At 74.0% G+C, this 224,103-nt stretch carries 230 protein-coding genes, 4 tRNA genes, 1 other RNA gene and 1 pseudogene (1 of these 236 only partly in view); 122 read left to right on the forward strand and 114 right to left on the reverse strand.

Annotated elements, in window-relative coordinates:
* Positions 1-49 precede the first annotated feature (49 nt).
* A complete protein-coding gene (locus ACI795_RS03205; protein WP_457073772.1) occupies positions 50-2,119 on the reverse strand; it encodes an ArnT family glycosyltransferase in 2,070 nt (689 codons plus the stop codon).
* Positions 2,116-3,390 (reverse strand): glycosyltransferase, encoded by a 1,275-nt coding sequence (locus tag ACI795_RS03210; RefSeq protein WP_457073773.1) that lies wholly within the window; start codon positions 3,388-3,390, stop codon positions 2,116-2,118. The genes ACI795_RS03205 and ACI795_RS03210 overlap by 4 nt, the downstream gene beginning before the upstream one ends.
* Positions 3,391-3,518: 128 nt before the next feature.
* On the opposite strand from ACI795_RS03210, the gene ACI795_RS03215 reads away from it, so the two are divergent.
* Complete coding sequence (locus ACI795_RS03215) at positions 3,519-4,457, forward strand: NADP-dependent oxidoreductase (protein ID WP_457073774.1); 939 nt, start codon at positions 3,519-3,521, stop codon at positions 4,455-4,457.
* Between the two features lie 105 nt (positions 4,458-4,562).
* Positions 4,563-5,498 (forward strand): DUF808 domain-containing protein, encoded by a 936-nt coding sequence (locus ACI795_RS03220; protein ID WP_457073775.1) that lies wholly within the window; start codon positions 4,563-4,565, stop codon positions 5,496-5,498.
* A gap of 3 nt (positions 5,499-5,501) precedes the next feature.
* Here ACI795_RS03220 and ACI795_RS03225 read toward each other — a convergent pair whose 3' ends face one another.
* Complete coding sequence (locus ACI795_RS03225) at positions 5,502-6,188, reverse strand: DNA alkylation repair protein (protein WP_457073776.1); 687 nt, start codon at positions 6,186-6,188, stop codon at positions 5,502-5,504.
* Positions 6,189-6,198: 10 nt separating this feature from the next.
* The gene (locus ACI795_RS03230) at positions 6,199-6,597 is read right to left on the reverse strand and encodes a hypothetical protein (protein ID WP_457073777.1); all 399 of its coding nucleotides are present in this window, start codon (positions 6,595-6,597) and stop codon (positions 6,199-6,201) included.
* A 150-nt stretch (positions 6,598-6,747) separates the two neighbouring features.
* Between ACI795_RS03230 and ACI795_RS03235 the strand changes: the two genes are divergently transcribed.
* Positions 6,748-7,140, forward strand: coding sequence for a hypothetical protein (locus ACI795_RS03235; protein WP_457073778.1), 393 nt, complete (start codon positions 6,748-6,750; stop codon positions 7,138-7,140).
* A 228-nt stretch (positions 7,141-7,368) separates the two neighbouring features.
* Here the strand turns inward: ACI795_RS03235 and ACI795_RS03240 are convergent, their stop codons facing one another.
* Positions 7,369-8,928, reverse strand: coding sequence for a hypothetical protein (locus ACI795_RS03240; protein ID WP_457073779.1), 1,560 nt, complete (start codon positions 8,926-8,928; stop codon positions 7,369-7,371).
* A 57-nt stretch (positions 8,929-8,985) separates the two neighbouring features.
* Here ACI795_RS03240 and ACI795_RS03245 point away from each other — a divergent pair, with 57 nt between their 5' ends.
* Complete coding sequence (locus ACI795_RS03245; RefSeq protein WP_457073780.1) at positions 8,986-9,243, forward strand: WhiB family transcriptional regulator; 258 nt, start codon at positions 8,986-8,988, stop codon at positions 9,241-9,243.
* A gap of 76 nt (positions 9,244-9,319) precedes the next feature.
* Here the strand turns inward: ACI795_RS03245 and ACI795_RS03250 are convergent, their stop codons facing one another.
* The 4 genes from ACI795_RS03250 to ACI795_RS03265 form a co-directional block, all read right to left on the reverse strand.
* Positions 9,320-9,934 carry an Ltp family lipoprotein gene (locus ACI795_RS03250; protein WP_457073781.1) on the reverse strand — a complete coding sequence of 205 codons (615 nt, stop codon included), beginning with the start codon at positions 9,932-9,934 and terminating at the stop codon, positions 9,320-9,322.
* Between the two features lie 409 nt (positions 9,935-10,343).
* Positions 10,344-10,721, reverse strand: coding sequence for a VOC family protein (locus tag ACI795_RS03255; RefSeq protein ID WP_457073782.1), 378 nt, complete (start codon positions 10,719-10,721; stop codon positions 10,344-10,346).
* 252 nt (positions 10,722-10,973) lie between these two features.
* Positions 10,974-11,351, reverse strand: coding sequence for a hypothetical protein (locus ACI795_RS03260; RefSeq protein WP_457073783.1), 378 nt, complete (start codon positions 11,349-11,351; stop codon positions 10,974-10,976).
* A 216-nt stretch (positions 11,352-11,567) separates the two neighbouring features.
* On the reverse strand, positions 11,568-11,738 hold the full coding sequence (locus ACI795_RS03265; RefSeq protein WP_457073784.1) for a hypothetical protein: 171 nt from the start codon (positions 11,736-11,738) through the stop codon (positions 11,568-11,570).
* 178 nt (positions 11,739-11,916) lie between these two features.
* Between ACI795_RS03265 and ACI795_RS03270 the strand changes: the two genes are divergently transcribed.
* Complete coding sequence (locus tag ACI795_RS03270) at positions 11,917-12,747, forward strand: hypothetical protein (RefSeq protein ID WP_457073785.1); 831 nt, start codon at positions 11,917-11,919, stop codon at positions 12,745-12,747.
* A gap of 119 nt (positions 12,748-12,866) precedes the next feature.
* Positions 12,867-13,061, forward strand: coding sequence for a hypothetical protein (locus ACI795_RS03275; protein WP_457073786.1), 195 nt, complete (start codon positions 12,867-12,869; stop codon positions 13,059-13,061).
* 57 nt (positions 13,062-13,118) lie between these two features.
* On the opposite strand, the gene ACI795_RS03280 is transcribed toward ACI795_RS03275, so the two are convergent.
* Positions 13,119-13,442 carry a hypothetical protein gene (locus ACI795_RS03280; protein ID WP_457073787.1) on the reverse strand — a complete coding sequence of 108 codons (324 nt, stop codon included), beginning with the start codon at positions 13,440-13,442 and terminating at the stop codon, positions 13,119-13,121.
* Positions 13,443-13,503: 61 nt separating this feature from the next.
* On the opposite strand from ACI795_RS03280, the gene ACI795_RS03285 reads away from it, so the two are divergent.
* The gene (locus ACI795_RS03285) at positions 13,504-14,019 is read left to right on the forward strand and encodes a hypothetical protein (RefSeq protein WP_457073788.1); all 516 of its coding nucleotides are present in this window, start codon (positions 13,504-13,506) and stop codon (positions 14,017-14,019) included.
* Between the two features lie 152 nt (positions 14,020-14,171).
* Here the strand turns inward: ACI795_RS03285 and ACI795_RS03290 are convergent, their stop codons facing one another.
* The 3 genes from ACI795_RS03290 to ACI795_RS03300 all read right to left on the reverse strand — a co-directional run bounded on the left by ACI795_RS03290 (position 14,172) and on the right by ACI795_RS03300 (position 16,989).
* A complete protein-coding gene (locus ACI795_RS03290; protein WP_457074012.1) occupies positions 14,172-14,393 on the reverse strand; it encodes a helix-turn-helix domain-containing protein in 222 nt (73 codons plus the stop codon).
* 641 nt (positions 14,394-15,034) lie between these two features.
* The gene (locus tag ACI795_RS03295) at positions 15,035-16,207 is read right to left on the reverse strand and encodes a protein kinase family protein (protein ID WP_457073789.1); all 1,173 of its coding nucleotides are present in this window, start codon (positions 16,205-16,207) and stop codon (positions 15,035-15,037) included.
* A gap of 146 nt (positions 16,208-16,353) precedes the next feature.
* Positions 16,354-16,989, reverse strand: a complete 636-nt coding sequence (locus tag ACI795_RS03300; RefSeq protein ID WP_457073790.1) for a hypothetical protein — start codon at positions 16,987-16,989, stop codon at positions 16,354-16,356.
* 126 nt (positions 16,990-17,115) lie between these two features.
* Between ACI795_RS03300 and ACI795_RS03305 the strand changes: the two genes are divergently transcribed.
* Positions 17,116-17,823 (forward strand): TIGR02391 family protein, encoded by a 708-nt coding sequence (locus tag ACI795_RS03305; RefSeq protein ID WP_457073791.1) that lies wholly within the window; start codon positions 17,116-17,118, stop codon positions 17,821-17,823.
* Positions 17,824-17,838: 15 nt separating this feature from the next.
* Here the strand turns inward: ACI795_RS03305 and ACI795_RS03310 are convergent, their stop codons facing one another.
* The 5 genes from ACI795_RS03310 to ACI795_RS03330 form a co-directional block, all read right to left on the reverse strand.
* Positions 17,839-18,828 (reverse strand): ImmA/IrrE family metallo-endopeptidase, encoded by a 990-nt coding sequence (locus ACI795_RS03310; RefSeq protein WP_457073792.1) that lies wholly within the window; start codon positions 18,826-18,828, stop codon positions 17,839-17,841.
* The gene (locus ACI795_RS03315; RefSeq protein WP_457073793.1) at positions 18,825-19,310 is read right to left on the reverse strand and encodes a hypothetical protein; all 486 of its coding nucleotides are present in this window, start codon (positions 19,308-19,310) and stop codon (positions 18,825-18,827) included. The genes ACI795_RS03310 and ACI795_RS03315 overlap by 4 nt, the downstream gene beginning before the upstream one ends.
* A gap of 50 nt (positions 19,311-19,360) precedes the next feature.
* Positions 19,361-20,266: a hypothetical protein gene (locus ACI795_RS03320; RefSeq protein WP_457073794.1), complete on the reverse strand. Its 906-nt coding sequence runs from the start codon at positions 20,264-20,266 to the stop codon at positions 19,361-19,363.
* 622 nt (positions 20,267-20,888) lie between these two features.
* A complete protein-coding gene (locus ACI795_RS03325) occupies positions 20,889-21,299 on the reverse strand; it encodes a hypothetical protein (protein ID WP_457073795.1) in 411 nt (136 codons plus the stop codon).
* Positions 21,278-21,523: a hypothetical protein gene (locus ACI795_RS03330; RefSeq protein WP_457073796.1), complete on the reverse strand. Its 246-nt coding sequence runs from the start codon at positions 21,521-21,523 to the stop codon at positions 21,278-21,280. Before ACI795_RS03330 ends, ACI795_RS03325 begins: the two co-directional genes overlap by 22 nt.
* Before the next feature lie 139 nt (positions 21,524-21,662).
* Here ACI795_RS03330 and ACI795_RS03335 point away from each other — a divergent pair, with 139 nt between their 5' ends.
* Both ACI795_RS03335 and ACI795_RS03340 read left to right on the forward strand, forming a co-directional pair.
* Positions 21,663-23,075: a M1 family metallopeptidase gene (locus ACI795_RS03335; RefSeq protein ID WP_457073797.1), complete on the forward strand. Its 1,413-nt coding sequence runs from the start codon at positions 21,663-21,665 to the stop codon at positions 23,073-23,075.
* Positions 23,076-23,193: 118 nt separating this feature from the next.
* On the forward strand, positions 23,194-23,475 hold the full coding sequence (locus ACI795_RS03340) for a hypothetical protein (RefSeq protein ID WP_457073798.1): 282 nt from the start codon (positions 23,194-23,196) through the stop codon (positions 23,473-23,475).
* Between the two features lie 4 nt (positions 23,476-23,479).
* On the opposite strand, the gene ACI795_RS03345 is transcribed toward ACI795_RS03340, so the two are convergent.
* The gene (locus ACI795_RS03345; RefSeq protein WP_457073799.1) at positions 23,480-24,133 is read right to left on the reverse strand and encodes a response regulator; all 654 of its coding nucleotides are present in this window, start codon (positions 24,131-24,133) and stop codon (positions 23,480-23,482) included.
* A complete protein-coding gene (locus tag ACI795_RS03350) occupies positions 24,121-25,362 on the reverse strand; it encodes a sensor histidine kinase (RefSeq protein WP_457073800.1) in 1,242 nt (413 codons plus the stop codon). Before ACI795_RS03350 ends, ACI795_RS03345 begins: the two co-directional genes overlap by 13 nt.
* Before the next feature lie 152 nt (positions 25,363-25,514).
* On the opposite strand from ACI795_RS03350, the gene ACI795_RS03355 reads away from it, so the two are divergent.
* The 3 genes from ACI795_RS03355 to ACI795_RS03365 are packed head-to-tail and all read left to right on the forward strand — an operon-like array spanning position 25,515 to position 29,017.
* On the forward strand, positions 25,515-25,739 hold the full coding sequence (locus ACI795_RS03355) for a hypothetical protein (RefSeq protein WP_457073801.1): 225 nt from the start codon (positions 25,515-25,517) through the stop codon (positions 25,737-25,739).
* Complete coding sequence (locus tag ACI795_RS03360; RefSeq protein ID WP_457073802.1) at positions 25,736-26,500, forward strand: ABC transporter ATP-binding protein; 765 nt, start codon at positions 25,736-25,738, stop codon at positions 26,498-26,500. The genes ACI795_RS03355 and ACI795_RS03360 overlap by 4 nt, the downstream gene beginning before the upstream one ends.
* Before the next feature lie 3 nt (positions 26,501-26,503).
* Complete coding sequence (locus ACI795_RS03365; protein WP_457073803.1) at positions 26,504-29,017, forward strand: FtsX-like permease family protein; 2,514 nt, start codon at positions 26,504-26,506, stop codon at positions 29,015-29,017.
* A gap of 27 nt (positions 29,018-29,044) precedes the next feature.
* Here ACI795_RS03365 and ACI795_RS03370 read toward each other — a convergent pair whose 3' ends face one another.
* Positions 29,045-29,275, reverse strand: coding sequence for a hypothetical protein (locus tag ACI795_RS03370; protein WP_457073804.1), 231 nt, complete (start codon positions 29,273-29,275; stop codon positions 29,045-29,047).
* 253 nt (positions 29,276-29,528) lie between these two features.
* Positions 29,529-29,765 (reverse strand): hypothetical protein, encoded by a 237-nt coding sequence (locus ACI795_RS03375; protein WP_457073805.1) that lies wholly within the window; start codon positions 29,763-29,765, stop codon positions 29,529-29,531.
* Between the two features lie 185 nt (positions 29,766-29,950).
* On the opposite strand from ACI795_RS03375, the gene ACI795_RS03380 reads away from it, so the two are divergent.
* Entirely contained in the window at positions 29,951-31,723 is a 1,773-nt protein-coding gene (locus tag ACI795_RS03380; RefSeq protein WP_457073806.1) for a putative bifunctional diguanylate cyclase/phosphodiesterase, read from the forward strand.
* A gap of 10 nt (positions 31,724-31,733) precedes the next feature.
* Here the strand turns inward: ACI795_RS03380 and ACI795_RS03385 are convergent, their stop codons facing one another.
* Complete coding sequence (locus ACI795_RS03385) at positions 31,734-32,024, reverse strand: DUF6343 family protein (RefSeq protein ID WP_457073807.1); 291 nt, start codon at positions 32,022-32,024, stop codon at positions 31,734-31,736.
* A 46-nt stretch (positions 32,025-32,070) separates the two neighbouring features.
* Between ACI795_RS03385 and prfB the strand changes: the two genes are divergently transcribed.
* From prfB to ACI795_RS03460, 15 genes are all read left to right on the forward strand, one after another.
* Entirely contained in the window at positions 32,071-33,180 is a 1,110-nt protein-coding gene (prfB, locus tag ACI795_RS03390) for a peptide chain release factor 2 (RefSeq protein ID WP_457073808.1), read from the forward strand.
* Between the two features lie 205 nt (positions 33,181-33,385).
* Positions 33,386-34,075 (forward strand): cell division ATP-binding protein FtsE, encoded by a 690-nt coding sequence (ftsE, locus tag ACI795_RS03395; RefSeq protein ID WP_457066163.1) that lies wholly within the window; start codon positions 33,386-33,388, stop codon positions 34,073-34,075.
* Positions 34,076-34,111: 36 nt separating this feature from the next.
* On the forward strand, positions 34,112-34,996 hold the full coding sequence (ftsX, locus tag ACI795_RS03400; RefSeq protein ID WP_457073809.1) for a permease-like cell division protein FtsX: 885 nt from the start codon (positions 34,112-34,114) through the stop codon (positions 34,994-34,996).
* Between the two features lie 84 nt (positions 34,997-35,080).
* Positions 35,081-35,557: an SsrA-binding protein SmpB gene (gene smpB, locus ACI795_RS03405; RefSeq protein WP_457066169.1), complete on the forward strand. Its 477-nt coding sequence runs from the start codon at positions 35,081-35,083 to the stop codon at positions 35,555-35,557.
* Positions 35,554-36,477 (forward strand): NADP-dependent oxidoreductase, encoded by a 924-nt coding sequence (locus ACI795_RS03410; RefSeq protein ID WP_457073810.1) that lies wholly within the window; start codon positions 35,554-35,556, stop codon positions 36,475-36,477. Before smpB ends, ACI795_RS03410 begins: the two co-directional genes overlap by 4 nt.
* A gap of 37 nt (positions 36,478-36,514) precedes the next feature.
* Positions 36,515-37,510: a GNAT family N-acetyltransferase gene (locus ACI795_RS03415; protein ID WP_457073811.1), complete on the forward strand. Its 996-nt coding sequence runs from the start codon at positions 36,515-36,517 to the stop codon at positions 37,508-37,510.
* A gap of 20 nt (positions 37,511-37,530) precedes the next feature.
* The gene (locus tag ACI795_RS03420; protein ID WP_457073812.1) at positions 37,531-38,406 is read left to right on the forward strand and encodes a hypothetical protein; all 876 of its coding nucleotides are present in this window, start codon (positions 37,531-37,533) and stop codon (positions 38,404-38,406) included.
* 261 nt (positions 38,407-38,667) lie between these two features.
* Positions 38,668-39,834 (forward strand): magnesium/cobalt transporter CorA, encoded by a 1,167-nt coding sequence (corA, locus tag ACI795_RS03425; protein WP_457073813.1) that lies wholly within the window; start codon positions 38,668-38,670, stop codon positions 39,832-39,834.
* 1 nt (position 39,835) lies between these two features.
* The gene (locus tag ACI795_RS03430; RefSeq protein ID WP_457073814.1) at positions 39,836-40,381 is read left to right on the forward strand and encodes a GNAT family N-acetyltransferase; all 546 of its coding nucleotides are present in this window, start codon (positions 39,836-39,838) and stop codon (positions 40,379-40,381) included.
* Positions 40,382-40,448: 67 nt separating this feature from the next.
* Positions 40,449-40,824, forward strand: a transfer-messenger RNA (tmRNA) gene (gene ssrA, locus ACI795_RS03435).
* A gap of 219 nt (positions 40,825-41,043) precedes the next feature.
* Positions 41,044-42,642 (forward strand): sodium-dependent transporter, encoded by a 1,599-nt coding sequence (locus ACI795_RS03440; RefSeq protein ID WP_457073815.1) that lies wholly within the window; start codon positions 41,044-41,046, stop codon positions 42,640-42,642.
* The gene (locus ACI795_RS03445) at positions 42,639-42,761 is read left to right on the forward strand and encodes a methionine/alanine import family NSS transporter small subunit (RefSeq protein WP_457073816.1); all 123 of its coding nucleotides are present in this window, start codon (positions 42,639-42,641) and stop codon (positions 42,759-42,761) included. The genes ACI795_RS03440 and ACI795_RS03445 overlap by 4 nt, the downstream gene beginning before the upstream one ends.
* Positions 42,762-42,831: 70 nt before the next feature.
* A complete protein-coding gene (locus ACI795_RS03450; protein ID WP_457073817.1) occupies positions 42,832-43,773 on the forward strand; it encodes a Rieske 2Fe-2S domain-containing protein in 942 nt (313 codons plus the stop codon).
* The gene (locus ACI795_RS03455; RefSeq protein ID WP_457073818.1) at positions 43,770-44,252 is read left to right on the forward strand and encodes a hemerythrin domain-containing protein; all 483 of its coding nucleotides are present in this window, start codon (positions 43,770-43,772) and stop codon (positions 44,250-44,252) included. The genes ACI795_RS03450 and ACI795_RS03455 overlap by 4 nt, the downstream gene beginning before the upstream one ends.
* A gap of 73 nt (positions 44,253-44,325) precedes the next feature.
* Positions 44,326-45,327 carry an aldo/keto reductase family protein gene (locus ACI795_RS03460; RefSeq protein WP_457073819.1) on the forward strand — a complete coding sequence of 334 codons (1,002 nt, stop codon included), beginning with the start codon at positions 44,326-44,328 and terminating at the stop codon, positions 45,325-45,327.
* A gap of 46 nt (positions 45,328-45,373) precedes the next feature.
* Here the strand turns inward: ACI795_RS03460 and ACI795_RS03465 are convergent, their stop codons facing one another.
* The 3 genes from ACI795_RS03465 to ACI795_RS03475 form a co-directional block, all read right to left on the reverse strand.
* Positions 45,374-45,916: a superoxide dismutase family protein gene (locus ACI795_RS03465; RefSeq protein ID WP_457073820.1), complete on the reverse strand. Its 543-nt coding sequence runs from the start codon at positions 45,914-45,916 to the stop codon at positions 45,374-45,376.
* A gap of 113 nt (positions 45,917-46,029) precedes the next feature.
* Positions 46,030-47,550 (reverse strand): glucosylglycerate hydrolase, encoded by a 1,521-nt coding sequence (ggh, locus tag ACI795_RS03470; protein ID WP_457073821.1) that lies wholly within the window; start codon positions 47,548-47,550, stop codon positions 46,030-46,032.
* 78 nt (positions 47,551-47,628) lie between these two features.
* Complete coding sequence (locus ACI795_RS03475; RefSeq protein ID WP_457073822.1) at positions 47,629-49,029, reverse strand: APC family permease; 1,401 nt, start codon at positions 49,027-49,029, stop codon at positions 47,629-47,631.
* 190 nt (positions 49,030-49,219) lie between these two features.
* Between ACI795_RS03475 and ACI795_RS03480 the strand changes: the two genes are divergently transcribed.
* The 3 genes from ACI795_RS03480 to ACI795_RS03490 all read left to right on the forward strand — a co-directional run bounded on the left by ACI795_RS03480 (position 49,220) and on the right by ACI795_RS03490 (position 50,937).
* Positions 49,220-50,467, forward strand: coding sequence for an EAL domain-containing protein (locus tag ACI795_RS03480; protein WP_457073823.1), 1,248 nt, complete (start codon positions 49,220-49,222; stop codon positions 50,465-50,467).
* 43 nt (positions 50,468-50,510) lie between these two features.
* Complete coding sequence (locus ACI795_RS03485; protein ID WP_457073824.1) at positions 50,511-50,693, forward strand: DUF1059 domain-containing protein; 183 nt, start codon at positions 50,511-50,513, stop codon at positions 50,691-50,693.
* A 64-nt stretch (positions 50,694-50,757) separates the two neighbouring features.
* The gene (locus tag ACI795_RS03490) at positions 50,758-50,937 is read left to right on the forward strand and encodes a DUF1059 domain-containing protein (RefSeq protein ID WP_457073825.1); all 180 of its coding nucleotides are present in this window, start codon (positions 50,758-50,760) and stop codon (positions 50,935-50,937) included.
* A gap of 18 nt (positions 50,938-50,955) precedes the next feature.
* Here ACI795_RS03490 and ACI795_RS03495 read toward each other — a convergent pair whose 3' ends face one another.
* Together ACI795_RS03495 and ACI795_RS03500 are read right to left on the reverse strand one after the other, a co-directional pair.
* Positions 50,956-51,978 carry a potassium channel family protein gene (locus ACI795_RS03495; RefSeq protein ID WP_457073826.1) on the reverse strand — a complete coding sequence of 341 codons (1,023 nt, stop codon included), beginning with the start codon at positions 51,976-51,978 and terminating at the stop codon, positions 50,956-50,958.
* A gap of 58 nt (positions 51,979-52,036) precedes the next feature.
* A complete protein-coding gene (locus tag ACI795_RS03500) occupies positions 52,037-52,516 on the reverse strand; it encodes a MarR family winged helix-turn-helix transcriptional regulator (RefSeq protein WP_457073827.1) in 480 nt (159 codons plus the stop codon).
* Positions 52,517-52,634: 118 nt separating this feature from the next.
* Here ACI795_RS03500 and ACI795_RS03505 point away from each other — a divergent pair, with 118 nt between their 5' ends.
* The 3 genes from ACI795_RS03505 to ACI795_RS03515 all read left to right on the forward strand — a co-directional run bounded on the left by ACI795_RS03505 (position 52,635) and on the right by ACI795_RS03515 (position 56,874).
* Positions 52,635-54,725 (forward strand): MMPL family transporter, encoded by a 2,091-nt coding sequence (locus ACI795_RS03505; protein ID WP_457073828.1) that lies wholly within the window; start codon positions 52,635-52,637, stop codon positions 54,723-54,725.
* Complete coding sequence (locus tag ACI795_RS03510; protein WP_457073829.1) at positions 54,722-55,573, forward strand: patatin-like phospholipase family protein; 852 nt, start codon at positions 54,722-54,724, stop codon at positions 55,571-55,573. The genes ACI795_RS03505 and ACI795_RS03510 overlap by 4 nt, the downstream gene beginning before the upstream one ends.
* Positions 55,574-55,713: 140 nt before the next feature.
* Positions 55,714-56,874: a glycerophosphodiester phosphodiesterase gene (locus tag ACI795_RS03515; RefSeq protein WP_457073830.1), complete on the forward strand. Its 1,161-nt coding sequence runs from the start codon at positions 55,714-55,716 to the stop codon at positions 56,872-56,874.
* A gap of 56 nt (positions 56,875-56,930) precedes the next feature.
* Here ACI795_RS03515 and ACI795_RS03520 read toward each other — a convergent pair whose 3' ends face one another.
* Both ACI795_RS03520 and ACI795_RS03525 read right to left on the reverse strand, forming a co-directional pair.
* The gene (locus tag ACI795_RS03520; RefSeq protein WP_457073831.1) at positions 56,931-57,803 is read right to left on the reverse strand and encodes a DUF559 domain-containing protein; all 873 of its coding nucleotides are present in this window, start codon (positions 57,801-57,803) and stop codon (positions 56,931-56,933) included.
* Positions 57,804-57,912: 109 nt separating this feature from the next.
* Positions 57,913-58,422, reverse strand: a complete 510-nt coding sequence (locus ACI795_RS03525) for a MarR family winged helix-turn-helix transcriptional regulator (RefSeq protein ID WP_457073832.1) — start codon at positions 58,420-58,422, stop codon at positions 57,913-57,915.
* A 90-nt stretch (positions 58,423-58,512) separates the two neighbouring features.
* Between ACI795_RS03525 and ACI795_RS03530 the strand changes: the two genes are divergently transcribed.
* The 7 genes from ACI795_RS03530 (at position 58,513) to ACI795_RS03560 (ending at position 64,348) form a co-directional block, all read left to right on the forward strand.
* Complete coding sequence (locus ACI795_RS03530) at positions 58,513-59,070, forward strand: YceI family protein (RefSeq protein WP_457073833.1); 558 nt, start codon at positions 58,513-58,515, stop codon at positions 59,068-59,070.
* A gap of 128 nt (positions 59,071-59,198) precedes the next feature.
* A complete protein-coding gene (locus ACI795_RS03535) occupies positions 59,199-59,690 on the forward strand; it encodes a MauE/DoxX family redox-associated membrane protein (RefSeq protein ID WP_457073834.1) in 492 nt (163 codons plus the stop codon).
* Entirely contained in the window at positions 59,680-60,450 is a 771-nt protein-coding gene (locus tag ACI795_RS03540) for a DsbA family protein (protein ID WP_457073835.1), read from the forward strand. The genes ACI795_RS03535 and ACI795_RS03540 overlap by 11 nt, the downstream gene beginning before the upstream one ends.
* Before the next feature lie 79 nt (positions 60,451-60,529).
* The gene (locus ACI795_RS03545) at positions 60,530-61,165 is read left to right on the forward strand and encodes a hypothetical protein (protein ID WP_457073836.1); all 636 of its coding nucleotides are present in this window, start codon (positions 60,530-60,532) and stop codon (positions 61,163-61,165) included.
* 26 nt (positions 61,166-61,191) lie between these two features.
* Positions 61,192-61,536, forward strand: a complete 345-nt coding sequence (locus ACI795_RS03550; RefSeq protein WP_457073837.1) for a hypothetical protein — start codon at positions 61,192-61,194, stop codon at positions 61,534-61,536.
* Positions 61,537-61,674: 138 nt separating this feature from the next.
* The gene (gene typA / locus ACI795_RS03555; RefSeq protein WP_457073838.1) at positions 61,675-63,564 is read left to right on the forward strand and encodes a translational GTPase TypA; all 1,890 of its coding nucleotides are present in this window, start codon (positions 61,675-61,677) and stop codon (positions 63,562-63,564) included.
* Between the two features lie 301 nt (positions 63,565-63,865).
* Positions 63,866-64,348 (forward strand): DUF5994 family protein, encoded by a 483-nt coding sequence (locus ACI795_RS03560; protein ID WP_457073839.1) that lies wholly within the window; start codon positions 63,866-63,868, stop codon positions 64,346-64,348.
* Positions 64,349-64,416: 68 nt separating this feature from the next.
* On the opposite strand, the gene ACI795_RS03565 is transcribed toward ACI795_RS03560, so the two are convergent.
* Positions 64,417-65,085, reverse strand: a complete 669-nt coding sequence (locus tag ACI795_RS03565; RefSeq protein WP_457073840.1) for a class I SAM-dependent methyltransferase — start codon at positions 65,083-65,085, stop codon at positions 64,417-64,419.
* 10 nt (positions 65,086-65,095) lie between these two features.
* Positions 65,096-66,112 carry an NAD(P)/FAD-dependent oxidoreductase gene (locus tag ACI795_RS03570; protein WP_457073841.1) on the reverse strand — a complete coding sequence of 339 codons (1,017 nt, stop codon included), beginning with the start codon at positions 66,110-66,112 and terminating at the stop codon, positions 65,096-65,098.
* A gap of 94 nt (positions 66,113-66,206) precedes the next feature.
* Here ACI795_RS03570 and ACI795_RS03575 point away from each other — a divergent pair, with 94 nt between their 5' ends.
* Complete coding sequence (locus ACI795_RS03575; RefSeq protein ID WP_457073842.1) at positions 66,207-66,806, forward strand: helix-turn-helix domain-containing protein; 600 nt, start codon at positions 66,207-66,209, stop codon at positions 66,804-66,806.
* A 75-nt stretch (positions 66,807-66,881) separates the two neighbouring features.
* Here ACI795_RS03575 and ACI795_RS03580 read toward each other — a convergent pair whose 3' ends face one another.
* The 5 genes from ACI795_RS03580 to ACI795_RS03600 form a co-directional block, all read right to left on the reverse strand.
* Positions 66,882-67,907, reverse strand: coding sequence for a sulfite exporter TauE/SafE family protein (locus tag ACI795_RS03580; RefSeq protein ID WP_457073843.1), 1,026 nt, complete (start codon positions 67,905-67,907; stop codon positions 66,882-66,884).
* Between the two features lie 84 nt (positions 67,908-67,991).
* The gene (locus tag ACI795_RS03585) at positions 67,992-68,096 is read right to left on the reverse strand and encodes a putative leader peptide (protein WP_457073844.1); all 105 of its coding nucleotides are present in this window, start codon (positions 68,094-68,096) and stop codon (positions 67,992-67,994) included.
* A 58-nt stretch (positions 68,097-68,154) separates the two neighbouring features.
* Positions 68,155-69,585 (reverse strand): MFS transporter, encoded by a 1,431-nt coding sequence (locus ACI795_RS03590; protein WP_457073845.1) that lies wholly within the window; start codon positions 69,583-69,585, stop codon positions 68,155-68,157.
* Positions 69,586-69,596: 11 nt separating this feature from the next.
* The gene (locus ACI795_RS03595) at positions 69,597-70,598 is read right to left on the reverse strand and encodes an anion permease (protein ID WP_457073846.1); all 1,002 of its coding nucleotides are present in this window, start codon (positions 70,596-70,598) and stop codon (positions 69,597-69,599) included.
* Between the two features lie 7 nt (positions 70,599-70,605).
* Positions 70,606-71,223, reverse strand: a complete 618-nt coding sequence (locus tag ACI795_RS03600; protein WP_457073847.1) for a DUF47 domain-containing protein — start codon at positions 71,221-71,223, stop codon at positions 70,606-70,608.
* 218 nt (positions 71,224-71,441) lie between these two features.
* On the opposite strand from ACI795_RS03600, the gene ACI795_RS03605 reads away from it, so the two are divergent.
* From ACI795_RS03605 to ACI795_RS03625, 5 genes are all read left to right on the forward strand, one after another.
* Positions 71,442-73,130 carry a copper resistance CopC/CopD family protein gene (locus ACI795_RS03605; protein ID WP_457073848.1) on the forward strand — a complete coding sequence of 563 codons (1,689 nt, stop codon included), beginning with the start codon at positions 71,442-71,444 and terminating at the stop codon, positions 73,128-73,130.
* Between the two features lie 24 nt (positions 73,131-73,154).
* Entirely contained in the window at positions 73,155-73,874 is a 720-nt protein-coding gene (locus ACI795_RS03610) for a YcnI family copper-binding membrane protein (RefSeq protein ID WP_457073849.1), read from the forward strand.
* Positions 73,871-74,560 (forward strand): SCO family protein, encoded by a 690-nt coding sequence (locus ACI795_RS03615; protein ID WP_457073850.1) that lies wholly within the window; start codon positions 73,871-73,873, stop codon positions 74,558-74,560. The genes ACI795_RS03610 and ACI795_RS03615 overlap by 4 nt, the downstream gene beginning before the upstream one ends.
* 11 nt (positions 74,561-74,571) lie before the next feature.
* A complete protein-coding gene (locus ACI795_RS03620) occupies positions 74,572-75,654 on the forward strand; it encodes a hypothetical protein (RefSeq protein ID WP_457073851.1) in 1,083 nt (360 codons plus the stop codon).
* Positions 75,655-75,844: 190 nt separating this feature from the next.
* Complete coding sequence (locus ACI795_RS03625) at positions 75,845-76,648, forward strand: M23 family metallopeptidase (RefSeq protein ID WP_457073852.1); 804 nt, start codon at positions 75,845-75,847, stop codon at positions 76,646-76,648.
* 97 nt (positions 76,649-76,745) lie between these two features.
* Here ACI795_RS03625 and ACI795_RS03630 read toward each other — a convergent pair whose 3' ends face one another.
* A complete protein-coding gene (locus tag ACI795_RS03630) occupies positions 76,746-77,228 on the reverse strand; it encodes a hypothetical protein (RefSeq protein ID WP_457073853.1) in 483 nt (160 codons plus the stop codon).
* Positions 77,225-77,497 (reverse strand): helix-turn-helix transcriptional regulator, encoded by a 273-nt coding sequence (locus ACI795_RS03635; protein WP_457073854.1) that lies wholly within the window; start codon positions 77,495-77,497, stop codon positions 77,225-77,227. The genes ACI795_RS03630 and ACI795_RS03635 overlap by 4 nt, the downstream gene beginning before the upstream one ends.
* Before the next feature lie 190 nt (positions 77,498-77,687).
* On the opposite strand from ACI795_RS03635, the gene ACI795_RS03640 reads away from it, so the two are divergent.
* The 3 genes from ACI795_RS03640 (at position 77,688) to kdpC (ending at position 81,235) form a co-directional block, all read left to right on the forward strand.
* Complete coding sequence (locus tag ACI795_RS03640) at positions 77,688-78,938, forward strand: 3-deoxy-7-phosphoheptulonate synthase (RefSeq protein ID WP_457073855.1); 1,251 nt, start codon at positions 77,688-77,690, stop codon at positions 78,936-78,938.
* A 243-nt stretch (positions 78,939-79,181) separates the two neighbouring features.
* Positions 79,182-80,636 carry a potassium-transporting ATPase subunit KdpB gene (kdpB, locus tag ACI795_RS03645; RefSeq protein WP_457074013.1) on the forward strand — a complete coding sequence of 485 codons (1,455 nt, stop codon included), beginning with the start codon at positions 79,182-79,184 and terminating at the stop codon, positions 80,634-80,636.
* The gene (gene kdpC, locus ACI795_RS03650; RefSeq protein ID WP_457073856.1) at positions 80,636-81,235 is read left to right on the forward strand and encodes a potassium-transporting ATPase subunit KdpC; all 600 of its coding nucleotides are present in this window, start codon (positions 80,636-80,638) and stop codon (positions 81,233-81,235) included. The genes kdpB and kdpC overlap by 1 nt, the downstream gene beginning before the upstream one ends.
* Before the next feature lie 48 nt (positions 81,236-81,283).
* Here the strand turns inward: kdpC and ACI795_RS03655 are convergent, their stop codons facing one another.
* On the reverse strand, positions 81,284-82,354 hold the full coding sequence (locus ACI795_RS03655; protein ID WP_457073857.1) for a glycerophosphodiester phosphodiesterase family protein: 1,071 nt from the start codon (positions 82,352-82,354) through the stop codon (positions 81,284-81,286).
* A 219-nt stretch (positions 82,355-82,573) separates the two neighbouring features.
* Between ACI795_RS03655 and ACI795_RS03660 the strand changes: the two genes are divergently transcribed.
* Positions 82,574-82,646, forward strand: a tRNA-Ala gene (locus ACI795_RS03660).
* Positions 82,647-82,798: 152 nt separating this feature from the next.
* Here the strand turns inward: ACI795_RS03660 and ACI795_RS03665 are convergent.
* A pseudogene (locus ACI795_RS03665) lies at positions 82,799-82,978 on the reverse strand (tyrosine-type recombinase/integrase); the annotation flags it as partial.
* Between the two features lie 118 nt (positions 82,979-83,096).
* Positions 83,097-84,110 (reverse strand): DUF4238 domain-containing protein, encoded by a 1,014-nt coding sequence (locus tag ACI795_RS03670; RefSeq protein WP_457073858.1) that lies wholly within the window; start codon positions 84,108-84,110, stop codon positions 83,097-83,099.
* Between the two features lie 369 nt (positions 84,111-84,479).
* Here ACI795_RS03670 and ACI795_RS03675 point away from each other — a divergent pair, with 369 nt between their 5' ends.
* Both ACI795_RS03675 and ACI795_RS03680 read left to right on the forward strand, forming a co-directional pair.
* Positions 84,480-85,061, forward strand: a complete 582-nt coding sequence (locus ACI795_RS03675; protein ID WP_457073859.1) for a hypothetical protein — start codon at positions 84,480-84,482, stop codon at positions 85,059-85,061.
* A 399-nt stretch (positions 85,062-85,460) separates the two neighbouring features.
* The gene (locus ACI795_RS03680; RefSeq protein ID WP_457073860.1) at positions 85,461-86,339 is read left to right on the forward strand and encodes a hypothetical protein; all 879 of its coding nucleotides are present in this window, start codon (positions 85,461-85,463) and stop codon (positions 86,337-86,339) included.
* A 145-nt stretch (positions 86,340-86,484) separates the two neighbouring features.
* On the opposite strand, the gene ACI795_RS03685 is transcribed toward ACI795_RS03680, so the two are convergent.
* Positions 86,485-87,264 carry a hypothetical protein gene (locus ACI795_RS03685; RefSeq protein WP_457073861.1) on the reverse strand — a complete coding sequence of 260 codons (780 nt, stop codon included), beginning with the start codon at positions 87,262-87,264 and terminating at the stop codon, positions 86,485-86,487.
* 113 nt (positions 87,265-87,377) lie between these two features.
* Here ACI795_RS03685 and ACI795_RS03690 point away from each other — a divergent pair, with 113 nt between their 5' ends.
* The 6 genes from ACI795_RS03690 to ACI795_RS03715 all read left to right on the forward strand — a co-directional run bounded on the left by ACI795_RS03690 (position 87,378) and on the right by ACI795_RS03715 (position 93,863).
* Positions 87,378-87,560, forward strand: coding sequence for a hypothetical protein (locus ACI795_RS03690; RefSeq protein WP_457073862.1), 183 nt, complete (start codon positions 87,378-87,380; stop codon positions 87,558-87,560).
* 164 nt (positions 87,561-87,724) lie between these two features.
* Positions 87,725-88,297, forward strand: a complete 573-nt coding sequence (locus ACI795_RS03695) for a hypothetical protein (protein WP_457073863.1) — start codon at positions 87,725-87,727, stop codon at positions 88,295-88,297.
* A gap of 158 nt (positions 88,298-88,455) precedes the next feature.
* A complete protein-coding gene (locus ACI795_RS03700) occupies positions 88,456-89,142 on the forward strand; it encodes a hypothetical protein (protein WP_457073864.1) in 687 nt (228 codons plus the stop codon).
* A gap of 715 nt (positions 89,143-89,857) precedes the next feature.
* The gene (locus ACI795_RS03705; protein ID WP_457073865.1) at positions 89,858-92,044 is read left to right on the forward strand and encodes an MMPL family transporter; all 2,187 of its coding nucleotides are present in this window, start codon (positions 89,858-89,860) and stop codon (positions 92,042-92,044) included.
* Complete coding sequence (locus tag ACI795_RS03710) at positions 92,044-93,204, forward strand: sensor histidine kinase (RefSeq protein WP_457073866.1); 1,161 nt, start codon at positions 92,044-92,046, stop codon at positions 93,202-93,204. The genes ACI795_RS03705 and ACI795_RS03710 overlap by 1 nt, the downstream gene beginning before the upstream one ends.
* On the forward strand, positions 93,201-93,863 hold the full coding sequence (locus ACI795_RS03715; protein WP_457073867.1) for a response regulator transcription factor: 663 nt from the start codon (positions 93,201-93,203) through the stop codon (positions 93,861-93,863). The genes ACI795_RS03710 and ACI795_RS03715 overlap by 4 nt, the downstream gene beginning before the upstream one ends.
* 50 nt (positions 93,864-93,913) lie before the next feature.
* Here ACI795_RS03715 and ACI795_RS03720 read toward each other — a convergent pair whose 3' ends face one another.
* Together ACI795_RS03720 and ACI795_RS03725 are read right to left on the reverse strand one after the other, a co-directional pair.
* The gene (locus tag ACI795_RS03720) at positions 93,914-95,065 is read right to left on the reverse strand and encodes an RNA polymerase sigma factor (RefSeq protein WP_457073868.1); all 1,152 of its coding nucleotides are present in this window, start codon (positions 95,063-95,065) and stop codon (positions 93,914-93,916) included.
* Positions 95,062-95,469 (reverse strand): YciI family protein, encoded by a 408-nt coding sequence (locus ACI795_RS03725; protein WP_457073869.1) that lies wholly within the window; start codon positions 95,467-95,469, stop codon positions 95,062-95,064. The genes ACI795_RS03720 and ACI795_RS03725 overlap by 4 nt, the downstream gene beginning before the upstream one ends.
* A 435-nt stretch (positions 95,470-95,904) precedes the next feature.
* Between ACI795_RS03725 and ACI795_RS03730 the strand changes: the two genes are divergently transcribed.
* Positions 95,905-96,777 carry a DUF222 domain-containing protein gene (locus ACI795_RS03730; RefSeq protein ID WP_457073870.1) on the forward strand — a complete coding sequence of 291 codons (873 nt, stop codon included), beginning with the start codon at positions 95,905-95,907 and terminating at the stop codon, positions 96,775-96,777.
* 265 nt (positions 96,778-97,042) lie between these two features.
* Positions 97,043-98,701 (forward strand): M48 family metalloprotease, encoded by a 1,659-nt coding sequence (locus tag ACI795_RS03735; RefSeq protein WP_457073871.1) that lies wholly within the window; start codon positions 97,043-97,045, stop codon positions 98,699-98,701.
* Here the strand turns inward: ACI795_RS03735 and ACI795_RS03740 are convergent.
* Positions 98,632-99,618, reverse strand: a complete 987-nt coding sequence (locus ACI795_RS03740; RefSeq protein ID WP_457073872.1) for a helix-turn-helix domain-containing protein — start codon at positions 99,616-99,618, stop codon at positions 98,632-98,634. The genes ACI795_RS03735 and ACI795_RS03740 overlap by 70 nt on opposite strands.
* Before the next feature lie 101 nt (positions 99,619-99,719).
* Between ACI795_RS03740 and ACI795_RS03745 the strand changes: the two genes are divergently transcribed.
* On the forward strand, positions 99,720-100,547 hold the full coding sequence (locus ACI795_RS03745) for an SDR family oxidoreductase (protein ID WP_457073873.1): 828 nt from the start codon (positions 99,720-99,722) through the stop codon (positions 100,545-100,547).
* Between the two features lie 86 nt (positions 100,548-100,633).
* On the opposite strand, the gene ACI795_RS03750 is transcribed toward ACI795_RS03745, so the two are convergent.
* The gene (locus tag ACI795_RS03750) at positions 100,634-101,329 is read right to left on the reverse strand and encodes an SDR family NAD(P)-dependent oxidoreductase (RefSeq protein WP_457073874.1); all 696 of its coding nucleotides are present in this window, start codon (positions 101,327-101,329) and stop codon (positions 100,634-100,636) included.
* Positions 101,330-101,430: 101 nt separating this feature from the next.
* Here ACI795_RS03750 and ACI795_RS03755 point away from each other — a divergent pair, with 101 nt between their 5' ends.
* Positions 101,431-102,264 carry a helix-turn-helix transcriptional regulator gene (locus ACI795_RS03755; RefSeq protein WP_457073875.1) on the forward strand — a complete coding sequence of 278 codons (834 nt, stop codon included), beginning with the start codon at positions 101,431-101,433 and terminating at the stop codon, positions 102,262-102,264.
* Positions 102,265-102,267: 3 nt separating this feature from the next.
* Here ACI795_RS03755 and ACI795_RS03760 read toward each other — a convergent pair whose 3' ends face one another.
* Positions 102,268-103,737, reverse strand: coding sequence for an MDR family MFS transporter (locus ACI795_RS03760; protein ID WP_457073876.1), 1,470 nt, complete (start codon positions 103,735-103,737; stop codon positions 102,268-102,270).
* A 95-nt stretch (positions 103,738-103,832) separates the two neighbouring features.
* Between ACI795_RS03760 and ACI795_RS03765 the strand changes: the two genes are divergently transcribed.
* The gene (locus tag ACI795_RS03765) at positions 103,833-104,918 is read left to right on the forward strand and encodes an NAD(P)/FAD-dependent oxidoreductase (RefSeq protein ID WP_457073877.1); all 1,086 of its coding nucleotides are present in this window, start codon (positions 103,833-103,835) and stop codon (positions 104,916-104,918) included.
* The gene (locus tag ACI795_RS03770) at positions 104,915-105,436 is read left to right on the forward strand and encodes a GNAT family N-acetyltransferase (RefSeq protein WP_457073878.1); all 522 of its coding nucleotides are present in this window, start codon (positions 104,915-104,917) and stop codon (positions 105,434-105,436) included. The genes ACI795_RS03765 and ACI795_RS03770 overlap by 4 nt, the downstream gene beginning before the upstream one ends.
* On the opposite strand, the gene ACI795_RS03775 is transcribed toward ACI795_RS03770, so the two are convergent.
* From ACI795_RS03775 to ACI795_RS03785, 3 genes are all read right to left on the reverse strand, one after another.
* Entirely contained in the window at positions 105,433-105,846 is a 414-nt protein-coding gene (locus tag ACI795_RS03775; RefSeq protein ID WP_457073879.1) for a hypothetical protein, read from the reverse strand. The two genes, ACI795_RS03770 and ACI795_RS03775, sit on opposite strands and share 4 nt — an antisense overlap.
* Positions 105,847-105,905: 59 nt before the next feature.
* Positions 105,906-107,282: an LCP family protein gene (locus tag ACI795_RS03780; RefSeq protein WP_457073880.1), complete on the reverse strand. Its 1,377-nt coding sequence runs from the start codon at positions 107,280-107,282 to the stop codon at positions 105,906-105,908.
* A 224-nt stretch (positions 107,283-107,506) separates the two neighbouring features.
* On the reverse strand, positions 107,507-108,841 hold the full coding sequence (locus ACI795_RS03785; protein WP_457073881.1) for a reverse transcriptase family protein: 1,335 nt from the start codon (positions 108,839-108,841) through the stop codon (positions 107,507-107,509).
* 286 nt (positions 108,842-109,127) lie between these two features.
* Here ACI795_RS03785 and ACI795_RS03790 point away from each other — a divergent pair, with 286 nt between their 5' ends.
* A complete protein-coding gene (locus ACI795_RS03790; protein WP_457073882.1) occupies positions 109,128-110,087 on the forward strand; it encodes a DMT family transporter in 960 nt (319 codons plus the stop codon).
* A 12-nt stretch (positions 110,088-110,099) separates the two neighbouring features.
* On the opposite strand, the gene ACI795_RS03795 is transcribed toward ACI795_RS03790, so the two are convergent.
* Together ACI795_RS03795 and ACI795_RS03800 are read right to left on the reverse strand one after the other, a co-directional pair.
* Entirely contained in the window at positions 110,100-112,361 is a 2,262-nt protein-coding gene (locus ACI795_RS03795) for a putative bifunctional diguanylate cyclase/phosphodiesterase (RefSeq protein WP_457073883.1), read from the reverse strand.
* A 115-nt stretch (positions 112,362-112,476) separates the two neighbouring features.
* Positions 112,477-114,576: a SpoIIE family protein phosphatase gene (locus ACI795_RS03800; RefSeq protein WP_457073884.1), complete on the reverse strand. Its 2,100-nt coding sequence runs from the start codon at positions 114,574-114,576 to the stop codon at positions 112,477-112,479.
* Positions 114,577-114,784: 208 nt separating this feature from the next.
* Between ACI795_RS03800 and ACI795_RS03805 the strand changes: the two genes are divergently transcribed.
* A complete protein-coding gene (locus ACI795_RS03805; protein ID WP_457073885.1) occupies positions 114,785-116,443 on the forward strand; it encodes an APC family permease in 1,659 nt (552 codons plus the stop codon).
* On the opposite strand, the gene ACI795_RS03810 is transcribed toward ACI795_RS03805, so the two are convergent.
* A complete protein-coding gene (locus ACI795_RS03810) occupies positions 116,440-117,981 on the reverse strand; it encodes a DHA2 family efflux MFS transporter permease subunit (protein WP_457073886.1) in 1,542 nt (513 codons plus the stop codon). The genes ACI795_RS03805 and ACI795_RS03810 overlap by 4 nt on opposite strands.
* Before the next feature lie 90 nt (positions 117,982-118,071).
* Between ACI795_RS03810 and ACI795_RS03815 the strand changes: the two genes are divergently transcribed.
* Together ACI795_RS03815 and ACI795_RS03820 are read left to right on the forward strand one after the other, a co-directional pair.
* Positions 118,072-118,668, forward strand: a complete 597-nt coding sequence (locus ACI795_RS03815; protein WP_457073887.1) for a TetR/AcrR family transcriptional regulator — start codon at positions 118,072-118,074, stop codon at positions 118,666-118,668.
* 89 nt (positions 118,669-118,757) lie between these two features.
* Positions 118,758-118,943, forward strand: coding sequence for a hypothetical protein (locus ACI795_RS03820; protein ID WP_457073888.1), 186 nt, complete (start codon positions 118,758-118,760; stop codon positions 118,941-118,943).
* An 11-nt stretch (positions 118,944-118,954) separates the two neighbouring features.
* Here the strand turns inward: ACI795_RS03820 and ACI795_RS03825 are convergent, their stop codons facing one another.
* Entirely contained in the window at positions 118,955-120,172 is a 1,218-nt protein-coding gene (locus tag ACI795_RS03825) for a DUF2786 domain-containing protein (RefSeq protein WP_457073889.1), read from the reverse strand.
* A 195-nt stretch (positions 120,173-120,367) separates the two neighbouring features.
* Positions 120,368-120,607: a hypothetical protein gene (locus ACI795_RS03830; protein ID WP_457073890.1), complete on the reverse strand. Its 240-nt coding sequence runs from the start codon at positions 120,605-120,607 to the stop codon at positions 120,368-120,370.
* Positions 120,608-120,790: 183 nt separating this feature from the next.
* Between ACI795_RS03830 and ACI795_RS03835 the strand changes: the two genes are divergently transcribed.
* The 3 genes from ACI795_RS03835 (at position 120,791) to ACI795_RS03845 (ending at position 124,307) form a co-directional block, all read left to right on the forward strand.
* Complete coding sequence (locus tag ACI795_RS03835) at positions 120,791-121,972, forward strand: acyl-CoA dehydrogenase family protein (RefSeq protein WP_457073891.1); 1,182 nt, start codon at positions 120,791-120,793, stop codon at positions 121,970-121,972.
* A 155-nt stretch (positions 121,973-122,127) separates the two neighbouring features.
* Positions 122,128-122,859 carry an Atu4866 domain-containing protein gene (locus tag ACI795_RS03840; protein WP_457073892.1) on the forward strand — a complete coding sequence of 244 codons (732 nt, stop codon included), beginning with the start codon at positions 122,128-122,130 and terminating at the stop codon, positions 122,857-122,859.
* Positions 122,860-122,903: 44 nt separating this feature from the next.
* Entirely contained in the window at positions 122,904-124,307 is a 1,404-nt protein-coding gene (locus ACI795_RS03845; protein ID WP_457073893.1) for an amidohydrolase family protein, read from the forward strand.
* Between the two features lie 57 nt (positions 124,308-124,364).
* Here the strand turns inward: ACI795_RS03845 and ACI795_RS03850 are convergent, their stop codons facing one another.
* Entirely contained in the window at positions 124,365-125,186 is an 822-nt protein-coding gene (locus tag ACI795_RS03850) for a helix-turn-helix transcriptional regulator (protein WP_457073894.1), read from the reverse strand.
* An 81-nt stretch (positions 125,187-125,267) separates the two neighbouring features.
* Here ACI795_RS03850 and ACI795_RS03855 point away from each other — a divergent pair, with 81 nt between their 5' ends.
* Both ACI795_RS03855 and ACI795_RS03860 read left to right on the forward strand, forming a co-directional pair.
* Complete coding sequence (locus tag ACI795_RS03855; RefSeq protein ID WP_457073895.1) at positions 125,268-126,068, forward strand: SDR family oxidoreductase; 801 nt, start codon at positions 125,268-125,270, stop codon at positions 126,066-126,068.
* A 119-nt stretch (positions 126,069-126,187) separates the two neighbouring features.
* Positions 126,188-126,892, forward strand: a complete 705-nt coding sequence (locus ACI795_RS03860) for a response regulator (protein WP_457073896.1) — start codon at positions 126,188-126,190, stop codon at positions 126,890-126,892.
* A 23-nt stretch (positions 126,893-126,915) separates the two neighbouring features.
* Here ACI795_RS03860 and ACI795_RS03865 read toward each other — a convergent pair whose 3' ends face one another.
* From ACI795_RS03865 to ACI795_RS03905, 9 genes are all read right to left on the reverse strand, one after another.
* Positions 126,916-127,734 (reverse strand): response regulator, encoded by an 819-nt coding sequence (locus ACI795_RS03865; RefSeq protein WP_457073897.1) that lies wholly within the window; start codon positions 127,732-127,734, stop codon positions 126,916-126,918.
* Positions 127,728-128,192, reverse strand: coding sequence for a hypothetical protein (locus tag ACI795_RS03870; protein ID WP_457073898.1), 465 nt, complete (start codon positions 128,190-128,192; stop codon positions 127,728-127,730). Before ACI795_RS03870 ends, ACI795_RS03865 begins: the two co-directional genes overlap by 7 nt.
* The gene (locus ACI795_RS03875; RefSeq protein ID WP_457073899.1) at positions 128,189-128,842 is read right to left on the reverse strand and encodes a signal peptidase I; all 654 of its coding nucleotides are present in this window, start codon (positions 128,840-128,842) and stop codon (positions 128,189-128,191) included. The genes ACI795_RS03870 and ACI795_RS03875 overlap by 4 nt, the downstream gene beginning before the upstream one ends.
* 43 nt (positions 128,843-128,885) lie before the next feature.
* Positions 128,886-129,503, reverse strand: a complete 618-nt coding sequence (locus ACI795_RS03880; protein WP_457073900.1) for a TasA family protein — start codon at positions 129,501-129,503, stop codon at positions 128,886-128,888.
* Between the two features lie 180 nt (positions 129,504-129,683).
* Positions 129,684-131,129 carry a sensor histidine kinase gene (locus tag ACI795_RS03885; RefSeq protein WP_457073901.1) on the reverse strand — a complete coding sequence of 482 codons (1,446 nt, stop codon included), beginning with the start codon at positions 131,127-131,129 and terminating at the stop codon, positions 129,684-129,686.
* A complete protein-coding gene (locus ACI795_RS03890; RefSeq protein ID WP_457073902.1) occupies positions 131,126-131,515 on the reverse strand; it encodes a response regulator in 390 nt (129 codons plus the stop codon). Before ACI795_RS03890 ends, ACI795_RS03885 begins: the two co-directional genes overlap by 4 nt.
* Before the next feature lie 186 nt (positions 131,516-131,701).
* A complete protein-coding gene (locus ACI795_RS03895; RefSeq protein ID WP_457073903.1) occupies positions 131,702-132,400 on the reverse strand; it encodes a DUF3618 domain-containing protein in 699 nt (232 codons plus the stop codon).
* A 34-nt stretch (positions 132,401-132,434) separates the two neighbouring features.
* Positions 132,435-133,058: a phage holin family protein gene (locus ACI795_RS03900; RefSeq protein WP_457073904.1), complete on the reverse strand. Its 624-nt coding sequence runs from the start codon at positions 133,056-133,058 to the stop codon at positions 132,435-132,437.
* The gene (locus ACI795_RS03905; RefSeq protein WP_457073905.1) at positions 133,055-133,870 is read right to left on the reverse strand and encodes a hypothetical protein; all 816 of its coding nucleotides are present in this window, start codon (positions 133,868-133,870) and stop codon (positions 133,055-133,057) included. The genes ACI795_RS03900 and ACI795_RS03905 overlap by 4 nt, the downstream gene beginning before the upstream one ends.
* Positions 133,871-134,214: 344 nt before the next feature.
* Here ACI795_RS03905 and ACI795_RS03910 point away from each other — a divergent pair, with 344 nt between their 5' ends.
* On the forward strand, positions 134,215-135,093 hold the full coding sequence (locus ACI795_RS03910; protein ID WP_457073906.1) for a siderophore-interacting protein: 879 nt from the start codon (positions 134,215-134,217) through the stop codon (positions 135,091-135,093).
* On the opposite strand, the gene ACI795_RS03915 is transcribed toward ACI795_RS03910, so the two are convergent.
* Positions 135,078-135,743, reverse strand: coding sequence for an NADPH-dependent F420 reductase (locus ACI795_RS03915; protein WP_457073907.1), 666 nt, complete (start codon positions 135,741-135,743; stop codon positions 135,078-135,080). The genes ACI795_RS03910 and ACI795_RS03915 overlap by 16 nt on opposite strands.
* A 266-nt stretch (positions 135,744-136,009) precedes the next feature.
* Here ACI795_RS03915 and ACI795_RS03920 point away from each other — a divergent pair, with 266 nt between their 5' ends.
* Both ACI795_RS03920 and ACI795_RS03925 read left to right on the forward strand, forming a co-directional pair.
* Positions 136,010-136,456: a nitroreductase family deazaflavin-dependent oxidoreductase gene (locus ACI795_RS03920; protein WP_457073908.1), complete on the forward strand. Its 447-nt coding sequence runs from the start codon at positions 136,010-136,012 to the stop codon at positions 136,454-136,456.
* Complete coding sequence (locus tag ACI795_RS03925) at positions 136,360-137,298, forward strand: SDR family NAD(P)-dependent oxidoreductase (RefSeq protein WP_457073909.1); 939 nt, start codon at positions 136,360-136,362, stop codon at positions 137,296-137,298. Before ACI795_RS03920 ends, ACI795_RS03925 begins: the two co-directional genes overlap by 97 nt.
* Before the next feature lie 2 nt (positions 137,299-137,300).
* On the opposite strand, the gene ACI795_RS03930 is transcribed toward ACI795_RS03925, so the two are convergent.
* The gene (locus tag ACI795_RS03930; protein WP_457073910.1) at positions 137,301-138,884 is read right to left on the reverse strand and encodes an FUSC family protein; all 1,584 of its coding nucleotides are present in this window, start codon (positions 138,882-138,884) and stop codon (positions 137,301-137,303) included.
* 124 nt (positions 138,885-139,008) lie between these two features.
* On the opposite strand from ACI795_RS03930, the gene ACI795_RS03935 reads away from it, so the two are divergent.
* Positions 139,009-139,980 (forward strand): ABC transporter substrate-binding protein, encoded by a 972-nt coding sequence (locus ACI795_RS03935; protein WP_457073911.1) that lies wholly within the window; start codon positions 139,009-139,011, stop codon positions 139,978-139,980.
* 37 nt (positions 139,981-140,017) lie between these two features.
* Here ACI795_RS03935 and ACI795_RS03940 read toward each other — a convergent pair whose 3' ends face one another.
* The 3 genes from ACI795_RS03940 to ACI795_RS03950 are packed head-to-tail and all read right to left on the reverse strand — an operon-like array spanning position 140,018 to position 142,656.
* Positions 140,018-140,989 (reverse strand): aldo/keto reductase, encoded by a 972-nt coding sequence (locus ACI795_RS03940; protein WP_457073912.1) that lies wholly within the window; start codon positions 140,987-140,989, stop codon positions 140,018-140,020.
* A 36-nt stretch (positions 140,990-141,025) separates the two neighbouring features.
* Entirely contained in the window at positions 141,026-142,078 is a 1,053-nt protein-coding gene (locus tag ACI795_RS03945; RefSeq protein ID WP_457073913.1) for a winged helix DNA-binding domain-containing protein, read from the reverse strand.
* A gap of 38 nt (positions 142,079-142,116) precedes the next feature.
* Complete coding sequence (locus ACI795_RS03950; protein ID WP_457073914.1) at positions 142,117-142,656, reverse strand: GNAT family N-acetyltransferase; 540 nt, start codon at positions 142,654-142,656, stop codon at positions 142,117-142,119.
* Positions 142,657-142,952: 296 nt separating this feature from the next.
* On the opposite strand from ACI795_RS03950, the gene ACI795_RS03955 reads away from it, so the two are divergent.
* Positions 142,953-143,078: a hypothetical protein gene (locus tag ACI795_RS03955; RefSeq protein ID WP_457073915.1), complete on the forward strand. Its 126-nt coding sequence runs from the start codon at positions 142,953-142,955 to the stop codon at positions 143,076-143,078.
* Here the strand turns inward: ACI795_RS03955 and ACI795_RS03960 are convergent.
* Positions 143,061-143,747, reverse strand: coding sequence for a phosphoribosyltransferase (locus ACI795_RS03960; RefSeq protein WP_457073916.1), 687 nt, complete (start codon positions 143,745-143,747; stop codon positions 143,061-143,063). The two genes, ACI795_RS03955 and ACI795_RS03960, sit on opposite strands and share 18 nt — an antisense overlap.
* A gap of 185 nt (positions 143,748-143,932) precedes the next feature.
* Between ACI795_RS03960 and ACI795_RS03965 the strand changes: the two genes are divergently transcribed.
* Together ACI795_RS03965 and ACI795_RS03970 are read left to right on the forward strand one after the other, a co-directional pair.
* On the forward strand, positions 143,933-144,142 hold the full coding sequence (locus ACI795_RS03965; RefSeq protein ID WP_457073917.1) for a three-helix bundle dimerization domain-containing protein: 210 nt from the start codon (positions 143,933-143,935) through the stop codon (positions 144,140-144,142).
* A gap of 34 nt (positions 144,143-144,176) precedes the next feature.
* Entirely contained in the window at positions 144,177-145,805 is a 1,629-nt protein-coding gene (locus tag ACI795_RS03970) for an ABC-F family ATP-binding cassette domain-containing protein (RefSeq protein ID WP_457073918.1), read from the forward strand.
* Positions 145,806-145,937: 132 nt separating this feature from the next.
* Here the strand turns inward: ACI795_RS03970 and ACI795_RS03975 are convergent, their stop codons facing one another.
* The 3 genes from ACI795_RS03975 to ACI795_RS03985 form a co-directional block, all read right to left on the reverse strand.
* The gene (locus ACI795_RS03975) at positions 145,938-146,831 is read right to left on the reverse strand and encodes an oxidoreductase (RefSeq protein ID WP_457073919.1); all 894 of its coding nucleotides are present in this window, start codon (positions 146,829-146,831) and stop codon (positions 145,938-145,940) included.
* Positions 146,832-146,866: 35 nt separating this feature from the next.
* Positions 146,867-148,063, reverse strand: coding sequence for an MFS transporter (locus ACI795_RS03980; RefSeq protein ID WP_457073920.1), 1,197 nt, complete (start codon positions 148,061-148,063; stop codon positions 146,867-146,869).
* Between the two features lie 180 nt (positions 148,064-148,243).
* On the reverse strand, positions 148,244-149,425 hold the full coding sequence (locus ACI795_RS03985) for a zinc-dependent alcohol dehydrogenase (RefSeq protein WP_457073921.1): 1,182 nt from the start codon (positions 149,423-149,425) through the stop codon (positions 148,244-148,246).
* A 352-nt stretch (positions 149,426-149,777) separates the two neighbouring features.
* On the opposite strand from ACI795_RS03985, the gene ACI795_RS03990 reads away from it, so the two are divergent.
* Together ACI795_RS03990 and ACI795_RS03995 are read left to right on the forward strand one after the other, a co-directional pair.
* On the forward strand, positions 149,778-150,899 hold the full coding sequence (locus ACI795_RS03990) for a M23 family metallopeptidase (RefSeq protein ID WP_457073922.1): 1,122 nt from the start codon (positions 149,778-149,780) through the stop codon (positions 150,897-150,899).
* Between the two features lie 150 nt (positions 150,900-151,049).
* Positions 151,050-151,934, forward strand: coding sequence for a cation diffusion facilitator family transporter (locus tag ACI795_RS03995; RefSeq protein ID WP_457073923.1), 885 nt, complete (start codon positions 151,050-151,052; stop codon positions 151,932-151,934).
* Positions 151,935-152,231: 297 nt separating this feature from the next.
* Here the strand turns inward: ACI795_RS03995 and ACI795_RS04000 are convergent, their stop codons facing one another.
* Complete coding sequence (locus ACI795_RS04000; protein WP_457073924.1) at positions 152,232-153,779, reverse strand: MFS transporter; 1,548 nt, start codon at positions 153,777-153,779, stop codon at positions 152,232-152,234.
* A gap of 78 nt (positions 153,780-153,857) precedes the next feature.
* On the opposite strand from ACI795_RS04000, the gene ACI795_RS04005 reads away from it, so the two are divergent.
* Both ACI795_RS04005 and ACI795_RS04010 read left to right on the forward strand, forming a co-directional pair.
* Positions 153,858-154,373 (forward strand): metallophosphoesterase family protein, encoded by a 516-nt coding sequence (locus ACI795_RS04005; RefSeq protein WP_457073925.1) that lies wholly within the window; start codon positions 153,858-153,860, stop codon positions 154,371-154,373.
* Complete coding sequence (locus ACI795_RS04010) at positions 154,370-155,257, forward strand: putative RNA methyltransferase (protein ID WP_457073926.1); 888 nt, start codon at positions 154,370-154,372, stop codon at positions 155,255-155,257. Before ACI795_RS04005 ends, ACI795_RS04010 begins: the two co-directional genes overlap by 4 nt.
* A gap of 94 nt (positions 155,258-155,351) precedes the next feature.
* Here ACI795_RS04010 and ACI795_RS04015 read toward each other — a convergent pair whose 3' ends face one another.
* Entirely contained in the window at positions 155,352-155,645 is a 294-nt protein-coding gene (locus ACI795_RS04015; protein WP_457073927.1) for a GlsB/YeaQ/YmgE family stress response membrane protein, read from the reverse strand.
* A gap of 287 nt (positions 155,646-155,932) precedes the next feature.
* Between ACI795_RS04015 and ctaD the strand changes: the two genes are divergently transcribed.
* Both ctaD and serB read left to right on the forward strand, forming a co-directional pair.
* Entirely contained in the window at positions 155,933-157,693 is a 1,761-nt protein-coding gene (gene ctaD, locus ACI795_RS04020) for an aa3-type cytochrome oxidase subunit I (RefSeq protein WP_457073928.1), read from the forward strand.
* 144 nt (positions 157,694-157,837) lie between these two features.
* Positions 157,838-159,079, forward strand: a complete 1,242-nt coding sequence (gene serB / locus ACI795_RS04025) for a phosphoserine phosphatase SerB (protein WP_457073929.1) — start codon at positions 157,838-157,840, stop codon at positions 159,077-159,079.
* Positions 159,080-159,103: 24 nt separating this feature from the next.
* Here serB and ACI795_RS04030 read toward each other — a convergent pair whose 3' ends face one another.
* Both ACI795_RS04030 and ACI795_RS04035 read right to left on the reverse strand, forming a co-directional pair.
* Positions 159,104-159,673 carry a nicotinamidase gene (locus ACI795_RS04030; RefSeq protein WP_457073930.1) on the reverse strand — a complete coding sequence of 190 codons (570 nt, stop codon included), beginning with the start codon at positions 159,671-159,673 and terminating at the stop codon, positions 159,104-159,106.
* 92 nt (positions 159,674-159,765) lie between these two features.
* Positions 159,766-161,061 (reverse strand): nicotinate phosphoribosyltransferase, encoded by a 1,296-nt coding sequence (locus ACI795_RS04035; RefSeq protein WP_457073931.1) that lies wholly within the window; start codon positions 161,059-161,061, stop codon positions 159,766-159,768.
* A gap of 62 nt (positions 161,062-161,123) precedes the next feature.
* Between ACI795_RS04035 and clpS the strand changes: the two genes are divergently transcribed.
* Positions 161,124-161,420 carry an ATP-dependent Clp protease adapter ClpS gene (gene clpS / locus ACI795_RS04040; RefSeq protein WP_457073932.1) on the forward strand — a complete coding sequence of 99 codons (297 nt, stop codon included), beginning with the start codon at positions 161,124-161,126 and terminating at the stop codon, positions 161,418-161,420.
* A gap of 12 nt (positions 161,421-161,432) precedes the next feature.
* A complete protein-coding gene (locus tag ACI795_RS04045; protein WP_457073933.1) occupies positions 161,433-161,930 on the forward strand; it encodes a DUF2017 family protein in 498 nt (165 codons plus the stop codon).
* Here ACI795_RS04045 and ACI795_RS04050 read toward each other — a convergent pair.
* Complete coding sequence (locus ACI795_RS04050; RefSeq protein WP_457073934.1) at positions 161,869-162,222, reverse strand: hypothetical protein; 354 nt, start codon at positions 162,220-162,222, stop codon at positions 161,869-161,871. The two genes, ACI795_RS04045 and ACI795_RS04050, sit on opposite strands and share 62 nt — an antisense overlap.
* Positions 162,223-162,333: 111 nt before the next feature.
* Between ACI795_RS04050 and ACI795_RS04055 the strand changes: the two genes are divergently transcribed.
* The 7 genes from ACI795_RS04055 to ACI795_RS04085 all read left to right on the forward strand — a co-directional run bounded on the left by ACI795_RS04055 (position 162,334) and on the right by ACI795_RS04085 (position 167,641).
* The gene (locus ACI795_RS04055) at positions 162,334-162,768 is read left to right on the forward strand and encodes a Mov34/MPN/PAD-1 family protein (RefSeq protein ID WP_457073935.1); all 435 of its coding nucleotides are present in this window, start codon (positions 162,334-162,336) and stop codon (positions 162,766-162,768) included.
* 210 nt (positions 162,769-162,978) lie between these two features.
* The gene (locus ACI795_RS04060; protein WP_153360789.1) at positions 162,979-163,257 is read left to right on the forward strand and encodes a ubiquitin-like small modifier protein 1; all 279 of its coding nucleotides are present in this window, start codon (positions 162,979-162,981) and stop codon (positions 163,255-163,257) included.
* Between the two features lie 71 nt (positions 163,258-163,328).
* On the forward strand, positions 163,329-164,279 hold the full coding sequence (locus ACI795_RS04065) for a PLP-dependent cysteine synthase family protein (RefSeq protein ID WP_457073936.1): 951 nt from the start codon (positions 163,329-163,331) through the stop codon (positions 164,277-164,279).
* Positions 164,270-164,980 (forward strand): HAD-IA family hydrolase, encoded by a 711-nt coding sequence (locus ACI795_RS04070; RefSeq protein ID WP_457073937.1) that lies wholly within the window; start codon positions 164,270-164,272, stop codon positions 164,978-164,980. The genes ACI795_RS04065 and ACI795_RS04070 overlap by 10 nt, the downstream gene beginning before the upstream one ends.
* Positions 164,981-165,018: 38 nt before the next feature.
* Positions 165,019-165,837 (forward strand): glutamate racemase, encoded by an 819-nt coding sequence (gene murI / locus ACI795_RS04075; RefSeq protein WP_457073938.1) that lies wholly within the window; start codon positions 165,019-165,021, stop codon positions 165,835-165,837.
* The gene (locus ACI795_RS04080; RefSeq protein WP_457073939.1) at positions 165,834-166,574 is read left to right on the forward strand and encodes an MBL fold metallo-hydrolase; all 741 of its coding nucleotides are present in this window, start codon (positions 165,834-165,836) and stop codon (positions 166,572-166,574) included. Before murI ends, ACI795_RS04080 begins: the two co-directional genes overlap by 4 nt.
* Positions 166,575-166,687: 113 nt before the next feature.
* The gene (locus tag ACI795_RS04085; RefSeq protein WP_457073940.1) at positions 166,688-167,641 is read left to right on the forward strand and encodes a DNA polymerase domain-containing protein; all 954 of its coding nucleotides are present in this window, start codon (positions 166,688-166,690) and stop codon (positions 167,639-167,641) included.
* Here the strand turns inward: ACI795_RS04085 and ACI795_RS04090 are convergent, their stop codons facing one another.
* The 4 genes from ACI795_RS04090 to ACI795_RS04105 form a co-directional block, all read right to left on the reverse strand.
* Positions 167,642-168,025 (reverse strand): VOC family protein, encoded by a 384-nt coding sequence (locus ACI795_RS04090; protein ID WP_457073941.1) that lies wholly within the window; start codon positions 168,023-168,025, stop codon positions 167,642-167,644.
* A gap of 67 nt (positions 168,026-168,092) precedes the next feature.
* Entirely contained in the window at positions 168,093-169,532 is a 1,440-nt protein-coding gene (gene gndA / locus ACI795_RS04095; RefSeq protein WP_457073942.1) for an NADP-dependent phosphogluconate dehydrogenase, read from the reverse strand.
* 76 nt (positions 169,533-169,608) lie between these two features.
* Entirely contained in the window at positions 169,609-170,109 is a 501-nt protein-coding gene (gene bcp / locus ACI795_RS04100) for a thioredoxin-dependent thiol peroxidase (RefSeq protein WP_457073943.1), read from the reverse strand.
* 80 nt (positions 170,110-170,189) lie between these two features.
* Entirely contained in the window at positions 170,190-170,594 is a 405-nt protein-coding gene (locus ACI795_RS04105; RefSeq protein WP_457073944.1) for a secondary thiamine-phosphate synthase enzyme YjbQ, read from the reverse strand.
* A gap of 166 nt (positions 170,595-170,760) precedes the next feature.
* Here ACI795_RS04105 and rph point away from each other — a divergent pair, with 166 nt between their 5' ends.
* Both rph and rdgB read left to right on the forward strand, forming a co-directional pair.
* Entirely contained in the window at positions 170,761-171,483 is a 723-nt protein-coding gene (rph, locus tag ACI795_RS04110) for a ribonuclease PH (protein WP_457073945.1), read from the forward strand.
* Positions 171,480-172,088: an RdgB/HAM1 family non-canonical purine NTP pyrophosphatase gene (gene rdgB, locus ACI795_RS04115; RefSeq protein WP_457073946.1), complete on the forward strand. Its 609-nt coding sequence runs from the start codon at positions 171,480-171,482 to the stop codon at positions 172,086-172,088. The genes rph and rdgB overlap by 4 nt, the downstream gene beginning before the upstream one ends.
* 7 nt (positions 172,089-172,095) lie before the next feature.
* Here rdgB and ACI795_RS04120 read toward each other — a convergent pair whose 3' ends face one another.
* Together ACI795_RS04120 and ACI795_RS04125 are read right to left on the reverse strand one after the other, a co-directional pair.
* Positions 172,096-172,719, reverse strand: coding sequence for a hypothetical protein (locus tag ACI795_RS04120; protein WP_457073947.1), 624 nt, complete (start codon positions 172,717-172,719; stop codon positions 172,096-172,098).
* A complete protein-coding gene (locus ACI795_RS04125) occupies positions 172,716-174,671 on the reverse strand; it encodes a glycosyltransferase (RefSeq protein WP_457073948.1) in 1,956 nt (651 codons plus the stop codon). The genes ACI795_RS04120 and ACI795_RS04125 overlap by 4 nt, the downstream gene beginning before the upstream one ends.
* Positions 174,672-174,865: 194 nt before the next feature.
* Here ACI795_RS04125 and ACI795_RS04130 point away from each other — a divergent pair, with 194 nt between their 5' ends.
* The gene (locus tag ACI795_RS04130) at positions 174,866-175,483 is read left to right on the forward strand and encodes a TasA family protein (protein ID WP_457073949.1); all 618 of its coding nucleotides are present in this window, start codon (positions 174,866-174,868) and stop codon (positions 175,481-175,483) included.
* A gap of 59 nt (positions 175,484-175,542) precedes the next feature.
* Here the strand turns inward: ACI795_RS04130 and ACI795_RS04135 are convergent, their stop codons facing one another.
* Together ACI795_RS04135 and ACI795_RS04140 are read right to left on the reverse strand one after the other, a co-directional pair.
* The gene (locus tag ACI795_RS04135; RefSeq protein ID WP_457073950.1) at positions 175,543-176,223 is read right to left on the reverse strand and encodes a hypothetical protein; all 681 of its coding nucleotides are present in this window, start codon (positions 176,221-176,223) and stop codon (positions 175,543-175,545) included.
* Positions 176,210-176,587 carry a PadR family transcriptional regulator gene (locus ACI795_RS04140; RefSeq protein WP_457073951.1) on the reverse strand — a complete coding sequence of 126 codons (378 nt, stop codon included), beginning with the start codon at positions 176,585-176,587 and terminating at the stop codon, positions 176,210-176,212. Before ACI795_RS04140 ends, ACI795_RS04135 begins: the two co-directional genes overlap by 14 nt.
* Positions 176,588-176,679: 92 nt before the next feature.
* Between ACI795_RS04140 and ACI795_RS04145 the strand changes: the two genes are divergently transcribed.
* Entirely contained in the window at positions 176,680-177,600 is a 921-nt protein-coding gene (locus tag ACI795_RS04145) for a DUF6910 family protein (protein WP_457073952.1), read from the forward strand.
* 49 nt (positions 177,601-177,649) lie between these two features.
* On the opposite strand, the gene ACI795_RS04150 is transcribed toward ACI795_RS04145, so the two are convergent.
* The 3 genes from ACI795_RS04150 to ACI795_RS04160 form a co-directional block, all read right to left on the reverse strand.
* Positions 177,650-179,263 carry an ABC transporter substrate-binding protein gene (locus tag ACI795_RS04150; protein WP_457073953.1) on the reverse strand — a complete coding sequence of 538 codons (1,614 nt, stop codon included), beginning with the start codon at positions 179,261-179,263 and terminating at the stop codon, positions 177,650-177,652.
* Positions 179,264-179,455: 192 nt separating this feature from the next.
* On the reverse strand, positions 179,456-180,118 hold the full coding sequence (locus ACI795_RS04155; RefSeq protein ID WP_457073954.1) for a hypothetical protein: 663 nt from the start codon (positions 180,116-180,118) through the stop codon (positions 179,456-179,458).
* Between the two features lie 64 nt (positions 180,119-180,182).
* Positions 180,183-180,263: transfer RNA gene (locus tag ACI795_RS04160), tRNA-Leu, on the reverse strand.
* 64 nt (positions 180,264-180,327) lie between these two features.
* On the opposite strand from ACI795_RS04160, the gene ACI795_RS04165 reads away from it, so the two are divergent.
* The 5 genes from ACI795_RS04165 to ACI795_RS04185 are packed head-to-tail and all read left to right on the forward strand — an operon-like array spanning position 180,328 to position 183,972.
* Entirely contained in the window at positions 180,328-180,606 is a 279-nt protein-coding gene (locus tag ACI795_RS04165) for a DUF3618 domain-containing protein (RefSeq protein WP_457073955.1), read from the forward strand.
* Positions 180,607-180,655: 49 nt separating this feature from the next.
* Positions 180,656-181,150, forward strand: coding sequence for a DUF427 domain-containing protein (locus ACI795_RS04170; protein ID WP_457073956.1), 495 nt, complete (start codon positions 180,656-180,658; stop codon positions 181,148-181,150).
* A gap of 37 nt (positions 181,151-181,187) precedes the next feature.
* Positions 181,188-181,481, forward strand: a complete 294-nt coding sequence (locus ACI795_RS04175) for a metal-sensitive transcriptional regulator (RefSeq protein ID WP_457073957.1) — start codon at positions 181,188-181,190, stop codon at positions 181,479-181,481.
* 32 nt (positions 181,482-181,513) lie between these two features.
* A complete protein-coding gene (locus tag ACI795_RS04180) occupies positions 181,514-181,723 on the forward strand; it encodes a heavy-metal-associated domain-containing protein (RefSeq protein ID WP_457073958.1) in 210 nt (69 codons plus the stop codon).
* Entirely contained in the window at positions 181,720-183,972 is a 2,253-nt protein-coding gene (locus ACI795_RS04185; RefSeq protein ID WP_457073959.1) for a heavy metal translocating P-type ATPase, read from the forward strand. Before ACI795_RS04180 ends, ACI795_RS04185 begins: the two co-directional genes overlap by 4 nt.
* A 54-nt stretch (positions 183,973-184,026) precedes the next feature.
* On the opposite strand, the gene ACI795_RS04190 is transcribed toward ACI795_RS04185, so the two are convergent.
* Complete coding sequence (locus tag ACI795_RS04190; protein ID WP_457073960.1) at positions 184,027-184,647, reverse strand: TetR/AcrR family transcriptional regulator; 621 nt, start codon at positions 184,645-184,647, stop codon at positions 184,027-184,029.
* Positions 184,648-184,800: 153 nt separating this feature from the next.
* Between ACI795_RS04190 and ACI795_RS04195 the strand changes: the two genes are divergently transcribed.
* Positions 184,801-185,925, forward strand: a complete 1,125-nt coding sequence (locus ACI795_RS04195) for an EAL domain-containing protein (RefSeq protein ID WP_457073961.1) — start codon at positions 184,801-184,803, stop codon at positions 185,923-185,925.
* Here the strand turns inward: ACI795_RS04195 and ACI795_RS04200 are convergent.
* Together ACI795_RS04200 and ACI795_RS04205 are read right to left on the reverse strand one after the other, a co-directional pair.
* Positions 185,922-186,521 carry a histidine phosphatase family protein gene (locus ACI795_RS04200; protein ID WP_457073962.1) on the reverse strand — a complete coding sequence of 200 codons (600 nt, stop codon included), beginning with the start codon at positions 186,519-186,521 and terminating at the stop codon, positions 185,922-185,924. The genes ACI795_RS04195 and ACI795_RS04200 overlap by 4 nt on opposite strands.
* Positions 186,514-187,767 carry an MFS transporter gene (locus ACI795_RS04205; RefSeq protein ID WP_457073963.1) on the reverse strand — a complete coding sequence of 418 codons (1,254 nt, stop codon included), beginning with the start codon at positions 187,765-187,767 and terminating at the stop codon, positions 186,514-186,516. The genes ACI795_RS04200 and ACI795_RS04205 overlap by 8 nt, the downstream gene beginning before the upstream one ends.
* A gap of 168 nt (positions 187,768-187,935) precedes the next feature.
* On the opposite strand from ACI795_RS04205, the gene ACI795_RS04210 reads away from it, so the two are divergent.
* Entirely contained in the window at positions 187,936-188,796 is an 861-nt protein-coding gene (locus ACI795_RS04210) for an aldo/keto reductase (protein WP_457073964.1), read from the forward strand.
* A gap of 93 nt (positions 188,797-188,889) precedes the next feature.
* Here ACI795_RS04210 and ACI795_RS04215 read toward each other — a convergent pair whose 3' ends face one another.
* The 6 genes from ACI795_RS04215 to ACI795_RS04240 all read right to left on the reverse strand — a co-directional run bounded on the left by ACI795_RS04215 (position 188,890) and on the right by ACI795_RS04240 (position 197,353).
* Positions 188,890-189,969, reverse strand: a complete 1,080-nt coding sequence (locus ACI795_RS04215) for an NAD-dependent epimerase/dehydratase family protein (protein ID WP_457073965.1) — start codon at positions 189,967-189,969, stop codon at positions 188,890-188,892.
* Positions 189,970-189,978: 9 nt separating this feature from the next.
* Positions 189,979-191,103: a winged helix DNA-binding domain-containing protein gene (locus ACI795_RS04220; protein WP_457073966.1), complete on the reverse strand. Its 1,125-nt coding sequence runs from the start codon at positions 191,101-191,103 to the stop codon at positions 189,979-189,981.
* Between the two features lie 29 nt (positions 191,104-191,132).
* Positions 191,133-192,497, reverse strand: coding sequence for an MFS transporter (locus ACI795_RS04225; RefSeq protein WP_457073967.1), 1,365 nt, complete (start codon positions 192,495-192,497; stop codon positions 191,133-191,135).
* Positions 192,498-192,528: 31 nt separating this feature from the next.
* Positions 192,529-193,830: a PP2C family protein-serine/threonine phosphatase gene (locus tag ACI795_RS04230; protein WP_457073968.1), complete on the reverse strand. Its 1,302-nt coding sequence runs from the start codon at positions 193,828-193,830 to the stop codon at positions 192,529-192,531.
* A gap of 97 nt (positions 193,831-193,927) precedes the next feature.
* Positions 193,928-194,761 carry an alpha/beta fold hydrolase gene (locus ACI795_RS04235; protein WP_457073969.1) on the reverse strand — a complete coding sequence of 278 codons (834 nt, stop codon included), beginning with the start codon at positions 194,759-194,761 and terminating at the stop codon, positions 193,928-193,930.
* 30 nt (positions 194,762-194,791) lie between these two features.
* The gene (locus ACI795_RS04240; protein ID WP_457073970.1) at positions 194,792-197,353 is read right to left on the reverse strand and encodes an EAL domain-containing protein; all 2,562 of its coding nucleotides are present in this window, start codon (positions 197,351-197,353) and stop codon (positions 194,792-194,794) included.
* A 154-nt stretch (positions 197,354-197,507) separates the two neighbouring features.
* Here ACI795_RS04240 and idi point away from each other — a divergent pair, with 154 nt between their 5' ends.
* Positions 197,508-198,107, forward strand: a complete 600-nt coding sequence (idi, locus tag ACI795_RS04245) for an isopentenyl-diphosphate Delta-isomerase (protein ID WP_457073971.1) — start codon at positions 197,508-197,510, stop codon at positions 198,105-198,107.
* On the opposite strand, the gene ACI795_RS04250 is transcribed toward idi, so the two are convergent.
* Positions 198,104-199,090, reverse strand: coding sequence for an ATP-binding protein (locus tag ACI795_RS04250; RefSeq protein ID WP_457073972.1), 987 nt, complete (start codon positions 199,088-199,090; stop codon positions 198,104-198,106). The two genes, idi and ACI795_RS04250, sit on opposite strands and share 4 nt — an antisense overlap.
* 136 nt (positions 199,091-199,226) lie before the next feature.
* Between ACI795_RS04250 and ACI795_RS04255 the strand changes: the two genes are divergently transcribed.
* From ACI795_RS04255 to ACI795_RS04270, 4 genes are all read left to right on the forward strand, one after another.
* Positions 199,227-200,276, forward strand: a complete 1,050-nt coding sequence (locus ACI795_RS04255) for an FAD-dependent oxidoreductase (RefSeq protein WP_457073973.1) — start codon at positions 199,227-199,229, stop codon at positions 200,274-200,276.
* Between the two features lie 161 nt (positions 200,277-200,437).
* The gene (locus ACI795_RS04260; protein ID WP_457073974.1) at positions 200,438-201,550 is read left to right on the forward strand and encodes an ice-binding family protein; all 1,113 of its coding nucleotides are present in this window, start codon (positions 200,438-200,440) and stop codon (positions 201,548-201,550) included.
* An 11-nt stretch (positions 201,551-201,561) separates the two neighbouring features.
* Positions 201,562-202,200 (forward strand): class F sortase, encoded by a 639-nt coding sequence (locus ACI795_RS04265; protein ID WP_457073975.1) that lies wholly within the window; start codon positions 201,562-201,564, stop codon positions 202,198-202,200.
* A 45-nt stretch (positions 202,201-202,245) separates the two neighbouring features.
* A complete protein-coding gene (locus ACI795_RS04270; protein WP_457073976.1) occupies positions 202,246-202,527 on the forward strand; it encodes a hypothetical protein in 282 nt (93 codons plus the stop codon).
* A 15-nt stretch (positions 202,528-202,542) separates the two neighbouring features.
* Here ACI795_RS04270 and ACI795_RS04275 read toward each other — a convergent pair whose 3' ends face one another.
* Genes ACI795_RS04275 through ACI795_RS04285 form a run of 3 tightly spaced genes read right to left on the reverse strand, consistent with a single transcriptional unit; the run spans position 202,543 to position 206,746 of the window.
* On the reverse strand, positions 202,543-204,927 hold the full coding sequence (locus tag ACI795_RS04275) for a SpoIIE family protein phosphatase (RefSeq protein WP_457073977.1): 2,385 nt from the start codon (positions 204,925-204,927) through the stop codon (positions 202,543-202,545).
* A complete protein-coding gene (locus tag ACI795_RS04280; protein ID WP_457073978.1) occupies positions 204,924-205,580 on the reverse strand; it encodes a biliverdin-producing heme oxygenase in 657 nt (218 codons plus the stop codon). The genes ACI795_RS04275 and ACI795_RS04280 overlap by 4 nt, the downstream gene beginning before the upstream one ends.
* Positions 205,581-205,585: 5 nt before the next feature.
* Positions 205,586-206,746 (reverse strand): PucR family transcriptional regulator, encoded by a 1,161-nt coding sequence (locus tag ACI795_RS04285; protein ID WP_457073979.1) that lies wholly within the window; start codon positions 206,744-206,746, stop codon positions 205,586-205,588.
* Positions 206,747-206,885: 139 nt separating this feature from the next.
* On the opposite strand from ACI795_RS04285, the gene ACI795_RS04290 reads away from it, so the two are divergent.
* Both ACI795_RS04290 and pruA read left to right on the forward strand, forming a co-directional pair.
* The gene (locus tag ACI795_RS04290; RefSeq protein WP_457073980.1) at positions 206,886-207,818 is read left to right on the forward strand and encodes a proline dehydrogenase family protein; all 933 of its coding nucleotides are present in this window, start codon (positions 206,886-206,888) and stop codon (positions 207,816-207,818) included.
* A 50-nt stretch (positions 207,819-207,868) separates the two neighbouring features.
* Positions 207,869-209,494, forward strand: coding sequence for an L-glutamate gamma-semialdehyde dehydrogenase (gene pruA, locus ACI795_RS04295; RefSeq protein WP_457073981.1), 1,626 nt, complete (start codon positions 207,869-207,871; stop codon positions 209,492-209,494).
* A 25-nt stretch (positions 209,495-209,519) separates the two neighbouring features.
* Here pruA and ACI795_RS04300 read toward each other — a convergent pair whose 3' ends face one another.
* A complete protein-coding gene (locus ACI795_RS04300; RefSeq protein ID WP_457073982.1) occupies positions 209,520-210,065 on the reverse strand; it encodes a gluconokinase in 546 nt (181 codons plus the stop codon).
* A 52-nt stretch (positions 210,066-210,117) separates the two neighbouring features.
* Here ACI795_RS04300 and ACI795_RS04305 point away from each other — a divergent pair, with 52 nt between their 5' ends.
* Complete coding sequence (locus tag ACI795_RS04305; protein ID WP_457073983.1) at positions 210,118-211,305, forward strand: MFS transporter; 1,188 nt, start codon at positions 210,118-210,120, stop codon at positions 211,303-211,305.
* Here the strand turns inward: ACI795_RS04305 and ACI795_RS04310 are convergent.
* The 3 genes from ACI795_RS04310 to ACI795_RS04320 form a co-directional block, all read right to left on the reverse strand.
* Positions 211,294-211,656, reverse strand: coding sequence for a hypothetical protein (locus ACI795_RS04310; protein WP_457073984.1), 363 nt, complete (start codon positions 211,654-211,656; stop codon positions 211,294-211,296). The genes ACI795_RS04305 and ACI795_RS04310 overlap by 12 nt on opposite strands.
* Before the next feature lie 23 nt (positions 211,657-211,679).
* Complete coding sequence (locus ACI795_RS04315) at positions 211,680-211,823, reverse strand: ANTAR domain-containing protein (RefSeq protein ID WP_457073985.1); 144 nt, start codon at positions 211,821-211,823, stop codon at positions 211,680-211,682.
* Between the two features lie 223 nt (positions 211,824-212,046).
* Positions 212,047-212,122: transfer RNA gene (locus tag ACI795_RS04320), tRNA-Lys, on the reverse strand.
* Positions 212,123-212,338: 216 nt separating this feature from the next.
* Between ACI795_RS04320 and ACI795_RS04325 the strand changes: the two genes are divergently transcribed.
* Positions 212,339-213,502, forward strand: a complete 1,164-nt coding sequence (locus ACI795_RS04325; protein WP_457073986.1) for a L,D-transpeptidase — start codon at positions 212,339-212,341, stop codon at positions 213,500-213,502.
* A gap of 52 nt (positions 213,503-213,554) precedes the next feature.
* Here the strand turns inward: ACI795_RS04325 and ACI795_RS04330 are convergent, their stop codons facing one another.
* From ACI795_RS04330 to orn, 4 genes are all read right to left on the reverse strand, one after another.
* Positions 213,555-214,097, reverse strand: coding sequence for a DUF1353 domain-containing protein (locus ACI795_RS04330; RefSeq protein WP_457073987.1), 543 nt, complete (start codon positions 214,095-214,097; stop codon positions 213,555-213,557).
* A 37-nt stretch (positions 214,098-214,134) separates the two neighbouring features.
* Positions 214,135-215,316 carry an AI-2E family transporter gene (locus tag ACI795_RS04335; RefSeq protein ID WP_457073988.1) on the reverse strand — a complete coding sequence of 394 codons (1,182 nt, stop codon included), beginning with the start codon at positions 215,314-215,316 and terminating at the stop codon, positions 214,135-214,137.
* Positions 215,317-215,593: 277 nt separating this feature from the next.
* Positions 215,594-215,669: transfer RNA gene (locus ACI795_RS04340), tRNA-His, on the reverse strand.
* 49 nt (positions 215,670-215,718) lie between these two features.
* Positions 215,719-216,399, reverse strand: a complete 681-nt coding sequence (gene orn / locus ACI795_RS04345) for an oligoribonuclease (RefSeq protein WP_457073989.1) — start codon at positions 216,397-216,399, stop codon at positions 215,719-215,721.
* Between the two features lie 145 nt (positions 216,400-216,544).
* Here orn and ACI795_RS04350 point away from each other — a divergent pair, with 145 nt between their 5' ends.
* Positions 216,545-217,768 (forward strand): hypothetical protein, encoded by a 1,224-nt coding sequence (locus ACI795_RS04350; protein ID WP_457073990.1) that lies wholly within the window; start codon positions 216,545-216,547, stop codon positions 217,766-217,768.
* A gap of 95 nt (positions 217,769-217,863) precedes the next feature.
* A complete protein-coding gene (locus tag ACI795_RS04355; protein WP_457073991.1) occupies positions 217,864-219,873 on the forward strand; it encodes a hypothetical protein in 2,010 nt (669 codons plus the stop codon).
* A gap of 3 nt (positions 219,874-219,876) precedes the next feature.
* Here ACI795_RS04355 and ACI795_RS04360 read toward each other — a convergent pair whose 3' ends face one another.
* Positions 219,877-220,479: an SACE_7040 family transcriptional regulator gene (locus ACI795_RS04360; protein ID WP_457073992.1), complete on the reverse strand. Its 603-nt coding sequence runs from the start codon at positions 220,477-220,479 to the stop codon at positions 219,877-219,879.
* A 56-nt stretch (positions 220,480-220,535) separates the two neighbouring features.
* Here ACI795_RS04360 and ACI795_RS04365 point away from each other — a divergent pair, with 56 nt between their 5' ends.
* Positions 220,536-222,140 (forward strand): carboxyl transferase domain-containing protein, encoded by a 1,605-nt coding sequence (locus ACI795_RS04365; RefSeq protein WP_457073993.1) that lies wholly within the window; start codon positions 220,536-220,538, stop codon positions 222,138-222,140.
* Between the two features lie 46 nt (positions 222,141-222,186).
* Here ACI795_RS04365 and ACI795_RS04370 read toward each other — a convergent pair whose 3' ends face one another.
* On the reverse strand, positions 222,187-222,717 hold the full coding sequence (locus ACI795_RS04370) for a ferritin (protein WP_457073994.1): 531 nt from the start codon (positions 222,715-222,717) through the stop codon (positions 222,187-222,189).
* 98 nt (positions 222,718-222,815) lie between these two features.
* Between ACI795_RS04370 and ACI795_RS04375 the strand changes: the two genes are divergently transcribed.
* Positions 222,816-223,001, forward strand: a complete 186-nt coding sequence (locus ACI795_RS04375; protein WP_457073995.1) for a hypothetical protein — start codon at positions 222,816-222,818, stop codon at positions 222,999-223,001.
* 34 nt (positions 223,002-223,035) lie between these two features.
* Positions 223,036-224,103, forward strand: partial view of an acetyl/propionyl/methylcrotonyl-CoA carboxylase subunit alpha gene (locus tag ACI795_RS04380; RefSeq protein ID WP_457073996.1) — the 5' portion only. Its footprint extends 924 nt past the window's final position; only the first 1,068 of its 1,992 coding nucleotides appear in the window; the start codon lies at positions 223,036-223,038; its stop codon lies off the right edge, out of view.

The following is a 224,103-nucleotide window of genomic DNA, read 5'->3' on the forward strand; positions in this document are numbered from 1 at the left end:
GTGCTCTGCCCACTCCCGGTGGGCAGAGCACGACTGCCGGCAGGACAGCTCAGCCGGTGGCGCCGCTGAGGTCGTAGAGGGTGACGCCGTCCACCGTCCGGGCGGTGAAGGTCGCCTCGACCCAGGCGGCGATCTCCGCCGACGCGCTGCTGCCGCCGTCGCTGGCCATCCCCATGCCCCCGCCGATGAACCAGTGCACCTGGCCCCGGGCGACGTACTGCTGGAACTCCGCCAGCGTGGGGGAGGGGTCGCTGCCGTTGAAACCGCCGATCGCCATCACCGGCTCACCGGTGGCCAGCTGGTAGCCGGCGGCGTTGTTCGAGCCGACGGCGGCGGCCACCCAGGTGTAGGAGTCGGCGTCCTCCTCGAGCACGGTCACGACCTCCTCGCTCGGGTCGGCGGCGCCGAGCAGCCCGCCCATCCCGCCGCCGGCCCCGCCGCCCCGTGCACCGGCGGTGCCGGTCTGACCGGGGGCCTGCCCGCCGGGCAGCTGGCCGGCGCCCGGACCCCGGCCGGTGCCGCCACCGGCCGGGGGAGTGGCGGTCGGCGCCTGCCCCGCGAAGCCGCCCCGGCCGCCGGGCCCGCCACCGCCGCCCGGGCCACCGCCACCACCGAAGCCCGCTCCGCCGGTCACCGTCGGGCCGGCCGAGGGGATCGACCCGGTGTGCGCCGTCCCGGCGGTCTGCACCGCGTAGGCGGCCGGGCCACCGAGCGCCGCCAGGACGCCCACGGCCAGCACCGCAGCCACGACCGCCCGGCCCATCCGGTGGGCGACCAGCAGCCCGAGCGCGGCGAGCACCCCGGCGACCAGCACCACCCAGCGCAGCCAGGGCAGGAAGTCCGCGGAGCGGCCGAGCAGGACGAACGACCACAGCGCCGTCCCCAGCAGCGTCAGGCTGAGCACGATCCGCGCCCACCAGCTGCCGCGCCGCTGCCACAGCAGCCCGCCGCCGATGCCGACCAGCGCCGCGATCGCCGGGGCCAGCGCCACGGTGTAGTAGGCGTGGAAGATGCCGGCCATCAGGCTGAAGGTGAGCCCGGTGACCACCAGCCAGCTGCCCCAGGTCAGCAACGCCGCGCGGCGCAGGTCGGTCCGCGCCGACCGGCCGACGGCGACCAGCCCGGCCGCCAGCAGCACCAGCGCCGCGGGCAGCAGCCAGGCGACCTGGCCGCCGATCTCGGCGTTCACCAGCCGGCCCAGCCCGGTCTCACCCCAGCCACCACCGCCGCCCACGCTGCCGGTCTCGTCGCCGGTCAGCCGGCCCAGGCCGTTGTAACCCCAGATCAGCTCCCACACCGAGTCGGTCTGCGAGCCGCCGATGTAGGGCCGCATGGACGCCGGCACCAGCTCGACGACGGCGACCCACCAGCCGCCGCTGACCACCAGGGCCAGCCCGGTGAGCAGCACGTCGACGATCCGGCGGCGCAGCGTCGTCGGGGCCGCGACCAGGTAGACCAGGGCGAAGCCGGGTACGACGAGCATCGCCTGCAGCGTCTTGGTCAGGAACGCGAAGCCGATCAGCACGCCGACGGCGACCAGCCAGCGCCGGCTCGCGGTCTGCAGCGCCCGGGTCAGCGCGTAGCCGGCCAGGGTGAGCAGCAGCACGAGCAGCGCGTCGGGGTTGTCGAAGCGGAACATCAGCACCGCGACCGGGGTGAGCGCCATGGCGGCGCCGGCCAGCAGCCCGGCGCCGGGGCCCACCACGCGGCGCACCGCCAGGTACACCACCCCGACGGTGGCCACGCCCATCAGCGCCTGCGGCACCAGCAGCGACCAGGAGTTCAGCCCGAACAGCCGCACCGACAGCGCCATCACCCACAGCGACGCCGGTGGCTTGTCCACGGTGATCGCGTTGGCGGCGTCGGAGGAGCCGTAGAAGAACGCCGTCCAGCTCTCCGAGCCCGCCTGCACCGCGGCGGCGTAGAAGGCATTGGCCCAGCCGGAGGCGGCCAGGTCCCACAGGTACAGCACGCCGGTGGCGGCGAGCAGGACGAGCAGCGCCGGGCGGACCCAGGCGGGGTCGGCGGCGCGGCCGCGCAGTGCCCTCCGTGCCCGGGACGGGCGGGCCGGCGCGGTCGCCGCGAGGTGGGCGGTCGGCGGCAGGGCGGTGGTGGTCATCGGGAGGTCTCCAGCGCCGGGGCGGCGGGTTCGGGGGCGGGGGTGTGACCGGTTCGGAAGACCCAGCCGCGGAGGAGGAGGAAGCGCAGCAGCGTGGCCAGCGCGTTCGCGCCGACCAGGAGCAGCAGCTCGGCGCCGCGAGACGGTGTCGGGGTGATCGCGTGCAGCGCGGCGAGGGTGCCGCTGGTCAGCGCCAGGCCCAGCCCGAAGACGGCGAGCCCTTGCAGGTGCGCGCGGGTGGCGCCGGTTGCGCCGCGGACGCCGAAGGTGAGCCGCCGGTTGGCCGCGGTGTTGGCGACGGCGGTCAGCAGCAGGGCGACCAGGTTGGCCGGCTGGGCGCCGACCACGGTGCGCAGCAGCACGAACAGCGCCAGGTAGGCCAGCGTCGACAGCACGCCGATGGTGGCGAAGCGCAGCAGCTGGCCGAACAGCCCCGCCGGCACGCCGGGCACCGGGTCGGTCAGCGGGCCGCGGCCGAGCTGGGCGCGCAACTCGGCCACCGGCAGCCGGCCGGTGGTCAGCGCGCGCAGCATCCGCGCGATCCCGGCCAGGTCGGCCTTCGCCGTTGCGACGATGTCGACCCGGCTGTCGGGGTCGTCGACCCAGTCGACCGGCACCTCGTGGATGCGCAGCCCGCTGCGCTCGGCGAGCACCAGCAGTTCGGTGTCGAAGAACCAGCCGGTGTCCTCGACCAGCGGCAGCAGCCGGGCGGCCACGTCGGCGCGGATCGCCTTGAACCCGCACTGCGCGTCGGAGAGGCGGGTGGCCAGCGTGCCGCGCAGCAGCAGGTTGTAGCCGCGGGAGATGACCTCCCGCTTCGCGCCCCGCACCACCCGGGACGACGGCGCCAGCCGGGTGCCGATCGCCAGGTCGGAGTGGCCGCTGATCAGGGGGGCGACCAGCGGCAGCAGCGCGGCGAGGTCGGTGGAGAGGTCGACGTCCATGTAGACCAGGACCGCGGCGTCCGAGCGCAGCCAGGCGGTGCGCAGCGCCCGGCCCCGGCCGGCTTCGGGCAGCTCCAGCACCTCGATGCCGGGCAGCTCGGCGGCGACCGCACGGGCGACCTCGACCGTGCGGTCGGTGCTGGCGTTCTCCGCGACGGTGATCCGGAACCGGTAGGGCAGCTGGGCGGACAGGTGGGCGTGCAGCCGGCGCAGGCACGGGCCGAGGTCGGCCTCCTCGTCGTGCACCGGGATCACGACGTCCACGACGGGGGGCGGGTCCTCGACGGTGCGGGCGGGTGCGTCGTCCGCCAGGGGGAGCGGTGGCATGGGGAGACCGTCGGGCGCGCCGCTGGTGCTGGCCCCAGGCCCGGCTACGTGCCGGCTGTGAGCGTCGTGGTTTCCGCCACGTGGCCGTCCGGTGTGCCCGGGAGGTGCCGTGGGGTAGGCCGGTGGGCATGAGAGCAGTGGGAGTGACGGAGTTCGGCGGGCCCGAGGCCCTGCAGCTGGTCGACGTGCCGCAGGAGCCGCTGGGGCCCGGGCAGGTCCGGGTGCGGGTGACCGCGGCGACGGTCAACCCGACCGACACCGCCCTGCGCAGCGGCTGGTACGCCGAGCGCGACCAGGTCAAGGAGTTCCCCTACATCCCGGGGATGGACGTCGCCGGGGTGCTCGCCGAGATCGGCGAGGGCGTCGAGACCGACCTGCAGGTGGGCGACCACGTGATGGGGGTCGTCGTGCCCAGCGGGCAGCACGGCGCCTACCGGGAGGACATCGTGCTGCCGGCGCGGTCGATCGCCCGGGTGCCGGCCGGCGTCAGCGACGCGGCCGCCTCGACCCTGCCGATGAACGGGCTCACCGCGCGCCAGGCGCTGGACGCGATGGACCTGCAGCCGGGCCAGGTGCTCGCGGTGACCGGCGCGGCCGGGGCGTTCGGCGGCTACGTCATCCAGCTGGCCAAGGCGGCCGGGCTGACCGTCGTCGCCGACGCCAAGGAGGCCGACGAGCAGCTGGTCCGCGAGCTGGGCGCCGACGTCGTCGTCCGGCGGGGTGACGACGTCGCCGACCGGATCCGCGAGCAGTACCCCGACGGCGTCGACGGGCTGGCCGACGGGGCAGTGCAGAACGAGGTCGTGCTCCCGGCGGTCAAGGACGGCGGTCAGGTGACCACGGTGCGCGGCTACGCCGGGAACGGGGAGCGCGACCTGCACGTGCACCCGGTGTTCGTCGGCCAGTACGCCGAGGAGCAGGAGAAGCTCGACGGGCTGCGCGAGGCGGTGGAGACGGGCGTGCTGAGCCTGCGCCTGGCGCAGTCCTTCCCCGCCGCCGAGGCCGCCGAGGCGCACCGCCGGCTCGAGGCCGGCGGCGTGCGCGGCCGGCTGGTCATCACCTTCTGAGTCCGGCGCCGGTCCCCGCGCGCGCGGCGGGCGAGCGGGGACCGGCTCCACCCAGCAAGATGTCCGGGTCAGCACACACCGGCTGACCGACCGGGAGGACGTCAGGTGGCGGGTGGACTCGTAGCTCTGTTCGACGACGTGGCGGTGCTGGCGCGCGCCGCGGCGGCCTCGGTCGACGACATCGGGATGGCGGCCGGCCGGGCCAGCGCCAAGGCCGCGGGCGTCGTGGTCGACGACGCCGCGGTCACCCCGCAGTACGTGCGTGGCCTGGCGGCCGAGCGCGAGCTGCCCATCGTCCGGCGCATCGCGCTGGGGTCGCTGCGCAACAAGCTGCTGATCCTGCTCCCCGCGGTGCTGCTGCTCAGCCAGTTCCTGCCCTGGCTGCTCACCCCGATCCTCATGCTCGGTGGCTGCTACCTCGCCTACGAGGGCGCGGAGAAGGTGTGGGCCAAGGTCGCCGGCCACCACGACGACCACACCACGGAGGAGGGCGCGCTCCCCGACGAGGACACCATCGTCTCCGGGGCCGTGCGCACCGACTTCATCCTGTCCGCGGAGATCATGGTGATCTCGCTGAACGAGGTGGTCGACCAGGCGTTCGTGGCGCGGGCGGTGATCCTGGCGGTCGTCGCCGTGCTGATCACCGTGGCCGTGTACGGCTTCGTCGGGCTCCTGGTGAAGATGGACGACGTCGGCCTGCGGCTCTCCCAGCTGCCCCGGGCGGGCGTGGCCCGGTTCGGGCGCGGGCTCGTGGCCGCCATGCCGCGGGTGCTCACGCTGCTCACCGTGGTGGGCACCGCGGCGATGCTCTGGGTGGGCGGGCACATCCTGCTCGTCGGCAGCGACGAGCTGGGGCTGCACGCCGTCTACGACGTGGTGCACCACCTGGAGGAGGCGGCCGCCGAGGCCACCGGCGCGCTGGGGTCGGTGGTGGGGTGGCTGGTCAACACCCTCGCCAGCGCGCTGATCGGGCTCGCCGTCGGCGCGCTGATCGTGCTGGTCATGAACCTCACGGTGCACCGCCGCAAGGCGGCGCACTGACCGTCAGGCCAGGTGCCTGGCCGCCTCCCGGCGGGACAGCGGGCTGAGCTCGTGCGTCGCCAGGAACCGGCGGACCCAGGCCGGGTCGGTCTTGGCGTGCTCACGCAGCGCCCAGCCGATGGCCTTGCGGACGAAGAACTCCGGGTCGGCGGCGTTGGCCTCGATCACCTCGGTGAGCAGCGCGGTGTCGGTGCGTTCCTTCGCGCCCAGCTGGGCGATGACGGCGCTGCGGCGCAGCCACCGGTCGGGGTGGCGGGCCCAGCCGCGCAGCACCGGCCGCAGCGTCTCGGGATGTGCGAGCAGCAGGTCGCGGACCCGGGGTTGGACGCCGTCGACCAGGTCCCACCAGGCGCCGGTGGTGATCATCTCCTCGTACCGCGGCAGCAGCTCGAGGGCGGCCCGGGCCGGCGGCACACCGGTGAGCGCGATCGCCGCGTGGCGTTCCTCCCGGTTGGCGGCGCCGCGCCAGAGCAGCTCCGCCGCCGCGCCGACGTCGGCGGCGGAGCCGGGCGGATGTGCCTCGGCGGCGGCGCGGACGATCCGGCGCACCTCCGGCAGCCGCACGCCCAGGCAGGGCTCGGAAGTCTTCAGGTAGGCCTGCAGGCTGCGGCCGCGCTCCGGGTCGCCGGCCGCGGGCAGCGCACCCCGGACCGCGGCGACGAGCGCCGCGACCTGGTCCTCGGGGTGCACGCCGCCGGCCTCAGCGGCGCCGGGCAGCCATCGGCAGCCAGACGGCCAGGCCCAGCAGCAGCATGGCCAGCGGTACGTGCAGCGGCAGGCTGCCGCCACCGGCGCGGCCGAGGAGGTACTCGACCACCAGCAGCACGAGCAGCAGCGCGGAGCCGATCAGCAGGTCGCGGCGGTGGCGCAGCCAGATCGCGGCGGCGACGACGGTGAGCGCAGCCAGGGTCATGGTGATCTCGGCGCCGCGCTGGTGCAGCGTGTACCAGGTGCTGCCGTCGGCGTCGGGGCGCAGGAACAGCCCGGCCCACAGGCCCTGCAGCAGCACGCCGAGCGAGGTCAGCCCGACCAGGGCGCTCCAGACCGGGTTCGGCCGTGCGCGGGTGGTCGGGGCGGTGGGGGAGTCGGCGACGGACATGCGCTGATCCTGCCGCAGCCCCCGGACGGGACCAGGGGCGATGGGCCTCCCCCGATCGGGGGGTGGATGGCACGCCATCCGGTTGTGCGCAGCGCGCTCGGGCATCCGTGGGTCCTGGCCGCTGGGGCCGGACCGACACCGGAAGGCATCATGCGCACTCCCTCGCTCCGCACCGCCCTCGTCCTCGTCGCCGCCACCGTCACGCTGGCCGGGTGCAGCTCCACCGGTGCGCCGGCGGGCGGGCAGCTCGACCGCAACCAGGGCGCGGCCGAGCTCGCCGTGGCCCAGCGGGCTGCGCTCACCCCGCTGGCGGTCCAGGTCGAACTGCTGAGCCGGGCCGAGCAGCGGGCGGTGCTCGCCGGAGACGCTGCGAGCGCCCGGGAGGTGCAGGCGCAGCTCGCCGCCTACCGGGAGCTGGCCGCAGCGGTCGACGGCGCGGACGACCCGGCCGAGGTGCACGGAGTGGTCGACCGGGCCGGCCTGCCGCTCACCGTGGACGGTGGCCCGACCGTCGACGGTGTGGTCCTGGCCGACCGACCCTGAGGTTGCAGTCGCTGTAACGACGCTGGCCGGCGAGCAGGCGACCGGCTCGTCCCGGCTGCCGCGGCGACTCCGGCGGCGCCTGCCGGTTGTCGGTGTCGGTGCAGTGACCGCACCCGGCGGGCGTGCGGACGCGGCTGAGGCGTCCTGGCGCTGGTGTTGCCCCGGTCGCGCCGGAGCCCCGGGGGACGCCGATGCGTCCACCCGGGGCTCCGGTTGCCGGCGGTCCGGTCACTCGTCGAACTGGACCTCCAGGTCGCCGGCGGAACCGGTGACCTCACCGGACAGGTCGAACCAGAACTCGTCCTCGTAGGCCTCGACCTCGAGCTCGCCCAGCCAGTCGGTCCGGGTCGTCGTGCCGGTCAGCCGGAGCTCGCCCCGCTCCTCGGTGACGATGTCGAGGACGCCGGTGTAGGGCTCGTACTCCAGGGAGAACTCCGGTTCTGAGGTCACCGTCATGCCGACGTCGGTCAGCTCCCCGCTCCAGGAGGACCAGTAGCTGAGGAACGGGCAGTTCGTCAGCGGCACCGAGGTCATGGTGGTGCACTCGGCGATCCGCTCCTCGATCAGCGCCTGAGCGTCCTCCAGCGCCTCCGGCTTGACCTCCGGGTCGAGGCCCGCGCCGCTGGACTGCCGCATGGTCACCACGAACCGGGTGGGTCCGGAGGTGAGCAACGGGTGGTCGGCCGCGTGGAGCACGTAGCTGCCCGGCAGCGCCAGGTGCGACGACTGGTCCAGCTCGACGCCGGCCGTCTCCGCGCCCAGGTCACTGTCGGAGTACGGCTCCAGCGTGGGCAGGGTCTCCGCGACCGTCCAGGTGCGGAAGACGCCGAAGCGCTCCTCACCCTGCACCAGGGAGATCGACTCCTCCATCGGCTGACCGTCCACGGTGTACCGGACGGTCACCTGCGCGGAGCTGCCGTACTCCTGCACGTCCCGCACCTCGACGTCCCCGATCGGGGAGTAGTCGTCGCTGTCGAGGACCTCGTCGGTCAGCAGCGGCTGCCCCTCGACGTCCGGAGCGTCCGACAGCTGCTCCAGGACCCCGGCGACGTCCCGGTCGGCCAGCGCCTCGAGGTAGCGCTCGGCGGCCGACTCCGGGGTGAAGAAGAAGGCGTTGACCGCGGCGATCACGGCCGCCGCGACCGCGGCGACCGCCAGCAGGACGCCGGTCAGCAGGGCACCCAGCCGCACCCGTGCCGAGCGCGTGCCGGCAGGTGCGGGAGCGGTGCCGGCCAGTGCGGCCGCCCACTCGGGAGCGATCTCCCGGCCGGCGATCAGCCGGGTGACGCGCGGGGGGAGGGACAGCGCCAGGGTCGGGCCCCAGCGCAGCACCCACACGGCGAGCGCGGCCCAGGCGGCGCCGAGCAGCGGCGCCCAGAGCAGGGAGACGCCGACGTCCGCGGAGGCGGAGCCGCTGGCCTCGCCGACGAGCGCGGCCTCACCCGAGACCGAGCCGGACATCGACACCCGCACCAGCAGGGCGGCGAGGAGCCCGGCGACCGCGCCGCAGACGGCAGCGACCTTGAGGTCGTTGCCGCTGACCGTGGTGCCCGGGCGGCGCAGCGTCCGGCGGACGGCGGTGCCGAGGGCGACGGCGAGGGGCACCAGCAGGACGAGCAGCCAGGCCTTCGAGTCGAACAGCGTCCACTGGAAGCCGCCGTCGATGCCCACCTCGTCGTCGAGGAAGTCCATCAGCTCGGCGCCACCGCGGCTCTCGGCTCCGGCCACGAGCGGGACGCCCAGGGTCGCCAGCAGCGCGACGAGCACCGCGTTGACGCCGAGGACCACCAGTCCGGCCAGTGCCGACCAGCGGTCGCCGTCCAGGTCGTCGGTCAGGTAGGCCCGGTGCAGGAATGGTCTGAGCTGTGCGGCCAGCTCGCCGCTGCGGATTGGATTTCGTGCCGGACCAGTGACCCGGAGGCGTGGTGGGCGGGCGGTGGGTACGCGGCCCGCATGGCGGTCGCCGGCTGTGGCGAGTGCCCGGTGCGGGTGGCCTGCCTCGACTACGCGCTTGCCGCGAACGAGTGTGGAGGTACGTGGGGCGGCATGACCGCGGGGGAGCGGCAGCGGCTGCGAAGCTCCCGGACGGCCGTGGCTGCCTGAGAGCTTCGCAGCCGCTGCCGGCAACGAAGGCGCCCCACCCGCCAGTAGGCAGGTGGGGCGCCTTCTGTCGTTCAGGTCAGAGTCCGACCTGGCTCACGCCGTACTCGGCCTGCTCCGGGGTGAACTTGTCCCCGTACTCACTCGTCAACTGGTCGATCAGGCCAGCGCGAGAGAACGACGTGAACTCCAAGTAGCTCTTCGCCTTCTCCGCAGCCTCCGCGTTCCAGTCCACCTCGACGTGATCGACAGCCCAGGTCGCGTCTTCCACGGAGAACTGGTCGCCGTACTCGCTGGACAGCTGGTCGATCAGCCCCTGACGGGAGAAACCCGCGAAGTCCAAGTACCTCTCTGCGCTGCGCACCGCCTGCTGCTGGCTCGCCGTGCCCTCGTCGGCCGCAGGCTCCGGAGCGGGAGCAGGCGCGGGAGTGGGAGCTGGTGCAGGTGCCTGAGTGCTGGGATCGACGACCTCCGTGGTCTCCGCGGCCGGCTCAGAACTGCTCGACGACGCCGAGGTCTCGGTGCTCGCCGTCCCGGCGGCAGTGTTCGTGTTCTCGTCCTCGCCACCGAGGTTGGCGAACAGGGCGACGAGAAGCACCGCAGCGACCCAGAACCACCACCGTTTCCACACCGGCTTCTTGCTCGTGCCCGCACTTGTGCTGGCTGGCTCATCTACTGGTGCGGTCGACGACATGGCGTGCTGCTCCCCGTGATTGCGTTGCGGACGGTCGCGGCACGCTACCCCGGCGAGCGGTCACAGCAGGGTCACGATGCGTCGCTTGATTCGTGCGCCCGCTGGTCTAGGCGCTGTGCCTGACACCTCGGGCATTGCCCAGGTGGCGACCAGTAAGCACCTAGCGAGACCTCAGGGTTCCGCATGTACTGTCGCCGCTGCCTCCGCCGGTTACCCCCGTGGCTGGCGGAGGCCTCCACCTGATCGGAGCCGAGTACTCAGGGGCCGCGCACCGACCGCGCCCACCGCGCCGTGGCGTCGCTGCGCCGGTGACTGCGCTCAGCGAGGACGTCAGCCCCGACGGACGCAACTGGTCGCGGTCCACGAGCGCATCGGCGGCCGCTTCGCCTAGGGAGCAACGGGACCTGGCTCAGACCTGCTTCTTCTTCACCCAGCAGAGGCAGAAGGGATGGCCGGCCGGGTCCGCGTAGATCTGGAAGCTGTCTGGCTCGTCGCTGGCCTCGGCCGCTTGGAGCAGCTCGGCGCCCAACGACATGACCTCTTCGTGGGCGGTCTCGATGTCATCGACCCACAGGTCGAGGTGGATCTGCTGCGGAGTCCCGTGCGGCCATTCCGGCCGGACGTGGTCCGGAGCGAGCTGGACTCCTACCCGCGCCCGACTATCGACCATCACCATGTGCCAGTCATCCTCGGCGTCGACCGTCCCGCCGAGGAGCCCGGCCCAGAAGCTGCTCTCCGCGGACAGGTCGGCGGCGTCGAAGACCACGACCTGACTGTTGATCTTCACCGCGTCCTCCTTGCTCAAGTCCCATCGGGCACCGCCAATGGATTGGCACATCTCGCCCACGTACTGCTGCGAGGCCGCCCAAGACCACCCGTAGGGGCGACCCCAGAAGCGCGGGCCGGGTGCGCCTGGCCTCAGCTATCACACCGAAATCAACCTCAGCTATCACACCGAAATCAAAGAGGGGGGCCGCAGCCCGAGTTCGCCTGATATTGCACAGCATCACCGCGACATGTGCCAATTCTTTTGGACTACTCATGATCGGCGAGAGCCTAATCGGCCCGGCTTGCCAAGTGGGCTGATCTCCCGCATGACGATCGCGGCGAAGTCGAGTTCCATGGTTTGAAGCCTGCGAACTGTCTCGGTGGGCACGTTCCCAAGCCCATAAGTCGCTCGTTCCCTCATGAACTTGTTCAGCTCGGCTACTAGCTCTCGAGCTGCGTCGACAATGGGCTCTGAGCGAGCGACAATCATGAGCTTGGACAAGGCTTCATCGATTGAGGCGTCATACTGCCTGCGCTCAGTGGTGGCCACAGTCCCGCCCGATTGCTCGGTTGGATCAACAACTACAAAATCGACGTCCGCGTACATGGCGAAACGACGAAACTTCCGTACAGCCGCAAGGAGTTGCACGCACGCGTCCTGCCTTGCCTGAAAGTCGGCACGTTGTGCCTGCAGTCGACGTTCTCGTGCTTGGCCCCAAAGTGAGATGCCTCCGCCTAGGACTACGCCAACCAGGGCGAAAATTCCCGATGCCCATTCCACGGTCATAACCTAGGGTGCAACGGGTCCGGCTGGCCATAGCGCGCTAGGCGCATGCGGGGAGGACGGGCATGACTTGTGTTGGGACTACGGGCCGATCGGCGCGACCACCGACCGCGTGAGCCCGGTGTCCTCGCTGGTGAACTGGCCGAAGGTCGCCAGCCCGACCACGCCACCGGCGACGGCCAGTGTTACCGCCGACGCTGCCAGCCGGCTCCTGACGCTTGGGTGGCGGGCGGGCTGGCGGGGGTTCGTCATGCACCGGATCGTGGCTGGTGACGGTCACCGTGGGTAGCCAACTCGGCCTGGTGCAGTCGGTCGAGCATCACCCGCGGTCCGCCGGCGACTCTCAAAGCTGGACTACTTGCATAGTGCGGTCCGGTTTCGTATCGACCATGATCGGTCCTCTGTAGTGCGAGGTGCACGGGGGTGCTGCGTGGTCGAACCGAGCGTTGATCGAAAGCCGCAGAGCATTGATGACTGGATCGAGGGTCGTTTGCGCGGTCTCTTGCGCTGGCGCTTCCTTGCTCTCTCGACGGTCGGGGCGGCGCTCTGCGGTGCCGCGATCGGTAAGACCCATGGCTGGGCGTTGATTGCACCGCTCAGCGGGGTCATCGTCTTTGGACTGCTCGCGGCAACCATCGTCTGGGCTAGGGACAGGCTGGTCCGCATCGAGAAGGCTCGTGCCGCGAAGGTGGCTGACGAGGCCAAGCATGTCGCCGAAAGACTGTGGGCGACGTTGCATGGCGCTGGGCTGCCCCTCATGAAGACGCTCGGGGACATCTGTGCGCGGTCGGAACGGGATGGCTACGACTCGCGTAGCGCCATGATCACCCAGGTGCTACACGTGTCTCGTCGGCGCCTCGGGCAGGACGCCGACGAGAATCGGGTGATCTTCTACGAACGTCAGGACGCTGACACCCTGAGGGCAGTGGACTGGCAAGGTCGAGGTCACCCGCCGAGACACTTGCAGTGGGAGCGAAACCAAGATCGCCTCGGACGGTCCGTCTTGGAGTTCCTGGACGATGATCAGCCGCTGTTCCAGGACTACCCGAACGTTTTCGAGGACCCCCCGGATGGCCTGGACCCGCGGACTGCCTCGTATCGCAGCTTCCTGACGATCCGTGTGGTGGCGGGATCCCGACGCCTCGGCATCCTCACCGTGGACTCGCCGCATGCTGGCAACTTTGAGCTGCGGGACCGCAACGCGCTGAGTCTCCTGTCCGGCCTTCTAGCTGCAGGAATCGCTGCAGCGGAACGCACTTGAACCCGGAAGAGTTACAACCAGTGTCCGACACGCCCGAGAGTCTTCTGATCATGAGCCCGGCGCATCTAAGCTCCGCGCCCAGGGTAGGACGTGGGCCCACGACGGGGGAGAAGGTCTAGATGACGATGACGCATCCAGCCGAGGCCGCATCGACAACGCCGACTGCGGTTGAGGACGTCACTGTCCGAGCGGTGCGACTTGCCGATGAGTGGGCCTCCGGTGACCTCGACGCCGACGAGTACTTCCGGTCGGTCGATCTGCTGGCCTCTGACGCCATCGCTCAGGAACTCGCAGAGGCGAGCGGTAGACGCTGAATTGGACGACTGAGCCCCCGCCGTCAACGACGGCGGGGGCTCAACTGTTGTCGTGCGTCAGAACCCCTGTGCGAGCTTGGTGGCGTCACCGGCGAGGCGTTCTCGCATCGGGACCCCGACCTCCTCGGCGATCTGCACGAGCGGCTCGAGGATGTCCTGCACCACGGTGCCAAGCGCCGCAGCGCTGACGTACCCGACTTCGCGGGGACTGACCTCGGCGATCAGCTCACCCATCAGAGCCTCGATGCGCTTCGGCTGGTCGTTGCCGGCAGCCAGTGCGAACGCCAGCCGGGCGCCGCGGGCGTTGATGGCTTCCACGTCGACGACGCCGGCGGGATTCCCGCTGTCGTCGGCCAGCAGGTAGCTGTTGCGGTCAGTCATCGGTTGATCCGCTCGGGCAGGCCGGCGGATCGCTCGCTGAAGTGGTGACAGAATCCCGCTGGTGGAGACCGTCATCGTCGCCGTCCTTGGCCTGATCACGACTGCCACTGCTCCCGCGCTCACCGGCTGGTTCTCATCGAAACGCGAGAGGGTTGCCTGGCGGCGGGGGCATCAGAGCCAGGCCTACGGCGACGCTATGGCATACGCCGAAGTGGTTCAGAAGCGCCTCGACTTGGTCACGGATCCCTATCCGAGTCGCCGAACATGGCCAGAGACAGAGCACATAGATCTCATCACTGCCAGACTGCGCCTGTTCGGTGATCCTCCTGTCGTTCGGGCGTGGTTGGCCCTGATCAGGCGCGAAGAGATCTTCGACTTTGAGATGGGTGAGAACTTCGGCCACTTGCTCGTCTCGGATGGGGCCACCGGGGAAGCCGTGCCCACAGACGAGCCGACGGTCGTGGCCCTGCAGGCCGCCCTTCGGGCTTTCCGAGATGCGGCGGCGGCCGGCATTGGACGGGCTGGCCGCGCCCCGAAGGGCCGCGCTCCGAAGGTGCGCCTACAGCTTGAGGACTAACGGGTAGGCGCCCTCACAAGGTGGCCGCGACTCGCGGTCAGGAGATCGACATGTCCTCCAATGTCCACTCCCCGAGCGCCTAGCTCTAGGAGATCTCACACGTCCAGTCCGTCGTCAGCGACGGTGGGGGCTCACTCGCTGACGGTGGCGAGTCATGACGAAGCCCGCCGACGCCCACTTCTTAGGTTGCTTGGAATCGGCGGTCGGTGAGCGTGTTCCAGGATCTGGCTGATGTCGGCCGGCGCCAACCGAATCCGGCCAGTTGGCATGATCCGGTAGGAGACTCGCTGCTGATTGATCAGCCGATACAGGGTTGAGCCGCTCATGCCTAGTACCTCGGCGGCTTCTGTCACAGTCAGCAACCGATCCGGCATGGCGACACCGTGCTCCTCTGTCACGTGCCATGCCTACCAAGACCGACGTCGCGAGGCGACTGAGCCTCCGCCGTGCTCATGCGCGGCGGAGGCCTAGCCGTGGGTGGCGGAGGCTAGCTCTACTAGGGGCAGCTGCGCTCAGCGAGCGCCTTGGCCAGGAAGCTGAGCAGGTCGGCCGCCTCGTCTGGGGTCAAAGACCGCCAGTCTCGAGGTGCCCAGTCAAGCGCAATGCGGGTCCTGCCGTCGTCGGAGTCGTTGTTCGTCAGCCAGCCACCCACGCCTGTCGAGCCGGCGATCTCAATGGGGCCACTGAGGCATCCCACGCGGACGCCTCCCGTCTCATCGGTGAACTGCTCGTGTGCCCGCTGGTCACACCACGGGGCATGCTGCTGCATAGTGATCATTTGGGTCCTCTCCCTCTCGGCAGGTTGGGGATCAAGGCCTCGTCCGGTGTTGGCGCACCGGGCGAGGCCGTCTTATCAGGCGAGGTACTCCTCGACCTGGTCGAGCGTGAGCCCGCTTATCGGAGACGTCGGCGCGTTGCTACGCACCTCGGTCAGCCAGTAGCGGCCGTAATCCAGTGCTCGCGGATCGCGGCGTCGGGATCGGGTGAGCTTGTAACGCGGCTGCTTGCATGCGAATTACGCGGAAGCGTCGCTAGGCGTAGCAACCAGCGCCTCGACGTCCGAGATGATCTCCCGTACGGACGCGTACCTCTGCGCAAGGTCGTGATCGACACACTTTCGCACGATGCGGCCTACCTCCTCAGAAGTCACCGAAAGCGACTCGCGCCCGGTGAAGACGAAGGAGAGAACCCAGCCGGTGGCGTAGATCTCGTTAGCGATACTGTAGTCCCTGAAGTTCTCAAGGAGTGGGTCGCGTATCGTTCCGCGCAACTCGGTATGGGTGCGGGTGTAGTTCGACTCTTGCTCTTTGACTAACCCGAAGTCCGAGAGCTTAACGATTACGGCGCTGCTGGCGTACACCTTTAGGAGTACGTTCTGTAGGCTGATATCGCGGTGAAGTAGACCTTCGCGGTGGATGTAGTTGAGTCCATACAGGAACTGAAGGACGATCCTCTTGCGGTATGCGAAGGTCAGGGATGCGTTGCGTTTTTTGATGTAGCTGCGAAGCGTCTCATCGCAGAACTCCATCCGATACTCGTTGCGTTCCTCGTCGTAGCGGTAGACCTCGACGACGTATGGAAAGCTGAGTCGCTTCATCACGTCAAACTCCCGTTTGAAGCGGTGCAGATCGCGGGGATCGATATTCTTCTTTGCCCGCTTGACGGCGAACTTGATGTCGTAGTCGGGGTCCACGTAGGAGAACACGTGAGCGTAGGACCCTTCGCCGACCATGTCGAGCTTGGGCGTAACTGACTGCTTTGCCAACTTGGTTGTGGTCGAGGGCCGACTGAAGACCGGCTCGTGCTTGACAACCTCAATCTGCGTGAAATCCGCCGGCACCGTACTCCCGCCGCTTCTCGACAACCACGGCTTGCAGCGTTCAAGGGCCTCTTCGTACCCCTCAGCGAGCCTGGCTTCGACGCCCGCTCGTTTCAGATCGTACAAGTCCTCGTCGAGCTGGCGGATGAGGTCGAGGAATTCTCGGCTGTTCTCTGCCCAGTAGTGATGTGTGGTGAGCGCTCTATCGTTGATGCTCAAGAAGTGCTCGTTCAGTCGCTGATGCAGAACGCTGAACATGTGCCCAAAGTCCGGGTCGTCATCGTACAGCCGGTCAAACGCTCGCGAACTGGCGAGTTTCGCGTACTTGTCCTTGAGGTCGGAAATTCTCAGTTCAGCTGCGTCGGCCACTGGTCATCCCTCTTGGCCGCCAGGCGGGCGCTTGCGGCCACTTACGTCTCGGGTGAGCTGTCATGTGAGTCTCTCAGGTCATTGGAAGGCTTGCGCGCCTGTCGTCAAGACCTGCCTGGCGGTCTGACCTTTCGCCTGACACGTGCCTACTCGATCGGGGTAACGCCGGGAATGCTCGTCGGCGGCAGTTCCCACCCGTGCTTCTCGCAGATCGCCTTGATCTGCGCCTCGGCGTTCGCCTGGAGCTCGGTAGCTGCGACCGGATCAAAGCCGACCGCACGGAAGCGGCGCAGGTTGATGCTGAGCACCTGAGCCCACCGCTGATACGGGTCGACGTTGGCGAGGCGCTGATCCACCGAGTCACCCGGCTTCGCCGCCTCCATGACCTCCCGACCCAGCACGGCCCCCAGTGCTCGCTCTGCCTCCAACCACTTGTCTAGACCCGCCCAGTCGTCAAACTCGTCGACCAACGCGATAGCCGCGATGCGGAAATTGGCCAGCCGATCGCCTACGGGCTCGACGGTCGGGTCGAATCCGACGAACCGCTGGACCGCCTGTTGGAGGCCGGACCACAAGGCGCTAGCGGCCGCCTTGCGCGACGCCTCAAGCGCCTGGGAGGACCGCTTGTTGGACAGGGTCGTGCCGACGATCGCGACGACGAGCGACAGGCCTGAGAGAATGATCGCAGCGAACTCCACGGCGGGATCGTTCCATGTAGCGAGGCCTGTGTTCCAGGAATCGGTGCAGCGCAACTCCACCCGGTTGCCGCGTCGATAGGCCACGTGCTGGGAACGTTCCTGCTCCCTACCGGGCTATACGCAGGCGGGGAAGACGACGCTCGACAACTGTCCGGCGAGGTGTGGGTTACACACCGTCTCGGGAGTGGGTGCTGCTCCTACGCTGGTTGGGTGATCACCGACCCCGAGTTCGCGAGGGAACGCCTCACCTCCTACCTGGCCCTTTGGGACGAGTACAAGGACTACGAGGCGGAGCGGGACCTCCAGACGATCGGTGAGGACATCATCAGTGCCCAGCCGACCGTGATGACCCTGCTGCACGCGCTAGGTGAGCAGGTCTCGCGGATTGGGTTGGAGGACTGGGCACAGCGAGAGCACCGCAGGGCAGTGCTTCGTGCGCTCGGCATCCTGGCTGATCAGGGGAAGCTTGAGAGAGCCCTCGCGCCCCGAGGGCCTGAGCTCCGAGCAGCTGGCCTCCACCCGTGGGTGTGGGAGGCCGCGGCGCCCTATTGGCCCGGGGGCCACTACAGGAGTGCAGTCGCCACCGCCGCCGGCAGCGTCAGCCTCAGGGTGCAGAGCAAGCTGGATCGCTGGGACGTCGCGGACGACGCACTGATGACCGAGTCGTTGAGCCCATCGCCGGCAGCGCCGGGCAGGCCGCGCCTCCGTCTCCCGATCACTCCTGGACGGCCGTTCGAGGAGGCGCTTCAAAGTGGAGCGCTGGCGTTCGCCCGCGGCGTCTACGCGCTGCTCCGCAACCCAGCGACCCACAACGTGACGGAGGAGTGGGGCGAGCAGCGGGCACTGGAGTCCCTCGCCGCCCTTAGCCTCCTGGCCCGGGTGCTCGACGACGCGAGCATCGAGCAAGTGGAGCAGTGAGGCCGGCCGAGGGGCTTAGGTCGGGTCCGGACGCCAGCCGCGGGTGCGCGCTAGTACGTACTCGTCGAAACGTGGGTGATTCACCAAGTCGCTGAGGTCCGGGCGGAGCCGGTAGGCGTGCCGGATTCGTGCCGCCAGGACATCCCTCGGCTCGCCCTTCGCCGCCCCGTTGGCGTTTGCTGCGACGGCGGTGATCCGTCGCCACAAGCCGCCGCTCGGGTCCTCGCCGGGTGCGATGTCGAGGAGGATGTCCTGGAGGGCGGTTCGCCAGTCCGAGGAGCCCGGAGGGACCTGGATGGAGTCAACGGAGCGCCCCCACCAGACGGTCCACCCGTGGTGGTGCGCTAGGCCGGCCTCGTCGAACTTGCGGTCCAACTCCCGCGCATCGACGCGGCCACCGTTGCTCAGCCCGGGGTTCCTCGTACTGGGTGAGGTGTACCAGCTGTGTACCCGGGTGCCGGCGTAGTTGAGCAGAGCGAACACGTACCCGGGCGGCAGAAGACTGCTGAGGGACCTGATGCCTGCGAAGCCGGAGACCTCTGCCTGCTCCAGGCTCTTGAGCATCTGGGGCACCGACTGAGAAGCCAGCTCGGCCACGAACCGGGCCGGGACCAGGATGCGGGACGCGAAGGCGTCAGCTTCCCTTTCGCCAGGGTGGGCGGGAGTGGCAGCAGGGTCGTCCTCGTCCGTCTCCTCCGCGAGACAGCTGATCGTCCCTGCATGCCACGCGAGCATGATGTGTCCGAGTTCGTGGCCCAGTGTGAACCGCGTCCGAGGGTCAGCCCTTCGCTCGTTAAGAACGAGCAGCGGTCTGGCCCGCTCGCCGCGAAGGCCATACATGACGGCGTCGCAGTCGAGCGAGGGGCCGAAGTCGCGTGCGCGGATATCGGCGTGAGCGGCTACGAGCGCTCGAACGTTGACCGGCGGACGTAGGTCGAGTTGCTCAACCAGGAGGTCCGCCAGGGTGTTCGCGGCCTCGATCTTCGGAGCAGAAGCCGAGGTCAACGCTCGCCGTCGGAAGCTGGCGGCTCTTCGTCGATGAGCCCCTCCGCCTTGAGCATCTGCCAAAGGCGGCGGACATCGTCCGCGTTACCCCGAGCGGCCAACGCGTAGTCCCTCTGACTGCCCTCGTGGAGGACCTCGCTGAACGGGCGTCCCTCAAGGCGCGCTGCGACGACGAGGCGAAGGTTCGCGGCGTTACTTCGGACAGCGTCGGCCTCATCCGGGTTCAGGTACCGATCGGGCTCCCCGATCACGGCACGTACCAACTCCGGGTAGCTCAGCCACCCCAGCGTCGCCGCGGACACTGGATCGACGGCGACGAGCGCCTCGCGTTCGGCCGGACCGGGCAACGTGCCATCGCCCCGCGCCGCGTCGTCGAGTAGCTCATGCGCTCGCTGTTCGAGATCGCGGTCACCCGTGAGGCCGGCATAAACCAGCAGCTCAGCCGCGTCATGAGTCGCGATCGCCGCTTGTTCTCTGTTCATGCCGTCACCTCCCTAGGCCGCATCATGGCCTATTACACCTTCCGATGGTGTCATGACGAGTCTCGGGTCACTCGATCAGGAGCGAAGGCTGACTCGAACGTGCCGTCTCCGCCGACGAGCTGCGCGGGGTCCTGCGTCGTGTCAACGATGCCCCAACCGGCTACCAGGCCGGTGGCGAGAGCAGCGGTCAGCGCCGCCTGCGGGACGCCCTCCTTCTTACGAATCAGATCTGGATCAACGAAGCGGCCCTCTGGCTGGATGGCTCGCTTCATAGCGCGGGCCACGCAGACGTCGACGGGGCACTCAGTCATGAGGATGTAAACGGTGCGGCCCTGATCGACCAGCTTCCGGACGACACCTGGTAGGTAGGTGTCGCTGCCGACTACGTCCACGATGACGGCGCCACTGCGCCCGCACACCTGGTCCTGTAGACCCCCGGCCGGGGGGTACCCGGGACTCCCGTACGTCAGCACCTCGGTCTCGCCCTGGACGACGCCTGAACCGAGGCCCCTCGCGTACTCGGGCAAAGACCCCCGCACCTCGTCGGCATCGCTCACCGGAAGAGCCGAGGAGTAGCCGGCGTGAGTCAGCGCGATAGGGCGGAGCCCGCTGGTCTTGCCGGAGCCGGGCAGCCCGATGGTCAGGTAGACCGCGTCACCTGCGGTACCGGCTCCTGGTGGCACGCGCCCCAGCAGGCTATCCAGCACCTCGCCGTGCAGGGAAGACCGCTCTGGCACCCACTTGGTGTCTTCTCGGTACAGCCCATAGGTCGTGATCTTGCCGAGCGTCCCGTTCGCGTACGCCAGCAGCAAGTCTCGGCGCAGTGCGGGCCTGGTGCGGAAGAACGAGCGCTGCGGCTCTACCTGCTGCGTCCACCATGTCTTGCCGTAGTTCTCGACCTCTTGCTCACGCTCGGCGAACCGGCGGCGCAGCTCCGCGTCGTCCGTCCCTGTCACCCCCAGCCCGCTCCCAACAACCGCTGCGACGGTACGTGAGTCGATCGCCTCGATCGGTTGGTCCCTCAGGCCGGGACACGACCGGCTGCCCGCGCACCCGGTGCAACGGTCTGCGCGGGCTCAGCCTGGGGTCTCACGCCGGCCCAGCGGTCGGTCACCGCTCCTGATGAGCTGACAGGGATCGCAGCAGCTCAGCGGGGTCCCGTTCAGTCGCCTTCCAGTGCATCCACAGCACCATCTCGTTCACCACTAGGACGTTGGCGAGCGCCGTGATCAGTCGTCCTGCGTCGGCGCGTCACCGAGCATGGCCCGAAGCAGCGTTTCGTCGACAGCGCCGCTTCCACCCGCTCTGGATCGAACGGCCGTGATCAGCCCGATTCCGGCCTGGATGCGCTGTCCCAAGTCGTCAGTCCCCGCCATGTGTGAAGCCTGTCACGAAGACGCACTCGATGCTCTGCGGCGGAGCCCCCGCGGCGAGAGGACGAAGCCCGCCGCGGGGGCTCTGTCAGGTGACCGGCGCCGGGAACGGACCGGCGGGGACGATCACCCGGGAGGGACGTGCACCGGTCGCTCCGGCCGGCCAAGGAGGCAGCCCGGCCGGGGAGTAGGCGCATGCCCCAGCTCAGCGGTGCCGGAACGCCTCGCGGATACCCCGGGACCCGCCGTCCCGGTAGTCGACGGTGCGGTCGGAGCGCAGCAGCGCCGCTGCCTCCCCGTCGTCCATCCCGCGGTACTGGTCGACCAGCCGGTAGGCGTCGGCGTTGATCACCGCAGCGGCCACGGCCCGACGCACGGACGGCGGCACGTCCCGGAGCACCCGCGGGTCGACACCCGAGGCGGTGAAGGTCGGCAACGACGGCTCACCGGCCGAGGTGGCAGCCGACCGGACGGGCACCGGGGCGGGCGCCCGCAGTGCTTCGTGCGCCCGCACGTCGGCGACCGTCACTCGACCGCCGCTCCCGGTGCCGATCACCGCGCCCAGGGCCACGCCGCCGGCGCGGCGGCGGCGGGTCAGCCGGCGATGCGGGTGCACTCCGGGCAGCGGTCGGTGCCGGCAGAGGCGAGCCAGTCCTGGTCGGCGACGGCGGAGACCAGCACGCCGCAGACCGACTGGTCCAGGCCGTCCACGACGGGGCGGGCGACGGCGTGGGTCTCCGTGCTGCTGCTGCGCGGGTCGTGCGCCACCGAGGCCACGTGGGTGCCGAACAGGCCGGTGGCGGTGAGGGGGGCGCCGGTCAGGGAGAGGCTCGCCGTCATGGCGATGAGCCTGCCGGACGAACATGACGATCTGACTGCGACCGGACGTTGATCCCGCGATGGTCCGTCACAGCGATCCCGGCTCCGACGCACCGGTGGACCGGTGACAGAGCGGTCGGCGCGCGCCTAGATTGCGCCCATGAGACGCCCCCTCGCCGCGGTCGCGCTCGCGCTCACCGTGCCGCTGGTCGCCGCCACCCCGGCCCTCGCCGCGCCCTACGCCGCCGGCAGCACCCAGGGCGGCGACCCGTACTTCCCGCAGGCGGGCAACGGCGGCTACGACGTCGGCCACTACACCCTGGGCCTGAAGTACGACCCGGCGTCCGGGCGGCTCGACGGCACCGCCGCGATCACCCTCACGGCCACCGCCGACCTGTCCAGCTTCAGCCTGGACCTGCGCGGCCTCACCGTCGCCACCGTCGTCGTCGACCGGAAGAAGGCCGCCTTCACCCAGGTGCCCCCGCCGGCCGACGGCCGCGGCGGGGAGCTGGTCATCACCCCGAAGCAGAAGCTCAAGGCCGGCACCACCCACCTGGTCACCGTCGTCTACGGCGGCGTGCCCGGGCAGCCGACCGACGTCGAGGGCGCCAACTACGGCTGGACGAGCTTCCCCGACGGCGCCCTGGTCGCCAACGAGCCCGAGGGCGCCTCGACCTGGTACCCGGTGAACGACGTCCCCACCGACAAGGCCACCTACGACTTCGCCATCGTCGTGCCGCAGGGCAAGACGGCGATCGCCAACGGGGAGCTGGTCGGCAGACCGTTCACCGTGCGCGGCTGGACGACGTACCTGTGGCGGGCGGAGGACCCGATGGCCAGCTACCTGACCACGGCCTCCATCGGCGACTACGACATGACCACCCAGACCGGCCCGCACGGCCTGCCGATCCTCAACTTCCTGGAGCAGGACCTCACCGACTCCCGCCGGGCCACCTCCGAGGCGAGCATCGCGCTGCAGCCGGAGATGATCAGCTTCTTCGAGGGCGTCTTCGGCCCGTACCCGTTCAGCTCCTTCGGCGCCATCGTCGACGACGACACCGTCGGCTACGCCCTGGAGACCCAGACCCGGCCGGTCTACTCCCGGGTGGCCACGGAGAGCACCGTCGCCCACGAGCTCGCCCACCAGTGGGTCGGCAACAGCGTCACCCCAGCGACCTGGCGGGACATCTGGCTCAACGAGGGCTTCGCCACCTACGCGCAGTGGCTGTGGAGCGACTCCCGCGGCCAGCGCACCCTCGACCAGCAGTTCGACGACGTCATGTCCATCCCGGCCGACGACGAGTTCTGGGCCACCCCGCCCGGCGACCCGGGCGCCGCCACGCTCTTCGCCGAGGCCACCTACGACCGCGGCGCCGCCGCCCTGCACGCCCTGCGGGGAGAGATCGGCGACCCGGCGTTCACCACGCTGCTCACGCGGTGGACGACGGAGAACGCCGGCCGCAACGTGGCCACCGCCGACCTCGTCGCGCTGGCCGAGGAGGTCAGCGGGCAGCAGCTGGACGCCTTCTTCGACACCTGGATCGCCACGCCGGAGAAGCCGACCGACTGGTGACCGACGGCGGGACGGGGCCGGCCGCGGCCTGACACGGGTCAGCGGACGCCGGCCGGGGTAGGAGCGGCGGCAGCCCGAGCCGCGCCGAGCCCGCCACCGCCTCCCGGGAGGTCCACTCATGACCCGCTCCACCCGCATCTCCACGCGCGACGGCCACCCGCTGGTCAACCAGAACGACACCGACCGGAGGACCAGCGTCGAGCGGCTGACCGACGCCCAGGACGAGGCCGCTGACGCGTCCGCCGAGGACAACGGCGAGGCGAACGCCCCCACCGCGCGAGGCCTCTTCCAGGAGCACAGCTGGCTGGTCCCGGTGACCGCCGTCCTCGCCATCTTCGCGGCGTTCGGGCTGATGATCGCCCTCACCGCGCTGGCCGGGGGGTCGGTCAGCTTCGGCTGAGCGGTCAGCGGCGGACGGCGTCCAGGTAGCGCAGCACCGCGCTGACCCGCCGGTCGGCGGCGTCGGTGGGCGGCAGGTCGAGCTTGGCGAAGATGCTGCGGATGTGCTTGTGCACCGCCCCGTCGGTGACGACCAGCCGTCCGGCGATCGCCGTGTTGCCCAGCCCCTCGGCCATCAGCGCCAGCACCTCCCGCTCGCGCGCGCTGAGCCGGTCCAGCCCGGCGTCCGGCCGGGACCGGGTGAGCAGCTGGGCCACCACCTCCGGGTCGATCGCCGTCCCGCCCCCGGCCACCCGGTGCAGCGCGCCGAGGAACTCCTCCACCCGGCCCACCCGCTCCTTGAGCAGGTAGCCCAGCCGCCGCGCACCGCCGGCCAGCAGCTCGGTGGCGAAGGCCTGCTCCACGTAGGCCGACAGCACGAGCACCGCCAGCGCCGGCTGCCGGCGCCGCGCCTCGACCGCGGCCCGCACCCCCTCGTCGGTGTGCGTCGGCGGCATCCGGACGTCGACGATCGCGACGTCGGGCCGGTGCTCGTCGACCGCGGCCAGGAACCCCTCCGGCTCGGCCGCGGTGGCCACCACGTCCAGGGACTCCGCCCGCAGCAGCAGCGCCAGCCCCTCCCGCAGCAGGGCGTCGTCCTCGGCGATCACGATCCGCACGGCAGCTCCACCTCCAGCGTCGTCGGCCCGCCCGGCGGGCTGTCCAGCGCGAACACCCCGTCGTGCGCCTCCACCCGCCGGCGCACCCCGGCCAGCCCCGAGCCCGCACCCTCGACGGCGCCGCCGTGCCCGTCGTCGGTGACCGCCAGCGCCAGCCGGTCCCCGTGCCGGCGCACGGTCACCCGCACCGCCGTGGCGCCGCTGTGCCGGGCCACGTTGGTCAGCGCCTCGGCCACCACGAACCACGCGGTCGACTCCACCGACGCCGGGCAGCGACCTGGGGCGTCGACGTCGACCGTGCACGGCACCGGGCTGGACGCCGCCAGCCCGCTCAGCGCCCCGGCGAGCCCGCGGTCGACCAGCACCGGCGGCAGGATGCCCCGCGCCACCGACCGCAGCTCGGCCAGCGCCTGCTCGGCCGCGTCCTGCGCGCGCTCCAGCAGCTCCTCGGCCGCGGTCGGGTCCCGGTCCAGCGACCGCCGCGCCGCGCCCAGCAGCACGGTGACCGCGACCAGCCGGTTCTGCGTGCCGTCGTGCAGCGACCGCTCGATCCGCCGCAGCTCCGCCAGGTGCGCGTCCAGCGCCGCGGCCCGGGTGGCGGTCAGCTCGGCCACCCGCAGCGACAGGTCGGTGCCCGGCGGCGGACCGAGCAGCCGGCCCGCCACGCGTGCCTGGAACCGTGCCATCAGCGGCGTCAGCCCGACCGTCAGCGCCGCGAACCCCAGCCCCAGCAGCGACACCGCCACCACGTCGGCCCAGCCGGACACCGGCCACCACCAGGGCGACCCGAACTCCTCCGGTGCCAGCGCCCGCCAGTACAGCGGGTAGGTCAGGTCGCGGACGGCGTACACCGGCAGCGTGATCCCGACCAGGTCGTAGAGCAGGCCGAGCGTGCCGTGCCCCGCCACCCAGACCAGCTCCCGGCGGACGGCGGGATCAGCGAGCGCCCGCCAGGACGACGGTGCCGGCCCGGGGCCGAGCACGTCCGGGCCCCACCGGCTCAGCCGGGCCCGCTCCCGCTCGGCCAGCCGGCGCACGGCCCGCAGCGCGGCCGGGGCGAGGAGCACGCCCACCCCGACCAGCGACAGCACGGCCACCACGCCCAGCCAGAGCAGCAGGCAGAACGCCAGCAGCGCCGTCCCCAGGCCGCCGCCCAGCTGCTCGAGCGCCGCGAGCACCGCCCGGCCCCCCGCCCAGCGGGTGCGGGCGGACGACGACGGGTGCGGCACGGCCCAGACGCTAGGGCCGCCGGTGCGCCCGCGTCACGCGACCGGACGGAGGAGTACAGCTGGCGCTACCTCGAAAGGCCAGCTCAGGGGATCGAAGGCGGGGTGCTCCCGGACGAACCTCGACGGGGACACCGCATCCCCTGGAGGACCCCGTGCCCGATCCCCACCGCATCGACGGCCACCCGCAGTCCCCGCCGGCCCGCCGCACCGACGCCCACCCCGTGCGCACGCTGCTGTGGGTGCTGCTCGCGCTGAGCGTCGCCGGGAACAGCCTGGCCTCGCTCGGCGTCCTGCCGCTGGCGCTCAACATCGCCTTCGGCCTGGTCACCGCGGCCTGCGTCGCCGCGCTCGTCGTCGACCACCTCCGCCGGCGATGAGCGCCGCGCTGACCGCGCCCGGTGACCGGCGCGCGGACGCAGCCGAGCCGGCCGTGGTCCTCCGCTCGGTGAGCAAGGTCCACCCGGGCGGCGTCCGCGCCCTGGACGACGTCTCCCTCAGCGTGCGGCGCGGCACCTTCCTCGCCGTCATGGGCCCCTCCGGCTCCGGCAAGAGCACGCTGCTGCACTGCGCCGCCGGGCTGGACACGCCCACCGGCGGCGAGGTGCTGCTGGCCGGGGAGGAGATCGGCCGGCTGTCCGAGACCCGCCGCACCGAGCTGCGCCGGGACCGGATCGGCTTCGTCTTCCAGTCCTACAACCTGCTGCCGGCGCTGACCGTCGCCGACAACGTCACCCTCCCGCTGCGGCTGGCCGGCGCGCCCCTGGACCACGACTGGGTGCAGCACCTGCTGGACCGGGTCGGGCTCGGCGGGCACCTGGACCGCCGGCCGGCCGAGCTCTCCGGCGGCCAGCAGCAGCGGGCCGCGATCGCCCGGGCCCTGGTCGCCCGGCCCGCCGTCGTCTTCGCCGACGAGCCCACCGGTGCGCTCGACCGGACCAGCGCCGCCGGCGTCCTCGGGCTGCTGCGCGAGCTGGTCGACGAGCTGCAGCAGGCCGTCGTGATGGTCACCCACGACCCGGCCGCCGCCGCCGAGGCCGACCGCACCGTGGTCATGGCCGACGGCCGGATCGTCGACACCCTGGACTGGCCGACCGCCTCGGCCCTGGCCGCGCGCCTGGTCGCGCTCGGGGAGGGCTGAACCGTGCTGGGCCTGGCCACCGCGATGGCCCGCCGCCGGCTGGCCGCCCTCGTCGCGGTCTTCTGCGCGGTCCTCGGCGGCGCCGCGATCGTCACCGGCACCGGCGTGCTGATGGAGTCCGGGCTGCGCTCGGAGCTGCCCGCCGGCCGGCTCGCCGGGGCCGACGTCCTCGTCGCCGCCGACCAGACCGTCTCGGTGCCCGAGGACCTGCCGATCGCGCTCCCCGAGCGCGCCCCGCTGCCCGACGGCCTGGCCGGCCGGCTCGGCGACCTGCCCGGGGTCACCTCCGTCACCACCGACGTCAGCTTCCCGGCCGCGCTGCTGGCCGGCGACGGCGCCGTCGTCGGGGCCCCCGACCCGGCGCAGGGCGGGCACGGCTGGTCCTCGGTCGGCCTGCTGCCCGGGGCCGAGGTCACCGGCGCCGCCCCCGACGGGCCCGGTGAGGTGGCGCTCGGCGCCGACCTCGCCGACGCCGCCGGGCTCGCCCCCGGCGACTCGGCCCGGGTCGTCGTCGACGGCGGCCGCCCGGTCGACGTCCGGGTCACCGCCGTGGTGCACCCCGGCGGCGCCGGGGTGCTGCTCCCCGACGACGCCGCCGCGATGCTGCGGGACGACGGTCCTCGGGCCGGCACCGTGGACCTGATCGGCCTGCGGGTCGAGCCCGGCACCGCCGACGACGTCGCCGCAGCCGCCCGCCGGCTGGTGGGACCGCAGGGCTTCGAGGTGGCCACCGGTGACGCCCGCGGCGAGCTGGTGCTGCCCGAGGCCGCCGCCGGCCGGTCACTGCTGGTCGTGCTCGCCGGCTCGCTGGCCGGGGTGCCGCTGCTGGTCGTCGGGTTCATCGTCGCGGGTGCGTTGAGCGTGGGCATCGCCGGCCAGCGCCGGGAGCTGGCGCTGCTGCGCGCGGTCGGCACCACTCCCCGGCAGGTGCGGCGGCTGGTGGCCACGCAGGCGTCGCTGGTCGGTGCGGCCGCCGCCGTCCCCGGGCTGGCGTTGGGCTTCGTGCTGGCCGGCCAGCTCCGCCGGCTGCTGGTGCACCTGGGCATGCTGCCCGCCGAGCTGCCGCTGACGGTCTCCCCGCTGCCCGCGCTGGCGGCGCTGCTGCTGGTGCTGGCCGTCGTCCAGGTCGCCGCCCGGTCGGCCGCCTGGCGGGTCTCCCGGGAGCCGGTGACCACCGCGCTGGGGGAGTCGCGCACCGGGCCGAGGACGCCCTCGCGCACCCGCACCGTCGCCGGGCTGGCGCTGCTGGCGGCCGCCGTCGTGCTGTCGGTGGCCCCGCTGCTGTCCCGCTCGGTGCTGGGTGCGGCAGGTGCCTCGCTGGCCGGCCTGGTCGCCGCGATCGGGCTGGCGCTGGCCGGGCCGGCGCTGCTGCGCGCGGTCACCGGGCGGCTGGCCCGGGCGCTGCCCGCCGGCACGTCCGCGCCGAGCTGGCTGGCGGTGGCGAACCTGCACGGCTACGCGCTGCGCTCGGCCGGGGCGATCACCACGCTGGCGATGGCGGTGGTCTTCACGCTGACCTACGCGTTCTCCCAGACCACGGTGAGCGGTGCCGCCGAGCAGGACGCCGAGGCCGGCACGCTCGCCGACACCGCCGTCGCCGCACCGGGCCTGGGCGGGGTGCCGGGCGACGTCGCCGCTGCCGTGGCGGCCACGCCGGGGGTCGAGGCCGCCGCGCCGGTCAGCGCCACCACCGTCCTGCTGGGCACCCGGCTGCTCGGTGAGGTGACCGTCGAGGCCGAGCAGGCGCTCGTGCTCACCCCGGACGCCGCCGGGGTGCTCGACCTGGGCGTGCGGGACGGCGACCTGGCCGACCTCACCGGCGCCACGGTCGCCGTCGCCCGCGGGGTCGCCGACGTGGGGGAGGAGCTGCCGTTGACGCTGGGTGACGGCACCGACGTCGAGCCCCGGGTGGTCGCCGTCTACGACCGCGACCTCGGGTTCGGCGGGCTCGCGGTGTCCGCGGACCTGGTCGCCGGGCACCGCACCACCGACCTGGCCGACCAGGTGCTGGTGCGCACCGACGGCAGCCCGGCGACCGCGGACCGGCTCGCGGCGCTGGCCGGCGAGCGCGCCGGTGTCGTCGTGGACGACGCGGCAGCCGGGACCGAGCAGGGCGTGCCGCCGGAGGTCTGGCTGAACATCGCCGTCATCGGGGTGCTGCTGGGGTACGTGCTGCTGGGCATCGCCAACGCGCTGGTCGCCGCCACCGCCCAGCGCCGCGACGAGCTGGCCGCGCTCCGGCTGACCGGCACCACCCCGGCGCAGGTGCGGTCGATGATGCGCCGGGAGGCCGGGCTGGTCGCGTTCGCTGCCGTCGCGGCGGGCGTGCTGGTGTCGGCCGTCCCGCTGGCGCTGCTCGGCATCGGCTTCCTCGGCCACCCCTGGCCGGCCGGGCCGTGGTGGCTGCTGCCGGTGACCGCCGCCGTCGTCGCCGCGGTCGCGTTCGCGGCCACCGAGGTGCCGACCCGGCTGGCGCTGCGGAGCGGCCCCGCCGAGACGCTGGCCCGGGCGACCTGACCCCGCCGCGCGGTTGCGCCAGGAAGGCTACTGGCCGAGGTCGCGGTTCTGGCTGTGCTCGCTGAGCTGCGGCGCCTCCGGGTCGGGGCGCGGGCGCGGTGGCCCGGCCGTGGCGTGCGCCCAGCACAGCCGGCACAGCTGCGTGGACTCGGGCTCCATGGAGGGCTGGCCCCCCAGCGCACGCACCTCCACCCACCCGACGGCGGCTTCCGCGGGGGACTGGGCCCCGCACTGGTCACAGCGGTACAGCACGGTCATCGTGGTGCCTCCAGGACGAGGAACGCCGGTGGTCCTCGGGAGCGGCGCGGGCGCGTCGGGGGTGGTTCAGGCGGTGGGCAGCAGCTCGGCCAGCTCGGCCTCGAACCACGCGTCGTCGAGGTCCTCGACCTCGTGCAGTTCGAGCTCGGCGAGCAGGGCGCGGGCAGCGGCGAGGTCCATGCCCCGACCCTGCGAGACCGACCGCACGGGCGCGTCCAGCGATCCGCAAGGAAGCCGCAATCCACCGCCGGGATCAGCCGCCGCGGTCGACCTCCGCGCGGACGACGCCCAGCAGCGCCGTCCGGAGGGCCGGGTCGGTGTGCTCGCCCCGGTCCAGTGCCTCCTGCGCGGGCCCGGGCAGGAGGCCGACCGCCACGTCGTCCAGCCAGACGGTGTCCCCGCCCACCGCACGGCCCAGCCGGAGCACGTCGCCGTCGCGGTGCACCTGGTACTCCTCGCCGCCGAGCTCGATCGTCGTCGATCCACTCATGCCCCAGCCCCTACCCGGCGCCGGGAACCGGCTACACGCGACAGGGCCGCCCGGGCGCGTCGTCCCTCACTCTTTGCGGGCGTGTCGCCACGACGTGCTTCATGCTCGGAACGGTGCCGCCGATGGAGTCGGTGACACCGGGACCGCGTCCGCGGCCCCCGACGACCCGCAGCCCGGAGGTGCACGTGCTCCCAGCGAACAGGGTCTCGCTCCTCCCCGCCGACGTGCGCGAGCGCCGGCACGACCACCACCTCGAGGCCGGTCTGCTCGCCGGCGTGCTCGACGCCCTGCCCTCGCCGACGGTGCTCATCGACACCGACGGCACCATCCTGCTGGCCAACTCCGGCTGGACCGAGGCCGCCGACGTGCTCGGTGTGGAGGAGCTGCGCGTCGGCGTCGGCGGCAACTACTTCGCCCTCATCCTCAGCCTCGGCGACGACGCGCCGAACCGGCAGCGGATCGCCGGGCTGATCGCGTTGTCGGAGGGCCGCCGGGCCACCGTCTCCTCCGACTACGCGCTGGTCACCCCCGACGGCGTGCGCTGGTACCACCTGCAGGCCGCCCGCGCCGACCAGGCCGGCCGGGTCGTGGTCACCCACACCGACGTCACCTCCCGGGTCCGCGCCGAGCGGGACTCCGCCTGGCAGGCCCGCCACGACCACCTCACCGAGCTGCCCAACCGTGCCCACCTGCACGAGCTGATCACCACCGAGCTGGCCCGGCCCGACCGCGGCCCGGTCACCGTGCTCTTCCTCGACGTCGACGGGTTCAAGGACGTCAACGACACCCTTGGCCACGAGGTCGGCGACCACCTGCTGCGGCAGCTGTCCGCCCGGCTCACCGGGCGCACCCGGGCGCAGGACACCGTCGGTCGCCTGGGGGGCGACGAGTTCGTCGTGCTCTGCCGGGACTGCGACGTCGACGGCGCGCTGGCCCTCGCCGAGCGCTTCCGGCGCAGCTTCGACGAGCCCTTCGAGCTGGCGGGGGAGCGGATCACCGGGCTGAGCGTCAGCATCGGCATCGCCACCGCGGGCGCGGAGGAGGTGCGCTCCACCGACCTGGTCCGCGACGCCGACCTGGCCATGTACGCGGCCAAGGCCGGTGGCCGGGACCGGATCCGGGTCTTCACCCCCGAGCTGCGCTCGGCGGTGCAGCAGCGGGTGCTGGTCGCCGGCGAGCTGCGGGAGGCGATCGGCGCCGGGCAGCTGGTGCTGCACTACCAGCCCGTGCTGCACCTGCCCAGCGGCGACGTCCTCGGCGTCGAGGCACTGGTCCGCTGGCAGCATCCCGAACGCGGGCTGCTCATGCCCGGGGACTTCATCCCCGCCGCCGAGCAGAACGGCGTCGTCGTGCCGCTGACCCAGTGGGTGCTGGCCGAGGCGACCCGCCAGGCGATGGCCTGGGACCGGCTCGGCCTGCCGCTGGTCACCGGGGTCAACATCAGCGCCGCGCACTTCGCCACCGGCACGCTCATCGCCGACGTCGCCGACGCCCTCACCGCCGCCGGCCTGCCGCCGGAGCGGCTCCTGCTGGAGCTCACCGAGACCAGCGTCGCCGAGGACCCGCTGCGCGCCGCCGCGCAGTTCGCCCAGCTGCGGATCTCCGGCGTCGAGGTCTCCATCGACGACTTCGGCAGCGGGTTCTCCTCGCTGAGCCAACTGGTCTCGATCCCCGCCGGGGTGCTGAAGCTCGACCGCAGCCTGGTCGCCGGCACCCGGGCGCGACGCAGCGAGTCGGCCGCGGCGATCGCCGCCGTCGTCGGTCTCGCCTCGGCCTGCGGCATGCGCAGCCTGGCCGAGGGCGTGGAGACCGCGGACCAGCTCGCGCTGGTCACCGAGCTCGGCTGCACCTACGCCCAGGGCTTCCACATCGGCCACCCGATGCCCGCCGACGAGCTCACCGCGTGGCTGCGCCGGCGGGTGGCCGGCCGCCGGGCCGAGCAGCCGCAGCGCGGCTGAGCGGCGCGGCTCAGCCCGGCTCGCCCCGCAGCTTCCGGCGCGCCACCACGACCAGGTCCACCAGGGCCACGGCCGCCAGCACGAACAGCACGATCGGGAAGGCCACCGGCACGTCGTCGATGTTCAGCATCAGGATGCCGAAGGCCGTGCAGACCACCAGCCCGAAGGCGGCCAGCACCAGCCGCAGCGTCAGTGCGCTCTGGGCCGGGGCGGCCCCGCCGACGCCGGCCGTCGGGTCGTGGTGGTCGGGCAGGCCCTGCTCGTAGTCGGTGCGGGTGCGGTCTCTGCGTGGCTCGCTCATGCCCGTCGGAGGTACCCAGGCGCCGGGCGCACTACCCTGGATCGACGTGGCCGCTGACTTCTCCGTCGTCCTGGACGAACTGAACACGACCCTCGAGTCGATCGAGGCCGTGCTGCGCGTCGACGACCTCCGCAAGCAGGTCGCCGAACTGGAGGAACAGGCCGCGGCACCGGACCTGTGGAACGACGTCGAGGCGGCGCAGGCGCTGACCTCCAAGCTCTCCTACCTGCAGGGCGACCTGCGCCGGGTCGAGGAGCTGCGCAGCCGCCTGGACGACGTCGGGGTGCTGCACGAGATGGCCGCGGAGGAGGACGACCCCGCCACCACCGCCGAGGCGGAGCGCGAGCTGACCAGCATCCGCACCGCCATCGAGGAGCTGGAGGTGCGCACCCTGCTGTCCGGCGAGTACGACGCCCGTGAGGCGCTGGTGACCATCCGGTCCGAGGCCGGGGGCGTGGACGCCGCCGACTTCGCCGAGATGCTGCTGCGCATGTACCTGCGCTGGGCGGAGCGGCACAAGTACCCGACCGAGGTCTACGACGTCTCCTACGCCGAGGAGGCCGGCATCAAGTCGGCGACCTTCGCGGTCAAGCAGCCCTACGCCTACGGCACCCTCTCGGTGGAGCAGGGCACCCACCGGCTGGTGCGCATCTCGCCCTTCGACAACCAGGGCCGCCGGCAGACCTCCTTCGCCGGGGTCGAGGTGCTGCCCGTCGTCGAGCAGACCGACCACGTCGACATCCCGGAGAACGAGATCCGGGTCGACGTCTTCCGCTCCTCCGGCCCCGGTGGGCAGAGCGTGAACACCACCGACTCCGCCGTCCGGATGACCCACATCCCCACCGGCATCGTCGTCTCCTGCCAGAACGAGAAGTCCCAGATCCAGAACCGGGCCGCCGCGCTGCGGGTGCTGCAGGCCCGGCTGCTCGTCGTCCGGCAGCAGGAGCAGCGGGCCGAGATGGACGCGCTGAAGGGGGAGGGGAGCAGCTGGGGCAACCAGATGCGCTCCTACGTGCTGCACCCGTACCAGATGGTCAAGGACCTGCGGACCGAGGTGGAGACCGGGAACCCGGCGTCCGTGCTGGACGGCGACATCGACGCGTTCATCGAGGCCGGCATCCGCTGGCGGCGGCGGCAGGACGCCGAGGTCTCCTGAGGCGGGCCCCGTCGCCGGCGCATCCCGCCGGTCGACGGGGGAGAGAACGGCCACACGACGGCGCGGGTACCCCGGGTGGACGCCGACGCTCCGTCACGGGGGCGCGGGGGTCGGCGGCCCGCTCGTGACGCTGCGCGCACACAGGTTCGGGGCGCGCCGTGCGGAGCGGTCGTGCCCGGGCTCAGGACAGGTACCGTGGCGCCTCGTGATCGAATTGCAACACGTCACCAAGATCTACCCGACCAGCCCCCGGCCGGCCCTGGATGACGTCTCGATGCAGATCGACAAGGGCGAGTTCGTCTTCCTGATCGGCTCCTCGGGTTCGGGCAAGTCCACCTTCCTGCGGCTGCTGCTGAAGGAGGACAGCCCGACCAAGGGCGTCATCAAGGTCAACGACAAGAACCTGAACACCATGAGCAAGTGGCAGGTGCCCAAGCTCCGCCGCACGATGGGCTGCGTCTTCCAGGACTTCCGGCTGCTGCGCAACAAGACGGTCGCCGAGAACGTGGCCTTCGCCCTCGAGGTGATCAACAAGCCGCAGCGCACCATCAAGCGGGTCGTGCCCGAGGTGCTGGAGATGGTCGGCCTGGACGGCAAGGAGAACCGGCTGCCCAACGAGCTCTCCGGTGGTGAGCAGCAGCGGGTGGCGATCGCCCGCGCGTTCGTGAACCGGCCGCTGGTGCTGCTGGCCGACGAGCCCACCGGGAACCTGGACCCGGAGACCAGCCAGGACATCATGCTGCTGCTGGAGCGGATCAACCGCACCGGCACCACGGTGGTCATGGCCACGCACGACTACCACATCGTCGACTCCATGCGGCGGCGCGTGATCGAGCTGAACGACGGGATCCTGTCCCGCGACCAGTCTCGCGGCGTCTACGGCGTGGGCCGCTGAGCCGGCCGTGCAGCTGAACGACACGACAGGGAACTGATGCGCGTCAACTTCGTCCTCTCCGAGGTGGCCGCCGGGCTGCGCCGGAACCTCACCATGACGGTCGCGATGATCCTGACCACGGGCATCTCGCTCGGGCTCATGGGCACCGGCCTGCTGATCGCCAACATGATCGGCGACATGCGCGAGATCTACTACGACAAGGTGCAGGTCTCGATCTACCTCACCGACGACGTCACCGAGGAGCAGCGCAACTCGATCGCGGCGACCCTCGAGAACTCGCCGGAGGTGCGCACCTACATCTACGAGTCGAAGGCCGAGGCCTACGAGCGGTTCACCCAGCAGTTCCAGGAGCAGCCGGCGCTGATCGCCAACACGCCCGAGGACGCGCTGCCGGAGAGCTTCCGGGTGGAGCTGGTCAACCCCGAGCGGTACCAGGTCATCGCCGAGCAGTTCCCGGTCGGGCAGAACGGCGTCGAGGACGTCCGCGACGAGGGCGACTTCCTCGACCGGTTGTTCAGCCTGCTCAACGGGGCACGGAACGCCACGATCGCGGTGGCGGTGGTCCAGGCGCTGGCGGCGCTGCTGCTGATCTCGAACACGATCCAGCTGGCCGCGTTCAACCGGCGCAACGAGACCAACATCATGCGGTTGGTCGGCGCCTCGCGCTGGTACACGCAGCTGCCGTTCATCCTGGAGGCGGCGCTCGCCGGCCTGATCGGCGCGGGGCTGGCGATCGGTGGGCTGGTGCTGACGAAGATCCTCTTCGTCGACAAGACGCTGGCCGGCCCGATCAAGGCCGGGATCATCCCGCCGGTCGACTGGTCGGCGATCGCCGCGATCTCGCCGATCATCGCCGCGGCCGGCGTCGGCCTGGCCGCGATCGCCGCCTACGTCACCCTGCGGTTGTACGTCCGGCTGTAGCACCCCGTCGACCGATCACGGCGCCGCGACCCCTCGGGGCCGCGGCGCCGTGATCGTTTGCGGGGCCTTCGTAGACTGGTGGGCATGCCGCGGGAACAGGGGCGCAAGCTCATCGCCCAGAACAAGAAGGCGCGGCACGACTACTCGATCCTCGACACCTACGAAGTGGGCCTGGTGCTCACCGGCACCGAGGTGAAGAGCCTGCGGGCCGGCCGTGCCTCGCTCGTCGACGGGTTCGCCTCCGTCGACGACGGCGAGGTGTGGCTGCAGCACGTGCACATCCCGGAGTACACCGAGGGCACGTGGACCAACCACACCCCGCGCCGCAAGCGGAAGATCCTCATGCACCGCGCCGAGATCGAGAAGCTGATCGGCAAGACCAAGGAGGGCGGGCTCACGCTCGTCCCGCTGGACCTGTACTTCAAGGACGGCAAGGTCAAGGCCACCCTCGCGCTGGCGAAGGGCAAGAAGTCCTACGACAAGCGGCAGGACCTCGCCGAGCGCGACTCGCGCCGGGAGATGGAACGGGCCTTCGGGCGCTACGTGAAGGGACGTCGGTGAGAGGCATCGCGTACGACCGCTTCGGGGACCTCGACGTGCTGCAGCTGCGCGACGACCTGCCCGAGCCGCCGGTGGGGCCGGACACCGTGCTGGTGCGGACCCATGCTGCCGGGGTCAACCCGGTCGACATCGGCATCCGCGCCGGCGGTCTGGCCGGCTTCTTCCCGCACCACTTCCCGATCGTCCCCGGCTGGGACCTGGCCGGGACGGTCGAGGCCGTCGGCCCGGCGATCGTGGACTTCGCGCCCGGTGACGAGGTGTTCGGTTACCTGCGCCGCGACGAGGTGCAGTGGGGGACGGCGGCCGAGCTGGTGCCCGCGCCGCAGCGGTGCCTGGCGCACAAGCCGGCCTCCCTCTCCTTCGCCGAGGCCGGCGCCCTGCCGCTGGCCGGGTTGACCGCCTACCAGGCGCTCACCGAGGCGCTGGCCGTGGGTGAGGGCGACCGGGTGCTGGTCCACCGGGCCGCCGGTGGCGTGGGCTTCTTCGCCGTGCAGATCGCCGTCGCCCTCGGCGCCCACGTGATCGGCACCGCCAGCCCGCGCAACCACGGCTTCCTCACCGACGCCGGCGCCGCCGAGGTGCTCGACTACTCCGCCGGCCCGATCAGCGAGCAGCTGTCCGAGCCGGTCGACGCCGTCCTGGACCTCAACGGCGGGGACGCCCTCGCCGACGCGCCGAAGCAGGTGCGGGACGTGTCCCGGATCGCCAGCGTCGTCGACCCCGCGGTCAACGAGATGGGCGGCCGGTACGTCTTCGTCCGCCCCGAGCGGCACGACCTGGAGGAGCTCGCGCGGATGGCCGACGCCGGTCAGCTGCGGGTGTCGATCGCCAAGGCGTTCCCGCTGGAGCAGACCGCGCAGGCCCAGGAACTGGTGGCCGGCGGTCACGTGCGCGGCAAGGTCGTCGTCACCCTCCGCTGACCACACCGACGCCGACCACCGGCTAGCGTCGTCGCCCGTGCCCGACCTCTCCCTCCCCGCCGGACTGACCGCCCGCCCGATCCACCCGGACGACGTCGGCGCCGTGGCGGCGCTGCTCAGCGCCGCCGAGGAGGTGGACGACACCGGCGTGCACGAGTCGCCGGAGGACCTCACCGGCGCCTGGGTCAACGAGCTGGTCGACCTCGAGCACGAGACCCGGCTGGTGACCACGGCGGACGGCGCCGTCGTCGGGTACGCGACCGCGATCGCCCCGCCCACGTTCCGGGACGCCTACGGCGTCCACCTGCAGGGGCGGGTGCACCCGGCGTGGCGGGGGCGCGGGATCGGCCGGGCGCTGCTCGCCTGGCAGCTGGCCCGGGGGGAGCAGCTGCACGCGCAGCGGCACCCGGAGGCGCCGGCCCGGCTGACCGCGACCGTGTACACGACCATGCCCTCGCTGGAGGCGTTGCTGCGCCGGGCCGGGCTGGTGCAGGTGCGCTGGTTCTTCCACATGGAGCGCCCGCTCACCGACCTGCCGCCGCGGCGCCGCCTGGACGGGGTGGACCTGGTCCCCTTCACCTGGGACCGCGACGAGCAGGTGCGGCTGGCGCACAACGCCGCCTTCACCGAGCACTACGGTTCCAGTGAGCGCGACGTCGCCTCCTGGCGGGTGATGTTCACCGGGCAGCGGTCCTTCCGCCCGGACCTGTCGGTGCTGGCGGTCGAGGACGGCGCGGTGCTCGGCTACGCGCTGGCCTACGTCTCGGAGGCGACGGCCGCGGCCACCGGCTCCCGGGAGAGCTACTTCGGCCAGATCGGCGTGGTCCCGTCGGCCCGGGGCCGCGGGGTGTCCAAGGCGGTGATCATCGAGGCGCTGCACGTTGCGGCGGCGCGGGACTGCCGGACCGCCGGGCTGGAGGTCGACAGCGAGAACGTGACCGGTGCGCTCGGGCTCTACGAGAGCCTGGGCTTCACCACCGCCCGCACCCAGGTCTCCTGGTCCCGGCTGCTCGAGCCGGTCGCCGGCGCCTGAACCGCGTACCGTCGAGGGGGATGCGGAGCAGCCTGCGCGCCCTCGCGGCCACCGGCCTGGCGGTGGGTGCTGCCCTGGCCGCCCCCACCGCGGCCGCTGCCGCCGAACGTCCGGCGCGGGACGACGCCGTGGGCTACGACGTGTCGTACCCGCAGTGCCGGGCGGAGCTGCCCGACGACGCCGCCTTCGCCGTGGTCGGGGTCAACGGCGGCCTGGCCACCACGCCGAACCGGTGCCTGCCCGAGCAGTGGGCGTGGGCGGCCGGGGCCAGCGGCGAGGTGCCCGGCCAGCCGCCGGTGCAGTTCTACGTCAACACGGCCAACCCCGGTCAGGTGCGCGACCAGGTGACCACCTGGCCGGAGCTGGGCAGCAACCGGTACGGCGTCTGCGACGGCGGGAACAGCGCGGCCTGCTCCTACGAGTACGGCGTCGCCCGGGCCGCGGGCGACGTGCGGATCGTGCTCGCCGCCGCGCGGGAGCTCGCTGCGGAGGACGACGCCCCGGCCGAGGTCGCCGCGGTGCAGGACGTGACCGACCTGGCGGGGTACCGCTGGTGGCTGGACGTCGAGACGATGAACACCTGGCAGACCGGTGGCGCCGACGTCCGGCGGAACAACCGGGCCACGCTCGAGGGCATGACCGACCACTTCACCGCGCTCGGCGGCGAGGTCGGCCTGTACTCGACCGGGTACCAGTGGCGGCAGATCGTCGGACAGGTGCCCGAGGAGAGCAGCCTGACCGGGCTGGACAGCTGGCTGGCCGGCGCCGACGACCGCAGCGATGCCGCCCGGACGTGCCGGTCGTCCCCCCTGGTCGACGGCGGCGAGGTGACGCTCGTCCAGTACGTCGTCGGCCGGCTCGACCACGACCGGGCCTGCACCCCCGCCAGGGACTGACTCGCGACACGGGGTGTTCATCACCCGGTCGGGCGCCCGGGGGTGCACCCCCGTTCCCCGGCGTGTCACGATGGACGACGGCCCGCTGATCCATGCCGGCCGCTGGGACCCACGGGAGGTGACTGGTCGTGCGCACCGAACCCCCCAGTCACAGTCCCGAGGTCCCCACCTGCTGAACCGCCCGGTCACCGACCGACCTGGCGGCCGTGCGGCGGGGACCTCCTCGGCGTCCGCACCCCAGCAGCCCCCCGGGAGTTCGTCGTGTCCGACCGTCGTCGTGCCACCACCCGCAGCGCGCCCCGTGCCGCGCTGTCCACCCTGACCCGCCGCGCCCGCCCGCTGCTCGTCGTCCCTCCCCAGGACGCGCCGCCGCCGGCCGCGAACGGGGCCACGCCGGCACGCTTGTCGCGCATCGTCGACAACGCCGTCTACGCGGGGGGACGCCGCATCGCCACGCCCGACACGGCGGAGGAGAGCCACGAGTGGCTCACCGAGGGCTTCGAGGACCGGATGGTCTGGCTCGGGCTGTACCGGCCGGAGCCCGCCGAGCTGGGGGAGCTGGCCGAGCAGTACGGCCTGCCCGACCTCGCCGTCGAGGACGCCATCCAGGCCCACCAGCGGCCGAAGTTCGAGCGCTACGGCGACACGCTGTTCGTCGTGCTCAAGGCCGCCCGCTACCTCGACGCGACGGAGGAGGTGGAGTTCGGCGAGCTGCACCTGTTCCTGGGCAAGGACTTCGTCGTCACCGTCCGGCACAGCGAGTCGCCGGACCTGGCCCGGGTGCGGCGGCGGCTGGAGAGCACCCCGGAGCTGCTGGCCCGGGGGAGCGAGGCCGTGCTGTACGCCATCCTCGACGCGGTCGTGGACGGGTACGCCCCGGTGGTCACCGGGCTGGAGATCGACATCGACGAGATCGAGGCCGAGGTGTTCCGCGGGGACCCGCAGGTGTCCCGGCGCATCTACGAGCTCTCCCAGGAGGTCGTGGACTTCCAGCGGGCCTGCCAGCCGCTGACCGGCATCCTCGCCGCGATCACCGCCGGGTTCGAGAAGTACGGCGTCGACGAGGAGCTGCGCAGCTACCTGCGCGACGTCGCCGACCACGTCACCCAGGTCAACGAGCGGATCGAGGGGTTCCGGCTGCAGCTGCGCGACATCCTGACCGTCAACGCGACGCTCGTCGCGCAGCGGCAGAACGACGAGATCCGCGAGCTCACCGTCACCAGCATCGCGCAGGGCGAGGAGGTCAAGAAGATCTCCGCCTGGGCGGCCATCCTCTTCGCGCCCAGCCTCGTGGGCGGCGTGTACGGCATGAACTTCGAGCGGATGCCCGAGACCGAGTGGGAGTACGGCTACCCCCTGGCGCTGGTCCTGATGGTGTTGGTCAGCGCCGTGCTGTACCTGGTCTTCAAGCGCCGCGACTGGATCTGAGGTGGCGGGCCGGCTGAACGCCGCGCCGCCGGAGCGGCTGGTGGCCGACGGCGTCGTGCTGCGGGCGATGACGGTCGGGGACTGGACGCTGGAGCAGGCGCTGTCCCGCGACCCCGAGGTCATCCGGTGGACGACGCACCCGCCGCAGCTGGACGAGCCGACCGCGCGGCAGCGGATGGCGGAGGTGGCCGACCGGGCCCGCCGGCGGCTCGGCCAGCGGTACGCGGTGTGCCCCGTCGAGGGCGGGGTCGAGGGCGGGGCGGTCGGGATGGCGGCGCTCACCGTGGAGCGCTCGCCCGAGCCCTCGGTCGGGTACGCGCTGCTGCCGGCCGGGCGGGGGCGCGGGCTGGCCGTCGCGTCGGTGCGGCTGATGACCGACTGGCTGCTGTCGGTGGGCCACCCGTGCGTCCAGCTGGGGATGCTGCCGGACAACGAGGCCAGCGCCGCCGTGGCCGCCCGGGCCGGCTACCGCGACCGGGGAGTCGAGTCCGCACCGCGACCGGACGGGTCGGCGGGCCAGGTGCGCTGGTGGGAGCGCCGGGCCTGAGCCGGGCCGGGGCGGCGGGGAACACGAGCGGCCCGGCAGCCGTTACCCTGTCAGCACAACTACACAGGGGGGCGATTGGTCTCGACTGCGGTCGTTTGACCAGGGGAAGCGAGCCGAGGAAGGCAACGATGATCTCGTTAACCATCCGTTGCAAAAAACACAAGCGCCGATTCCAATCAGCGCGACTTCGCTCTCGCTGCCTGACGGCAGCTAGGCGAGTCTGTCAGCCCGGGTTCGTCATCGGCCCGGATCCTGGCATCAGCTAGATGACTCACCGCACGCACCGGTCGCGGGTGCGTGTGGGACACCACACAGCGACTGGGCCCGTCATCCCGACTCGTTCGTGAGATCGGGAGGGCCGAGCAGAGGCAGAGCGAACTGCGCTCGGAGAAGCCCTGGTGATGCGTCGCAGGACGCGGGTTCGATTCCCGCCGCCTCCACCCCCCAGCTCCACCACGGAGGGCCCGGTCGTCAGACCGGGCCCTCCGTGCGTCCGGGCCCCCCTCCTGCCCGCGACGTCGCGCCCGCGGCCCGGCGCGTGGGCGCCGCGGACCTCCGGCAGCCGAGGGGGGGCGGGTCCTGGCATCCTCTCCCCATCGGCGGGACGCCGACCGGCGCGCTCCGTGCACGCCGGCTCGGCGGACGAGGACACGGGAGGTCGGATGAGCACGGCGGGGCGGGCCACGGAGCAGGCCGAGCAGGAGCGCCGGCGCGGCGGGTTCAGCTCACGGCGGGTGTTCATCCTGGCGGCGATCGGCTCGGCGGTCGGGCTGGGCAACATCTGGCGCTTCCCCTACGTCGCCTACGAGAACGGCGGCGGCGCCTTCCTGCTGCCCTACCTGGTCGCGCTGCTCACCGCCGGCATCCCCTTCCTGCTGCTCGACTACGCGATCGGCCACCGCCACCGCGGCTCCGCGCCGCTCTCCTTCGCCCGGCTGCGCCGCGGCACCGAGGGGCTCGGCTGGTGGCAGGTGGGCATCTGCTTCGTCATCGCCGTCTACTACGCCGCGGTGATCGCGTGGGCGCTGCGCTACACCTTCTTCTCGCTCGACCAGGCGTGGGGCACCGACCCCAATGCCTTCTTCTTCGGCGAGTTCCTCCAGGCCGGTGACGTCCGGGTCACCGCCGATGTCGTGCCCGGGGTGCTCGTGCCCCTTGCGCTGGTCTGGCTGGCCGTGCTGGTGGTCATGGCGCTCGGCGTCCAACGCGGGATCGGCGTCACCTCGTTGGTCTTCATCCCGGTGCTGGTGCTCGCCTTCGTCGCCCTCGTCGTCCAGGCGCTGCTGCTGCCGGGCGCCGGGGCCGGGCTGGACGCGCTGTTCTCCCCGGACTGGTCGGCGCTCACCTCGGCCTCGGTGTGGGCCGCCGCGTTCGGCCAGATCTTCTTCTCGCTGTCGGTCGGCTTCGGCATCATGATCACGTACGCCTCCTACGTCCGCCGCCGCGAGGACATGATCGGCTCCGGCCTGGTCGTGGGCTTCTCGAACTCCGGCTTCGAGCTGCTCGCCGGCATCGGCGTGTTCGCCGCCCTGGGCTTCATGGCGCAGGCCAACGGGGTGGCGGTCGACGAGGTCGCCGAGGGTGGGATCGGCCTGGCCTTCATCGCCTTCCCGGCGATCATCAGCGAGGCCCCGGCCGGCGCGCTCCTCGGCGTCCTCTTCTTCGGGGCGCTGGTCCTCGCCGGCATCACCTCGCTGATCAGCGTCATCGAGGTGGTGATCTCCGCGGTCCGCGACAAGCTCGACACCGGCCGGCTCAGCGCGACCCTCGCGGTTGGCGTCCCCGCCGCGGTGCTGAGCCTGGTGCTCTTCAGCACGACGAGCGGCATCTACGTGCTCGACGTCGTCGACCACTTCGTCAACCAGTACGGCATCCTGGTCGTGGCGCTGGTCAGCATGCTGGTCGTCGCCTGGGTCGTCCGGGCCCTGCCCGGCCTCGGCGCGCACCTCAACGTCCACGGTCGGCCGCGGGTCGGCACCGGCTGGCGGGTGCTGGTGGGCGTCATCGCCCCGGCCGGCCTGGCCGTCGTGCTCGTCCTGTCGCTGCGGGACGACCTCACCGCGCCCTACGGGGACTACCCGACCTGGCTCCTGCTGGTCCTCGGCTGGCTGCTGGCCGTCGCGCTGCCGCTGGTCGGCTTCCTGCTCGCCCGGCTGACGTGGCGCGCCGGGACCCATCTGGACGGGCCGCCACCCGGGTCCGATCCGGCGACGCCGCTGGGCGCGACCACCACCGGGCACGACGAGGGAGGACCCCGATGAGCACCGACGCGATCGTGATGATGGTGGTGGCGATGCTCGTGATCTGGGGCGGCCTCGCCCTGGCCGTCGTCAGCCTGCTGCGCCACGGAGCCGTCGAGGACCGCGCCGAGGACGCCTGACCCCGCGGACGTCGTTTCGACGCCGGCGCACCGGGCAATCGGGGAACGTGACTGGACGGGACGCGCCCCGGTGAGCGTGCGCAGCCTGCTGGAACGGACGCTGGGAGCGGTCGAGCGCTGGCAGGTGCTGGACGGTCCCAGCTACCAGGTCGAGCACGGCGTCGCCCTCACCTACCTGCTCACCGGCCGGCGCGCGCGGCCGCTCCAGGACCTCCTGCACGGGGTGTGGCTGGGTCATCCGCTGCACCCGGCGCTGGTCACCGTGCCGATCGGGGCGTGGACCGCGGCGCTGGTGCTCGACGGTCTGGACGCGACCGGCCGTGGTGGGCCGGGGGCGGCGCCGGCGGCGCGGACCGTGGTCGGCGTCGGCGTGGCCGGTGCGGTGGCGTCCGCGGCGACCGGGCTCACCGACTGGCAGCACGCGCACGACGGCGCCCGGCGGGTCGGGCTGGTGCACGCGGGCCTCAACTCCACCGCCCTCGCGCTGTACGCCTGGTCCTTCGCCGACCGGGGACGGCGGGGGCGGTCCGGGCGGGCCCGGCTCACGGCTGCGGCGGGCTTCGCGATCACGCTGGCCAGCAGCTGGCTGGGTGGGGCGCTGTCCTACCGGCACGGGCTGGGCACCGACCACGCCCACCGGAGTCCCGAGCCACGCCGGTTCACCCCGGTGCTCGACGAGGCCGACCTGGTCGACGGTGTACCGGTCGGCGCCGACGTCGACGGCGTGCCGGTGGTGCTGGTCGCGCAGGCGGGTGAGGTCCGCGCCGTCGGCGGGATCTGCCCGCACCAGGGCGCACCGCTCGGGGAGGGCTGGCTGCACCGCGGGGAGCTGGTGTGCCCGTGGCACGGTTCGCGCTTCGACCTGGCCACCGGGGAGCCGGCGCAGGGCCCGTCGACGGCGCCCCTGCCCTGCTTCGACACCCGGGTCCGCGACGGCCGCGTGGAGGTGCGCCGGCGGGTGCACTGGCGCAGCCCCACCGCGACGACGACGGTCGAGGAGGCGTCCCGATGAAGGCCGACGAGGTGTTGATCGCCCACCACGACGTCCTCCGGGGGCTGCTGCGGCAGCTGGCGGAGACGACCGGCAGCCAGACCGAGGAGCGCAGGCGGCTGCGGGACCGGTTGCTGCGCGAGCTGGAGGTGCACACCCAGATCGAGGACGAGCTGTTCTACCCCGCGGTCCGGGACGTGTCGCCGCTGCTCTCGCTGGCCCACGCCGAGCACCGGCAGATCGACGACCAGCTCGCCACCGTCATGCGCACGCCCCTGGACGACCCGGAGTTCACCACCGAGGTCCGGATGCTGGAGTCCACGCTGCGCCACCACACGTTCGAGGAGGAGCAGCGCATGTTCCCCCAGTCGCACGCGCTGGGAGAGGAGCGGCTCCAGCAGCTCGGCCGCCAGCTGCAGGAACGGCAGGACGAGCTGGCCCGGTCCGGGGCCATGCGGCTGATCATGCGGCTCAAGCGGCTGACGCTCCGCCTGGTCTGACGTCGCCGTCGCCCGCGAGCAGGTCGGCGCACCCGGTGCGTGGAAGCGCTCCCCGGGCGGGTAGGACGGCGCCATGGAGTTCCGACACCTGGGCCGCAGCGGCCTGAAGATCAGCGAGATCACCTACGGCAACTGGATCACCCACGGCGGGCAGGTGGAGGCCGACGCCGCCCAGGCGTGTGTGCGCGCCGCCCTCGACGCCGGCATCACCAGCTTCGACACCGCCGACGGCTACGCCGAGGGGCGGGCCGAGCAGGTGCTCGGGCAGGCGCTGGCGGGGGAGCCGCGCAGCAGCATCGAGATCTTCAGCAAGGTGTACTGGCCGACCGGCCGGGGCCCGAACGACCGCGGCCTGTCGCGCAAGCACATCCGGGACTCGATCGAGGGCTCCCTGCGTCGGCTGGGCACCGACTACCTCGACCTGTACCAGGCACACCGCTACGACTACGAGACCCCGCTCGAGGAGACGATGGAGGCCTTCGCCGCCGTCGTGCACAGCGGCAAGGCCCTCTACATCGGCGTCTCCGAGTGGCGGGCCGAGGAGATCCGCGCGGCCAAGGCGCTCGCCGAGGAGCTCAAGGTGCCGCTGGTGTCCAACCAGCCGCAGTACTCGGCGCTGTACCGGGTGCCGGAGGCCGAGGTCATCCCGACCTGCCGCGAGCTGGGCATGAGCCAGGTGGTCTTCTCGCCCATCGCGCAGGGGGTCCTGACCGGCAAGTACCTGCCGGGCCGGCCGGCGCCGGCGGGTTCGCGGGCCACCGACGAGAAGGGCGGCGGTGCGAACTTCATCTCGCGGTGGATGACCGACGACGTGCTGGAGCGGGTGCAGCAGCTCACGCCGATCGCCGCGGACCTGGGGCTGTCGACGGCGGCCCTCGCCGTCGCCTGGGTGCTGCAGGAGGAGAACGTCGCCGCCGCGATCATCGGCGCCAGCCGGCCGGAGCAGGTGCAGGACAACGTCAAGGCCGCCGGCGTCCGGCTGGACGCCGACGTCAAGGCCCGCATCGACGAGGTGCTGGCGCCGGTGGCGCTCACCGACCCGGCGCTGACCCGGAGCCCGGACCCGCGGCCCTGACCGGCCGTTCCCGCCCCGGGGCCGAGCCCGGGGCGGGAACGCCCGCTCAGCCGCCGACGGCAGCACAGGCGAGGCCCTCGGTGTCCGCCCCGTCGGCACCGACGGCGTGCACCAGCAGCGCCGTCCCGTCGTCGTCGAGCAGGGTGTCCAGGTCGACCTCGGGCACCACTGAGCTGAGCCGGCCGGCGCCGTCCTCGCCGACGACGAGCTGCGGCAGCTCGATGCCCGGGATCGCGGCGCCGACCCCCGTCCAGTTGCCGATGGCGGTGGGGGCGTCGGAGGTGGCCGGGGCCTCGCAGACGGCGGTCTCGTGCAGCGACAGCGGGTGCTCGCCGGCGGGCAGGCCCGCGACGTCCACCGTCACCTCCATGCCGGTCTCCGCGTCGGTGAAGGTGACCGCGCCGATGCCGCTGCCCTCCGGGTCGACCAGGTCGGCGCTCTCCTCGACCGGGACCGTCGGGGTGCCCTGGACCTCGCCGGCGTCCTCGGGGGAGAAGTCGCCACCCACCCCGCTCTGGCTGCTGTCGTCGCCGCAGGCGGCGAGGAGCAGGAGGGCGGTGGCAGCGGGGACGAGGTACCTGCGCGGCACGGGGAGCTCCTCGGCGGTGCGACGGTGGGGGACGTCCTCGTGGTGCCCGGCCCGGTTGCCCGTGCACCGCGTCGGTCCGCCTTCGTCACCGGATCGTCATCCGGCCCCGGAGGTCAGCTCGGTCGCTGCTGCGGCTGGGGTGCGGTCGCCGGGCCGGAGCCGTGCGGCCGGTGGCCGGCCACCCGCTGGTGCTGGGCGGCCTGGTGCGCGGCGCGCTGCGCGGGGGTGATCCGCGGCAGCTCGCTGGTCAGCCAGCGCACCGGGCGCCGCTGGGCCGGCCGGCGGGCGGCCAGGAAGTCCAGCGCGATCGCCGCCGTCCACGACTGGTCCCGGCTGCCCAGCGTCTCGCCGGTGACCGGCTCGTAGTACTCCGCGAAGTCGCAGTCGATGAGCTGGGACAGCCCGGCCAGGCGCAGCTGGTTGGCCGCCTCCTGCTCGCCGGAGCGGTTCAGCGCCCAGGCCATCAGCCAGTTCAGCACCGGCCACTGCGGCCCGCGCCAGTAGGTGCGCTCGCGGAACTCGGTCGACGCCGGGGACACCGAGGGCATCACCGGCCAGCGCAGCCGGGGGTGCCCGCACCACCGCGGGCCGAGCAGCAGGTCGCGCTGCCGGCGGGTGACCCCCTCGTCGCCGCCGCACAGCAGCGGGGCGAACCCGGCGGCGCTCTCCACGTCCAGCCAGTGGCCGGTGCGCAGGTCCAGGTCGCGGGCCAGCCCGGTGTCGGGGTTCACCGACCGCAGCACCCCGGTGCGGAACCGCCGCGCGATCGACCGCGACTGCTCCACCCCGCCGGCCGAGCCGCCGCCGATGCCCAGCTCCTCGCCCATGTCGGCGAGCAGGTCGCTGGCGGCGGCCAGCAGCGCCGACACCAGCACGTCGCCCACGACGAAGTCGCCGGTCGCCCGGTAGGCGGTGTCGTCGTAGCGGGTGCGGACCTTCTGCTCCAGCAGCCACAGGTACCGGGCGTACTCGGCGTCGGTCGGCCGCTGCGAGGGGTCGGCGACGTGCGCGAGGTCGGCGCGCACGAACGGCGGCATGTCCGGCTGCGGGTGCACGTTGGCGTAGGGCACGTCCCAGCGCGGGGAGTCGTCCATCCCGGACTCCCAGCCGTGGTGGATCTCCACCAGGCCGTAGCTGTACGGGTCGCGGGCGGTGGCCAGGTACTGGTGCCAGGCCAGCCACTGGTCGAAGGTCTCCCGGACGAAGTCCTCGGCCAGCTGCTGGTCGGTACCCCCGCGGCGCCGGGCGTCGTGCAGGATGCGCGACAGCGCGATGACGTGGATCGGCGGCTGGCAGATGCCGGAGGTGAGCACGTTGGCCGGCCGGGCGGCGGCCACCTGGGTGCGCCAGCGCTCGGGTCCGGGGAAGTAGTCGCTGGGCTGGTGGAACAGGATGTGCGGGATCATCCCGGTGGCCCACTGGCCCGACAGCAGGCTGCGCAGCTCGTCCAGCGCCCGGGGCACCGAGACGGTGGCGATGCCCAGCGCCACGAACCCGGCGTCCCAGCTCCACATGTGCGGGTAGAGGGTGGGGGAGGCGACGGTGAACCGGCCACGGTCGTTGGCCCGCAGCACGTAGCCGGCGCGCCCCGCCATCAGGCCGACCTCCACCGCGCTGGGCTGTGACACGGTCATCTGCGGTCCCGCTCCTCTCGCCGGTCGGTGCGATCCTCCCCTGGCGGGGAGGGTCTCGCGCCGCTGTTCACGCAGAAGTCACGAACGAGTCGTTGACCGCTCCGTGCGGGGCTGGTCGCCCTGGTTCCCCCACCAGGGTGCCTGGCCGAGCGCGTACACGAGCACCCCGGCCACCAGGAGCACGCCGGCGAGCAGCCAGGTGCGCGCCTCCTGCTGCCACAGCAGCAGCACGCACGAGGCGATCGCCAGCACCGGCAGCACCGCCGGCGCACGGAAGTGCGGCTGGTCGACCCGGTCGCGGCGCAGCACCAGCACCGCGGCGTTGGTGCTCAGGAAGACCAGCAGGAGCAGCAGGACGACGGTGTTGGCCAGCGCCCCCAGGTCGCCGACGAGGGTCAGCCCCATCGCCACCACGGTGGTGACCGCGATCGCCACCCACGGGGTGCGGCGGCCGGGCAGCACGCGGCCCAGCGCCGTCGGCAGCAGCCGCTGCTCGGACAGCCCGTAGACCATCCGGCTGGCCATGATCATCGTCAGCAGCGCGCCGTTGGCGACGGCGATCAGCGCGATCGCGCTGAACAGCTGGTCGGGGACGCCGAAGCCGGTGGCGCGCACGACGTCCAGCAGCGGCCCCGAGGACCCGGCCAGCTCGTCGGGCGGCAGCACCACGGAGGCGACCAGGCCGACCAGCACGTACACGACCCCGGCGGTCAGCAGCGCGCCGAACAGCGCCCGCGGGTAGACCCGGCGGACGTCGCGGACCTCCTCGGCGACGTTGGCCGAGGTCTCGAAGCCGACGAAGGAGTAGTAGGCGAGGATCGCCGCGGCCAGCACCGCGGTGCCGGCGGAGACGCCGTCGGGGAACTGGGTCACGCGGCTCGCGTCCCCGTCGCCACGGCCGAGCAGGATCGCGCCGAGGACGACGACCAGCAGCAGGCCGGACACCTCCACCACGGTCATCACCACGTTGGCGCGGACCGACTCCTTGATGCCGCGGGCGTTGACCAGCGCGACCAGCAGCAGGAAGGCGATCGCGGCCGGGGTGGCCGGCACGTCGAGGAAGACCGCCAGGTAGTCGCCGGCGAAGGCCAGTGACAGCCCGGCGGCGCTGGTCACGCCGGCCGCGAGCATGCACCAGCCGACGAGGAAGGAGACCACCGGCGAGCGGTAGGCGCGCTCGGCGAAGACCGCCGAGCCGCCGGCCCGCGGGTACTTGGTGACCAGTTCGGCGTAGGAGGCGGCGGTCAGCAGGGCCAGCAGCAGCGCCACCAGCAGGGGCACCCAGATCGCGCCGCCGACCTCGCCGGCGATCTCCCCGATCAGCGCGTAGATGCCCGCACCCAGGACGTCACCGAGGATGAACAGGTACAGCAGCTTCCCGCTGACCGCCCGGCGCAGCGCCGTCTTCTCGTCCGCGGCACCGGTGCCGGCTGTGCTCTCACCGGCAGTGTCGTCAGCGGCGGTGGTCTCCTGGCTCATCCCAGGGACTCTGAGCGGCGGCCGGGTCGGCGGCAACCGGAAGGTCCCGAGAGGCCCGCCCGGGTGTGCCCCGACCGGGTGACCCGGCCCCGCGACTGCTCGCGGTCGTCACGCCGGCCACGGCAGGCTGACGGCGCATCCCGCAAAGCGGCCCAGGGACGGGCCGTGCGGCGACCAGGGAGAGGTGTCGGTGACCGCAGTGACCAGCGGGTCGCCCGACGTGCGTGCGGCGGGGGAGCCGGACGGCGGCTGGGCCGCGGCTCTGGCCGCCGTGCTCGCCGACCCGGCGCAGCCGCGGCTGGTGTTCCAGCCGATCGTCGACCTGCGGCGCGGGGTGATCGCCGGCTACGAGGCGCTGTCCCGCTTCGACGGGGCTCCCGGCGTCGGCCCGGACCGCTGGTTCGCCATGGCCGACGAACTGGGACTCGGTGCCCTGCTGGAGGGCAAGGTCGTGGCGGCGGCCCTGCGTGCCCGCGAGGACCTGCCGGCGGGCTGCTTCCTGTCGGTGAACGTCAGCCCGCACCTGCTCACCGAGCCCGCCGTCGCCGACGTGCTGCTGGCGGCGCCGGACCTGGGCCGGGTGGTGCTGGAGTTGACCGAGCACGTGCCGGTCGACGACCACGAGCGGCTGACCGGTCTGCTGGACCGGCTGCGTGCCGCCGGGGCCGCGGTCGCGCTGGACGACGCCGGGTCCGGCTACTCCGGGTTGCAGCAGCTCGCCCTGCTGCGGCCCCAGTTCGTCAAGCTGGACCGGGCGCTGGTCGACCACGCCGACCGGGACGAGGCGAAGCTGGCGCTGGCCGAGTTGCTGGGCACCTACGCCGGCCGGCTGGACGCCTGGCTGCTGGTGGAGGGGATCGAACGGCCCGAGGAGCTGGCCGCGTTCGTCCGGCTCGGGGTGCCGCTGGCGCAGGGCTACCTGCTGGCCCGGCCCGCCCCCGGCTGGTCGCAGCTCGACCCGGCGGTGGTCGAGCTGCTGCAGACGATGGCCGCGCGCGCCCGCCAGGCCGACACGGTCGGTCCGCTGGTCGAGACGGTGCCCGCGGTGACCGTGGGCGACCTGGCCGGCGACCCGGCGGGCGTGCCGGCGATGGACCTGACCGGGGCCCGGGCGCGCTTCGCCGCCGACGCCGGGCTGGACGTGCTGGTCGCCGTCGACTCGCTGGGCTGCCCCACGCACCTGGTCCGGCCGGCCCTGCGCGACGGCGACGGTGCCGGCGAGCTGCAGCTCGTGCCGATCAGCCTGCGGGTGCGGCCCGAGGCGGCGCTGGTGGAGGTGGCGACGCGGGCGATGACCCGGGTCGCGGCCCGGCGCTTCGACCCGGTCGTGTGCGTCGGGGACGGCGGGCGGCTGCTGGGCCTGGTCCGCCCCGAACGGATGACGCTGCGCCTGGCCGCGCTCCAGGGCGGCGACCCGGCTGCCGATCCAGCGCGGTGAGACGTTCGAGCGCGGCCACGCGCCAGGAGTCAGGGGGAACCCGGTGAAGCAGTTCGACTGTGCGGACATGGTGCCCGGCTGCGGCGGCAGCTTCCGCGCCGCGACCGCCGACGAGATCGTCGCCCTCGGGCGGGTCCACGCGGCGGTGCACCACGGCATCGTGGGAGAGGCCTACACCCCCGAGATCGAGGCCGCGGTCCGCGGCCTGATCCGCGACGCCGCCTGAGCGGACCCGTGCAGGACCCGTCAGCGCCGCACGGCTGCGGCCACGGAGATCACGGAGGAACCCGGTGAAGGAGTTCGACTGCGCCGACGTCGTCCCCGGCTGCGGAGCCAGCTTCCGCGCCCCGACGGACGAGGAGCTGCTCGCGCACGGTCGCGTGCACGCCGAGCACGGCCACGGCAAGAGGGTCGCGGACATGCCCGAGGTCGACGTCGCCGTGCGGCGCGCGATCCGCGACGTCGTCTGACGCCGGCCCGAGGGCGGCTCAGCCGCCCTCGGGGTTCCGGTGCGCCTTGACGACCACCAGGACGTCCTCGCTCTGCAGGGTGCCGATCAGCGGGTCGTCGAAGCGCAGCGTCCGCCCGCCCCGGGTCACCGAGAGCACCATGTCGCGCAGCTGACGGGGGCTCAGGCCGACCTCGGAGTGGGTCACCGTGCGCTGCTGGAGGTCCAGCCCGCGGCCGCTGGTCAGCAGGTCCTCGACCGCGGCGACCACCCGGGGCTGGTCGGTGGACAGGCCGAGCAGCCGGCCGGACGTCGCCGCGGTGGTGATCACGGTGTCCGCGCCGGACTGGCGCAGCAGGCTCGCGTTCTCCTCCTCGCGGACGCTCGCGGTGATCGGCACGGTGGCGTTGAGCTGCCGCACGGTCAGCGTGATGAGCACCGAGGCGTCGTCCCGGTGCGCGGCGACGACGACGGCGCGGGCCTTCTCCACCGACGCCCGGCGGAGCACGTCGGTGCGCCCGGCGTCGCCGACGATGCCGGCCAGGCCGGCCGCCGTGGCCTCCTCGATCATCCGCGGGTCGGTGTCGACGACGATGATGTGGTCGGTGTCGGTCCCGGTGCTCAGCAGGGCGCGGATGGCGCTGCGGCCCTTGGTGCCGTAACCGCAGACGACGACGTGCTGGCGCACGCGGGACCTCCAGCGTCGGAGTCGGAACTCCTCCCGGGAGCGCGTGGTGAGCGCCTCGAGGGTGGTCCCGATGAGGATGATCAGGAAGAGCACGCGCAGCGGCGTGATGACGATGACGTTGACCAGCCGGGCCCGGTCGGTGAGCGGCGCGATGTCGCCGTAGCCGGTCGTGGAGAGCGACACCGTCGTGTAGTAGAAGGCGTCCAGCAGCGAGACCTGGCCGTCCTTGTCGTCGTAGCCCTCGCGGCCCAGGTAGACGACGGCGACCGTGGTCAGCAGCACGAGGGTGGCGGCCACCAGCCGGCGGGCGACCTGGCGGAAGGGCGACTCCTCGGCGTGGGGGAGCTGGACGCCGGTGGAGAGGTCGCTCAGCATGCCGTCGGCTCGCAGCTCACCGGCGCGACGATAGCGACCCGGGACGGCGGGACCGGCCTCAGGCCGGTCCCGCGTCGTCGTGTGGTCGCCCGGCGGGGCCGACGCCGGGGCCTGCGGCGACGTGGTCGAGCACCCGCAGCAGCAGCCCGTGCAGGGTGGCCGCCTCCGCCGTGGTCAGGCCCAGCGCCTCCGGTCGCCCCAGCTCGGCGAGCAGCGGCCCGGCGGCGGCGAGGGCGGCGTGCCCGGCGGCGGTGAGGCGCACGTCGATCCGCTGGCCCCGGCGGACCTCCTCCTGCCGCTCGATCCAGCCGGCGTCGGCCAGGTTGCGCAGCAGCGCGCTCATGCTCTGCGGGGTCAGCCGCAGCCGGCGGGCCAGCTCTGCGGAGGTCAGCACCTCGTCGCGGGACAGGTGCACCAGCACGAAGAAGGTGTGCATCCGCAGCCCGACCCGGGCCAGCTGCGCCGCGAACAGGCCGCTGACGGCGGTGCCGGCCCGGGCCAGCGCGTAGGCGGGGATGCCGGCGGGGTCCTGGGTCACCCAGCCGGGGACCCGTGGACGCGGACCGCCTCCGTCCGGTGGGTGCTCCATGGAGGGAGACCGTAGGTTGTGCGCCAGACCATCAGCTGACTGATGGTCGTGGTGGAGGGGGAGGCGCGTGTCCCGACTGACCGACTGGGTGCTGCGGCACCGGCGCCTGGTGGTGCTGGGCTGGCTGGCGGTGGCCGTCGTCGGCGGAGTGCTCGCCCCGCGCACCATCGACCGGCTCGGCTTCGACTTCTCCACCCCGGGGCAGCCGGCCTACGAGGCGAACGTCGACATCGTCGAGCGGTTCGGCAACGGTGGTGGCGCCGACCCGCTGATGGTCGTCGTGACCGCGCCCGAGGGTGCGCGGGTGACCGGCGCGCGCGGCGAGCTCGCCGCGCTGTACGGCCGCCTGCAGCAGCCCGGCTGGCGGGTGGCCACCCCGCTGGACGGCGGCCCCGGCGCCGGCACGCTGATCAGCGCGGACGGCCGGACGGCGGTGGCCCTGGTCTGGCCGCCGGTGGTCGACGGACCGGCGCCCTACGCCGCTGCACTCCCGCAACTGGAGGGCATCCTGCAGGGGGTGACGGTGGCCGGTGCCGAGCCGGTGGTCACCGGCCGCGACCTGGTGGCCGAGGGCGGCGGGGACCAGCGGCCGGTCGTCGTGGAGATCGCACTCGGCGCGGGCGGCGCGATGGTGGTGCTCGCCCTGGTCTTTGGCTCGCTGCTGGCCCTGGTGCCGCTGCTGATGGCCGCGGTCGCCATCACCACCACGTTCCTGCTGGTGCTCGGCCTGACCGCGCTCACCGACGTCAGCTTCATCGTGCAGTACCTCGTCGGCCTGATCGGCCTCGGCGTGGCCATCGACTACTCGCTGCTGGTCGTCTTCCGCTGGCGGGAGGAGCGGGCGGCCGGGGCGGACGACGCCGACGCCGTCCGCACCGCGATGCGCACCGCCGGCCGGGCCGTGGTGTTCAGCGGCGTCACCGTCGCGATCTCCCTGCTGTCGCTGGTGGTGCTGCCACTGCCGTTCCTGCGCGCGGTGGGCTTCGGCGGGCTGTTCATCCCGCTGGTCAGCGTGCTGGTGGCGCTGACCCTGCTGCCGGCCGTGCTGGCCTCGGTCGGCCGCCGGCTGGAGTGGCCACGGCGGGAGCCGCCCACGGCGGAGAGCCGGCTCTGGCACCGCATCGGCAGCACCGTGGTGCGCCACCGCTGGGTCTCGGCGGTGCTCGCGATCGCCGTGCTGGTGGTGCTGGCCCTCCCCGTGCTGGGGATCCGGCTGGGCTCTCCCGAGGTGGGCGCGACCGCGGGCGGCTCGACCCCGGCCGCCACCGCGTTCCGCCAGGTGACCGACGCCGGCCTGTCCGCCGGTCTGGCCCGCCCGGTGGAGGTGCTCACCGACGACCCCGCGGCCACCGCCGGCGCGCTGGCCGACGTCCCGGGCGTGGCCGGGGTGCTGGCTCCCTCCGGCGATGCGTGGGTGGCGGGCGGGGGCGGGGTGGTCGACGTCGTCCTGGGCGCCGACCCGTCGTCCGCGGCCGGCCGGGAGGCGCTGACCGCGGTGCGGGCCGCCGTCGACGACCTGCCGGGCGCCCGGGTCGGTGGCACCGCGGCCGGCGACGCCGACTCGGTCGACGCCGTCTACGGCAACGCCTGGTGGGTGCTGCTGCTCGTCGTCGGGATCACCTTCGCGCTGCTCGCCCCCGCGCTGCGCTCGGTCTGGCTGCCGGTCAAGGCGCTGCTGCTCAACGCCGTCTCGATCGCCGCGGCCTACGGCATGACCGTCTGGATCTGGCAGGAGGGGCACCTCACCGACCTGCTGTTCGGCGCCAGCGCCACCGGCACGCTCACCTTCTGGGTGCCGGTCGCCGCGTTCTCGTTCCTGTTCGGGCTGTCGATGGACTACGAGGTGTTCATCCTGTCCCGCATCCGGGAGGGCCACGAGGCGGGCATGGGCACCGACGAGGCGACCGTGCACGGGGTGGCGTACACCGGGCGGCTGGTGACGTCGGCGGCGCTGATCCTCTTCCTCGCCTTCATCGCGCTGTCGACCGTGCCGGTGGTCGACGTGCAGATCTTCGCCACCACCCTGGCGCTCGGCATCCTGCTCGACGCCACCGTGGTGCGCGGCGTCCTCACCCCGGCGCTGGTCGCCGCGTTCGGCGAGGTGAACTGGTGGTGGCCGCTGCGGGGGAGGCGGCGCCGGGCGAGGATGGCCCGGTGAGCGAGCAGCGCAGGGCCCTGGTCCTCGGTGGCGGCGGGGTCACCGGCATCGCCTGGGCGACGGGGGTGCTCACCGGGCTCGCCGACGCCGGCATCGACCTCACCGGCGCCGACCTGGTGGTCGGCACCTCCGCCGGGTCGGTGGTCGGGACGCAGCTGCGCAGCGGCGTCCCGGTCGCCGAGCTGTTCGAGCAGGAGGTCGCGCCGCCCCGGCCCGGCCCGACGGCCCGGCTGGGACGGCGCACGCTCGCCCGCTACGGGCTGGCGATGCTGCTGGCCCGCCGGGACGACACCGCCTTCCGCCGCCGGGTGGGCGCGCTGGCCGTGGCCGCGGCCGACGCCGGGGCCACCCCCTCGGAGGCGGAGTGGCGGGAGATGATCGCCGCCCGGCTGCCGGCGACGGAGTGGCCGGAGCGGCCGCTGCTGCTCACCGCGGTCGACGCGGAGAGCGGGGAGTTCCGCACCTTCACCCGGCGGTCCGGGATCGAGCTGCTCGCGGCGGTGGCGGCCAGCTGCGCCGTCCCCGGGGTCTACCCGCCGGTGACGATCGACGGTCGCCGCTACGTCGACGGCGGGATGCGCTCGGCGGCCAACGCCGACCTCGCCGCCCGCTGCGACCGGGTGGTGGTGATCGCCCCGATCGTGAAGGGGGTCGGGCCGATGACCGGCGTCGACGCCCAGGTGACCGGGATGGTGAGCCGGGTCGCCGTGGTCGCGCCGGACCAGGGCAGCCGGACCGCGATCGGCAAGAACGTGCTGGACCCGGCGGCTCGCCCGGCGTCGGCGCGGGCCGGTCGCGCCCAGGCCGCCGCCGTCGCCGCGGAGGTCGCCGAGGCCTGGCAGGGCTGACCCGCCGGGGGGACACGCCGTCGCCGGTGCCGGCTTCACCTGTTGTTCGCCCGGGACCGCCTGTTCCCCGCCTGGGGCGGCGCTGTGCTGAGGAGGCGGGCCGCCGGCGAGGGTCGCCGTCCGAGCTCGCTGGGGTCCCGATGAGCCGTACGTCCCGGCTGTCCGCCGCTGCGCTGACCACCCTGCTCGCCGTCCTGCTGACCCTGGTCGCCGCCCCGGCGTCCTCCGCGACACCGGGGGGCGGTGCCCACCACGGCGCCGACCCGGCCGAGGACCTGCTGGTCATCGGCCACCGCGGCGCCTCCGGCTACCGGCCGGAGCACACGCTCGCCGCCTACGAGCTGGCCGCCCGGATGGGCGCGGACTACCTCGAGTGCGACGTGGTCAGCACCGCCGACCACGTGCTGGTCTGCCGGCACGAGAACGAGATCTCCGGCACGACCGACGTGGCCGACCACCCGGAGTTCGCCGACCGGCGGGCGACGAAGACGGTGGACGGCGTCGAGCTGACCGGCTGGTTCACCGAGGACTTCACCCTCGCCGAGCTGCAGACCCTGCGCGCGGTCGAGCGGCTGCCCGAGCTCCGGGAGGAGAACACCCTCTACGACGGGCTCTTCGCGGTGCCGACCCTGGACGAGTTCCTCCAGCTGCGCGCGGACCTCAGCCGTGAGCTGCGCCGGCAGATCGGGGCGTACATCGAGACCAAGCACCCGACCTACTTCGACGGCATCGGGCTGTCGCTGGAGGAGCCGCTGGTCGCCGACCTGCGCGAGGCCCGGCTGGACCGGCGCCACGCACCGGTGTTCCTGCAGTCGTTCGAGACGGCCAACCTCCGCGAGCTGGACGGGGCCGGGGTCCGCGTGCCGCTGGTGCAGCTGCTGTCGGCCAGCGGTGCCCCGGCCGACCTGGTGGCCGCCGGTGACCCGCGCACCTACGCCGACCTGTCCACCGCCGCCGGCCTGGCCGGCATCGCCCGCTACGCCGACGGGGTGGGGCCGGAGAAGGCGCAGGTCATCCCGCTGGCGGAGGACGGCACGCTGGGCGAGCCGACGTCCTTCGTGGCGGACGCCCACGCGGTCGACCTGCTGGTGCACCCGTACACGTTCCGCAACGAGAACGCCTTCCTGCCCGCCGACCTCGACGAGGGCACCGACCCGGCGGCCTACGGCCGGGCGATCGAGGAGCAGCTGCGCTTCTGGGAGGCCGGCGTGGACGGCATCTTCACCGACAACCCGGACACCGGCGTGCTCACCCGCGACCTGTTCGTGGGCGCGGACGCTGCGGCGGCGCCCGCCGCCTGACGCACGGTGACTGACAGCTCAGCGGGCTTCCCCGGCGCGGGAAGCCCGCTGGGCTGTCACTCGGTGAGCGCGGCGGCGATCCGCGCCAGCAGCTCGGCGGGGGAGCGGAGGTCGGCGGCGGTCACGAAGAGCACCCGCCAGCCGGCGGCCTGGAGGGACTCGATGCGACGCCGGTCCGCGGCGATGCGGGTGGTGTGCCACGCGCCCTCGTACTCCAGCGCGATGCGGCGCTCCGGCCAGGCGAAGTCGACCCGCGCCAGGAACGCCCCGTCGCGCCGGACCACGTACTGGGCCACCGGAGGCGGCAGCGGGGACCGGTGGAGCAGCAGGCGCAGCCGGGTCTCCTGGGGGGAGGCGGCCAGCCCGTCGGCGAGGGCGCACGCCGTCCGGGCCCGGCGGCAGCCGCGGCCGGTCAGCTCGGCGGCCGTGAGCTGCAGCGTGGTCAGCGTGGTGGTCCGCGCCGCCACGAACCGGTCCAGCAGGACGACGCCGTCGTCCAGGGGGAGTCGTCCGGCGAGCTCCAGCGCCGTCGTCTCGGGGGCGGTCACGCGGACTCCCTCGACGGGGCGCACCTGCTCCCGGCAGAGCACGCGCCGGTGCACCGTCACCCCCGGGGCGGCGCCGCGGGGTGCTCCCGGTGCGACGGTCACCTCCACGTCGTCCTCGGCGCCGGCGAGGTCGGTCAGCCCCCAGAGCACCGCGGCGCTCACCCCGGAGACCACGCCGTGGGGGAGCAGCAGGCGGCCCACCGCCCGCGCGCGCACCAGGTGGGTGATCTCGAGGGCGGCGTCGGCGTAGACGTCCGGGAAGAGCCGCACCCAGGCGCCGCTGCGCAGGTCGTCCCGGCTCAGCAGGCCGTCGCGGACGGCGGCCTTGCCGCGGAAGACGCGGCCACGGAGCCGTTCGGGACGGCGGGTCGGGCGGGGCACCGCTGCACCCTGCCGCGCCGGGACCGGTCGCGCGGGCGTCGTCCACAGCCGTCGAGTGACGGCTCAGCGGGCTTCCCGCGCCGGGGAAGCCCGCTGAGCTGTCAGTCGATCACTGGTCGTGCAGGTGGCGCAGCAGCGTCTCGCCGATGTCCTGCATCGCCGCGATCTGCGCCGGGCTGAGCTGGTCGAACAGGTGGCTGCGCACGCCCTCGACGTGCACCGGCGCCGCGGCCTCCAGGGCGGCGAACCCCTCGTCGGTGAGGACGGCGAGCTGGCCGCGACCGTCCTCGGCACAGACCTGCCGGCGCACCCAGCCACGCTCCTCCAGCCGGGACACCGCGTGCGAGAGCCGGCTGCGGGAGGACAGGCAGCGCTGGGCGAGCTCGCTCATCCGCAGCTGCCGGCCCTCGGTCTCCGACAGCTGCACCAGGATCTCGTAGTAGGCGTGGGAGATGCCGGTCTCCCGGGTGAGCTCCCGGTCGAGGAGGTCGTCGAGCAGCATCCAGCTGTACATGTAGGCCCGCCAGGCCCGCTGCTCGTCGGCGTCGAGCCAGCGGGGCGCGGCCTGCGGTCGGTCGGGGACGCCGGCCGGACGCTCGGGGGACACGTCGATGCTCACCCCCTCAGGGTACTGGCGGAATACTCAAGCTCTCAACTACGCTGACGCCCGACGAGAACGGTCAAGCGCTCAACCAGTTGGAGGGTCACCATGGCCAGCACCACCCAGATCCCCGGATACGTCGTCGGTACGTGGGACATCGACGCGTCCCACTCGACGGTCGGCTTCTCCGTCCGCCACATGATGGTCAGCAAGGTCCGCGGCTACTTCCGCGAGTTCTCCGGTGTCATCGTCACCGCCGAGGACCCGGCGCAGTCGACCGTCACCGCGACCATCGACATGGACTCGATCGACACCCGTCAGGAGCAGCGCGACGCCCACATCAAGTCCGCCGACTTCTTCGACGTCGGCAACCACACCGTGATGGAGTTCCGCTCCACCGGCGTGCGCAACAAGGGCGAGGACTGGGTCGTCGAGGGCGACCTGACGATCAAGGGCATCACCAAGCCGGTGACCCTGGCCCTCGAGCTCAACGGCTTCGGCCCCGACGCCTACGGCGGCACCCGCGCCGGCTTCTCCGGCAAGACCTCGATCTCCCGCAAGGAGTTCGGCGTGGACATCGACATGCCGATGGACGGCGGCGGCGTCGTCGTCGGCGACAAGATCGACGTCGAGCTCGAGATCGAGGGCGTGCTCCGCACCGCCTGAACGAGCGCCCCGCGCGGGCTGCACTGATCACGGAGGTCCCGGGCGCTGCCCGGGACCTCCGTCGTCTCCCGGGGAACTCGCAGCTCGTCGCCAGGAACTCCACACCCCCGCGGGACGACAGTGGGGGAGTGCGTGCACGGAGAGGCGCGGTGGCGCCCTGGCTGGCGACGGCGGCGCGGCTGCTGCTGGGCGTCGTCCTGGTGGTCGCCGGCGGGCTGAAGCTGCCCGACCCGGCCGCGGCCGAACGCGCGGTGCGCGCCTACCGGCTGCTGCCCGAGACGCTGGTCGCCCCGGTCGCCTTCGGCCTGCCGGTGCTGGAGATCGCCGTCGGCCTCGCGCTGCTGGCCGGTGTCTTCCTGCGGACCGCGGCGGTCGCGGCGGCCGTGCTCATGCTCGTCTTCCTCGCTGCGGTCGGCTCGGCCTGGGCCCGCGGCCTGCAGATCGACTGCGGCTGCTTCGGCGGCGGTGGGGCCGTCGCCGCCGGTCAGACCCGCTATCCCGGCGAGGTGGCCCGCGACGCCGGGCTGCTGCTCGTCGCCCTCGCGCTGGCGCGGTGGCCGCGGTCGCGGTTCGCCCTCGGCGCCCCCCTCGACGCGAAGGAGCCCGCCGGTGTCCGGTGAGAGCAAGCGCCAGGCCGCCCGGCAGCGGATCGCCGAGAAGCGGGCCGCCGAGGCCGCGGCCCGGGCAGCCGCCGAGCGCCGCCGGCGCACCGTGGTCGGCGGCGTGGCCGCCGCCGTCGTGCTCGTGGTCGCCCTCGTCGTCGTCTTCGTCGTCCAGTCCTCCCGGACGTCCACCGACCCGGACGCCGGCGCTCCGGCCGACACCGTCGACGACGGCACGGCCTTCCCCGTCGGGCAGGCGGACGCCCCGGTGACGGTGAGCGTCTACACGGACTTCCAGTGCCCGGTGTGCCAGCGGTTCGAGCAGACCAACGGCGCCACCCTGGACCAGCTGGTCGCCGACGGCGACATCCTGCTGGAGGAGCACCCGATCGCGATCCTGGACCGCGTCTCGACCACCGACTACTCCACCCGCTCGCTGAACGCCGCCGCCGTGGTGGCCGACGAGGCCGGCATCGACGCCTTCGAGCAGTTCGCCGACCTGCTCTTCGCCAACCAGCCGGCCGAGGGCAGCGCCGGTCTCCCCGACGGGCAGCTGATCGAGTACGCCGCGCAGGCCGGCGCCACCGGCGAGGCGGTCGAGCAGGGCATCACCGACCTGCGGTTCGAGGACTGGGCCGCCCGGGTCACCGAGGCCGCCAGCCGGGCCGGCGTGACCGGCACCCCGACGGTGCTCGTCGACGGAGAGCCACTGGACAACGCCACCCAGCTGACTCCGGAGGGCATCACCGCCGCGGTGGCGGCCGCCGCTGCGGGCTGACCTCCCACCACGACCGGAGCCGGTCGGGCAGGCTCGCCGACCGTGACCGACGAGCCGCCCCCGGGCCCGCCACCTGGGCGTGGCACTGCTGGCCGTCGGTCTCCTGCTGGCCACGTTCGCGGGCCTGTCCGCCGGGCAGTACACGCCGAGCTGGTTCGACCCGGACGACCCGCTGGGCTGCGCGACCGGCCCGGACGGGTGCGGTGTCGACGGTCCCGAGGCGGCGCTGCAGGGCCTGTGGTGGTGGGTCGGCGCTGGTGCGCTCGTCGCCCTGGTGGGCGTGGCGCTGGTCCTCCGGACGCTGGACGGCGCACCGCGTGGCGGGCCGGTCCGCCGGCTGCCCGCGGTGGTGCACGCGTCCGGCGCCGCAGGGGCGGTCCCGCTGCTGCTGGTCGCGCTCGTCGTGCCGGCGTTCTTCCTGCTGCAGGGCGGGCGGCCGCTCGCCCTGCAGGTGGGGCCGGGGCAGACCCCGGAGGGCGGCCCAGCCGAGGTGCAGCGCGTCGGCGTCGCCCCCGGTGGCGCGGCGTTCGCGCTGCTCACCTGGCGCAGCTACGGCGGCTGGGCCGATCAGGAGACGCCCCAGGCGGTCACGGTCGCGCTGGACGCGTCGTCGACGCTGGTCGCCGCCCGGGTGGTCGACCGTGGCGGCTCGGTCCCCTTCGACATCGCCGACGGCGGTGCGTGGGGGATCGCACCGTGGGCGCCCGGGCACTGACCCGGCGACGGGGCAGACTGGGCGGCATGTCGACCACCACCCTGGCCCGCGTGCAGACCCGCTTCCCGTCCGCCGTGGCGGCAGCGGTCGGACTGGCCGCCGGCTTCGGCGTCGCGCAGGGCACCGGCGTGCGGGCGCTGGGCGGGATCGTCTTCGCCGCGGGTGGGCTGGCCGCCGCCTGGCTCTGGTACCGCCGGCGCGGGCTCGCCGTCGCCGCCGGCCTGGCGGTCGCCTACGTGGCCGCCTTCGTACTCGCGCACGTGCTGGCGCTGGGCGTCGGCTGGCCGGCGTGGCTGGCGGTCGGGCTGGTCACCGTGGTGGTCGCCGCGCTGTCCTGGGTCGTCGCGGACCGGCCCGGGGCCACCGTCTGAGTGGGGGACCGGTCACAGCCGGTCGGACGGGGGCCCGGAGTCGCCTACCATGGGAAGGTCTCTGCCGCACACGCGGTTGTGACCGGATGTGCGCGGCTGCGCGCAGACTCCCCGCGACCCCCTGAGGTGCCTCTCCGCATGCCCACCCGCAACGACCTGCGCAACGTGGCGATCGTCGCCCACGTCGACCACGGCAAGACGACCCTGGTCGACGCCCTGCTCCGGCAGGCCGGTGCCCTGGGCCGCGCCAAGGGCGAGGGAACGGACAACGACTCGACCCAGGACCGGGTCATGGACTCGATGGACCTGGAGCGCGAGCGCGGGATCACCATCCTCGCCAAGAACACCGCCATCCGGCTGGCCGACTCCGACGGCAACCCCGTCGTCGTCAACATCGTCGACACCCCCGGTCACGCCGACTTCGGCGGTGAGGTCGAGCGCGGCCTGTCCATGGTCGACGGCGTCGTCCTGCTCGTCGACGCCTCCGAGGGTCCGCTCCCGCAGACCCGCTTCGTGCTGCGCAAGGCGCTGGGCAAGGGGATGCCGGTCATCCTCGCGGTGAACAAGACCGACCGCTCCGACGCCCGCATCGAGGAGGTCGTCGACGAGTGCTACGAGCTGTTCCTGGAGCTGCTCGAGGACGCCGGGATGGACGCCGACGCGCTCGAGTTCCCGATCGTCTACTGCAACGGCCGCACCGGCCAGGCCTCGCTGACCCGGCCGGAGAACGGCACCGTCCCGGACAGCCCGGACCTGGCGCCCCTGGTCACGACGCTGCTGGACACCATCCCGGCCCCGGAGTACGACGCCGAGGAGCCGCTGCGCGCCCAGGTCACCAACCTCGACGCCTCCCCGTTCCTGGGCCGGCTGGCGCTGCTGCGCATCCACTCCGGTGAGATGAAGCGCGGCCAGCAGGTGGCCTGGTGCAAGGTCGACGGCACGATCCAGCGCGTCAAGATCACCGAGCTGCTGGTCACCGAGGGCCTCACCCGCACCCCGGCCGACAGCGCCGGCCCCGGCGACCTGGTCGCCATCGCGGGCATCGAGGACATCATGATCGGCGACACCCTCGCCGACCCGAACGACCCGCGCCCGCTGCCGCCGCTGACGGTCGACGAGCCGTCGATCTCGATCACCATCGGCATCAACACCTCGCCGCTGTCGGGCAAGAGCGGCAAGAAGCTCACCGCCCGGCTGATCAAGAACCGGCTCGACCAGGAGCTGGTCGGCAACGTCTCGGTGCGCATGCTGCCCACCGAGCGACCCGACACCTGGGAGATGCAGGGCCGCGGCGAGCTGGCCCTCGCGATCCTCGTCGAGCAGCTGCGCCGTGAGGAGTTCGAGCTCACCGTCGGCCGCCCGCAGGTGGTCACCAAGGAGATGGACGGCAAGCTGCACGAGCCGGTCGAGCGGGTCACCATCGACACCCCCGGCGAGTACGTCGGCACGCTCACCCAGGCGCTCGCCGTCCGGCGTGGGCGGCTGGAGAACCTGGTGCACCACGACACCGGCTGGGCGCGGATGGAGTACATCGTCCCGTCGCGTGGCCTGATCGGGTTCCGCACCGAGTTCCTCACCGAGACCCGGGGCACCGGTGTGCTGAACCACAACCTCGAGGGCTACGAGCCGTGGCTGGGCGACATGCGCGCCCGCCCGACCGGCTCGCTGGTCGCCGACCGCAGCGGTGTGGCGACGACCTACTCGATGTTCTCGCTGCAGGAGCGCGGCCAGATGATGGTCGAGCCCGGCACCGAGGTGTACGAGGGCATGATCGTCGGTGAGAACTCCCGTCCGGACGACATGGACGTGAACATCACCAAGGAGAAGAAGCTCACCAACATGCGCAAGTCCACCTCCGAGGAGCTGGAGCGGCTGATCCCGCCGAAGCTGCTGAACCTGGAGCAGGCGCTGGAGTTCTGTGCCGAGGACGAGTGCGTGGAGGTCACCCCGGGCGCTGTGCGGGTGCGCAAGGTCGAGCTCGACCAGACGATCCGCGGCCGGTCGAAGAACCGGAAGCCCAAGCCCTGATCGGCTGAGACGCCCACGACGGACGCCGTCGTCCCCACCCGGGGACGGCGGCGTCCGTCGTTCCGGGGGAGGACACGCGGGCGGGGAGTGCTGAAACGGGTGGGGCGCGAGAGGCAACAGTTGTCGTGTCGACACGGAGTGTGATGACCGGCCGAGGGGCCCGGACACGTGGCGCGACGACACCCGTACCGCACCGGGGTGTCGCGCTCGTCGGCCTACTTTCCGCTCGGGAGACGTGCGTCCGGCAGGGGAAGGCCGGGCGGCGTCTGGGGGAACTGTGCGGAAGGTGGTCGGAGAACCGATGACAGTGCAGCGGGCAGTGGGCTTCCGGAACGGCATCGACGTGCGGGTGCGCCTGCGCCGGGAGGGGACTCGCGCGGACGTCGCGGTCGACGGCGCCTGGTGGCCGCGCAGCCGCGACCTCGCGGCCGAGCTCCCCGAGCTGGTGGCGGCCCTGGCCGGGCTCGGGGTGCGGGTCGAGCGGTTCACCTACCCGTCGACGGTCTGGCAGCCGGTCGAGCGCCGGGTCGCGGTGGCCGGGCGCATCGTGCGCACCGGCGCCTTCACGAGCATGGACCCGCAGCTGGTCTCGCTGACCGTCGAGGACGACCGCCGGCTGGACCTGCTGGTGGTGCCGCCGGAGGCCGACGCGCTGACCGGCGTCCGGGCGCTGCGGCTGGCCGGGCTGAAGGAGAGCACCGGCAACGCGCAGCGGGTGCTGGCCGCCGCCGGCACCCGGCCCGGCCCGGAGGTCGTGCCGCTCACCAGCGTCCGCGCCGGCTGAGAAAGGACCCCGCTGCAGGGTCCCGCCACGCGAAGCTCGCGGCGGGACCCTGCAGCGGGGCCGGAGGCTCAGGTCCGCCGGCGGGCGCGCACCACCTCGTCGGCGGGGTGGTGGCCGTGCTCCCCGGCCGGCCGCGGCCGCGCCTCGCCGACGAGCACCTCCCAGACCCGCGGGTCCAGGGCGTCGGCCACCTGGGGCGCGGAGCTGAACCGGTCGGCCCCCCAGCGCTCGGCCGCCTCCTCGGAGGACGCGTGGCCGACCCACAGCAGGGTGCCCCCCGGGGCGACGGCGGCCGCCAGTCGCGGCAGCAGCACCCCCCGCTGCTCCGCCGTCGGGTGCAGGAAGTGCGCAGTGACCAGGTCGAATGCGGCGACCGGCGGCTGCCAGTCCTCGAACGACCCCGGCACCCACTCCACCCGGTCGCCCACCCCGGCGGCCGCCGCGTGCTCCGCGGCGCGGGCCAGGGCCACCTCCGACCAGTCCAGTCCGGTCACCTGCCAGCCCCGGCCGGCCAGCCAGAGCGCATCGCCGCCCTCGCCGCAGCCGACGTCCAGCGCCCGCCCGGGCGGCAGGTCGGCGGCCTCGGCCACCAGGGTCGGGTTGACCCGGCCGCTCCACAGCGCCGGGGCGCCGCGGTACCGCTCCTCCCAGGAGGCGTGGTCGTGGCCGCTCCCGCCGGGGGCCTGCTCCCGGTCGTGCTGGTGTGCGTGCTCGTGCTGCTGGGTGTGCTCGTGCACCGTTCTCTCCTCAGATCCCGTGCCGGCGGTCGCCGAGCACCTGGTCGCACAGTTCCCGCTCTCCGGCGGGAGAGAAGGGCGCCGTCCGGCGGGCCGCGACGGCCAGCCGGGTGTCCTCGGCGATCAGCTCTCCGTTGATCCCGGCGCCGGCCTTCAGCCCGGCTGCGGCCGCGCCCATCACCTGGGCCATCAGGTCGGTGACGTTGCCGGCCACCCAGAGCCCGGGGACGTCGGTCGAGCCGGTCGGGGTCGCGGGGACGGCGGCGCCCATGACGTGGCCCATGGCCTCCATCGGCTGCACCGGCAGGCCCAGGGACTCCAGGACGGCGGAGCGCGCGGTGAACACCGGGGCGACGACCAGGGCGTCGCACGGGAGCAGCTGGCCGGAGGAGAGCCGGACGCCGGTCAGCCGGTCGCCGGTGGACTCGACGGCGGCGATCTGGCCGGTCACCACCGAGACGTCCCGGGCGGCCAACTGCTCCCACTCCTCGTCGGTGGGCTCCGGCGCGGTGTGCAGGAAGAGCGTCACGTCGTCGCTCCACTGCCGCCACATCAACGCCTGGTGCACCGACATCGGGCTGGTCGCCAGCACGCCGATCGCCTGGTCGCGCACCTCCCAGCCGTGGCAGTACGGGCAGTGCAGGACGCCGTGCCCCCACTGCTCGCGCAGGCCGGGCACCTCGGGCAGCTCGTCGACCAGGCCGGTGGTGACCAGCAGCCGCCGTGCGGCCACGGTGCGCCCGCCGGCGAGCGCGACGGTGAAACCGTCGCCGTCCCGGGTGGCCGAGACGACCTCGCCGGAGACCACCTCCCCGCCGTACCCGGCCACCTCGGCCCGGCCGGCGGCCAGCAGGTCACCGGGCGGGGTGCCGTCCCGGCCCAGGTAGTTGTGCATCGCGGCGGCCGGTGCGTTGCGCGGCTGCCCGCCGTCCACCACCAGCACCGACCGGCGGGCCCGGCTCAGCGCCAGCGCCCCGCTGAGCCCGGCAGCCCCGCCCCCGACCACCACCACGTCATACCGCTGCATCGCCCGTCCCTCTCGCTGTTCCGTCGATGGCACGACGGTGCACCCGGGGAGCGGGCCTTGACAAACTTCGTTGCCAGTTCGGCAAAATGGCGGCATGACGGACGACGGTGCCCCGGTGACCGAGGTGCTCGACGCGGTGGGGCCGCGACTGCGGGTGCTGCGCCAGCAGCGCGGGGCCACCCTGGCCGATCTCTCGGCGACCACCGGCATCTCGGTGAGCACCCTGTCCCGGCTGGAGTCCGGGCAGCGGAAGCCCACGCTGGAGCTGCTGCTCCCGCTCGCCCGGGCCCACCAGGTGCCGCTCGACGAGCTGGTCGAGGCGCCGACCGAGGACCCGCGGGTGCGGCTGCGCCCGATCGAGGGCGACGGCATGACCATGTGGCCGCTGACCCGCCGGCCGGGCGGGCTGCAGGCCTACCGGGCGCTGATCACCCGGCGCGCGGGGGAGGGGCGACCGGAGCAGCGCAGTCACGAGGGCTACGAGTGGCTGTACGTGCTCTCCGGCCGGCTCCGGCTGCTGCTGGGCGAGCACGACCTGGTGCTGGCGCCCGGCGAGGTGGCCGAGTTCGACACCCACCTGCCGCACTGGTTCGGCACCGCCGGCGACGCCCCGGTCGAGGTGCTCACCCTCTTCGGCCCGCAGGGGGAACGGATGCACGTGCGCGCCCGCCCGAAGAGCGCCGCACCTCGTTGATCATGGGAGTCCTGCCCGGTGGCACGCCGTTGCCCCGGGCGGGACGCCCGTGATCGACCGCGGGGAAGGCCCCGTTCAGTCCTGCGGTGCCCGGGGGTGGCCGGCGCGGACGCTCTCCAGCTGGGCGGTGGTGTTCGGCTCCCGCTCGCTGCGGGCCAGCTCCTCGGCGGCGAGTGCCTCCGCCTCGGCGGCGAGTGCCTCCGCCTCGGCGGCCAGGGCGTCGGCCTGCTCCTGGGCGCGCTCCCGGCGGTACTCCCGGAACGACCAGACCACCGCGGCGGCCCAGGTCAGGTAGACCACCGTGTAGACGGCGTAGCGGACCGGGTCGGCGGCGTCGATCCAGTCGCTGGTGAGCAGGCTCCGGACGTTGGTCGCCACGATCATCCCGCCCACGCCGGCACCGAGCAGCCGCGGCGGGACGTAGCGCACCAGCCAGGCGGCCAGCGGTGCGGCGACCAGGCCGCCGGCGAGCAGGCCGAGCACCCAGAACAGGTTGATGCCCTGGTCGCCGAGGGCGAACAGGAAGCCCAGGCTCGCGGCGAGCGAGACCAGGAACTCCGACGTGTCGATGGAGCCGATGGTCTTGCGCGGCTCCATCCGCCCGCTGGCCAGGATCGCCGGGGTGCTGACCGGGCCCCAGCCGCCTCCGCCGGTGGCGTCGATGAAGCCGGCGGTGAGACCGAGCGGGGCGAGGAACCGCTTGCGCATCGGCTTGCCGAGCTGGCGCTTGTCGATGCCGCGGAGGGTGAAGCGGACCAGCAGGTAGACGCCCAGACCGAGCAGGATCACCGACATCGCCGGGGCGGCGAGCTCGGTGGAGATGCTGGACAGCACCGTCGCGCCGGCGAAGGCGCCGACCGCCCCGGGTACGCCGATCCGACCGACGACCTTCCAGTCGACGTTGCCGAACCGCCAGTGGGACAGGCCCGAGGCGAGGTTCGTGCCGATCTCGGCGAGGTGCACGGTGGCCGAGGCGGCGGCCGGGTTGGTGCCGATCGCCAGGAGCAGGGTGGTCGAGGTGACGCCGTAGCCCATGCCGAGGCTGCCGTCGACGAGCTGGGCGCCGAGGCCGGCCAGCGCGAGCAGGATCAGGGTCTTCACGAGGAGGTGCTCCGGGGTCGAGGCGCCGGCGTGCGGTGCGCGCGCAGGCGGGGCTGGACGAGGGCGCCGGGACGGCGCGGGGCGTCAGCGGGCCGGACAGGCGGCGGTGCTGACCCGGAGCAGGTCGACGTGCAGACGGCTCACCAGCAGCTCGCCCGGGAGGGCGGCAGGGCGGAGGGCCGTGGTCACGGGGACATTCCTACCACTTTGGTGCAGATTGCGTGCAACCCACTCCCACGCAGTGGGATCAGGAGCGCAGGACGTCGTTGCGGATGGTCGCCCAGGCGGTGACCGCGCCCGCGGTCATCAACGCGGCGCACACCCACAGCGCGCGCTGGTAGCCGGTGCTGAAGGCCGCCGGGTCGACCTGCCCGCCGGCGGCCAGCCCCACCGCCGCCGGCAGCGCCGCGACCACGAGGAGACCGGCGGCCCGGGCCACCGCGTTGTTCACCCCGCTGGCCACCCCGGCCAGGTGGTCGGGTGCGGCGGCCAGCACGGTGGCGGTCAGCGGGGCCACCAGCAGGGACATGCCGAGCCCGAAGAGCACCGACCCGGGCAGCACGCCCGTCCACCAGCCGCTGCCGGCGTCCACCGCGGAGAGCCACAGCAGCCCCGCCGCCGCGATCAGCGGGCCCAGCGTCATCGGCAGCCGCGGGCCGATCCGCTGGGCCAGCGCGCCGGCCCGGGCCGACAGCAGGGTGAGCAGGAGGCTCGGTGGCAGGACCGCCGCGCCGGCGAGGGTGGCCGTGTAGCCGAGCACGGTCTGCAGCTGCAGCACCAGGAAGAAGGAGAAGCCGCCGAGCGCGCCGTAGACGGCGAGGGTGGTCAGGTTGGCGCCGCTGAACTGGCGGTCGGCGAACACGCCCAGCGGCAGCATCGGTGCCGCGGCCCGCCGCTCCCGGACGACGAACGCCCCGGCGGCGACCACCCCGATCGCGGCGGACAGCCACACGGTGGTGCTGCGCGGGTCGTCGCCGGCCGCGATCAGCGCGTAGGTCACCCCGCCCAGGGTGAGGGCGCCGGCCGCCGCGCCCAGCACGTCGAACCGGCCGGAGGCGCCGGGGTCGCGGCTCTCGGGCACGTGCCGGACGGCGACGACGGCCACCGCCACGGCCAGCGGCACGTTCACCCCGAACACCCACCGCCAGCCCGCGGCGTCCACCAGGAACCCGCCGACGAACGGCCCGACGAGGCCGGCGATGCCGCCCAGCGCCGACCACAGGCCGATCGCGCGGGCCCGGTCCTGCGGGCGGAAGGAGGCCTGCAGGATGGCCAGGCTGCCGGGGGTGAGCAGCGCGCCGCCGACGCCCTGCAGCGCCCGGGCCGCCACCAGCTGGCCGATGTCCTGCGCCAGCCCGCACAGCAGCGAGGCGAGCGCGAACCAGACCACCCCGACGACGAACACGCGCCGGCGGCCGTAGCGGTCACCGAGCGCGCCGCCGAGCAGGATCAGCGCGGCGAGGGCGAGCGTGTAGCCGTTGACCGTCCACTGCAGGCCGGCCAGCGTGGCGTCCAGGTCCGCGCCGATCGCCGGCAGGGCGACGTTGACCGCGGTGGCGTCGAGGAACGCGACGCCGGAGGCCAGCACGGTGGCCAGGACCACCCAGCGGCCGCGGGCAGTGCCCAGGGCCACGGAACCCGGCGCGGGGCCGGTGGCGGGTGCTGCCGGCTGGGCCACGTCCGACGAAGCTAGCCGACGACGGCGTGGGTGACCACGTACGCCAACGCTGCCACGCCCGCGGCGGCGGGCAGGGTGACCACCCAGGCCACGACGATGCCGCCGGCGACGCCCCAGCGGACCGCGGAGAACCGCCGGGTCGCGCCGACCCCCATGATCGAGGTGGTGGTGATGTGCGTCGTCGACACCGGGACGGCGAAGACCGTCGCCGTGGTCACCATGACGCCCGAGGCGACGGACTGCGCGGCGAAGCCGCCGGCCGGGGTGAGCTGGATGATCCGCCGGCCCAGGGTGCGCATGATCCGGAAGCCGCCGGCGTAGGTGCCGGCGCTGATCGCGATGGCCGCGGCGAAGACCACCCACAGCGGCACCTCGAAGGTGTCGATCTCCCCGGCGGTGACCAGCGCCAGGGTGATGATGCCCATCGTCTTCTGCGCGTCCTGCATGCCGTGGCCCAGCGCCATGGCGGCGCTGCTGACCACCTGGGCGTGTCGGAAGCCGCGGTGCGCGCGGTGCGCGTTGGCGCCGCGGAAGGCCCACAGGATCGCCAGCATGACCAGGTAGCCCAGCCCGAAGCCGACCAGCGGCGAGAGCACCATCGGGACGACGACGTCCTCCAGCACGCCCGTCCACTGCACCGAGTGCGCGGCGGCCAGCGCGGCACCGATCAGGCCGCCGATCAGCGCGTGCGAGGAGGAGGAGGGCAGCCCGAGGTACCAGGTGATCACGTTCCACACGATCGCCCCGACCAGCGCGGCGAAGACCAGTTGCAGGCCCGCGCCGCCGGTGGGGGCCTCGATGATCCCGGCGCCCACGGTCTCGGCGACCTTCGTGGAGATCAGCGCGCCGACCAGGTTCATCACCGCGGCGAGGGCGAGCGCTGCCCGCGGGGTGAGCGCCTTGGTGGAGACCGCGACGGCGATCGCGTTGGCCGCGTCGTGGAAGCCGTTGGTGTAGTCGAAGGCGAGCGCGACGACGACGACGACCGCCAGCGCCAGGAAGAGCGGGTCCATGCCGGGGTCAGGACTCCTTGACCGCGATCGTCTCGACCACGTGGGCCACGTGCTCGAAGGCGTCGGCGGCCTCCTCCAGCTGGTCGGCGACCTCCTTGAGCTTGAGGATCTCCAGCGCGTCGAACTCCCCGGAGTACAGCCGGGACAGCAGCCGGCGGTACAGCTTGTCGGCCTCGTTCTCCAGCCGGTTGACCTCGATCCAGTAGTCGGCGAGGTCCCGCATCGAGCGCAGCCGGGGCATCGACTCGGCGGTCACCTGGGCGCAGCGCTGCAGCAGCGCCACCTGCTGGCCCATCTCCGCCGGCAGGGTGCCGAGGTGGGTGAGCACGACGAGGTCGGCCGCGGCCTCGATCGCGTCCATGACGTCGTCGAGGTCGCTGGCCAGGGCGATGATGTCCTCCCGGTCGAACGGGGTGACGAAGCTGGAGTTGACCTGACGGAAGATCGCGTGGGTGGCCTGGTCGCCGACGTGCTCCAGGTCCCGCAACCGCTGCGCCAGCTCCTCGCGGCGGGCGTGCTCGTGCACGAACTCGTCGAGCACGTCGGTGGCGGTGACCAGGTTCTCGGCCGCCGCGGTGAACATGCCGTAGAAGCTCGAGTCGCGGGGGAAGAGGCGGAAGGCCACGCGGTGCTCCGGACGTGAGGCGGGATCGGTGGCCGCGCGGCCCGCTCGGGCGGGCGGCCCCGGGGAGCATAGGTCCGCGTCGTTCACCGAGCGTTCACCCTCCGTCCATTCGGGTGGACCTGCGTGCTCTGCGCCACACCGGGAACCGGCCGGCCTCCGCGGGCGACTGACCTCCCGTGCAGCACGCCGGCGGGGGGAGGACCCGCACCCATCGCGCCGTGCCCGCCCTCCTGCTGCTGGTGGGGCTCCTCGCCGCCGGGCTCGGGTTCGACGTGCTCACCGCCCGCCCGGCCGCGGCGCACGCCACGGTCGTCACCACCACCCCGGCCGACGGTGCCCGGCTGGACGCCGTCCCGGCGGAGGTGACCGTCGAGTTCGACGAGCCGGTGTCGCTGGGTGCCGGCTACGCCCGGGTGCTCGGTGCCGACGGCGAGCGGGCCGACACCGGCACGCCCGAGGTGCGCGGCCGGACGCTCACCGTGCCGCTGCGCGACGACCTGCCCGAGAGCGGCTACCTGGTCACCTACCGGGTCGTCTCGGCCGACTCGCACCCGGTGTCGGGTGCCTGGTCCTTCGTGGTCGGCGACGGCGAGCTGCTCGCCGTGGACGCCGCGGCCGACGACGGGGACGTGCACCCGCTGGTCGCCGCCGCGCTGCCGGCCGCACGCTGGCTGGGTTACCTGGGTCTGGCGCTGGGCCTGGGCGTCCCGCTGGCGCTCGCGGTCTGCTGGCCGGGTGGCTGGGCGGTGCCGGTGCTCCGCCGCGCCACCCTGGCCGGCCTGGGCGCCGTCGCCGTCGGCGCGCTGCTCGGGGTGCTCCTGCAGGGGCCGTACGCGGCCGGCAGCGGCCCCGGCTCCCTCTTCGAAGCCGACCTGCTGGGCGCCACCCTCGGCTCCGCGTACGGCCTGACCCTGCTGGCCCGGCTGCTCCTCGCCGGTGCGCTGGCCGCGCTGGCCGCCGCCGGCTGGCGTGCCGGCCGGCCGCCGGCCCGGGGGCTGCTGGCCGGCGCCGGGGTGCTGGCCGTCGCCCTGGTGGTGGCCACGGCCGCGGTCGGTCACCCGGTGGCCGGCCCGCTGCCGTGGCTGGCCGTGCCGGTGGCCGCGGTGCACGCCGCCGCGATGGCCGGCTGGCTGGGTGGGCTCGCCGCGCTCTTCACCGGCGGCCTGCGCCGGCGGGCGGACGACGAGGACCGGGTGGGCGAGCTCGCGCTCGCGCTGCCGCGGTGGTCGCGGCTGGCCGCCGGGCTGATCGCGGCGCTGGTCGTCACCGGCGTCCTGCAGTCGGTGCGCGAGGTCGGGTCGCTGTCCGGGCTGGTCGGGACCACCTACGGCTGGCTGCTGATCGCCAAGCTGGTGCTGGTGCTCGGCGTGCTGGGCGCCGCGCTGGTCAGCCGCGACTGGGTGCAGCAGCGGCTGGGCGACCGACGCCGGGCCCGGGTGCCCGCGGGGGGTCCGGCCGAGCACCTCGGGGTGCTGCGGCGCTCGGTGGTGGTCGAGCTCGCCGGCGCGGTCGTCGTCCTCGCGCTGTCCGCGGTGCTGGTGGGCACCCCACCCGCGCGGGCCGCCGTCGCCGACCCGGTCGAGGTGACCCTGCCGCTGCAGTCGGCCAGCGGCGCCGACGGCACCGTGCAGGTCACCCTGGCCCCGGCGTCGCCCGGGCCGGCGTCGCTGCACGTCTACCTCTTCGACGACGCCGGACGGCTGGTCCAGCCGCAGCAGATCTCGGTGACGCTCACCGAGCCGCAGCAGGAGATCGGCCCGATCGACGTCGACCTCGCCGGCGCCGGGCCCGGCCACTACGTCGCCGATCCGGCGCTGCCGACCACCGGCACCTGGACCCTCACCGTCACCGTCCGGCTGGACGAGTTCACCGCCCGCACCGCCAGCACCACCTTCCCGGTGCGCTGACCCCCCGATCGAGGAGAAGCCCGCATGTCCCCGTCCCGCTCCGCGCGCCGGCTCGGTGTCGTCGTCCCCGCGGCCCTGGCCGCGCTGCTCACCGTCGGGGTGGGGGCGGCGTCGGCGCACGTCACCGTCTCCAGCGCCGACGCCGCCCCCGGCGGCTACGGCAAGGTGACCTTCCGGGTGCCCAACGAGAGCGACACCGCGAGCACGGTCGCGCTGCGCATCCAGGTGCCCACGGACACCCCGCTGGCCTCGCTGCGCGCCCAGCCGGTGCCGGGCTGGACCACCACGTTCACCCGCAGCGAGATCGACCCGCCGGTGGAGGTGCACGGCAGCGAGGTCGACGAGGCGGTCTCGGTGGTCGAGTTCCGCGCCGAGCCGGGTGCCGGCATCGACCCCGGGGAGTTCCAGGAGTTCGCGCTCTCCGGTGGCCCCTTCCCCGAGGTCGACCAGCTGGCCTTCAACGCGGTGCAGACCTACAGCGACGGCACCGAGGCGGCCTGGATCGAGCCCACGGTCGAGGGGCAGGCCGAGCCCGAGCGCCCGGCGCCGGTGCTGTCGCTGGCCGCCTCCTCGGACGCCGGGCACGGCGGGACCTCCGACGGCGGGACGGCGACCGCGGCCGAGGACGACGGCGGCAACGGGCTGGCGGTCACCGCGCTCGTGCTCGGCGCCCTCGGCCTGCTCGCCGGGCTCGGCGGTCTCGGGCTCGGTCTGGCCGCGCGCCGACGTACCGTGTCCTCGTGAGCTCCCGGATCCTCGCTGCCCGCTTCCGTCCTGCCCTGGCGGGTGTGCTGCTGGCCGCCGGGGTGGTGCTCGCCGGGTGCGGCGGGGACGCCTCCGCGGACGACCCGGCGCAGGCGGGGCACGAGCACGGCGCCGGGGTGGAACCGCCGGCGACCGTCGAGGGCCCGGACCAGGGCCCCTACGCGGGCCTGCACCTGCGCGATCCGTACCAGAAGCCGTCGTTCACGCTGACCGACACCGCCGGGCAGCCCTACGACTTCGCCGCGGCCACCGCCGAGGGCCCGACGCTGCTGTTCTTCGGCTTCACCAACTGCCCGGACATCTGCCCCACCACCATGGCCGACGTCCGGCTGGCGCTGGGCGACGTCGACCCGGCGGTGGCGGAGCGGACGAACGTGGTCTTCGTGACCACCGACCCGGCCCGGGACACCCCGGAGGTGCTGGGGGAGTACCTGGCCCAGTTCGACGCCGAACTGCCCACCCGGTTCGTCGGGCTGACCGGCGACCAGCAGCAGATCGAGCAGGCGCAGCTGGCCGCCGGGGTGCCGCTGGCCCAGGACAACGGTGAGTCGCACTCGGCGCTGCTGCTGCTCTACGGCACCGACGGCGAGGCCGACGTCGCCTTCGACGCGGGCAACACCAGCCGCGACATCGCCCACGACCTGGCGCTCGTCGCGGCCGAGTGAGCGACGGGGCGGTGCCGCGCGCCTGGGGCGCCCGGCTGGGGGTCGTCCTGCTGGGCCTGCTGGCGACGCTCGCCCTGGCCGGGCCGGCGCTGGCGCACGTCGGCGGGGGAGCGGCCGGCAGCGACTTCGACGGCCGGGTCACCTCGGTCAGCCCGTCGCTGCCCGGGCTGAGCGTGCGGGTGCTGGAGTTCGGCGACGCCCTCGAGGTGGTCAACGAGACCGGCACCGAGCTGGCGGTGCCCGGCTACAACGACGAGCCCTACCTGCGGATCGGGCCGGACGGCGTCTGGCGCAACGCGCTGAGCCCCGCCACGTACCTGAACCTGGACCGCTACGGGCTGACCCCGGTGCCCGACGACGTCGACGTGACCGCGCCGCCGCGCTGGGAGCAGGTCTCCACCGAGCCGCAGTACGTCTGGCACGACCACCGCACGCACTGGATGACCGAGGCGCTGCTGCCCCCGACGGTGGCGGCCGACCCGACCCGCGAGCACCTGGTCGCCGAGTGGACCGTGCCGATGACCTCCGGCGGCACGCCCGTGGTGGTCACCGGTGAGCTCACCTGGAGCCCGCCGCCCCCGGCCTGGCTGGTCTGGCCGGTCTACGCGCTGCTGCTGGCCGCCACCGTGCTGGCCGGGTGGCGGGCACGCAGCCCGCGGCCGCTGGCGGTCGCGCTGGGCGCCGGCGCGCTGGCGGCGCTGGCGCACGCGCTGGCCACGCCGGAGCCGCCGGTGACGGTCGCCTCCTGGCCGGGGGCGCTCGTCTCCGCGCTGCTGCCGGCGCTGCTGGCGGTGCTGGTCGCGGGGATCGGGGTGCGGGCGGCGCTGCACGACCGCGGGGTGCTCACCGGGCTGATGGCGGTCGTGGGCGGGTGGCTGCTGCTGGTGCAGGGCCTGCCCGACGTCGACGTGCTGTGGACCGCGCACACGGTCACCCGCGGGCCGGAGCTGCTCGGCCGGACCGCGGTCGCCGTCCTGGTCGCCGTCGGTCTGGGTCTCGTGATCGGCGGGGCGCTGGCCGCCCGCCGGTTCCGGGACGACGTCCGGGGTCGCCCGGCGGCCGAGGACCCGGCGCCGGCACCGGTCGGGGTCTGACCTTCGGCGCCAGATCGACATGTCGTCGAGTCGACATGTCGACTCGTTGCCGACCGTTCTGACGCGGTTACACGGCGTGTCTTGGTGAACACGCCGCCGGACAAATTACAAAGCTGCAACTCGATGTTTGGATGACTGCCGTACCGATTCGGCGCTCGCCGCGTCGCCGTCGAACCGAGGGGCAGTGCGCATGACTTCGAGGCACGTCGGCAGCGTCGTCGAGGGAACCCGACGGACCGTCGCCGAGGTCGTCGCCGAGGTCGCCCCGGACACCGCCGAGCGCCGTGCCGTCCGTCCCGGGGCGGTGCAGAGCCGTCGTCCGGCCGCCCTGGTGGCGGCGCTCGCCATCGGTGGTCTGGTGGCCTTCCTGGGCAGCCACGCCCTGCCGACGGCGGAGGCCGAGCCGGTCGAGGTCGCCGCGATGCTCGCCTCCGACGCCTCGCTGATCGACGAGGAGGCGGCGTTGATGCCGCAGTCCTCGATCAGCGAGGTCGAGGCCCGCGCCCGGCTGGAGGAGGTGGCTGCCGCCCGCGCCGAGCGCCAGGCCCGTGAGGAGGAGGCCGCCGCGGCCGCTGCGGCCGCCGCCGAGGCCGCCCGCCCGAAGGTCGTCGCCCCGATCGCCAAGTACCGGCTGACCAGCTGCTTCTGTCAGCGCTGGGGCACCATGCACTGGGGCGTGGACCTCGCCGCCCCGATGCTCACCCCCGAGTACTCGGTGGAGGACGGCGTCGTGCTGCGGGCCGGTGCGGCGAGTGGCTACGGGCTGGCGGTCTACATCCTCGGCGAGAGCGGTGACGTGACCGTCTACGGCCACATGGAGAAGATCCAGGTGCGCGCCGGTGACGTCGTCGAGGCCGGTGACCAGATCGCGCTGCTGGGCAACCGCGGCCAGTCGACCGGTCCGCACCTGCACTTCGAGGTGCACTCGGGCGGGCTGGACGGGAAGCGGGTGGACCCGGTCAAGTGGCTGGCCGCCCGCGGCGTCGACCTCTAGCCGCACTCGTCCCCGCTCCCCACGCCGAGAGCGAGCCCCGGCCCCGTTCAGGGCCCCGCGCTGAGCGTGCGAAGCGTGGGGGGAACGGGGTCCTTCCTCACAGGTCGCGGATCGCGGCGGTGACCAGGGTCGGCAGCACGAGAGCGACGTGGAAGGGCAGCAGGAGCGCGCCCATGACGATGTTCGCGCCAGGTGCCGGCCAGTCCGCGGCCAGCCAGACGGCGGCGATGGCGAGCTCGGCGGTCAGCAGGCCGAAGCCGATCCAGTAGGCGCGGGCGTAGGCCTCGCCGCGGAGCTGCCACTGACGCTCGTCCAGCGCCTCCGCCGGCAGCTCCTCCACGCCCCGGGTGCTGCCCTTCAGGGCGCCGAGGAGCAGGACGAAGGCGATCGCCACGATCCCCATCCCGACGGCGAAGGCCACCGGCCAGCGCGGGGCGATGAGGACGAGCCCGGCCTCCACGACCAGCAGGCCGCTGAGGGCGGCGACCAGCCTGCGGCGGATGCGCGGGGTGCGGAGGGACTCGAACTGCGGGTCGTCGAGGCGGGCGGCGCGACGCTGGATGCGGGTGGGCGTGCTCATCGGGACTCCTGGGTGCCGTAGACCTGCTCGGACAGGGTGCGGAACGGGGTGAGGGAGAAGACCGCCTCCATGGGGAGGCCGAAGACGGCGGCCAGCCGCAGCGCGAGGGTGGCGCTGGGGCTGTACTCGCCGCGCTCGAGGTAGCCGATGGTCTGGTAGTGCACGCCGACCGCGTCGGCCAGCTCCTGGCGGGACATGCCGCGCTCGGTGCGCAGCACGGTCAGCCGGTTGTACAGCTGAGGCTCGTCGGAGCGCTTACGCGGCGGCATGTAGCAAACTTACTATAAAAGGAGAGGCACGCGCTATCTCTGATCCGTTTACCGCTCTGGCCGGTGGATGCTGCGAGTCCGGGTGGAGCGGGGAGATGGTTCCCTGGCGGAGCGGTGGGCGGACTGCACCTCCGCCGGGTGGGCGTGCCGGCCCTCCGCTGAGCCGACCGTCCAGGAGGAGTACGCCCCGATGGCCCAGCACGAGGACACCCCGGCCGACCGGTTGCTCGAGGTCGCGGCACGGATCGCCGACCACCTGCTGGACGTGCAGCGACAGGTCAACCGGCGGATCGACGCGATGCACGCCGAACTGCTCCCCGGTGTCCGTCAACAGCTCGGGCTGCCGGACTCCGACGCCGTCGACCTGTCCGGCCTGGTGAACACCCGGATCGCCGGCCTGAGCATCGTCGTCACCCCGGAGGCCGTCGCCTCGGTGGTGCCGCTCCCGGAGTCGGCCACCACCACCACGCGGGCCGGGCGCGCGGCCATGACCGAGATCGTGAGCGGCCGGAGCGGGCGCCTGGCGGTCATCGCGGGACCGTGCTCGATCCACGACCCCGTCGCCACGCTGGAGTACGCCGACTTCCTCCGCCGGATGCGGGCCCGCTTCGGGGCCGACCTGGAGATCGTGATGCGCACGTACACGGAGAAGCCGAGGACGGAGGTGGACTGGAAGGGCTTCGCCTACGACCCGTACCTCGACGGCTCCAACCGGATCAGCGTCGGGCTCGTGGCCACCCGGATGCTCATGGCCCGCATCACCGCGACGGGGGTTCCGGTGGCGGCCGAGCCGCTGAACGCCCTCACCCCCCAGTACGTCGACGGCCTGGTGACCTACAACGGCGTGGGCGCGCGCAACGTCACCGACCAGACCGCCCGCGAGCGGGTGTCCGGGTTCTCCGCCGTCGTCGGGTTCAAGAACTCCCCGGAAGGGAGCATCGACGCCGCCATCTCGGCTGTCATCGCCGCCCGGGCGCCGCACGAGTTCCTGGGCGTCGACCGCCACGGCATCTCCGCCCAGCTGTCGACCACGGGCAACGAGACCGGGCACGTGATCCTGCGCGGTGACAAGGACGGCCCGAACTACTCCGCCGCCCACATTGCCCGCACCCGCGAGCGGCTCCGTGCGCGCGGGCTGCCGGAGGTGCTCGTGGTCGACGCCTCGCACGGCAACAGCCAGAAGGACCACCTGCGCCAGATCGAGGTCGTGCGCGACCTGGCCGGCCAGATCGCGGGCGGGGAGACGGCGATCCGCGGGGTGATGGTGGAGAGCAACCTCGTCGCGGGGCGGCAGGACCTCGACCAGCGGCGTCCCGACGCGCTCCAGCACGGCAAGAGCGTCACGGATGCCTGCGTGGACCTGGCCACCACGGAGACCCTGCTCGAGGAACTGGCCGGCGCGGCCCGGGAACGGCGCGAGCGCGGCGGCACGGCCGGCTGATGCCTTGCCTGGCGGCGCGACGGCGGGCTGCCCAGGTGGCCGCGGCAGCTGTCGTCGAACAGCCAGGCGGTGCCATGATCGCGTGCGTGAGCCGGGCGAGCGAGGACTCCAACCGGCGGATGCTGCGCGCCCGGGACGCGAGTCCGGCGGTGACCGCTCGGCGGTGACCGGCGGGACGACGGTGCTGTCCGACCGGATCGTCGTGGAGATCACAGCAAGCCGGGGGAGACGTTCGTGGACCGGATGATCGCCCTGGTCGAGGGCGCCTCCCGGCAGCGGACGCCGAACGAGATCGCGCTGAACATCCTGCTCCGCTCGCTGACCATCGTGTTCCTGATCGTGGTCATCACGCTGCAGCCGCTGGCGGTCTACTCCGGTGCCGAGCAGTCGCTGACCACGCTGATCGCGCTGGTGGTGTGCCTGACCCCGACCACGATCGGGGCGCTGCTGTCGGCGATCGGCATCGCCGGCATGGACCGGCTGGTGCAGCGCAACGTGCTGGCGATGAGCGGCCGCGCGGTCGAGGCGGCCGGCGACGTGAACACCCTGCTGCTGGACAAGACCGGCACCATCACCCTCGGCAACCGGCAGGCGTCGGAGTTCGTCGCCGTCGGGGGGTGCTCGGACGACGAGGTCGCCGACGCCGCGCAGCTGGCCTCGCTGGCCGACGAGACGCCGGAGGGCCGCAGCATCGTCGTCCTGGCGAAGGAGCGCTACGGCCTGCGCGGGCGGGAGCTGGACGCCGCCGTCTTCGTGCCCTTCACCGCGCAGACCCGGATGAGCGGGGTCGACCTGCCCGACGGCCGGCAGCTGCGCAAGGGCGCCGCCGGGGCGGTGCTGGCGTGGGTGCGGGCGCAGGACGGCCCGGTGCCGCCGGAGGTCGGGGACGTCGTCGACAGCATCTCCGCCGCCGGCGGGACGCCGCTGCTGCTGGCCTCGGCGTCGTCGGACGGCGCCCGGGTGCTCGGTGTCATCCACCTGAAGGACGTCGTCAAGGAGGGGATGGCGGAGCGCTTCGCCGAGCTGCGCCGGATGGGCATCCGGACGGTGATGATCACCGGCGACAACGAGCGGACCGCGCGGGCGATCGCCGCGGAGGCCGGGATCGACGACGTGCTGGCCGAGGCGACGCCGGAGGACAAGCTGGCGCTCATCCAGCGTGAGCAGGCCGGCGGCCGGCTGGTGGCGATGACCGGTGACGGGACGAACGACGCCCCGGCGCTGGCGCAGGCCGACGTCGGGGTGGCGATGAACACCGGGACGACCGCGGCCAAGGAGGCCGGCAACATGGTCGACCTGGACTCCGACCCGACGAAGCTGATCGAGATCGTGGAGATCGGCAAGCAGCTGCTGATCACCCGGGGGTCGCTGACCACGTTCTCCATCGCCAACGACCTGGCGAAGTACTTCGCGATCCTGCCGGCCATGTTCGCCGGAGTCCTCCCGGGGCTGGACGCGCTGAACGTGATGCGGCTGTCCTCGCCGGAGTCGGCGATCCTCTCCGCGGTCGTGTTCAACGCGCTGATCATCGTGGCGCTGGTGCCGCTGGCGCTGCGCGGTGTGAAGTACCGGCCGGCGTCCGCGTCGGCGATGTTGCGCCGCAACCTGCTGCTCTACGGCGTCGGCGGCGTGGTGCTGCCGTTCGTCGGGATCAAGCTCATCGACCTGCTGGTCTCTCTCATCCCCGGGATCGCGTGATGTCCGCTCTGCGTTCGGGCCGCCAGCTGGTGGCCGCCGTCCGTGCCCTCCTCGTCGCCACCGTGGTGCTCGGGCTGGCCTACCCGCTGCTGATGACGGGCGTCGCCCAGCTGATCGCGCCGGCTCGCGCCGACGGGTCGCTGGTGTCGGTCGATGGTTCCGTCGTGGGGTCGTCGCTGATCGGCCAGTCGTTCACCGACTCCGACGGCGACCCGCTGCCGGAGTACTTCCAGACCCGGCCGTCGGCGTCGGACTACGACGGCGTGGCATCGGGTGGGTCGAACCTGGGGCCGAACTCGGAGGAGCTGGTGGCCGCGGTGGGGGAGCGGCGAGCTGACGTGGCTGCCTTCAACGGGGTGCCCGAGTCGGAGGTACCGGCCGACGCGGTGACGGCGTCAGGGTCCGGGCTGGATCCGGACATCTCCCCGGAGTACGCCGCCATCCAGGTGGAGCGGGTAGCCGAGGCGCGTGCGGTGCCGGTGGACGACGTCCGGGCGCTGGTGGACGAGCACACCGACGGGCGGGACCTCGGCTTCATCGGGGCGCCGCACGTGCGGGTGCTGGAGCTCAACCTGGCGCTTGACGAGCAGCTCGGCTGAGCCAGGAGCAGCCGTCCCCGGGGGTGACCCGGGGACGGCCGCCGTGCGTCAGCGGGCCGGGTAGGCGCGCGGCAGCTTGTAGCCGTTGTGCGCCGCGACCTCGCGCAGCAGGTCGGGCCGGTCGGTGATGATCCCGTCGACGCCGAGGTCGATGAGGTACTGCATGGTGGCCGGGTCGTCGATGGTCCACGGGATGACGTCCATGCCCACGGCATGCGCGTCGTCCACCATCTGCTGCGTGACGTAGGGGCGGAAGCCCGGGTCGTTGATGCTGCCGCTCTGCGGGTCGCCCTGCACGGGGGAGATGGCGTCGGCGCCGAAGGAGTGCGCTGCCGCGACCAGGTCGCCGCCGAAGTCGTCGATGTCGATCCCGCCGAGCCACGGCGAGGCGCCGGGCAGGCCCGCCTGCAGGAACTGCTGGCCGTTGGTGAGCGCGACGATCGGCAGCCGCGGCTCGACCTGCCGCATGCGCATCAGGGAGCCCCAGTCGAAGGACTGGATGCTGACCTGGCGGAGCAGCCGGGCCTCCCGCACCTCGCGAGCGACGACCTGCACGAACTGCTCACGCGGCGCCGTCTGCTCCGGTGCGCCCGCCTCCACCTTGGTCTCGATGTTCAGCCACACCCGGTGCGCGCGGCGCTCGTTGACCAGGTCGAGCACCTCGGACAGCAGTGGCATCTGCGCCCCCGGCACCGCCTGCTGCTCGGGGAACTGCGGCAGCGTCTGGCTGCCGCAGTCGAGCGTGCGGACCTGGGCCAGCGTGAGGTCCTTGATGTACCGGACGCCGGGGGCGTAGGGGAACTCCGGGTCGCCGGGGAAGGCCGGGGCGGTGTCGCGGCACTTGGCGGGGTTGATGTCCCGGTCGTGGGTGACGACGGCGTGCCCGTCCTCGGTGATCTGGACGTCGAGCTCGAGGGTGCTGACGCCGAGGTCGAGGGCGCGACCGAAGGCGGCCAGCGTGCTCTCGACGGTGAGCCCGACGCCGCCCCGGTGGGCTTGGATGTCGAAGAACCGGGTGCTGCCGCCGCCGGGGCGGTCGGCTGCGGTGGCCACCCCGGCGCCGGCCGGCAGCAGCGCGGCGGCGACGGTCGCGATCAGGACGGTGCGGAGTCGGCGCATGAGGGACGCTCCTCAGGTCGGCGGACGCCGGTGGACCCGGCATCCCCACGGTTCGCAGCCCGCATGGCGGCCGGGTGCCCGGTGCACGAACGCGGACCGGCGGCTCCCCGACAGCCGGGTGTCCGCGAGGCGACACGCCACCCCCCACCCCCCGACAGACGACCGCACGCGGGCATGTATCGTTCTCCCCGGCTCGGACACACCAGACCGGGTCGGCAAGGGGCTGTGGCGCAGCTGGTAGCGCACCACACTGGCAGTGTGGGGGTCAGGGGTTCGAGTCCCCTCAGCTCCACCCCGATGACCAGGCCGTTCCCCTTTTGGGGAGCGGCCTGAGTCGTCTCTGGTTGCAGTTGTGGTTGCAGTTTTTCCACCCTTACCTGGCAGCAGCAGGGCGCTCATCCGGTCGGCGGCCTCGCGGGCCAGGGCCAGCATGACGTGGCTGTAGATGTCCATGGTCGTGCGCATCTGGCTGTGGCCGAGCAATTCCATCACCACTCGCGGGTGCACGTTCTCGCTCGCCAGCAGTGTGGCTGCGGTGTGCCGACCGTCGTGCAGCCTCCCGTGCCGGACGCTGGCTGTGCGCAGAAGACGGGCCCAGTCCGTCGTGGTCGGCTTCTTCTCGATAGGGCGGCCGTTGGGCTAGGCGAAGACGAGGTCCTCGTCGTGCCACTCGGAGCCGGCCCGCATCCGCTCGCCGCGCTGGGCGGTCTGGTGCTGCTCCAGCCCTGCTTCGAGTGAGCGGTCAAGGGTTTCTTATCCCCCGGCGTCGGGCCTCTGCAACATAAGCGAAGTATTCCGTTCCCTTGCGGATGACGCCCCCAGTCTGGTGTGTCATAAAGTTGTCATATCCGTAAAATATCAATTTTCCGGACAGGTGTAGCGTCCTGGAGTTGACATGAGCAACCACGTCATCGGTCGTCTGACAACGCGCCTCTCGAGCGCCGGGGTATCCAACCAATGCGACTCGCTTGCTTACGGGAAAGGTTACTTCGACATCGTCGTCCGCCAGGGATGTAGGAAGACTTATCCTTAACTTGTTGTGGCGGAATCTCGCGTCGTCTATGTCACCCCAGGCCAGCGGGTTGTCTGAGCAGATGAATCCCCCATTGGGATCTGCGTCGGTAACGTGTGTTTCCCATTGCTTCCGCATGAGTGTCTCGTAGATACCCGCAGCGAGCTCAAAGACTAGTCCGACAGTCAGCACCCTCGGGGCGAGAGGAAACCACTTCGTGTCGTTCAACAGTCGGACGGCGTCGTCGTACTCGGGCATGTCCGCAGGCTTCACGCCGTTGCGCAACTCGGATGCCCTTAATTGTTCCCACTGATCACGGGACACTTCGCCGTTCCGGAGACGCTTGGCGATTCCAGCGGCCAACACGGGCGCAAGGGCGTCACGAGCCCTGTGATTTCGCGCGGCGCATACCGCGGCGAACTCCAGCGTCTTGGCTATGTCGGCGCGGTCGGCCAGTTCCCCGCTCGACACCCTCTGCACGGCGGGCGCCAGATCGGCTTCTACTCGGGATAGCATTTGCTCGGTCTCGTTGGGATCGAACCCCGGCTCATCGACTCGGTTGTAGTCGGTCTTTCTGCACGCCTTCAATGGCGTGGAACCGTATCGCTTCCCCGTTGCGTAATCGAATACGTTCAACCTGTCTGTCTTAAGTCCGCGTCTAGTGAAGCCGGCCAAGTAGAAGGCTGGGATGATGTGGTGCTTACGTGGTTCGCTTGCGCTTCGTCGAGCGCTGGCATCGGCCACATGGCGAGCTTAGCCCGCCTGAGTAGTCGAACCACGGAGGCTTCAGACGACGACCGGCTCGCTGCGGGTGATGCACGACTGGCTGGTTTGGGCCCGAGGTCATCATCGCGGCGTTGAAGTCGACTCCACACTGAGCGGCGCCTTCCCACGCTGGGTCATCCTCGCTGACACGTCGGGCAGTCCCAGCCCCCATCCAGTGCGGGGATCAGGGGTTCGAATTCCCTCAGCTCCACCCCGAACAGACAAAGGGTTCGACAGCGACGGCTGTTGGGCCTTTCGTGGTCTGCCCCGCAGGCACCTGCGCGGGGCAGTCACACGGACCCAGCTCACCGACGTACGGCGGGGTGTCAGAGCTGACACGGAGCGGGCATGACCCGCACCGGGCTGGTGGCCGCGATCGGCGAGAAGCGCCTAAGCGTTCCAGCGGTCGACCGTCTGGTGCTCGGGGGCGACGTCACCCCCGACGCCGACACCGGACGGAATGGGGCAGGCCGCTGCTGCGGCTGGTGCGACCGTTCCGCGCCAACGACGAGCCCCTCGGGGCCGGAATCCACACCGCTGCATGGAGGCCCTCGTGAGCGCGAGGCGCCCCGCCGCGGTGGCCCGCTGCAACTCTCCCCGGCTGCTGCGGCGGCACACCATCGGCTGCTGCCCGCCGTCGCAGACGCCACCCCTCGTAGCCAGCCGCCACCCTGCACCGCCACCCCGTGCCGTGGCTCGTCGGCGACCCGGCAAGTCGCCGCCGCCCGCTGCGAGCCCTGCCCGGTCCTCGACCCCTGCCGCAGTTACACCGACGTGGCCGGCGAGGGCGACCAAGTGTGGGCCGGGCAGGACCGCACACCCACCAAGCGCACCGTGCGCGCCGCCGACCTGCGCCCCCTTGAGCTCGGCCTGTGGGTCGGGCTCGCCCCGGGCGAGACACAGGACGAGACGTTGGCCGCCGCCTATTAAGGCGACAGCTCGCTCGGCATGTCGCGCCGATTCAGCGACGACCCGCGGCCCACCCGCACCGACGGCGGGCAGGTGACCCGGCGGGAGCTAACTTGCAGCACCTGGCGTTCTGCCCCGAGCCGATGCGCGGCACTCGGGTCGAGCGGGCCACCGTGCCCACCACGTCGGCCCGGTCGCGCGGCGCCGCCGCCGTGCTCGGCCCGCACGCCGCGGCGCTGCCGGGTGGGCCAGTCATACGGGCGGCCGCGCCCCCCGAGGAGCCACCGTCGCCCGACCCGACGGCACGATCACCCGCCCCGCGCTCGGCGGGTGTTCACGGTCGATGGGCGCCTTGTGCGCTGAGCCCGCGTCGGTAGTGGTCGGTACGGTCGAATTTCGTAGCGACCACCAGGGGGAGTCATGCCGTTCCCGGCCCACGTCGTGCAGGTTCTCGTCGCGTCACCCGGTGACGTGGCGGAAGAACGGGCCGCGCTCCGTCGGGCGATGTGGGAGTGGAACGACGAGCACGCTGCCGCGCTCGGCGTCGTGCTGCTGCCGGTTGGCTGGGAGACGCATTCGCGGCCCGAGTTGGGCGACCACCCGCAGCACCTCATCGACCGGCAGCTCGCCGAGAGCGCCGACGTGCTCATCGGCGTGTTCTGGACGCGACTCGGCACGCGCACCCCGGATGCCGCCAGCGGCACGGTCCATGAGATTGAGTCGTTCGCCGAGGCGGGCAAGCCGGTGCTGCTCTACTTCTCCGACCGCCCAGCCGTGCCGACGAGCGTGGACCTCGACCAACTGGCGGCGGTGCAAGCGTTCCGCCAGACCGCCGAGGGATGGGGGCTCATCGGCCGGTTCGACGACGTGGACTCGCTCGTCCGCCAGGCCCGGACGGCGTTGCTGCGGCTCGTCCGCGACCGCTTCGACCTGCCGACCGCGATCGCTCCCACCGGCGCCGGCTCGGGCCGACCGCGAGTGATGGCGAGCATCGCGACTGAGCGTGAGCAGAAAAGCGTCGACGCGAAGGGGCAGTACAAGTACACGACTCGCAGGTTTCTCGTGCTGACCAACGCCGGGGACGCGACCGCACGGTCGGTCACTGTCTCCTGGGTCGAGGGGCAGGAGGGGCCACGAATCTATGGCGCTGAAGAGCCCATCGACTACTTGGCCCGCGGGACTGATGTCCGGTTCTCCCTGCTCACCTCCTACGGCGACAGTGGCTCGGGCACTCTGCACCTCACGTGGCAGGACGAGGACGGCCGCGAGTATGAGGAACGGCAGACTGTCCGGATGTGATTTCACCGGAGCGCGACGAGCGGCGATTTCGCCCACAAGACTCTCAAGGACCTGCCACTCGCCTGAGGCCGGTGCACGCAACCTGTGCATTGTTCCTAGCTTTCAGTTGCGGGTGATGCAGACTGGGGCGCCCTGCCGAACCGGTTCATCGTTCTCGAAGCCGACGCAGGCGGTCCCGGCCGGTCTGAGTGATCCAGCGGCTGCCATCCTTCCCGGAGACGAGCAAGGGCGGCTCCATGGAGTAATAGCCTGCTGTGCCGCGCGGGTCCATGCCTGCCCTTCTGGCGATGTCGCGCGCTTCATCCCGCGTAACGCCCCGGTTCTCACGGTCGTTGACGTCGGCGAACCCGGAGAGCACCACCTCCATGCTGTCGGCGCTGCCTGCGATCGGCCTGTCAGTGACGCGCGGTATGTCGAGCCTGGGTGAGCCGTCGTTTCCCCACTCAACCTTCGTGCCCTCGACGCCGAGCCCGGCCCGGCCGCGCGCGGCGCCCCACTCGGCGGCGCGCTGAACGACGTCCTCAAAGGCTTCACGCTGCGATGCGACCAGTCCTGATCGTCCCGTGGCACTCCCCTCATATCGCCGGGCACCTCGTCCGCTTCCCTTGCCCGGCGACGGGTGGCCAGGCCGAGGGGCACCGTGCTGCCCATCGGCATGCGTGAGGTCGGAAAGAAGCGGCGGAGGCTGATCGTTGTCACCACGGACGATGAGGACGGGTGCGGACTCCTCGACCTCTGCCAGGAGTTCCCTCTCCTTGTCGGCAATCTCGGCTTGATGCCACTCCACGCCACCAGGGAGGGTGAGGCGACCCGTTCGTCCCAACAGTTCCCTGATCCTGGAGCGGAACCCCCACGCGATCCCGCCTACTACCGCCGGCCAGGCGAGCCCTGTCACTAGGTTGACCGTCAGCTCGTACCACTCCACGCGCGCGAGGGTGTCATGCCTTCCCGCGCGTCTGCGAGGCAGTCTCCGGTCGCCGATTCGGCGACCGGAGACGCAAGGGAGATTTTGTGTAGTGGTCTAGCTTTGAGCTGCGGGTGTCGCTGCCCGAAGTCGTCGCCATGCAGACCCGCCAGCTCAACCTCGTGGGCGCCGACGAATCCCGCTGTACCGGCTGGTCAGGGTGGCGTTGCGGATGCGGCCTCCGGCTGCTGGTGGCGGGGTCCGGCAAGATCATCGCGCTCAACTCGGGCCTTCCCGGAGTGACCGTGCAGCGGTAGTGCTCACGCACCCGAAGGCGTGGGAAGAGCTGATGTGCCTGCCGTAGTTGGAGCACTTGCCCCGCCAGACTGGTGCGCCGTGAAGCCGATGGCGGCTCTGTCTCGGTGGAGCCCGTGCCGGCGCGTAGGCCGGTGGTGTCACAGCTACCTGCGACGCTCCTCTCATGGATGCATCGGCAGTCGTCGCGGTCGTGGCCGCAGGCATCTCATTGGCAGCGCTCGCGGCGGCGATCTACCAGGCCAGGAGCGCCCGGGACCAAGTTGCGGAATCCAGAGCGCAGACCGACCTTCAGCGCCGGATGCACCGGGACGCGGCGCAGCCGTACGTCTGGGCCGATGTTCGCCCCGACCTCGGCCACGGCCAATTGATCCAGGTCATCGTGGAGAACAGCGGCCCGACGGTGGCCCGGGATGTTCGAGTCAGCTTCGATCCGCCCTTGGTTGACGTGCATCGTAAGAACAGGGTCTTCTTCACAGGGTTGGATTCCGGGATTTCGGCTTTGACCCCAGGCCGACGGATGACCTGGAACCTGGGGGTGTCGTTTGAGGTGATGTCGGAGGGGATCGTAGGGGCACACCAGGTGACGGTGGACGCCGTCGGCCCCTTCGGCCCCGTGGAGCAGTTGCGCTACACGCTCGACCTGAGACAGTGGCGAGAGGGCTCCGCCGCGCCTCCCGGGTCCCTGCACGAGATCCGCAACGCCATCGTGGACATCGGCAAGTCGCTCAAGAAGTGACGGGCGTCGCGGACGGCGTCAAGTCGTCGTCTTCCGAGTGGGCGTGCTTGTGATATAGGTGCGCCGAAAATGGGCGACTGTCCCTCAAGCCTCAAGCCTCAAGCCTCTAGTCGCGTCGCAGCGCGGGAACGGGTGAACTCTCTGGCAGAGTAGCCGCCGTGACGTTGGAAGATTCGTTGTCTGATGTTGACTGGGGTAACGCGCCGTCATGGGCGGCATTCGGCACCGCCATTATCGCGGCGCGTTATGCAGCGGGTGCTTATCGCCGCGAGGAGCGACGAGATAGGGTTAACGCGGAGCTCCGACTACGGGAGCAGGCGACCAAGTTCTCGGCATGGGCGGACCTCCTGCCAGAGGAACGCGAATCATCCGGTCGCGTTGTGAAGTCGGAGAGGTATGCCCTCACTCTTCGCAACTCGTCAGACGAAATTATTGAGAATGTAGTTTGCGATTTTCTTCCCAAAGGCAAGGATGACGTTCTCCATACGGTCACCTACACGCTGGTAGCCCCGGGTGGTAGGGAAGAGGTTGCTCTTCCCTACGAACTGCTGGTGCAGCAACCGGACGTTCGAGCCTCGTTCGTTGACGGCAAGGGGATAACGTGGATTCGATTTCGCGGCAGGTTGGACGCCTCGACGGCTGATGGTGTTCGACAGCCAGTCTGGTGGCGGGCCTACGAGTACGAGCCTGGTGTTCTAGTGCAGGTTTTTGGTCAAACGATCGCGTCCGTCGTTTCGGTGCTCGGTCAAGCAATTGCGTCCCCCGTGCCCGTGCTCGTGCAGGGGGGCAATGCGGTCGGTCAAGCGCTACGAGTTGTCGTGGGATCGGTGCGTCGACGGAAGTGATGGTCAGGCTGGCCGGTTGTCCAAGGTCTGGTCGTCCACCGTCGTCCTTCCCTCAACTGTCCAATGTGCGGGCGGGTGCCCATGACGGAGATCGGCTGCCACCGGGCCTACGGCGGGGATGAAGCGATCCTGGCGGCGTGCACACGCTGTGGGGCTCCGTCGGTCCACCGAGTGGCGTCTCCGGGACGCGCCGGGTGTGGCTGAGCCGGAGCCTTACCGGTCGTTTGGGTCAAGAGTTTGCGGCCCCGTCTCCGGGAGTGGAGCGGGGCCGCAATGCAGGAACCAGCGGCCAGGAGGCGCCGAGAGCGGCGCCCGGGAGTCCGTGGCCGGGACCGCGTCGAGGCGGCCGAGGCGTCAATGCGGGGTTGCTGTCGGCGACGACGCCAACGGCGACCCGGCAACGCGGAGCCGGAGCACCAACGCCGACGTCCAGGCGGTGCCTGGGCGGGTCACCTGACTTCAGGAGGTGCCTGGCAACGCGGCGACACAGGTCTCAGTGAGTCAACTGCCTGGACGGCGGGAGTTGCACCGGCGGGGCCACGGGTGCCGACAGATGCCAGGCACTCCCGTCCAACGAGGTGCAGTCATGCCCGCCGCTCACCCCGCCATCTACTGCGATTTGCGTAGACGGAGCCTGCGCCTGCACGACGACGGGGCCCCTGCCTGGACGAAACGCTGCTCGGGACAACCACCACGACCACTGGGGTGTACCGACATGGCAGGTCTGCTCGATCGTCTCGGCCGCTTCTCCTTCCGACGGCGGTGGTCGGTCGCTGTGCTCTGGCTATTGGTCCTCGCCGGGGCGGTGACGGCCGCCGTCACGTCCGAGGGCCCGGTGAACACCCGGGCGACCATCCCGGGCATCGAGTCGCAGGAGGCGTTCGACCTCCTCGCCGAGCGCTTCCCGGACACCCCCACGGACGCGGCGTCGGCGACGCTCGTCTTCGTTGCCCCGGAGGGCGGGTCGCTGGAGGCGCCGGCGAACCGGGCGGCCGTCGAGGCGGCGCTGGCCACCGCCGCCGACAGCCCGCAGGTGTCCCGGGTCGTGCCGCCCTCGGCGGGCGCGAGCATCAGCGCCGACGGCTCGACCGGCTTTGCGTCGGTGAGCTACGACGTGCCGTCGGCGGAGGTGACCGACGAGTCGCGCGCCCTGCTCGAGGAAGCGGTGGACCAGGCGCGGGACGACGGGCTGACCGCGGAGATGCGTGGCTCGGCGCTCAACAGCCCCACCGCCATGAGCGCCACCGAGCTGCTCGGGGTCGCGGTCGCGGCCGTCGTCCTGCTGCTGACCTTCGGGTCGCTGGTGGCCGCGGGGCTGCCCCTGCTCACGGCGATCATCGGGGTGGCCATCTCGTTCCTCGGCGTCTGGGCCCTCGCCGGCCCGCTGGGCATGGCGATCACCAGCGGGATGCTCGCGCTGATGCTCGGGCTCGCGGTCGGCATCGACTACGCCATGTTCGTCGTCTCCCGGTACCAGGAGGAACGCGGCATCCAGGACGACGCCGAGACGGCGGCCGGCCGCGCCGTCGGCACCGCCGGGTCCGCGGTCGTCTTCGCCGGGACGACGGTGGTGATCGCGCTCGCCGGGCTGCTCGTGGTCGGGATCCCGTCGCTAACGAAGATGGGGCTGGCCGCCGCCGGCGCCGTCGTCGTGGCCGTCCTGGTCGCGCTGACCCTGGTCCCAGCCCTGCTGGGCATGTTCCCGAACCGGGCTCGCTCGCGGGCGCAGCGGCGAGAGACGGGCACGAACCCCCGTGTCCCGGTGGCCCGCACGTGGATGCGGCTGGTGCGGCGCCGACCGCTGCTGGTCACGGTGGCCGGGGTCGCGGTGCTCGCCGCCGTCGCCGTCCCGGCGCTGTCGTTGCAGCTGGGCACCCCCGGCGACGCCTCGCTGCCGACCACGGCCACCGAGCGCCGGGCCTACGACCTGCGGGCCGAGGCGTTCGGCCCCGGTTCCAACGGCCCGCTGACGGTGGTGGTCGACGCCCGCGGCGCCGGCGACCCCGAGACCGCCGCGGCGGCCGTCGCGGACAGCATCGCGGCCACCGACGGCGTGGCCTCGGTGTCGACCCCGACCTTCAACGAGCCGGGGGACACCGCGATCCTCACCGCCGTCCCCACCACCGGGCCGACCGACGAGCGCACCGAGGCGCTGGTGGAGTCGCTGCGCGACGCCCGCCCAGCCGTGGAACGCGACCAGGGCGTCAGCTACGAGATCACCGGGACGACGGCGCTCGACATCGACATGGCGCAGAAGACCCAGTCGGCCCTGCTGCCCTACGTCGCGCTCGTCGTCGGTCTCGCGGTGCTGCTCCTGATGGTGGTGTTCCGCTCGATCTGGGTGCCCATCAAGGCCGCGGGCGGCTTCCTGCTCTCGCTGTTCGCCTCGATCGGGGTGATCGTCGCGGTCTTCCAGTGGGGCTGGGCAGGTGATCTGCTCGGTGTCGAGCAGACTGGCCCGGTCATGAGCCTGATGCCGATCCTGCTGGTGGGGATCGTGTTCGGGCTGGCGATGGACTACGAGGTGTTCCTGGTGTCGCGGATGCGGGAGGCGCACGTGCACGGCGTGCCGGCCCGCCAGGCAGTCGGCACCGGCTTCGGGCAGAGCTCGAAGGTCGTGGTCGCCGCCGCGGTCATCATGATCGCGGTGTTCGGCGGGTTCGCCGCGGCGTCGGAACCGCTGATCAAGATGGTCGGTCTCGGGCTCGCCGCGGCGGTCTTCTTCGACGCCTTCGTCGTCCGGCTGACGCTGGTGCCCGCCGTCCTGCAACTGCTCGGGGAGCGGGCGTGGTGGCTGCCGCGCTGGCTCGACCGGCTGCTGCCCCGCGTCGACGTGGAGGGTGCGTCGCTGGCCCCCGCGCAGGCCGAGGCGCGACCCGACCTGGCGCTGAGCAACCGCTGATGAGCACTAGGCCGGGGGTGCGGGACGCGGCGGCCGCGCTCGTCGCATTCCTCTTCGCCGCCCTCGGGGCCAGCATCGGCACCCAGGGGATCGTCGGTCCGGCCGTGCTCGTCCCCGGCGTGCTGCTGAGCCTGGTCGCCAGCGCAGCGCTGTTCACCGCCGCCCGGCGGCCGCGCGCCGCGACGGCCGTCGCGATCTGCTGCGAGACCGCCGCGTGCGCGCTCGGCTACCTGCCGACGCCGTTGCTGCTGGCCCCGCTGATCGGCTGCCTGTACTGGCTCGCGGTCGTCGGGTCGGTGCGGGCGGTCGCCTGGTGGACCGGGTCCGCGGTGGCCGCGGTGATCCTGGGCGGGCTGACCGACGCCCCCACCGGGGGCTCGCTGGTGCTGCGCACCGTCGGCGTCGCGCTGTGGCTGCTGCCGGCGGTGTTCGCCGGCCGCACGGCCCAGGCCCACCGCTCCTACCTCGACGTGGTCCAGGCCCGCGCCGAGGACGCCGAGCGCAGCCGGGACGACGAGGTGCGGCACCGGGTGGGCGAGGAACGCCTGCGCATCGCCCGCGAGCTGCACGACGTCGTCGCCCACCACCTCACGGTGGCCCACGCGCAGGCCGGCGCCGCGGACCACCTGCTGGACAAGCGTCCCGAGCAGGCGCGGGAGCTGCTGGCCGGGCTCAGCGTCTCCACGTCGGCGGCGCTCCAGGAGCTCAAGGCCACCGTGGCCGTGCTGCGCACCTTCGACGACGACCCCCCGGTGGACACCGTGCCGGCACCGGGCCTCGACCAGCTCGACGAGCTGGTCGAGCCGTGCCGGGCGGCCGGCATCGAGGTCACGGTGGTCCGCGAGGGGCCGCTGGAGTGCCTGCCCCGGCTGGTCGACGTCACCGCGTACCGGGTCGTCCAGGAGGCGCTGACCAACGTCACCAAGCACGCGGTCCGGCCGTCCGTGACGATCACCGTGCGCCGCACCGAGGACACCTTCTGCGTTCAGGTGAAGAACACCGGCGTCCGGCCCGGACCGGTGGGATCGGGCTACGGGCTGATCGGGATGCGCGAGCGCGCGCTCGCGCTGGACGGCACGGTCCAGGCCGGCCCGGTCGGGTCCGATCGGTACGCCGTGACCTTCACCGCCCCGCTGAAGCCCTGGGAGGGAGCCCGATGATCCGGGTGCTGCTGGCCGACGACCAGGCGCTGCTGCGCTCGACGTTCCGCATGCTGATCGACTCCGAGGACGACCTGACGGTCGTCGCCGAGGCCGCGAACGGCGAGGAGGCGGTCGACCTCGCCCGGCGGCACCAGCCGGACCTGGTCCTGATGGACATCCGGATGCCGGTCCTGGACGGCCTCGCCGCGACCCGGCAGATCTGCTCCGCCCCCGACCTGGCGGGCACGCGGGTGCTGATCCTGACCACCTTCGAGTCCGACGAGCACGTGGCGCACGCGCTCCGGGCCGGGGCGAGCGGCTTCCTGGGCAAGGACGTCACGCCCGCCGAGCTGCTCGCCGGGATCCGGACGGTCGTGGACGGGGAGGCGCTGCTCTCGCCGGTCGCCACTCGGGTGCTCATCGACCGCTTCCTGGCCGGTCCGGACGGCGTCGGAGACCTGCCGCGCGGACTGCTCCCGAGGCTGACCGACCGCGAGCGCGAGATCACCGGGCTGGCCGCGCTCGGCCTGTCCAACCAGGAGATCGCCGACCGGCTGGTCGTGAGCCCGCTGACCGTGCGCACCCACGTGCACCGGGCGATGACGAAGCTGGGTGCCCGCGACCGGGCCCAGCTGGTCGTCATCGCTTACCAGGAGGGGTTGGTCCGAGCGCCCTGACGGGGCGATCTGCGTCCTGACCACCGACCAGATCAGCCGAGCCCGCGACCTCAGTGGCGGGAGTTGAGCCGGGCAGCCTGGCGGGTGAGGTGGTCGCGCTCGGCCCTGTTGCCCGCCAGGGCGGCCGCCTCGGCGTAGAGCCGCGCCGCCGTCGCCCGGTCGCCGTCCTTCTCGTGCAGGTACGCCTGGACGGCGGCGAAGCGGGGGACCGAGGCGTCCACCGAGGCGAGCGCCGCCAGGCCGGCGCGCGGACCGTCGGCCTCTCCGACGGCGACGGCGCGGTTGAGCAGCACCACCGGGCTGCCGGTCAGCCGGACCAGCTCGTCGTACCACTCGACGATCTGCACCCAGTCGGTCTCCGCGGCGGTGGGTGCGTCGGCGTGCAGCGCCGCGATCGCGGCCTGGGCCTGGTACTCGCCGAGCCGGTCCCGGGTCAGGGCGGCCTGCAGCACCTGGACTCCCTCGCTGATGAGCGCGGTGTCCCACCGGCGGCGGTCCTGCTCGGCGAGCGGCACCAGGCTGCCGTCGGGGGCGGTCCGGGCGGCGCGCCGGGCGTGGTGCAAGAGCATCAGCGCGAGCAGCCCCGCCACCTCGGGGTGGTCGACGGCGGCGGCGAGCTGACGGGTGAGCCGGATCGCCTCCGCGGCCAGGTCGACGTCGCCCGAGTAGCCCTCGTTGAACACCAGGTACAGCACGCGCAGCACGGTGGCGACGTCGCCGGACTCGTCGAACCGGACGCCGGAGACGGTGCGCTTCGCCCGGCTGATCCGCTGCGCCATCGTCGCCTCGGGCACCAGGTAGGCCGCGGCGATCTGCCGGGTGGTCAGCCCGCCGACGGCGCGCAGCGTGAGCGCGACCGCCGACGCCGGCGTCAGCGACGGGTGGGCGCAGAGGAAGTACAGCTGCAGCGTGTCGTCCGCCGAGGGCACCGGCCCGGACGGCGGTTGGTCGGCGACCGCCTCCTCCCGGCGACGGCGGGTGGCCTCCGCCCGGGTCGCGTCGAGGAACTTGCGCCAGGCGACGGTGACCAGCCAGCCCGTCGGGTCCCGCGGTGGGGCGGCCGGCCAGGTGCGGACCGCCTCGACCAGCGCCTCCTGGACGGCGTCCTCGGCCGCCGCGAAGTCGGCTCCGCGACGGACGAGGACGCCGAGCACGCCCGGCACCAGGCTGCGCACCAGGACGTCGTCCACCGGTGGGGTCACTCGGTGATGGTGGGGGGCGCCCCCAGGAACGGCCGCAGCTCCAGCCACTCGCGGATCGGCTCCCCATCCGGCCCGGGAGCGGCCGACAGCTCGCCGGCCAGCTCGACGGCCCGCTCGTGGCTGTCGACGTCGATCACCATCCACCCGGCGATGAGGTCCTTGGTCTCGGCGAACGGCCCGTCGGTGACCGGCGGGCGGCCCTCGCCGTCGTACCGCACCCACACTCCCTCGGGAGCCAGGGCCTGCCCGTCGACGAACTCGCCGGTCTCGGTCAGCTTGGCCGCGAAGTCGTTCATGTACTGGACGTGGGCCGAGACCTCGTCCGGCGTCCACCGGTCCATCGGCGCGCAGTCGAGCGACTTCGACGTGCTCCGGTAGTGCTTGAGCATCAGGTACTTGGCCATCGTGGATCTCCTCGGTGGTGGTGCGGCCCATCGTGGCCGCGGACACCCGGGGGACGGAACCGGTCGCGGATTCTCGACATCGGACGTCGCTCAGCGGCGGCGCGGTCGTGGTCGGCCGCTCATCGGACCTCGGGGCACTGCTGCCTCGCGGCTTGTCTCTCGCGGCTTGTCAAGGTGTCTCGAACATCTGTGGACAGGGCGTTGACCTGCGGATTCGGGTTGAGCGACCACCTCATCCGCGATAGTCTTCGCACACACGTTCGAACGCAGTGGGAGGTGTCGTGAGCGAGTTGATGTCGGCTCTCGACGCCTTGGCGGCCGACGATCTGCACGGTCTGACGGACGGCGGCGTGCTCGACCGGATCGCCGAGTTGGTGGCCGTGCAGAACCGGGTCGCCGCGGAGCTGACCCGCACGGTGCGGTGCGCGGAACGTGGTGGCCGAGAAGGTGGGGGAGTCCGAGGTTGCCCGGGCAGCCGAGCAGGGCATCGACCTGGCTGCGTTCGACCGGGTGTGGGCGCAGGTGGCGGCGGAGTCGCCGCACCAGTCGCTGGTCGCCGCGGTGCAGGCATTCGAGGACGCGCTGGACCCCGACGGCCCCGAGCCGGACCCGACGGAGGGTCGTCGGCTGACCATCGCCAAGCACGCCGATGGCAGCGTCACCGGCCGTTTCGACCTGGACGCGGTGGGTGGGGAGAAGGTGCAGGCGGCGATCGAGTCGATCATGCAGGCCGACCGCCCCAAGGGCGACAGCCGGACCCGGGCGCAGCAGAACGCCGATGCGCTGGTGCAGCTGTGCGACAACCAGCTCGCCTCGGGCAACCTGCCGACCCTGCGGACGGTGAAGCCGCACGTGGTCGTGGGCATCGACCTCGACGACCTGGTCGACCCGGCCACCGGCGCGGGTGCGGCGGACCTGAGCTTTGGGGCGACCATCTCCGCCGCCCGGGCCCGCTACCTGGCCTGTGACGGCAGCATCTCCCGGATCGTGATGGGCCCCGATGGGACCCCGCTGGATCTGGGCCGGGACCACCGGGTGGTCACCCCTGGCTTGCGCAAGGCAGTGGAGCGGCGGGACGAGAGCTGCGTGTTCGCCGGCTGCGGCGCTCCGAGCTGGTGGTGCGACGTCCACCACCTGATCCACTGGCTGCACGGCGGCGAGACGTCGTTGGAGAACTCAGCGTTGCTCTGCGAACGGCACCACACCAAGGTCCACCACGGCTTCCGGGTCGAACGAGATCCCGGCGGCCGATGGCGCACCCGGCGCCCCGACGGCACCGAGATCCTCGTCGGCCCCCTGCTGACCTGACGCGTGTCCGATCTCCGGGCGTCCGGCAGCGCCCAACGCGCCCGGACGGCGGCGCGCTGCGTCGGGCCACGACACCGATCAGCGTCGGAACCGCCGCTCCGGAGCTCGGCCGCGTCTCGGAACCCGGCTCGCAACACTCACCGGCAGCGGGTTGCGGGCGCTGCCTGACCAGGAGAGCCTGTCCCCGGCGCGACCCGTGATCATGCTGCGGGGAGCGGGGGGACCAGGCACCACGGCTCTGTCGTCGACGCTCGGGAAGCCACCCATGACCGGCTACGTGCTCCGCCACTCCGCCATCTCGCTCACCCTGCTCGGAGCGCTGCTCGCCGCCGGCGGGGGCGTTCTCCTGCTCCTCGGTGCGCCCCTCTGGGTGCCGATCGTGCTGGCCGTCGTGGTCGTCGCCGCGCAGTACGCGATCGCCCCCTACCTCATCCAGTGGCTCATCCCCGCCACCCGGATCGCCTGGACCGGCGACCGCTACGACACCGACCACGAGGTCGGTGCGCTCGTCGCCCGGCGCTGCGCCGAGGCCGGCGTCCGCCCGGTGCGACTCGGCATCGTCGACGACGGGACGCCCAACGCCTTCACCTTCGGGCACACCCGCGGCAACGCCCGGATCTACGTGACCCGCGGACTGCTGGAGCGCCTCGACGAGCGTGAGCTGGACGCCGTCGTCGCCCACGAGGTCGGGCACGTGCGGCAGAACGACGTCGTCGTGATGGCGATCGCCGGCACCGTGCCCGTCGTCCTCTACTACGTGTACCTCTCCCTGCGGAGCAGCAACAACGCCAACACGGCGATCCCCGCGGTGATCGGGTTCCTCGGCTACCTGCTGTCCCAGCTGGTGGTCCTGTCGCTGAGCCGGGCACGGGAGCTGGGGGCCGACCACTACAGCTGCTCGGTCACCGGGCACGGCGACGCGCTCTGCTCCGCCCTGGTCAAGATCGGCTACGGCATGGGCCAGGTGGACGCCGAACGGGCGGCCGCCGCGCACGAGGCCAAGCAGAGCAAGCAGAAGGAACGGCAGAAGGAGCTGGCCAAGCAGGACCGGCGGCACCAGCGGGTGCGGGCCGTCGGGGTGCTCGGCATCGCCGACCAGGCGCAGGGTGCCACCGTGCTCGCCGCCCGGGAGCGCGGGCTCGAGCCGATGGAGGTGATCGGCGCCCTGCGCTGGGACACCTGCAATCCGTGGGCCCGCTTCACCCAGCTCTTCAGCACCCACCCGCTGATCGTGCGGCGGATCGCGTCCCTGGAGGACAGCGGACTGCCCGGTGCCCCGCAGCGCTGGAGCTCGCGGGCGGTGGCCGAGTCGTGCGAGGGCCCCGAGCTGGCCCGCGCGCGGCGCCGCTTCTGGCTGGAGCTCCCGGTGCGGTACCTGCCGTTCATCGCCCTGCTCGTCGGCGCCGTCGCCTGGGGTCTGGACGACTGGCTGCTGCTCGCCCAGGCCGCCACCGTCGGCGGCGCGGCGCTGTTCGTCCGCACCGCCTTCGCGCGGCCGCTCGGGCCGAGCCGCCCCCAGGCCCGGGTCACCGAGCTGCTCACCCGGCTCGACGCCAGCCCGGTCACCGGCCTGCCCGTCGAGCTGCGCGGGCGGGTGATCGGCCGCGGCACCCCGGGCTACGCGCTCAGCCCCGACCTCGTCGTCCAGGACGAGTCGGGGTTCGTGCCGGTGCTGTACCTGCAGCCGTGGCCCTTCGCGCGCAGCCTCTTCGGCCTGCTCCGGGTGCCCGACCTGCTGGACACCGACGTCGTGGTCCGCGGCTGGTACCGGCGCAGCCCCGCCCCCGTGCTGGAACTTCGTGAGCTCGTGCCCGACCGCGGTGCGCGCGTCCGCGGCTTCCAGTGGGTCGCTGCCTACGCGGTCTCGGTCCTCATCGCCGCTGCCGGGGGAGCCGCCTGGTTGCTCCTCTCACTGGGCGCCTGAGGACGGCGGACGAGCGCCGGTGCGGCACCGACGGCCGTGCCCGGCCGGGAGACGTCCGGCGACTGCGAGTCGTCGCCGGGGTGCCCGACCTCGGCACCGGCACCGGCGATCGTGGCGAGCAGGGCCAGTGACTCGGCCGACCGGGAACCCGGCTCCGCCTGGTAGACCACCAGCACCTGGTCGTCGGCGTCCGCGACGGCGAACTTGTCGTAGCGCAGCTCCAGGTCACCGACCTGCGGGTGCTGCATCCGGTACACGCCGCCGCCGGGGTGCCGGCGCACGTCGTGGCGCGCCCAGAGCCGCCGGAACAGGTCGCTGCGCACCGACAGCTCGCCGACCAGCTCCGCCAGTCGCGGATCGTCGACGTCCGGGCCGGCGGCGCTCCGCAGCACGGCGACCAGGTCGACGGCGGCCGCCTCCAGCTCGGCCGGGGAGCCGAAGGCGCCCGGCTCGAGGAGCACGGTGCGCAGCAGGTTGGTGCCCGGGGTGAACAGCGGCGACAGCGCCACCGCCAGCCGGTTGGCGGCCAGCACGTCGAGGTGGCGGCCCTGCACGAAGGCCGGCGTGTGCTCCCACGACGCGATCAGCTGGGTGACGCTCGGTCGCACCCGCTCGGCACGGCGCTGCGCGCGCCGGCGGCGGGGCGCCGGGTCCGCCAGGTCGTGCAGGTGCGCGGTCGACGCGCCGTCCAGGCCCAGCGCCCGCGCCACCGCGTCGAGCACCTGCGCCGACGGGTGCCGGTCACGCCCCTGCTCCAGGCGCGTGTAGTACTCGGTGCTGACCCCGGCGAGCATCGCCAGCTCGTCGCGGCGCAGGCCCGGCACGCGGCGGTGGTTGGTCACGGGGATCCCGACGTCCTCGGGACGCACCCGCTCGCGCCTGGCCCGCAGGTACTCGCCGATCAGGTTCTCCGCCATGCTCGAACCGTAGGTCGCCGCGGCGCCCCGCTGCCTGTCCCTGCCGGCACCCCCTCCCCGGGGGCCTGGTTGCCGGCGCACCGCCTCCCGACGCTGGGCGCATGACACGAACCTGGCTCATCACCGGGGTGAGCAGCGGCTTCGGCCGCCAGCTCGCCGAGCAGCTCCTCGCCCGCGGCGACCGCGTCGTCGGCACCGTCCGGCGGCCCGACGCGGTCGCCGACCTCGTCGACACCCACCCCGACACCTTCGCCTTCCAGCGCCTCGACCTCACCGACACCGACCGCATCCGCCCGGTCGTGGACGACGCGCGGGCCCGCTTCGGCCGGCTCGACGTCGTCGTCAGCAACGCCGGGTACGGGCTGTTCGGCGCCGCCGAGGAGCTCACCGACGAGCAGGTGCGCCACCAGCTCGACACCAACCTGCTCGGCTCGGTCCAGCTCATCCGCGCCGCGCTCCCGCACCTGCGCGCCGCCGGCGGCGGGCGGGTGCTCCAGCTGTCGTCGATGGCCGGCCAGGCCGCGTGGCCCGGCTCCTCGCTGTACAACGCCTCGAAGTGGGGCATCGAGGGCTTCTGCGAGGCGCTGGCCCCCGAGGTGGCACCGTTCGGCATCGGCGTCACCATCGTCGAGCCTGGCGGCGCCCGCACCGACTTCGGCTCCAGCGGGCTGCGCTTCGCCGTGCCGCTCGACGCCTACGACGACTCGCCGGCGGCGGCGGTCCGCGCCTTCCGGGACGGCGGCCCGCCCGGCGTCATCGGGGACCCGGCCCGGATGGCCGCCGCGATGATCGACAGCGTGGACCGGGACCCCGCGCCGCTGCGCCTCGTGCTCGGCAGCGACTCGTGGGCCGGGATGACCGCGGCCCTCGAGGCCCGGCTGGACGCCGTCCGCGCGCAGCGGGACACCGCCGCCGTCACCGACTCCTGACGGGAACGGGCGGTGTGGGGTGCCCAGCGGACGACGCCCCGCGCCGCCTGGGCCCGGCCGGGAACAGCCCGGGCCCAGGCGGAGGGTCACCAGCCGACGGCGCCGTGCCGGTCGGTGAAGGTGCCGGTCGGGCCGTCCGCGCCGATCGTGGCCATCGCCACGATCGCGCCGGTGCCCTCGGTGACGGTCTGCGGGCCGGCGTGGCCGTTGAAGTCGGTGGCCGTGTAGCCCGGGTCCACGGTGTTGACCCGCAGCTGCGGGAGGAACTGGGCGTAGATCGAGGTGAGCATGTTGACCGCCGCCTTGCTGGCCGAGTAGCCGAGCGAGGGCACGGAGTGCTCGATGCGGGACTCGTCGGAGCGCGCGGCGAACGAGCCCAGCCCGCTGGACACGTTCACGATCACCGGCGCCGCCGACGCGCGCAGCAGCGGCAGGAAGGCGTGCGTCGTCCGGACGATCCCACCGGTGTTCGTGTCCAGCACGGCCATCAGGTCAGCGGCGGTGTAGTCCTCCACCGCGCCGATCGGCCCGGCGATGCCCGCGTTGTTGACCAGCACGTCCAGCCCGCCGAACCGCTCCCGCACCTCCGCAGCCGCCGCGGCCACCGACTCGTCGGAGGTCACGTCCAGCTGCACCCAGTCCACGCCGAGCTCCTCCGCCGCGCGGCGCCCGCGCTCAGGATCGCGGGCGCCGATCGCCACCCGGTGCCCGTGCTCCTTCAGCCGCCGGGCCGTCTCGTAGCCCAGGCTCTTGTTCCCACCGGTGATCACTGTCGTCGTCATGCCACCGACAGTGCCCCCGGACCGGCGGTGTCCGGTGGTCCCGTTCGACGGGGGGAACGGCAGTACCACCCAGCTCGCCCACGGTGGACGACGATGGGCGCATGACCGACCGAGGGGAACTGGCGACGCTGCTGCGCGCGTGGCGGGAGCGGCTGCAGCCCGCCGCCGTCGGGTTCCCGGCCGGGCAGCGGCGCACCGCGGGCCTCCGCCGCGAGGAGGTCGCGCTGCTGGCCGGGCTGTCGGTCGACTACCTCGTTCGGCTGGAGCAGGGGCGCGCGGCGCGGCCGTCGGCGCAGGTCGTCGCGTCGCTCGCCCGGGTACTGCAGGTCGCCGACTGCGAGCGTGACCAGCTGTACCTCGCCGCCGGGCTGCCCGCCCCGGCCGCGAGCGCCGTGCCGACGCACATCCCCGGCAGCGTGCAGCGGCTGATCGCCCGCTTGCCGGACGTCGCCGTCAGCGTCTGGACCGCGCACTGGACGCTGCTGACGCTCAACGCCGCCTCGGAGGCGTTGCTCGGTCCCGTCCAACCGGGGGAGAACCTGATCGCCGCGCAGTTCGCCGGCCGGACCCCGCAGGTCGTGTGGACCCCCGCCGAGGAGGAACGGCACGAGCGTGCCCTCGTCTCCGACCTGCGCACCGCGGTGATCCGGTACCCCGACGACGTGTCTGTGCGGGCGCTGTTGACCGAGCTGCACGGCAACGACCGGTTCGCGCGGATGTGGGCCGAGGGCACGGTCGTGGAGCACCGGTCGAAGAGCAAGACCTTCGCCCACCCGGCCGTGGGGCCGGTGACGCTGGACTGCGACATCTTCACTGCGAACTGCACCGACCTGCGCATCGTCACCTACACCGCCGAGCCGGGCACCGAGGACGCCTCCCGGTTCGACCTGATCCGCACCCTCGGGGTGGCCGGACTCAGCAGCGCGCCGGCCTGACCGTCAAGCGGCGGCGGTGGGCCCGGCTGGGGCCGGCTCGGCCGGGGTGGGCCCGGTGGAGCGCCCCTCCCGGGGCATGAGCGCGACGGCCACCAGCAGCAGCACGGCCACGCCCGCCGTCGCGACGAAGACCCCGTGGACGGCGTCGGTGAGTGCCTCCGCGCCGACGTCCGCCGACTCCAGCGACGCCGAGCCCAGCGTCCCGTTCACGACGGCCCCGAAGGCGGCGACGCCCAGGGCGCTGCCCATCGAGCGGAAGAACATGTTGGTGCCGGTGACCACGCCGCGCTGCTGCCAGCCCACCGCCGACTGCGCGGCGATCAGCGTCGGCGCCGCGGTGAGCCCCATGCCCAGCCCGATCACGAAGCACGTCGCGCCCACCTGGACGACGCTGGAGGAGGCGTCCAGGAGCAGCAGCAGGGCGGCGCCGGCCACCACGACCACCGACCCCAGCAGCGCGGTGGCCCGGATGCCGATCCGCAGGTACAGCCGCCCGGACAGCGACGCCGAGATCGGCCACCCGATGGTCAGCGCGGCCAGCGCGAAGCCGGCCACCAGCGGACCGGTGCCCAGCGCCTCCTGCACGTAGGTGGGCACGTAGGTGGTGAGCCCCAGCAGCACCGCGCCGACGGCGGCGGAGACCAGGCTGGTGGTGACGATCAGCCGGTGCCGGAACAGCGCCAGCGGGACGACGGGGTCGGCGGCCCGGCGCTCGATGAGCACGAACACCGCGAGCAGGACGACGCCGGCGGCCAGCACGGCGACGCTCTGCGGCGACGCCCACGCCCAGGCCTGCCCGCCCTCCAGCAGCCCGAGCACCAGCAGGGTGAGGCCGACGGTGAGCACGCCCGCGCCGGCGTAGTCGATCCGCGGCCGGCTGCGGGTGACCGTCTCGGTGAGCCGGCGCCCGATCATGGTCGCCGCGAGCAGGCAGAACGGGACGTTGACGAAGAAGATCCACCGCCAGCTGACGTACTCGGAGAACACCCCGCCGAGCGTCGGGCCGACGACGGAGCTGATCGCCCACACGCTGGCGATGTAGCCCTGCACCTTCGCCCGCTCGGCGAGGGAGTAGAGGTCGCCGACGATCGTCATCGCCATCGGCTGGACCGCGCCGGCCCCCAGCCCCTGCAGGGCGCGGAAGGCGATCAGCGACCCCATGCTCCAGGCGAACCCGCACAGCACCGAGCCGAGCAGGAACAGCCCGATGCCGACGAGCATGACCGGCTTGCGGCCGAACAGGTCGGCCAGCTTGCCGTACACCGGCACGGTGACCGCCTGGGCCAGCAGGTAGATCGAGAACAGCCACGGGAACTCGGCGAACCCGCCGACGTCGTCGACCACCGAGGGGACGGCGGTGGCGATGATCGTCGAGTCGATCGCCACCAGGGCCGTCGCGAGCATGACGCCGATCAGCACCGGCCCTCGTTCGGAGCGGAAGCCGACCCCCGCGGTCGCCGTCGTCGTGGTCACGCTGCTCCTCTTCCGGTGCGGCCGCGGTGTGCGGATGGTGAGGACAACCAACGACCGGCGCGATGCATGCCGGGCGTCGATGGGAACCTGGCCACATGGATCCGCGGATGCAGGTGGTCGTCGTCGGTGGGGGAGTGCTGGGCGTCTCGACCGCCGCCCAGCTGGCAGCGCGGGGTGCCCGGGTCACGCTGCTGACCGACGGCGAGCTGGCCGACGGCGCGTCGGGGCGGTCGCTGTCCTGGCTGAACTCCGCCGGCGCGTACCCCGCCGAGTACCACCGGCTGCGGACGGCCGGGCTGGCGCGCTACCGCGCGCTCGACGTCCCCTGGGTGCGCTTCGACGGCGGGCTCCGCTGGGGGGAGGGTGTCCGGGAGTCGCTCGCGCACCACCGAGCGGTCGGCTACCCGGCCGAGTGGCTGACGCCGGACCAGGTCGCCGCCCGCGTCCCGGGCCTGGACGTCGCCGCGCTGCCGGACGACGGCGCCGTGCTCAACCCCGGCGAGGGCTGGGTCGACCTGCCCTCGCTCATCGCCCACCTGGCCCGCGACCTCGCCGCCACCGGGGGAGAGGTGCGCACCCGCGCCGGGCACTGCCGGGTCGTCGTCGACGGCGGCCGGGTGACCGGCGTGCGCACCGGCACCGGGGACGTCGTCCCGGCCGACGCGGTCCTGCTGGCCACCGGCGCCGGGGTGCCCGTCGCGCTGGCCGAGCTGGGGGTGACCGTCCCGGACGCGACCTCCAACGCCCTGCTCGTACGCACCCCGCCGGTCGGCCACGCCCTGCGCGCCGTGCTGAACACCCCGCGGGTGGCGCTGCGCCCGGCGCCCGGCGGCGGGCTGGTGATGGACGCCGCCTGGTCGGAGGAGGAGGTGGTCCGCCGCGACGACGGCACCTTCGAGGTCGCCGACTCCACCGTGCAGGGGCTGCTGGCCGAGGCCACCCGGCTGCTCGCCGGCCACCCCGCGCTGACCGCGGACTCGATCGGCGTGGGCCGCAAGCCGATCCCCGGCGACGGTCACCCGGTGCTGGGCGCGGTGCCCGGGGTGGCCGGGCTGCACGTCGCCTTCACGCACAGCGGTGCGACGCTCGCGCTGGTCGTCGGGGAGCTGCTCGCCGAGGAGATCGTCAGCGGCGAGCCGAGCCCGCTGCTGGGGGCCTTCCGCGCCGGGCGGTTCGGGTGACCGGCCAGCCGGTCCTCCCGCTGATGGCCGACCGGCTGGAGACGCCGCGGCTGGTGCTCACCCCCGAGCAGCCGGCCGACGCCCCCTGGCTGGCCGAGCTGTTCACCGCGCGCGGCGGTGCGCCGTGCACCGTCGCGGAGGCCGGCGAGCGGATCGCCGTGATGCAGCAGCTCTGGGCCACGCACGGCATCGGCGCGCTGGTGCTGCGCCGGCGCCCGGACGGCGAGCCGCTGGGTTACGCGGCGGTCGTCGTCGGCCGGGGTTCGGTCGCGGAGCCCGAGCTGGCCTACGAGCTGCTGCCCCGCCATCACGGCCAGGGGTACGCGACCGAGGCGGCCCGCGCCGTGCTGGACGCCGCGTTCGCGACCGGCCGGCCCCGGATCTGGTCGACCGTCCGGGCGGAGAACGCGCCGTCACTGCGGGTGCTGGAGAAGCTCGGGTTCCAGCGGCAGCGCAGCACCACCGACGACGCCGGGGAGCTGATCTGGCTGCTCGCCTCCCGCGGCGCCGGTGCCTAGGGCTGCTCGACCGCCACGCCGGGGGCGCCGGCGATGATCTCCCGCTCCAGGGCGGCGAAGCCGTACCGGACCGGCACCAGCAGCGGCCGTCCCGCCCGGAGCTCGATCACCGCGAGCTGGTCGGACAGCCGGCTGCGCCGGATGCGCGCGACGTCCAGCAGCGAGACGGCGCCTGCGCGCAGCGGTGTCGCCCACTGGAGCTGGGCGCCGGCGACCTCCAGCTCCACGCACGTCCGGAGCAGGAACCACCAGGCGTTCCAGCCCAGGGCGCCCAGCCACAGCAGCAGGAACGGCCACGGCGGCCCCTCGCCCTGCGCGGTGGCGATGGTCAACCCCACCGCGGCGACACCGAAGACGGCGAACAGCAGCGGGATCAGCCAGCGGGCGTTCCGGATCGGTCGGTAGCTCACGCGCGGATCGTCTCGTCGGTCACCCGTCCAGCGTCCGGCGGTGTCAAGGACGGCGCCGGTCAGTTGATGCAGCTGGAGTCGGCTGCCGTCCGCCCGGTGGGTGCGTCGCTGCTGGGTGCGGCAGGGGCCTGCGCGGTCACCGCCTGGCCGATGCCGTTGAAGTCGGCGCCGATGACCAGCTGCACCGTGCCGGGGGCCAGGCCGTCGTCGACCGCCACGGCCGCGCCGGGCACCTGCGCGGCGACCAGCGCGGCCGCCGCCTCGTCGCCGGCGCGGTGGCTGACCGTCGTCGTCGCCGTGGCATCGGCGTTGCCGCCGTTGTCCGCCCCGAAGCCGGCGCCGGCCAGCGCCTCGGCAGTGGTCGCCGCCGCACCGGAGACGCCGGAGCCGTTGAGCACGCTCACGGTCACCGACGCCGGCGACACCGACGGGGCCGTGCTGCTCGGGGCCGGTGCGGCGGGCTCCTCCTCCTCCTCCGGCGCGGCGTTCAGCGAGGCGAAGAACTCGTTGAGCACCTCCTGGCTCGGCGGCTCCAGGACCTCGGCGCCGTCGATGCGGGCCTCCGACAGCCCCGGGATGGTCTGGAAGGTGATCCGGTCCGGCTGCACGCCCTGCATCTGCGCAGCGAGGTCGAAGACGTCCAGCCCCTGGTCGAAGGTGACGCTGCTGCCCACCTGCTCCACGATCGCCTTCTGCTTGCCCGGGTCGAACAGCAGGTCGGAGGAGAGGACGTTGCGGAGCATGCCGGCGATGTAGACCTGCTGGCGCACGACCCGGTCCAGGTCGGACCCCGGCAGCCCGTGGCGCTGGCGGACGAACGCGAGCGCGTCGGCGCCGCTGATGGTCTGCACGCCGGCCGGGAAGTCGGCGCCGGACAGCGGGTCACTGGTCGCCCGGCACAGGTTCACCTCGACCCCGCCCACGATCGAGCTCAGGTTGATGAACCCCAGCAGGTCGACCTCGGCGAAGTGGTCGATCTCCAGCCCGGTGAACTGGCTGACCGTCTGGACCAGCAGCTGGGCGCCGGCGGCGTCCCGGGCGGCCTCGTCGCCGTCCGCGGCGTTGTAGCCGCGGGCGTACGCCGAGTTGAGCCGGGACTCGCCGTGGCCGGGGATCGAGACGTAGGTGTCCCGCGGCAGCGACACGAACGAGGCGCCCGACCCGTCGGCCGGCACGTGCACCAGCATCATCGAGTCGGTGTTGAGCACCCCGTCGGGGTCGCCGGTGCTGAACTCGGCCTGCTGCTCGGGGGTCAGCCCCGTGCGGGAGTCCATCCCGACCAGCAGCAGGTTCATCTCCGAGCCGGCGTGGTCGTCGCCGTTGACGTCGGTGTTGCCGGTCTCGGGGATGGCATCGGTGCGGCTGACGCTCGCCTCCGCCACGCGGACCAGGTACCAGCCCCACCCGCTGCCGACCAGCACCAGCGCGCTGAGCACGGCCGCGACCGACCGCGCGACCCTGGTGAGCCGTACCGACCGCGACCCCTCGGCAGCACGCCCGGCGCCGCTCCCGGCAGCACCTCCGGACGGGCCGCGACCGGCGCGTGGGTCCAGGTGCGGGGGCAACCGCCTCGTCACTCCGCTCTCACCCGCCCCACGATGTCACCGGGCGACCACGGTCGGGACTCCGCCCCGCCGGCGGGGCACCGGGGTGCGCGGGCTCACGCGCTCCAGTCGATCCGGTCGGCCAGCCGCCGGGCCCGCGCTCCGAACCCCGGGTCGATCGAGGCCGCCCAGGCGATCCGCCCCAGCACGTGCTCGCGGAAGGTCGCCGGGTCCCGGTCGCGCACCTGCGAACGCCAGCCGTGCACCGCGCAGTTGTGCAGCAGGGCTCGCAGCGCGTCCCGCTCGGTCCGCGGCAGCGTCGGGTGCACGTTCACCACCGCGCCCAGCACCGACTGCCGCCCCGCCGACGTCGTCGACCGGGTCTTCGCCGCGTTCAGCCGGAACCCCTCCTCGGCCACGACCTCCCCGACCAGCGCCTCGAACCGCCCCCGGTCGAGACCGCGCCCGCCGCTGAACGTCAGGTCGTCGACGTAGCGGGTGTACTCGCCGCCGAACGAGGCGGCCAGCCCGGCCAGCCGCCGGTCCAGCCGGTACGCCACCAGGTTCGCCAGCGCCGGTGACGTCGGCGCCCCCTGCGGCAGGTGTGGCACCGCCAGCCGGCGGCCGACCCGGAAGTGCCGGTCGACGTCCGCGCCGACCGGCACCGCTCCCCACACCGACCGTGGCACCACCGTCGTGACCAGCCCGGTCACCGCGTGCGCCACCGGCTCGGGCAGCCCGGCCACCGTGCGCAGCAGCGCGCGCACCCGCTCCGCCGCGATGCTCGGGAAGAACGCCTCCAGGTCCAGCTGCAGCACCACCTCCGCCCCCGCGTGCGGCGCCACCGCCGTCCGCACCGAGCGGCCCGGCACGCAGCCGTGCGCCGCCGCGTGCACCGGCAGAGGGCCCACCACGTGCCGCAGCAGCCGGCGCTGGGCCTCCTTCAGCCGCGGCTTCGGTGCGGCCACCAGCCGGGTCCGGTCCGGTGAGGAGAGCGCGGTCCACCGGTAGTGCCGCAGCGGCTCACCCACCGTGCGCTCCAGCCGGTGCGCGTCGGCGAACCAGGCCAGCTCCCCGGCGTCCAGGTCCAGCAGCCGGGCCAGCGCCGCGAGGTCCGGCAGCTCCGTCACCCCGTACCGGCGGAACGCGACCTCGGTGGTCGTCGGCTGCCAGCGCACCACCCGCGGCTGCGGCGCCACCGTCCAGCCGCGCCGCCAGCCCTCCGTCGTCCGGACGAACGCGGACAGCTCCCGCGGCCGGTCCACCGGGGCGTCCCGGTAGGCGGCCAGCACCTCGCCGACGAGCGTGCCCACCCACCGCGGCGCCCGGGGCAACCCGAGCGCGACGGCCGTCCGGCGGACCATCTCCCGCCGCCGCCAGCGCCCGCCCAGCAGCGCCACGGCGATGCCGGAGGCGGTGGTCGCCGCCTGCCGGTCGGTCGGCGCGGTCACCGGCGGGGTGGTCACCGGCGGGGTGGGCGACGGGGCGGCCAGCCAGCCCCTGATCGAGGCGTCAGCAGGTGCGCGGAGCGCACGGCCGGGCGGGTGACGAGATGCTGAGCAACGACACGACCCCCGGGGTTGCCCCGGGGTGACCGGATCACGCCGGTCGTCCTGCCCGCCCCGTCGCACACCCGGCCCACCGTAACGGTCCGCGGCTGTGACGGAAGTGCCTGCTGAGCCGGTGATCCCGGCCGCCACCCGGCCAGGTCGGCGATCGTGTGGTGGACTCGCCGACGTGACCGCGGCCATCGTCCTGGCGCTGCTGTCGGCGTGTGCCTTCGCCACCTCCACGGTGGTGCAGCACCGGTGTGCGACGTCAGCGGGGGAGTCCCTGCCCGACGGAGCCGTGCTGCGGCTGGTCGGCCGGCTGGTCCGGCACCGCGGCTGGCTGCTCGGTCAGCTCGCCGCCCTGGTCGGCTTCCTGCTGCACGCCGCCGCGCTGACGTTCGGCCCGGTGGTCATCGTCCAGCCGCTGCTGTCCGGCGGGCTCGTGCTCTCCCTGGCCCTCGGTGCGCTGATCGACCGGCGGCACCCCGGTCGCACCCTGCCCGACCGCGGGCAGTGGGTCGCCGCGGCGCTGGTGGTGCTCGCGCTCGCCGTCTTCGTCGTGTCCGCGAGACCCGACCACGGGTCGCGGTTCGCCGACCCACCGCCGCTGCTCGCCTGCCTCGGCGCCGGTGCGGCGATCATGGTGCTCGCCGCCCTGTGGGCGCTGCGGCCGTCGTCGCCGCACAAGGCGCTCGCCCTCGGCATCGCCGCCGGCTTCGGCTTCGGCATGACCGGGCTGCTCCTCAAGGACGTCGTCGCCCACCCGCCCGGTGAGCTGCTGACCTCCTGGACCACGTACGTGCTGCTGGCCAGCGGCGCCGCGTCGATCGTCTTCGCACAGTGGGCCTACCAGTCCGGTGCGCTGATCGAGATGCTCCCGGCCATGGCGGTGCTCGAGCCGCTGGTCGCCGTCGGGCTGGCCACCCTGGTCTACGAGGAGCGGCTGCAGCCAGGCCTGCTCGCCACCGCCGGTCAGGTCTTCGGCGTCGTCGCGCTGGTCGTCGGGGTGGCGGTGCTCGCCCGGCGGTCGGCGGCCCAGGAGGAGTCGGAGGTGCCGCTCGTGCTGCCCCCGCCGGCCTCCTTCGCCGTTCCGCACTCCATCGAGCAGCACGAGCGCGCGCCGGGCCGGGGCGGCGTCAGCCGCTGACCGGCGCCCCGCTCACGCCGGCTGTGTGGCCGGGGGCCTGCTGCCCGCGGTGAGCGACCGCGCGACCGCGTGCGCCGGCACCGGGCGCGAGTGCAGGTAGCCCTGGCTCTCGTCGCAGTCCAGCAGCGCCAGGCGGGCGAGCGTCGTCGGGGTCTCCACCCCCTCGGCCACCACCCGCAGGCCCAGTCGGTGGGCCAGCTCGATCGTGCCGTGCACGATCGCCGCCGTCCGGGGGTCGGTGAGCAGGTCGGCGGTGAACGAGCGGTCCAGCTTCAGCTCGGTCACCGGCAGGTCCTTGAGGTAGGTCAGCGAGGAGTACCCGGTGCCGAAGTCGTCGATGCTGATCGCGATCCCCAGCTCCGCCAGCGCCCGGACGACGACGAGGCCGGCGTCCGGCTCGGTCATCAGCACCGTCTCGGTCACCTCCAGCACCAGCGCCGACGCCGGCAGCCGGTGCTCGGCCAGCAGCGCCGCGACGCGGGCGGGGAGCCGGGTGTCGGACAGGTTGCTGGCCGACAGGTTCACCGACACCCGTAGCGGGGTCCCGGCGCGGTGCCACTCCGCGCCCTGGCGTACGGCCTCGGCGAGCACCCGGTCGGTGATCGGCCCCATCAGGGCGTGCGCCTCGGCGAGCGGGAGGAAGTCGGCGGGCGTCAGCAGCCCCCGGGCCGGGTGCTGCCACCGCACCAGGGCCTCGACCCCGATCGTCCGCCCGGAGGCGACGTCGACCTGCGGCTGGTACCAGAGCACCAGCTGGTCTGCCTCGACCGCCGTGCGCAGCTCCTCGACGAGGGTGATCCGGCCGCTGGTGTCCACGTGCCGGGCCGCGTCGTAGGTCACCGCCGTCGCGCCGTGCCGCTTGGCGTCGTAGAGCGCCGCGTCGGCGCGCCGGAGCAGCCGCGTGGCGCAGGCCGAGCTCGGGTGCCCGTCGGCGGTGTGGCCGGTGGTGCCGACGCAGGCCGGGGCGTGCAGCACCAGCCCGTCGACGTCGTAGGGCTCCCGGGACAGGGCGGCCAGCTCGGCGCCCAGGACGCCGGGCAGCTCGGCCAGCCGCCCCTGCGACCCGGCGGGGACGACGACGGCGAACTCGTCACCGCCCAGCCGGCCGACGAGCGCCTCGGCGGGGAGGTGCTCGGCCAGCCGGCGGCTCACCCGGCGCAGCAGGTCGTCGCCGGCGGTGTGGCCCAGCCCGTCGTTGACCTCCTTGAACCGGTCCAGGTCGACCAGGGCGAGGACGAAGGGGTGACCGGCCGAGCAGAGCTCCTCGATCCGCCGCAGCAGCGCCCGGCGGTTGGCCAGCCCGGTCAGCTCGTCGGTCAGCGCCTCGCGGCGGCTCACGGCCAGCTGGGCCAGGTCGCGGACGTTGACCAGCAGCCGCAGGCTCGAGGCCACCGCCGCCATCCCGGCGCACCAGGTGATCGCGCTGCGCGCATCGGTCAGCGAGGCGACGACCAGGGTGGTCGTGGCGATGCTGATCAGGGCGAAGGCACCGACGGTGGAGTCCGCCGGGTCGGCCGGCCGGGGAGTGGTCGTGGGGGCAGGCAGCAGCGCGGCGACGCTGATCAGGACCACGGCGACCGCGGTGGTGGCGGCGACGAGGCCGACGGCCCGGCCGGCCGACCAGAGCGCCACCCCGAGAGCGGCGACGAGCGCGGACTGCGCCGCCGCGACCAGCCAGATGCGCAGGTCGCGGCGCAGGCCGGCCACCGCGCTGATGACCCAGCTGGTGCCCAGCTGGATGACCGCGACCGCGGCAGCCGCCAGCAGCGGCTGCAGCTGCCACTCGGGCAGTGCGGCGACCCGTCCGCCGAGCAGGTCGACGGCCACGTTGCCCATGGCCACCGCGACCAGCACCGCGGCGGAGGCGTTGAGCACGTCGTTGGGGTCCGCGGCGCTGGTCGAGTACCGGTTCCACCGGAGGAGGCCGCCGTAGACGGTCGGGAAGCCCAGCACCACCGCGAGCGCCGCCGGGACGGCGCCGAGCGGCCGGGTGGCGGGGAGGACGGTGACCAGGACGCCCAGCGCCAGCACCACCGCGGTCACCTGCAGCCGCAGCCACACGCCGAGATCCGCGCGGGAGGCGCCGCGGTGCACCAGCACGGCGACCGCGCCCACCAGCAGCGCAGCGGCCAGCGGGACGGTCGCGGGGCCGGGCACGGCGGCGACCAGCACGACGAGAGCGAGCGCCGCCACCGCGAGCACCACCACCGCGAGCAGCGGGGGGCGGGCGACCACGCTCGGCACGTCGCGGAGCGCAGCGCGGCGGAATGGCATGCCCACACCGTCGGCCGCCCGGCCGCCCCTCACCACGTCCAGGCGCGGTCCGTCACCCCAAGGTGGCGGACCGCGGGGGCCGGGCGGGCAGCGAGCCGTCAGCTCCCCGGGGCGGTCAGGGCGTCGTGGGGTCGTCCGGCACCAGGTCGGGCACCCGGTTGGGGCCGGCCTCGGGTGGCCGGGGCCGGTCCTGCGGGTGCAGCCGCACGGCCACCAGGGCGACGTCGTCGTCCGGCTTGCCCTCGACCAGCCGCTCGATCAGCTCGTCGCACAGCTCCTGCAGCGGCCGGTCGGCGAGCTCCGCCAGCGCGGTGCGCAGCCGGTCCAGCCCCGTGTCCAGGTCGGCGTCCCGGCGCTCGATGAGCCCGTCGGTGTAGAGCAGCACCGTCGCGCCCCGGTCCAGGGTGACCACCGAGTCGGTGCGCACCGCTGCCGAGTCCACGCCGAGCAGCAGGTCGGCCTTCCAGTCGGCGAGCACCGCGACGCTGCCGTCGGGGTGCAGTGCCAGTGGCGGCAGGTGCCCGGCGTTGGCCCAGATCATCCGGGTCACCCCGCGCTCGCGCTCGTCGTCGGTCTGCTCGAACCGGGCGACGGCCGCGGTGGCGATCGTGTCCAGCTGCAGCGCCGCCATCGCCGTGTCCAGCCCGCGCAGCACCTCTGCGGGCTGGGCGTCGCTGTAGACCGCGATGCCGCGCAGCAGGCTGCGCACCTGGCCCATCGCCGCAGCGGCCGCGGTGTCGTGGCCGACCACGTCGCCGATGACCAGCATGGTCGAACCGTTGGGCTGCAGGAACGCGTCGTACCAGTCGCCGCCCACCCGGGCCGCCTCGGCCGCGGGCAGGTACCGCACCACGATCTCGGCGTGGTCGGGCTCGGGCGGCTCGGTGAGCAGGCTGCGCTGCAGGCCCTCGGCCATCTGCTGCTGCTGGCTGAACAGCCGGGCGTTGTCCAGCGCCAGCCCGGCCCGGTCGGCGACGTCCTGGGCGACGGCGACGTCCTCGTCGGTGGGCTCGTGGCCGTCGGCGTAGAAGAGGGTGAGCAGGCCCAGCGTGCGGCCGCGGGCCCGCAGCGGCAGCGCCACCTCGCTGCCCGGGTCGAGCATGGTGATCAGCTCCCGGGCGGGGCCGACGGGCAGCAGCTGGGCCACGTCCTCACCACGGAAGGAGACCGCCTGGTCCGAGTACAGCGCCCGCGCCACCGGGGCGGTCACCGGCATCGCGTCCAGCCGGACGTCCGCGTAGCGCTCCAGCAGGGCGCGGCTGGCCGGGTCGACGTGCCAGCTGCCGACGTCGCGGGGGTGCCCGTCGTCGTCGATCACGGTGACGATGCAGAAGTCGGCCAGCGCCGGGACGACGATCCGCGGCAGCCGCGCCGTCGCCGCCTGCACGTCCAGGGTGCCGGCCAGCTCGGCGCTCACCTGGGCGAGCAGGGCCAGCCGCCGGGCAGCGCGCTCGGCCCGGTCCTGCGCCCGCCGGCGCTCGGTGACCTCCAGGAAGTAGACCGACAGCCCCTCCGGGGTCGGCCAGGCGCGCAGCTCGTACCAGCCGTTGAGCGGCGCCGGGTAGTGGGCGTCGAACGCGATCGGCTTCCCGGTGGCCACCGCCTCGAGGAACCGCTCCTCGAACAGGCTGTTGACCGCAGCGGGGAAGGCCTCCCACACGACCCGGCCGAGCAGCTCCTCACGGGAGTGGTGCAGCAGGCGCTCGGCCTCGGCGTTGACGTGGGTGAACCGCCACTCGGGGTCCAGGGAGTAGAAGCCGGCCGGCATCGCCTCCAGCACGCGGGTCACCCGGGCCTCGCCGTCGAGCGCCGCGGTGACGTCGGAGGCCACGCCGATGAGGCGGACGGCGGTGCCGTCGGTGCCGGGCAGTGCCTTGCCCCGGGCCGACACCCAGCGCGGCTCGGCCTCCGGCACGGCGATGCGGTAGACCGCGTCGAACTCGCCGCACTCGGCGATGGCGGTGTTCAGCGCCTCGGTCACCCGCGCCAGGTCGTCGGGGTGCACCCGGGCGTTGAAGGCGTCGATCGTCTGCTCGAAGGTGGCGGCCTCGTACCCGAACAGCTGGATCAGCCGCTCGTCCCAGACCAGGCGCCTGCTGACCAGGTCCCAGTCGAACGTGCCGATCTCGGCCGCGGCGATCGCGAGCTGGGCCCGCAGCTGGGCGGTCTCCTGCTCGTACCCTGACGCCCCGCCGACCCCGGTCGGGTCTCCCACAGTCACCATCCACGTCGATGCCCGGCACGCGCCGAGGAGTCACGGCTCGCTGTTGAGCACCTGACAGGGAGTTATGTCACGCGCCACCGGGCTGACGCAACCACCCTGGACGCAGATCACGTCCGTGCCGTCGGCAGAGTCACCCTGGTTCGCCGTCCGGCGCGCCGCTGTGCGATAACCGTGGCATGCAACCGATGGCGACCCCGGCGTGAGCACCTCGTCCCCGGCGGGTGGGCAGCTCGCGCCGCCGCGGGTCGAGGGGCAGGCGGTCGACAAGGGGCTCAAGCGCGGCGCGCTGGGGCTGGCGTCCTCCATCGTCCTCGGCGTCTCGTCGACCGCGCCGGCCTACGCGCTCGCCGCGACGCTGGGCTTCGTCGTCATCGCCGTCGGGGTCAAGGCGCCGGCGGTCATGCTGCTGGCGTTCGTGCCGATGTGGCTGATCGCGGTCGCCTACTCGGAGCTGAACAAGCGGGAGCCCGACTGCGGCACCACCTTCACCTGGGCGGCGCGGGCCTTCGGCCCGCGGACCGGGTGGATGGGCGGCTGGGGGATCATCGCCGCCGACGTCATCGTGATGGCCAACCTGGCGCAGATCGCCGGCTCCTACGGCTATCGCCTGGTCGGGCTGGACTCGCTCGCCGAGAGCACGCTGTGGACGACGGCGGCCGGCGTCGGCTGGATCGCCCTGATGACCTGGATCTGCTACCGCGGGATCGAGCCGACCGCGCGGCTGCAGAAGGTGCTGCTGGCCATCGAGGTCGTCGTCCTGGTCGCCTTCGCCGGCTACGCGCTGGTCAAGGTCTACGGCGGCGGCGCCCCCGCGGGGTCGCTGACGCCCTCGCTGTCATGGCTGTGGCCGTCGGGGGTGAGCTGGCCGGCGCTGACCGAGGCCGCGCTGCTGGCGATCTTCATCTACTGGGGCTGGGACTCCGCGCTGGCGGTGAACGAGGAGACCGCCGACCCCACCCGCTCCCCGGGCCGCGCGGCGATCATCTCCACGGTGCTGCTGGTGGGCATCTACGTCGTCGTCTCGGTGGCCACCGTCGCCTTCGCCGGGGTCGGCGCCGAGGGGATCGGGCTGGGCAACGAGGCGAACGCCGAGGACGTCTTCGCCGCCCTCGGCGCGACGGTCTTCGGCGACGACCTCGCCGGTCGGGCGTTCGAGGCGCTGCTGATCGTCTCGGTGCTCACCTCGGCCGCCGCCTGCACCCAGACGACGATCCTGCCCACCGCCCGCGGGACGCTGTCGATGGCCGCCTACGGCGCGCTGCCCCGGTCCTTCGCCCGGATCCACCCGCGGTACCTGACGCCGACGGTGTCGACGATCTGGATGGGCACCGTCTCGATCGCCTTCTACGTCGGGCTCACCCTGGTCAGCGAGAACGTGCTGATCGACTCGATCACCGCCACCGGCATGCTCATCGCCTTCTACTACGGGCTGACCGGCTTCGCCGCCGCGTGGGGGTTCCGCCGCTCGCTGCGATCGGCGCGCGACGTGCTCATGCGCCTCGTGCTGCCGCTGCTCGGCGGGCTGTTCATGCTGCTGGTCTTCGTGCTCGCCTGCGTCGAGTACGCCGACCCCGACTACGGCTACACGGTGATCGGCGGGGTGGGCGGCGTCTTCGTCGTCGGCGTCGGCTCGCTGGTGCTCGGGCTGGTGCTGATGGCCGTGTGGAACCTCGTCGCCCCGGCGTTCTTCCGCGGCCAGACGATGGCGCGCGGCACCGGCGACCTGCTGCTCGAGCCGGCCGTCCCGACCCTCGCGCTGCCGGACAGCTCCGAGGCGACCGTCGTCGCCCCGGACCTGTCCAACCTGCCGCCGGGCCGCGAGCCCTTCGACCCGCGCGCCGGCGGCGGTCCCAGCTAGGCCGCGACCGGTTCGGCCACCGGGTCCGGCGTGCGGTGCCGGGCGGGCAGGAAGGCCAGGACGACGCCGGCGCCGGCCGCGCTGGCCACCGCGCAGACCCACGACCCGGTGGTGACGCCGTCCAGGAAGGCCTGCTGGACGGCGGCGGTGGCCGGGTCGGCGAGCCGTTCGGCCACCGCCAGCCCGGCGAACACCGAGTCGGCCGCGCTCTCGGCCGCCGGGGCCGGGGCGCCGGCGGCGGTCAGCCCGTCGACCACGGCCGGCCCGTACACGGTGCTCAGCACCGAGCCGACCACCGCGACGCCCAGCGTGCCGCCCACCTCGCGGACGGTGTCGTTGACCGCGGATCCCGCACCGGCCTGGTCGCCGCGCAGCGCGCCCATCACCGCCTCGGTGGCCGGGCTGGTGACCAGGCCCAGGCCGGCCGCCATCAGGACCATCGCCACGACGATCCGGCCCCAGTAGCCGGACTCCAGGGTGGTGCCGGTGGCGACGGCGAACCCGGCGGCCATGGTCAGCAGCCCGGCGGCGACCACGAGCTTGGTGCCGAGTGCCCGCATCGCGATGATCGCCAGCGGTGCGGTGACGCCGATGACGGTGGCGAACGGGAGGGTGGCCACGCCCGCGGTCAGGGTGCCGTAGCCGCGGACCGACTGGAAGTACTGAGTGATCATGAAAATGAACCCGAAGAGGCTGAAGAAGGCCAGCGCGATCGCCCCGCTGCCGACCGACACCCGCGGGTCGCGGAACAGCCGGACGTCCAGCAGCGGCTCGGTCGTGCGGAGCTCGCGGAGGACGAACCCGGCGAGCACCAGGACGGCCACCACGTAGCCGAGGAGGGTGGTCGCCGAGCCCCAGCCGTGCCCGGGTGCCTCGATCGTCGTCCAGACCAGCAGGCCGATGCCGACCACCGAGGCAGCGGCGCCCGCCAGGTCGAAGCGGTGTGCCCGCGGGGCGCGCGACTCGGGGACCAGCAGCCGGCCGGCGACGAGGGCCACCGCCGCGACCGGCAGGTTGACGAGGAAGACCGAGCCCCACGAGAAGTGCTCGAGCAGCAGCCCGCCGGTGACCGGGCCGATCGCCACCGACAGCCCGGTGACCGCGGACCAGATGCCCAGCGCGGTGGCCCGCTCGCGCCGGTCGGTGAACGTGGTGACCAGCAGGGCCAGGGTCGCCGGGTAGATCGCGGCGGCGGCCACGCCCATCGCCGCGCGGCCGGCGATGAGCTGGTCGGTGCTGGTGGCCAGCGAGGCCAGCGCCGAGGTGAGCGCGAAGGCGGTCAGCCCGGCCTGGAGCACCCGCCGCCGGCCGAACCGGTCGCCGAGCGCGCCGCCGAGCAGCAGCAGTGCGGCGAAGGCCAGCGTGTAGCCGTCGACGACCCACTGCAGGTCGCGGGTGCTCGCCGCCAGCTCGCGGCTGATGGTCGGCAGCGCGACGTTGACGATCGTGTTGTCGATGCTGACCAGCAGCACGGACAGGCAGAGCACGGCGAGCACCCACCACCGGCGGGTGGCGGGTGCGGGCGGGGGAGTGGTCATCGCAGCCTCCGGCTTGTAGAACGGTGTTTCAAAACAGTAGGACGGCGTTCTACAGGCGGGCAAGGGGAATCCGTGCAGCAGGATGAGGTCGTGACAGATGTCAGGCCCGGTTCCGGGCGCACCCCGAGCCGCGCGGTCGAGCAGGCGTTGGTCGACGCCGCCGAGCGCGTGCTGGTGCGTGAGGGGCTGGGTGCGGTCACCGTGCGGGCCGTCGCGACCGAGGCGGGAGTGGCGCCGATGGGCGTCTACAACCGCTTCGGCAGCAAGGACGGCCTGATCGCCGCGGTGCTGGTGCGTGGTTTCGACGGGCTGCGGGCCGCGGTCACCGCCGACGACGACCCCGATCCGCTGGCCCGGCTGCTGGCCAGTGGGCGCAACTACCGGCGGTTCGCGCTGGACCGGCCGCAGCACTACGGGGCGATGTTCGGTGGTCGGCCGCTGCCCACCGAGGGTGCCGACGAACTCCTCGCGCACGCGTCCGCCGCCTTCGAGGCGCTGGTCGAGCACGTGCGGTACGCGATGGCGCGCGGCGCGCTGCGCGACGGGGACGCGACCGAGGCCGCCCAGCTGATCTGGAGCTCGGTGCACGGGGCGGTCAGCCTGGAGCTCGGCGGGGCGGTGTTGACCCCCGACCCGGCCGCCACCTACGAGGCGTTGCTGCGGATGCTGCTCGCCGGCCTGGCCTGACCCCTTCGGGGGCGGTGGCCGCCCACCCGGACGACCGGGGCTCAAGGTCCCGCCCGGGCTGCCGACCTCTCCTGGGACGGAAGGGGTCGATGATGATGGTGTTGGCGTGCAACGCAGTGGGGCAGGCGGCGCTGGCCGCCGGGGTGGCGTCGCTGGACGACGTGACGCCCGAGCAGCTGCTCTACGTGGCCGGGTGGCTCAGCACCGCCACCGACCTGACGCAGCAGGCGATGCTCGCGTTCGAGCTGGGATCCACCTTCGACGTGCTGATCTGAGGCCGGCGGCCTCAGGGAGCGCTGGGCAGGGCGCTGCGGCCGCCGCCGAGGTCGGCGTCGTCCGCGGCGCGCCGCCCGGCGTCCCAGCCGGCCGGGTCGACCATCGGCCCCTGCCGCCTGCGGACGTGTGGGAACAGCTCCTCGACCGCGCGGTCGACCGCGGTCTCCCGATCTGCCAGCAACGGCACGAGTGCGCCGCCGTACGTGGCCCGCGCCTCCGTGCGCGCCGCGTCGCGGGCCTCGGTGAGCCGCTCGGCGACCCGCGCGGCGTAGGCCAGCCAGAACCCCCGTCGCCACGCCGTCGACCGGGTACGGGCACCGCCCTCGCGCGACTCCAGGTCGAGCGCGCGGCCGGCCTGCACCAGCAGTGAGGTGACCAGCAGCTCGACCAGGTCCAGGTCGGCGGCGAACCCGACCAGCGTGGCGATGCCGAACGCGGGCATCAGCACCACCCGCACGCCGTTGGCCGCGGCGACGCCCTGCAGCACCGCCGCCTTGGCCTCCACGTGCGGGTCGTCGAGGTGGAACCGGCGGGCGATGACCTCGCCCTCGCCGGGGCCGGGGGTCGCGCCGCCCATCGCGGCGTCGATCGCGTACCGGGCCATGAGCGCCTGCGCCTTGGCCGTCAGCGCCTCGGCCTCCGCCGCGAACTCGGTGGACTCCGCCTTGGCGAGCAGGCCGCGGATCCGGCCCAGCACCCGTTCGTCGGTGACCACGGCCGGGCCGGGAGCGGCGCCCGCCGACCACCGGGACGGCGGCGGCAGCAGCTCCTCCACCCGGGGCAGCGCGCGCAGCACCCCGATGACCCGCAGCACCTCCCGCCAGGCTGCCGGAGCGGCGACGCCCTCGGCGCGCCACCACTCCGCGACGGTGCCGCCGCGGGCGTCCAGCGCGGCCAGCTGGGCCGACCAGGCTGCCGGCGCGGACCCGGTGCCGGCGGGGGCGGACCCGGCGATCACCGTGGCCGCCAGCCGGGCGGCGCGCTGGGTGGCCCGGCGGCGCACCACGTGCACGACGTCCGCCGGCTGCCAGCCCCCCTCCCACAGCCGGGGGAGCAGGTCGCTGAGCACCTGCTGGGCCTGGCCGTCGCTGTCCACGCCCGGGTCGCGGCTGGTCAGCCGGACGACGACCCGGTCCAGGTCGGCGACCCGGACCCCGGGTTCGGCCGCCAGCCGGCCACCGGCCAGCAGCAGTCGCAGCACGTCGTCGGCGGTCGTCGTCCCCGGCACGGGACCTCCTCGTCGGTCGGGTGTCCCAGCGTGGGGGAGCGGCGTCGGCGGTGGGCGCCGGTCCCGGGACCGGTGGACGGGGGCTCCGCCTGGGGACGGCGGCGCGCCGGACCGCGCCCGGTCACCTAGCCTGCCAGCGCCCTCCCGGGCGGCGGGCAGGGCCCTCCCCGGTCCGGCGGCCGAAGGTGCGCCTGCTCAGTCGTCCTCGCCGTCCTCCTCCTGGTCCCCGCCGCCGTCCCCGCCGCCGTCCTCCTCCTGGTCCCCGCCGCCGTCCTCCTCCTGGTCCCCGCCGCCGTCCTCGACGACGCCGGTGCCGCCGCCCTCGCCCTCCTCGCCGCCGCAGGCGGCCGTGGTGAACGAGACGGTGGCGATGGCGAGCCCCGCGGCGGCGGCGCGCCAGCGGGAACGGTGGCCGGGGAGGGTGGTGCGGCTCATCGTGGGCTCCTGCGGTGTCGGCCGCCGGGTGCCCGGCGGGGGTGTCCGCTCCCTGCCCCACCCGCTGCCGCCGCACACCAGGTCGCCGGTGAGCGGGTGGTGGGTACCGCCGTCGAACGCTTGTTACTGACGAGTAGTACCGTCGGCCAGGTCGACGTCGACGACCCGAGAGAGGCCACCCGCGTGACCACCGACCTGCTGCTGCCCGCCGACTTCTTCGCCTTCCAGTCGCTGCTCAGCGACGAGGAGCAGAAGGACCTGCTGGCCCTCCGGGAGTTCCTGGAGTCGGAGATCAAGCCGCGGGTCAACGCGGCCTGGGCCGCCGCCGAGTTCCCGATGGACCTGATCCCGAAGTTCGCCGAGGCCGACATCGTCGGGCGCTCCTACGACTGGGCGGGGCGTCCCCGTGCGTCCCGGCTGTTCACCGGGTTCCAGTCCATGGAGCTGGCCCGGGTGGACGCCTCGATGGCCACCTTCCTCGGCGTGCACAACGGCCTGGCCATGGGCTCGATCATGATCCTGGGCTCGGAGGAGCAGCGGCAGCGCTGGATCCCCTCGATGATGGCGATGGAGACGATCGGCGCCTTCGCGCTGACCGAGCCCGAGGGCGGGTCCGACGTCGCCCGCGGCATGCGCACCACCGCCCGGCGCGACGGCGACGAGTGGGTGCTCGACGGCGCCAAGCGCTGGATCGGCAACGGCACCTTCGCCGACGTCGTCGTGGTGTTCGCCCGCGACGTCGCCGACGACCAGGTGAAGACCTTCGTCGTGGAGAAGGGCACCCCCGGTTTCACCGCCAGCAAGATCGAGGACAAGTTCGCGCTGCGCACGGTGCAGAACGCCGACCTGACCTTCACCGGGTGCCGCATCCCCGCGGGCAACAAGCTCGAGGGCGGCAACTCCTTCCGCGACGTCAACAAGGTGCTGAAGGTGACCCGCGGCGGGGTGGCCTGGAGCGGCGTCGGCTGCCAGGTCGGCGCCTACGAGGCAGCGGTCGCCTACGCGCGGAGCCGCGAGCAGTTCGGCCGGCCGATCGGTGGCTTCCAGCTGATCCAGGACCTGCTGGCCAAGATGCTCGGCAACGTCACCGCCAGCATGGGGATGACCGTGCGGATCTCCCAGCTGCAGGAGGTCGACGCCCTCGGTGACGACCAGGCGGCGCTGGCGAAGAGCTACGTGACCAGCCGCGGCCGGGAGACCGTCGCCATGGCCCGCGAGCTGTTCGGCGGCAACGGCATCGTCCTGGACCACGACGTCGTCCGGTACTTCAACGACGCCGAGGCGCTCTACTCCTACGAGGGCACCCGCGAGATGAACACCCTCATCGTGGGCCGCTCGATCACCGGCATGGGCGCCTTCGTCTGAGCCGGGGCCCGGTGACCCGCCGCTCCGGCGGGCCACCAGGGGTGCGGTGAGGGGGGGAGTGCTGCGGCCTCCCTCCCGCTCCCGCGGACGGCGATGGTGGAGGTGCGCCCGGAACGGGCGCAGGACACCAGCCGCTTCGCACGGGAGGAACCGACATGACCACCTCGACGCCCGCCCCCCTGGGGACACGCGACGAGCAGACGCTGGAGGCGATCCGGCACCTCGCCGCGGGCAACCCCCGCCCGGTGCTGCTCGCCGGGGGGACCGTCGTCAGCCAGGACCCGGGGATGGGTGACTGGGCGCAGGCCGACGTCCTGATCGGGGGCTCGGTCATCGTGGGGGTCGGCCCGGGCCTGCTCAGCGCGGCGGGGGACGACGGCATGCTCGTCGTCGACTGCACGGGCACGGTCGTGCTGCCCGCCCGGGCGGACTTCACCTCAGCCGCCGGGGGCGGCGCGCTGGTCCCCGGGTCCCCGGCGGACGTGGCGGTCCTGCGCCTGGCGGACCCGCCGGGGACGCCGGCCGGCGCGGTCCCCGACCGGGGGAGCCACCTCGACGTGCTGGTCGTGGGCGGTGCGGTCCGCCTGTTCCGCGGCCGCCCGGTGACCCGTGACGTGGCCGGGCAGGCCGCGCGGCCCGGGGTGCGGCCGACCGCACCGCACGGTCTCGTCGGCGCCTGGGTCGACGAGACCGGCTTCCTCGTGCAGGAGCTGCTCCCCGACGGCCGCTACGACGAGACCCGCGGTGGGCGGCGGCATGCCTTCCAGGGGCGCTACTGGGTCGACGGCGACCGCGTCGACTACCTCGACGACCTGGGCTTCTGGGCCTACGGCGAGGTGCGGGACGGCGTCCTGCACCACGCCGGCTACCGGATGACCCGCCGATGAGCGAGGCCGCCCGACCGACCGGCCCCGTCGACCGAGGAGACACCGTGACCACCGAGCACCTGCTCAGCAGCGCCCTCCTGGACCAGCTGCGCCGCCGGTCCGCCGACCCTGACCGCCGCGTGCTGCTCACCGGCGGGACCGTCGTGACCATGGACCCGGCCAGGGGGGTGCTGCCGCGCGCCGACGTCCTCCTGCACGGCGACCGGATCGAGGCGGTGGGCCCCGATCTGCACGCCACCCCGGCGGCCGCGGGGGCGCTCGCCGTGGACGTCACCGACCAGCTGGTCACCCCGGGCTTCGTGGACACCCACCGGCACGCCTGGGAGGCCCAGCTGCGCCGGATCATGCCCGACGTCGACGACCTCGGGGCCTACGTCACGTCGACCCTGGCCGGCATCGCTCCGGCCTACCGGCCGGAGGACGTCCACACCGGCACGCGGCTGGCGGCGCTCACCGCGATCGACTGCGGCATCACCTGCATGCTGGACTTCGCGCACAACGCACGCAGCGCCGCCCACTCGGACGCCGCGGTGCAGGCGCTGGCCGACACGGGCATCCGTGGCGTGCACGCCTCCATGCGGCCGCACTTCGGCGAGTGGGAGCACCAGTGGCCGGCGGACCTGACCCGGCTGAAGGAGCAGTGGTTCAGCTCCCGCGACGGACTGCTGACCCTGCGGCTGGCCACCCTGGCGACCGACGAGATCGCCGGTCCCGACCTGGCCTACGGTCCGCGGCTCGCGAGGGTGGCGGAGGAGCTGGACATCGGCGTGAGCGTCGACGCGGTGTTCGGTTCGGCGTCCTCGACCGCCGTCCTGGAGTGGGCGCGCGCCGGGCTGCTGTCACCGCGGGTGACCCTCATCCACTGCACCGGGCTGACCGGGGACGCGTGGCGGGCGATGGGGGACACCGGCACCACCGTGGCGCTCGCCCCGACGTCCGAGGCGCAGATCGGCCTGGAGACCGCCGTCCCGGCCATCGACGAGGCGCTGGCCGTCGGCATCCGCCCGGGGCTCAGCATCGACGTCGAGGTGGCGCTGGCCAGCGACATGTTCACCCAGATGCGCGCGTTGCTGGCCATCCAGCGGATGCGTGCGGTGGAGGCCGCCCACGGCACCGACCGGGAGCCGTCGCGGATCGGCACGCTCGACGTGCTGGACCTGGCGACCCTGCAGGGCGCCCGGACCAACGGGCTGGGGGAGACGACCGGGTCGATCACCCCGGGCAAGCAGGCCGACCTGCTGGTCATCGGGGCGGAGGACCTCAACACGATGCCGCTCAACGACCCGGTGGGCACCGTCGTGCTCGGTGCTGACCCGCGCAACGTGCACGCCGTCTTCATCGCCGGTCAGGTGCGCAAGTGGGACGGCCGTGTGCTCGACGTGGACCTGGACGCACTCCGCGACGAGGTGCGGGAGTCCCGCGACCACGTGCTCGCTGCACGGGCCTGACCGCTCGCACCCGGCGGACCGACCGGCTGCGGCCCCGGGCCGCAGCCGGTCGCGCGTTCAGGCCTGGGCGGTCCGTTCGGAGCGCTGGTCGTCGAGCTGGCCACCGGCGTGGGTGGCCGGCAGCTCCTGGTAGACGACCAGCTGGTGCCCGGGCGCGCTGGGCACCTGGAAGGCGTGGAAGCCGACCGTGATCGGGCCGAGGACGGGGTGCATCAGGTCCTTGGTGGCGTAGGTCTTGGCCTTCACCTCGTGCCGGGCCCAGAGCTCGGCGAACTCCGGGCTCCCCGCTGTGAGACGCCGCACCAGCTCGTCCAGACGGCGGGGGGTCGCGGCGAAGTCGGCGCTGGCCCGCAGGTTCGCCACGCACGCGCGGGCGGCGGTGGCCCAGTCGACGAAGAAGGTGCGCCCGACCGGGTCGAGCATCACCATCTCGACCAGGTTCGTGGTGTCCTCGAACGGCGCGAAGAGCTCCACCGCCCGGGCGTTCATCGCCAGGACGTCCAGCACGGGGTCCAGCACGAAGGCCCCCGACTCCCGCCACGACTGCATGAGCTGCATCAGCGCGGGGTCCACCGGCCGGCGCACGTCGTCCGGGCCCAGCCGCCACGCGACCCCGGCCAGCGAGTAGAGGTGGCGCTCCTCGTCGAGCGCCAGCCCGAAGGTGCGCGCCAGGGCGGCCAGCACCGGCCGGGACGGGTGCTTCTCCCGCCCCTGCTCCAGCCGCCGGTAGTAGTCGACGCTGACCCCGGCCTGCTGGGCGACCTCGTCGCGGCGCAGGCCGGGCACCCGGCGCGGCCTGCGTCCCGCCGGAGTGGCGGGGTCCGGTGGAGTGGCGGCGCGGCGCGCGATGAGGAAGGCGCCGAGGTCGGTGGTCGGCATGCCGGGCACGGTAGCGGCGCCCGGTAACGGGGGTGTGAGACGGCCACGACACCGGCGTGACGGCTGAACAGAGTGGTGGACATGAACGACACCACCACGGACACCAGGACCCAGCTCATCGCCGGCACCCCGCTGGCCGGCCGCGTCGCCGTCGTGACCGGTGCGTCCAGCGGGATCGGCGCCGCCACCGCCGAACGGCTCGCCGGACTCGGCGCGAAGGTGGCGCTGCTCGCCCGCCGCGGGGACCGGCTCGACGCCCTCGAGGACGCGATCCGCGCCGCCGGCGGCACCGCGCTGGCGCTGCCGACCGACGTCACCGACCGGGCGGCGCTCGCCGCCACGGCCGAGCGGATCACCGCCGAGTGGGGCACCGTCGACCTCGTCTTCGCCAACGCCGGTGTGCAGCTGATCTCCTCGATCACCGACCTGCGGGTGGAGGACTGGGACACCCAGATCGGCCTGAACGTCACCGGCGTCATGAACACCATCCAGGCGTTCGTCCGCGACCTGGAGCAGGCAGCAGGGGAGGGACGGCCCGCCGACCTGATCACCACCTCCTCGATCGCCGCCGTCCGGGTGCTGGAGAGGTTCCAGGTCTACTCCGGCACCAAGGCCTACGTCACGCAGCTCAGCCGGCTGCTGCGCACGGAGCTGGGGCGCAAGAAGGTCCGGGTCTCGACCATCGAGCCGGGCATGGTCGACACCGAGCTGCCCGACCACGTGACCGACCCCGACGCGAGCAAGCTGATGGCCGACCTCATCGCGCAGATCGACGTCCTCTCCTCGGCGGACGTCGCCGAGACCGTCGCGTTCATCGCCTCGGTGCCCCGGCACGTCAACCTGACCGAGATCACCATCCTGCCGACCGAGCAGGTGATCTGACCCGTCACCCGTTCGGGGCGGGTGGTCACCGGCCCGCTGGAGAGCCCCGCCCCCGATGTCGATGACTGCCCCGGACGCCCCGTGCGTCCGGGGCAGTCGTCGTCTGTGGAGGAGAGGTCGTGTCGGGTCAGTCGGTCCTCGTCGTCGAGGACACCCAGGAGATCCGCGAGCTCGTCGTGACCGTCCTGCGCCGGGCGGGCATGGACGTCCGCGAGGCGACCACGGGTGCCGAGTGCCTGGCCGAGGTGCGCCGCGAGGTCCCCGACGTCGTGGTGCTCGACCTCGGGCTGCCCGACGCCGACGGCACCGAGGTCTGCCGGCAGCTGCGCGCCGAGACCGACTGCTACGTGCTGATGCTGACCGCCCGCGCCGAGGAGGTCGACCTGCTCATCGGGCTGGCCGTCGGCGCGGACGGTTACATGGCCAAGCCGTTCTCCCCGCGCGAGCTGGTCGCCCGGGTGCAGACGATGCTGCGCCGCCCGCGCACCCCGGCGGTGCCCGAGCCGCGGCCGGCCCTCGAGGACTCCGTGCAGCGGCTGGCCGAGCTGGAGGTGGACCCGGACAGCCGCGAGGTGCGGGTGGACGGCGCCCCGGTCGACCTGACCCGTACCGAGTTCGACCTGCTCGCCGCGCTGGTCTCCCGGCCCGGCCGGGTGCTGCAGCGCGAGACGTTGCTGCGGGAGGTGTGGCAGACCGACTGGGAGGGCAACCTCCGGCTGGTCGAGGCGCACATGTCCAACCTGCGCCGCAAGCTCACCGCGGCGGGCCTGAGCTCGCCGGAGATCAAGACCGTCCGTGGGGTCGGCTACCGCCTCGTCGCCTGAGGCCCGCCGCCCGACCCGTGCGGTCAGGCGGCCAGGCCGGCGCGGCGGGCGGCCAGCCGGCCCGCAGCGGCGTCGGCGGCGTGCACCAGGTCCGAGCCCTGCCAGCTGGCCGCGTCGGCGACCCGGGCCAGGTGGCTGCGTCGTGCCGTCTCGGCGGCCGGCCGGGTGCTGCGGGCCAGGTCGGCCAGCTGCGTCAGCAGCCCGTGCGCCATGATCCCGCGGCGGGCGTCCGCGGCGATGGCCCGGCAGACGTCGGCGACCTCCGGGTGGCCCAGCTGACCGGACGTGCCGGCCAGGGTGTGCGCGGCATCGGCGACCGCGGAGTGGTCGCCCACGCGGATCCCGGTGCTGATCGCGGAGAGCCGGCCGGCCAGTGCATCGTCGTACATCAGCTGCAGCCGCTCGGTGAGCTCGGCGTCCAGGTCGGCGTCGTGCAGGTCCTCGACGTCGACCATCTCCCGGGCGACCGGCGCGCTGCCGGCAGGGGCGGTGCGGCGGCGGACGAGGTCCAGCAGCGGGCGGGCGTCGATCGGGGCGGTCAGGCAGGCCAGGGCTCCGGCCGCGACGGCGGCGGCGCGCACCTGCACGGTGGGCTGCTCGGCGACGACCAGGAACCGGGCGGTGCTGCCGGCGGCGCGGAGCTCGGTGAGCAGGGCCGGTCCGTGCTCGGCGCCGGGCACCCGTGCTGCGGTGACCACCAGGTCGGGGGCGACGGTGCCGGCGAGCCAGCGGGCGTCCTCGGCGTCCCCCGCCTCGTGGACCTGCCAGCCGGCCAGCTCGAGCAGGCCGGTGACCTGCCGGCGACCGGCGGCGGAGGGGTCGATCACCAGGGCGGTCAGCACGAGATCTCCTTCGACAACGGGGACTGGCCGGTCCAGCCGTAGGTCGTGTGCGTGGTGATGCTGACCCGGATGCCCTGGTCGGCGTAGGACAGGTCGTAGGTGTCCGACAGGGACGTGGTGCCCGGGCCGACCGTCGCGACCGGGTAGGACGACCCGTCCCGCAGGTGCGCGGTCACGATGTAGCCGTCGACCCCACGGGTCGTGGTGCTCTTCGGCCAGGAGACCTGCACGCGCAGCGTCCGGATCAACCGCCAGGAGCCGTTCTGGTAGGCCAGGGAGTAGGGACACCCGGTCCCGTCGGTCGAGACCTGGGCCGGCCCCGCGACGGTGATCGTGCCGACGCTGGCCGTGGTGCTGGTCTGGGCGGAGAAGGCGGCCTGGGCGGGGGTGACGGTGAGGCCCACGGTCGTGGCGACCGCCAGGGCGAGCAGGACCAGGCCGCGGCGCAGGCGGGTCACTGCCGGGCCTCCTCGTCCTCGTCCTCGGAGCGGGGGCCCGGGGTCTCGGCGGGGCGCCAGATGGTCAGCAGCAGCCAGCCGGCCAGCAGCGCCGGGGCGCCGTAGACCAGGGCCTGGCTGACGACCGGAGTGCGCAGGGCCTCGATCACATGACCGAGCTCGGGCACCACGGCCCGCACCTGCCAGGCGGTGTCGCCCTGCAGCGTGGCCTTCCACGGGTCGACCGCGTCGTTGTTGTCGCCCTTGGTCTCGACGGTGACCGAGCCGTCCTCGCCGTGCTCCACCGAGAGGACCCGGTGGGTGACCAGACGGTGGTCGTCGATCGGGATGTGGTACGAGATGATCATGCCGGGCTCGACCTCGTCGACCGGCAGCGGCGTGACGATCGTGACGTCACCCGGGTCGATCACCGGCGACATGCTCCCGGTCAGCATCGTCATCGTGCGGTAGCCGAGGGCGTGCGGGCCGATCGCCAGGACCGCGAAGAGCAGGACGGCGAGTGCGACCACCAGCCGCACCGTCCAACGCGACGCCCGGGCCAGGGCCCGCTTCCCGGCGCCCGACGGGCGGGTGGCCTGGGTCAGCTGCTGCGCCGGACGCTGGTCGGCGTCCGCGGTGGGTGCGGGGGGTGCGAGCAGGGCGGTGGTCATGGCGGTTCCTCCGGAAGGGGTCAGCGGTGGGGGGACGGCCGGGTCAGCGCGTGGTGCCGGTGGCCTGGGTGCCGGTGAAGGTGAGTTCCAGGGTGGAGGTCTTGCCCTGGAACGCGTTGTCGGCGCTCTGGGGCAGCGACAGCGTGACCATGAGGTGGTCGGTGCCGCCGACGGCCTGGCTCTTCAGCGAGTTCATCGGGACCGCGGTCGTGGCCCGACCGACCCACAGCTGCGTGGGGTTGGCGCAGGTGTAGGTCGCGGCGCCGGCGACCGACTCGGTCCACGCGACGGGGCAGGAGCGGACGCTGAGCTGCAGTCCGTTGGTCCCGTCGGTGTCCAGGATGCTGCTGACGGTCGCCTTGGACTCCAACAGCAGACCCGCGAAGGGCAGGTCGCCGGTGTTGGTGAGGTCGACCGCGCGGCTGATCGAGTCGCCGGGGACGAAGCCGGCGGCGTTCATCGGCAGCGTCGCGGTGCCGGCGTTGGTGAGGTCGATGGCGAGCGTCCCGGTGGTGACCGAGGCGTTCAGCGGGGTGGTGCTGTCGGTGAAGGTGCCGAAGGTGCCGAGGCCGGCGACGGCGGCCGCGGCGCCCACGACGCCGAGCGAGCCGAGGATCTTCCGGGCGGTGCGGCCGCGGGTGGCGGTGGTGGTGGCGCTCATGGCGGGTCTCCCTGATCTCGTGCCGGTGTCGGCGGGGGTTCCCGGCGACAGACACGACTCTGGAGGCCCTTCCGCAGGGCTCCCGCGAGCGATCCGCAAGAAAGCCGCAAGAAGAGGGACCCCGTCCTCCTCATCCCTCGCGAGCTCGGGACGAGCCTCGGGACGGGGCCGGGTGGTTCGTCAGCGGTCGAGCGGCAGCGCGAGGGTGAAGGTCGTCCCGCGGCCCTCGGCGCTGGTCACGTCGAGCGTGCCGCCGTGCGCCGTGGTGATCGCCTTGGTGATGGTCAGCCCGAGCCCGACCCCGGGGACGGCGTTGCGCCGTGCGGTCGAGGCGCGGAAGAAGCTGGTGAACAGCCGCCCCTGCTCGCCGGCCGGGATGCCGACGCCGGTGTCGCGCACCGACAGCAGGGCCACGGCGCGGGCGCCGGCGCTGCCGGGGTCGACCTCCGCGCCGGCGTCGTCCTGCCAGGCCCGGCGCAGGCGCAGGGTGACCGAGCCGCCCTCCGGCGTGAACTTGACCGCGTTGGAGACCAGGTTGTCGCAGGCCTGGCCGAGGCGGAGCGCGTCGCCCCGCACGACCAGCCCGTCGGCGGGCGCCTCCACCGTCACGGCGATGCCGCGTGCGGCCGCGGTGACCCGCGCGGTCTCCTCGGCGCCGCGCACCACGGCGGCGAGGTCGACGTCCTCGGGCTGCAGGGTGAACTTCCCGGCGTCCACCTGGGCGGTGAACAGCAGGTCGCCGACCAGCCGCAGCAGGCGCTGGGCGTTGCGCTCGACGGTGCCCAGGTACTGGCGCTGGTCGTCGGTCAGCGGCTGGTCGGGGTCGTCGAGGACCAGTTCGAGGTAGCCGAGGATGGAGCTGAGCGGGGTGCGCAGCTCGTGCGAGATCAGGCTGACGAACTGGTCCTTGAGCCGTTCGGTGGCCCGCGCCTCGGTCATGTCGGTGGCGACGAAGTTCCAGCCGGCCTGCTCACCGTCGTCGTCGGTGCGAGGGGTGATCGCCACCGCGACGGTGAGCCGCCGGCCGTCGGCGGTCAGGTAGGTCCAGTCCCGGACGTCGCTGCCCTGCTCCCGCGCCACCTGCACGAGGGCGGCGAAGCGCGTGGCCGGGTCGGTGTCGTGCCCGGCGCCGGGCAGGAGCTCCTCGGGGTCGTGGAACTCGGTGATGCTCCGCTGCCGCACGACCTCGGCGCGCGGGAGGCCGAGCATCCGCTCGGCTCCCGGGTTCCACACCCGGACGACGCCGTCGGGGTCGGTGCCGATGATCGACTGCTCGGTGACGGCGTCGATGACGCTGGTCATGGTCTGCGCGCGCGCCCGCATCATCCGGGTGGCGACCTCGAGCTCCTCGGCCGTCGACTGCCCGAGGGTGACCAGTTCCCGCCGCTGGCCCTCCAGCGCCGCGGAGGCGGCGAGCTGCCGGTGCAGCCGCCGGGCGAGCTCGGCGATCGCGAGGGCGGCGGCCAGGCCGGCGGCGACCAGCAGCACGGTGGACGCCGGTCGGGCGAGCAGCACGGCCACCGCGGCGACGGCGGTGGCGGCCAGGGCGGCAGGGGCCACCCGGGCGGCCGGGGGAGTGGCCGCCGGCGGCCCGCCGGCCACGGTCGGCTCGAGCAGTGCGGTCACGGGGCGCCGTCCGGGGAGCAGAGCCGGCGGACCTCGGCGACCAGGCCGGCGACCGTGAACGGCTTGGGCAGGTAGGCGTCGGCGCCGGCGGCCAGCCCGCGCGCGACGTCGTCGGGGGAGGCCCCGGCGGACAGCAGCAGCACCCGGGTGCCGGCGGTCGCCGGGTCGGCGCGCAGCTCGGCGCAGACCTCCAGGCCGGTGAGCTCGGGCATCGACACGTCGAGCACCACGAGGTCGGGTCGCTCGGTGCGGGTGGCGGCCAGCGCCTGTGCGCCGTCGGCGACCGAGGTGAGCAGCGTGCAGCCGGCCTTGCGCACCGCGAGGGAGACCAGGAGCCGGATGTCCTCCTCGTCGTCGGCCACCAGCACCCGTGCCGGCTCCTCCACGTGTCCCCCCGGTCCCTCTCCGTCCCAGCCCGCAACCGGTCCGGGCCCGTCGGGTCGGAGATCGACCACGGGGGGACGGCGCTGGAGCCACGGCGCAGCCGGTTCACCCGTTGAGGGGAGCCGCCTGCAGACGCACGTCGGGCCCCGGTGCAGTTGCACCGGGGCCCGACGGGGTGTTGCGGTCGGTCAGGAGGAGGACTTCTCCTGGACCCGCTGGCGGGACTCCTGGGCCTGCCCCTTGACGTTCTGGGCAGCGTGCTGGCTCTCGTCCTTGACGTTCTGGGCGGCGTGCTGGCCCTCGTCCTTGACGGTCTGCACGCCGTCCTGGGCGGTGGCCTTGACCGACTCCATCGCGTCCTGAGCGGCCGGCTTCAGGTTGTCGCCGATCTCCTGGGCGACGTTCCGGGCCTGCTCCTTCAGCGGCTCGGAGTGCTCCTTGAGCGCCGACTCGGCCTGGGCGGCGAGCTGCTTCTCCTTCTCGCTGGTCGGCAGGAGGGAGGAGACGAGCCAGCCGACACCGAAGGCGATCAGCCCGGCCGCCAGGGGGTTGCCCTGGGCCTGCCGCTGGATCGTCTCCGGAGCGTGCTGCACGGCGCCCATGGCGTCGTGTGCGACGCCCTGCACGTTGTCCGCCGCGCTGTGCGCGGCACCCTGGGCGCTGCCCTGGGCGTGCGAGGCACGGTTGCTCACCTGGTCACGGGCGTCGTGCGCGGTGCCGAAGACCTTGTCCTTCAGGCCCGACATGCCGCTCTTGGCCCGGCCGACGCGCCGGTCGACCACCCGCGTGGGGTTGACCTTCTCGTTCAGCGCGTCGACGTCGTAGCTGAGGTTGGCGCGGGTGTCCTCGATCTGGCGCCGGATCACGTCCGGGTCACTGCTGGTCATGAGAGATCTCCTTGTCGGAGTAGCGGGGATGAGGTCAGTGGGGCTTGAGCGCGCCGGGCACCTGCTTGAGGGTGTCCACGGTCTGCTCGGGCTTCGGGTCCACCTGCTTGAGCTGCGAGAGGTCGATCTGCTGCGTGACCCGCTTCGGGTCGACCTCCTTGAGCTTCTTGCGGCCCATGGCAGCCAGGACGGCGGCGATCAGGCCCCACACGACCGCGACGATCAGCGCGGCCCAACCGGTGGGGATGGCACTGGCCAGCGCCCACATCAGCGCCAGGCTGAGGAAGAGCGCGAGCATGTAGCCCGCGAAGCCGGCGCCACCGAGCATCCCGGCGCCCTTGGCGGCCTTGGTCGCCTCGCCCTTGGCGGCGGCCGTGGCCTGGTTCGCCTGCCCCTTGACGACCTCGGTCGCCTTGGTGGCCTCGGCCCGGACCTCCGCCTTGGCCAGCTCGAGCTCCTGGCGCATCAGCGTGGACATGTCCCGGCTGACCTCGCTGATCAGCGAACCGACGGAGGTGTGCTCCACGTCCGGGTGACCCTCGTCGGTCATCGGCTGTGCCGTGTTGTCCGTGTGCTCGGTCGCGGTGTAGCCGGTGGCCCCGCCGGTCGCGTAGCCGGTACCTGCCTGCCCGTAGCCCTGGGTGCCGGGGGCGGTCACAGCCGGCCCTCACCGGGGGTGCGGGACGGGTCGTCCCAGCCGGCGCCGGCGGTGGGGGCGACGGTGGTGCCCTCCGGCGGGAGGGTGCCGTACGGCGGCGGCGGGACCGAGCCGGTGGTGCCGGTGGTCGCGTACCCGGCGGTCTCGGTGGTCGCGTAGCCGGTGGCCGGGGGGCTCGCGACGTAGTTGCCGCCGGTCCCGGACTGGCGGTTCCCGCCGGTCGACTGGCCGGAGCCGTTCTCGTCCTTGTGCGAGGCGACGGCGCCGGTGGTCAGCCGCCCGGCGACCACGCCGGCGAGGGCCGCACCGAGCAGGAAGGCGCCCGGCTTGCGTCGGGCCAGGGAACGCACCTCCTGGAGCAGCTCACCGGGCTCCCGGTCCTGCACCCAGCTGGCCAGCTGCTCGACCTTGTCCCCGGCCTGGCGGACCAGGTCGGCGGCCGGACCAGTGGGGGCCTCGCCGCTGCCCTGGGCCATGTTGCGCAGCTGCGTGGCGATCTCGCCGAGGCCCTGACCGGCCTTCTGCTGCCCGTTGCGGGCCTGCTCGGTGAGCTGCTGACGGCCCTGGGCCACGAGGTCCTGCGCCTGGCGGCCGGCCTCGTGGGTGACCTGCTTGGCCTGGTCGGCCGCGGTGGAGGCGACCTGGCTGCCGGACTCCGCAGCGGTGTGGCCGACGTTCTTCGCCTGGCCCTTGGCGGCGTTCGTGGTGTCCTGGGCGGCACCCTTGGCGGCGTCCTTGGTCGAGGACTCGCCCGTGCGGTCGCTCGCCCCGCTCGAAGGCGACTGTGTCGGGGTGTCGATGGAGTGCGTCATCGTTCCTCCTCGTCGTACGTGGGGCTCGTGGTGGGTGGAGCTGGTCGTTCGGCCGGGTCCGCGACCGGGCACGCGCCACCGCCGGCCGACGTCGGCCGGGCTGCTCGTGCCTGGTCGCGGAACGGCGCAGGGGCGCCCGGGGGCGCCCAGGTCGGTGTCGCGCGGGTGGGCCCACCGTGGTCTCGGTGGACGCCGTTCCGTTGGACTGGCGGGTACCCGTGCCGGTCTACGGCGTAAACCGGTGAGATCGACATTCCGGGTCACCGGCCGTCCGACGGACGGTGACCCGGCGTAGCCTCCCGTCGGTAAGGGGAGCCTGCCCTTGCCTGATGGGAGGAGATGGGATGACCGGAGCGACACAGCAGACGGTGGAGCCCCGGCCGCGGCGGCCGCGGGTGCCCCGGGTCGCGGAGGTGGTCCGCACCTCGCGGCTGACCCCGCACATGATCCGCGTCGTGCTCGGCGGCAACGGGCTGGCCGGCTTCCCCGTCGGGGAGTTCAGCGACCACTACGTGAAGCTGCTGTTCCCGCCCGCCGGTGCGCCCTACGCCGTGCCCTTCGACCCCGAGCAGATCCGCGCGGAGCTGCCGCGCGAGCAGTGGCCGGTCACCCGCACGTACACGGTGCGCGCCTGGGACCCGGCGTCCGGCGAGCTCACCATCGACTTCGTGCACCACGGCGACGAGGGCCTGGCCGGCCCGTGGGCGGCGTCGGCCCGGCCGGGCGACCTGGTCCAGCTGCTCGGCCCCGGCGGGGCCTACACCCCCCGGCCGGACGCCGACTGGCACCTGCTGGTGGGTGACGAGAGCGCGCTGCCGGCGATCGCCGCCTCCCTGCCGCGGGTGGCCGGCGCCGCCCGGGCGCTGGTGTTCCTCGAGGTCGCCGGACCCGAGGAGGAGCAGGACGACGTGCCCACCCCGGCGGGGGTGGAGCTGGTGTGGGTGCACCGCGGCTCGGCGGAGCCCGGGCAGGCGCTGGTCGACGCGGTCAAGGCCGCGCCGCTGCCGGCGGGCCGGGGCCACGTGTTCGTGCACGGCGAGGCAGGGCTGGTCCGCGAGCTGCGCCGGCACCTGCGCGCCGAGCGCGGGCTGGACCCGGAGTTCACCTCGATCTCCGGCTACTGGCGGGTGGGTCGCACGGAGGACCGCTGGCAGGCCGAGAAGCGCGACTGGAACGCGCAGATCGAGGCCGAGGAGCAGGCCGGCGGTCACATGTCGCGGTAGCGCTTCGCGGCCGCGGTGGCGGCGCGCAGCTGTTCGGCGTCCATGCGCTGCCCGTAGCCGGGGGTGTCGCGCTGGATCCGCCAGCCCTCGGCCAACGGTCCGAGGTCGACGACGTCGAAGCCGAGGTCGTCGATGAGGCGCACGACCTGCTCCTTGGCGCTGGCATCGTCGCCGGCGACGGCCAGCGCCCGCCGGTGCGGGGTGCCCGCGGGCTGCCCGTGCTCGACGATCTCGCGGGCGCCGATGTGGTTGAACGCCTTGACCACCCGGGAGGTGGGCAGGTGTGCCTGCAGCAGCTCCGCGGTCGTCGTCGACTCGTCGTCCAGCGCGGCGATCCGGCCGTCCCGCTGCGGGTAGTAGTTGTTCGTGTCGACCACCACCTTGCCCGCCAGGGGTTCGACGGGGACCTGGTCGACGTTCTTCAGCGGGATGGTGACCACCGCGAGGTCGGCGGCGGCAGCGGCCTCGGCCGCGGTGCCGGCGCGCACGCTGCCCCGCCGACCCGGTCGCTGCTCGAGTGCGGAGACCAGCTCGGTGAGCGTCTCGGGACCACGGGAGTTGCTGAGCACGACGTCGTGACCGGCGTCGAGGGCAGCTTGGGCGAGGGCGGTGCCGATGTTGCCGGCGCCGATGAGTCCGATGGTCGTCATGGCCGCTCCAACCCCCGGGCCGGGGTGCGCCTTCCCGTCGGGCTCAGCCGAGGTCGTCGAGGCGGACGTGTCGCACCGGGCGGGGTCGCCGGTCTCCGAGCCGGTGGTGGACCAGCGCCGCCGCCCAGCTCGGTCTGGACGGAGTCGTCGCCGATCCGGCCCGCGGTGTCCGGCGCCCGCTGCACGTCCTCCTCGGTGATCTCGCCGGGCCGGAGGCGGTCGCTCGTGCCCGAGCGCCGGGGGAGCCGCCGCCCTAGGGTCGGGGCATGCCGCTGGAAGGTGAGTACGAGCCCAGTCCGGAGAAGTGGGTGCGCGACCAGGTGGAGCTCTACGAGCGCACCGGCGGGCGGGAGGGCAACACCCTCCCCGGCCGCACGGAGCCGGTCGTCGTCTTCACCACCCGCGGCGCCCGGAGCGGCAAGGTCCGCAAGAACCCGCTGATGCGCGTCGAGCACGACGGCGCGTACGCCATGGTCGCCTCCAAGGGCGGCGCGCCGGAGCACCCCACCTGGTACTTCAACCTCAAGGCCCACCCGGACCAGGTCACGGTCCAGGACGGCGACGAGGTGTGGGACGGCGTCGCCCGCGAGCTGACCGGCGAGGAGCGGGCGGTGTGGTGGCAGCGGGCGGTCGCCGCCTTCCCCGACTACGCGGAGTACCAGACCCGGACCGACCGGGAGATCCCGGTCTTCGTGGTCGAGCGGGCGCACTGAGCGCCCCGCCGGACGACCAGCGACCGGTCGCCGTCGTCACCGGCGCCAGCGACGGCATCGGGGCCGCGGCGGCCCGCCGGCTGCACCTCGCCGGGTGGCGGGTGGTCGCCGTCGGCCGGTCGCCGGGGAAGACGGCGGCGATCAGCGCGGAGCTGGGCGTGGAGACGGCGGTCGCCGACTTCGCCCGGCTGGACGACGTGCGGGAGCTCGCCGCCCGGTTGCGCGCCGACCTGCCGCGGATCGACGTGCTGGCCGGCAACGCCGGCGCCTCGTTCGGCCGGCCGGGGCTGACCGGAGACGGCGTCGAGCAGACCTTCCAGGTCGACCACCTCGCGCCCTACCTGCTGACCCGGCTGCTGGAGGAGCCGCTGCGGGCCGGGCGGGCGCGGGTGGTCACCACCTCCTCGGGAGCCCACTGGGCGGGCGGGGTCCGCCGCGGCCGGCTGGCCGGTCTGGCCCGGGTGCCCCGCCCCTACGCCGGCTCCCTGGTCTACGCGCGGGCCAAGTGGGCCAACGTGCTGTTCACCCGGGAGCTGGCCCGTCGGTGGGCGCCGGAGGTCAGCGCCGTCAGCTTCGAGCCCGGCGTCGTCGCGACCTCCTTCGCCCAGCAGTCGCAGGGGGCGATGGGGCTGGTGTTCCGCAGCCCGCTGCGGGCCTTCTTCCGCACCCCCGCCCAGGGCGCGGACACCCTGGTCTGGCTGGCCACCGCGGACGACGGCTGGCGCGACGGAGGCCACCACGCCGACCGGTCCCCGGCCCGGACGCTGCCCTCGGCGGCCGACGACGTCCGGGCGCGTGAGCTGTGGGACCTGTCCGCCCGGCTGGTCGGCCTGCCCGCCTGAACTCAGCCGGCCGGCCGCCCCTCCGGGGTCTCGCCGCCCAGCTCCGCGCGGATGCGCGCGGCGACCTGCCCGGCCAGCTCCTGCTCGCCGCGGGCCCGCGCGCCGAGCAGCGCCCAGCCCAGGTCGCCGACCTGCCGGGCGCGGCGGCGCCACGCATCGGCCCCGGGGGCGGCGAACAGCTCCGCCCGGGCCGCCGTGGTCACCTCCTCCTGGGCCAGCAGCGCGTCCTGCAGGGCGCGGTCCGCGGAGGTGCCCGGCGGCGCACCGGCGGCTGCGACGGCGCGCTGCTGACTGGCCGTCACCGCGCCGGGCAGCCGGCGGCTGCCGGTGTGCGGGAACAGCAGGAGGCCGGCGGCCAGCGCGACGGTGATCCCGACCAGCGTCTCGGCCACTCGCACGGTGATGAGCTCGGTGCCGCTGCTGCCCGGGTTGCCCAGGTGCACCAGCAGCAGGGCCAGCGGCGTGATGCAGGCGACCGAGAGCACGTACTGGCTGGCGATCAGCAGTTCGACGGCCAGCATGAGCAGCCCCACCACGACCACGGTGGCCGCGACGGGAAGCTCCAGCTGGAACAGCAGCGCGGCCAGCCCGACGCCGGCCAGCGTCCCGGTCACCCGGTGCAGGGCGCGGGCGCGGGTGTGCCGGGCGTCGGTGCCGAGCAGGACGGCGACGGCGGTGCTCACCGCCCAGTAGGCGCTGGGCAGCCCGGCCAGCGCGGCGATCGCCCCGGCGGTGGTGGCCCCCAGCCCGATCCGGGCGGCGGTGGGGGCCCAGGCCGGCGCGGTGCGACGCGGCGGCGGGGTCGTCGGGGCGGCCGGCGGAGGTCCGTCGTCCGGCGGTGGAACGCTCGGCGGCAGGACCCGGAAGAACCGTTCCTCGACCTGTTCCAGCTCCCGGCGCAGCGACGGACGCCGCCGGCTGCCGCCGGCCACCGCGGCGACGGCGACCCGCACCGCGCGGGCCACCGAGCCCGGTCGGGTCGTCCCCAGACCGTTCCGCTCGACGGCGCTGACCGCGGTGTCGGCAGCGCGCAGCGACTGGCGCTCGGGTCCGGCCGGGTCCCACAGCCAGGGCAGCATCACGACGACCCACGCCAGCGCGGCGCCCCCGGCGGCCGCGGCGACGTGCTCGGCCACCGCTGTCGGTGAGTCGCCGAGCGTGCTGGCGCTGCCGCCGGCGAGCGCGATCATCAACGGGCCGGGTGGGCCGATCCGCCAGACCGCGGTCGCGGCGGTGGCGGCGGCCACCAGGATGCCCAGCACGACCGCGAGCAGCAGCGGTCGCGGACCGGCCAGGCTGCTGGCACCCACGGTGGCGGTGAGCGCGACGCCGACCCCCGCGGACACCGCTGCCCGCCGCCGGTAGGGCAGCGCGTGGCCGTAGACGGCGGTGAACCCGCCCAGCGCGGCGGCGGATCCCAGGTCCGGCCGGTCGAGCAGCACGAAGAGGACCAGGGGCGCGGTCACGCAGAAGGCGGCCGACAGTGCCCGGCGCCGGTGGGTGGCCCACAGCGAGGTGACCGCCGGCAGCGGCGGGCCGAGCAGGTGCGGGGCGAGCCGGCGGATCGGGGAGGAGGAGCCGGACACGGTCGCCATCGTCTCCCGCCGTCCGCGCCGTCGTCGGACGGGGGCGCATCTCCCGGCGCCCTACTTTGGTTAGGCTGCCCTTCCTTCCGCCGCGTCGCGTGGCGGGTGTCGAGAGGTGACGTGGATGGCGGGACGGCGAGTGGGTCGGGCAGGAGCCGGGCTGGTGGGGCTGGTGACCGCGTTGGCGGTCAGCGGCTGCGGGAACACCGGGAGCGGGGCGGTGGACGCCCCCTCCGGCACGGCGGAGGAGGTGCGCACGGTCGGCCACGCCCTCGGCGAGGCGGAGATCAGCGGCGTGCCCGAGCGGGTCGTGGTGCTGGACACCGGGGAGCTGGACACCGCGCTGTCTCTGGGTGTCACGCCGGTCGGCGCCGTCCGCACCGACGCGAGCACCGAGCTGCCCGGCTACCTGGCCGAGGCCGGCGCCGACCCCGACGAGATCGCCGAGGTGGGCACGATCGCCGAGCCGAATCTGGAGGCGATCGCCGCGCTGGACCCGGACCTGATCCTCTCCAACACCGCGCGGCACACCGAGCTGTACGAGCAGCTGCAGGCGATCGCCCCCACGGTGATGGGGGAGGGCGTCGGGGAGACGTGGAAGCAGAACCTCCCCGTCTACGCCGAGGCGCTCGGCCGGCAGGGGGAGGGCGAGGAGCTGCTCGCCGAGTACCGGGACCGGGCGACCGAGGTGGGCGCGCTCTTCGGCGACCCGGCGGCGCTCGAGGTGAGCATCGTGCGGTTCGTCGGGACCGGCTCGGCCCGGCTGTACGGCGAGGGCTCGTTCATCGGGACCGTGCTGGCCGACGCCGGCTTCGCCCGCCCGGAGATCCAGCGCACCGACGAGACGTTCGTGGAGGTGGGCCCGGAGGAGATCAGCCAGGCGGACGGCGACCTGCTCTTCTGCTCCGCGTACGGCGAGGGCGGGGCGGCGGAGCTGACCGAGCTCACCTCCGGTGGACTGTGGCAGTCGCTCGGCGCGGTCCAGCGGGGCGACGCGGTGCCGGTCGACGACGACCGCTGGTTCCTGGCCATCGGCCCGCTGGGCGCCGGCCTGGTGCTCGACGACCTCACCGAGCTCGCCCGGCAGCGGGCCTGAGCGGGGTGGGCCCGGCCCCCGGGCCCACCCCGTCGGCTCAGGCGAAGCCGACCACCGAGTGCGGGGTGTAGGGCTCCTCCAGCCGGGCGACCTCCTCCTCGGTCAGTCGGAGCTCGACCGCGGCGACGGCGTCGCGGAGGTGGTGCTCCTTGGTGACCCCGACGATCGGCGCGGTCACCACCGGCTTGCTGAGCACCCAGGCCAGCGCGACCTGCGCGCGGGGGACGCCGCGGGCCTCGGCGACCTCGGCGACCCGCTCGACGATCACCCGGTCGGTGTCGTTGTACAGCTTGCTGCCGAACTCGTCGGTCTCCGACCGGGTGGTCTGCTCGTCCCAGTCGCGGGTGAGCCGGCCGCGGGCCAGCGGGCTCCACGGGATGACCCCGATGCCCTCGTCGGCGCACAGCGGCAGCATCTCCCGCTCCTCCTCGCGGTTGAGCAGGTTGTAGTGGTCCTGCATGGAGACGAACCGGTGCCAGCCGTGCTCGCCGGCCAGGTGCAGCGCCTTGCTGAACTGCCAGGCCCACATGCTGGAGGCGCCGAGGTAGCGCACCTTGCCGGAGCGGACCGCGGAGTCCAGTGCCTCGAGGGTCTCCTCGATCGGCGTGGCCGGGTCCCAGCGGTGGATCTGGTACAGGTCGACGTGGTCGGTGCCCAGCCGGCGCAGCGAGGCGTCGAGCTCGCGGAGGATCGCCGTGCGCGAGAGGCCCGCGCCGTTGGGGCCCGGCCGCATCCGGCCGTGCACCTTGGTGGCCAGGACGACGTCGTCCCGGTCGGCGAAGTCGCGGATGGCCCGGCCGGTGATCTCCTCGCTGGAGCCGGCCGAGTAGACGTTGGCGGTGTCGAAGAAGGTGATGCCGGCCTCGATCGCCTGCTTGATCAGCTCCCGGCTCTGCTCCTCGGGCAGGCTCCACGGGTGCCCGCCGCGGGCGGGGTCGCCGAAGCTCATCATCCCCAGGCAGATCCGGGAGACCTGCAGGCCGGTGGTGCCCAGACGCGTGTACTCCATGGCCCGGTCCTTGCCCCGGACAACGACCGGGGAACCTCAGGGCAGCGATGCGTACCGCGCGGCGACGGCGGCTGCGACGTCCGCGGGGAGCTCGCCGAACGGCTCCAGCTCCAGCGCCCGGGCCTTCGCCCGGCCGGTGCGCCAGACGGCGACCACCTGACCGCCGTGCACGACGGTGGCCCGGAACATGCCGTTGCCGCCCGGCACGATCCGGTCGGCGACGGCCGCCGGCACCGTGCAGCTGCGGTCGGCGTAGCCCAGCACCAGCTCGTCGAAGCCGGGCAGCAGCAGCACCCCAGCGGCCTCGGCCCGGGCCGCCGCGAGCCGGTCGGGGGTCGCGGGGTCCATCAGGTGCTCGACGCCGGCGACGGTCAGGGACTCCAGGTGCGGCCGTGCCAGCGCGAGCCCGGCCTTCACGTCGCGGACCGTCAGCCCGGCCCACCGCACCAGGTCCTTGACCGTCGCCGGGCCGTGCGAGGCGAAGAAGCGCAGCGCCAGCTCGCCGAGCGCCTCGTCGCGCTCCGGTCGCCGCGACGCGGGCACCCACTCGTCGAGCAGCACGAACTGCTGGTCGCCGTCGGCGGTCGGGCCGAGCACGAGCGTGCCGGTCTGGGACAGCCACCAGAGCAGGTGGTAGCCGCGCTGGCCGGTCGTGGGCACGCCTCCGGCCGAGATCGCCGCGAGCAGCTCGGCCCGGGACGACCGGCCACCTCCGGCAAGGGCGGCGACGGCGACCTCGCGCGCTCGCTCGATCTCGGCGTCGGTGATGCCCAGCGACGCCCGGCGGGCGGACGCACCGGCGAGCACTCGCGGGCCGAGCAGCTCGAGCAGCCAGGGCAGGTCCTCGGCCGCGGTCAGGTGCAGCGTGCCGCGCATCGGCCACGAGCGGACGACGCGGCCGTCGTCCAGCGCCGCGGTGACCGCCGTCCGGGTGCCGGGCGCGGAGCGCAGCGCCACCGACAGCAGCGCCCCGGGCAGGTCCTGACCCTGCACGCAGGTCAGCCAGCGGACGGCCTCCGTCGGTGTCTCCGCGGGTGGGCCGACCAGCCGCTGTGCGGCCAGCCGCAGCAGTGCGAGCTCCTGGGTCACCCGTGCACCTTGGCAGCTGCCACCGACGGGACGGTCGATCAGCGCCGCCGGTGCAGGTAGACCATGCCCTCCGCGTCCGGCTCGGTGGTCAGCGGGCGGAACCCGGCGGCCGCGGCCACGCCGAGGCTCGCGGCGTTGTCCGGCTCGATGCCCAGCACGAACTGCTCGACGTCGGCGAGCTCGTCGCGGTCGAGGAGGGCGCGCAGGGTCGCCGAACCGAAGCCCCGGCCCCACCGTTGCGGGGCCACCACGTAGGCGGCGCCCATGGCCCGGCCGTCGTGGGTGGCGGTGATCCGCTCGGTGACCGGGTCCCAGATGGTCCAGCGGTCGTAGACGTCGCCGCCGATCTGCGCGACCGGGGCGCCGTCCTCGTCCAGGGCCACGAAGCTGTGCGCCCGCAGCACGCGGGCGCCGCGGACCTCCTCGTCGCGCGTCGCGGTCCGCAGGGCGAACTCCCGCGCGGGCCAGGACCGGCCGCCGAGCCGGCGCTGCACCTCCGGGTGGTCGAACCACGGCAGCACGCGGGGCAGCAGCTCCGCCTCGAAGGGCACCAGGCGGACCGTGGGTGCGACGGGCACCCGTCCACCCTGGCGCACTGTCACGCCGACGTCATCCGGAGGCAACGGCGCGGCCCTGGCGTCGTCGGCGACCCAACCGGGGAGGGCGTGCGATGACGGTCGTGCCACTGGTCGATCTGCCGCCGCCGACCCGCTGGCCGAGGTGCGGACCGTGCCCACCCCGGCCGCCGGACCCAGCCGGCACCGGCCGGTGACGGTGGGGGAGCACCTGCGGGCCCGCCGGGACCCGCTCGCCGTCGGCTGACCCCCACCCGACCGGGCCCCGCACCGGGCCCGCCGCCGGTAGCGTCCCGGGGATGATGGGCATGGGTGGGGCCAACGGCCCCGAGGCGGACCGGCGACGGCGGATCGTGGCGACGGTGCTGGTCGTCGCCCTGGTGCTCGGGGTGGGCGCCACCCTGTTCTCACTCCTGCTGGGCTGAGCCCCGCCCCGGGCGGACGGCGGCCCCCACCCGGTCGGCCACCGCCCGGCGCAGCAGATCGACCACCTCGTCGTCGGTGACCTGATCGAAGCGCTGGTAGGCGTCACCCACCGCGCGGAACGGGTCCGGGGTCTCCACGCTGACCAGCTCGTCGGCCGCCGTCCGCAACCGGGCGGCGGCGCCCGGCGCGCAGACCGGGACGGCCAGCACCACCCGGGTCGCGCCGCAGGCCCGGACCGCCGCGCACGCCGCGCGGGCGGTCGCGCCGGTGGCGATGCCGTCGTCGACCACCACCGCGCTGCGCCCGGCGAGCGGCAGCCGCGGGCGCAGGCCCCGGAACCGCTGCACCCGCCGGGCCAGCTCGGCCTGCTCGCGGTCCAGCGCCGCGCGGAACTCCCCGGCCGTCACCCCGGCCCGTTCGGTCACCCGTTCCTCGCGGACCACCGCGCCGCCCTCCGCGACCGCGCCCATCGCGACCTCGGCTGCTCCCGGCACCGGGATGCGCCGGACCACGACGACGTCCAGCGGGGCCCGCAGCGCGGTGGCGACCTCGGCGCCCACGACCAGGCCGCCGCGCGGCAGGCCCAGGACGACGACGTCCGCGCCGGCGAGGTGGCCCAGCTCGGCGGCCAGCCGCCGCCCGGCCTCGGTGCGGTCTCGAAAGGGCACGGTCCACCTCCGCCGACGGAGAACACGACCCCGGACATCGTCCTCCGCGGCGGCCCCCCTGCCCACCCCCTGCCGTGCGGGACGTCCGGCCCTGGCGTGTCGGCCGGCGACGGGTGCACGGTGGACCGGCACGCGCGTCGCCCGCTCTCGCGGCGGCGTCACCGACCACCCGCGGAGGTCCGCCGGTGTCCGTTCCCTCCCCGCTCCCCGACCCCACCGACCCCGCCGTCGGCCAGGCCGTCGACCGGCTCGTCCGCGAGTTCGCCGGCCGCCCGCCGGCGACGGTGACCGCGATCGTCCGCGACGCCCGCACGCAGCTCAGCGGCGCGCCGGCGGGGGCGCTGCCCGAGCTGGTCGAGCGGCTGGCCCGCCAGCGGCTGCGCGCTCCGGGCTGAACCGGCCGGGAACCGGTTTGCCCGGCCCGGCACGATGGCGGGCGTGGGCTACGTGGACGTCACCGGGATCCGGCACACCCTCCCCGACGGGCGGGTACTGCTCGACGACGTCTCCTTCCGGGTCGGCGAGGGCGCCCGTGCCGCGCTGGTCGGGGAGAACGGCGCCGGCAAGACCACGCTGCTGCGGATCATCAGCGGGGACCTGACCCCGGAGGCCGGCTCGGTCGCCCTGGTCGGCGGGCTGGGCGTGATGCGCCAGTTCATCGGTTCGGTCCGCGACGACACCACCGTGCAGCGGTTCCTGGTCGACCTCGCGCCCGCCGCGGTCCGTCGGGCGTGGGACGCCGTGGAGGCCACCGAGCTGGCGATGATGGAGCGCGACGACGAGCCCACCCAGATGGCCTACGCGAATGCGCTGGCCCAGTGGGGCGACGTCGGCGGTTACGACGTCGAGGTCACCTGGGACACCGTGACCGTCGCCGCGCTCGGCGTCCCCTACGAGGGGTGCAAGTACCGCGAGCTGACCACGCTGTCCGGCGGGGAGCAGAAGCGGCTGGCGCTGGAGTGCCTGCTGCGCGGACCCGACCAGGTGCTGTTGCTCGACGAACCGGACAACTACCTGGACGTGCCCGGCAAGCGCTGGCTGGAGGAGCGGCTGCGCGAGACCCGCAAGACGGTGCTGTTCGTCAGCCACGACCGGGAGCTGCTCTCCCGGGTCGCCGACCGGGTGGTCACCGTCGAGGGCGGGACGGCGTGGGTGCACGGCGGCGACTGGGCCGGCTACCCCGCGGCCCGCACCGCGCGGCACGAGCGGATGGCGGAGCTGCGCAAGCGCTGGGACGAGGAGCACGAGCGGCTGGTCGAGCTGGTGCGCACGCTGCAGCAGCAGGCGAAGAACTCCCCGGCCATGACGTCGACCTACCACGCGATGCAGACCCGGCTGGCCAAGTTCGAGGCGGCCGGTGCCCCGCCGGCGCCGCCGTCCGAGCAGCAGGTCACGATGCGCCTGCAGGGTGGCCGCACCGGGGTGCGGGTGCTGGTGGCCGAGCAGCTGGAGCTCAGCGGGCTGATGCGCCCCTTCGACCTGGAGGTCGACTACGGCGACCGGGTGGCGGTGCTGGGGTCCAACGGGGCGGGGAAGTCGCACTTCCTGCGGCTGCTCGCCGGCCAGGACGTCGCGCACACCGGGAGCTGGCGGCTCGGGGCGCGCGTCGTCCCCGGGTTCTTCGCCCAGACCCACGCCCACCCCGAGTGGCTCGACCGCACCCTCGTCGACCTGCTCTGGCACGGCGAACCAGGGCGCCCGGGCGTCGACCGCGGCCGGGCGATGGCCACGCTGCGCCGGTACGGGCTCGCCGCCCAGGGCGACCAGCTGTTCCGGTCGCTGTCCGGTGGGCAGCAGGCGCGGTTCCAGGTGCTGCTGCTGGAGCTGTCCGGCGCCACGCTGCTGCTGCTCGACGAGCCCACCGACAACCTCGACGTGCTCTCCGCCGAGTCGCTGGAGGCGGCGCTGGCCGCGTTCGACGGGACGGTGCTGGCGGTCACCCACGACCGCTGGTTCGCCCGGACCTTCGACCGGTTCGTCGTCTTCGGCGCCGACGGGCGGGTGTACGAGGCCGACGAGCCGGTGTTCGACGAGGCCCGGGTCCAGCGCGCCCGCTGAACCCGGGCCGACCGGTCCCCGACGCGGGCGGCGCGCGCCGCCGGTCGAGTGAGCGGTCCCGGTCGTCGCGGACGGCGTGTCCGCTCGTGTCGGCGACCGGAACTGCTCACTCGGCGTCGGCCGACGGCGGGGTCAGAGGTCGACGTCAGGGTCGCCCGAGCCGCCGATCCGGTCCAGCTCCTGCAGCTCCACCGGCCCCAGCACCCGCATCGCCGCCCGCAGGTTCTCCTCCAGGTGGGCCACCGACTTCGTGCCGGGGATCAGCAGCAGGTTGGGGGATCGGGCCAGCAGCCAGGCCAGCGCGATCTCCATCGGGGTGGCCTCCAGCCGACGCGCCACCGTCTCCAGCGCCGCGGACTGGATGGGGCTGAACCCGCCCAGCGGGAAGAAGGGCACGTAGGCGACGCCCTCGCGGGCCAGCGCGTCGATCATCGGGTCGTCGGCCCGGTGCACCAGGTTGTAGTGGTTCTGCACGCACACCACCGGGGCGATGCCCTGCGCCTCGGCGAACATCTGCGGGGTCACGTTGCTCACCCCGATGTGCTTGACCAGGCCCTCCTGCTGCAGCTCCGCGAGGGCCTCCATCGGCTCGGCCAGCGAGCGCTGCACCGGCTCGGCGAACCCGGGCATCCGCAGGTTCACCACGTCCATCGCCTCGACGCCGAGGTGGTCGAGGTTGTCGTGCACGGCCTGGCGCAGCTCGTCGCGGGACAGCGCCTCGGGCCACTCGCCGTCGGGCGTGCGGCGGGCGCCCACCTTGGTCACGAGGGTGAGGTGCTCCGGGTAGGGGTGCAGCGCCTCGCGGATGATCTCGTTGGTGACGTGCGGGCCGTAGTAGTCACTGGTGTCGATGTGGTCGACGCCGAGCTCGACGGCGCGGCGCAGGACGGCGACGGCGCCCTCCCGGTCGGCCGGCGGGCCCATGACGTGCGGGCCGGAGAGCTGCATGGCGCCGTAGCCGATGCGGTGCACCGTGCGGTCGCCGAGGGTGAACTGGCCGGACTTCTCCGCGGTGGGGACTGTCATGTCCGCCGCCTACCCGGGAGCCGCGTCGCTGAACGTCAGCCGCCCAGGACCGGCTGTCGCGCCTCCGCGGTGGCGGATCCCGAGCTCGGCCGGACGCGGTCCAGGACCGCCGCGACGAGGGCCATGACCGCGCCGGCCAGCGCGAGCCCGACGCCCACCCACATCGGTGCCGTGTAGCCCAGGCCGGCCGAGAGCGCGGCGGCCCCGAACGCGGCCCCCAGCGCGTTGGCCACGTTGAAGGCCGCCTGGTTGGCGGCGGAGACCAGGCTGCCGCCCGGCACCCGGGCCACCTCGATCACCCGGTTCTGCAGGACCGGACCCAGGGAGAACGTGGCGGTGCCGAACAGCACGGTCAGCACGATCGCGGCCACCGGGAAGCGGGCCAGCAACGCGAAGGCCACCAGCAGGGCGGCGGCCGTGGCGAGCACCCCGGTGACGAACGCCATGCCCCAGCGGTCGCCGAGCCGGCCGCCGATCAGGGTGCCGACGGTGGCGCCCACCCCGAAGACGGCGAGCACGGGGGTCACCCAGCTCTCGGGCAGGCCGGCCAGCTCGGTGAGGATCGGGCTGATGTAGCTGTAGACGGCGAACATGGCGGCGCAGCCGATCGTGGTCACCCCCAGCACCAGCCAGACCGCGGGGCGACGGAACGCGACCAGCTCGCTGCGCAGGTCCGCGCGCTCCCCGGAGACCGGCGGCATCCAGGCGAGCAACCCGGCGATGGTGACCAGGCCCAGCCCGGCGACCACCCCGAAGACCAGCCGCCAGCTCAGCTGCTGAGCGAGGAGGGTCCCCAGCGGGACACCGACGACGTTGGCCAGGGTGAGGCCGACGATCATCAGCGAGATGGCCTGGGAGGCCCGGTTGGCGGGCACCAGCCGCCGCGCGGCCACCGCGCCGACCCCGAAGAACGACCCGTGCGCCAGCGCGGTGAAGACCCGGGCGGCCACGAGGGTCGGGTAGTCGGGGGCGAGCGCGGAGAGCGCGTTCCCCACGGTGAACAGGACCATCAGGCCCAGCAGGGTCTGCCGCGGGCTGAAACGCACGCCGAGCGCCGTGAGGGTGGGGGCGCCGATCACCACGCCGATGGCGTAGGCGGAGATGAGCAGCCCGACGGCGGAGACCGAGACGTCGAGCCCTTCGGCGACCTGGGGGAGCATCCCCATCACCACGAACTCGGTGGTGCCGATGCCGAAGGCGCCGATGGCGAGCGCGAGCAGGGCGCGGGGCACGGGTGGGCTCCTCGAGGTGGTGCCGGGGAAGGGGAGGGGACGACGGCGTCCTCCCCGACCCAACGGCATCCGCCGCCGGATCCCGCCCCCGCGTGCCCATGAGGCTCGTCACGTCGTCCGGCGCGCTCCGGGCCGGTGCACGGCAGCAGCCGCGCACCGGCCCGGGGTGGTCGCGCAGGGTCAGGGGGTGAGCAGCACCTTGACCGCGCCGTCCTGCTTCTGGCGGAAGGTCTCGTAGGCCTGCGGCGCCTGCTCCAGCGGCACGTGGTGGGTGGCGAAGCCATCGACGCCCAGCGGGTCGGCGTCGGTGAGCAGCGGCAGGATGTCCGGCACCCAGCGCCACACGTTGGCCTGGCCCATGCGCAGCTCGAGCTGCTTGTCGAAGATGCGCATCAGCGGCAGCGGGTCGGTGGCGCCGCCGTAGACGCCGGAGATGGAGATGGTGCCGCCGCGGCGGACCGCCTCGATCGCGGTGTTCAGCGCGGCCAGCCGGTCGGCGCCGGCCACCTGCATGACCTTCTCCATGATCGCGTCCGGCACGAGGGCGCTGGCCTTCTGCGCCAGCCGGGCGCCCGGCGAGCCGTGCGCCTCCATGCCGACGGCGTCGATGACCGCGTCCGGGCCCCGGCCGTCGGTCTGGTCGCGCACCCAGGCCACCACGTCGGCCTGGTCGGTCGAGTCGAGCACGTCGATCCCGTTCGCCCGGGCGCGGGCCACCCGCTCCGGCACGGTGTCGACGGCGTAGACGGCGGAGGCGCCGAGGTGCTTGGCGATCCGGGTCGCCATGTCCCCGATCGGGCCGAGGCCCAGCACCAGCACCGACCCGCCGGGCACGACACCGGCGTACTGCACGGCCTGCCAGGCGGTGGGAAGGACGTCGGAGAGGTAGACGAACCGGTCATCGGCCGGGCCCTCGGGCACCTTGATCGGCAGCGTGTTGCCGAAGGGGACCCGGAGGTACTCGGCCTGGCCGCCGGGCACCTGGCCGTAGAGCTTCGTGTAGCCGAACAGCGAGGCGCCGAAGCCCTGCTCGCGGTTCTGCGTGGTCTCGCACTGGCTCTGCAGGCCCTGGGAGCACATCCAGCAGGTGCCGCAGGAGACGTTGAACGGGACGACGACCCGGTCACCGGCCTTGAGCTCGGTGACGCCGGGGCCGACCTCGCGGACGACGCCCATCGGCTCGTGGCCGAGCACGTCGCCGACGGTCATGAACGGGGCCATCACCTCGATCAGGTGCAGGTCCGATCCGCAGATGCCACTGGAGGTGATCTCCACGATGACGTCGGTCGGCTCGGTGATGGTCGGGTCGGGGACGGTGTCCACCCGGACGTCGTCCCGGCCGTGCCAGGTCACTGCGCGCATGCGTGAACTCCTCGGGCTCGGGAGGCCCCGGACCGGTCGCGGACGTGCCGGCGACCTGATCGAGGGGCGTGATGTCCCTCGCACCTACCCCTCACGGCGCGTTCGACGCATGACCCGCAAGCAGTCCTGACGTGACTCAGGGTGCATATTTGGCAAGCATTGTTGTGACCCTGGCCACTTGACCGCCTGTGCCTACCCCGCCGAGCACATCACGAACCGGTCACGACGTGTTTTCATGGGCGCCGCGCCTCGCCAGTCGGTTCCTCCGTCGGGCGGGGCGTCGCCCTGACCCCGACGGAAGACTGGTGCTTTGGACCCGCAACATCTCGCCCGGCTCGACGACGACGGGACGATGCGCCGCAGTCGCATCGGCACCGCCGGCAGCTCCACCGCCGGCCCGTCGACCGCGAGCCCCGAGGTGCTCCCGGAGGCGCCCGTCCTCCGGCTGGTCCGCACCGCCGCCGCAGCTCCTTCCGTGGCCTCCCTGGAGCTCGTCGCCCTGGGGGCCGAGCTGGAGCTCTCCGCGGCCTCGCTGACCGCCGGCTGGCCGCTCCCGGTGGGCCCCGCCCGCCGCACCGTGCCCGCCGTGTCCGACACCTGGCCCCTGCCGGTGACGGCGGAGGTCGCCGACGACCGCGTGGCGGAGCAGTTCGCCGACGCGGCCGAGCACGGTGAGCCGGCGCTGGCCCCGCGCGAGGTCGTCGCCGCCGTCGCCGCCGGCCGGGGTGCCCGCCACGGGCGCCCGCCGGAGCCGGCCCGCCGTCCCGCGCTCTACCTGGCCGCGGCCCTGGTCGGCGCCGCCGGTCTCGCGCTGACCGCGGCCGGCGAACCGACCGCTCAGCCCGCGCACGCCGCCGCGGACGGCCCGGTGAGCGTCGCGGAGGAGCTGGGGCTGACGGAGTCCGACCGCCCGACGATCACCGGGGACGCCGCCACCTCCCGGCTGCGCGACCTGGTGGCCACCCGTGCCGAGCGCGAGGACGCCCAGGTGGCCGCCGCCCAGGCGCAGGCCGACGCCGACCGGGCCGCCACCGAGGCGGCCGAGGCCGCGGCCGCAGCCGCTGCCGAGGCGGCCCGCCCGAAGGCCGTGCTGCCCGTCCAGGGTGCGCGGCTGACCAGTGGCTTCGGCTACCGGTGGGGCACGCTGCACGCCGGGATCGACTTCGCTGCGCCGCTGGGCACCCCCGAGTACGCGGTCATGGACGGCGTGGTGATCCGCGCCGGTGCGGCCAGCGGCTTCGGGCTGGCCGTCTACGTCCAGCACGCCGACGGTGACGTCACCGTCTACGGCCACATGCAGGAGATCCTGGTCTCCGAGGGGCAGACGGTCCGGGCCGGCGACACCATCGCCCTGCTCGGCAACACCGGCCAGTCGACCGGGCCGCACCTGCACTTCGAGGTGCACCGCGGGGGTCTGGACGGCGAGCGGATCGACCCGCTGCCCTGGCTGCGGGACCGCGGCGTCGAGGTCTGAGGAGCTGCCCCCGCCTCTCGACGGGGGGCCGGTGCTGGCGTGAACGCCTGACATGCGGGATCGTGCATGTCAGCAGTTCGACCGGCCGGGAGGGCGTTGATGGGTCACGGGCACAGCCACGGGCACGCCCACGGGCACGCCGCAGGGACGGTGTCGGCTGCCCACCGCGGCCGGCTGGCGCTCGTGCTGGCCCTCACCGGCAGCGTCTTCGTCGTCGAGGTCGTCGGCGCCCTGCTGTCCGGGTCGCTGGCCCTGCTGGCCGACGCCGCCCACATGGCCACCGACGCCCTCGGCATCGGGATGGCGCTCGCCGCGGTCACCCTCGCCCAGCGGCCGGCCCGCGGCCGGCGCACCTTCGGCCTCCAGCGGATCGAGGTGCTCGCCGCCGTCGCCAACGGCCTGCTGCTGCTGCTCGTCGGTGGCTACGTGGTCGTGGAGGCGGTGCGCCGGATCGGGAACCCGCCGGAGATCCACTCGGGCTGGATGCTCGGCGTCGCCGTCCTCGGCCTGCTGGTGAACCTGGGCTCGCTCGCCCTGCTGCGCCGCGGTCAGGGGGAGTCGCTGAACACCCGCGGCGCCTACCTCGAGGTCCTCGGTGACGCGCTCGGCTCGGTCGCGGTCATCGTCGCCGGCGTCGTCATCTGGACCACCGGCTGGACCGGCGCCGACGTCGTCGCCTCCCTCGCCGTCGGGGCGCTCGTCCTGCCCCGGGCCTGGTCGCTGCTGCGGGAGGCGCTGGACGTGCTGCTGGAGGCCGCGCCGCGGGGGGTCGACCTCGCCGACGTGCGCACCCACGTGCTCGGGGTGCCGGGCGTGCTCGAGGTGCACGACCTGCACGCGTGGACGATCACCTCCGGCCTCCCGGTGCTGTCCGCCCACGTCGTCGTCACCGACGAGGTGCTCGCCGAGGGCCACGGCGGCCGGGTGCTCGACGCCCTGTGCGCGTGCCTGGGTGACCACTTCGACCTCGAGCACTGCACCTTCCAGCTGGAGGCGGCCGGGCACTCCGACCACGAGGCGCCCGTCCACGACTGAGGCGGCGCCCGGTCGGCGAGGGCGTCCAGCGTTCGTCCCCGGCGCGGCGAGCCGTGCGGCGAGGTTCGCAGCCCGGTCCGCGAAGGACTGCCAGTCCGGGGCGCTGCGCCGCAGCAGGGGGAGCGCCGCGTCCCGCGGGCAGACGCGCTCGGTCCACCCGCAGACCCGACACGCGGCAGGCCGGACCGTCGTGCGGCGATGCTCGACCCGGCCGACCGGCCGGCACAACTGGTCGAGGGACGACAGCGGCGCCCGCCTCCCCGAGGGGAGACGGGCGCCGTCGAGGCGCGCCGGGGCTCAGCCGGCGTGGACGATCGCCTCCGGTCCGGTGGGCAGGTCCTCCTTGGTGGCCTTGATCAGCACCGCGGAGACCAGCGCACCGATGACCAGCAGCACCGAGGCCCAGGTGAAGGCCGTGGTGTAGCCCTCCACCTGCGCGGCCAGTCCGACGGCCGGGTCGGTCGGGTCCTGGCCGGCGGTGACCGCGTCGGTGACCGCCGCGGTGATCGCACCTACCGACAGCGTCGCCAGCAGCGCTGTGCCGATCGAGGCGCCCACCTGCTGCGTGGCGTTCAGCAGCGCGCTGGCGGCACCGGCGTCGTGCTCCCCGGCGCCGATCAGCGCCAGGTTGGACAGCGGCACGAAGGTGAAGCCCAGGCCCAGGCCCAGCAGCAGCTGGCCGGGGAAGGCCAGCGCCCAGAACGAGGTGTCCACGTCCAGGAAGGACATGGTGAACAGCCCGGCGGCGGCGAGCAGCCCACCGACGACCATCAGCGGCTTCGGGCCGACCCGCGGCACCAGACCGCTGGCCGCGCCCGCGGAGATCAGCACGCCCAGCGTCGTCGGCAGCGAGGCGAAGCCCGCGGCGACCGGCGTGTAGTCCAGCACCTGCTGGAAGTACAGGCTCAGGAAGAAGAACGCGCCGATGAGCCCCGCGCCGACCAGGGTCGAGGTGAGGTAGGCGCCGCCCCGGTTGCGGTCCAGCACCAGTCGCATGGGCAGCAGCGGGTTGCGCACCCGCAGCTCCAGGACGACGAACGCGGCGACGAGCACCACGCCGACGGCGATGAAGGTCAGCGCCGGCCCGTTGGTCCAGCCGCTCTCGGTGCTGCCGGTGTCGGCGTTGGCCTGGGCGGCCTCGGCCACCCGGGTGAAGCCGTACACGAACGACGCCAGGCCCAGGGTGATCAGCACGGCGCCGGGGATGTCGTAGCTGGTCTCACCGGGGGCCTTGCTCTCCGGGACCACCGGGATCGCCGCGACGATGGCGATGATCGCCACCGGCACGTTCACCCAGAAGCACCAGCGCCAGTCGGCGTACTCGGTGAGCACCCCGCCGAGCAGCAGCCCGACGGCCGAGCCGCCACCGGCGATCGCGCCGTAGACGGCGAAGGCCTTGGCGCGCTCCTTGGCGTCGGTGAAGAGCACCGTGATCAGCGCCAGGGACGCAGGCGCGAGCAGGGCGCCGAAGGCACCCTGCAGGGCGCGGGCGGCGAACAGCAGCTCCTCGTTGGGCGCGAAGCCGCCCAGGGCGGAGGCGACCGCGAAGCCGGCTGCGCCGACCAGGTAGGTGCGCTTGCGGCCCCAGAAGTCGGCGATCCGGCCGCCCAGCAGCAGGAAGCCGCCGAAGGTCAGGGTGTAGGCGGTGACGATCCACTGCTGGGACGCCGGGCTGATGTCCAGGTCGGTGGAGACCGCGGGCAGCGCGATGTTCACGATGGTCGCGTCGAGGATGACCATCAGGACGGTCACCGCGATGACCGCGAGAGCCAGCCACCGCTTCGGGTAGGGCTCGGAGTTCGGGGTGATCCCCACGTCCGCGGAGGTGGGGGAGGTGTCGCTCACGTCGTCGTCCTCAATCGTTCGTACCGGTCGGCCGATGCGTCGGCCGGAGGGAAGGTAGCGGGCTGCGACGATGCAGTCGTGGCGGTTTCCGTGGTGTTCATCTCCGACACGCACGTCCCGAAGCGCGCGCGTGACCTGCCTCATTCCCTGTGGACGGCGATCGAGGCGGCCGACGTGGTGTTCCACGCCGGCGACTGGGTGGACGTCGCCCTGCTCGACGAGCTGGAGCAGCGCTCGCGGCTGCTGGTCGGGGTGGTCGGCAACAACGACCACGGCGTGCTGCGCGAGCGGCTGCCGGAGGAGGCGTGGATCGAGCTCGACGGCGTCCAGTTCGCCGTCGTCCACGAGACCGGCCCGGCCAGGGACCGCGAGCAGCGCTGCGCCAAGCGCTTCCCGGACGCCGACGTGCTCGTCTTCGGGCACAGCCACATCCCCTGGGACACCACCGCCGACACCGGGCTGCGGCTGCTGAACCCCGGCTCGCCCACCGACCGCCGCCGGCAGCCGCACGCCACCTACCTGACCGGGGTCGCCGACGGCGGCCGGCTGACCGACGTGGTGCTGCACCGGCTCCCGCCGCGGACCTCGGCATGACCCCGCCGCCGCTGCCGCCCGCGGCGGTGGCGCTGCTGGCCTGCCCGGTCTGCGGCGCGGCACTGCACGAGCGGCCGGCCGGGCTCGGCTGCCCGAACGGGCACGCGTTCGACCGGGCCCGGCAGGGGCACGTCACCCTGCTGCCCCCCGGTGGGACGCCCTTCGCCGGCGACTCGGCCGAGATGGTGGCCGACCGGGCCGCGTTCCTCGCCGCCGGCCACTACGCCGGGATCACCGCGGCGCTCGGGGACACGGCCCTGGCCGGGCCGCCCGTGCGCACCGTGCTGGACGCCGGTGGTGGCACCGGTGCGCACCTCGCCGGCGTGCTGGAGCGCGCCCCGGACGCCGTCGGCGTGGTGCTGGACGCCTCCCGCTACGCCGCCCGCCGGGCGGCCCGCGCGCACCCACGGGCGATGGCGGTCGTGGCCGACAGCTGGTCGCGGTGGCCGGTGCGCGACGCGGCCGTGGACCGGGTGCTGGTGGTCTTCGCCCCGCGCAACGGGGCCGAGACGGCGCGGGTGCTGCGGCCCGGCGGCCGGCTGGTCGTGGTCACCCCGGCCGCCGAGCACCTGGCCTCGCTGGTCGGGCCGCTCGGGCTGCTCACCGTCGACCCGGCGAAGGCCGACCGGCTGGCCGCCGCGCTCGAGCCGCACCTGCAGCCGGTCGGGGCATCGCGGCACCGGGAGGAGCTGCTGCTCGACCACGCGGCGGTGCGCACGCTGGTGGGGATGGGGCCGCACGCGCGGCACCTGGCACCCGGGGAGCTGGCCGGGCGGGTGGCCGCGCTGGCGGAGCCGGTGCGGGTCCCGGTGGCCGTCGACGTCACCACCTGGGCGGTCGGTCCGGCCCCGTCCGGAGGCTCCGCCCGAGCGGGCGAGGGCTGAGCAGGACGGGGCCCGCATCGCACGACGAGGGCCCGGCCGCGGTGGCCGGGCCCTCGTCGTGCGGCGGTGCTGCCCGCGTCGTCGCGGGCGGGCGTCAGCGGGTGACGCGGCGGTTCTTGCTGGTGGCGGCGACGTAGATGCCGAGCACCACGATGGCGCCGATGATCGAGCCGATGATGCCCGACGGGCCGATCTCGAACTCGCCGTGGAAGATCAGGCTGCCGAGCAGGTTCCCGACGAGCGACCCGATGATGCCCAGCACGATGGTGGCGAGGATCCCCATGGACTGCTTGCCGGGGATGACCGCGCGGGCGATGAAGCCGGCGATGGCGCCGATCACGATCAGGACGATGATGTTCCAGAGCACGGTGGTGACCTCCGGTGACACGGCGCGACCGCCGGCGCCGGGACGTCCGGCGCAAGATCATCAGTGCCCGCCGGGTCTGGGTGCCAAACCGGTGCGACCGGTCGCTCCCGTCCGCGTCACCTGATCGGGCGAACGCCTCGCACCGGTCCGCCGCGGTCCTGACCAGGACGGATCCGACGACGTCCGGTGGGGCCGGCGCCGGAGGTGATCGGCGCCGCCGGACCCGTCGGGAGGGGGCCGCCGCGGCGCGCCGCACCGAGTGCCTCTCCGGTCGCGTCGGCCGAGACCGGACCGTCTAAGCTCCGGGCGTGACGATCGCACCCGCCCCGATCGTGAGCCGGCCCAGTCCGGCCCACGAGGCCGAGAAGGGGTCGCGGCTCCTGGGTCTGCTGCGCACCACCGACCACAAGACCATCGGCCTGATGTACACCGTCACGGCGTTCATCTGGTTCTTCGTCGGTGGCTTCATGGCGCTGCTGATGCGTGGCGAGCTGGCCCGGCCCGAGCTGCAGTTCCTCTCGCCCGAGCAGTACAACCAGCTGGTCACGATGCACGGCACGATCATGCTGCTGTTCTTCGCGACGCCGATGTTCTTCGCCTTCGCGAACCTGATCATGCCGCTGCAGCTCGGCGCTCCCGACGTGGCCTTCCCGCGGTTGAACGCCTTCTCGTACTGGCTGTTCCTCTTCGGGTCGATGATCGCGGTCTCGGGCTTCCTGACCCCCGGTGGCGCCGCCGACTTCGGCTGGTACGCCTACACCCCGCTGTCGACCGGTGCGCACAGCCCGGGTGCCGGTGGCGACCTGTGGATCGCCGGCCTCGCGGTCAGCGGTCTGGGCACCATCCTCGGTGGCGTCAACTTCATCGCGACGATCGTCTGCCTGCGCGCCCCGGGGCTGACGATGTTCCGGATGTCGATCTTCACCTGGGGTGCGCTGACCACCAGCATCCTGATCCTGCTGGCCTTCCCGATCCTGACCGCGGCGCTGATGGCGCTGCTGGCGGACCGGCACCTGGGGGCGCAGATCTACACGCCGGAGAACGGCGGGCCGATGCTGTGGCAGCACCTGTTCTGGTTCTTCGGTCACCCCGAGGTCTACATCATCGCGCTGCCGTTCTTCTCGATCATCAGCGAGGTCATCCCGGTCTTCAGCCGGAAGCCGCTGTTCGGCTACAAGGGCATGATCTTCGCGCTGATCGGCATCACCGCCCTGTCGCTGGCGGTGTGGGCGCACCACATGTTCGCCACCGGCGCCGTGCTGCTGCCCTTCTTCGCCTTCCTGACGTACCTGATCGCCATCCCCACCGGCATCAAGTTCTTCAACTGGATCGGCACCATGTGGCGGGGGCAGATCACCTTCGAGACGCCGATGCTGTTCTCGATGGGCTTCCTGATCACCTTCCTGCTCGGTGGTCTGACCGGGGTGCTGCTGGCCAGCCCGCCGCTGGACTGGCACGTCAACGACAGCTACTTCGTCGTCGCCCACTTCCACTACGTCGTCTTCGGCACCGTGGTGTTCGCCGCCTACGCGGGGCTCTACTTCTGGTTCCCCAAGATGTGCGGCCGGATGATGGACGAGCGGGTCGGCAAGCTGCACTTCTGGCTGACCTTCATCGGCTTCCACGCCACGTTCCTCATCCAGCACTGGCTGGGCAACGCGGGCATGCCGCGCCGGTACGCCGACTACCTGGGCACCGACGCCGGCGGTGACTTCACCTGGATGCACACGGTCTCCACGATCGGGTCGTTCATCCTCGGCGCCTCGGTGATCCCGTTCGTCTACAACGTCGTCAAGTCGTGGAAGCACGGCCGGCTGGCGCTGCGCGACGACCCCTGGGGCCACGGCAACTCGCTGGAGTGGGCCACCTCGTCCCCGCCGCCGCGCCACAACTTCGTGGAGATCCCGCGGATCCGCTCCGAGCGTCCCGCGTTCGAGCTGCACTACCCGCACCTGGCGGAGCGGCTGCAGATGGAGGCGCACGCCGGCAAGGGCCACCAGCCCTACGCCAGCGAGGCCGGGCTCACCGGTGGCAGCCGGCAGGGTCCGGCCGACAAGGACCCGACGTGACCGAGGAGCTCGAGCTCCTCACGCGCTGACCCGGGCCGGACCCAGGGTGACGCCACGGACGCCCCGCCAGCCGACCGGCTGGCGGGGCGTCGGCGTGCCAGGGCACCGCGCGACCCGGCCGGGGCGATCCGGCACGATGTCCCGGTGACCGACCGCGCCACCACCCCCACGCCGCCCGGGGCGTCCCCGGACAGCCGACCCGGGGCCCTGCTGACCGTCACCGGCGCAGACCGCCCCGGCGTCACCGCGGCGCTCTTCGCCGCGCTGGCCGAGGTCGGCACCCCGGTCGAGGTCGTCGACGTCGAGCAGGTGGTCGTGCACGGGCAGCTCGTCCTGGGCGTGTTCGTGGGCCCGGTCGGGGAGGTGACCGACCCCGACGACCTCGCCGGGCTGATCCGCCCGCTGGCCGACCAGGTGGCGCGGCAGACCGGCGTGCAGATCACCGTCGAGCCCTCCGGTGGCGCCGGCGGCGCCTCGCGGACCGCCCGCCACCACGTCACCGTGCTCGGCCGCCCGGTGCCGCCCGCCGCCGTCGCCGGCGCCGCCCAGGCCATCGCCGGCGTCGGGGGCAACATCGAGGCCATCCGCCGGCTCTCGGACTACCCCGTGACCAGCTTCGAGCTCACCGTCTCCGGCGGCGAGCCCACCGAGCTGCGCACGGCGCTGGCCACCGTCGCCGCCGAGACCGGCACCGACGTCGCCGTCGAGCGGATCGGGCTGGCGCGGCGCAGCAAGCGGCTCATCGTGCTCGACGTCGACTCGACCCTGGTCCGCGGCGAGGTGATCGACGAGCTCGCCGCCCGGGCCGGCCGGGCCGCCGAGGTCGCCCGGATCACCGCCGCGGCGATGAACGGCGAGCTGGACTTCGAGCAGTCCCTGCGCGCCCGGGTGGCCGTGCTGGCCGGGCTGCCGGCCGGGGTGCTCGACGAGGTCCGGGAGCACCTGGTGCTCACCCCGGGGGCGCGCACGCTGATCCGCACCCTCCAGCGGCTCGGCTTCCGCTGCGGCATCGTCAGCGGTGGCTTCACCCAGATCACCGACCCGCTGGCCGAGTCCCTCGGACTGGACTTCGCTGCGGCCAACACCCTCGAGGTCACCGACGGCCGGCTCACCGGCGGGCTGGTCGGCGAGGTCGTCGACCGGGCCGGGAAGGCGCGGGCCCTCGCCCGGTTCGCCGCCGAGCACGGCATCCCGCTGGAGCAGACCGTCGCCGTCGGCGACGGCGCGAACGACCTGGACATGCTCAACGCCGCCGGCCTGGGCATCGCGTTCAACGCCAAGCCGTTCGTCCGCGAGCAGGCCCACGCGGCGCTCAACCAGCCCTACCTCGACTCCGTGCTGCAGGTGCTCGGCTTCACCCGCGACGAGGTCCTCGACGCGGTGTGACGCCCGGGCGCCCGGGCGCCGGGCTCAGCCGGCGCGGTGGACCTCGCCCTCGAGCTGGACGCCGGCGGTGCGCAGCTGCTCCAGAGCGGCCTCGGTGCTGGCGGGTGAGACGCCGGCGGTCAGGTCCAGGAGCACCCGGGTGCTGAACCCGGCGGCGACGGCGTCCAGGGCGGTGGCCCGCACGCAGTGGTCGGTGGCGATGCCGACGACGTCCACCTCGTCGACGTCGTGGGCGCGCAGCCAGTCGGCCAGGCCCACGCCGTCGCTGGTCCCCTCGAAGCCGGAGTAGGCAGCGGCGTACTCGCCCTTGTCGAAGACCGCCTCGATCGGCCGGCGGTCCAGCCGGGGGTGCAGCTCCACGCCGGGGGTGCCGACGACGCAGTGCCGCGGCCAGGTCTCCAGGAAGTCCGGCTGCTCGGCGAAGTGGGCGCCCGGGTCCACGTGGTGGTCCCGGGTGGCCACGACGTGCGCGTAGCCGGCCTCCGCCATGTGCGCGCTCACCGCCCGGGCCACCGCCTCACCGCCGGCGACCGCGAGGCTGCCGCCCTCGCAGAAGTCGTTCTGCACGTCCACGACGACCAGGGCTCGAGTCATCCCCCCATCCTGCCCGGTGAGTTGATGGAACGGCCGCGTCGCAGGGACCCGGGCCGAGCGGAGTGAGGCCAGGGGGGCGACGGGGTCCTTCTTCACTCGGTGACGGTGTCGATGACCGGCTCACCGCGCATCAGCGAGAAGGCCTCGGCCGGCAACGTCTCGCGCAGCTCCCGGTGCCGGTCGCGGGCCGCGGCCAGCGTGTCCGCAGGCGAGCGGGGGTCGACCACCTGCCCGCCGCGCACCAGCGGCACGAGCAGGTCACGGTCGCCGTCCCGCGGCTCGACCGGACCGGAGGTGACCACCTCGGCGGTTGCCGTCCCGTCCGCGTCGTGCCGGCGGACGGCGCGCTTGCGGCCACCCACCGACCGCTTGCCCTCGGAGTTCTTGGCCACCGGGACGCCGTCCCGCTCGACGAGCTTGTAGACCATCCCGACGGTGGGGGAGCCCGAGCCGGTCACCAGCGAGGTGCCCACCCCGTACCCGTCGACCGGAGCGGCCGCGAGGGCGGCGATCGCGTACTCGTCCAGGTCGCTGGTGACGATCACCTTCGTCGAGGTCGCACCCAGTGAGTCCAGCAGCTCGCGGGCCCGGGTGGCCTGCACGGTGAGGTCGCCGGAGTCCAGCCGGACGGCGCCCAGGCCGGGGCCGGCGACGTCGATCGCGGTGCGGATGCCCTGCTCGACGTCGTAGGTGTCGACCAGCAGCGTGGTGCCGACGCCGAGCGCGTCCAGCTGCGCGCGGAAGGCGGCGGCCTCGTCGTCGTGCAGCAGGGTGAACGCGTGCGCGCTGGTGCCGGTGGTCGGGACGCCGTAGCGGGCTCCGGCGGCGAGGTTCGAGGTGGCCGAGAAGCCCACCAGCGCGGCCGCCCGCGCCGCGGCGACCGCGGCCTCCTCGTGGGTGCGCCGGGAGCCCATCTCGATGCACGGCCGGCCGCAGGCGGCGCCCACCATCCGGGCACCGGCGGAGGCGATCGCGCTGTCGTGGTTGAGGATCGACAGGGCCAGGGTCTCCAGCAGCACCGCCTCGCCGAACGGCGCCCGGACGGTGAGCACCGGGGAACCGGGGAAGTACAGCTCGCCCTCGGCGTAGCCGTCGACGTCCCCGGTGAACCGGAAGTCGGCCAGCCAGGCCAGCAGCCGGGCGTCGTCGATCCCCTGGGCGCGCACCGCGGCGAGGTCGGCCTCGCCGAAGCGGAAGTCCGCCAGCTGCTCCAGCAGCCGGCCGGTGCCCGCCACGACGCCGTACCGCCGGCCGTGCGGCAGCCGGCGGGCGAACACCTCGAACACGCAGTCCCGGTCGGCGGTGCCGTCGGCCAGGGCGGCGGCCAGCATCGTGAGCTCGTAGCGGTCGGTGAGCAGCGCAGGGCTCAGCTGCGGCGTCGGCGGCATGGACAGGCACGATAGGTCCCGGTCGAGTGGGCCGCCCGGGGTGGGCGTCCTAGAGTGATCACGTGGCCGGACCCCTCGCGCCCGTGCGGACGCCCGAGACGACGTCGCGGGAGGAGTCCGAGCTCGACCGCCCCTGGGTGACGATCGTCTGGGACGACCCGGTCAACCTGATGACCTACGTGACCTTCGTGCTCCAGGAGCTCTTCGGCTACGACGAGGCGACGGCGACGGAGCTGATGCTGCAGGTGCACCACGAGGGCAAGGCGATCGTCAGCTCCGGCCCGCGGGAGCGGATGGAGCACGACACCAACCGGCTGCACGCCTACGGGCTGTGGGCCACGTACCAGCGCGATGCCTGAGCGAGGCGGGGCATGAGGCCGTTCCGTCGCAAGGGGGACGAGGTGGTGGCCCGGCTCGTCGATGCCGAAGCCGGCGTCCTCGCGCTGCTGCTGGACCAGCTGGAGCAGCTGCTGTCCGCCGACCGCACCGACACCGGCGGTGACCCGGTGGTCGAGCGCCTGCTCCCGCCGGGCAACGTCGACGACCCGGAGATCGCCGCGGACTACCGGGACCTCACCGAGACCGCGCTGCGCACCGGCAAGGCCGACGACCTGGCCACCGTCCGCGCCACCCTGCCACCCGACGGCGGGGAGGTCCGGTTGGACGCCGAGCAGGCCCGCGCCTGGCTGCGCACCAGCAACGACCTGCGGCTCGCGCTGGGCACCCGACTGGGGGTCACCGCCGACACCGAGCCGCCCGAGGACGCCGGCGGCGAGGAGGAGCAGCAGCTCGCCGTCTACTACTGGCTCACCGCCGTGCAGGGTTCCCTCGTCGACGCGCTGGCGGCCGGACGAGGCGGCCGACGGTGAGCAGCACCAGGATGGCCACCAGCAGGTCGGCGACGAAGAAGACGTAGACCAGGCTGTGCACCTGCACGTCGCGGGCGATCGCCCCGATGCAGGCCACCAGGGTGACCGCGGAGAGCGCGGCCAGCAGGACCAGACCGATCAGCCGGCCGAGGACCAGCAGGACCAGCTCGATCCGGTCGCTGCGCTCGTCGGTCGCCCGGCCGCTGCGGTGCAGCAGCCGCATGCTGCCGAGGACCAGCGCAGGCAGGGGCACCAGGACCACGCCGGCCGCCATCAGCACCTCGATCACCACGAGGGTGGACGTTAGCGGTCGGCCACCCGCGCGGCCCAGTCCGTTCCCCTGCGGGTCACCCGGGAGCGGGGGCCGGGACCCGCGCGGGAACCGTCGGCCTAGGATGGCCGCGTGCTGCGCATCGACCGCGCGACCTACGACGCCATCGTGGCCCACGCCCGGGCAGACCACCCGGACGAGGCCTGTGGCGTCGTGGCCGGGCCCGAGGGCTCCGACCGCCCCGAGCGGCACATCCCCATGCTCAACGCGGCGCGCTCGCCGACGTTCTACGAGTTCGACAGCGGCGACCTGCTGAAGCTGTACCGGGAGATGGACGACCGCGACGAGGTCCCCGTCGTCATCTACCACTCGCACACCGCCACCGAGGCCCGCCCCTCGCGCACGGACATCAGCTACGCCTCCGAGCCGGAGGCGCACTACGTGCTGGTCTCCACCCGCGAGCACGGCGCGCAGACCGGGCTGGCCGGCGACGACGTCGAGTTCCGCAGCTTCCGGATCGTCGACGGCGCGGTCAGTGAAGAGGACGTCGAGGTCGTCGACTCCTGATGGTCGAGTCCTGCCTGTTCGGCCACTCGCCGACGACCGTCCTCTACGACTGAGCCCCAGCTCACCCCCGTCCGGGGCCGCGGCCGGAATCCCGGGCCGCAGTGCGTCGTTGCCCCGAGCAGCCGCACCCCGGCGCCCGCGCGGCGCTGGTGCACCCACGTCCGAACACCCCCACCGCACGAGCACCCATCCACGAGGAGTCTGAGAGCAATGGCGATCGAGGTCCGGATCCCGACCATCCTGCGCACCCACACCGGCGGCAACAAGACCGTCGAGGGGTCCGGCGACACCCTCGGTGCGCTCGTCGACGACCTCGACTCGCAGCACCCGGGCCTCAAGGGCCGCCTGGTGACCGAGGAGGGCAAGCTGCACCGCTTCGTCAACGTCTACGTCAACGACGAGGACGTGCGCTTCACGGGTGCGCTGGACACCGCCGTCAAGGACGGCGACTCGGTGACGATCCTCCCGGCGGTCGCCGGCGGCTGCTGAGCGGCCTGCCGTGCGCTCTGCGCACGTGAGCTGAGCCCAGCACTCCCACCCCGTCTCCCGGAAGAGCTCCCATGGCCCGCTTCTCCTCCCTCGTCGAGAGCCTCGGCAACACCCCGCTGGTCGGGCTGCCGCGGCTGTCGCCCACCCCGGACGTCCGGCTGTGGGCCAAGCTCGAGGACCACAACCCCACCGGGTCGATCAAGGACCGGGCCGCCATCTCGATGATCGAGGCGGCGGAGAAGGAGGGGAAGCTCCGGCCGGGGGCGACCATCCTGGAGCCGACCAGCGGCAACACCGGCATCTCCCTGGCGATGGTGGCCCGGCAGCGCGGTTACAAGCTGATCTGCGTGATGCCGGAGAACACCTCCGTCGAGCGGCGCCAGCTGCTGGAGATGTACGGCGCGCAGATCATCAGCTCCCCGGCCGCCGGCGGCAGCAACCAGGCCGTCGCCGTCGCCAAGGGCCTGGCCGCGGAGCACGAGGACTGGGTGATGCTGTACCAGTACGGCAACCCGGCCAACGCCGAGGCGCACTACACCGGCACCGGCCCGGAGATCCTCGCCGACCTGCCCTCGATCACCCACTTCGTCGCGGGCCTGGGCACCACCGGCACGCTGATGGGCGTCTCGCGCTTCCTGCGGGAGAACAAGCCCGGCGTCCAGGTGATCGCCGCCGAGCCGCGCTACGGCGAGCTCGTCTACGGGCTGCGCAACATCGACGAGGGCTTCATCCCCGAGCTCTACGACCCCGAGCTGCTCGACGGCCGGTTCTCCGTGGGCCCGGACGACGCGGTGCACCGCACCCGTCAGCTGGTGGAGAAGGAGGGGATCTTCGCCGGGATCTCCACCGGCGCGATCCTGCACGCCGCGCTCGGCGTCGCCGACAAGGAGGTCGCGGCCGGCCGCAAGGCCGACATCGTGTTCGTCGTCTGCGACGGCGGCTGGAAGTACCTCTCCACCGGGGCCTACGCCGGCACCCTGGAGGAGGCCACTGCCGCGCTGGAGGGGCAGCTGTGGGCCTGAACGAGGGCTCCCGTGCAGGGGGCCTCTCCGACACGTCACCGGACGGCGGCCCCGTCGTACTGCCTGCGCGCGGGCTGCTGTTCGACAACGACGGCGTGCTCGTCGATTCCGAGACCAGTGTCGTCACCTCCTGGCGCCGCTGGGCGCAGGAGCTCGACCTCGACCCCGACGAGGTGATGGCCGCCGTCCCCGGCCGCCGCGCTGCGGACACCGTCGCGCTGTTCGTGCCGGCCGACGTGGTGGCCGGGTCGGTCGCCACGATCACCCGGTTCGAGCTGGAGGGCGCCGAGTCGACCGCGGCCGTGCCCGGTGTGCTGGACCTGGTGGCGCAGCTGACCGGCGTCCCGTGGGCGGTCGTCACCTCCGGCGTCCGCGAGCTGGCCACCGCCCGCCTGCGCGGTGCCGGGATCGACCCGCCCGAGGTGCTGGTCACCGCGGAGGACGTCGCCGCGGGCAAGCCGGACCCCGAGCCCTACCGCACCGGGGCCGTGCGGCTGGGGATCGACCCCGCCGACCTGATCGTGCTGGAGGACAGCCCCAGTGGGGTGGCCGCCGGCCTGGCGGCCGGCTGCACCGTGCTGGGCATCGGCGAGCCGGCGCTGCAGACCGCCGCGCCCGCCGTCGTCCGGGACCTGACCGGCGCCCGCTGGACCGGGACCGGGCTGCACCTGCCGGCCGCGGCGCTGCTCCGCCGCCCCTGAGCCCGACCGTCGGCACCGGCCGTTAGCCTGGCTCCGTCATGAGCACCGCTTCCCTCGCCGACGCCCCGATCGGCATCTTCGACTCGGGGGTGGGCGGGCTCACCGTCGCACGCGCGGTGCTCGACCAGCTGCCGCACGAGTCGGTCCGCTACGTCGGCGACACCGCGCACGGCCCCTACGGTCCGCTGCCGATCGCGGAGGTGCGCCGGCACTCCCTCGCGGTGATGGACGACCTGGTCGAGGCCGGCGTGAAGATGCTCGTCGTCGCCTGCAACTCCGCCAGCGCCGCCTGCCTGCGCGACGCGCGTGAGCGGTACGACGTCCCGGTCGTGGAGGTGGTGCTGCCGGCGGTGCGCCGCGCCACGGCCGCCACCCGCAACGGGCGGATCGGGGTGATCGGCACCCAGGCGACCATCACCAGCGGCGCCTACGAGGACGCGTTCGCCGCCGCCCCCCAGCTCACCGTCACCAGCGCCGCCTGCCCCAGCTTCGTCGACTTCGTCGAGCGCGGCGTCACCAGCGGGCGGCAGCTGGTCGGGCTGGCGCAGGCCTACCTCGACCCGCTGCTGGGTGCCGGGGTCGACACGGTCGTGCTGGGCTGCACCCACTACCCACTGCTCACCGGCGTGCTGTCGCTGGTGCTGGGCGAGGAGGTCACGCTGGTGTCCAGTGCCGAGGAGACGGCCAAGGACGTGTACCGGGTGCTCACCCGCACCGACCTGCTGCGCGACCCCGACGGGGCGCCGCCGGTGCACCGCTTCCTGGCCACCGGCGACCCCGAGCCCTTCGCCCGGCTCGGCCGCCGCTTCCTCGGCCCCGAGGTGGACAGCGTGCTTCGCGCGGGGGAGGCGGCGTGAGGCTCACCGTCGTCGGCTGCGCGGGGAGCGCTCCCGGTCCGGACTCGCCGGCATCCTGCTACCTCGTCGAGCACGACGAGTTCGTGCTGCTGCTCGACCTGGGCAACGGCTCGTTCGGTGCGCTGCAGGGGCTGCGCCACCCGACGGAGATCGACGCCGTCTACTTGTCGCACCTGCACGCCGACCACTGCCTGGACGCCGCGCCCTTCATCGTCTGGCACCGCTACTCCGGTCAGTCCGACGGCCGGGCCGTGCCGTTGTACGCGCCGGTGGGCGCCGACCGGCGGTTGGCCACGGCCTACGACCCCGACGGCGGGGCGATCGACGACGTCTTCGACGTCACGCCGGTCGGGCCGGGCAGCTGGACGATCGGGCCGTTCGAGGTGACGACGGCGCGCACCGCCCACCCGGTGGAGTGCTACGCGGTGCGGCTGACCGCGGGCGGGCGCTCGCTGGTCTACACCGGCGACACCGGTCCGTCGGAGGCGGTGGTGGAGCTGGCCCGCGGCGCCGACGTGCTGCTGGCCGAGGCCGCCTACGCCGAGGGCCCCGACCTGCCACCCGGCCTGCACCTCACCGGCCGGCAGGCCGGCGAGCATGCGGCCGCCGCCGGGGTGGGGCGCCTGCTGGTCACCCACGTGCCCGCCTGGGTCGACGCCGAGGGGCAGCTGGCCGCCGCCCGCGCGGTGTTCCCGAACAGCGAGCTCGCCCGGCACGCCGCCGTCCACGACATATAGCGGAAGGACCCCGTCCCGCTCACCCCTCGCAGGCTCGGGGTGAGCCTCCGGACGGGGCCGACGGCAGGGGCCGGTGGGTTGCCCTGGTTGCCGTCGCACGGCACGGTGACGGGGTGGCCGAGGAGGAGCGGGACGGCGTCCGGCTGAGCAGCCTGGACTCACCGCTGGGCGACGGGCTCGAGGTGACCAAGCGCGACCTGGTCGACCACTACGACGCGTTCGCCGACCGGCTGGTGCCGCTGCTGGCCGGCCGGCCGCTGACCGTCACGCGGGTGCGGCCCGGCGCGGCGCCGTTCATCCAGCGCGACGTCCCCAAGGGCGCCCCGGACTGGGTGCGCACGGTGCCGACCTGGTCCGACCGCGCGCACCGCGAGGTGCACCAGGTGCTGTGCGAGGACCGCCGGACGCTGCTGTGGCTGGCCAACCAGCGGGTGGTGGAGCTGCACGTGCCCTTCGGCCGGGTGGGGGAGGCGGAGCCCACCGGGCTGGTGCTCGACCTGGACCCGCCGGACGGCGCCGACTTCGCCGCCGTCGTCGCCGTGGCGCGGCTGGCCCGGCGGGCGCTCGCCGACGCCGGGCTGGCGGGAGCGGTGAAGACCAGTGGCTCGACCGGGCTGCACGTCGTCGTCCCCGTGCACGGCTCCCCGCCCGACGACGTCGCCGCGGCCACCCGGGCGCTGGCCGAGCGCACCGAGCGGCTGGACCCCTCGGTGGCGACCACCGCCTACGTCGTCGCCGAGCGCGGTGGACGGGTCTTCGTCGACTCCACCCGCTCGGGGCGGGGCACGGTCGCGGTCGCCTACAGCCCGCGGGCGCGACCCGGGCTGCCGGTGTCGGCGCCGGTGGCGTGGGACGACCTGGACGACGTCCGCCCCGGCGAGGTGACCGTGCGCACCGCGCGGGACCGGTTCGGGGACGGCGACCCGTGGGCGGCCGCACTGCCCGCGCCGCAGCGGCTGCCGGCGGACCTGGTGGCCGAGGGGCACGCCATCCCGGTGGCCCGGGTGGCGGCGATGCAGGAGGGCAGGCGCCGGGCGCGGGCCCGCGCCCAGGAGCAACCCGGCTGATCAGCCGGCGTCGTGACTCAGGTCGACGACGCAGAACAGGTTGCCGTCGGGGTCGGCCAGGACGACGAAGTCCGGGTCGTCCGGGTAGCCGTCCCAGTCGACCCGGGCGGCCCCCAGCGCGACGAGCCGTTCGACCTCGGTGACCTGCTTCGCCGCATCGCGGACGTGCAGGTCGAGGTGGAGCCGGGGGTGCGACTGCGGTGCCGTGACGCTGGTCTGCAGGGCGAGCTTCGGGCCCGCGGCGGGGTCCCCGGCCGGCGCCAGCACGGTGCTGCAGCCGCCGAAGCCGCCCTCGATCAGCTCCAGCCCCAGGGCCTGCCGCCAGAACGCGACCGCGCGGCCCAGGTCGGTCACCCCGAGGACGACCTGCCCCAGTGAGATCACCCGATGTTGCTGGCACTGCGCGGGCGTCGGGGCATCCCGCCGGCGGGCCACCCGGACGACCGCGCCGTCAGGAGGCGCTGACCTCGCGGCCGTCCTCGCCCCACATCGTGTGGAACGAGCCCTCGGCGTCCACCCGGCGGTAGGTGTGCGCGCCGAAGAGGTCGCGCAGTCCCTGGATCAGCGCCGCCGGGAGCCGCTCGGCCCGCAGCCCGTCGTAGTAGGCGAGCGCGCTGGCGAACCCGGGCACCGGCACCCCGTGCCGCGCGGCACCGGCGACGACCTGCCGCCACGCCTCCTGCCCCTCGCTCACCGCGCCGCGGAAGTAGTCGTTGGTCAGCAGCGTCGTGACGTCGGGCTCGTCGGTGTAGACCTCCGCGATCCGGTCGAGGAACGTCGCGCGGATGATGCAGCCACCCCGCCAGATCCTGGCCAGCGCGGCGCGGTCGATGTCCCAGCCGTGCTCGAGGGCGCCGGCGGTGATCTGGTCGAACCCCTGCGCGTAGGCGACCACCTTCGACGCGTAGAGCGCCTGGCGGACCGACTCGATGAACGCGTCGCGGTCGGCGACCTGCTCGTCCCATTCCCGCCCCGGTCCGGGGAGCACCCGCTGAGCGGCCTGCCGCTGCTCGCGGTGCCCGGACAGCGCCCGGGCGAAGACCGCCTCGGCGATGCCGCTCACCGGCACCCCCAGGTCGAGCGCCGACTGCACCGTCCAGCGCCCGGTGCCCTTCTGCTCGGCCTCGTCCAGCACGACGTCGACGAACGGCCTGCCCGTCCGGGCATCGGTGTGCCGCAGCACCTCGGCGGTGATCCCGATCAGGTAGCTGTCCAGGTCGCCCTCGTTCCACGAGGCGAAGACGTCACCGATCTCCGCGGGCGAGAGCCCCAGCCCCTGGCGCAGCAGGTCGTAGGCCTCGGCGATCAGCTGCATGTCGGCGTACTCGATGCCGTTGTGCACCATCTTCACGAAGTGGCCGGCACCGCTCTCGCCGACGTGCGTGCAGCACGGCGCACCGTCGACGACGGCGGCGATCGACTCCAGCAGCGGGCCGACGAGCTGGTAGGCCTCGGCCGAACCGCCCGGCATGATGCTCGGCCCGTGGAGCGCGCCCTCCTCGCCGCCGCTGATCCCGGTGCCGACGAAGTGGACGCCCCGGGCGGTGAGCGCCTCGGTGCGGCGGATGGTGTCGGTGAACCGGGCGTTGCCGCCGTCCATCAGCACGTCGCCCGCCTCCAGCAGCGGGGCGATCTCGTCGATCACGGCGTCGGTGGCCGCACCGGCCTGCACCATGATGATCACCTTGCGCGGCCGCTGCAGGGCTCCGACGAACTCGGCCATCGAGCCGGTGGGCACGAAGTCGCCCTCGCTGCCGTGCTGCTCGACGAGGGCGTCGGTGCGCCCCCTGCTGCGGTTGTGCAGCACCACCTGGTGGCCGTGCCGCGCCAGGTTGCGGGCCAGGTTCGCACCCATGACAGCCAGTCCGGTGACGCCGATCTGATCGCTCATGACACGACCCTGCCCGAGCCGGGCCCGGCTGACCAGGGTCTCCCGGTCCCTGGACAGGGCCGGCCCCGCGGGGTCCTTACGCGATGCCGAGGTCGCGGCGCAGCTTGGCCACGTGCCCGGTCGCCTTCACGTTGTAGGCGGCCTTCTCGATCCGCCCCTCGGCGTCGACGACGAAGGTCGAGCGGATCACCCCGACGACCTCCTTGCCGTACAGCTTCTTCGGGCCGTAGGCGCCGTAGGCGGTGAGGACCTGCTTCTCCGGGTCGGACAGCAGGGTGATCGACAGCGACTCCTGCTCGCGGAAGCGGTGCAGCTTCTCCGGGGCGTCGGGGGAGATGCCGATGATCTCCAGCCCCGCCTCGGCCAGGTCGCCGGCGGCGGCGGTGAAGTCGACCGCCTGGGTGGTGCAGCCCGGGGTCAGCGCCGCCGGGTAGCAGTAGACGATGACCCGCCGGCCGCGGTAGGACGCCAGCGACACCGGCGTGCCGTCGGCGTCGGGGAGGGTGAACTCCGGCGCCGGGTCACCGGGCGCGAGGCGGACGGGTGCCGTGTCGATGACGGGGCCGGTCTCGGTCATGCTGCGCATCGTGCCGCACCCGGACGACGTTCCCAACGCCGGCCACCGCGGGGCGGGAGCGGAACCCGCCGGAGGTGGCCTCAGCCGGCCAGGAAGCTGAACCGGACGTGCCGCGACGGGTTGTCGACGTTGGTGTCGACGAAGCAGATCCGCTGCCAGGTGCCCAGCGCGAGGCGGCCCTCGAGCACCGGCACGGTGGCGTGCGGCGGGACGAACGCGGGCAGCACGTGGTCCCGGCCGTGCCCGGCGGCCCCGTGCTTGTGGCGCCACCGGTCGTCGCGGGGGAGCAGCTCGTCCAGCTGGGCCAGCAGGTCGTCGTCGCTGCCGGCGCCGGTCTCGATGATCGCGATGCCGGCGGTCGCGTGCGGCACGAACACCTGGAGCAGGCCGTCGCCCTCGGAGCGGACGAACTCCGCGCACTCGTCGGTCAGGTCGACGACGGAGGCCACGCCCCCGGTCCGGACGGCTCGCAGCTCGGATCGCATGCGCAGAGGGTGGCACGCCCGCTGTCGGACCGTCGCCGGCAGGAGCCCACGCTCTTCAGCTGCCTCCCACGCGCCGCAGCACGTGGAAAGGAGCCGAGGAGCGTGGGACGCGGGGGAGGAACGGGCGTCGGGCGTCGGACCACGCCCCCAACTAGGCTGCCGTCACGTGACCCGCCCCGACGGCCGCGCGGCCGACCAGCTCCGCCCGGTGACCATCACCCGCAACTGGCTCGACCACGCCGAGGGTTCGGTGCTGGTCGAGTTCGGCCGCACCCGCGTGCTGTGCGCGGCCAGTGTCACCGAGGGCGTCCCGCGCTGGCGCCGTGGCTCCGGCCTGGGCTGGGTGACCGCCGAGTACTCGATGCTGCCGCGCGCCACCCACACCCGCAGCGACCGTGAGTCGGTCAAGGGGAAGATCGGTGGCCGCACCCACGAGATCAGCCGGCTGATCGGCCGCTCGCTGCGCGCCAGCATCGACCTGGCGGCCCTCGGGGAGAACAGCATCGCGCTGGACTGCGACGTCCTGCAGGCCGACGGCGGCACCCGCACCGCCGCCATCACCGGCGCCTACGTGGCCCTCGCCGACGCGGTCGGCTGGTTGGGCGAGCGCGGCAAGCTGGCCAGCAGCACCCCGCTGCCGAACTCGGTGGCTGCGGTCAGCGTCGGCGTCATCGACGGCGAGCCCCGCCTGGACCTCGCCTACGAGGAGGACGTGCGGGCCGGCACGGACATGAACGTGGTCTGCACCGGCGACGGCGGCTTCGTCGAGGTGCAGGGCACCGCCGAGGGCGCCGTCTTCGACCGGCCGACCCTCGACGCCCTGCTCGACCTCGCCGTCGCCGGCTGCGCCGAGCTGACCCTGGCCCAGCAGGTGGCGTTGTCGGCATGACCCAGCTGCTGCTCGCCACCCGCAACGCCGGCAAGCTCGCCGAGCTGCAGCGGCTGCTGACCACCGCCGTCCCCGGGGTGGAGGTGCTCGGGCTGCGCGACGTCGCCGAGTACCCCGAGGCGCCCGAGACCGGAGCCACGTTCGAGGAGAACGCCCTGCTCAAGGCGCGGGAGGCGGTCCGGTACACCGGCTTGCCCGCGGTGGCCGACGACTCCGGCCTGGCCGTCGACGCGCTCAACGGGATGCCCGGCATCCTGTCCGCCCGCTGGTCGGGCCGGCACGGCGACGACGACGCGAACACCGCCCTGCTGCTCGGCCAGCTCGCCGACGTCCCCGACGAGCGGCGCGGCGCGGCGTTCGTCTGCGCCGCCGCGCTGGTCACCCCCGAGGGGACCGAGCACGTGCTGCGCGCCGAGTGGCGGGGGGCGGTGATCCGCGAGAGGCGGGGCACCAACGGGTTCGGCTACGACCCGGTCTTCGTGCCGGAGGGGCTGGAGCTGACCTCTGCGGAGCTGACGCCGGCGGAGAAGGACGCCCGCAGCCACCGCGGCCAGGCGTTCGCCGCTCTGGTGCCGGTCCTCGCCGAGGTGCTCGGCAACCGCTGACCGGAGGTCAGCGGTTGCTGCTCCAGTCGATGAACCACAGCGAGAAGGCCGCCAACGACGGGTGGAAGCCCAGCACGAGGAACGCCGCGAGCACCCGGTCGGCGCGCCAGTAGGTGCGCAGCCGGACGCCGCGGGTCCACAACCGGCTGCGGTCGCCGGACAGTGCCCGCTGGGCGAGGGCTGCCTCCTCCTCGGCGGTCAGCGACCGGGACCGGGTGGCCTGCCAGGCCTCCACCCGAGCCCAGCCCGGCGCGAAGCCGCAGGCCAGCGCCAGCACAGCGGCGCCGCCGAGCAGCGGCAGGAGGCTGGCCTGGTGGAGCACGACCAGGCCGGCCGCGGCCGCCCCGGCGGCGAAGCCGGCCACGGTCACCGCGGCCAGCACGAAGACCACGCCGAAGGTGGCCATCAGGATCACGTAGCCGGGGACCAGGACCTCGTCCCAGCTGCGGTCGGTGGCCAGCAGCGCCGCGGTCTGCACGGCGAGGACGACGGCGCAGGTGACCAGCACCCGTCGCATGCGGACCTGGGGGAGGTCCGCGGTCGTGGCCAGCCGGGCGCGGGCCTCGGCGAAGCTCGCCGCCTCGGCGGGCGAGGCGCCGGGCCGGGTGCCGGCGAACGGGTGCGCGCTCATGCGCGGACCTCCGGTCGGGGGCCGTCGAGCGCAGGCGTGTCGTCGGCCTGCACGTGGCTGGACAGCCCGTGGTTCGTCTTCTCCCAGTAGAACGGGTTGACCAGCAGCTGCCACAGCGCCTTGTACGAGGCGATCGAGTGCAGCAGCCAGTACAGCGGGGAGAGCAGCGCGAACGGCACCAGGCCGTACGTGCGCCGCTTGAACCCGGCCAGCAACGACAGGTAGATGATCACCCCGTTGCCCAGCAGCAGGTTCGCGAAGCTGACCTGGACCAGCCACTCGGGCAGCGTGGGCACCAGCGCACCGGGCCGGATCAGCTCCACGACCATCAGCGCGTACAGCCACGGGGTGGCCAGGAACATCAGCGGGGTGCCGCCGATGAGCAGTGCGAAGCCGGCCGTCTGGCGGGGGCCGACGCTGCGCAGCAGCCGCCACGGGTGCCGGGTGTGCACCAGGACGGTCTGCATGTACCCCTTGATCCAGCGGCTGCGCTGCCGGATCCAGTTGCCGACGGCCATGTTGGCCTCCTCGTACGTCGTCGAGTTGACGACGGCGACGCGGTGGCCGCGGGCGGAGGCGCGGATGCCGAGGTCGGCGTCCTCGGTGACGTTGTAGGGGTCCCAGCCGCCGAGGTCGCGCAGCAGGTCGGTGCGGAAGTGGTTGCTCGTGCCGCCCAGCGGGATCGGCAGCCGGAGCTTGTCCAGGCCGGCCAGGGTGTAGTCGAACCAGGAGGAGTACTCCAGGGTGAACATCCGGGTGAGCAGGTTCTCCCGCGCGTTGAAGTAGTTCAGCGCAGCCTGCACGCAGACCAGGTCGTCCCCGCCCTTGTCGAAGGCGACGATCGCCTTCTTCAGCTGGTCGGGGTCCGGCCGGTCCTCGGCGTCGAAGATGACCACGTACTCGCCGCGCGCGAAGGCGAGCCCGACGTTGCACGCCCGGGGCTTGGTCTTGGGCAGCGAGTGCGGCACGACGACGATCCGCACCAGGTCCGGCGGGGCGGCGGCCAGCGCGGCCTGCAGCGTCTCCGGGTCGTCCTCCTCCAGCAGGAGCAGGATCTCCAGCTTCTCCCGCGGGTAGTCCAGGTCGGCGAGGTTGCGCATCAGCAGGCCGACGATCCCCGCCTCCTTGTAGACCGGGACGAGGATCGTGTAGACGGGCAGGTCGTGCTCGTCGAGCGCGGCGACCTCCTCGTCGGTGACCTGCTCGACGGTCTCCCAGGCCGTTCCCACGGTGCTGATCACGGCCTTGGCCCCGACGGCCAGGGCGACGGCGACGTTCACCGTCGCGACCAGCACGACCAGGGTGGTGGGCAGGTCCAGGACGGCGCCGACGACGAGGGCCGCGACCGCCAGGACGGCGCCGACCACCTGCTTGCGCACGAACACCGTGGACGCCGACTCGTCGGGCCGCCGCTCGGCCAGCGAGGTGACCGCGTCGTGCACCAGCTCCTCGCGCCAGACCGTGCGCAGGGCCCGCTGCACGTCCCAGTCGGTGGTGACCACCTGCCGGACGCGGCGGATGCCGGTGCGCTGCACCACCTCCTCGGCGATGTGCGCCGACGGGCGGCCGGCGGTGGCCACGACCACCTGCAGCTCGTCCTCGTCGTCCCGCTCCACGCGCAGCGGCAGCCACACCTCGCGGGCGAGCATGGCCGCGGGGAACAGCCGGGCCAGCTCCTCGTCGACCTCGACCGGGTCGACGAAGGCGAGGTCGGCGTCCCACACCTCGGCCAGGGCCACGTAGAGCTGGCGGCGGGTGATCCAGCCGCGGGCCAGCACGATCGCGCCCAGCGGTGCGCCGACGCGCTGCTGGTGCTCCAGGGCCTCGCCCAGCTGCTCCTCGGTCAGCGCCCCCTGGTCCAGCAGGACGTCGCCCAGCCGTTCGGGCGCGGCGTGCCGGCCGCGGCGGCGCCGGGGCGCGGGCACCGCGTCGCCCGGTGCGGAGACTGTCACCTGGGGGTCGTCGGCGCCCGGGGCCCCGGACTGTCGCCGTCCGGCCCGGGCCTCACCCGGTCGGGGGACGCCGCGGGGCGGGTGGCGGTCTTGCGGCTCTCTTGCGGTTCCCTGCGGTCCGGCGTGCGGTTGGCCGCCCAGAGTCGGCGCTGTCGGCGGGAGAGCCCCCGACTCGCACCGACCCGAGGAGCACCGTGAACGCCAGTCGCACCACCGCCCGCAACGCCCGCCGGGCGACCGCCGCCCGCATCCTGGGTTCCGTCGGGGTCGTCGGCACGGCCGCCGTCGTCGCCGGTCTGGGCACCTTCGGTGCCTTCACCGACAGCACGAACCCGGCCGAGGTCGCCGTCGAGTCCGGCGTCGTCTCGATCAACCTGACCGCCGGCGACGGCTCGGCGACCGTGCCGTTCAGCTTCGAGGGCGTCACGCCTGGCGCGTCGGTCACCCGCGCGGTGAACCTGGTCAACGACGGGGACTCGGCGCTCGCCTCCGTGGCCCTCACGACCGAGGCGACCGCCTCCAGCCTGCTGGACACCGACACCGTGAACGGCCTGCAGATGTCGGTGCGCTCCTGCTCGGTGGCCTGGACCAGCGACCTGACCTGCGACGGCACCGAGCGCACGCTGCTCGCCGCCGGCCCCGTCGTCCGGACCGCCGACCTGGAAGCCCCGGCCAGCCTCACCGCCAAGGCCACCGACCACCTGGCCGTCACCATGGCGCTCCCGGCGTCGGCCGGGGACGCGTTCAAGGCGCAGTCCAGCGAGCTGGAGCTCACCTTCACCGCCACCCAGCGCGCCGGCGCCACCCGCTGAGCTCCGCTGCCGCCCGGCCCCTGACCCGGCCGGGCGCAGTAGGCCGGGCGCGGCAGCGGTCAGGCCCGGACGCCCTCGGTGTCCGGGCTGTCGGCCGTGGAGCGCAGCGCCCACCACCGGGACGCCGCCAGAGCCGCCAGCACCGGGATCGCGACCAGGGCGACCACGGTGGTCGGACCGACCGTCGAGTCCGTCCGTGACACCAGGAGGAGGGCCGCTGCGACGCCGAGGGCCGCCGCGGCGGGGACCAGCAGGGCGGCCCGGCGCACCGTGGCCGGGCCGGCCGGCCGCCCCGCCATGAGCCACCGCAGTGCAGCCAGCGCCGTGAGCACCGCCAGCACCGAGATCGCAGCGAGGGCCACGACCGGCCCCGCGGTCGGAAAGCTGCTGTCGAGGCTGAACAGGGCTGCCATCACGGGGGTGGCCAGCACGACCACGAGGACGTAGGCGACGACCACGCCCAGGACCGCGGCGAGCCCGCCGCCGCCCACGACGCGCGCGTACGAGGTGGCGCGGGGCCGGTACCCACCGGCCTCGACCGTCTCCCGGGCGAACGCGTCGACGTCCGGGCCGATGAGCGCCCGGGGGTCGACGCCGTCGGCCGCTGCGGTCTCCAGGTCGCCGCGGACGTCGGCCAGGACGGCCCGCCGGTCGGCTCGGGGGATGCGCAGCCGCCGCAGGCTCGACTCCAGCTGGGTGAGCACGGCGGTGATGCGGGCGGCGGGGTCAGGTTCGGACACGGGGGGTCTCCTCGGGGGTGTCGAGGGCTCCGGCGGTGGTGAGGAGCCCGGTGACGGCGGACGTCGTGTCGACCCACTGCCGGGTCCACGCGGTGAGCGCGGCCCGCCCGGCGGGGGAGACCTCGAAGACCTTGCGAGGTGGTCCGCTCGGGCTGGGTTCGGTGCGCTCGGTGACCAGGCCGTGCCGGCGCAGCCGTCCCATGAGCGGGTAGACGGTGCCGTAGCCGACGCCCGGCAGCCCGTGCTGCTCCAGGAGCACGACGAGGTCGTAGGCGTGGGTGGGCCGGTGCACCAGCAGGGCCAGCAGGCAGGTGTCCAGGGCACCGCGGAGCAGTTGGGTGCGGCGATCGGGATCCGGTGCCATGCGACGCAAGATAGTGCCCGGTATCAGGTCTCGCCAAGTACCGGCGTGCCGGGATCTCGATTGCGCCCGGTCTGCGCGGGCACCCCCCGGGCATGCGGATCACGGTGGACGACGTCCGGGAACTGCACTTCGACGACGGGGCGCCGGTGACCGCGGCGTCGGCGATCGCACCGTTGGGGGAGGGCTGGCTGGTCGCGCCGGACGACGCCACGGTCGCCGCCTGGGTCGTTGCGCAGCGGGTCTCCCCGCTGCGGCTGCTGCCCCCGGTCGACGGTCTGGACCACTTCACCGAGGCGGCGGGCACCAAGCACCTCAAGCCCGACCTCGAGGTCGCCTGCCCCGCGGTGGTCGACGGCGAGCCGGCGGTACTGCTGCTCGGGTCGGGTTCGACCCCGCGCCGGATGCGCGGCGTCCTGGTGCGTCTGGCGGACGGGCAGCCGGTCGTGGCGTCCGCGGAGCTGACCGAGCTGTACGCGCGGGTGGCCGAGCGCCTGGAGCTCCCGGACGGGCAGCTCAACCTGGAGGGCGCGAGCCGGCACGGGGACACGGTGCGCTGGTTCAACCGGGGGAACCTGGTCGCCGGGGTGTTCCCCGCCAGCGTCGACGTGCCGCTGGCCGCGCTGGTCGACGCCGTCCTCGGCCGGGCCGGCGCGGCGGCCGTGCCGGTCGAGCAGCCACGCTGCTACGACCTCGGTCAGGTGCGCGGGGTGGGCCTCGCCGTCACCGACGCGGTGGCGTTGCCGGACGGGCGGCTGCTGCTCAGTGCTGCCGCGGAGGACACCCCCAACGCCGTCGACGACGGCCCGGTCGTGGGGGCCGCGCTCGCGCTCGTCGCGGACTCCGCGGTGCAGGCCGTCGTCGCGGTGCCCGAGGTCGACGGCGCGGTGGTCAAGGTGGAGGGGCTGGCGGTGCGCGGGGTCACCGGCGCCCAGGTGGACCTGCTGGGCGTGGTGGACGTCGACGACCCCGCGGTGCCCTCGCTGCTGCTGACGCTGCGCGTCCACCTGGACTGAGTTGCCCCGGCCGCCCGGCCCGGCCGCGCAGGGCCGGGCCGGGCGGTGGTCAGTCCCGCGTCGTCCAGACCCGGTCCCACAGCGGGTTGGTGTTGACGGCGAGCGCCGGGATCTCGGTGGTCAGCCCGGGTCCGTGCACGCCCGTGAGGGCGACGTTCGCCGGCGCGAACGCCAGCCCGAAGGGTGCGTAGTGGTTCGTCGCGAGCAGCTCCGCCGCCTGCTGGTAGCGGTCGCCTCGTTCGTCGGCGTCGGTGGCGCTGCTCGCCTGGGTCAGCAGCTCGTCGAGCCGTTCGTCGGTGACCCCGCTGAACGGTGACGTCGAGTCGAAGCGGAGGCTGACGCCCACGCCGGCCGCCGGGTCCCAGGCGCCGGCCGTCTGCAGCATCGCTGCCCAGTCGCCGGAGGTGAACCGCTCGATCACCCCGGACAGCGGCAGGCTTTCCGTGGTCACCGTGATGCCGGCCTCCTGCCACTGGGTCTGCAGCGCGGTCATGACCTGCTCGGCCACGTAGACGCCGGTGGTGCCGAGGGCGACCTCCAGGCCACCCAGCTCCGCCACCAGCTCCCTGGCCAGGTCCGGGTCGTGGCCCTGGTAGCCGTCGACCTCCGGCTGGTGGAACTTGCCGCCCGGCGCGGTGAAGGACTGGCTGACCTCGTACTTGCCCTGGAAGAGGCCCTGGGCGATGGCGTCCCAGTCGGTGGCGGCGTAGATCGCCCGCCGCGCCCGCTCGTCGTCGAACGGGGCCGTCCGGGTGTTGAGCTGGACGACGTAGGGGGAGGTGGCCGGCTGGACGGTCACCTGCAGCTGGTCGTTCTGCTGTGCCTGGTCCAGCAGCGGGGTCGTGCTCAGGCCGTTGTAGGCCTGGGCCTGGCCGGCCAGCAGGGCCTGGTAGGCGGGCTGGTCACCGCCGATGGTCTGGAAGGTGAGCCGGTCCAGGTAGGGCAGGCCCTCCTTGAAGTAGTTCGGGTTCTTCTCCAGCTCCAGCACCGAGTTGAGCTGGTTGGAGACCACGGTGAACGGGCCGGCGCCGACCGGGTTGATCGCGAAGTCCTCCTCGCCCTGCTCCTGCACCGCGGTCGGGGAGGCGATCCAGTTCACGTTGCTGACCGGGAAGTTCGCCTCGACCGCGCCGAACGGCTCGTTGAACTGCACGACGACGGTCAGCGGATCGGTGGCGGTGATGTCGTCGGGGTTGCCGGCCAGCGGCCAGGTCGGCTTGCAGGCGCAGGTGGAGGCCAGGTCGCGCTGCCAGTTCCACACCACGGCCTCGGCGTCCAGCGGGGTGCCGTCGCTGAACTCGATGCCCTCGCGCAGCCGGACGGTCATGGTCATGCCGTCGTCGGAGAGCTCGAGGCTCTCGGCCTGGTTGGGCTCGATGCGGGCGTTGGAGCCGTCCTCGTCGGCCTCCAGCAGGAACAGGCCGCCGAAGACCGCCTGGTTCATGTCGAGGTTGGCGCCGCCGGTCAGGTTCGTGGCCGGGTCCAGGCCGCTGGGCCACGAGCCCGCGAAGCCGGCGTCCTGCAGCACGGTCAGCTCCCCGCCGCTCTGTGGCTCGCCGGCGGATGTGTCGCCGGGGTCGCCCGACGCGGAGCTCTCACCCCCGCAGCCGGGGAGGAGCAGCGCTGTCGCCAGCACGATCGCCGCGGTCGTCCGTCGTCTCATGGAGGTGCTCCCGTCTGGGTGGTCGTCGTTGACCACGTGGCCGGTGAGTGGCGTCGCGGACGGCGATCACCACGCGCAGTGACCCAGATCACCGTCGCAGCGCACAGCGTCGGGACCCGGCGGGTCGCTCGGGCACATCGTTTTCTCCCTGCGGAAGAGGCATCCGTACCGGGCCTCGTGCGCCCGGGTCGGTCAGCCGGCCGGTCGGTCGTCCGCGGGGTGGCGACGCTGCAGGAAGAAGGCGCCCAGCGCGCCGGCGAGGGTGGCGAACACGGCGACGGAGTACACCGCCAGCGCCACCTCGAGGAAGCGGGCGAACTCGTGCTCGGTGTCGAGCACCTGGCCGGTGACGGTGGCCAGTGCGGCGTCGTGCAGCGCGGGGCCGTAGGTGTCGTAGGCGCCCAGCACGTACAGCAGCTGGCTGCTGGCGAGGACGACGACGCCGGTGACGGCGGTCAGCCAGCCGATCCGGCCGGTGAGCAGCCGGCCGGCCGAGCGGGAGCCGCGCACCGCCGCGGACAGCACCCCGCCCACCCGGGCGGTGCGCAGCAGGGTGAGGGCCCGGGCGAAGCGCAGGAAGGGCAGCGCGAGAAAGAGCAGCTGCCACCAGTTGCGCAGCCAGAACCGCCGCTGGCTCTCCGCCCGGTACGCGCGGAAGGCGAACTCGGCGACGAACACCGCCCAGCACACCCAGCCCGCCACGGTCAGCGCCGTCACCAGCCAGGGCTCCCGGGCCAGCGACTGGCCCAGCACGATCAGCACGAACACCAGGCCGAGCACGCCCATCGGCCGGTCCAGGCGCTTGGCCAGCCCCTCGGCCTCGACGGCATCCTGCTCGGTCTGGTCGGCACGCATGGCCCGGGCCCTACCCAGCGGCCCGCCGAGCCGATCCGCCGATGGCCGGAGGTGTCCCGGTGCGTGCGGGAGGGGGGAGTCGAACCCCCACGCCCGAAGGCACCAGGACCTAAACCTGGCGTGGCTGCCGTTACACCACTCCCGCGTGCGGGTGAGTCTAGGAGGCGGCTGACCAGGCCCCTGCTGCGCGCATCTGGCAGGCTGTCGGCGTGCCGCGCAGCCCCGAGCAGATCCAGCAGGAGATCGACGCCGCCCGCGAGTCGCTGGGCGCCACCCTCGACGAACTGGCCTTCCGCACCAACCCGAAGCGCCTCAGTGAGGAGGCCAAGGCGAAGGTGCAGGAGTTCCTGGCCAGCCCGCCCGGCAAGGCGCTGATCGCCGCCGTCGGCCTGACCGTCACCCTCGTCGTGACCCGGAAGGTCGTCCGCCGCGTCCGGCACACCGACCGCCGGGTCGAGCCCGTGGTCACCTACCGCCGGGTGCGCTGACCCCGGGAGCGCCGCCCGGCCTCGGCCGGTGAGGCGCACACTCGGCGGCGTGCACCCACCGCCCCGTGACCCCGTCGGACCCGGCCAGGAGTCCGTCTGGGACTACCCCCGCCCGCCCTCGGCGCAGGTGAGCGACCGGCGCATCGAGGTGGTCCTCGGTGAGCGCGTCGTCGCCCGCACCGACCGCGCGGTGCGGGTCTGCGAGACCAGCCACCCGCCGGTCTGGTACGTGCCCCGCGACGCCGTCGCCGCCGAGCTCGAACGCGCCGCCGGCTCCTCCTGGTGCGAGTTCAAGGGGGTCGCCACCTACTGGGACGTCGTGGTCGACGGGGTCCGGCACCCCTCCGCCGGCTGGTCCTACGAGCAGCCCACCGCCGGGTACGAGCAGCTCCGCGGGGCGATCGCCTTCTACCCGAGCCGGGTCGACGGGGCGACCGTCGACGGCGAACCCGTGCGCGCCCAGGCCGGGGACTTCTACGGCGGCTGGATCACCGGCGAGGTGGTCGGCCCGTTCAAGGGCGAGCCCGGCACCCGCGGCTGGTGAGTTGATACCCGTACCCCCTGGGGGTACCTTGTGACCCGTGGCGGGCTACGACGGCAACAAGGACCAGGTGCTGGCGCGCCTCAAGCGCGTGGAGGGCCAGGTCCGCGGCATCGCCCGCATGGTCGAGGACGACACGTACTGCATCGACGTCCTGACCCAGGTCTCCGCCGCGACCAAGGCGCTGCAGGCGGTCGCCATCGGGCTGCTCGACGACCACCTGGCGCACTGCGTCCGGGAGGCCGTTGCCAGCAGCGCCGACGACGACGGCGCCGCTGCCGACGCCAAGATCGCCGAGGCCTCCGCGGCCATCGCCCGGCTCGTCCGTTCCTGAACCAGCTCCACCCCGACCGCAAGGAGAACCCCGTGCAGACCCTCGACTTCACCGTCACCGGCATGACCTGCCAGCACTGCGTCGCCTCGGTCACCGAGGAGGTCTCCGAGCTGGCCGGCGTCCGCGAGGTCGACGTCGACCTGGCCACCGGCCGGCTGCACGTCGTCGGCGACGACGTGACCCCCGAGCAGGTCCAGGCGGCCGTGGCCGAGGCGGGGAGCTACTCCGCCACCCCGGCATGACCGCCGGGCCGCAGGCGGCCCCCTCCGACGAGACCGCGCTGGACGAGGTCCGCCTCGACATCACCGGCATGACCTGCGCGAGCTGCGCCAACCGGATCGAGCGCAAGCTCAACAAGCTCGACGGTGTGCAGGCCAGCGTCAACTACGCCACCGAGGCCGCCACGGTCCGGTACGACCCGGCCCGGGTCGACACCGACCGGCTGCTGGACACCGTCTCGGCCGCCGGCTACTCCGCCGCGCTGCCGGCGCCCCCGGTGGTCGAGGACGCCGGGCCGGCGGCCGACGCCGTGCCCACCCGCGAGGACGCGCTGCGCCAGCGGCTGCTGGTCAGCGCCGCCCTCGCCCTGCCGGTGCTGCTGCTGTCGATGATCCCCGCGCTGCAGTTCGACAACTGGCAGTGGCTGGCGCTCACCCTGGCCAGCCCGGTCGCGGTGTGGGGTGCCTGGCCGTTCCACCGGGCCGCGGTGGTCAACGCCCGGCACGGCGCCAGCACCATGGACACCCTGGTCTCGATCGGCATCAGCGCGGCCTACCTGTGGTCGGTGTGGGCGCTCTTCCTCGGTGACGCCGGGATGCCCGGCATGCGCATGGAGTTCACCCTGCTGCCCGAGCAGGGCGCCGGCACGCACGAGCTGTACCTCGAGGTCGCGGCTGCGGTCACCGTGTTCCTGCTGGCCGGCCGGTATGCCGAGGCCCGCGCCAAGCGCCGCTCGGGCGCCGCGCTGCACGCGCTGCTGGAGCTCGGCGCCAAGGACGCCGCGGTGGTCCGCGACGGCCGCGAGGTCCGGGTGCCGACCGCCCAGCTCGTCGTCGGCGACCGGTTCGTCGTCCGGCCCGGGGAGAAGATCGCCACCGACGGCGTCGTCGTCAGCGGCAGCTCGGCGGTGGACCTGTCGATGCTGACCGGGGAGAGCGTGCCGGTGGAGGTCGCCGAGGGCGACCGGGTCACCGGCGCGACGGTGAACGTCGGCGGCCGGCTGGTCGTCGAGGCCACCCGGGTGGGTGCCGAGACGACCCTGGCCCAGCTGGGCCGGCTGGTCACCCAGGCGCAGAGCGGCAAGGCCGCCGTGCAGCGGCTGGCCGACCGGGTCTCGGCGGTGTTCGTCCCGGTGGTGCTGGTCATCGCGCTGGCCACGCTGGTCACCTGGCTGCTGGTCACCGGCGATGCCACGGCCGCGTTCACCGCCGCCGTCGCGGTGCTGGTCATCGCGTGCCCGTGCGCCCTGGGCCTGGCCACCCCCACCGCGCTGCTGGTGGGCACCGGCCGGGGTGCCCAGCTCGGCGTGCTCATCAAGGGCCCGGAGGTGCTGGAGAGCACCCGCGTCGTGGACACCGTGGTGCTGGACAAGACCGGCACGGTCACCACCGCCGCGATGAGCGTGGTGGAGGTGGCCGGCCACCCGGACACGCTGCGGCTGGCCGCCGCGGTGGAGGCCGGCTCGGAGCACCCGATCGCCCGCGCCGTCGTCGCCGCCGCCGAGGCCCCGCTCCCGGCGGTCACCGGCTTCGCCAACCGGCCGGGCCAGGGGGTCACCGGCACCGTCGAGGGCCACGACGTCGTCATCGGCGCCGGCGGCACCCCGCTGCCGGCCGAGCTGGCCGCCGTCGTCGACGCGGCGGTGGCCGCCGGGCGCACCGCCGTCCCGGTGGGCTGGGACGGCGAGGTACGTGGCGTGGTCGTGGTCGCCGACACCGTCAAGCCCAGCAGCGCCGCGGCGATCGCCGAGCTGCGCGAGCTGGGGCTCTCCCCGGTGATGGTCACCGGCGACAACCCCGGCGCGGCCGCCGCGGTCGCCCGGGCGGTGGGGCTGGACCCCGAGCGTGGTGAGGTCGTCGCCGGCGTGCTGCCGGCCGGCAAGGTCGACGTCGTCCGGGACCTGCAGGCCCGCGGGCGGGTCGTCGCGATGGTCGGCGACGGCGTCAACGACGCCCCGGCGCTGGCCCAGGCCGATCTGGGCCTGGCCATGGGCTCGGGCACCGACGTGGCGATCGAGGCCAGCGACCTCACCCTGGTGCGCGCCGACCTCACCGCCGCCGTCGACGCGATCCGGCTCTCCCGCCGCACCCTCGCCGTGATCAAGGGGAACCTGTTCTGGGCGTTCGCCTACAACGTCGCCCTGGTGCCACTGGCCGCGCTCGGCTTCCTCAACCCGGTGCTGGCCGGGCTGGCGATGGCGGCGTCGTCGGTGCTGGTGGTCACCAACAGCCTGCGGCTGCGCCGGTTCCGCTCCACCGCGCCGGCGGCCTGAGCTGCACGCGACGAGGGCCCGGCCGGTGCTTCCGGCCGGGCCCCGGTCGGGACGTCAGACCTGCGTGCGGCAGTTGACGAGCGGGAGCACGACCTCGGCCAGCACCTCGTCGGCGAACTCGGCGGAGACGGGCTCGCCGCTGAACAGCCAGCGCTGCAGGATCGGGGCGCTCGCGGTGGCGGCCAGCGCCGATCCCAGGGTGTCGGCGGGGACCTCCCCGCGGGCCTCCGCCCGGGACCATGCGGCGGTGAAGATCTCCCGCCACAGGCCCATCGGGCCGTTCTGGAACGCCTCCCGCAGTTCCGGCTCGTGCGGCAGCGCGGACATCAGCGACAGCGTCGCCGCGCCGACCGGCCCGTTCAAGGCGCTGACCAGCCCGTGCAGCAGGACCCGCAGGTCGCCCTCGAGGCTGCCGGTGTCCGGGGTGTCCATCGGCGCCTGGCTCAGCTCGGCGACCGCGTCGGCCACCAGGGCGGACTTGGTCCGCCAGCGCCGGTAGATCGTCGCCTTGCCGACGCCGGCAGCGGAGGCGACCGCGTCCATCGTCAGGCCGGAGTAACCCGAGTCGGCCAGTACCTGCAGGATCGCCGCGCGGATCGCCCCGTCGCGGGAAGGGTCCCGGGGGCGGCCGCCACGGCCGGGCCGGTCGCCGTCGGCCGGGGTCAGGTCAGGCACGCCTCACACCCTAGCCCCGATGATCTTCGTCAAGATCGTCGATCTCCTGTGACCTGGGCCGCAGTGCTCGGCTGCCCACCATGTGTTTGCGCGCGCCTACTCGGTGTCACGCTCCGGGTCGGTCATTCTGCTGCCGTGAACGGGGGAGGTGACGTGGTGCGACCGTCGTGGGCGACCCCGCAGCGGGCTCGCCGCCTGCTGCTGGCCAGCACGCTGGACCACGTGCTGCCCAGCGTGGCCCGGGTGGCCAACGCCATGGGCCTCACCGTGGGGACGGCGCCCGGGCTGCTCGACGTCGTCGACCACCAGGGCGGACGTCGGATCGACCGGCTGCTGGAGCGGCTCGCCCGCGAGCTGACCGCCGCCGAGACCGAGTCGGTCCGGGTCACCACCGACCCGCCCGCCGACGGCGTCTCGCTGGCCACCCGGCTGCTCACCGCGCCCACGCTCGCCGTCGAGCTGGCCCGCCGCGGGATCACCGTGGAGATGTCCCTGCTCACCGACGCCGAACTGTGGCCGGTCTACCAGCCGATCATGTCGCTGACCTCCGGCGGCATGGTCGGGCACGAGGCGCTGCTGCACGGCCGGGTGGACGGCCGGGAGGTCGGTGGCGGCGACCTGTTCTTCCTCGCCGAGCGCGCCGGCTGGCTGCCGCGGCTGGACCGTCTGGCCCGGGAGGCCGCGATCGCCGGTGCCGCGCACTGGCTGGGCGGCGCCGACCTGTACGTGAACTCGAACCCGGCGGCGGTCCACCGGCCCTCGGTCTGCCTGGCCGGCACCGAGCGCGCCGTGCACGAGGCCGGCATCGACCCCCGGCAGCTGGTCTTCGAGGTGGTCGCCTCCCACGCGGTCACCGACCGGGAGCACCTGCTCTCCGTGCTCGACCACCACCGCTCGCTGGGGTGGCGGGTCGCCCTCGACGACGTCGGCGTGGGCTGGTCGAGCCTGGAGCTGGTCTCCGTCGTCCGCCCGGACGTGGTCAAGCTGAGCAAGGCGCTGGTCTGCCGGCTGGGCGAGCCCGGGCCCAACGCGATCGCCCGCGCGCTGTGCGAGCTGGCCCACCTGCAGGGCGGCGTCGTCGTCGCCGAGGGCGTGGAGCACGAGCGGATGGCCGACCAGGCCCGCGCCGTCGGCGCCGACCTCGGCCAGGGCTGGCTCTTCGGGCGCCCGGTGCGCCCGGAGCCGGAGAGCGAACCCGAGCTCATGAAGGACCCCCCTGCCCCCCGACACTCGCACGCTCGCGTCGGGACCCTGCAGGGGGGCCGGCAGACCGTTTAGGGGCAGCCGGTGTTCCAGCCGGTCAGCGCGGGCCAGTCGTGGTCGTGGCCGAGGATGCCGTAGCGGCCGGTCGCCAGCGGGAACAGCGCCCCCTTGTCGGGCCCGAACCCCAGCCAGCGGGCGGTCAGCACCCGCAGCACGTGCCCGTGCGCGACGAGGGCGACATCGCCGCCGTCCAGCAGCGGCCGTGCCCGCTCGAGCACCCGGTCGACCCGCTCCGCCACCTGGTCCAGCGTCTCCCCGGGGGTGTCACCGGGCTCGGTGCCGTCGTGCCACAGCGACCAGGAGCGCCCGACGCGCTCGCTGATCTCGGGGGTGGTCAGCCCCTCCCAGCGGCCGTAGTCGACCTCCACGAGGTCGGGCTCGAGCACCGTCTCGATGCCGCCGTCGAACAGCCCGGCCAGCTCCGCGGTGCGCCGCGCCCGGGCCAGCGGGCTGACGAAGGCGTGCGTGATGGTCCGGCCCCCCAGCACCGAGTGCAGCCGCCGCCCGTCGTCCTCACCGTCGGGCAGCAGCGGCAGGTCGGTCAGCCCGGTGTGCTGCCCGCTCCGGCTCCACTCGGTCGCCCCGTGCCGGACGACGACGATCTCACCCACGCTGGACCTCCTCCGCCGGGACCTGGCCCGGCTCTCTCCGACCGGACGACGCCCGGCCACCCACCGACAGGGTCCCGGCGACGGTCATCACGATCACCGACCCCAGGATGACCAGCAACGGCGCGGTCCAACCCCCGGTGGCATCGTGCACCGCCCCGATCACCAGCGGACCGGTCGCCGCGACCACGTAGCCGCAGCCCTGCACCATCGCCGACAGCTGCCTGCTCTCGGTCGGGCCCTGGGACCGCCGGACGATCGCGATGAACACCACGGTGATCCCGCCGCCCTGCGCGACGCCGGCCAGCGAGCACCACAGCGGCCACAGCGACGAGGCGGCGAGCATGCCCAGCGGCAGCGTGGCCCACAGCGCCGTCACCGCCAGCAGCACCGCCCACGGGCGCTGCCACCAGGCGACCAGCGCCGGGATCGCGAAGGCGCCGAGGACGGCGAGGACCTGGAACAGCGACGACCCCACCCCGGCCGCCGACCGGGAGAGGCCCTGCTCGTCGGCCAGCAGCGTCGCCAGCCAGGCCGTCGTCCCGTAGAAGGCGAAGGACTGCCCGGCGAAGGTGACGGTGAGCCCCCAGGCGACCGGCCGGCGCCACACCGACGCGCCGGGCACCGGCGCCGGGGGAGGGGGCGCGGCGGTGCCGGACGCCGCGGCGCGGGCCACGTGCCGGCGCAGCGCGGCGGTCCACACGGTGGCGGCCACCACCGTCATCAGTCCCCACGAGGCCAGCGCCAGCTGCCAGCCCAGCACCGCGGCCAGCGGGGCGGTCAGCGCGGAGGTGAACGTGGAGCCGAGGTTCATCGTCGCGGTGTAGGCGGCGGTGACCACGTTCGTGGCGCGGGGGAAGTCCCGGCCGATCACCACCGGGACGACGATGTTGCCCACGGTGATGCCCAGCCCGATCACCACCGTGCCGGCGATCGCGGCCTCCTCGGTGCCCAGCGAGCGCAGCAGCGTCCCGGCCAGCACTCCGGCCATCGACACGACGACGGCGCGGTGCACCCCGGTGCGGGCGATCAGCAGCGAGGCGAACGGTGCGGCGAGCCCGAAGCAGAGCACCGGGATGCTGGTCAGCAGGCCGATCGTGCCGGCGCCGACGCCCAGGTCACGGCGGATCAGCTCGACGACCGGGGCGACCGCCACCAGCGGGCCGCGCATGTTCAGCGCGACCAGCAGCACCCCGACCAGCAGCAGGACCGGCAACGCCGCCGTCCCCACGCCCCGTGTTCGTTGCACCGGTCCACTCAACTCCACCTGGTCGCCGTACCGTGCGCCGGGGGCCGGTGCTGTGCGGCCGGACACACTCCGTGACCACGGGAAGGTGCTGGGGCACTACTCGCTTGTGCGCAACGAGACCCCGGTGACAGAGCCCGGGGCCCGCACCCGGCTTCCAGGAGGACCCGCATGACCAGCGCCACCAGCCCCACCCTCACCTTCGACCTCGGTGGGGACCTCACCGTCCACCGCCTCGGCTACGGCGCCATGCAGCTGACCGGCGACGGCGTCTGGGGCGAGCCGGCCGACCGGGCCAACGCCGTCCGCGTCGTGCAGGCCGCCGTCGAGCAGGGCGTCGACTTCATCGACACCGCCGACTCCTACGGTCCCGTGGTCAGCGAGCAGATCATCGCCGACGCGCTGCACCCCTACGCCGACGGCCTGGTCGTGGCCACCAAGGCCGGCCTGACCCGCACCGGCCCGGGCGAGTGGACCCCCGTCGGCCGCCCGGCCTACCTCAAGCAGCAGGTCGAGCTCTCGCTGCGCAACCTCAAGGTCGACCGGATCGACCTGATCCAGCTGCACCGCATCGACCCCGAGGTGCCGCTGGCCGACCAGCTCGGCGCCTTCGCCGAGCTCAAGGAGCAGGGCAAGGTCCGGCACATCGGCGTCTCCGAGGTCTCCGTCGAGGAGCTGAAGGCGGCGCGCGAGATCACCGAGATCGTCAGCGTGCAGAACCTCTACAACCTGACCAACCGGCAGAGCCAGGACGTGCTCGACTACGCCACCGCCGAGGGCATCGCCTTCATCCCGTGGTTCCCCATCGCCACCGGTGACCTGGCCAAGCCCGACAGCCCGGTGGCCGCGGTCGCCAAGGAGCTGGACGCCACCCCGTCGCAGGTCGCGCTGGCCTGGCTGCTGGCCAAGTCGCCGGTCATCCTGCCGATCCCGGGCACCAAGTCGCTGGACCACCTGGCCGAGAACCTCGGCGCCGCCCAGCTGACCCTCTCCGCCGACGAGATCGCCCGCCTGGACGCCCTCGCCGGCTGACGTGCCGCGCAGTGATCAGGTGACCTGATCCGACCCTGTCCCCCCGCATGAGCACCGGTGCGGGGGGACAGTCGTCGGGGCGGGCACGTCGCCTCAGGCGGGCGTGTGCTCGGGGCCGGTGCCCGGGTGCAGCAGCGGGCCGGTGTGCCCCTGCCCGGTGCCCAGCGCGGCGACGAACTCCCGCAGCAGGTCCCCACCGTTGTGCCTCGCCCGCCAGCCCAGCTGCGTGCGGGCCCTCGTGGTGTCCAGCGGCGGCACCCCGATGCCCATGTCCAGCCAGCCGGGCTCGATCTGCAGCACGCGCGCGGTGAACGCCGCCTGCATCCCGGCGCGCAGCACCGCCGCCGGCACCGGCACCCGGCGGGTGCCCAGCGCCCGGGCCAGGCCGTCGGCGTCGAGGTTCGGGGGAGCCGCCACGTTGAACGCCCCCGGCGCCCGGCGGTCCAGCACCCGCGCGATCAGGTCGGCGACGTCGTCGGCGTGCACGAAGCCCAGGTGCAGCGACCCGGGCAGCGGCAGCGGCAGCAGCTTGGCCACCGGCCCCGGCACCGCTCGCGCGGCGGGGAAGAGCAGCGGCCCGAGGAAGTAGCGCCCGATCTCGCTGGCCGCGTCCGGCTGCAGCACCAGCGTCGGCCGGATCGGCGAGACCGTCGCCTCCGGGTGCGCGGCGTCGAAGTCACGCAGCAGCCCCTCGACGGCCGACTTCATCCGGCTGTACTGGGAGGACGGGATGCCGGTGGTCGGCCAGTCCTCGTCGACCGGGTGCACCTGCGGGCCGGCGGCGTAGGTGCCGATCGAGGACAGCGCCACCACGTGCGCCACCCCGGCCCGGCCGGCCGCGTCCAGCACCCGGCGGGTGCCCTCGACGTTCACCCGGTGCAACAGGTCCGGCTCGCGGTCGGGGACCAGCGCCCACGCCGAGTGGACGACGGCGTCGGCGCCGGCCAGGAACTCGTCGAGCACCGGCTCGCTGGCGGCCTCACCGAGGTCGGCGGTGTACCAGCGCACCCCGGCGTAGGGCTCGGTCTCCGGCGGCCGGCGGCGGGCCAGCCCGCGCACCTCCGCGACCCCGGCGTCGGCCAGGGTGCGCAGCAGCGCCGTCCCGACGTTGCCGGAGGCGCCGGTGACCGCCACGGTCATGCCCGACAGGTGTCCGCTGGGGAGCTCAGCCATGCCCGCGGCCTACCCGCCCTGCCCCGGGTCCACCCCTCGGTCCGCGACGTCGACCGCGCCGAGCAGCAGGCCCCGGCAGGCGGCCAGCCGCTCCGCCTCCTCGGCCAGCTGCTGCCTCACCGGACGGGGGAGCGCCTGCCAGGGCTGCACCTGCACGGTGAGCCGGCGCCCCGAGCTGCGCGGCCGCCAGATGCCGGCCACCTCGCCGTCGACCAGGACGGCGCCCGGGCGGCCCAGCACCGGCCACAGCTCCTTGGCCCGCGCCGGGTCGGGCACCAGCAGGGCCCGGTCGCGCAGCTGCAGGTACGGGTCGAACGGCCCGAGCAGCCGGACCACCGGCGTCGTGCCCTCGGCCGCCGAGGGCAGGTCCGCGGGGAGCAGCCAGCGGCGCTCGCCGTCGACGGTCACCTCGACGGCGTCGGCCGGCCACCGGGCCCGGACGTCGGCCACCGGGGCGTCCAGGTGCGCGGCGACGTGCTGCGGGGTGGCCGGGCCGTACAGCCGGAGGTGCCCGCGGACGACGTCCAGCCGCTCGGGCACCTCGGCGGCGCGGGCCAGCCCGGGCACCGGCCGCAGCACCGGCGGTGACGTGCCCGGCGTCAGCTCCAGGCCGGCGGGCAGCGCGGCCAGCCGGAAGGGCTGCTCGTGGAGGTGGGTGGCCTGGCACGGGCGGCACCAGCGCAGGTACGGCTCGGGCAGCAGCTCGGCGAGCCGGCCGGAGAGCTCGCCCTTGACGATCGGTTCGGTGACGAGCGTGCGCATCGCGTCGGCGACGGTGTCCAGCGCGGTGAGCACCGGGATGCCCGCGGCGCGCAGCGGCTTCGCCGCGTCGAACACCCGTTTGGCCGCGTCGGCCTCGGAGAAGGGGGCGGTCGCGGCGAGGACGCCGGGCAGGTCGGCGCGGCGGTAGAGGTGCGGCGCGCCGCGCAGCGTCCAGGCCAGCACCAGGCCCGGGAGCTCGGGGGGCACCTCGACGCCGCGGACGGCCAACGCCCACCGGGCCGCCTCGGGGCCGGTGTCCTGCACGCCCTGGTCGAGCACCGCCGTGTCCTCGATCGTCCCCGCGGGCCGGTCCAGCTGGTGGGCCCGCACCCGGTGGCCGAGCACCTGGGCCCGGGTCAACGCCGTCGGCATGGCGGCACCCTAGGACCGGGCACCGACGTTCAGGGGGTGAACGCGTCGTCCAGGGCGTCCCCGCGCCGCTCGGGCAGCGCCCAGGCCGATGCCGCGGCGAGCACGAACGCGAGGGCGAACACCCCGAACACCAGCCCGGTGCCACCGCCGTCCAGCAGCAGGGGCACCGCCAGCGGGGCCAGGATGGAGGCGATCCGGCCGAAGCCGGCCGCCGCACCGGCGCCGGTGGCGCGCAGCGCGGTGGGGTAGACCTCCGGGGTGAGCGCGTAGAGCGCGCCCCACGCGCCGAGGTTGAAGAACGACAGCACCATGCCGCTGGCCAGGACCGCGGAGTCCCCGCCGGCGACGGCGAACAGCCCCGCCCCCAGGGCAGAGCCCAGCAGGAACACCCCGAGGGTCGGACGGCGGCCCCAGCGCTCGACCAGCCAGGCCGCCACCGCGTACCCGGGCAGCTGGGCCAGCGTGATCAGCAGCGTGTAGCCGAAGGACTTCACCAGCGAGAACCCCGAGGCGTACAGCAGCGTCGGCAGCCAGGTGAAGGCGCCGTAGTAGGCGAAGTTGATGCAGAACCAGACCCCCCACAGCGCGGCGGTACGCCGGCGGGAGGCCGGCGCCCACAGCTCCCGCGGCCGCGGCCGCGCCGCCGGTGGCGCCGCCGCCGGGCTGGGCACCGGCTCCACCCCGGCGGCCCGCTCGAACCGGCGCACGGCGGCCTCGGCCTCCTCGGTGCGGCCGCGCAGCTCCAGGAAGCGCACCGACTCGGGCAGGCCGCGGCGGACGACGACGGCGTAGAGCGCGGGCACCGCCCCCAGCGCGAGCGCCCAGCGCCAGCCGGCGTCGCTGCGGGGCACCACGAAGTAGCCGATCAGCGCGGCCAGCACCCAGCCGACCGCCCAGAACGCCTCCAGGGCCACCACCACCCGGCCGCGGACCCGGGCGGGGGCGTACTCGCTGACCAGGGTCGAGGCCACCGGCAGCTCGGCGCCCAGCCCCAGCCCGATGAGGAAGCGGAACACCAGCAGCGCGCCGACCGACCAGGCCAGCGCTGCGGCTCCGGTGGCCAGCCCGAAGACCAGCAGGGTCAGCGCGAACACCTGCCGGCGGCCGATCCGGTCGGCCAGCAGGCCGCCGAGGGTGGCGCCCAGCGCCATCCCGACGAAGCCGATCGAGGCGATCCAGGACAGCTCGGTGGGGGTCAGCGACCACTGGACGGCGAGCGCGGTCATCACGAACGAGATGAGCCCGACGTCCATCGCGTCCAGCGCCCAGCCGATGCCGCTGCCGACCACCAGCCGGCCGTGCTCCCGGGTCAGCGGCAGCCGGTCCAGCCGCTGCGACCGGGTCAGCGCTGCGGGCGGGGAGGACGGCTGGGCGGCGGTCGGCTCGGCGCTCATCGACGCCGCCTACCCGGCCGGGGGCCCCGTCTCACGCCTGGTCGCCGGCGAGCGGGCCGGGCAGCCGGTTCGGGCCGGCCTCGGCGGGCCGGGGGCGGTCCTCGGGGTGGGGCCGCACGGCCAGCAGCGCGACGTCGTCCGCGGCCGAACCGGGCACCAGCCGCGCCAGCAGGGTGTCGCACAGCTCCTCCAGCGGGGTGCGCCCGAGGTCGCGCAGCGCGTCCTGCAGGGCGGCCAGCCCGGCGTCGAGGTCGGAACCGGGGCGCTCCACCAGCCCGTCGGTGAACAGCAGCAGGGTGTTCCCGTCGAACAGGTCCAGGGTGTGGTCGTGCCGCGGCGCGTCCGCGGTCACCCCCAGCATGAGGTCCGGCCGGGTGGCCAGGAGCCGGGAGCTGCCGTCGGGGGCGAGCAGCACCGGCGGCAGGTGGCCGGCGCTGCTCCACCGCAGCCGCCGGCCGCCGGTGCCGGTGCCGTCCAGCCGGCGCTCGACCCGGGCCAGCAGCGCGGTGGCCAGGGTGTCGACCGCCAGCCCGGCGGCCGCACGCTCGGTGCGGGTCAGCGTGGCCGACAGCGGCTCGTCGTTGTCGAACGCCAGCGCGCGCAGCAACCCGCGCAGCTGCCCCATCGCGGCCGCGGCGTCGCTGTCGTGGCCGACGACGTCGCCGATCACCAGCACGGTCGCGCCGTCGGGCTGCAGGAACGCGTCGTACCAGTCACCGCCGACCTGGGCGCCGGAGGCGGCGGGCAGGTAGCGCACCACCAGGTGCAGGTGGTCCGGCTGCGGCGGCGGGGTGAGCAGCGCCTGCTGGAGCCGGTCGGAGAGCGCCCGGTCCTCCGCGGCGCGGCGGGCGGCCTCCCGCAGCCGTGCCGCCTCGGCCTCGGCCGCCCGTCGTTCGGTGAGGTCGCGGAAGGAGACGACGACGCCGGTCACCCGCCCGTCCTGCACGGTGGGCACCGCGACCAGGTCGACCGGGACGGCGGTCCCGTCGCGGTGCCAGAAGACCTCGTCGGCGGCGTGCACCGGCTCCCCGGTGCGCAGTGCCCGCCACACCCCGCACTCCTCGACCGGCAGCGGCGTGCCGTCGGGGCGCCGGGAGTGGATCAGCGCGTGCTGGTCGCGGCCCAGCTGGACCGCCTCGGGATGGCCGGTGATCCGCACGGCGGCGGGGTTGACGAACTCGACCCGGCCGTCGGCGTCCAGGCCGTAGATGCCGTCGGCGGTGTTGTCCAGGACCTTGCGGGACAGCTCCAGCGCGCGGGACAGCTCCGCCTCCACGGCTCGCAGCCGTACCAGGTCCGCCTGGTGCTCGGCGAGGGTCCGCTGGTGCGGCATGGGGCGGTGGTCTCCTGCTCTGGAGGTGCGGCGGGTGGCGGCCGGGCGGGCACCAGCCTGCACCAGGTCACCGGGTGCCCAGGCGGCGGGCGCGGGCTCAGCCGTGCGTGCGCACGTGGGCGGTGACCAGCTCCCCGACCCGGTCGGCGGCGAGCTCGGGCAGCCAGTGGTCGGCGTCCTCGAGCACCTCCAGCGCGTACGGGGCGCTGACGAACTCCCGGGTGGCCTCGGTGGCGGCCCGGCCGAGGAACGCGTCGTGCGCTCCCCAGACGTGCAGCGTGGGCACCCGCACCCGGCCCACCGGGTCGCTCCCGGCCAGCGGCAGCGCCCGGTACCAGTTGAGCGCGGCGGTCAGCGCGCCCGGCTCCCGCATCCGGTCGACGTAGCGGTCGACCAGCTGCTCGGGCAGCCCGCCCTGGCGCAGCATCCGGCGCAGCACGGCGCCGCCGCCGGCCAGCAGCACCGCCTCCGGGGCGAGGGGCAGCTGGAAGAGACCGATGTAGGCCGAGCGCAGCGCCTGGTCGCTGTGCCCCAGCGCCTGGGTCATCGCGGCCGGGTGCGGCACCGCCAGCGAGGTGAGCGTGCGCACCCGCCACGGGTGCCAGGCGGCCAGCGCCCAGCCGACGACGCCGCCCCAGTCGTGCCCGACGACGTGCGCGCTCTCCAGCCCGGCGGCCTGCAGCAGCGCCAGGACGTCGTCGGCCGCCTCGCGGAGGCGGTAGGCCGCGCGGCCGGTGGGCCGGGCGCCCGGGGAGTAGCCGCGCTGGTCGGGCGCGAGGGTGCGCAGTCCCGCGGAGTGCAGGGCGGGGCTCAGCCGGTCGAAGGCGGTGGAGTCCTGCGGGAAGCCGTGCAGCAGCACGACCGGCTCCCCGTCGGCCGGGCCGGTGTCCCGGACGTCGAAGACGAGGTCACCACGGCGGAAGGAGTCCATGCCCCCGTCCCTTCCCCGGTGACCGCCCGCTCACTCGGGCAGGACGTGGGAGAACACCGACGTCGGTGTCCCGTCCCGGTCCCGCACCACGGAGACCCGCACCAGCGCCGGCACCGTGGCGCCGTCGGCGTGCACGAACGCCGTGGACAGCTCGGTCACCCCGATGAACTCGGTGAACAGCCCGTCGACGGCGGTGCGGTCCTCCGCCGGCGTCAGGTCCTGCACACGGCTGTCCCGGAGCTGCTCGGTGGTGGTGCCCAGCAGCGCGGCGAAGGCCTTGTTCACCCGCAGCAGCTGCCCGTCCATCCGGGTCAGCGTCATGCCGATCGGGGCGTCGTCGAAGGCGTGCCGGAACATCGCCTCGCTGGCGGCCAGTGCCCGCCGCGCCTCGACGGTGGCGGTCACGTCCCGGGAGACCGACAGCACCTCGCGCACCCGGCCGTCGTCGTCGCGCAGCTGCCGGGTGGCGCTCTCCAGCCAGCGCAGGCTGCCGTCGCGGTGCACGTACCGGTGCACGGCCGTGCCGTCGAGCACGCGCGCGGCCAGCTCCGGGTCGGCGATCAGCCGGGCCAGGTCCTCGGGGTGCAGCAGGTCGCCGATCGACCGCCCCACCAGCTCCTGCGGCAGCCAGCCCAGGATCGGGCCGCTGCTGGCCGAGGCGTAGCTGATCCGGAGGTCGGGGGTGGTCACCAGCACCAGCTCGTCGTTGCCCCCCAGCGGCAGCACCGCGCTGCCCCCGGCCTCGGCCGGCGGACCGCTGACGGCGCGGCGGGCCAGCCGGGCGGCCAGCGCCCGGGAGGCCGGCTCCGGCTTGCCGAACAGCCAGCCCTGCGCCGCGTCACAGCCCATCGCGATCAGCTGCCGGGCCTGCTCGTCGGACTCCACGCCCTCGGCCAGCACCCGGCGGCCCAGGCTGTGCGCCGCCTCGACGACCAGCCGGACCAGCACCGCGTCGGCGGTGTCGCTGGCCACCCGCTCGATGAAGGACCGGTCGATCTTCACCAGGTCCAGCGGCAGCGCCCGCAGCAGGCTCAGCGCCGAGTGCCCGGCACCGAAGTCGTCCAGCGCCAGCCGCACGCCGAGGTCGCGGATCTGGGTGAGCCGGGCCGCGGTGGCCTCCAGGTCGGTGATCGCGGCCGTCTCGGTGATCTCCAGGCACAGCCGCTCCGGGGCCAGGCCGCTGTCGGTGAGCGCTCCCACGACGTCGTCCAGGAAGTCCCGCTGGGCCAATTGCACGGCGGAGACGTTGACCGCGACCGTGGCGGCGACGCCGGCGGGACCGGTCGGCCAGCCGGCGGCCTCCCGGCAGGCGGTCTGCAGCACCCAGCGGCCCAGGTCGACGATCAGCCCGGTCTGCTCGGCCAGCGGGATGAACCGGTCGGGCGGGACGACGCCGAGCTCCACGTCGTCCCAGCGGGCCAGCGCCTCGACCCCGGTCACCTGCCCGCCCGGGAGGGCGACCACCGGCTGGTAGTGCAGCGCGAGGCCACCGGTCTCGATGGCGTGCCGCAGCCGGCGCTCCATCGCGTGCCGCGCGCGGACGACGTCGGTGGCCTCGGCATCGGCCAGCAGCTCGCTGCCGAAGTGCGCGACCCGGCCGCGGCCCAGGGACTTGGCGCGGTACATCGCCAGGTCGGCCTGGTGCAGCAGGTCGTCCAGGGACACCGGCAGCCGGCCGTCGGCGCGGGACACCCCGACGCTGGCGCCCAGGCTCACCAGGTGCTCGGCCGGCCCGTCGGCGCCCAGTGCGCTGACCACGAACGGCGCCGCCGCGGCGAGCACGATCCGCTCGGCCAGCGCGCTGCTCTGCTCGCCGGTCATGGCCGCGCCGGTGACGACGGCGAACTCGTCCCCGGAGAGCCGGACCACCAGGTCCTCGGCGCGGGCCACGCTGCGCAGCCGGCGGGCGAACTCGACGAGCACCTGGTCGCCGGCGCTGTGCCCGAGGTGGTCGTTGACGTCCTTGAAGCGGTCCAGGTCGATGTAGCAGAGCACGCCGGAGCTGCCGGTCTGCCGGAGCCGCTCGAGCAGCGAGATCCGGTTGGGCAGCCCGGTCAGCGGGTCGTGCAGCGCCTGCCAGGCGTACTGCTGGGCGAGGTGCTCGAACAGCGCGGTCACCGGCACGACGAGCAGCCGGCCGCCCGGCCCGGTCACCACGACGGCGTCCAGCAGCGCGTCGCCGGCGGCGCGCCGCTCGACCACCGCCGCGGCCGCCTGCGGCACCGGGGCGTCGGCCGGGAAGCAGAGCGTCTCCGGGACCCCGAGGTCGGGCAGCTCGCGGCGGGCGTGCACCAGCCGGCCGTAGCCGAGCCGGCCGGTCATCGCCACCTCGAACCAGGAGCGGCTGACCAGCACCGGCGCCTCCGGCCGGTCGGTGACCACCCAGCGCAGCGCGGCGTCCCGGCGGAAGAGGGCGTCCAGGGCGGCCAGCGGCACTCGTGGCGGCACCAGCCGGGCCGGCACCGCCAGGTCGCCCAGCACGGTGACCGCGGGGACCTCGTTCCCCGGGCCGGCGGGTGCCGGGGGAGCGGCGGCCGCGACGGGCGCCGGTGGAGCAGGCAGGGCGGCGCCCACCGTCCTGGTGCTGGTCATCGACCGTCGTCCTCCCCGGACCGCCGTCCGGCGATCGTCGGGAGGAATGATGATCATGATCGGGGGTGTGGGGCGATGCCCTCTCACCCGTCCGGGTCGGCGGCCCGGAGGGCCTCTGCAGGCGCCGGGAGCCTCGGTCGGGGACGATGGAGCGGTGGTGGCACCCGCAGCGCAGGAGCTGATCGTCCTGGTCGACGAGGACGGGACGGCGATCGGCACGATGCCCAAGCCGCTGGTGCACCACGGTGAGACCCCGCTGCACCGCGCCTTCTCCGCCTACCTCTTCGACGACGCCGGGCGGCTGCTGGTCACCCGCCGGGCCGAGGACAAGGCGACCTTCCCCGGGATGTGGACCAACACGGTCTGCGGGCACCCCGGGCCGGGGGAGGACGACCCCGCGGCGATCGCCCGCCGGGCGCGCTACGAGCTCGGCCTCGGCGTCGAGCAGCTGCGGCCGGCCCTGCCGTCCTACCGCTACCGGGCGGTGTTCCGGGGTGTGGTGGAGAACGAGATCTGCCCGGTGTGGATCGGCCGCTTCACCGGCACGCCGTCGCCCGACCCGACCGAGGTCGGTGAGTGGGAGCTGCTGGACTGGGCCGGCTTCCGGGCCCGCCAGGAGAGCCAGCTCGACGACGCGTGGTCGCCGTGGTGCCGGGAGCAGGCCCGGCTGATCGAGGCCGCCGGGCTCCTGAAGGACCTGGCTGCCCCCCACCACTCGCAAGCTCGCGGGGGGCCCCTGCAGCCAGGCCGTTAGGCGTGCACGACCAGCCGGACCGTGCAGCCCTCCCCGTTCTCGTCGGCCGGGGTGGTGGTGAGGCTGTCGACCGACCGGCGGGCCAGCCACAGGCCCATCCCGCCCACGGCCATGTCGCCGTGCGCGGGCCCGTAGCCCACCAGCGGGTCGTCGAAGGCCGTGCCCCGGTCGGTCACCGCGCACAGCAGCCGCTCCGGGGTGCACCAGAGCTTCACGTCGACCGGGGGCACGCCGTGCTCGGCGGCGTTGGCGGTCACCTCGTCGATGGCCAGCACGAAGTCCTGCGCGGCGTCCTCCGACAGCGCGCTGTCGGCCAGCGCCTGGCGCAGCGCCCGGCGCAGGGCCCGCATGTCCTCGAGGTCGACCACGGCCAGCGTGGGCTCGGTCGACTCCAACGGGTCGGGCACCAGCGCCCGCTGGACCTCGCGCAGCAGCTCCTCCGGCGCCCGGTAGTCCGGGTTGCGCACCGCACCCTCGGCGGTCAGCAGCCACGGGTGCGTCGCCCGGGCCACCGACTGGGCGTCCACGCCGTCGGGTTCGCCGACGACTGGGCTCAGCAGGCACACGTGGTCGACCGACCGCTCGGCGAGCACGTGGTTGAGCAGCGCCTCCGTCTGCGCCCAGGTGGTCCAGTCGTCCGGCTCGCCCGGGCCGGTCACCAGGTGGAGCCGCCGGCCGTCGGGCGGCAGCTCGCCGTCGACGAGCGAGCCGATCGCGGCGATCGCGTTCGGCGGGCGGTCACCCAGCGGGTCGGCCGGGCCGACGTGCACGTCCTCGGGGCGGCCGAGGGCGTCCAGCAGGGCACCGGCGACCGGCTCGGTGCAGGCGACCACGACCGGCTCGCCGGCGTCCAGGGCGGTGCGCAGCACCGGCCCCACGACGGCGGCGACGTCCTGTCCGGGGCGCACCACGTAGCCGATGTGCCGGTAGCCCTGGGGCTCCGGGCTCGGCGACGGGTCGACCTGCTGCTGGGCGTGCTCCACGGGCTGGGCCCGCCTCCTTCGTCGGCTGCTTCGACTGAGGGACTGTGCCCGGGGACGGTGATCGGGAATCATCGGTCCGGCGAAGGTCACACTCCCGGGTCGGGCCCGGCATGGCCCGGGAGCCCGCGGTGTTGAGGTGGCCGTGCACAACGACGTCGTGGTGATCGGGGCCGGGCAGGCCGGGCTCTCGGCCGCTTGGGCACTGCGCCGGGCCGGCGCCGACTTCGTCGTGCTGGACGCCGACGCCGGGCCGGGCGGTGCCTGGCAGCACCGCTGGCCCTCGCTGCGGCTGGACCGGGCGCACCGGATCCACCCCCTGCCGGGGATGCCGCTGCCCGACGCCGACCCGGCGACCCCGGCCAGCGAGGTGGTGGCGGACTACTTCGCCGCCTACGAGCGCCACTTCGACCTGCCGGTGCGGCGGCCGGTCGCCGTGCGGGCGGTGCGGCCCACGGACGACGGCTTCCTGCTCGGCACCAGCGCGGGGGAGTGGACGGCGCGTGGGCTGGTCAACGCCACCGGCACCTGGACCCGCCCGTTCTGGCCCGCCTACCCGGGGCGGGAGCTGTTCGCCGGCCGGCAGCTGCACGCCGCCGACTACCGCAGCGCCGAGGAGTTCCGCGGCCAGTCGGTGGTCGTCGTGGGCGGCGGGACGTCGGCGGTGCAGCAGCTGATCGAGATCAGCGAGGTCGCCGACACCACCTGGGTCACCCGCCGGGAACCGGTCTGGCGGCGCGACGGCTTCGACGAGGACGCCGGGCGGGCCGCGGTCGCGCTGGTCGAGGCGCGGGTACGGGCGGGCCTGCCCCCGGGCAGCGTCGTCGGCGTGACCGGGCTGGTGGAGACCGAGGCGGTGCTCGCCGCCCGGGCGCGGGGCGTGCTGGACCGGCTGCCGGTGTTCGACCGGCTCACTCCCGACGGCGTGGCCTGGGACGCACCGGCCCGGTCGGTCCGCGCCGACGTCGTGCTGTGGGCCACCGGCTTCCGGCCGGCGCTGGACCACCTGGCGCCGCTGCACCTGCGCGCCCCCGGCGGCGGCATCGCGATGGCCGGCACCCGGGTGGCCGCTGAGCCCCGGCTGCACCTGGTCGGCTACGGCCCCTCGGCGAGCACGATCGGGGCCAACCGGGCCGGGCGGGCCGCGGCCCGGGAGCTGTTGCGCACCCTGGCGGTCGCTGCGGCCTGACCGCAGGCCGTGGAGCAGGGCGAATCACTTTGAGTGGTTGCATGACTACGAAGGGTGCTACGGTCGGGCACCGAGGACTCCTCGAACTCCGGCAGTCGCGCCGGTGTCGTCTTCAGCGCACCGCCAGCCCGGCGCTCGGCGCCGGAGACAGGAGCGCCGACATGACGTCGGTCCTGACCCGTCCCCCCCACTCGACCCCGGCCCGTCGGCGCCGTCGGTTCGGTGCCGCCGCCACGACCCTGGTGGTGGTCTCCGCGGCCGGCCTCGTGGCGTCCCTGACCGGCACCGCCCAGGCCGCCTCCACCGCCGTCCCGCTGGGCACCGCCGACGGCTTCGCGGTGCTGGCCGGGGCGGGCATCACGAACACCGGCCCGACCACCATCGCCGGTGACATCGGCACCTTCCCCACGACCACGGTCACCGGCGACGCGAGCATCGTGCTGAGCGGCACGAACCACGCCGGGGACGCCGTCACGCAGGGCGCGAAGTCCGACCTCGTCACCGCCTACGACGACGCCGCCGGGCAGGGGCCGCCCACTGCGGTGGCCGCCGACCTCGCCGGGCTCTCGCTGACCCCCGGGGTCTACAACTCCGCCTCGTCCCTCGGGCTGAGCGGGCAGCTGACCCTGGACGCCGCCGGTGACCCCGACGCGGTGTTCGTGTTCCAGGCCGGCTCGACGCTGACCACGGCATCGGGCAGCAGCGTCGTGCTGCTCAACGGCGCGCAGGCCTGCAACGTCTACTGGCAGGTCGGCAGATCCGCCACGCTGGGCACGGCCTCCGACTTCCGCGGCACCCTCCTGGCGATGACCAGCATCACCCTCGCCACCGCTGCGACGGTGGAGGGCCGGGTGCTGGCCCGGGACGGGCAGGTGACGCTGGACAGCAACGTCATCACCCGCCCCGGCTGCTCGCCCCCCGTCACGCCGACGCCCAGCCCGACGCCGACGCCGACGCCGACGCCCAGCCCCACGCCGACGCCCACCCCCACGGCCCCGACATCCGCCCCGGTCACCACCCCGGCCACGCCCACCGGCAGCGGCGACGACGGCGATGGCGATGGCGATGGCGATGGCGATGGTGCTGGTGCTGGTGACGGCGATGGTGCTGGTGACGGCGATGGTGCTGGCGACGGCAACGGTGACCGGGGCACGAGCGGTGCCGGGACCGCTGACCGGCCGACCACCTACGGCCAGGTCGGCCGGGTGCCGGTCGGTTCGGTGGACACCGGCGACGGCAGCACCGGCGGGGAGCAACCGTTCCGCACGCCGTGACCTCCGGACGCGTGACGGTCCTGCCCCGACCGGGCGCTCGGCGGTCGGCCCGGTCGCGGCTGGCCGCACTGGCCACGCTGGTGACCCTCGGGGCGACCGGCTGCGCCGGTGGGGCGTCGACGAGCGTGCCCGTGGCCGAGCCGGCGGTGACCGCGCCGTCGGCCGGCGCCGACGGCTCCGCCCTGCCCGCCGTGCTGCCGGAGTCCGCGCCGGTGCGGGTGCGGATCCCGGCGATCGGCGTGGACTCGGAGCTGATCGACCTGGGGCTGCAGGACGACGGCACCATGGAGGTCCCCGCCGCCGGGTTCCCGGCCGGCTGGTTCACCGGGGCGCCGACCCCGGGCGAGCGGGGCCCCGCCGTGCTGGCCGGCCACGTCGACTGGGGCGGGGCGCCCGGTGTCTTCGCCGACCTGCGGGACGTCGTGCCCGGTGACGAGATCAGCGTCCTCCGCACCGACGGCAGCACCGCTGTCTTCCGCGTGCGCGAGGTCGGGCAGTACGACAAGGACAGCTTCCCCACCGCGGCCGTCTACGGCGACCTCGACCACGCGGGCCTGCGGGTCATCACCTGCGGGGGGACCTTCGACCAGCGGGCCGGCAGCTACCGCGACAACACCGTCGTCTTCGCCGACCTGGTCCCGCCGGCCTAGCGCCCGGACGGTTTGCCCGCCGGCCGTTCCAGGTACGACGGGCGCATGAGCCCCGACCCGTACAGCTCAGACCCGTCCCTGCCCGACACCGCGATGGCCACCGGCAACGACGAGGGGGAGCCGGGCGAGAGCAGCCACCCACCGCTCGGCGCGGGCGAGCAGGAGGTCCTGGCGGCCCTCGGGCAGCCCGACGACCGCCCGGCCGAGCCCGCGGTGGAGGACCGGCCCGAGGTCGCCGCGGCGGCCGCTGACGACGCGCCGCTGCCGGCCGACGGGAGTGGCGGCGGCAACGACGACGGCCTCGACGCCCGGTTCACCGACCGCTGACGAGGGGGCCCGGCGTCAGCCGGGCTGCTCGTTGAGCCGGACGGTGATCAGGGCGACGTCGTCCTCGGCGCCGTGCGGCAGCAGCCGGGTGATCAGCGCGTCGGAGATGTCGGCGACCGGCCGCCCGCCGAGGGTGGCGAGTTCGGCACGGAGCCGCTCGACGCCCTCGTCGAACACCTGGTCACGGCGCTCGACCAGGCCGTCGGTGTAGAGGACGACGGTCGACCCGCGCGCCACTGTGGTGACGTGCTCGCGGCGGGGGGCGCCGGGGGAGACGCCCAGCAGCAGCTCCGGGTGCGGGCCGTCGAGCACCTGCACCACGCCGTCCGGGTCCTGCACGACCGGGGGCAGGTGGCCCGCGTTGGACCAGCGCAGCCGGGTGAGCCCCGCGTCGCGTTCCTGGGGGGTCTGCTCCAGCCGGGCCACCAGCACCGAGGCCATCGTCCTCAGCTGCAGCCCCTCGATGGCGCGGTCGAGCCGGCTGAGCACCTCGGCGGGGGTCTCCGCGCTGTCGAAGGCGATGCCGCGCAGCAGCCCGCGCAGCTGCCCCATGCAGGCCGCGGCCTCGGTGTCGTGGCCGACGACGTCGCCGATCACCAGCATCGTGCTGCCGTCGGGCTGCTGGAACACGTCGTACCAGTCGCCACCGACCTGGGCCTCGCGGGCGGCCGGCTCGTAGCGGACGGCGAGGTCGAGGTGGTCGAGGGACGGCGGCTCGGACAGCAGACTGCGCTGCAGGGTGAGCGCCGTGCGGGCCACCCGCCGGCTGCGCGCGTAGAGCGCCTCCAGCAGGTTCGTGCGCAGGTCGCCGACCTCGGTGCACTCGGCGGGCGTCCACGGCTCCGAGCGGTTGCGGACCACCTCACGCCAGCGGTCGAAGGACTTCCGTGGCGAGAGCCGGATCGCGTCGCCCTCCCGCTCGGCGATGGCCTTGTTGTGCGGGTCGCCGCCCCAGTCGACCGAGTGCACCTGCTCCGACCGGGTCCAGATCACGTACTGGCCCTCCGGCAGCGGGATGGCGAGCAGCCCGCAGGCCAGCTCCGCGGGAACGGCCAGCTGTGGGGCGTCCAGCGGCAGCCGGTCGGTGCTCACCACGTCATCGCCCTGGTCGGCCGCCCACCGCGCCAGCGTGGTGACCACGTCGGCCGGCAGCGGCACCCCCGCGGCGCCCGTGGTGCCCTGCAGGCTCAGCACGACCGAGTCGGCCGGGACGACGTCGAGCAGCCCGGGCCGGCCCAGCAGTGCCTCGGCCAGCGGGCGCTCCTCGTCCAGCGCCGCGGCGGTCAGCCAGGCCATCGTCGAGCGGACCTGCAGGGCACGCCGGTGCTCCTCGTCCTGCGCGCGGTCGACCAGTCGCAGTGACAGCGCCGAACCGAGGAACTCGGCGGCCGCGCGGGTCGCGTAGGGCGGGGAGTGCGGACCGGCGTAGTGGTGGCAGGCGATCAGGCCCCACAGCTTCTCGTCACGCAGCAGCGAGATCGACATCGAGGCGCGCACGCCCATGTTCCGGAGGTACTCGCAGTGGATCGGCGAGACGCTGCGCAGCGTGGAGAAGGTCAGGTCCAGGGGTCGGCCGGTGGCCGGCAGGTCGACCGGCTCCAGCGGCGACGGCGTGTAGTCGACGTCGTCGATCAGCCGGATCCAGTTCTTCTCGTACAGCGCCCGCGCCTGGGCCGGGATGTCCGAGGCCGGGTAGTGCAGGCCGAGGAAGGAGTTCAGCCCCGGCAGCTTCGCCTCGGCGACGACCTCGCCGTTGTAGTCGGCGTCGTAGCGGTAGACCATCACCCGGTCGAAGCCGGTGAGCCCGCGCACCGCCTCGGCCGTGATCTCGTACAGCTCCTGCAGCGACGTGGCCCGGTTGAGGTCGGCGATCGTGCCGCGCACCGCCTGGTAGGTGTTCGGGAAGGAGAACGGCCGCGGGCCGGAGGCCGGTTCCAGCTCCACCACCAGCGTGGTGGCCACCACCGTCCCCGTGGTCTGCCCGCTCAGCGGCGGGCCGTCGGCGCTCCGCAGGACGACGACGTCCTCCGCGGCGTGCGCCGCCCGGTGCAGGATCGCGTCGACCGGGCAGGGGCTGCCGTCGCGGTCGAGGACCAGCTCGACCGGGTTGCGCTCGCGCAGGTCACCGAACGCACTGGCGGACCGGGCCACCGCCTCGGCGGCGGTCACCCCGAGCACCTCGGTCAGCGGGCGGCCCAGTGCGTCGTCCCAGGCCGTGCCGACGACGTCGGCGAGGTTGCGCGAGACCTGCCGCACGACCATGTCGGGCTCGCTCACCGCCAGCAGGACGCCGCGCGGCTGGACGCTCCCGGGGACGTGGATGGGCTCGCGCTCGCAGTTGCTCAGGTCGACCGGTTCCCCCGGCGCCAGCCACGGGCCGGCCTGCACCTGGTCGGTCATGGAGTGACCTCGCTCCCTCGGACGTGCCCCCGCGGCAGCGCTGCGGCCGAGTCTCCCCGGTCGGCGGAGTCCGCGCCGCACCAGACCGCGAGTGCGGCGAAGGTCTCCCGCGCCGAGGCCACCAGGCGACCGGCGTCGCCCCCGGCGGCGACCCGCTCGCGCGTCACCGTGCGGAAGGCGTGCCACATCGCGCCGGTGTCGGCGCCGTACGGCGTGAACGCCCGCAGCACCCCGGGCGCCGCCAGCTGCGGCAGCGTGGCCAGGTGCCGGTCGATGAACACCCCGCCCAGCGAGGAGCCCTCCAGCACGTACAGCCGGCCCAGCGCGACGTCGGTGCCGGCGACGGCGGGCAGATCGGGCTGCGCCGGTGGCTCGGCGGGCGGGGCGCCCAGGGCGGTCAGGTCGGCGGCGAACAGGTGCGAGCGCCGCCGCCGGGACCACTCGACCCGGGCTGCCTCGGCCGGCTCGGCCACCGCCCAGGCGTCCAGGCCGGCCTCGGCGGCACGCCAGAACCCGTGCATCCGGGTGAGGGCGGTGACCAGGCGCGCGCGGGTCAACTGCGGGTCGAGCAGGTCCAGGGCCTCCTCGACGGCGCGGTGCTCGGCCGCGGTCCCGGTGCGCAGCCGGCGCAGCACGTCGAGGTCGTCGGTCACCGCGTTCAGGGTAGGTCACGGGCACGACGGGCCGGCGCCGGCGTCGTTGCCTCCACCAACTGGGCGGCGCGCACGCCGAGGTGCAGCAGCAGCCGGTCCGCGCCGTCGCTGAGGTCCAGCCCGGTGAGCTGCTCGATCCGGCCGAGCCGGTAGTAGAGCGTCTGCCGGTGTACGCACAGCCGGGCGGCTGCGCGCTGCGGGCTGGCGGCGCAGTCCAGCCACGCCGCGGCGGTCGCGGTGAGCACCGGGTCGCCCAGCAGCGGGGCCAGCGCCGGGTCCGGGCCGGGCAGCGCGGCCACCTGCCGCCAGGCGCCGAGCTCGGCCCAGGACGCGGCGGGGGAGAAGCGTGGGTCGACCGTCGCGACCCGCGCCGCGATCCGGGCCTCCCGCCACTGTCCGGCCAGCTCGGCGCACCCGGTCCGCGGCGCGGCCACCCCCGCGGTGCTCCCCGGGGGCAGGCCGGCCAGCGCGGCTGCGCTCAGCGCGCCCGCCGCCCGCGGGTCGCCGTCCCCGGGGAGGGCGAGCAGGACGGCGACCAGCGCGCCGCCGTCGAGCACCGTGCTCACCGCCCCGGCGCCGGGCGCCGTCCAGCCACCGGGCAGCCCGGCCGCGCCCGGGCGCAGCGCCACCAGCGTGACCGCCGTGCCCGGGCCCACGGCCTCGGCCAGGCGGCGTACCGCCCGGTGGGGAGCGGCGGTGGTGAGCGCCGCCTGCAGCGCGGTGGACAGCTCCGCCGTCCCCGGGCCGGCGCCCGCGAGCAGCCGCCCGGCCTCCGCGGCCAGTTCCAGCGCCTCGACGAGCCCCGGCGCGCGGGGATCGGTGACGTCGGTGCGGCCGCCGTCCAGCAGCCACAGCCACCCGTGCAGCCGGTCGCCGGAGCGCACCGGCAGGCACAGCCGGGTGAGGATGCCGGCGGCCGGGTCGGCCGGGATCCGCAGCGGGCCGGTCGCGGTGGTGATGCCGTGCTCCTCGAACCGGGCGCGGACCTGCGGGGTGGAGCCGCGGCCGAGGATCGAACGGGTGCGGACGGCGTCCATCACGCCGTCGCTGCCGTCGTCCCCGTGCGCGCAGAAGGCGAGCAGCGTGAAGTCGCGGTCCTCCAGGGTCGCCGGGGCGGCCAGCACCCGGGAGACCTCGTCCACCAGGTCCTGCAGGTCGTCGCGCACCGGACTCCTCCCGCCGTTCAGACGATCGTATGAAGCGGGCCGCCGGATTCCCTACGTCTGTCGCTGGTGCGGGTGGGGCGCGGTCCCTAGCGTCGTGGGTCACACCACGGTGTCCGGCTCACACGTCCCGGAGGCGCTCGTGCTCACCTCGAAGGCACTGCTGGCCGCGGCACGGCGCCCCGGTCTGCGCCGGGTGGTCACCGGCACGCCGGTCACCCGGCGCGTCGTCGACCGGTTCGTGGCCGGGGAGAGCCTGTCCGAGGTGCTCGACGTCGTCCGGACCCTCACCGGCCAGGGCCTGGCGGTGACCCTGGACCACCTCGGCGAGGACGTCACCGACCGCCGCGAGGCGCAGCGGACCCGGGACGCCTACCTCGCCGCCCTGGAGGGGCTGGCGCCCCTCCGCCTCGGCCGGCGGGCGGAGGTGTCGGTGAAGCTGTCGGCCTTCGGCCAGGCGCTGCCGGCCGGTGGCGACGACGTCGCATGCGAGCTGGTGCGCCCGGTGGTCGAGGCGGCCTCGGCGCTGGGCACCACGGTCACCCTCGACATGGAGGAGGCCCGCACCGTCGACTCCACGCTCGGCGTGCTGGCCGAGCTGCGCCGCGACCACCCGGACACCGGTGCGGTGCTGCAGGCGATGCTGCACCGCACCGAGGACGACGCCCGCGCGCTGGCCACCCCCGGCTCCCGGGTACGGCTGGTCAAGGGCGCGTACCGCGAACCGGCAGCCGTGGCGCACCAGGAGAAGGCCGCCGTCGACGCGGCCTACACCCGCTGCCTGGAGACCCTGGTCCGGGGCGACGGGTACCCGATGGCCGGCACCCACGACCCGGCGCTGATCGCCCGGTTCCTGGAGCTGGTCGCCGAGACCGGGCGGAGCCGCGACGGCTACGAGTTCCAGCTGCTCTACGGCATCCGCCCCGACGAGCAGACCCGGCTGGCCGCCGCCGGCCACACCGTCCGGGCCTACGTCCCCTACGGCGCCGACTGGTACGGCTACTTCATGCGCCGCCTGGCCGAGCGCCCGGCCAACCTGCAGTTCTTCCTCCGCTCCCTCGCCACCCGTTCCTGACCGATCCCCGGGCAGAGATGGCCATCTCTGCCCCTCTTGAGGAGCACCGCATGGACGCCGTCACCCAGGTCCCCGCGCCGCGCAACGAGCCGGTCGGCGACCACGCCCCCGGCTCGCCGGAGCGGGCCGCCCTCCAGCAGCGGCTCACCGAGCTCGCCGCCGCACCGGTCGAGCTCACCGCCACCATCGGCGGTGTCCAGCGGATGGCCGGCGGCGACCGCTTCGACGTCGTCGCCCCGCACCGGCACGCCCAGGTGCTCGGGACGTCGGCCACCGCCACCACCGCGGACGCCCAGGAGGCGGTGCGCTGCGCCAAGGACGCCGCCCCCGGCTGGTCGGAGCTGTCGTTCGACGACCGGGCCGCGGTGTTCTTCAAGGCCGCCGACCTGCTGGCCGGGCCGTGGCGGCAGACGCTCAACGCCGCCACGATGCTGGGGCAGAGCAAGACCGCCTACCAGGCCGAGATCGACTCCGCCTGCGAGCTGATCGACTTCTGGCGCTACAACGTGCACTTCGCCCGGGAGATCCTCGCCGAGCAGCCGGTGTCGGCGCCCGGGGTGTGGAACCGCGTCGACCACCGCCCGCTGGAGGGCTTCGTCTACGCGATCACGCCGTTCAACTTCACCGCGATCGCCGGCAACCTGCCCACCGCACCGGCGCTCATGGGCAACACGGTGGTCTGGAAGCCGGCCCCGACCCAGCAGCTGGCCGCCTGGTACACGATGCGGCTGCTCGAGGCCGCCGGCCTGCCGCCGGGCGTGATCAACATGCTGCCCGGCGACGGCGTCGCCGTCTCCGACGTCGTGCTCGCCGACCGCGACCTGGCCGGCATCCACTTCACCGGCTCCACCCCGGTGTTCCAGCACCTGTGGCGGACGGTCGGGGAGAACATCGCCGCCTACCGCGGCTACCCGCGGCTGGTGGGGGAGACCGGCGGCAAGGACTTCATCGTCGCGCACCCCTCCGCCGACCCCGACGTGCTGCGCACCGCGATGATCCGCGGTTCCTTCGAGTACCAGGGGCAGAAGTGCTCGGCGGCGTCGCGGGCCTACGTGCCGCGCAGCCTCTGGACCCGGATCCGCGACGACCTGATCGGCACCGTCGAGGAGATCCCGATGGGCGACGTCACCGACTTCTCGAACTTCATGGGCGCGGTCATCGACCGGAAGTCGTTCACCAAGCTGTCGAAGGTGCTCGAGTCGGCCGAGGACGACGACGCGCTCTCCGTCGTCGCCGGCGGGACGGCGGACGACAGCGAGGGCTTCTTCGTGCGGCCGACGGTCATCGAGGGCACCGACCCCGGGCACGAGGTCTTCACCACCGAGTACTTCGGCCCGGTGCTGGCGGTGCACGTCTTCGACGACGCCGACTACGACACCGTGCTCACCCAGATGGAGTCGGTGGCGCCCTACGCCCTGACCGGTGCGGTCATCGCCCAGGACCGGACGGCGATCGCCCACGCGCAGCGCGTCCTGCGGCACGCGGCCGGCAACTTCTACGTCAACGACAAGCCCACCGGCGCCGTCGTCGGCCAGCAGCCCTTCGGCGGCGGCCGCGGTTCGGGCACCAACGACAAGGCGGGTGCGAAGCAGAACCTGCTGCGCTGGACGTCGACCCGGGCGCTCAAGGAGACGTTCGTCCCGGCGACCGACCACCGCTACCCGCACATGGGTTGACCGTCGGCCGGTGGGCCGACCAGCGTCAGGGCAGCTGGATCTTCCGCTCGTCGCACAGCTCGGCGAGGAAGCCGCCCACCGTCTCCTCCACCGAGCCCTCGCCGGGGACGACGGCGCCCGGCTCGTCGTCGGCGAGCGGCTGCAGGGTGTCCAGCTGGCTGCGCAGCAGGCTCGGCGGCATGTAGTGCCCCTGGCGCTTGGCCAGCCGCTCGGTCAGCACCTCCTCGGAGGTGTCCGCGTGCGCGAACCAGACCGACGGGTTGCCCTCGCAGAGCACGTCGCGGTAGCTGCGCTTGAGCGCCGAGCAGGTGAGGATGAACGACGTCCCGGCGGCCTCGTGCTCGCTGATCAGCCCGGCGATGCGGCGCAGCCAGGGCCAGCGGTCCTCGTCGTCGAGCGGGGTGCCGCTGCGCATCTTCTCGACGTTCTCCGGCGGGTGCAGGTCGTCACCCTCGATGAACTCCCACTGCAGCCGGCGGGCGAGCTCGGTCGCGATGGTCGACTTGCCGGAGCCGGAGACCCCCATGACGACGATGCTGGTGGTCGCGGGGATGCTGGGCGTGGAGTCCATGCACCGACCGTAGGGAACCACCCGCGGTGTGACCAGCGGGGGGAGACCGGCGATGGCGACGGCCCGGGACCGGACGTCGTTGTGGCAGATCCCGGCCGTCCGGTCGCTGTTCGCCGCGAACCTGCTGGCCTTCCTCAGCTACTCGCTGCTGCTCTCGGCGCTGCCGGCGCACGCCGCGGCGCTGGGTCACGGGCTCACCGCCGCCGGCTCGGTCACCACGGTGTTCCTGGGCGTGACCGTGCTGGGCCAGCTGGCGGTGCCGGCGCTGGTGAACCGGCTCGGGGTCGCCCCGGTGCTCACCGGCGGGCTGCTCGCCCTCGGGCTGCCCTCGCCGCTCTACCTGCTGTCCGACGACCTGGGCTGGTTCGCCGCCGTCTCCGCCGTCCGGGGCGTGGGGTTCGCGGTGGTCACCGTGCTCGGCTCGACGATCGCCGCGCAGGTCGTGCCGCCCGACCGCCGCGGGGAGTCGATCGGGCTCTACGGGCTGGCGATCGCCGTCCCGATGCTCGGCGCGGTGCCCGGCGGCACCGCGCTCACCCTGGCCGGCCACTTCGGGTGGGTGGCCGCGCTGGCCGCCGCCCCCGCGCTCGCCTGCGTCTTCGTGCCCGCCCTCGGGCGGGCGATGGCGGTGGTCGAGCAGCCGAGCACCCGGCCGGGATCCGCCCGCCGGGCGGTGCGGGCCGCCGTGGCGCCGTCGCTGGTGCTGCTGGTGGTCACCTTCGCCGCGGCCGGGTTCTTCACCTTCCTGCCGATCGAGCGGCCCGACGGGGCCCTCGCCCCGGTGGCGCTGCTCTGCTACGGCCTGACCAGCGGGCTCGCCCGGTGGCGGGTGGGGGTGCTGGTCGACCGGCTGGGCGCCCGGGCGTTGTTGCCCGGCACGCTCGCGGCCGGCGTGGCCGGGCTGCTGCTCATCGCCTGGGGGCTGGTGGCCGGCGGTGCGGGTGGCGCGGGCCTGGTGCTGGGCGGCTCGCTGCTGCTCGGCGTCACCTACGGCGCGGTGCAGAACCTGACGCTGGTGGTCGCGCTGGCGCGCGCCGGCAGCGGGCCGGCCGCCACGGTGAGCGCGGTGTGGAACGCCTGCTACGACAGCGGGACGGCGACCGGGGCGCTGCTGGTCGGGGCGGTCGCCGCCGGGGTGGGGCTGCCCTGGACCTACGTGCTCATCGCCGCAATGCTGACCGCGGCGCTGCCGCTGGCCACCGCGCTGGGCCGTACGTCGGTGGGCGGCTCAGCCCGCTGAGCCCAGCTGCTGCCGGGCCGCCTCGGCCAGCTGCTCGACCGTGCGGACCTCCTCGGCGGCGCTGCGCAGCCAGCCCCGCAGCCCCTCGACGTCGCCGCGGTTGCGGTCGCGCAGCTGGCCGAGGAGCACCTGCCGGGTGCTCGCCTGGGCGCGCATGGCGGTCGGGAGGGTGCGCCCGACCTGGCGGGCCAGGACGGTGAAGGCGGCGCCGACGTACACGAGCTCGCGGGTGTCGGTCAGGCCGGCGAGCAGCCGCTCGGCGTCGTCGGAGCGGCCGGCCTCGACCAGCTGCAGGTACTCGCGGGCGCGGGCGGCGCCCAGGTCGGCGGGGGAGTTCGAGGGTGCGGTCACGCCCTCCACTGTGCCCCGCCCGCTCACTCGGGGCGCAGCTCCCCGGTCCGGATGAACCGTTCGGCGATGTCGCGGACCTCGGTGTCGGTCTCCATCGACACCTGGGCCAGTGCCGTGAACGCCTGGTCGGCGGTGGGCTCCAGCCGCTCCATCAGGATGCTGGGCACCTGCTGACCCGGTGATCTCCCGCCGGCGGGTTCGTCGAGCCGTGGCTCCCGGGGCCAGGCTCCATCGGTCGAGCCGGCTGGCTGGGGGAGTCGCCCCGCTGCCGCGGACCGCCGCCCTCCCGGCCGAGGCCGTCCGGATCCGGATCGCGGCGTCGCTGCCGCCCGGCACCCCGAGAACGACGAAGCGACCCCGTCCCGGAGGACGGAGCCGCTTCGTGGTGGATGGTGCGCCATCAGGGACTCGAACCCCGAACCCGCTGATTAAGAGTCAGCTGCTCTGCCAATTGAGCTAATGGCGCGTGTCGCGCGGCGTGGCCGGGCAACGATGGAGAACTCTACACGCGGTCCGCCGTCGACCAGCAGTCGGGGCGGCATGCCGCTGCTCACACCTGACTGTCAGCCCCGGGGTGGACACTGGATCGAGGTGCGCGGCGCCCCGGGAGGGTCCCGGGTGGGCGTGCGCCGGGAGAGGGCAGGTCTTCGTGGGTCAGCGCCAGGCGAGACGGATCGCCGCAGTGCTCGTCGCAGCGGTGCTCGTGCTGCTGGTCGGCTGTCAGGGGGCGTCCGATGGGTCGGGGGAGGCGGCGGCGCCGTCGTCGGCCGCGCCGGCCGAGGTCTCCCTGAGCGTCGCCGACGGCGCCACCGACCTGCCGCCCACCACGCCGGTGCAGCTGACCGTCGCCGCCGGTGAGCTCTCCGACGTCACGGTGGTCACCGCCGACGGCACGCCCGTGGCCGGCGCGGTGGAGCCCGCCGCGGACGACCCGGCCGCCCAGCTGTGGACGCCGGAGGAGCCGCTGGCCTACGGCACGAGCTACACGGTGACCGCCACGGCCATCAACGCCGACGACGCGGAGACCACGGCCACCAGCACCTTCACCACGGTCAGCCCCGCGACGCTGTCCACCCCGGGCATCGGCCCGCTCGACGGCACCACCGTCGGCGTCGGCATGCCGATCCGGGTGTTCTTCGAGGACCCGGTGGCCGACAAGGCAGCGGTGGAGAGCCACCTGCTCGTCGAGAGCTCGACCCCGACCGACGGCGTGTGGAACTGGGTGCGCGACGACGAGGTGCACTTCCGCCCGTCGACGTACTGGCCGGCGAACACCGACGTCACGCTGCACGCCGACCTGTACGGCGTCGACTTCGGCGAGGGCGTCTGGGGCGAGAAGGACCGCACGATCTCCTTCTCCATCGGCGCCAGGCACGTCTCCGTCGCCGACGCCGGCGCGCACACGCTGACCGTGTACGACGGCGACCAGCAGGTGCAGAGCTGGCCGATGAGCGCCGGCAGCAGCGAGAACCCGACCCGCAACGGCGCGCACGTGGTGCTGGAGAAGTTCGCCGACATCACCATGGACTCCTCGACCTTCGGTCTCGCCGTCGACGCCCCCGGTGGCTACCGCACCGACGTGGAGTACGCGACGCGCATCTCCAACAACGGCGAGTTCGTGCACGCCGCGCCGTGGTCGGTGGCCGACCAGGGCTCGGCGAACGTCTCGCACGGCTGCATCAACCTCTCCACCGACCGGGCGAAGTGGTTCTACGACTTCTCCCAGCCCGGCGACGTCGTCGAGGTCGTGAACTCCATCGGCCCGATGCTCTCCGCGGCCGACGGCGACATCTACGACTGGGCCATCCCGTGGGAGGAGTGGCAGGCGGGCTCCGCGCTCTCCTGACCAGTTCCGTCCGACGAGCGGCCGGGCCCCGCGGGGCCCGGCCGCTCGTCGTCTACAGGCGCATCCCGCGGTCCTCCCCGCGGCCGACGCCGGGCACGAGTGCGCACACCGCGACCTCGACGACGGTGTAGACCGCCAGCGCCAGGGAGACCACCACCGCCGGTGGCACCACCAGCGGTGCCGCCAGCACCGAGAGGGCGAGCACCCGGGGCGAGTCGCGCCACCAGCCCGCGCGGCGCGCCGGGTTCACCACCGCGCCCCAGCGGACGCCGGTCCACATCAGCCAGCGGCGCACCGGCGGCACCCCCACCTCGCGCAGCACCCGGCGGAACAGCCCGTCGGCGTCCCGGGGGCCGAGCACACGGCTGTCGAGGCCCTCGGTCACCAGCCAGTCGTGCAGCACGGCCGCCAGGGTGAACCGGCCGAAGCGCGGGAAGAGCCACACCACCGCGCGGGGCACCGACGCGAAGTCGGTGCGGAAGCCGGCCGGGACGACGAACACGTCCCGGCGCCCGCGGTAGACCAGCGGCTCGACCACCTCCCAGCACTGGTCGTCGGCGCGGCGGACGGTCAGCGGGGGTGGGTCGAACGGCACCCGGGGAGCTTCTCCCATCGCGCGGTGCCCGGCCGGGTCAGGTGTCGGGTGTCCCCGCGTGCGCGCCCACCGGGCTGCCGTCGTCCGGCGGGTCGACCGTGTCGTGGTCCTCGTCCGGCCGCTCGTCCGCCGGACGACGCACCTCCCGCCGCCAGCCCTGCACCGTGGCCGCGAGCACTCCGGCCACCGGCACCGCGAGGAACAGCCCCAGCAGGCCGAACGCCGAGGCGGCTGCCGTCGTCAGGAGCAGGACGACAAGCGGGTGGAAGGCGATCGCGCGGGAGAGCAGCAGGGGCGCCAGCACGTTGCCCTCGATCTGCTGCACGACGACCACGATCAGCAGTGCCCACAGCGCCGGGGTCACCCCTCCGGTGACCCCGGCCACGGCCACCGCCACCGCGCCCGCGATGGTGGCCCCCACGAGGGGGACGTAGCCGAGCAGGAAGGTCAGCGCGCCGATCGGCAGGGCCAGCGGGACGTCGAGCACCCACAGCCCGAAGCCGATGAGCACGCCGTCGATGAGCCCGGTGGCGGTGGCCGCGTAGAACCACGCACCGGCCGTGCGCATGCCGGCCCGGAAGGCGGCGTCGGTGGGCGCCCGGCGTCCCGGTGGGAGCACCCGGACGAACTGCCGCCACAACCGGTCACCGCTGGTGAGGGCGAAGAGGGTGAAGAACAGTGCGATGACCAGGACGGTGGCCACGTTGCCCGCCGCGTTCAGCCCCTGGGCCGCAGCTCCACCGAGGCCGCTCATGGCCGTCCCCACGGACGACTCCAGCTGGTCGAGGACCTGGTCGAGCCCCGCGTTGTCGAGGTCGTCCGTGCGGTCCTGGGCCCATGCGGAGATCGAGTCGACGGCGTCGGTCCCGGCTGCGACGAGGCCGGGCCAGGCGCCGATCAGCTGCAGGACGAGGAGGAACAGGACGCTCACGAAGAAGGCCAGGTAGGCCAGCACGCAGACGACGGCGGCCAGCACGGCCGGCACACCGTGTCGCCGCAGCCGTTGGGCGATCGGCCACAGCATCGCCACCTGGGCGAGACCCAGCATCGCCGCGGCCGCGACGAACTGGACCTGCAGCACCAGCCAGATGGCGCCCACGGCGGCCAGCCCGATGACCAGGAGGCGCCCGGCGATCGTCGCCTCGCGTTGCAGCGCGGTGACCCGGTCGGCCGGTGGTGCCGCAGGGGTCCGGACAGGGACGGGGGTCCGCTCCGTCATGCCCTGCCTCCCCTCGGCCGGATGGGCCCGTGTCCTGCGCGGGGCGCCGTCCGGTCAGGCCGGGGACCGCCGCTCCGTGACGATCGCCGCTGCCCGGCCGCGGCCCAGGCGTGCCTGGACCGGAGACGGACACCGGCTGGCCAGGAGACTACGAGAGGCGCGGCTCGTGGTCGGCTCGGTCGCAGTGCTGCTGGTCGTTCGGCTGGCACGCACCGTCATCGGGCGGGGGAACGGCAGAGGGCTCTGGTCAGTCGCCTGACCAGAGCCCTCTGCCGAGTGGGGTGAGTGACGGGACTTGAACCCGCGACATCCAGGATCACAACCTGGCGCTCTACCAGCTGAGCTACACCCACCATCGCCCGCCCCGAGCGGGGCGAGCCGGGGCAACGATACCGGAGTCGTTCAGCCCGCTGCCGGGGGCTGGTCGCCCGGGGCCGCGCCGTCGGCCGCACCGGCCGCCAGCACGCCCGCGAACACCTCGACGACCTGCGCGGATGCCGCCTGGGCCTCGTCGCTGCTCGGCCCCGGCTCGGCGACGAACAAGGTCCGGCGGTAGAAGGCGAGCTCGCGGATCGACTCGATGATGTCGGCCAGCGCCCGGTGGGCCAGCCCCTTCTGCGGCTGGGCGAAGTACACCCGGGGGAACCAGCGGCGGGCCAGCTCCTTGATCGAGGAGACGTCGATCATCCGGTAGTGCAGGTGGTCGTCCAGCGTCGGCATGTCCCGGGCCAGGAAGCCGCGGTCGGTACCGATCGAGTTGCCGCACAGCGGTGCGGTGCGCCGCTCGGGGACGAACCGCTTCACGTAGGCGAGCACCTGCTCCTCGGCCTCGGCCAGGGTCACCGTCGAGGCGCGCACCGCCTCGGTCAGCCCCGACTTGGCGTGCATCTCGGTGACCACGTCGAGCATCCCGTCCAGCGCGGCGTCGTCGGCGTGGATGATCACGTCGAGGCCGGGGTCCAGGACGTTCAGCTGCGAGTCGGTGACGACGACGGCCACCTCGATCAGCTTGTCCCGGGTCAGGTCCAGCCCGGTCATCTCGCAGTCGATCCAGACCAGGTTCTGCGGTGCGCTCTCGGCCACGACCCGGCACCCTACGCACGCGGGGCCGTGGCGGCTCACCGGCACCACCCGTCCCACCGGTCCCGTGACCGGCTCGTGGCGGCCTGACCTGCGACTTCGGCGCGGCTATCGTGCAGGCTCCTGCCTCTGACCAGCGGAGCTGCTCGTGACCCCGACCACGCCCGTCGCACCCCGGCCCACGTCGGCCCCGGCGGCCCCGGGCTCGCTGCGCGCCGGCCTGCGCCACCCCGTCGCGCTGCTGCGCTGGCTGTGGGCGGCGTACATGACCCCCGGCCGCCCCGGCCGGCCGACCAGTCAGCTGGAGCTGGGGTGGATCTACACCGCCTGGCTGGCGGCGTTCACCCTGAAGATGCTCGGCTCGTCGTGGGACGTCTCCTGGCACTTCAAGTGGCTCCGCGACGACCTGGCCCCGCCGCACCTGCTCAACACCCTGGGCACCGTCGTGGTGGTCGCGCTGGTCGTCTTCCACAGCTACAGCGGCCACGGCGTCGACCGGCGGGCGCTCCGGCTGATGCAGACCGGCATCGCCACCTTCCTGGTGGCCATCCCGGTCGACCTCCTCAACCACCGCATCAACGGGCTGGACATCACCAGCTGGAGCCCCAGCCACGCGCTGCTCTACCTGGGGACGGCGATCATGCTGGCCGGCGCCATCCGCGGCTGGTGGCTGTACGCGGCCCCGGGTCGGCTGCGTGACCTGGTCTCGCTGGGTCTGTGGGTGTTCTTCGTGGAGAACGTGCTGTTCCCCAACCAGCACCAGGAGTACGGCGTGCTGGCGCTGGCCGACTACCGCGCCGGGCGCACCACCGCGGAGCCGCAGCTGCTGGACTTCGCCGCCTCCCAGGGGCAGTCCCCGGACCAGTTCATGCTCCCGGTGCCCTCCTGGGTGCACCCCGCGTGGCTGGTCTGCGCCGGCCTGCTCGCGCTGGTGGTCGCCCGGCGGACCGTCGGGCTGCGCTGGACGGCGACGACGATCGCCGGCGTCTACCTGGCCTACCGCGCGATCACCTGGGGTCTGCTGACCGCGACCGGTTTCCCGCCCTCGGCCGTGCCGGTGATGCTGCTGGCCGGCGCGGTCCTGGTCGACCTCGCCGTCCTCGCCCGGGTGCCAGGCTGGCTGGCGGCGTTCCCGGTCACCGCCGGGGCCGCGCTGGCCGCCCTGGGGCAGTCGGTGGTCGCGGAGATCCCACCGTGGGACTGGGCGGCGCTGCCGGTGGTCGCGGTCGGCCTCGCGCTGCTGTGGGGCGCGGTCGACGGGGTCGCCCGGACGCCGATGTTCCTCCGCTGGCGGGCCCCGGTCGAGCCCGGTCGCGTGGTGGAGCCGGACGCGCCGGTCGCCGCGGGGAACGGCGGCGCGCCCGTCCGGTGAACCCCGGGACGGCCGGTGCGATGACGTAACGTCGGATCGGTCCGTGCCGCTGGCGCACCCGCCGCGACGGCCCGTCGCCTGACCGTGGAGACCCCGTGCTGATCCTCACGCCGCCCCGCCTGGAGTCGGCGGCCGAGCGTGAGTTCTTCGCCGAGCTCGCCGGGTGGGACACCGGCAGCGCCGTGCGCGGCGCGGTCGTGGCCTCCCTGCCGGTCGTCGAGCCGCCGCTGCAGCGGCGGCAGTCCGACGCGGTCCTCTTCGTGCCCGAGGGCGTCGCCGTCATCCGGGTCGTCGAGGTCGAGCGGCAGTCGGGCGTGGTCACCGCCGGCCCGGAGGGGCCCTGGACGATCGGGGACGGCACCGGGCCGGGCAGCGTGCTGCAGCTCTCCGGTGGCGGGTCCACCCCCCTCGACGGGTTGATGCGGGCCGGCATGCACGCAGCCGTGACCCTGCGCCGGGCCGGGCTGGAGCCGGGCCGGATCGCCCGGCTCACCGTGCTCACCGGTGCGGTCACCGGGCTGGTGCCCGCCGACGGCGACCTCGGCGAGGGCGACCAGGTCGCCGTTCTGGACCCCCGCTCGCTGCTGCTGGGGGTGGCCCGCGCCAGCCGGCACGCCGGCACCGACAACCCGCGGCTGTGGACCACCGCCGACGTGCGGGCGGCGATCGAGGCGCTGGGCGTGGCCGGCCGTACCCCGTCGGTCGAGGAGCTCAACGGGGAGGGCTTCCCCTACTCGCCCTACGTGCTGCGCCGCCCCGACCTGCTCACCCCGGCCGCGCTGAACGCCTCGCCCAGCCGGGTCGCCGCCGGGCCGGTGGCCGATGACGGCGTCGGTCGCGTCGCGCCCGCGGGGCCGCTGGTCGACCCGGCTGCGGCCGCCCGCGTGGCCGCGGCCGCCGCAGCGGCCCAGCAGGCGGCGGAGCCGGCGGCCCCGGCCCGCAGCGAGCCGGCCACCGGGCCCGGCCCTGCCTCCGACGCGCCTGCCCCCGACGCGCCTGCTCCTGCCGAGGCGCCCGCTCCCGAGACACCCGCCCCCGGCGCCTCCGCGGCGGCCGTCCCCGGCCCCGCCCCCACGGTCCCCCCGGGGACGGAGGCGGCCCCGCCCGCGGCGGACACGACGCAGGAGGCCGTCGTGCCGGTCGGACTGCGGTCGTCCACGGCGGGGGACACCGTGTCCTTGCTCCCCGACCCCGCGCCGGAGGAGGGCCCCTCCCGGCCGGACCGGGACGACACCGGCGGGCTCGGCGGGTTCTTCGGAGATGCGGCCGCCCGCCCGGCGCGCGCGGACCGCGGACCCGCCGCCACCGTCCAGCCGGTGCCCGAGCCGTCGAGCGGTGCCCGGTCGACGACGGCCTACCCGTTCGGTCCGGGCAGCGTCGGCAACCCGCCGTCCGGCCACCAGCCGGCCGCCGCACCCCGGGAACTGCCGGCGGAGCTGCGGCCCCGCCGGAGCCCGGCCGGGAGCGGGGCGACCGCCACCGGCGGAGCTGCGCGCGGCCGTCGTGCCGTGGTCCTGGTCGCGGCGCTGGCCCTGGTGCTGCTGGCCGGGGTGCTGGGCGCCGTCGTCCTCACCTCCGACGACGACGACCGGGCGCCCGACCCGGTCGGCGCCACCACCGAGGCGCCCGCACCGGTCGCCGACGGCCCCCGGTCCGGGCACACCGAGGTCGTCGACGGGGTCACCTACACGCTGCAGGTCAGCCTGCGCGACACCAGCTGCGCCGAGCACGCCTACGGGTCGGTGGCGTCGTTCTTCGCCGAGAACGAGTGCACCGGCCTCGTCCGCTCGCTGTGGTCGGCGGAGGCCGACGGCCGCTCGGCCGTCGTCTCGGTCGCCGAGGTGACCATGCCGGATGCCTCGCTGGCCCAGGCGCTGCGCGCGCTGGCCGACACCGACGGCAGCGGCAACGTCAGTGACCTGCTCCGGGAGGGGGTCGGCTACGCCGGGGCCCCGGAGCGGTTGCGGGGTGCGCAGTACGCCAGCAGCCAGCGGGGCACCGACGTGACGATCGTCGAGTCGGCGTGGGCCGGCGCGGCCGGGACCAGCGCGGCCCTGGACGTGCTGGCCAGCTCCGCGCTGGCGCTGCCGAGCGCCGGGGAGTGACGTTCAGGCCGGCGCGGTCGCGGCGGCCAGGGCCATCGCGGTGAGCAGCTCGGCCATCACCGGGCGGGGCAGCTGTCCGGCGCTGTGCGGGGTGGAGTTCACCAGCCCGAACAGCGCGTGTGCCCGCCCCCGGCAGGCCGCCGGGGGCGCCTGCGGGTGCACCCGGCCCAGCACGGCGACCCACACCTCGACGTAACGACGCTGCAGCTGCCGCACGCGCCGGGCGTCCGGTTCACCGAGGACGCCGAGGTCCCGGTCGTGCACGGTGATGAGCGCGGGGTTGTCCAGGGCGAACCCGACCTGGAAGGCGACCAGGGCGCGCAGCTGTGCCAGCGGGTCGTCCGCGGCGGCCGCGACCCGCGCGGCGCCCTCCTCCAGCAGGCGCTCGCTGATCCGCAGCAGCATCTCGGCCAGCATGGCGTCCTTGCCGGTGAAGTGCCGGTAGATGGCCGGCCCGGTGATGCCGACGGCCGCACCCACGTCGTCGACCCCGACGGCCCGGGCCCCTCGCTCGGCGAACAGCTGCGCGGCGGCCCGCAGGATCTGCTCGCGGCGGGACGGCCGTTCCGCGTCGGCGGACAGCGCGCTGTCGGGGTCGGCGGCCACCCCCGGAGGTTAACTGCTGTTCACAACGGGGAGGGTGACGTGCTTCACTCGCAGCCGTGGACGCACCGGTGCTCCCCACCGCCCCGCCGGCGGACCCGACGGCGGCCGAGCGCAACGCCGCCGGGCACCGCGCCCTGGTCGCCGAGCTGTCCGCACACCTCGCGCGGGTGGCCCTCGGTGGCGGGGAGCGCGCCCGCCGCCGGCACCTCGACCGGGGCAAGTGGCTGCCGCGCGACCGGGTCGACGCGCTGTTGGACCCCGGCAGCCCGTTCCTCGAGCTCTCACCGCTGGCCGCGCACGGCCTGTACGACGGTGAGGTCCCGGCCGCCGGCATCGTGACCGGGGTCGGGCGGGTGGCCGGCCGGGAGGTCGTCGTCGTCGCCAACGACGCCACGGTCAAGGGCGGCACCTACCACCCGATGACGGTGAAGAAGCACCTCCGCGCCCAGGAGGTGGCGCTGCACAACCGGCTGCCCTGCATCTACCTGGTCGACTCCGGTGGCGCTTTCCTGCCGCTGCAGGACGAGGTCTTCCCCGACCGCGACCACTTCGGCCGGATCTTCTACAACCAGGCCACCATGTCGAAGGCGGGCATCCCGCAGCTGGCCGCCGTCCTGGGCTCGTGCACCGCCGGCGGGGCCTACGTCCCGGCGATGAGCGACGAGGCGGTCATCGTCCGCGGCCAGGGCACGATCTTCCTGGGCGGCCCGCCGCTGGTGAAGGCGGCGACGGGGGAGGAGGTCAGCGCCGAGGACCTGGGCGGTGGCGAGCTGCACTCCCGGGTCAGCGGGGTCACCGACCACCTGGCCGAGGACGACGCGCACGCCCTGCAGATCGTCCGCCAGATCGTCGGCACCCTGGGGCCACGCAGCCCCCGGCCGTGGGACGTCGAGCCGGCCGAGGAGCCGCGGTACCCGGCGGAGTCGCTCTACGACGTCGTCCCGGTCGACGTCCGCACGCCCTACGACGTGCGCGAGGTGATCGCCCGGCTGGTCGACGGCAGCCGGTTCGCCGAGTTCAAGCCGCTGTACGGTCCGACGCTGGTGACCGGGTTCGCCCGGCTGCACGGCCACCCGGTGGGCATCGTCGCCAACAACGGGGTGCTGTTCGCCGAGTCGGCGCTCAAGGGCGCCCACTTCATCGAGCTGTGCGACCGGCGGTCGATCCCGCTGCTGTTCCTGCAGAACATCAGCGGCTTCATGGTCGGCCGGGACTACGAGGCCGGCGGCATCGCCAAGCACGGCGCGAAGATGGTCACCGCCGTCGCCTGCGCCCGGGTGCCGAAGCTGACCGTCGTCATCGGTGGCTCGTTCGGCGCCGGCAACTACTCGATGTGCGGCCGGGCGTACTCACCCCGGTTCCTGTTCACCTGGCCCAACGCCCGGATCTCGGTGATGGGTGGGGAGCAGGCCGCCAGCGTGCTCGCCCAGGTGCGCCGCGACCGGCTCGGGGACGCATGGAGCGCCGAGGACGAGGAGGCGTTCAAGGCGCCGATCCGGGCGCAGTACGAGGAGGAGGGCAACCCGTACCACGCCACCGCCCGGCTCTGGGACGACGGCGTGATCGACCCCGCGCAGACCCGCACCGTGCTCGGGCTCGCACTGTCGGCCTGCGCGAACGCCCCCCTGGAGGAGGTCGGCTATGGCGTCTTCCGGATGTGAGCGGCCGCTCGAGGGCAGGGACGGCCATCTCTGCCCCCGAGCGGGGTCAGCCGGCGGCGCCGGCGATGGCGGGGGCGGTCGGGTCGGCAGACTCCGGCTTGACCTCGCGCAGCACGTAGTCCTCGATCGTCTCCAGGTCGTGCGTGGAGCGCTTGACGACGGCCAGCAGGTCGCTCATCTTGCTGACCTCCTCGACCTGCTCCTTGATGAACCACTGCATGAACTGGTCGCTGGCGAAGTCGTTGTGCTGCCGGGCGACGGCGGTGAGCTGGTTGATCTGCTCGGTGACCCGCTTCTCCTGGTCCAGCGCGAGCGCGACCGGGGCGACGACGTCGGCGAAGTCGGTGATCGGGGCCGCGATGCCGGGGATCTGCACGCGCGCGTCGGCGTCGAGCAGGTAGCGCACCATCATCATCGCGTGGTTGCGCTCCTCGGCCGCCTGGTCGAAGAACAGCTGCGCGGTCTGCGGCATGGTCAGCTCGTCGAAGTAGATGGCGCAGGCCACGTACTGCTGGTGGGCGGCGAACTCGTGGCCGATCTGGGCGTTGAGCAGGTCGATGAAGGGCTCGGCGGCCATCGGGGCTCCCGTTTCTCGCGAGGTGACGTCCTCCGCACGGTAGTCGGCGACACGCCGGACCCGTGGACGGGGCAGGAAGGCATGGCTAACCTCACCGCGTGGGGAAGTCGGCGAAGATGCCCAAGAAGAAGTGCTGCGTCGACAAGCCCCGGTGCGCCCGGTGCCCGTTGCGCGCGCTCGCCGAGGGCACGCTCCCACCCGGCTACACGGTCAAGAAGCGCCGGCTGGTCAAGGTCGGCAAGGCCGACGCCGTCCTCGCGAAGGGCGACCGCAAGGCGGCCTGACCGCCCCGTCGCCGCCGGCGGGGGGTGCTGAGCGGTGTTCGGGACCGTCCTGGTCGCCAACCGCGGGGAGATCGCCGTCCGGGTGATCCGCACGCTGCGGGCGCTCGGCATCCGCTCGGTCGCCGTGCACAGCGCGGCCGACGCCGGCGCGCTGCACACCCGGCTCGCCGACGTCGCCGTCCCGATCGGCCCGGCGCCGGCCGCGCAGAGCTACCTCTCCATCGAGCGGGTGCTGGACGCCGCCCGCCGCACCGGCGCCGAGGCGGTGCACCCCGGCTACGGGTTCCTCTCCGAGAACGCCGACTTCGCCCGCGCCTGCGAGCGGGCCGGCCTGGTCTTCATCGGGCCGCCGGTCGCCGCGATCGAGGCGATGGGCGACAAGATCCGCGCCAAGCGGACCGCCGCCGCCGCCGGGGTCCCGGTCGTCCCCGGCCGCACCGAGCCGGGCATGGACGACGACGCGGTCGCCGCCGCCGCGGTGGAGGTCGGCTTCCCGGTGCTGCTCAAGCCCAGCGCCGGCGGCGGGGGCAAGGGCATGCGGGTGGTGCGCGGCCCGGACGAGCTGGCCGAGCAGATCGCCGCGGCCCGGCGGGAGGCGCGCGGCTCCTTCGGCGACGACACCCTGCTGGTCGAGCGGTACCTGGCGCGGTCCCGGCACATCGAGGTGCAGGTGTTCGGCGACGCGCACGGGAACGTGGTGCACCTGGGTGAACGGGAGTGCAGCCTGCAGCGTCGGCACCAGAAGGTGATCGAGGAGGCGCCGTCGCCGCTGCTGGACGCGGCCGGCCGGGCCGCGATGGGCAGCGCCGCCGTCGACGCCGCCCGCGCGGTGGGCTACACCGGGGCGGGCACGGTCGAGTTCATCGTGGACGCCGCGCGGCCGGGCGACTTCTTCTTCCTCGAGATGAACACCCGGCTGCAGGTCGAGCACCCGGTGACCGAGTGCGTCACCGGCCTGGACCTGGTCGAGCTGCAGCTGCGGGTGGCGGCGGGGGAACCGCTGCCCGTCGGCCAGGACGACGTGGTGCTCGACGGGCACGCCATCGAGGCGCGGCTCTACGCCGAGGACCCGGCCCGCGGGTTCCTGCCGCAGACCGGCACG

It is taken from the genome of Modestobacter sp. SYSU DS0290, assembly GCF_054050955.1.

Bases quoted from the DNA above. Each gene is read 5' to 3' on its own strand.
- ACI795_RS04185 (WP_457073959.1), top strand. From the start codon at position 181,720: ATGACCGCCGGGCCGCAGGCGGCCCCCTCCGACGAGACCGCGCTGGAC.
- ACI795_RS04155 (WP_457073954.1), bottom strand. From the start codon at position 180,118: ATGCGTGCCGACCAGACCGAGCAGGATGCCGTCGAGGCCGAGGGGCTG.
- ACI795_RS03880 (WP_457073900.1), bottom strand. From the start codon at position 129,503: ATGAGCGCCACCACCACCGCCACCCGCGGCCGCACCGCCCGGAAGATC.
- ACI795_RS03745 (WP_457073873.1), top strand. From the start codon at position 99,720: ATGACACGAACCTGGCTCATCACCGGGGTGAGCAGCGGCTTCGGCCGC.
- ACI795_RS03360 (WP_457073802.1), top strand. From the start codon at position 25,736: ATGAGCGCCGCGCTGACCGCGCCCGGTGACCGGCGCGCGGACGCAGCC.
- ACI795_RS03230 (WP_457073777.1), bottom strand. From the start codon at position 6,597: ATGTCCGTCGCCGACTCCCCCACCGCCCCGACCACCCGCGCACGGCCG.
- ACI795_RS03910 (WP_457073906.1), top strand. From the start codon at position 134,215: ATGACCGGAGCGACACAGCAGACGGTGGAGCCCCGGCCGCGGCGGCCG.
- ACI795_RS03550 (WP_457073837.1), top strand. From the start codon at position 61,192: ATGTCGACCACCACCCTGGCCCGCGTGCAGACCCGCTTCCCGTCCGCC.
- ACI795_RS04335 (WP_457073988.1), bottom strand. From the start codon at position 215,316: ATGACGGAGCGGACCCCCGTCCCTGTCCGGACCCCTGCGGCACCACCG.
- ACI795_RS03655 (WP_457073857.1), bottom strand. From the start codon at position 82,354: ATGCGCCGACTCCGCACCGTCCTGATCGCGACCGTCGCCGCCGCGCTG.
- ACI795_RS03610 (WP_457073849.1), top strand. From the start codon at position 73,155: ATGTCCCCGTCCCGCTCCGCGCGCCGGCTCGGTGTCGTCGTCCCCGCG.
- ACI795_RS04105 (WP_457073944.1), bottom strand. From the start codon at position 170,594: ATGCGATCCGAGCTGCGAGCCGTCCGGACCGGGGGCGTGGCCTCCGTC.
- ACI795_RS04065 (WP_457073936.1), top strand. From the start codon at position 163,329: ATGGCCCGCTTCTCCTCCCTCGTCGAGAGCCTCGGCAACACCCCGCTG.
- ACI795_RS04235 (WP_457073969.1), bottom strand. From the start codon at position 194,761: ATGGACTCCTTCCGCCGTGGTGACCTCGTCTTCGACGTCCGGGACACC.
- ACI795_RS03875 (WP_457073899.1), bottom strand. From the start codon at position 128,842: ATGACCACCGCCCTGCTCGCACCCCCCGCACCCACCGCGGACGCCGAC.
- ACI795_RS04225 (WP_457073967.1), bottom strand. From the start codon at position 192,497: ATGAGCGCCGAGCCGACCGCCGCCCAGCCGTCCTCCCCGCCCGCAGCG.
- ACI795_RS03445 (WP_457073816.1), top strand. From the start codon at position 42,639: ATGAGCACCGACGCGATCGTGATGATGGTGGTGGCGATGCTCGTGATC.
- ACI795_RS04215 (WP_457073965.1), bottom strand. From the start codon at position 189,969: ATGGCTGAGCTCCCCAGCGGACACCTGTCGGGCATGACCGTGGCGGTC.
- ACI795_RS03515 (WP_457073830.1), top strand. From the start codon at position 55,714: ATGAGCCGTACGTCCCGGCTGTCCGCCGCTGCGCTGACCACCCTGCTC.
- ftsX (WP_457073809.1), top strand. From the start codon at position 34,112: ATGCGCGTCAACTTCGTCCTCTCCGAGGTGGCCGCCGGGCTGCGCCGG.
- ACI795_RS03975 (WP_457073919.1), bottom strand. From the start codon at position 146,831: ATGACAGTCCCCACCGCGGAGAAGTCCGGCCAGTTCACCCTCGGCGAC.
- ACI795_RS03630 (WP_457073853.1), bottom strand. From the start codon at position 77,228: ATGAGCACGCCCACCCGCATCCAGCGTCGCGCCGCCCGCCTCGACGAC.
- ACI795_RS03330 (WP_457073796.1), bottom strand. From the start codon at position 21,523: ATGACGGCGAGCCTCTCCCTGACCGGCGCCCCCCTCACCGCCACCGGC.
- ACI795_RS03265 (WP_457073784.1), bottom strand. From the start codon at position 11,738: ATGACGAACCCCCGCCAGCCCGCCCGCCACCCAAGCGTCAGGAGCCGG.
- ACI795_RS03235 (WP_457073778.1), top strand. From the start codon at position 6,748: ATGCGCACTCCCTCGCTCCGCACCGCCCTCGTCCTCGTCGCCGCCACC.
- ACI795_RS03710 (WP_457073866.1), top strand. From the start codon at position 92,044: ATGAGCACTAGGCCGGGGGTGCGGGACGCGGCGGCCGCGCTCGTCGCA.
- ACI795_RS03840 (WP_457073892.1), top strand. From the start codon at position 122,128: ATGACCACCTCGACGCCCGCCCCCCTGGGGACACGCGACGAGCAGACG.
- ACI795_RS03905 (WP_457073905.1), bottom strand. From the start codon at position 133,870: ATGACGCACTCCATCGACACCCCGACACAGTCGCCTTCGAGCGGGGCG.
- ACI795_RS03705 (WP_457073865.1), top strand. From the start codon at position 89,858: ATGGCAGGTCTGCTCGATCGTCTCGGCCGCTTCTCCTTCCGACGGCGG.
- ACI795_RS03735 (WP_457073871.1), top strand. From the start codon at position 97,043: ATGACCGGCTACGTGCTCCGCCACTCCGCCATCTCGCTCACCCTGCTC.
- ACI795_RS03215 (WP_457073774.1), top strand. From the start codon at position 3,519: ATGAGAGCAGTGGGAGTGACGGAGTTCGGCGGGCCCGAGGCCCTGCAG.
- ACI795_RS03850 (WP_457073894.1), bottom strand. From the start codon at position 125,186: ATGCCGACCACCGACCTCGGCGCCTTCCTCATCGCGCGCCGCGCCGCC.
- ACI795_RS03855 (WP_457073895.1), top strand. From the start codon at position 125,268: ATGAACGACACCACCACGGACACCAGGACCCAGCTCATCGCCGGCACC.
- ACI795_RS04150 (WP_457073953.1), bottom strand. From the start codon at position 179,263: ATGAGACGACGGACGACCGCGGCGATCGTGCTGGCGACAGCGCTGCTC.
- ACI795_RS03750 (WP_457073874.1), bottom strand. From the start codon at position 101,329: ATGACGACGACAGTGATCACCGGTGGGAACAAGAGCCTGGGCTACGAG.
- ACI795_RS03280 (WP_457073787.1), bottom strand. From the start codon at position 13,442: ATGACTGACCGCAACAGCTACCTGCTGGCCGACGACAGCGGGAATCCC.
- ACI795_RS03715 (WP_457073867.1), top strand. From the start codon at position 93,201: ATGATCCGGGTGCTGCTGGCCGACGACCAGGCGCTGCTGCGCTCGACG.
- ACI795_RS03765 (WP_457073877.1), top strand. From the start codon at position 103,833: ATGGATCCGCGGATGCAGGTGGTCGTCGTCGGTGGGGGAGTGCTGGGC.
- ACI795_RS03990 (WP_457073922.1), top strand. From the start codon at position 149,778: ATGCGCCGCAGTCGCATCGGCACCGCCGGCAGCTCCACCGCCGGCCCG.
- ACI795_RS03530 (WP_457073833.1), top strand. From the start codon at position 58,513: ATGGCCAGCACCACCCAGATCCCCGGATACGTCGTCGGTACGTGGGAC.
- ACI795_RS04275 (WP_457073977.1), bottom strand. From the start codon at position 204,927: ATGACCGACCAGGTGCAGGCCGGCCCGTGGCTGGCGCCGGGGGAACCG.
- ACI795_RS03595 (WP_457073846.1), bottom strand. From the start codon at position 70,598: ATGGACCCGCTCTTCCTGGCGCTGGCGGTCGTCGTCGTCGTCGCGCTC.
- kdpC (WP_457073856.1), top strand. From the start codon at position 80,636: ATGTCCGCTCTGCGTTCGGGCCGCCAGCTGGTGGCCGCCGTCCGTGCC.
- ACI795_RS04305 (WP_457073983.1), top strand. From the start codon at position 210,118: ATGGCGACGGCCCGGGACCGGACGTCGTTGTGGCAGATCCCGGCCGTC.
- ACI795_RS03205 (WP_457073772.1), bottom strand. From the start codon at position 2,119: ATGACCACCACCGCCCTGCCGCCGACCGCCCACCTCGCGGCGACCGCG.
- ACI795_RS04270 (WP_457073976.1), top strand. From the start codon at position 202,246: ATGAGCCCCGACCCGTACAGCTCAGACCCGTCCCTGCCCGACACCGCG.
- ACI795_RS03575 (WP_457073842.1), top strand. From the start codon at position 66,207: ATGACGGACGACGGTGCCCCGGTGACCGAGGTGCTCGACGCGGTGGGG.
- ACI795_RS03985 (WP_457073921.1), bottom strand. From the start codon at position 149,425: ATGCGCGCAGTGACCTGGCACGGCCGGGACGACGTCCGGGTGGACACC.
- ACI795_RS03810 (WP_457073886.1), bottom strand. From the start codon at position 117,981: ATGACCACTCCCCCGCCCGCACCCGCCACCCGCCGGTGGTGGGTGCTC.
- ACI795_RS03955 (WP_457073915.1), top strand. From the start codon at position 142,953: ATGATGGGCATGGGTGGGGCCAACGGCCCCGAGGCGGACCGGCGACGG.
- ACI795_RS03920 (WP_457073908.1), top strand. From the start codon at position 136,010: ATGCCGCTGGAAGGTGAGTACGAGCCCAGTCCGGAGAAGTGGGTGCGC.
- ACI795_RS03340 (WP_457073798.1), top strand. From the start codon at position 23,194: ATGACCCGCTCCACCCGCATCTCCACGCGCGACGGCCACCCGCTGGTC.
- ACI795_RS03375 (WP_457073805.1), bottom strand. From the start codon at position 29,765: ATGAGTGGATCGACGACGATCGAGCTCGGCGGCGAGGAGTACCAGGTG.
- ACI795_RS03560 (WP_457073839.1), top strand. From the start codon at position 63,866: ATGACAGTGCAGCGGGCAGTGGGCTTCCGGAACGGCATCGACGTGCGG.
- ACI795_RS03675 (WP_457073859.1), top strand. From the start codon at position 84,480: ATGACCCGCACCGGGCTGGTGGCCGCGATCGGCGAGAAGCGCCTAAGC.
- typA (WP_457073838.1), top strand. From the start codon at position 61,675: ATGCCCACCCGCAACGACCTGCGCAACGTGGCGATCGTCGCCCACGTC.
- ACI795_RS04120 (WP_457073947.1), bottom strand. From the start codon at position 172,719: ATGAGCGCGCACCCGTTCGCCGGCACCCGGCCCGGCGCCTCGCCCGCC.
- ACI795_RS03335 (WP_457073797.1), top strand. From the start codon at position 21,663: ATGAGACGCCCCCTCGCCGCGGTCGCGCTCGCGCTCACCGTGCCGCTG.
- bcp (WP_457073943.1), bottom strand. From the start codon at position 170,109: ATGACCGAGACCGGCCCCGTCATCGACACGGCACCCGTCCGCCTCGCG.
- ACI795_RS03275 (WP_457073786.1), top strand. From the start codon at position 12,867: ATGACGATGACGCATCCAGCCGAGGCCGCATCGACAACGCCGACTGCG.
- ACI795_RS03820 (WP_457073888.1), top strand. From the start codon at position 118,758: ATGATGATGGTGTTGGCGTGCAACGCAGTGGGGCAGGCGGCGCTGGCC.
- ACI795_RS04260 (WP_457073974.1), top strand. From the start codon at position 200,438: ATGACGTCGGTCCTGACCCGTCCCCCCCACTCGACCCCGGCCCGTCGG.
- ACI795_RS04240 (WP_457073970.1), bottom strand. From the start codon at position 197,353: ATGACCAGCACCAGGACGGTGGGCGCCGCCCTGCCTGCTCCACCGGCG.
- rdgB (WP_457073946.1), top strand. From the start codon at position 171,480: ATGACCCAGCTGCTGCTCGCCACCCGCAACGCCGGCAAGCTCGCCGAG.
- ACI795_RS04370 (WP_457073994.1), bottom strand. From the start codon at position 222,717: ATGGCCGCCGAGCCCTTCATCGACCTGCTCAACGCCCAGATCGGCCAC.
- ACI795_RS03740 (WP_457073872.1), bottom strand. From the start codon at position 99,618: ATGGCGGAGAACCTGATCGGCGAGTACCTGCGGGCCAGGCGCGAGCGG.
- ACI795_RS03625 (WP_457073852.1), top strand. From the start codon at position 75,845: ATGACTTCGAGGCACGTCGGCAGCGTCGTCGAGGGAACCCGACGGACC.
- ACI795_RS04300 (WP_457073982.1), bottom strand. From the start codon at position 210,065: ATGGACTCCACGCCCAGCATCCCCGCGACCACCAGCATCGTCGTCATG.
- ACI795_RS03940 (WP_457073912.1), bottom strand. From the start codon at position 140,989: ATGGAGTACACGCGTCTGGGCACCACCGGCCTGCAGGTCTCCCGGATC.
- ACI795_RS03970 (WP_457073918.1), top strand. From the start codon at position 144,177: ATGGCGGGCGTGGGCTACGTGGACGTCACCGGGATCCGGCACACCCTC.
- ACI795_RS03250 (WP_457073781.1), bottom strand. From the start codon at position 9,934: ATGTCGTCGACCGCACCAGTAGATGAGCCAGCCAGCACAAGTGCGGGC.
- ACI795_RS03830 (WP_457073890.1), bottom strand. From the start codon at position 120,607: ATGAGCCGCACCACCCTCCCCGGCCACCGTTCCCGCTGGCGCGCCGCC.
- ggh (WP_457073821.1), bottom strand. From the start codon at position 47,550: ATGACCGTGTCACAGCCCAGCGCGGTGGAGGTCGGCCTGATGGCGGGG.
- ACI795_RS03290 (WP_457074012.1), bottom strand. From the start codon at position 14,393: ATGCCGGATCGGTTGCTGACTGTGACAGAAGCCGCCGAGGTACTAGGC.
- gndA (WP_457073942.1), bottom strand. From the start codon at position 169,532: ATGAGCGATCAGATCGGCGTCACCGGACTGGCTGTCATGGGTGCGAAC.
- ACI795_RS04140 (WP_457073951.1), bottom strand. From the start codon at position 176,587: ATGGCACCGGATCCCGATCGCCGCACCCAACTGCTCCGCGGTGCCCTG.
- ACI795_RS04210 (WP_457073964.1), top strand. From the start codon at position 187,936: ATGACCAGCGCCACCAGCCCCACCCTCACCTTCGACCTCGGTGGGGAC.
- ACI795_RS04035 (WP_457073931.1), bottom strand. From the start codon at position 161,061: ATGCCGCCGACGCCGCAGCTGAGCCCTGCGCTGCTCACCGACCGCTAC.
- ACI795_RS03635 (WP_457073854.1), bottom strand. From the start codon at position 77,497: ATGCCGCCGCGTAAGCGCTCCGACGAGCCTCAGCTGTACAACCGGCTG.
- ACI795_RS03370 (WP_457073804.1), bottom strand. From the start codon at position 29,275: ATGACCGTGCTGTACCGCTGTGACCAGTGCGGGGCCCAGTCCCCCGCG.
- ACI795_RS03210 (WP_457073773.1), bottom strand. From the start codon at position 3,390: ATGCCACCGCTCCCCCTGGCGGACGACGCACCCGCCCGCACCGTCGAG.
- ACI795_RS03570 (WP_457073841.1), bottom strand. From the start codon at position 66,112: ATGCAGCGGTATGACGTGGTGGTGGTCGGGGGCGGGGCTGCCGGGCTC.
- murI (WP_457073938.1), top strand. From the start codon at position 165,019: ATGAGCACCGCTTCCCTCGCCGACGCCCCGATCGGCATCTTCGACTCG.
- ACI795_RS03420 (WP_457073812.1), top strand. From the start codon at position 37,531: ATGCGGAGCAGCCTGCGCGCCCTCGCGGCCACCGGCCTGGCGGTGGGT.
- ACI795_RS04030 (WP_457073930.1), bottom strand. From the start codon at position 159,673: ATGACTCGAGCCCTGGTCGTCGTGGACGTGCAGAACGACTTCTGCGAG.
- ACI795_RS04060 (WP_153360789.1), top strand. From the start codon at position 162,979: ATGGCGATCGAGGTCCGGATCCCGACCATCCTGCGCACCCACACCGGC.
- ACI795_RS03725 (WP_457073869.1), bottom strand. From the start codon at position 95,469: ATGGCCAAGTACCTGATGCTCAAGCACTACCGGAGCACGTCGAAGTCG.
- ACI795_RS03755 (WP_457073875.1), top strand. From the start codon at position 101,431: ATGACCGACCGAGGGGAACTGGCGACGCTGCTGCGCGCGTGGCGGGAG.
- ACI795_RS03695 (WP_457073863.1), top strand. From the start codon at position 87,725: ATGGATGCATCGGCAGTCGTCGCGGTCGTGGCCGCAGGCATCTCATTG.
- smpB (WP_457066169.1), top strand. From the start codon at position 35,081: ATGCCGCGGGAACAGGGGCGCAAGCTCATCGCCCAGAACAAGAAGGCG.
- ACI795_RS04220 (WP_457073966.1), bottom strand. From the start codon at position 191,103: ATGCCGACGGCGTTGACCCGGGCCCAGGTGCTCGGCCACCGGGTGCGG.
- ACI795_RS03495 (WP_457073826.1), bottom strand. From the start codon at position 51,978: ATGCTGAGCGACCTCTCCACCGGCGTCCAGCTCCCCCACGCCGAGGAG.
- ACI795_RS03680 (WP_457073860.1), top strand. From the start codon at position 85,461: ATGCCGTTCCCGGCCCACGTCGTGCAGGTTCTCGTCGCGTCACCCGGT.
- ACI795_RS04145 (WP_457073952.1), top strand. From the start codon at position 176,680: ATGCGGATCACGGTGGACGACGTCCGGGAACTGCACTTCGACGACGGG.
- ACI795_RS03475 (WP_457073822.1), bottom strand. From the start codon at position 49,029: ATGAGCCAGGAGACCACCGCCGCTGACGACACTGCCGGTGAGAGCACA.
- ACI795_RS03795 (WP_457073883.1), bottom strand. From the start codon at position 112,361: ATGCCATTCCGCCGCGCTGCGCTCCGCGACGTGCCGAGCGTGGTCGCC.
- pruA (WP_457073981.1), top strand. From the start codon at position 207,869: ATGGACGCCGTCACCCAGGTCCCCGCGCCGCGCAACGAGCCGGTCGGC.
- ACI795_RS03460 (WP_457073819.1), top strand. From the start codon at position 44,326: ATGGAGTTCCGACACCTGGGCCGCAGCGGCCTGAAGATCAGCGAGATC.
- ACI795_RS03440 (WP_457073815.1), top strand. From the start codon at position 41,044: ATGAGCACGGCGGGGCGGGCCACGGAGCAGGCCGAGCAGGAGCGCCGG.
- ACI795_RS04010 (WP_457073926.1), top strand. From the start codon at position 154,370: ATGACCCCGCCGCCGCTGCCGCCCGCGGCGGTGGCGCTGCTGGCCTGC.
- ACI795_RS03935 (WP_457073911.1), top strand. From the start codon at position 139,009: ATGGCGGGACGGCGAGTGGGTCGGGCAGGAGCCGGGCTGGTGGGGCTG.
- ACI795_RS03315 (WP_457073793.1), bottom strand. From the start codon at position 19,310: ATGAACAGAGAACAAGCGGCGATCGCGACTCATGACGCGGCTGAGCTG.
- ACI795_RS03895 (WP_457073903.1), bottom strand. From the start codon at position 132,400: ATGACCAGCAGTGACCCGGACGTGATCCGGCGCCAGATCGAGGACACC.
- ACI795_RS03915 (WP_457073907.1), bottom strand. From the start codon at position 135,743: ATGACGACCATCGGACTCATCGGCGCCGGCAACATCGGCACCGCCCTC.
- kdpB (WP_457074013.1), top strand. From the start codon at position 79,182: ATGATCGCCCTGGTCGAGGGCGCCTCCCGGCAGCGGACGCCGAACGAG.
- ACI795_RS04045 (WP_457073933.1), top strand. From the start codon at position 161,433: ATGAGGCCGTTCCGTCGCAAGGGGGACGAGGTGGTGGCCCGGCTCGTC.
- ACI795_RS03455 (WP_457073818.1), top strand. From the start codon at position 43,770: ATGAAGGCCGACGAGGTGTTGATCGCCCACCACGACGTCCTCCGGGGG.
- ACI795_RS03385 (WP_457073807.1), bottom strand. From the start codon at position 32,024: ATGAGCGAGCCACGCAGAGACCGCACCCGCACCGACTACGAGCAGGGC.
- ACI795_RS04230 (WP_457073968.1), bottom strand. From the start codon at position 193,830: ATGCCGCACCAGCGGACCCTCGCCGAGCACCAGGCGGACCTGGTACGG.
- ACI795_RS03640 (WP_457073855.1), top strand. From the start codon at position 77,688: ATGGCCCAGCACGAGGACACCCCGGCCGACCGGTTGCTCGAGGTCGCG.